At 50.1% G+C, this 230,686-nt stretch carries 211 protein-coding genes, 1 pseudogene and 2 riboswitches (2 of these 214 running past the window's edge); of the genes and pseudogenes, 89 read left to right on the top strand and 123 right to left on the bottom strand.

The window, feature by feature from the left end:
- From fliF to PP769_RS12250, 8 genes are all read right to left on the bottom strand, one after another.
- Positions 1-1,434: the 5' portion of a flagellar basal-body MS-ring/collar protein FliF gene (gene fliF, locus PP769_RS12285; RefSeq protein ID WP_312640496.1), read on the bottom strand. Its footprint begins 159 nt before the window's first position; 1,434 of the gene's 1,593 nt are visible here — the first part of the coding sequence; the start codon lies at positions 1,432-1,434; its stop codon lies beyond the left edge, outside the window.
- A 147-nt stretch (positions 1,435-1,581) separates the two neighbouring features.
- Complete coding sequence (gene fliE, locus PP769_RS12280; protein ID WP_312640494.1) at positions 1,582-1,884, bottom strand: flagellar hook-basal body complex protein FliE; 303 nt, start codon at positions 1,882-1,884, stop codon at positions 1,582-1,584.
- 34 nt (positions 1,885-1,918) lie between these two features.
- A complete protein-coding gene (gene flgC, locus PP769_RS12275; protein ID WP_312640492.1) occupies positions 1,919-2,362 on the bottom strand; it encodes a flagellar basal body rod protein FlgC in 444 nt (147 codons plus the stop codon).
- A 128-nt stretch (positions 2,363-2,490) separates the two neighbouring features.
- On the bottom strand, positions 2,491-2,907 hold the full coding sequence (gene flgB, locus PP769_RS12270; RefSeq protein ID WP_312640490.1) for a flagellar basal body rod protein FlgB: 417 nt from the start codon (positions 2,905-2,907) through the stop codon (positions 2,491-2,493).
- Between the two features lie 309 nt (positions 2,908-3,216).
- The gene (locus tag PP769_RS12265; protein WP_312640488.1) at positions 3,217-4,605 is read right to left on the bottom strand and encodes a sigma-54-dependent transcriptional regulator; all 1,389 of its coding nucleotides are present in this window, start codon (positions 4,603-4,605) and stop codon (positions 3,217-3,219) included.
- A gap of 11 nt (positions 4,606-4,616) precedes the next feature.
- On the bottom strand, positions 4,617-5,723 hold the full coding sequence (locus tag PP769_RS12260) for an ATP-binding protein (protein ID WP_312640486.1): 1,107 nt from the start codon (positions 5,721-5,723) through the stop codon (positions 4,617-4,619).
- A 37-nt stretch (positions 5,724-5,760) separates the two neighbouring features.
- Positions 5,761-7,839 carry a tetratricopeptide repeat protein gene (locus PP769_RS12255; protein WP_312640484.1) on the bottom strand — a complete coding sequence of 693 codons (2,079 nt, stop codon included), beginning with the start codon at positions 7,837-7,839 and terminating at the stop codon, positions 5,761-5,763.
- A gap of 229 nt (positions 7,840-8,068) precedes the next feature.
- Complete coding sequence (locus PP769_RS12250) at positions 8,069-9,529, bottom strand: sigma-54-dependent transcriptional regulator (RefSeq protein WP_312640482.1); 1,461 nt, start codon at positions 9,527-9,529, stop codon at positions 8,069-8,071.
- 289 nt (positions 9,530-9,818) lie between these two features.
- On the opposite strand from PP769_RS12250, the gene PP769_RS12245 reads away from it, so the two are divergent.
- Positions 9,819-10,046 carry a hypothetical protein gene (locus PP769_RS12245; RefSeq protein ID WP_312640480.1) on the top strand — a complete coding sequence of 76 codons (228 nt, stop codon included), beginning with the start codon at positions 9,819-9,821 and terminating at the stop codon, positions 10,044-10,046.
- Here PP769_RS12245 and PP769_RS12240 read toward each other — a convergent pair whose 3' ends face one another.
- The 8 genes from PP769_RS12240 to moaC all read right to left on the bottom strand — a co-directional run bounded on the left by PP769_RS12240 (position 10,047) and on the right by moaC (position 17,903).
- Complete coding sequence (locus PP769_RS12240) at positions 10,047-10,712, bottom strand: hypothetical protein (protein WP_312640478.1); 666 nt, start codon at positions 10,710-10,712, stop codon at positions 10,047-10,049. It lies immediately after the preceding gene.
- Positions 10,697-12,994, bottom strand: coding sequence for an LPS-assembly protein LptD (locus PP769_RS12235; RefSeq protein ID WP_312640474.1), 2,298 nt, complete (start codon positions 12,992-12,994; stop codon positions 10,697-10,699). Before PP769_RS12235 ends, PP769_RS12240 begins: the two co-directional genes overlap by 16 nt.
- On the bottom strand, positions 12,991-14,280 hold the full coding sequence (locus PP769_RS12230; protein ID WP_312640472.1) for a bifunctional folylpolyglutamate synthase/dihydrofolate synthase: 1,290 nt from the start codon (positions 14,278-14,280) through the stop codon (positions 12,991-12,993). The genes PP769_RS12235 and PP769_RS12230 overlap by 4 nt, the downstream gene beginning before the upstream one ends.
- A gap of 150 nt (positions 14,281-14,430) precedes the next feature.
- Entirely contained in the window at positions 14,431-15,291 is an 861-nt protein-coding gene (gene accD / locus PP769_RS12225) for an acetyl-CoA carboxylase, carboxyltransferase subunit beta (protein ID WP_312640469.1), read from the bottom strand.
- Between the two features lie 273 nt (positions 15,292-15,564).
- Entirely contained in the window at positions 15,565-16,626 is a 1,062-nt protein-coding gene (gene moaA / locus PP769_RS12220; protein ID WP_312640467.1) for a GTP 3',8-cyclase MoaA, read from the bottom strand.
- Positions 16,626-17,069, bottom strand: a complete 444-nt coding sequence (locus tag PP769_RS12215; protein WP_312640465.1) for a molybdenum cofactor biosynthesis protein MoaE — start codon at positions 17,067-17,069, stop codon at positions 16,626-16,628. The genes moaA and PP769_RS12215 overlap by 1 nt, the downstream gene beginning before the upstream one ends.
- 25 nt (positions 17,070-17,094) lie before the next feature.
- Complete coding sequence (locus tag PP769_RS12210; protein ID WP_312640463.1) at positions 17,095-17,352, bottom strand: MoaD/ThiS family protein; 258 nt, start codon at positions 17,350-17,352, stop codon at positions 17,095-17,097.
- Positions 17,353-17,399: 47 nt separating this feature from the next.
- Positions 17,400-17,903, bottom strand: coding sequence for a cyclic pyranopterin monophosphate synthase MoaC (gene moaC / locus PP769_RS12205; RefSeq protein WP_312647052.1), 504 nt, complete (start codon positions 17,901-17,903; stop codon positions 17,400-17,402).
- Between the two features lie 165 nt (positions 17,904-18,068).
- Here moaC and PP769_RS12200 point away from each other — a divergent pair, with 165 nt between their 5' ends.
- Complete coding sequence (locus tag PP769_RS12200) at positions 18,069-18,422, top strand: DsrE family protein (protein ID WP_312640461.1); 354 nt, start codon at positions 18,069-18,071, stop codon at positions 18,420-18,422.
- A 260-nt stretch (positions 18,423-18,682) separates the two neighbouring features.
- Positions 18,683-21,208, top strand: a complete 2,526-nt coding sequence (gene shc / locus PP769_RS12195) for a squalene--hopene cyclase (RefSeq protein WP_312640459.1) — start codon at positions 18,683-18,685, stop codon at positions 21,206-21,208.
- 199 nt (positions 21,209-21,407) lie between these two features.
- Here shc and PP769_RS12190 read toward each other — a convergent pair whose 3' ends face one another.
- Complete coding sequence (locus tag PP769_RS12190; RefSeq protein WP_312640457.1) at positions 21,408-22,430, bottom strand: D-alanine--D-alanine ligase family protein; 1,023 nt, start codon at positions 22,428-22,430, stop codon at positions 21,408-21,410.
- Positions 22,427-23,482, bottom strand: a complete 1,056-nt coding sequence (locus tag PP769_RS12185) for a hypothetical protein (protein ID WP_312640455.1) — start codon at positions 23,480-23,482, stop codon at positions 22,427-22,429. The genes PP769_RS12190 and PP769_RS12185 overlap by 4 nt, the downstream gene beginning before the upstream one ends.
- A gap of 423 nt (positions 23,483-23,905) precedes the next feature.
- Between PP769_RS12185 and PP769_RS12180 the strand changes: the two genes are divergently transcribed.
- A complete protein-coding gene (locus PP769_RS12180) occupies positions 23,906-24,058 on the top strand; it encodes a hypothetical protein (RefSeq protein WP_312640453.1) in 153 nt (50 codons plus the stop codon).
- Positions 24,059-24,337: 279 nt separating this feature from the next.
- Here the strand turns inward: PP769_RS12180 and PP769_RS12175 are convergent, their stop codons facing one another.
- The gene (locus PP769_RS12175; RefSeq protein ID WP_312640449.1) at positions 24,338-24,874 is read right to left on the bottom strand and encodes an HNH endonuclease; all 537 of its coding nucleotides are present in this window, start codon (positions 24,872-24,874) and stop codon (positions 24,338-24,340) included.
- Positions 24,875-25,014: 140 nt separating this feature from the next.
- Between PP769_RS12175 and PP769_RS12170 the strand changes: the two genes are divergently transcribed.
- Positions 25,015-25,359: a Rieske (2Fe-2S) protein gene (locus tag PP769_RS12170; RefSeq protein ID WP_312640447.1), complete on the top strand. Its 345-nt coding sequence runs from the start codon at positions 25,015-25,017 to the stop codon at positions 25,357-25,359.
- A 115-nt stretch (positions 25,360-25,474) separates the two neighbouring features.
- On the opposite strand, the gene PP769_RS12165 is transcribed toward PP769_RS12170, so the two are convergent.
- The 19 genes from PP769_RS12165 to PP769_RS12075 form a co-directional block, all read right to left on the bottom strand.
- Positions 25,475-25,999, bottom strand: a complete 525-nt coding sequence (locus tag PP769_RS12165; RefSeq protein WP_312640445.1) for a hypothetical protein — start codon at positions 25,997-25,999, stop codon at positions 25,475-25,477.
- Between the two features lie 212 nt (positions 26,000-26,211).
- On the bottom strand, positions 26,212-27,327 hold the full coding sequence (gene cobD / locus PP769_RS12160; RefSeq protein WP_312647051.1) for a threonine-phosphate decarboxylase CobD: 1,116 nt from the start codon (positions 27,325-27,327) through the stop codon (positions 26,212-26,214).
- Positions 27,321-28,277: an adenosylcobinamide-phosphate synthase CbiB gene (gene cbiB / locus PP769_RS12155; RefSeq protein WP_312640443.1), complete on the bottom strand. Its 957-nt coding sequence runs from the start codon at positions 28,275-28,277 to the stop codon at positions 27,321-27,323. Before cbiB ends, cobD begins: the two co-directional genes overlap by 7 nt.
- A gap of 2 nt (positions 28,278-28,279) precedes the next feature.
- On the bottom strand, positions 28,280-28,486 hold the full coding sequence (locus PP769_RS12150; protein WP_312640439.1) for a cysteine-rich CWC family protein: 207 nt from the start codon (positions 28,484-28,486) through the stop codon (positions 28,280-28,282).
- Positions 28,487-28,523: 37 nt separating this feature from the next.
- Positions 28,524-29,300: an adenosylcobinamide-GDP ribazoletransferase gene (gene cobS, locus PP769_RS12145; RefSeq protein ID WP_312640437.1), complete on the bottom strand. Its 777-nt coding sequence runs from the start codon at positions 29,298-29,300 to the stop codon at positions 28,524-28,526.
- Positions 29,297-30,385: a nicotinate-nucleotide--dimethylbenzimidazole phosphoribosyltransferase gene (cobT, locus tag PP769_RS12140; protein ID WP_312640435.1), complete on the bottom strand. Its 1,089-nt coding sequence runs from the start codon at positions 30,383-30,385 to the stop codon at positions 29,297-29,299. The genes cobS and cobT overlap by 4 nt, the downstream gene beginning before the upstream one ends.
- Positions 30,386-30,388: 3 nt before the next feature.
- Positions 30,389-31,006: a bifunctional adenosylcobinamide kinase/adenosylcobinamide-phosphate guanylyltransferase gene (cobU, locus tag PP769_RS12135; RefSeq protein ID WP_312640433.1), complete on the bottom strand. Its 618-nt coding sequence runs from the start codon at positions 31,004-31,006 to the stop codon at positions 30,389-30,391.
- Positions 31,007-31,085: 79 nt separating this feature from the next.
- Positions 31,086-31,685 (bottom strand): cob(I)yrinic acid a,c-diamide adenosyltransferase, encoded by a 600-nt coding sequence (locus PP769_RS12130; protein ID WP_312640431.1) that lies wholly within the window; start codon positions 31,683-31,685, stop codon positions 31,086-31,088.
- A gap of 86 nt (positions 31,686-31,771) precedes the next feature.
- A complete protein-coding gene (locus PP769_RS12125; protein WP_312640429.1) occupies positions 31,772-32,467 on the bottom strand; it encodes an adenosylcobinamide amidohydrolase in 696 nt (231 codons plus the stop codon).
- 49 nt (positions 32,468-32,516) lie between these two features.
- Positions 32,517-33,236, bottom strand: coding sequence for a 5,6-dimethylbenzimidazole synthase (gene bluB, locus PP769_RS12120; protein WP_312640427.1), 720 nt, complete (start codon positions 33,234-33,236; stop codon positions 32,517-32,519).
- Positions 33,233-33,829: a cob(I)yrinic acid a,c-diamide adenosyltransferase gene (cobO, locus tag PP769_RS12115; protein WP_312640425.1), complete on the bottom strand. Its 597-nt coding sequence runs from the start codon at positions 33,827-33,829 to the stop codon at positions 33,233-33,235. The genes bluB and cobO overlap by 4 nt, the downstream gene beginning before the upstream one ends.
- Positions 33,826-35,223, bottom strand: coding sequence for a cobyrinic acid a,c-diamide synthase CobB (locus tag PP769_RS12110; protein ID WP_312640423.1), 1,398 nt, complete (start codon positions 35,221-35,223; stop codon positions 33,826-33,828). Before PP769_RS12110 ends, cobO begins: the two co-directional genes overlap by 4 nt.
- On the bottom strand, positions 35,220-37,247 hold the full coding sequence (locus PP769_RS12105) for a TonB-dependent receptor plug domain-containing protein (protein ID WP_312640421.1): 2,028 nt from the start codon (positions 37,245-37,247) through the stop codon (positions 35,220-35,222). Before PP769_RS12105 ends, PP769_RS12110 begins: the two co-directional genes overlap by 4 nt.
- A 30-nt stretch (positions 37,248-37,277) precedes the next feature.
- Positions 37,278-37,469, bottom strand: a riboswitch (cobalamin riboswitch).
- Between the two features lie 50 nt (positions 37,470-37,519).
- Positions 37,520-38,350, bottom strand: a complete 831-nt coding sequence (locus PP769_RS12100) for an ABC transporter ATP-binding protein (RefSeq protein ID WP_312640417.1) — start codon at positions 38,348-38,350, stop codon at positions 37,520-37,522.
- Entirely contained in the window at positions 38,350-39,492 is a 1,143-nt protein-coding gene (locus PP769_RS12095; protein WP_312640414.1) for a FecCD family ABC transporter permease, read from the bottom strand. The genes PP769_RS12100 and PP769_RS12095 overlap by 1 nt, the downstream gene beginning before the upstream one ends.
- A gap of 119 nt (positions 39,493-39,611) precedes the next feature.
- Entirely contained in the window at positions 39,612-40,661 is a 1,050-nt protein-coding gene (locus PP769_RS12090) for an ABC transporter substrate-binding protein (RefSeq protein ID WP_312640412.1), read from the bottom strand.
- 50 nt (positions 40,662-40,711) lie between these two features.
- Positions 40,712-40,849, bottom strand: a riboswitch (cobalamin riboswitch).
- 274 nt (positions 40,850-41,123) lie between these two features.
- A complete protein-coding gene (locus PP769_RS12085) occupies positions 41,124-42,044 on the bottom strand; it encodes a YihY/virulence factor BrkB family protein (protein ID WP_312640410.1) in 921 nt (306 codons plus the stop codon).
- A gap of 74 nt (positions 42,045-42,118) precedes the next feature.
- Positions 42,119-43,681, bottom strand: a complete 1,563-nt coding sequence (locus PP769_RS12080; protein WP_312640408.1) for a cobyric acid synthase — start codon at positions 43,679-43,681, stop codon at positions 42,119-42,121.
- Positions 43,682-43,784: 103 nt separating this feature from the next.
- Entirely contained in the window at positions 43,785-45,194 is a 1,410-nt protein-coding gene (locus PP769_RS12075; protein ID WP_312640406.1) for a hypothetical protein, read from the bottom strand.
- Positions 45,195-45,334: 140 nt separating this feature from the next.
- Here PP769_RS12075 and PP769_RS12070 point away from each other — a divergent pair, with 140 nt between their 5' ends.
- From PP769_RS12070 to PP769_RS12055, 4 genes are all read left to right on the top strand, one after another.
- Positions 45,335-46,210: a transporter substrate-binding domain-containing protein gene (locus tag PP769_RS12070; protein WP_312640404.1), complete on the top strand. Its 876-nt coding sequence runs from the start codon at positions 45,335-45,337 to the stop codon at positions 46,208-46,210.
- Positions 46,207-46,614: a hypothetical protein gene (locus PP769_RS12065; protein ID WP_312640402.1), complete on the top strand. Its 408-nt coding sequence runs from the start codon at positions 46,207-46,209 to the stop codon at positions 46,612-46,614. Before PP769_RS12070 ends, PP769_RS12065 begins: the two co-directional genes overlap by 4 nt.
- A 73-nt stretch (positions 46,615-46,687) precedes the next feature.
- Positions 46,688-48,130: an amidohydrolase family protein gene (locus tag PP769_RS12060; protein ID WP_312640400.1), complete on the top strand. Its 1,443-nt coding sequence runs from the start codon at positions 46,688-46,690 to the stop codon at positions 48,128-48,130.
- A 476-nt stretch (positions 48,131-48,606) separates the two neighbouring features.
- Positions 48,607-49,053: a hypothetical protein gene (locus PP769_RS12055; RefSeq protein WP_312640399.1), complete on the top strand. Its 447-nt coding sequence runs from the start codon at positions 48,607-48,609 to the stop codon at positions 49,051-49,053.
- A gap of 65 nt (positions 49,054-49,118) precedes the next feature.
- Here the strand turns inward: PP769_RS12055 and PP769_RS12050 are convergent, their stop codons facing one another.
- The 4 genes from PP769_RS12050 to PP769_RS12035 all read right to left on the bottom strand — a co-directional run bounded on the left by PP769_RS12050 (position 49,119) and on the right by PP769_RS12035 (position 54,616).
- Positions 49,119-49,556 carry a DUF5069 domain-containing protein gene (locus PP769_RS12050; protein ID WP_312640397.1) on the bottom strand — a complete coding sequence of 146 codons (438 nt, stop codon included), beginning with the start codon at positions 49,554-49,556 and terminating at the stop codon, positions 49,119-49,121.
- Positions 49,557-49,792: 236 nt separating this feature from the next.
- Positions 49,793-51,997, bottom strand: a complete 2,205-nt coding sequence (locus tag PP769_RS12045; protein WP_312640393.1) for a B12-binding domain-containing radical SAM protein — start codon at positions 51,995-51,997, stop codon at positions 49,793-49,795.
- Positions 51,998-52,189: 192 nt separating this feature from the next.
- Positions 52,190-53,179: an alpha-E domain-containing protein gene (locus PP769_RS12040; protein WP_312640391.1), complete on the bottom strand. Its 990-nt coding sequence runs from the start codon at positions 53,177-53,179 to the stop codon at positions 52,190-52,192.
- Positions 53,180-53,182: 3 nt separating this feature from the next.
- A complete protein-coding gene (locus tag PP769_RS12035; RefSeq protein ID WP_441303062.1) occupies positions 53,183-54,616 on the bottom strand; it encodes a circularly permuted type 2 ATP-grasp protein in 1,434 nt (477 codons plus the stop codon).
- Positions 54,617-54,939: 323 nt separating this feature from the next.
- Here PP769_RS12035 and PP769_RS12030 point away from each other — a divergent pair, with 323 nt between their 5' ends.
- The 3 genes from PP769_RS12030 to PP769_RS12020 all read left to right on the top strand — a co-directional run bounded on the left by PP769_RS12030 (position 54,940) and on the right by PP769_RS12020 (position 61,826).
- Positions 54,940-58,272, top strand: coding sequence for a transglutaminase family protein (locus tag PP769_RS12030; RefSeq protein ID WP_312640387.1), 3,333 nt, complete (start codon positions 54,940-54,942; stop codon positions 58,270-58,272).
- Positions 58,273-58,353: 81 nt separating this feature from the next.
- Positions 58,354-60,939: a circularly permuted type 2 ATP-grasp protein gene (locus tag PP769_RS12025; protein ID WP_312640385.1), complete on the top strand. Its 2,586-nt coding sequence runs from the start codon at positions 58,354-58,356 to the stop codon at positions 60,937-60,939.
- On the top strand, positions 60,936-61,826 hold the full coding sequence (locus PP769_RS12020) for a transglutaminase family protein (RefSeq protein WP_312640383.1): 891 nt from the start codon (positions 60,936-60,938) through the stop codon (positions 61,824-61,826). Before PP769_RS12025 ends, PP769_RS12020 begins: the two co-directional genes overlap by 4 nt.
- A gap of 286 nt (positions 61,827-62,112) precedes the next feature.
- On the opposite strand, the gene PP769_RS12015 is transcribed toward PP769_RS12020, so the two are convergent.
- Positions 62,113-63,159 carry a PstS family phosphate ABC transporter substrate-binding protein gene (locus PP769_RS12015; protein ID WP_312640375.1) on the bottom strand — a complete coding sequence of 349 codons (1,047 nt, stop codon included), beginning with the start codon at positions 63,157-63,159 and terminating at the stop codon, positions 62,113-62,115.
- A gap of 379 nt (positions 63,160-63,538) precedes the next feature.
- Between PP769_RS12015 and PP769_RS12010 the strand changes: the two genes are divergently transcribed.
- The 8 genes from PP769_RS12010 to PP769_RS11975 all read left to right on the top strand — a co-directional run bounded on the left by PP769_RS12010 (position 63,539) and on the right by PP769_RS11975 (position 70,643).
- Positions 63,539-63,838 (top strand): ArsR/SmtB family transcription factor, encoded by a 300-nt coding sequence (locus PP769_RS12010; protein ID WP_312640373.1) that lies wholly within the window; start codon positions 63,539-63,541, stop codon positions 63,836-63,838.
- Positions 63,839-63,867: 29 nt separating this feature from the next.
- On the top strand, positions 63,868-64,713 hold the full coding sequence (locus tag PP769_RS12005) for a phosphate ABC transporter substrate-binding protein (RefSeq protein WP_312640371.1): 846 nt from the start codon (positions 63,868-63,870) through the stop codon (positions 64,711-64,713).
- 19 nt (positions 64,714-64,732) lie between these two features.
- Positions 64,733-65,557, top strand: coding sequence for a phosphate ABC transporter permease subunit PstC (pstC, locus tag PP769_RS12000; RefSeq protein WP_312640369.1), 825 nt, complete (start codon positions 64,733-64,735; stop codon positions 65,555-65,557).
- Positions 65,541-66,395 (top strand): phosphate ABC transporter permease PstA, encoded by an 855-nt coding sequence (gene pstA, locus PP769_RS11995; RefSeq protein WP_312640367.1) that lies wholly within the window; start codon positions 65,541-65,543, stop codon positions 66,393-66,395. Before pstC ends, pstA begins: the two co-directional genes overlap by 17 nt.
- Positions 66,365-67,234, top strand: coding sequence for a phosphate ABC transporter ATP-binding protein (locus PP769_RS11990; RefSeq protein WP_312640364.1), 870 nt, complete (start codon positions 66,365-66,367; stop codon positions 67,232-67,234). Before pstA ends, PP769_RS11990 begins: the two co-directional genes overlap by 31 nt.
- A gap of 85 nt (positions 67,235-67,319) precedes the next feature.
- Entirely contained in the window at positions 67,320-68,702 is a 1,383-nt protein-coding gene (locus tag PP769_RS11985; protein WP_312640362.1) for a porin, read from the top strand.
- Positions 68,703-68,975: 273 nt separating this feature from the next.
- Positions 68,976-70,349: a porin gene (locus PP769_RS11980; protein ID WP_312640360.1), complete on the top strand. Its 1,374-nt coding sequence runs from the start codon at positions 68,976-68,978 to the stop codon at positions 70,347-70,349.
- Positions 70,350-70,511: 162 nt separating this feature from the next.
- Positions 70,512-70,643, top strand: coding sequence for a PhoU domain-containing protein (locus tag PP769_RS11975; RefSeq protein ID WP_312640359.1), 132 nt, complete (start codon positions 70,512-70,514; stop codon positions 70,641-70,643).
- Between the two features lie 170 nt (positions 70,644-70,813).
- On the opposite strand, the gene PP769_RS11970 is transcribed toward PP769_RS11975, so the two are convergent.
- On the bottom strand, positions 70,814-71,530 hold the full coding sequence (locus PP769_RS11970) for a hypothetical protein (protein WP_312640357.1): 717 nt from the start codon (positions 71,528-71,530) through the stop codon (positions 70,814-70,816).
- A 186-nt stretch (positions 71,531-71,716) separates the two neighbouring features.
- Here PP769_RS11970 and PP769_RS11965 point away from each other — a divergent pair, with 186 nt between their 5' ends.
- The gene (locus tag PP769_RS11965) at positions 71,717-72,100 is read left to right on the top strand and encodes a CBS domain-containing protein (protein WP_312640355.1); all 384 of its coding nucleotides are present in this window, start codon (positions 71,717-71,719) and stop codon (positions 72,098-72,100) included.
- Between the two features lie 4 nt (positions 72,101-72,104).
- The gene (locus tag PP769_RS11960; RefSeq protein ID WP_312640353.1) at positions 72,105-72,632 is read left to right on the top strand and encodes a phosphate-starvation-inducible PsiE family protein; all 528 of its coding nucleotides are present in this window, start codon (positions 72,105-72,107) and stop codon (positions 72,630-72,632) included.
- Between the two features lie 681 nt (positions 72,633-73,313).
- Here the strand turns inward: PP769_RS11960 and PP769_RS11955 are convergent.
- On the bottom strand, positions 73,314-73,631 hold the full coding sequence (locus PP769_RS11955) for a YtxH domain-containing protein (RefSeq protein WP_312640351.1): 318 nt from the start codon (positions 73,629-73,631) through the stop codon (positions 73,314-73,316).
- Positions 73,632-74,169: 538 nt separating this feature from the next.
- On the opposite strand from PP769_RS11955, the gene PP769_RS11950 reads away from it, so the two are divergent.
- Positions 74,170-74,475: a hypothetical protein gene (locus PP769_RS11950; RefSeq protein WP_312640349.1), complete on the top strand. Its 306-nt coding sequence runs from the start codon at positions 74,170-74,172 to the stop codon at positions 74,473-74,475.
- A gap of 89 nt (positions 74,476-74,564) precedes the next feature.
- On the opposite strand, the gene PP769_RS11945 is transcribed toward PP769_RS11950, so the two are convergent.
- Positions 74,565-74,966 (bottom strand): TraR/DksA family transcriptional regulator, encoded by a 402-nt coding sequence (locus PP769_RS11945; protein ID WP_312640347.1) that lies wholly within the window; start codon positions 74,964-74,966, stop codon positions 74,565-74,567.
- Positions 74,967-75,694: 728 nt separating this feature from the next.
- Between PP769_RS11945 and PP769_RS11940 the strand changes: the two genes are divergently transcribed.
- Complete coding sequence (locus PP769_RS11940; RefSeq protein ID WP_312640345.1) at positions 75,695-76,243, top strand: hypothetical protein; 549 nt, start codon at positions 75,695-75,697, stop codon at positions 76,241-76,243.
- A gap of 713 nt (positions 76,244-76,956) precedes the next feature.
- On the opposite strand, the gene PP769_RS11935 is transcribed toward PP769_RS11940, so the two are convergent.
- Complete coding sequence (locus PP769_RS11935) at positions 76,957-77,292, bottom strand: hypothetical protein (protein WP_312640342.1); 336 nt, start codon at positions 77,290-77,292, stop codon at positions 76,957-76,959.
- 750 nt (positions 77,293-78,042) lie between these two features.
- Here PP769_RS11935 and PP769_RS11930 point away from each other — a divergent pair.
- From PP769_RS11930 to PP769_RS11915, 4 genes are all read left to right on the top strand, one after another.
- Positions 78,043-79,095: a cobalamin B12-binding domain-containing protein gene (locus PP769_RS11930; protein WP_312640340.1), complete on the top strand. Its 1,053-nt coding sequence runs from the start codon at positions 78,043-78,045 to the stop codon at positions 79,093-79,095.
- A gap of 13 nt (positions 79,096-79,108) precedes the next feature.
- A complete protein-coding gene (locus PP769_RS11925; protein WP_312640338.1) occupies positions 79,109-80,587 on the top strand; it encodes an antibiotic biosynthesis monooxygenase in 1,479 nt (492 codons plus the stop codon).
- Positions 80,588-81,051: 464 nt separating this feature from the next.
- Positions 81,052-81,348, top strand: a complete 297-nt coding sequence (locus tag PP769_RS11920) for a PepSY domain-containing protein (RefSeq protein WP_312640336.1) — start codon at positions 81,052-81,054, stop codon at positions 81,346-81,348.
- A 418-nt stretch (positions 81,349-81,766) separates the two neighbouring features.
- A complete protein-coding gene (locus tag PP769_RS11915; protein WP_312640334.1) occupies positions 81,767-82,426 on the top strand; it encodes a response regulator in 660 nt (219 codons plus the stop codon).
- A gap of 108 nt (positions 82,427-82,534) precedes the next feature.
- Here the strand turns inward: PP769_RS11915 and PP769_RS11910 are convergent, their stop codons facing one another.
- Complete coding sequence (locus PP769_RS11910; RefSeq protein WP_312640332.1) at positions 82,535-83,188, bottom strand: response regulator; 654 nt, start codon at positions 83,186-83,188, stop codon at positions 82,535-82,537.
- Positions 83,189-83,607: 419 nt separating this feature from the next.
- On the bottom strand, positions 83,608-84,219 hold the full coding sequence (locus tag PP769_RS11905) for a superoxide dismutase (protein WP_312640330.1): 612 nt from the start codon (positions 84,217-84,219) through the stop codon (positions 83,608-83,610).
- A 227-nt stretch (positions 84,220-84,446) separates the two neighbouring features.
- Between PP769_RS11905 and PP769_RS11900 the strand changes: the two genes are divergently transcribed.
- Positions 84,447-84,941 carry a hypothetical protein gene (locus tag PP769_RS11900; RefSeq protein WP_312640328.1) on the top strand — a complete coding sequence of 165 codons (495 nt, stop codon included), beginning with the start codon at positions 84,447-84,449 and terminating at the stop codon, positions 84,939-84,941.
- A gap of 374 nt (positions 84,942-85,315) precedes the next feature.
- On the top strand, positions 85,316-85,927 hold the full coding sequence (locus tag PP769_RS11895; RefSeq protein ID WP_312640326.1) for a BON domain-containing protein: 612 nt from the start codon (positions 85,316-85,318) through the stop codon (positions 85,925-85,927).
- A 151-nt stretch (positions 85,928-86,078) separates the two neighbouring features.
- On the opposite strand, the gene PP769_RS11890 is transcribed toward PP769_RS11895, so the two are convergent.
- From PP769_RS11890 to PP769_RS11870, 5 genes are all read right to left on the bottom strand, one after another.
- Positions 86,079-86,489 carry a hypothetical protein gene (locus tag PP769_RS11890; protein WP_312640324.1) on the bottom strand — a complete coding sequence of 137 codons (411 nt, stop codon included), beginning with the start codon at positions 86,487-86,489 and terminating at the stop codon, positions 86,079-86,081.
- Positions 86,490-86,554: 65 nt separating this feature from the next.
- Complete coding sequence (locus PP769_RS11885) at positions 86,555-88,129, bottom strand: hypothetical protein (protein ID WP_312640322.1); 1,575 nt, start codon at positions 88,127-88,129, stop codon at positions 86,555-86,557.
- An 84-nt stretch (positions 88,130-88,213) separates the two neighbouring features.
- Positions 88,214-88,684, bottom strand: coding sequence for a hypothetical protein (locus tag PP769_RS11880; protein ID WP_312640320.1), 471 nt, complete (start codon positions 88,682-88,684; stop codon positions 88,214-88,216).
- A gap of 49 nt (positions 88,685-88,733) precedes the next feature.
- Entirely contained in the window at positions 88,734-88,886 is a 153-nt protein-coding gene (locus PP769_RS11875; RefSeq protein WP_312640318.1) for a DUF3309 domain-containing protein, read from the bottom strand.
- Between the two features lie 23 nt (positions 88,887-88,909).
- Positions 88,910-89,095 carry a hypothetical protein gene (locus PP769_RS11870; protein ID WP_312640316.1) on the bottom strand — a complete coding sequence of 62 codons (186 nt, stop codon included), beginning with the start codon at positions 89,093-89,095 and terminating at the stop codon, positions 88,910-88,912.
- A 404-nt stretch (positions 89,096-89,499) separates the two neighbouring features.
- Here PP769_RS11870 and PP769_RS11865 point away from each other — a divergent pair, with 404 nt between their 5' ends.
- Genes PP769_RS11865 through PP769_RS11855 form a run of 3 tightly spaced genes read left to right on the top strand, consistent with a single transcriptional unit; the run spans position 89,500 to position 93,400 of the window.
- The gene (locus tag PP769_RS11865; protein ID WP_312640314.1) at positions 89,500-90,963 is read left to right on the top strand and encodes a sensor histidine kinase; all 1,464 of its coding nucleotides are present in this window, start codon (positions 89,500-89,502) and stop codon (positions 90,961-90,963) included.
- 14 nt (positions 90,964-90,977) lie between these two features.
- Positions 90,978-91,421: a response regulator gene (locus PP769_RS11860; RefSeq protein WP_312640312.1), complete on the top strand. Its 444-nt coding sequence runs from the start codon at positions 90,978-90,980 to the stop codon at positions 91,419-91,421.
- Positions 91,418-93,400: a response regulator gene (locus PP769_RS11855; RefSeq protein WP_312640310.1), complete on the top strand. Its 1,983-nt coding sequence runs from the start codon at positions 91,418-91,420 to the stop codon at positions 93,398-93,400. The genes PP769_RS11860 and PP769_RS11855 overlap by 4 nt, the downstream gene beginning before the upstream one ends.
- Positions 93,401-93,409: 9 nt before the next feature.
- On the opposite strand, the gene PP769_RS11850 is transcribed toward PP769_RS11855, so the two are convergent.
- The 8 genes from PP769_RS11850 to PP769_RS11815 all read right to left on the bottom strand — a co-directional run bounded on the left by PP769_RS11850 (position 93,410) and on the right by PP769_RS11815 (position 107,880).
- A complete protein-coding gene (locus PP769_RS11850; RefSeq protein WP_312640307.1) occupies positions 93,410-94,141 on the bottom strand; it encodes a S16 family serine protease in 732 nt (243 codons plus the stop codon).
- Between the two features lie 3 nt (positions 94,142-94,144).
- A complete protein-coding gene (locus tag PP769_RS11845) occupies positions 94,145-94,525 on the bottom strand; it encodes a hypothetical protein (protein WP_312640305.1) in 381 nt (126 codons plus the stop codon).
- Between the two features lie 63 nt (positions 94,526-94,588).
- On the bottom strand, positions 94,589-94,894 hold the full coding sequence (locus PP769_RS11840; RefSeq protein WP_312640303.1) for a hypothetical protein: 306 nt from the start codon (positions 94,892-94,894) through the stop codon (positions 94,589-94,591).
- A gap of 476 nt (positions 94,895-95,370) precedes the next feature.
- Positions 95,371-96,399, bottom strand: a complete 1,029-nt coding sequence (locus PP769_RS11835; RefSeq protein ID WP_312640301.1) for a chemotaxis protein CheB — start codon at positions 96,397-96,399, stop codon at positions 95,371-95,373.
- A 417-nt stretch (positions 96,400-96,816) separates the two neighbouring features.
- On the bottom strand, positions 96,817-101,025 hold the full coding sequence (locus tag PP769_RS11830; protein ID WP_312640299.1) for a chemotaxis protein CheB: 4,209 nt from the start codon (positions 101,023-101,025) through the stop codon (positions 96,817-96,819).
- A 371-nt stretch (positions 101,026-101,396) separates the two neighbouring features.
- The gene (locus PP769_RS11825; protein ID WP_312640297.1) at positions 101,397-101,834 is read right to left on the bottom strand and encodes an STAS domain-containing protein; all 438 of its coding nucleotides are present in this window, start codon (positions 101,832-101,834) and stop codon (positions 101,397-101,399) included.
- 220 nt (positions 101,835-102,054) lie between these two features.
- Positions 102,055-103,557 (bottom strand): BON domain-containing protein, encoded by a 1,503-nt coding sequence (locus PP769_RS11820; protein ID WP_312640295.1) that lies wholly within the window; start codon positions 103,555-103,557, stop codon positions 102,055-102,057.
- A gap of 132 nt (positions 103,558-103,689) precedes the next feature.
- Complete coding sequence (locus PP769_RS11815) at positions 103,690-107,880, bottom strand: response regulator (RefSeq protein WP_312640293.1); 4,191 nt, start codon at positions 107,878-107,880, stop codon at positions 103,690-103,692.
- Positions 107,881-108,233: 353 nt separating this feature from the next.
- On the opposite strand from PP769_RS11815, the gene PP769_RS11810 reads away from it, so the two are divergent.
- Positions 108,234-109,154: a hypothetical protein gene (locus PP769_RS11810; protein ID WP_312640290.1), complete on the top strand. Its 921-nt coding sequence runs from the start codon at positions 108,234-108,236 to the stop codon at positions 109,152-109,154.
- Between the two features lie 97 nt (positions 109,155-109,251).
- Here PP769_RS11810 and PP769_RS11805 read toward each other — a convergent pair whose 3' ends face one another.
- The 5 genes from PP769_RS11805 to PP769_RS11785 all read right to left on the bottom strand — a co-directional run bounded on the left by PP769_RS11805 (position 109,252) and on the right by PP769_RS11785 (position 112,366).
- Positions 109,252-109,656, bottom strand: coding sequence for a response regulator (locus PP769_RS11805; protein WP_312640288.1), 405 nt, complete (start codon positions 109,654-109,656; stop codon positions 109,252-109,254).
- 123 nt (positions 109,657-109,779) lie between these two features.
- Positions 109,780-110,235: a hypothetical protein gene (locus PP769_RS11800; RefSeq protein WP_312640286.1), complete on the bottom strand. Its 456-nt coding sequence runs from the start codon at positions 110,233-110,235 to the stop codon at positions 109,780-109,782.
- Positions 110,236-110,815: 580 nt separating this feature from the next.
- A complete protein-coding gene (locus PP769_RS11795) occupies positions 110,816-111,583 on the bottom strand; it encodes a BON domain-containing protein (protein ID WP_312640284.1) in 768 nt (255 codons plus the stop codon).
- A 203-nt stretch (positions 111,584-111,786) separates the two neighbouring features.
- Positions 111,787-112,080 carry a hypothetical protein gene (locus PP769_RS11790; RefSeq protein ID WP_312640282.1) on the bottom strand — a complete coding sequence of 98 codons (294 nt, stop codon included), beginning with the start codon at positions 112,078-112,080 and terminating at the stop codon, positions 111,787-111,789.
- A 106-nt stretch (positions 112,081-112,186) separates the two neighbouring features.
- Positions 112,187-112,366 (bottom strand): DUF1328 domain-containing protein, encoded by a 180-nt coding sequence (locus PP769_RS11785; RefSeq protein WP_312640280.1) that lies wholly within the window; start codon positions 112,364-112,366, stop codon positions 112,187-112,189.
- A 267-nt stretch (positions 112,367-112,633) separates the two neighbouring features.
- Between PP769_RS11785 and PP769_RS11780 the strand changes: the two genes are divergently transcribed.
- The 4 genes from PP769_RS11780 to PP769_RS11765 all read left to right on the top strand — a co-directional run bounded on the left by PP769_RS11780 (position 112,634) and on the right by PP769_RS11765 (position 115,642).
- A complete protein-coding gene (locus PP769_RS11780) occupies positions 112,634-112,897 on the top strand; it encodes a hypothetical protein (RefSeq protein ID WP_312640278.1) in 264 nt (87 codons plus the stop codon).
- Positions 112,898-113,023: 126 nt separating this feature from the next.
- Positions 113,024-114,202 (top strand): AI-2E family transporter, encoded by a 1,179-nt coding sequence (locus tag PP769_RS11775; protein ID WP_312640276.1) that lies wholly within the window; start codon positions 113,024-113,026, stop codon positions 114,200-114,202.
- Positions 114,203-114,220: 18 nt separating this feature from the next.
- Complete coding sequence (locus tag PP769_RS11770; protein WP_312640274.1) at positions 114,221-115,111, top strand: mechanosensitive ion channel family protein; 891 nt, start codon at positions 114,221-114,223, stop codon at positions 115,109-115,111.
- A 63-nt stretch (positions 115,112-115,174) separates the two neighbouring features.
- On the top strand, positions 115,175-115,642 hold the full coding sequence (locus tag PP769_RS11765; protein WP_312640272.1) for an MgtC/SapB family protein: 468 nt from the start codon (positions 115,175-115,177) through the stop codon (positions 115,640-115,642).
- Here PP769_RS11765 and PP769_RS11760 read toward each other — a convergent pair.
- From PP769_RS11760 to PP769_RS11750, 3 genes are all read right to left on the bottom strand, one after another.
- Positions 115,639-117,090 carry a glucose-6-phosphate dehydrogenase gene (locus tag PP769_RS11760; protein ID WP_312640270.1) on the bottom strand — a complete coding sequence of 484 codons (1,452 nt, stop codon included), beginning with the start codon at positions 117,088-117,090 and terminating at the stop codon, positions 115,639-115,641. The genes PP769_RS11765 and PP769_RS11760 overlap by 4 nt on opposite strands.
- Positions 117,091-117,304: 214 nt before the next feature.
- Positions 117,305-117,985, bottom strand: coding sequence for a PRC-barrel domain-containing protein (locus PP769_RS11755; RefSeq protein WP_312640265.1), 681 nt, complete (start codon positions 117,983-117,985; stop codon positions 117,305-117,307).
- 194 nt (positions 117,986-118,179) lie between these two features.
- Positions 118,180-118,512 carry a hypothetical protein gene (locus tag PP769_RS11750; RefSeq protein WP_312640263.1) on the bottom strand — a complete coding sequence of 111 codons (333 nt, stop codon included), beginning with the start codon at positions 118,510-118,512 and terminating at the stop codon, positions 118,180-118,182.
- A gap of 538 nt (positions 118,513-119,050) precedes the next feature.
- Here PP769_RS11750 and PP769_RS11745 point away from each other — a divergent pair.
- The 5 genes from PP769_RS11745 (at position 119,051) to PP769_RS11725 (ending at position 124,131) form a co-directional block, all read left to right on the top strand.
- The gene (locus PP769_RS11745) at positions 119,051-119,410 is read left to right on the top strand and encodes a response regulator (RefSeq protein WP_312640256.1); all 360 of its coding nucleotides are present in this window, start codon (positions 119,051-119,053) and stop codon (positions 119,408-119,410) included.
- 566 nt (positions 119,411-119,976) lie between these two features.
- A complete protein-coding gene (locus PP769_RS11740) occupies positions 119,977-120,510 on the top strand; it encodes an ATP-dependent zinc protease family protein (RefSeq protein ID WP_312640253.1) in 534 nt (177 codons plus the stop codon).
- Positions 120,511-120,584: 74 nt separating this feature from the next.
- A complete protein-coding gene (locus tag PP769_RS11735) occupies positions 120,585-122,045 on the top strand; it encodes a UUP1 family membrane protein (RefSeq protein ID WP_312640251.1) in 1,461 nt (486 codons plus the stop codon).
- Position 122,046: 1 nt separating this feature from the next.
- Entirely contained in the window at positions 122,047-122,988 is a 942-nt protein-coding gene (locus PP769_RS11730; RefSeq protein ID WP_312640249.1) for an alpha-L-glutamate ligase-like protein, read from the top strand.
- 270 nt (positions 122,989-123,258) lie between these two features.
- Complete coding sequence (locus tag PP769_RS11725) at positions 123,259-124,131, top strand: M48 family metallopeptidase (protein WP_312640248.1); 873 nt, start codon at positions 123,259-123,261, stop codon at positions 124,129-124,131.
- Between the two features lie 40 nt (positions 124,132-124,171).
- Here PP769_RS11725 and PP769_RS11720 read toward each other — a convergent pair whose 3' ends face one another.
- Positions 124,172-124,522: a cupin domain-containing protein gene (locus tag PP769_RS11720; protein WP_312640247.1), complete on the bottom strand. Its 351-nt coding sequence runs from the start codon at positions 124,520-124,522 to the stop codon at positions 124,172-124,174.
- Between the two features lie 155 nt (positions 124,523-124,677).
- Between PP769_RS11720 and hpnR the strand changes: the two genes are divergently transcribed.
- Positions 124,678-126,222 (top strand): hopanoid C-3 methylase HpnR, encoded by a 1,545-nt coding sequence (gene hpnR / locus PP769_RS11715; RefSeq protein WP_312640246.1) that lies wholly within the window; start codon positions 124,678-124,680, stop codon positions 126,220-126,222.
- A gap of 118 nt (positions 126,223-126,340) precedes the next feature.
- On the opposite strand, the gene PP769_RS11710 is transcribed toward hpnR, so the two are convergent.
- Positions 126,341-126,700, bottom strand: coding sequence for a PRC-barrel domain-containing protein (locus PP769_RS11710; RefSeq protein ID WP_312640245.1), 360 nt, complete (start codon positions 126,698-126,700; stop codon positions 126,341-126,343).
- Between the two features lie 212 nt (positions 126,701-126,912).
- On the opposite strand from PP769_RS11710, the gene PP769_RS11705 reads away from it, so the two are divergent.
- On the top strand, positions 126,913-128,343 hold the full coding sequence (locus PP769_RS11705) for a hypothetical protein (protein WP_312640244.1): 1,431 nt from the start codon (positions 126,913-126,915) through the stop codon (positions 128,341-128,343).
- Between the two features lie 99 nt (positions 128,344-128,442).
- On the top strand, positions 128,443-128,790 hold the full coding sequence (locus tag PP769_RS11700) for a hypothetical protein (protein ID WP_312640243.1): 348 nt from the start codon (positions 128,443-128,445) through the stop codon (positions 128,788-128,790).
- A gap of 458 nt (positions 128,791-129,248) precedes the next feature.
- Here PP769_RS11700 and PP769_RS11695 read toward each other — a convergent pair whose 3' ends face one another.
- Genes PP769_RS11695 through PP769_RS11680 form a run of 4 tightly spaced genes read right to left on the bottom strand, consistent with a single transcriptional unit; the run spans position 129,249 to position 132,316 of the window.
- Positions 129,249-129,824 carry a YeeE/YedE thiosulfate transporter family protein gene (locus PP769_RS11695; RefSeq protein WP_312640242.1) on the bottom strand — a complete coding sequence of 192 codons (576 nt, stop codon included), beginning with the start codon at positions 129,822-129,824 and terminating at the stop codon, positions 129,249-129,251.
- Positions 129,817-130,353 (bottom strand): YeeE/YedE thiosulfate transporter family protein, encoded by a 537-nt coding sequence (locus tag PP769_RS11690; protein WP_312640241.1) that lies wholly within the window; start codon positions 130,351-130,353, stop codon positions 129,817-129,819. Before PP769_RS11690 ends, PP769_RS11695 begins: the two co-directional genes overlap by 8 nt.
- A gap of 40 nt (positions 130,354-130,393) precedes the next feature.
- Complete coding sequence (locus tag PP769_RS11685) at positions 130,394-131,788, bottom strand: MBL fold metallo-hydrolase (protein WP_312640240.1); 1,395 nt, start codon at positions 131,786-131,788, stop codon at positions 130,394-130,396.
- Positions 131,789-131,830: 42 nt separating this feature from the next.
- Positions 131,831-132,316, bottom strand: coding sequence for a hypothetical protein (locus PP769_RS11680; RefSeq protein WP_376753443.1), 486 nt, complete (start codon positions 132,314-132,316; stop codon positions 131,831-131,833).
- 42 nt (positions 132,317-132,358) lie between these two features.
- Between PP769_RS11680 and PP769_RS19775 the strand changes: the two are divergent.
- From PP769_RS19775 to PP769_RS11660, 5 genes and pseudogenes are all read left to right on the top strand, one after another.
- A pseudogene (locus tag PP769_RS19775) lies at positions 132,359-132,769 on the top strand (halocarboxylic acid dehydrogenase DehI family protein); the annotation flags it as partial.
- Positions 132,770-132,872: 103 nt separating this feature from the next.
- Positions 132,873-133,466 (top strand): hypothetical protein, encoded by a 594-nt coding sequence (locus PP769_RS11675; protein ID WP_312640238.1) that lies wholly within the window; start codon positions 132,873-132,875, stop codon positions 133,464-133,466.
- Positions 133,463-134,317, top strand: a complete 855-nt coding sequence (locus PP769_RS11670; protein WP_312640237.1) for an alpha/beta fold hydrolase — start codon at positions 133,463-133,465, stop codon at positions 134,315-134,317. Before PP769_RS11675 ends, PP769_RS11670 begins: the two co-directional genes overlap by 4 nt.
- Positions 134,318-134,378: 61 nt before the next feature.
- Complete coding sequence (locus tag PP769_RS11665; protein ID WP_312640236.1) at positions 134,379-136,760, top strand: glycoside hydrolase family 65 protein; 2,382 nt, start codon at positions 134,379-134,381, stop codon at positions 136,758-136,760.
- The gene (locus PP769_RS11660; RefSeq protein WP_312640235.1) at positions 136,757-137,701 is read left to right on the top strand and encodes a ribokinase; all 945 of its coding nucleotides are present in this window, start codon (positions 136,757-136,759) and stop codon (positions 137,699-137,701) included. Before PP769_RS11665 ends, PP769_RS11660 begins: the two co-directional genes overlap by 4 nt.
- A 47-nt stretch (positions 137,702-137,748) precedes the next feature.
- On the opposite strand, the gene PP769_RS11655 is transcribed toward PP769_RS11660, so the two are convergent.
- Positions 137,749-138,123 (bottom strand): hypothetical protein, encoded by a 375-nt coding sequence (locus PP769_RS11655; protein ID WP_312640234.1) that lies wholly within the window; start codon positions 138,121-138,123, stop codon positions 137,749-137,751.
- 220 nt (positions 138,124-138,343) lie between these two features.
- On the opposite strand from PP769_RS11655, the gene PP769_RS11650 reads away from it, so the two are divergent.
- The 7 genes from PP769_RS11650 to PP769_RS11620 all read left to right on the top strand — a co-directional run bounded on the left by PP769_RS11650 (position 138,344) and on the right by PP769_RS11620 (position 144,457).
- Positions 138,344-138,628: a hypothetical protein gene (locus tag PP769_RS11650; RefSeq protein WP_312640233.1), complete on the top strand. Its 285-nt coding sequence runs from the start codon at positions 138,344-138,346 to the stop codon at positions 138,626-138,628.
- A gap of 279 nt (positions 138,629-138,907) precedes the next feature.
- Positions 138,908-139,708, top strand: a complete 801-nt coding sequence (locus PP769_RS11645; RefSeq protein WP_312640232.1) for a PRC-barrel domain-containing protein — start codon at positions 138,908-138,910, stop codon at positions 139,706-139,708.
- Between the two features lie 240 nt (positions 139,709-139,948).
- Positions 139,949-141,082, top strand: a complete 1,134-nt coding sequence (locus PP769_RS11640) for a Gfo/Idh/MocA family protein (protein ID WP_312640231.1) — start codon at positions 139,949-139,951, stop codon at positions 141,080-141,082.
- Between the two features lie 224 nt (positions 141,083-141,306).
- Complete coding sequence (locus PP769_RS11635) at positions 141,307-141,687, top strand: sensory rhodopsin transducer (protein ID WP_312640230.1); 381 nt, start codon at positions 141,307-141,309, stop codon at positions 141,685-141,687.
- Positions 141,688-141,740: 53 nt separating this feature from the next.
- Positions 141,741-143,492 (top strand): thiamine pyrophosphate-dependent enzyme, encoded by a 1,752-nt coding sequence (locus PP769_RS11630; protein ID WP_312640229.1) that lies wholly within the window; start codon positions 141,741-141,743, stop codon positions 143,490-143,492.
- 192 nt (positions 143,493-143,684) lie between these two features.
- Complete coding sequence (locus tag PP769_RS11625) at positions 143,685-143,864, top strand: hypothetical protein (protein ID WP_312640228.1); 180 nt, start codon at positions 143,685-143,687, stop codon at positions 143,862-143,864.
- Between the two features lie 389 nt (positions 143,865-144,253).
- Positions 144,254-144,457 (top strand): hypothetical protein, encoded by a 204-nt coding sequence (locus tag PP769_RS11620; protein WP_312640227.1) that lies wholly within the window; start codon positions 144,254-144,256, stop codon positions 144,455-144,457.
- An 85-nt stretch (positions 144,458-144,542) separates the two neighbouring features.
- Here the strand turns inward: PP769_RS11620 and PP769_RS11615 are convergent, their stop codons facing one another.
- The 9 genes from PP769_RS11615 to PP769_RS11575 all read right to left on the bottom strand — a co-directional run bounded on the left by PP769_RS11615 (position 144,543) and on the right by PP769_RS11575 (position 153,264).
- Entirely contained in the window at positions 144,543-145,778 is a 1,236-nt protein-coding gene (locus PP769_RS11615; RefSeq protein WP_312640226.1) for a hypothetical protein, read from the bottom strand.
- A gap of 149 nt (positions 145,779-145,927) precedes the next feature.
- Entirely contained in the window at positions 145,928-146,590 is a 663-nt protein-coding gene (locus PP769_RS11610; RefSeq protein ID WP_312640225.1) for a DUF2238 domain-containing protein, read from the bottom strand.
- The gene (locus PP769_RS11605; protein WP_312640224.1) at positions 146,559-147,224 is read right to left on the bottom strand and encodes a DUF2238 domain-containing protein; all 666 of its coding nucleotides are present in this window, start codon (positions 147,222-147,224) and stop codon (positions 146,559-146,561) included. The genes PP769_RS11610 and PP769_RS11605 overlap by 32 nt, the downstream gene beginning before the upstream one ends.
- Positions 147,225-147,428: 204 nt before the next feature.
- On the bottom strand, positions 147,429-147,650 hold the full coding sequence (locus tag PP769_RS11600; protein ID WP_312640223.1) for a hypothetical protein: 222 nt from the start codon (positions 147,648-147,650) through the stop codon (positions 147,429-147,431).
- Between the two features lie 60 nt (positions 147,651-147,710).
- The gene (locus PP769_RS11595; RefSeq protein WP_312640222.1) at positions 147,711-148,145 is read right to left on the bottom strand and encodes a hemerythrin domain-containing protein; all 435 of its coding nucleotides are present in this window, start codon (positions 148,143-148,145) and stop codon (positions 147,711-147,713) included.
- Between the two features lie 564 nt (positions 148,146-148,709).
- Positions 148,710-149,663, bottom strand: a complete 954-nt coding sequence (locus PP769_RS11590) for a cation efflux transmembrane domain-containing protein (RefSeq protein ID WP_312640221.1) — start codon at positions 149,661-149,663, stop codon at positions 148,710-148,712.
- Entirely contained in the window at positions 149,660-150,157 is a 498-nt protein-coding gene (locus PP769_RS11585) for a substrate-binding periplasmic protein (protein ID WP_312640220.1), read from the bottom strand. Before PP769_RS11585 ends, PP769_RS11590 begins: the two co-directional genes overlap by 4 nt.
- Positions 150,158-150,482: 325 nt before the next feature.
- On the bottom strand, positions 150,483-150,941 hold the full coding sequence (locus tag PP769_RS11580) for a DUF2231 domain-containing protein (RefSeq protein WP_312640219.1): 459 nt from the start codon (positions 150,939-150,941) through the stop codon (positions 150,483-150,485).
- Positions 150,942-151,218: 277 nt separating this feature from the next.
- Complete coding sequence (locus tag PP769_RS11575) at positions 151,219-153,264, bottom strand: amylo-alpha-1,6-glucosidase (protein ID WP_376753442.1); 2,046 nt, start codon at positions 153,262-153,264, stop codon at positions 151,219-151,221.
- Between the two features lie 234 nt (positions 153,265-153,498).
- On the opposite strand from PP769_RS11575, the gene PP769_RS11570 reads away from it, so the two are divergent.
- From PP769_RS11570 to PP769_RS11555, 4 genes are all read left to right on the top strand, one after another.
- Positions 153,499-155,085 (top strand): alpha-amylase family glycosyl hydrolase, encoded by a 1,587-nt coding sequence (locus tag PP769_RS11570; protein ID WP_312640217.1) that lies wholly within the window; start codon positions 153,499-153,501, stop codon positions 155,083-155,085.
- A gap of 160 nt (positions 155,086-155,245) precedes the next feature.
- The gene (locus PP769_RS11565; protein ID WP_312640216.1) at positions 155,246-156,025 is read left to right on the top strand and encodes an SRPBCC family protein; all 780 of its coding nucleotides are present in this window, start codon (positions 155,246-155,248) and stop codon (positions 156,023-156,025) included.
- A 157-nt stretch (positions 156,026-156,182) separates the two neighbouring features.
- The gene (locus tag PP769_RS11560; protein ID WP_312640215.1) at positions 156,183-157,376 is read left to right on the top strand and encodes a zinc-dependent alcohol dehydrogenase; all 1,194 of its coding nucleotides are present in this window, start codon (positions 156,183-156,185) and stop codon (positions 157,374-157,376) included.
- 324 nt (positions 157,377-157,700) lie between these two features.
- The gene (locus tag PP769_RS11555; protein WP_312640214.1) at positions 157,701-159,344 is read left to right on the top strand and encodes an FG-GAP-like repeat-containing protein; all 1,644 of its coding nucleotides are present in this window, start codon (positions 157,701-157,703) and stop codon (positions 159,342-159,344) included.
- Between the two features lie 129 nt (positions 159,345-159,473).
- Here the strand turns inward: PP769_RS11555 and PP769_RS11550 are convergent, their stop codons facing one another.
- Entirely contained in the window at positions 159,474-160,037 is a 564-nt protein-coding gene (locus PP769_RS11550) for a redoxin domain-containing protein (protein ID WP_376753441.1), read from the bottom strand.
- Between the two features lie 296 nt (positions 160,038-160,333).
- Here PP769_RS11550 and katE point away from each other — a divergent pair, with 296 nt between their 5' ends.
- The 3 genes from katE to PP769_RS11535 all read left to right on the top strand — a co-directional run bounded on the left by katE (position 160,334) and on the right by PP769_RS11535 (position 166,108).
- Positions 160,334-162,463: a catalase gene (gene katE, locus PP769_RS11545; RefSeq protein WP_312640212.1), complete on the top strand. Its 2,130-nt coding sequence runs from the start codon at positions 160,334-160,336 to the stop codon at positions 162,461-162,463.
- 370 nt (positions 162,464-162,833) lie between these two features.
- Positions 162,834-164,618 carry an HAD family hydrolase gene (locus PP769_RS11540; RefSeq protein WP_312640211.1) on the top strand — a complete coding sequence of 595 codons (1,785 nt, stop codon included), beginning with the start codon at positions 162,834-162,836 and terminating at the stop codon, positions 164,616-164,618.
- Positions 164,619-165,238: 620 nt separating this feature from the next.
- The gene (locus PP769_RS11535; protein ID WP_312640210.1) at positions 165,239-166,108 is read left to right on the top strand and encodes a hypothetical protein; all 870 of its coding nucleotides are present in this window, start codon (positions 165,239-165,241) and stop codon (positions 166,106-166,108) included.
- Between the two features lie 749 nt (positions 166,109-166,857).
- On the opposite strand, the gene PP769_RS11530 is transcribed toward PP769_RS11535, so the two are convergent.
- A complete protein-coding gene (locus PP769_RS11530) occupies positions 166,858-167,220 on the bottom strand; it encodes a BON domain-containing protein (protein ID WP_312640209.1) in 363 nt (120 codons plus the stop codon).
- Between the two features lie 235 nt (positions 167,221-167,455).
- On the opposite strand from PP769_RS11530, the gene PP769_RS11525 reads away from it, so the two are divergent.
- The 8 genes from PP769_RS11525 (at position 167,456) to PP769_RS11490 (ending at position 177,204) form a co-directional block, all read left to right on the top strand.
- Positions 167,456-171,433: an AsmA family protein gene (locus PP769_RS11525; RefSeq protein ID WP_312640208.1), complete on the top strand. Its 3,978-nt coding sequence runs from the start codon at positions 167,456-167,458 to the stop codon at positions 171,431-171,433.
- Positions 171,434-171,626: 193 nt separating this feature from the next.
- On the top strand, positions 171,627-172,775 hold the full coding sequence (locus PP769_RS11520) for a baeRF7 domain-containing protein (RefSeq protein WP_312640207.1): 1,149 nt from the start codon (positions 171,627-171,629) through the stop codon (positions 172,773-172,775).
- A 328-nt stretch (positions 172,776-173,103) separates the two neighbouring features.
- The gene (locus tag PP769_RS11515; protein ID WP_312640206.1) at positions 173,104-173,607 is read left to right on the top strand and encodes a hypothetical protein; all 504 of its coding nucleotides are present in this window, start codon (positions 173,104-173,106) and stop codon (positions 173,605-173,607) included.
- A 45-nt stretch (positions 173,608-173,652) separates the two neighbouring features.
- Positions 173,653-174,045, top strand: a complete 393-nt coding sequence (locus PP769_RS11510; RefSeq protein ID WP_312640205.1) for a phage holin family protein — start codon at positions 173,653-173,655, stop codon at positions 174,043-174,045.
- Positions 174,021-174,899 carry a DUF3618 domain-containing protein gene (locus tag PP769_RS11505; protein WP_312640204.1) on the top strand — a complete coding sequence of 293 codons (879 nt, stop codon included), beginning with the start codon at positions 174,021-174,023 and terminating at the stop codon, positions 174,897-174,899. Before PP769_RS11510 ends, PP769_RS11505 begins: the two co-directional genes overlap by 25 nt.
- Positions 174,900-175,064: 165 nt before the next feature.
- Positions 175,065-176,066 (top strand): YihY/virulence factor BrkB family protein, encoded by a 1,002-nt coding sequence (locus tag PP769_RS11500; RefSeq protein WP_312640203.1) that lies wholly within the window; start codon positions 175,065-175,067, stop codon positions 176,064-176,066.
- A gap of 107 nt (positions 176,067-176,173) precedes the next feature.
- Positions 176,174-176,782: a hypothetical protein gene (locus PP769_RS11495; protein WP_312640202.1), complete on the top strand. Its 609-nt coding sequence runs from the start codon at positions 176,174-176,176 to the stop codon at positions 176,780-176,782.
- 116 nt (positions 176,783-176,898) lie between these two features.
- Positions 176,899-177,204 carry a hypothetical protein gene (locus tag PP769_RS11490; RefSeq protein ID WP_312640201.1) on the top strand — a complete coding sequence of 102 codons (306 nt, stop codon included), beginning with the start codon at positions 176,899-176,901 and terminating at the stop codon, positions 177,202-177,204.
- A gap of 52 nt (positions 177,205-177,256) precedes the next feature.
- Here PP769_RS11490 and ligD read toward each other — a convergent pair whose 3' ends face one another.
- The 11 genes from ligD to PP769_RS11435 all read right to left on the bottom strand — a co-directional run bounded on the left by ligD (position 177,257) and on the right by PP769_RS11435 (position 188,171).
- On the bottom strand, positions 177,257-179,878 hold the full coding sequence (gene ligD / locus PP769_RS11485) for a DNA ligase D (RefSeq protein WP_312640200.1): 2,622 nt from the start codon (positions 179,876-179,878) through the stop codon (positions 177,257-177,259).
- Between the two features lie 102 nt (positions 179,879-179,980).
- On the bottom strand, positions 179,981-180,841 hold the full coding sequence (gene ku / locus PP769_RS11480) for a non-homologous end joining protein Ku (protein ID WP_312640199.1): 861 nt from the start codon (positions 180,839-180,841) through the stop codon (positions 179,981-179,983).
- A gap of 179 nt (positions 180,842-181,020) precedes the next feature.
- A complete protein-coding gene (locus PP769_RS11475; protein WP_312640198.1) occupies positions 181,021-181,419 on the bottom strand; it encodes a response regulator in 399 nt (132 codons plus the stop codon).
- 153 nt (positions 181,420-181,572) lie between these two features.
- Positions 181,573-181,737 (bottom strand): DUF1328 domain-containing protein, encoded by a 165-nt coding sequence (locus PP769_RS11470; protein ID WP_312640197.1) that lies wholly within the window; start codon positions 181,735-181,737, stop codon positions 181,573-181,575.
- A 123-nt stretch (positions 181,738-181,860) separates the two neighbouring features.
- A complete protein-coding gene (locus PP769_RS11465; protein WP_312640196.1) occupies positions 181,861-182,253 on the bottom strand; it encodes a hypothetical protein in 393 nt (130 codons plus the stop codon).
- 424 nt (positions 182,254-182,677) lie between these two features.
- Complete coding sequence (locus PP769_RS11460; protein WP_312640195.1) at positions 182,678-182,860, bottom strand: hypothetical protein; 183 nt, start codon at positions 182,858-182,860, stop codon at positions 182,678-182,680.
- Between the two features lie 36 nt (positions 182,861-182,896).
- Positions 182,897-183,508, bottom strand: a complete 612-nt coding sequence (locus tag PP769_RS11455; protein ID WP_312640194.1) for a hypothetical protein — start codon at positions 183,506-183,508, stop codon at positions 182,897-182,899.
- A gap of 142 nt (positions 183,509-183,650) precedes the next feature.
- The gene (locus PP769_RS11450) at positions 183,651-184,424 is read right to left on the bottom strand and encodes a PRC-barrel domain-containing protein (protein ID WP_312640193.1); all 774 of its coding nucleotides are present in this window, start codon (positions 184,422-184,424) and stop codon (positions 183,651-183,653) included.
- Positions 184,425-184,769: 345 nt separating this feature from the next.
- Positions 184,770-186,146 carry a DUF2254 domain-containing protein gene (locus PP769_RS11445; RefSeq protein WP_312640192.1) on the bottom strand — a complete coding sequence of 459 codons (1,377 nt, stop codon included), beginning with the start codon at positions 186,144-186,146 and terminating at the stop codon, positions 184,770-184,772.
- 87 nt (positions 186,147-186,233) lie between these two features.
- Positions 186,234-187,382: an AI-2E family transporter gene (locus PP769_RS11440; protein WP_312640191.1), complete on the bottom strand. Its 1,149-nt coding sequence runs from the start codon at positions 187,380-187,382 to the stop codon at positions 186,234-186,236.
- A 150-nt stretch (positions 187,383-187,532) separates the two neighbouring features.
- Complete coding sequence (locus PP769_RS11435; RefSeq protein WP_312640190.1) at positions 187,533-188,171, bottom strand: cyclase family protein; 639 nt, start codon at positions 188,169-188,171, stop codon at positions 187,533-187,535.
- Positions 188,172-188,461: 290 nt separating this feature from the next.
- Between PP769_RS11435 and PP769_RS11430 the strand changes: the two genes are divergently transcribed.
- A complete protein-coding gene (locus PP769_RS11430; protein ID WP_312640189.1) occupies positions 188,462-189,067 on the top strand; it encodes an NADPH-dependent FMN reductase in 606 nt (201 codons plus the stop codon).
- 343 nt (positions 189,068-189,410) lie between these two features.
- Here PP769_RS11430 and PP769_RS11425 read toward each other — a convergent pair whose 3' ends face one another.
- On the bottom strand, positions 189,411-189,800 hold the full coding sequence (locus PP769_RS11425) for a hypothetical protein (RefSeq protein ID WP_312640188.1): 390 nt from the start codon (positions 189,798-189,800) through the stop codon (positions 189,411-189,413).
- 81 nt (positions 189,801-189,881) lie between these two features.
- Positions 189,882-190,289, bottom strand: coding sequence for a response regulator (locus PP769_RS11420; RefSeq protein WP_312640187.1), 408 nt, complete (start codon positions 190,287-190,289; stop codon positions 189,882-189,884).
- A 293-nt stretch (positions 190,290-190,582) separates the two neighbouring features.
- On the opposite strand from PP769_RS11420, the gene PP769_RS11415 reads away from it, so the two are divergent.
- From PP769_RS11415 to PP769_RS11370, 10 genes are all read left to right on the top strand, one after another.
- Positions 190,583-191,026: a PRC-barrel domain-containing protein gene (locus PP769_RS11415; RefSeq protein ID WP_312640186.1), complete on the top strand. Its 444-nt coding sequence runs from the start codon at positions 190,583-190,585 to the stop codon at positions 191,024-191,026.
- Between the two features lie 84 nt (positions 191,027-191,110).
- Positions 191,111-191,629, top strand: coding sequence for a cytochrome c3 family protein (locus tag PP769_RS11410; RefSeq protein ID WP_312640185.1), 519 nt, complete (start codon positions 191,111-191,113; stop codon positions 191,627-191,629).
- 12 nt (positions 191,630-191,641) lie between these two features.
- Positions 191,642-193,837: a molybdopterin-containing oxidoreductase family protein gene (locus PP769_RS11405; RefSeq protein ID WP_312640184.1), complete on the top strand. Its 2,196-nt coding sequence runs from the start codon at positions 191,642-191,644 to the stop codon at positions 193,835-193,837.
- Positions 193,837-194,574 (top strand): 4Fe-4S dicluster domain-containing protein, encoded by a 738-nt coding sequence (locus PP769_RS11400; protein WP_312640183.1) that lies wholly within the window; start codon positions 193,837-193,839, stop codon positions 194,572-194,574. The genes PP769_RS11405 and PP769_RS11400 overlap by 1 nt, the downstream gene beginning before the upstream one ends.
- Positions 194,571-195,899, top strand: coding sequence for an NrfD/PsrC family molybdoenzyme membrane anchor subunit (gene nrfD / locus PP769_RS11395; RefSeq protein ID WP_312640182.1), 1,329 nt, complete (start codon positions 194,571-194,573; stop codon positions 195,897-195,899). The genes PP769_RS11400 and nrfD overlap by 4 nt, the downstream gene beginning before the upstream one ends.
- The gene (locus PP769_RS11390; protein WP_312640181.1) at positions 195,883-196,431 is read left to right on the top strand and encodes a quinol:electron acceptor oxidoreductase subunit ActD; all 549 of its coding nucleotides are present in this window, start codon (positions 195,883-195,885) and stop codon (positions 196,429-196,431) included. Before nrfD ends, PP769_RS11390 begins: the two co-directional genes overlap by 17 nt.
- A 6-nt stretch (positions 196,432-196,437) precedes the next feature.
- A complete protein-coding gene (locus PP769_RS11385) occupies positions 196,438-196,959 on the top strand; it encodes a c-type cytochrome (protein ID WP_312640179.1) in 522 nt (173 codons plus the stop codon).
- A gap of 31 nt (positions 196,960-196,990) precedes the next feature.
- A complete protein-coding gene (locus PP769_RS11380) occupies positions 196,991-198,163 on the top strand; it encodes a cytochrome ubiquinol oxidase subunit I (protein WP_312640178.1) in 1,173 nt (390 codons plus the stop codon).
- Positions 198,160-199,494, top strand: a complete 1,335-nt coding sequence (locus PP769_RS11375; protein WP_312640177.1) for a cytochrome ubiquinol oxidase subunit I — start codon at positions 198,160-198,162, stop codon at positions 199,492-199,494. The genes PP769_RS11380 and PP769_RS11375 overlap by 4 nt, the downstream gene beginning before the upstream one ends.
- Before the next feature lie 136 nt (positions 199,495-199,630).
- A complete protein-coding gene (locus tag PP769_RS11370; protein ID WP_312640176.1) occupies positions 199,631-200,104 on the top strand; it encodes a CreA family protein in 474 nt (157 codons plus the stop codon).
- Positions 200,105-200,256: 152 nt separating this feature from the next.
- On the opposite strand, the gene PP769_RS11365 is transcribed toward PP769_RS11370, so the two are convergent.
- The 3 genes from PP769_RS11365 to PP769_RS11355 form a co-directional block, all read right to left on the bottom strand.
- Positions 200,257-201,252 carry a sodium:calcium antiporter gene (locus PP769_RS11365; RefSeq protein ID WP_312647050.1) on the bottom strand — a complete coding sequence of 332 codons (996 nt, stop codon included), beginning with the start codon at positions 201,250-201,252 and terminating at the stop codon, positions 200,257-200,259.
- A 228-nt stretch (positions 201,253-201,480) separates the two neighbouring features.
- Positions 201,481-202,443, bottom strand: coding sequence for a D-Ala-D-Ala carboxypeptidase family metallohydrolase (locus PP769_RS11360; RefSeq protein ID WP_312640175.1), 963 nt, complete (start codon positions 202,441-202,443; stop codon positions 201,481-201,483).
- A gap of 50 nt (positions 202,444-202,493) precedes the next feature.
- The gene (locus tag PP769_RS11355; RefSeq protein ID WP_312640174.1) at positions 202,494-204,071 is read right to left on the bottom strand and encodes a L,D-transpeptidase family protein; all 1,578 of its coding nucleotides are present in this window, start codon (positions 204,069-204,071) and stop codon (positions 202,494-202,496) included.
- A gap of 553 nt (positions 204,072-204,624) precedes the next feature.
- On the opposite strand from PP769_RS11355, the gene PP769_RS11350 reads away from it, so the two are divergent.
- Positions 204,625-205,185, top strand: coding sequence for a DUF1269 domain-containing protein (locus tag PP769_RS11350; RefSeq protein ID WP_312640173.1), 561 nt, complete (start codon positions 204,625-204,627; stop codon positions 205,183-205,185).
- 297 nt (positions 205,186-205,482) lie between these two features.
- The gene (locus PP769_RS11345) at positions 205,483-205,887 is read left to right on the top strand and encodes a hypothetical protein (protein ID WP_312640172.1); all 405 of its coding nucleotides are present in this window, start codon (positions 205,483-205,485) and stop codon (positions 205,885-205,887) included.
- A 180-nt stretch (positions 205,888-206,067) separates the two neighbouring features.
- Here the strand turns inward: PP769_RS11345 and PP769_RS11340 are convergent, their stop codons facing one another.
- The 5 genes from PP769_RS11340 to PP769_RS11320 all read right to left on the bottom strand — a co-directional run bounded on the left by PP769_RS11340 (position 206,068) and on the right by PP769_RS11320 (position 209,614).
- Positions 206,068-206,319, bottom strand: coding sequence for a CsbD family protein (locus PP769_RS11340; protein WP_312647049.1), 252 nt, complete (start codon positions 206,317-206,319; stop codon positions 206,068-206,070).
- 299 nt (positions 206,320-206,618) lie between these two features.
- Entirely contained in the window at positions 206,619-206,828 is a 210-nt protein-coding gene (locus PP769_RS11335) for a CsbD family protein (protein WP_312640171.1), read from the bottom strand.
- A gap of 428 nt (positions 206,829-207,256) precedes the next feature.
- Positions 207,257-207,388, bottom strand: a complete 132-nt coding sequence (locus PP769_RS11330) for an entericidin A/B family lipoprotein (protein WP_312640170.1) — start codon at positions 207,386-207,388, stop codon at positions 207,257-207,259.
- A gap of 124 nt (positions 207,389-207,512) precedes the next feature.
- Entirely contained in the window at positions 207,513-209,114 is a 1,602-nt protein-coding gene (locus PP769_RS11325) for a DUF748 domain-containing protein (RefSeq protein ID WP_312640169.1), read from the bottom strand.
- A gap of 188 nt (positions 209,115-209,302) precedes the next feature.
- The gene (locus PP769_RS11320; RefSeq protein WP_312640168.1) at positions 209,303-209,614 is read right to left on the bottom strand and encodes a BON domain-containing protein; all 312 of its coding nucleotides are present in this window, start codon (positions 209,612-209,614) and stop codon (positions 209,303-209,305) included.
- A 407-nt stretch (positions 209,615-210,021) separates the two neighbouring features.
- Between PP769_RS11320 and nhaA the strand changes: the two genes are divergently transcribed.
- Positions 210,022-211,386, top strand: coding sequence for a Na+/H+ antiporter NhaA (gene nhaA / locus PP769_RS11315; protein ID WP_312640167.1), 1,365 nt, complete (start codon positions 210,022-210,024; stop codon positions 211,384-211,386).
- Between the two features lie 255 nt (positions 211,387-211,641).
- On the top strand, positions 211,642-212,391 hold the full coding sequence (locus tag PP769_RS11310; protein ID WP_312640166.1) for a hypothetical protein: 750 nt from the start codon (positions 211,642-211,644) through the stop codon (positions 212,389-212,391).
- Positions 212,392-212,783: 392 nt separating this feature from the next.
- Here PP769_RS11310 and PP769_RS11305 read toward each other — a convergent pair whose 3' ends face one another.
- From PP769_RS11305 to PP769_RS11260, 10 genes are all read right to left on the bottom strand, one after another.
- Positions 212,784-213,995 carry a glycosyltransferase gene (locus tag PP769_RS11305; protein WP_312640165.1) on the bottom strand — a complete coding sequence of 404 codons (1,212 nt, stop codon included), beginning with the start codon at positions 213,993-213,995 and terminating at the stop codon, positions 212,784-212,786.
- 426 nt (positions 213,996-214,421) lie between these two features.
- Complete coding sequence (gene modC / locus PP769_RS11300) at positions 214,422-215,519, bottom strand: molybdenum ABC transporter ATP-binding protein (RefSeq protein ID WP_312640164.1); 1,098 nt, start codon at positions 215,517-215,519, stop codon at positions 214,422-214,424.
- Complete coding sequence (gene modB / locus PP769_RS11295) at positions 215,516-216,199, bottom strand: molybdate ABC transporter permease subunit (RefSeq protein ID WP_312640163.1); 684 nt, start codon at positions 216,197-216,199, stop codon at positions 215,516-215,518. Before modB ends, modC begins: the two co-directional genes overlap by 4 nt.
- 67 nt (positions 216,200-216,266) lie before the next feature.
- Positions 216,267-217,031 (bottom strand): molybdate ABC transporter substrate-binding protein, encoded by a 765-nt coding sequence (modA, locus tag PP769_RS11290; protein WP_312640162.1) that lies wholly within the window; start codon positions 217,029-217,031, stop codon positions 216,267-216,269.
- A gap of 82 nt (positions 217,032-217,113) precedes the next feature.
- Positions 217,114-218,619, bottom strand: coding sequence for an alginate export family protein (locus PP769_RS11285; protein ID WP_312640161.1), 1,506 nt, complete (start codon positions 218,617-218,619; stop codon positions 217,114-217,116).
- 356 nt (positions 218,620-218,975) lie between these two features.
- Complete coding sequence (locus PP769_RS11280; protein ID WP_312640160.1) at positions 218,976-219,194, bottom strand: hypothetical protein; 219 nt, start codon at positions 219,192-219,194, stop codon at positions 218,976-218,978.
- 132 nt (positions 219,195-219,326) lie between these two features.
- Positions 219,327-220,451, bottom strand: coding sequence for an efflux RND transporter periplasmic adaptor subunit (locus PP769_RS11275; RefSeq protein WP_312640159.1), 1,125 nt, complete (start codon positions 220,449-220,451; stop codon positions 219,327-219,329).
- Between the two features lie 12 nt (positions 220,452-220,463).
- Positions 220,464-223,622, bottom strand: a complete 3,159-nt coding sequence (locus PP769_RS11270) for an efflux RND transporter permease subunit (RefSeq protein ID WP_312640158.1) — start codon at positions 223,620-223,622, stop codon at positions 220,464-220,466.
- Entirely contained in the window at positions 223,623-225,041 is a 1,419-nt protein-coding gene (locus tag PP769_RS11265; protein WP_312640157.1) for a TolC family protein, read from the bottom strand.
- Between the two features lie 178 nt (positions 225,042-225,219).
- A complete protein-coding gene (locus PP769_RS11260; protein ID WP_312640156.1) occupies positions 225,220-225,561 on the bottom strand; it encodes a PadR family transcriptional regulator in 342 nt (113 codons plus the stop codon).
- Between the two features lie 921 nt (positions 225,562-226,482).
- Here PP769_RS11260 and sixA point away from each other — a divergent pair.
- Positions 226,483-226,980, top strand: a complete 498-nt coding sequence (gene sixA / locus PP769_RS11255) for a phosphohistidine phosphatase SixA (protein WP_312640155.1) — start codon at positions 226,483-226,485, stop codon at positions 226,978-226,980.
- Between the two features lie 103 nt (positions 226,981-227,083).
- Here sixA and PP769_RS11250 read toward each other — a convergent pair whose 3' ends face one another.
- The 4 genes from PP769_RS11250 to PP769_RS11235 form a co-directional block, all read right to left on the bottom strand.
- Positions 227,084-227,476 carry a bactofilin family protein gene (locus PP769_RS11250; RefSeq protein WP_312640154.1) on the bottom strand — a complete coding sequence of 131 codons (393 nt, stop codon included), beginning with the start codon at positions 227,474-227,476 and terminating at the stop codon, positions 227,084-227,086.
- Between the two features lie 263 nt (positions 227,477-227,739).
- A complete protein-coding gene (locus PP769_RS19845; RefSeq protein WP_312640153.1) occupies positions 227,740-228,837 on the bottom strand; it encodes an inorganic phosphate transporter in 1,098 nt (365 codons plus the stop codon).
- A 56-nt stretch (positions 228,838-228,893) separates the two neighbouring features.
- Positions 228,894-229,511, bottom strand: a complete 618-nt coding sequence (locus tag PP769_RS11240; RefSeq protein ID WP_312640152.1) for a DUF47 domain-containing protein — start codon at positions 229,509-229,511, stop codon at positions 228,894-228,896.
- A gap of 283 nt (positions 229,512-229,794) precedes the next feature.
- A protein-coding gene (locus tag PP769_RS11235; protein WP_312640151.1) for a Ppx/GppA phosphatase family protein crosses the window boundary here: on the bottom strand, positions 229,795-230,686 show its 3' portion. 668 nt of this gene lie beyond the right edge of the window; only the last 892 of its 1,560 coding nucleotides appear in the window; its start codon lies beyond the right edge, outside the window — the gene reads right to left on this strand; the stop codon is at positions 229,795-229,797.

Below are 230,686 nucleotides of genomic sequence, written 5' to 3'. Positions count from 1 at the left end.
GACCACCGCTGCCGCGGTGGGCTTCGTGAGATTCAGCGCCATCGGTCGAACGACAAACCACAACACCATCACTCCCAGGAAGAAAAAGAGGACAGGCTTCAAAAATCCACCCCAGGAGGCCAGAAACGATTGCACACCTGCCGTCAGACTCTCCTCACCTTCAAGGATGGTGGGAGATTCAAATGGCACGTTGATGACTTCGATTTGATCCCCGCGTTCTTCCGAGAATCCGACCGCTTTTTTCACAATTTGCACCAGATTCTGGATTTCCTGTTCAGGCCGTGGCACATATTTCTTTTCGGAGGTATTCCCAGTCCCCTGTCCCTCAGCGCCCTGAGCCGCTTCATAGGTCCCATCCACTAAGACCGCCACGCTTAACCGCTTAATGGCGCCGGTCGGTTCAATGATTTTGCTCACTTTACGATTGACTTCATAATTCAATGTTTCATTTTTACGTTTGGCTTCCTTTTGCTCTGTTCCGTTTCCTGCCTTGAGCTCGCTGGGCACATTGCTCCTGACACCCGGAACACCCGGTCCCCCGTGGGTCGAACCGGATTCCAGCACCTTCTCCTGACTCCGGTTTTCGCTTCGTACCACCTGGCTATTGGGATCAAAGCTTTCTTCGGTGATTTCCACTTGGCGAAACTCCAACGGCGCGGTGACCCGAATCACAGACTTGTCCCGGCCCAAGACCTGGTCCAACATCGTCTGCACCCGTTGCTCCAGATCCCGTTCTACCCGTCGTTGAGTTTCAATTTGAGAAGCCGTCAGTTGAGCGTCACTATCCGCAGAGTTTTGACTGAGCACCTGACCGTGATTGTCCACGACCGTCACCTGGCCGGGCTCTAATCCTTCGACGCTACTGGCCACTAAATGCACGATCCCCTGAACCTGCGTGCCACCAAGAGGAGCCCCACGCTTGAGCGTCAAAACGACGGCAGCCTGGGCTGGCTTTTGTTCCGTCGCGAACAGACGCTTCTCAGGCATCACCAGATGCACGCGGACCCGCTCAACCTGGGATAATTGCCCGATCGTTCGAGCCAGTTCTCCTTGAAGCGCACGCCGATAATTCATTTGTTGCGTAAAAGGCGTCACGCCCAACCCGGTTCGATCGAATATTTCAAATCCCACTCCAGCCGATTCCGGAAGTCCTAACGAGGCCAGCTGGAGTCGCAATTCATGCACTCGTTCCGCGGGAACTTTAATCGTATTCCCGCCTTCACCCACCTCATAGACGGCGCCTTGCTTGCCAAGTTCCTGGATAATCGCACGCGTATCGTCGGGATTGAGCTGAGAAAACAAAACCACCAATTCAGGGGCCCTTCCGACCATCATCAACATCGGAATGGTCGCCAGGGCTAAGGCCAGGACGACGACCACGCCGATCCGCTGCGTTAAACTTAAGGCTTGAAAATTACTAAGGAGACTATCCATAAGGCTAAGGGGTTTTGCTCAACGCTCTTGATTGAAAAAATGTTGGCCCCAGTCTTACACCCATGAGTCGTGCTCGATATGACCGATGCCGGCTCTCTTTCATTGGGGTCTCCGCCATGATCGCAGCAGCGTCAGCTCAACCATTTCTTACACTTGCATCCGCATAATTTCCTGGTACGCATCAATCACTTTATTTCTGACCTGCATTAACAGCTTAAATGACAAACCGGCCTTTTCCCCGGCAATGACCGCTTGATGTATGTTGACGTTCTCTCCACGGGCGACGGCCTCTTCTAAACGTCCGGCCTCATGCTGCATGGTATTGACGGACTCCACCGCTTTTTTCAAGAGATCGCCGAATCCCTGGTCCTGACTGGCTGGGCCTTTGAGCGGAGTGACCCCAAACGGTTCCGAAACACTCTCAATGCTTTTTATCGGAAGATAGTCCATTTCGCCGTTCTCCCTCCTTCAGTATTGAAGAGCCTTAACGACTCATTTCTAATGCACGAAGCGTCATCGTCTTGCCGGTTTCCATCACGGCTAAATTGGCCTCGTAGGCGCGGGTCGCCGACATGAGATTGACCATTTCCTCGATCGGATTTACATTGGGAAGGTGTACATACCCCTGTTCATCCGCATCGGGATGACTGGGATCGTACAGGGTCCTTAGCGGTCGCTCGTCTTGGATCACATCCGTCACCCGAACCCCGGATGGTTCGGACTGGTCGCCGAAGGCATTGGCAAATACATTGGAAAACCGCTGCCCTGCCGGTGAGGCTTGAAACACGACATCACGTCTGATGTATGGTCCCCCTTCCGGCGTCCGGGTGGATTCCGCATTGGCCAAATTGCTGGCAATGATATTTAACCGCTGCCGCTGTGCATCCAAGGCAGACCCCACGACCGAAAACACTCGATCAATATTCATCGTAACCTCCTTTTTCCAACACCCATATCAGATCTTCACACCCTTCTCATCTTCAGCAACTTCCCGTTTCACTTGTTCTCCCGGCTTTCCTGGAATCAGCGTAATGGGAACCATGAGCTCAATGGAGTTCATCTACCGCCACTACCTCCATCAATGGCCGTATTCCAGCCATCGAAGCGCCCTTTTAAGAATTGACTGACCGCCATATACATCAAGGTATTTTCCGCCATCAGAGTCATTTCTTTTTCCAGATTCACGGTATTCTCGTCTAACCCGGCTCCGGCATCCTGTTTGATGGTGTGCTGAAAGATCCGGGAATCCTCTGAGACAGTGCGCACATGTTTTGGATTGGTGACAACTGACTCCAATGGACCATCCCCTCGAAGAACCGCATTGAAGGTTTCTTGGAAAGGCAGGACCCTGGCCTTGTAGCCCGGCGTTTCTTCGTTGGCCATGTTGGAGGCGATCGTTTCCTGAATGCCGCTCCGGACATCCAGTGACCGCTCAAAGAGTCGCGTGCCTTCATCCCACGGGGAAATCATCATGGTTTCTCTCCTTCCCGACTTTCATGTTCTCCTGTGCCTTCACCTGGATTACCCTGCTGCCGATCCGCGAAAACCTTGACGTTCCGACTCAAGGCAGCAACACCAATGCCAGAGATTATTAGTAAGAAGTGAACAGGACGGGAAGAAATGAGATCCTCCCGCATTCCTCTTGCTCCTCAACTCTCACACCGTACGTTAATGGCTTCAAGGTAACTTTTGCCCGCACCGGCATTTTTTTCCTCTTTACTCCTGCCATTTCTCACAACCCGGAGAAGGGAGGCATTCAAATGTTCTTCCGCTTGCCTTTTCTTAAATACCCAGGGAAAGTCCCCCGTTTAACTGTCGATATTCCCGTAATTTATTCCGTAAGGTACGAATACTGATACCCAATGTCCTGGCCGCATGAGTCCGATTTCCATCATGGCGCTCCAGAGTTCTCAAAATAAGTTCCCGTTCCATTTCCCAGATAGTCCCACTTGGCGCACTGGCATGATTGGCCGCCAACATGGGTTCTTCAAACTGAAAATGCTCAATCAGTAATGGCCCATTGCCCGCTAATAACACACCCCGCTCAATCACATTTTCCAATTCGCGTACATTTCCTCGCCACGGCCGCCGTTTCAAATAAGCCATCGCCTCTTCTGAGATCTCGCACGGCGTGCGCCGGTTTCGCCGCAATGACCGGTTGGCAAAATATTCCGCCAATAATTGAACGTCCTCCGGGCGATCACGCAACGGGGGAATGGTAAACGGCATGACACTCAGCCGGTAATACACATCCTCACGAAACCGGCCGGCCTGAACTTCCTGCGCCAGATTCCGATTAGTCGTGGCAATGACCCGCACATCCACCTGCACCGGCTGCCTGGAGCCAAGGCGATCCACTTCACGTTCTTGAAGGACCCTGAGTAATTTGGCTTGTAACCCCAAACTCATTTCTCCGATTTCATCCAACAACAACGTTCCCTGGTGGGCCAATTCAAACTTGCCGCATCGTCTCGCCAGCGCGCCGGTAAAAGCCCCCTTTTCATAGCCAAACAATTCACTTTCCAAGAGTCCTTCCGGCAGGGCGGCACAATTGATCGCCACAAATGGTTGAGAAGCCCTGGGACTATGACGATGGACATGCCGGGCCAGGACTTCCTTACCCGTGCCGCTTTCGCCTTGAATCAAAATGGTTGCCGGGCTGGCCGCCACCATCTCCAACATGGTGATAGTGTGCAACACTTTCGGATCCCTGGTCAGAAATCCTTCACGCGGCTCTTCACGGCGACATCGTTCCTGTTCTCTCAGAACCTCCAGCCCCGAAACAGGCTGCGCATCTTTCAACTGGTCAACTAATTTTTCAAGACGATCAAGGGGAAAGGGTTTTTGAAGAAAATCGGTTGCTCCATATTTGAGGGCCTCGACGGCTGCATCCACTCCACCATAAGCAGTCATAACCACCACCGGCATATGGTAACCCTGGCTTCGGACTTCTCGTAAAAAATCCATCCCTCCTTTGCCGGGCAAATTCAGATCAGTCAGCACCAGCCATGGGGCCTCACGTTCCATCCGCTCCAATCCTTCATAGCCATCTCTGGCGACCGTGACGGCATACCCATGCTGACTCAACGCGTGAGTCAGGGCCGATTGCAACTGTTCATCATCTTCAACGACCAGAATACCCCGGCCCACTCCACCCTCGGTATCGATCATGCCAATCTCCTTTATTGAGGAAAAAATAGTTTGACGGTCGTTCCTTTGCCGGTCAGGCTCTCCATCTCAATCATGCCTTGATGCACCTGCATAATGTCTTTCACGATCGGGAGTCCCAGGCCGGTCCCTCCCTGACGTTTCGAATAAAATGGCTGAAAAACCCGGGTGAGTTCTTCTTCCGACATGCCACATCCTTCATCGCGAATACTCAATGCCACGCCATTGACTCCGGTGGAGGCGTCCCTTCCCGGAACCGGCCGAGAAGTCCGCCGGCACTGAATCTCAATATGACCCTCAGGCGGAGAGGCCTGAATGGCATTCAGGAGCAGATTCAAGAGAGCCTGTTTTAATAACTGCTCATGTCCCAAGATCTCGAGGAGCGAGGCTTCTCGCTGCCGGTGAATGGTCAGCCGTTTGGTTCTGAGGGGAAATGTGGCCAAAAGCTCCACATCATCCAACAGTTCCAAGAGGTTCACGCACTGCCGATCACCCTTCAATGGCGTGGTGGATGTTAAGAGATTCGAGACCAGTCCATCTAATGAACGAATGGCGTGAAGTAATTGATCCGCCAGCTCTTGACGTCCCTTCCCGGATGGACTCTCGCGCCCCAAAAGTGTGGCAAACCATTCAATACTCGCCAGGGGGTTTCGAATATCATGCGCCAGCCGCCCAACCTGTTCTCCTATGGTCGCCAAACGTTGAATCTGTTCCGTCCATCCACTGTGCGCATCCCCTTCGTATTTGAAATACCGAACCGTCAGACTGGACGGTTGATCCATCCCTCCTAATGGACAATCCCAACAGGACATCCGGCCAGACTTCCACTTCCAGTCGGAAAATGGAACCGGTGGCCATCCCAGGTTTGCCCAGAGATCCTGAACCTGCCAGTTCATCTTCTTCCAATCGATTCCTCCCATCAGCACATGGGCCTCGTGATTGGCCGTCACCACCCGCCCTTTGCGGTTATAGAGCAAAGCCGGCAACGGAAGACTTTTCACCAAACGATGCAGGTGATGATGCAATCGTTGCGTTTCCGCATATTTGGCCTCGAGCGCCAGACTGAGGGTTTCACTGGAGATCGTCGGTTCCGCGGTAGAGTCAAGTGTCGGCCAGCTCAATTCCTCATTCCTCTTGCTACTCAAAGCGATCATTGTTTTAGGATTGAATTGGGGCATCGGGTATCCTGGTTGGTGGAATTTCTTTTGAGGACATTTCATCCAACACCGCCGTGGCAGCTGAACGAATCGTATGTTCCAATTCTGGAGAACGGGTTTGTAATTGACGGATTTCAGCGAGCAGCGCGGCCGCTTCATCCGGCTTTCCCATGTATTCAAGCGAGGCCGCTAACCGATATTTGGCCCAGGTGTGCAAGGCCGGCGGCGCCTCATAGGCCAGGACTTGATCGTACTGATGCTGGGCTTCGACATAATCCCCATGATCAAACATGGCATCCCCCAAACGGAGGACATCGGAAACCTGCGTGGGTTGAATAGACACCACCCGTCGGAGGTCTTGCACCATGGACTCCATCCGCCCGAGCGCTCGATAGGCGCCTGCCCGATTCCGGAGCACATATCGTTGCTCCATTTCACCGTCCACATGCTGGAGAGCCGCCGAGAAAGCTTGTATGGCTTCTTCATAACGTTTGTCCGTGAGAGCTTCCAAGGCAAGAATGGTCTCCACCCGCCCACGCCCCTGGCCGTTGGGAAACTCCCGGAGATAGGACGCCCCCGCCTCTCGCACCCAAGATGTGTTTCCCTGTTCCTGAGCAACCACCACCTGCTGAAGACGAATGTCTTCCCGAAGGGGACTGTCAGGGTACTCCTTTAAGAGTTGGTCATACCAATGCCAGGCTTCTGCCGGAAGGTTCACCTGCTGATAGGCTTGCGCCACTATGAAGAGACGCTCCCGTTCCAAGGGCACCAGCTGAAAGGCGTCTTGATAGTCGGTGTGAAACTTGAGTAACGGCACCCAGGCTTTCGAATCATAGAAGGAACGAATCTGATGCTGTAACAAGCGGGCGAGTCGACCCTGTCCTGCCTGACGCCTCTCATCGGACGAGGTTACGAGAATGAGGCGGGTATAGGTTTGAACCGCATCGGCGTATTCCCCTAGCGCCTGATAGGCTTGCCCCATCCACAGCAGGCCCTCATCAGCCACATCCCTTTCTAGAGCATGACTAAGCTTTCCGGCCGTTTCTAAAACATAATCCCATGAGAGCGAGAGATAGATTTCCAAATCATCAAACCGATGATATACCTTGACCCAGTCCTCCTTGGCGTGCTCCTGCGTGACAAACGCCACGACCCATCTGGTCAGCGCGGCCTGGCCACGTCGACCGGGTTCCTGGTCGGGAAAACGTTGTCGGGCTTGATCGGCAAAATACAAGGCCAGATATTCATGCCCGTCTTTCCGTAATTTTTCTGATATTTGGTTCAAGGCCATCCCGGATGGTTCCTCGTGGGGATGAAGATTCACCGCCAACAAAAATCTGGATATCGCCAGGGCGGGATTTCCAACTGCAAGTTCCGTTAATCCATACTGATACGATGAATTCCCAGACCGGCGAATGAGTTCAGGCTTTTCGGCTTCAACTACCCGGTACCAGTAGTAGGCTTGCTTCCACGCCTTCGCCATGGCCGTGGCATCCGCCAACCCTAATGCAGCCTTCAGGCGATGGCCACTCCACTTGGGTTCTTCTACCACTCGTCTGAGAATCAGTGCTGCTTCCAAATATTGCTTATTGCCCAGATACCCTAGCCCGGCCTCAACCATGACTCCTCCCGCTAACGGATGATCGGGATAGGACCGGAGAAAATCTTCGAATATTCCGCTGGCTTCTGAAAACCATCCAGCCTCCCAATACACATTACCCATGGCACACACGGCCCATGGGACATACACACTCTCCGGATCACTCATTTTCATCGCTTGCAGACGCTCGATGCGTTGAAATTTTTCTCTACCCGGTTCATCCAACGGATCAGGAAGAGAGGCCAGGACCCAACGGGTCCCTTCTGCAAACTGCCCATGCTCCTGCTCTTTTAGATAGGTGGCAAACATCTCTCTGGCTTCCAGGAGTTGTCCGGCGCGTAATGCATCCCGTCCCTGTCGAATAATTTCCGGCATAACCATGTCGCGGGAAACGTACCAGGAAAAATCAGAACACGGGCCTCCCAAAACTGCGCTGGGCCAGAAAACACACAACAGGGCAATCCAAGTACATTTCCTCACTTTTGGTTTCTGCTCCAACCTGATAGACCTCTTCAGCAAAAATTAGACCGGAGTCATTCTTGCCGATGGCAAAAAATCGACGACAGGGTTTTCGTTGAAAAACCAGGAAGTTTTGCAAGGACGACGACGAACGGACAATATTGCCGACGTCAAGGAGTTGACGGAATGGTCAGAACCTCAGGCTTGTTCGGAATGGGAGGACGGCAGGAAGGCCGGGCGTGCTCGATTGTTACACGTCGGCCAGATCTTCCGATGGGGTCGCGCGTTGTGCAACCACTTCGGCCAGTGATTTCTTTTTTAGCTTTTCAATGAGGGTGGTGCGATTGATTTGCAGAAGACGAGCCGCTTTACTTTTGACCCAATTCGTTCGCTCGAGCGCTTCAAGAATCAACCGGTTTTCAAACTCCTCAACCGTTCTGGAGAGGTCCATCCCGGCCACGGGAATTGCCGCCGGCATGGTGGGGAGATGAGAGGAGGGTAATCGCCGGATTTTTTCCGGCAAATCTTCGGGGACGATCATCCCCCGCCGTTTCAAAATGGCAATCCGCTCGACGATGTTTCCGAGTTCACGAACATTTCCCGGCCAGGGATATTCACATAAAAGACTCATCGCCTCATCGGCCACTCCGGTAAGTTCCGCTTTCCGGCGATCATTGAACATCGTGATGAAATGCTGGAGCAAGAGCGGGATATCTTCGACCCGATGCCGGAGAGGAGGAACCAGAACCGGCACCACGTTTAACCGGTAAAACAAATCCTCGCGAAATTGTTTCGCAGCCACCAGCGTTTCAAGGTCTTGGTTCGTGGCGGCAATAACCCGAGCATCCGATTTATATGTTCGAGTACCCCCTACTCGTTCAAACGTTCGCTCTTGTAGGACCCGAAGGAGTTTGACTTGGAGCGGGGGACTCAGATCTCCGATTTCATCAAGGAAAATTGTGCCTCCCGTCGCCAACTCAAATCGTCCGACTCGAGATGCGACCGCTCCGGTAAACGCCCCTTTCTCATGACCGAACAATTCACTTTCTAATAATGCCTCGGGAATCGCTCCGCAATTAACAGGAATCAGGCTTCCCTGGCGCCGCATACTATGACAATGAATGGTCTGAGCAATTAATTCTTTGCCGGTGCCACTTTCTCCTAAAATCAGCACGGTGCTATCGGTATCCGCCACGCAGTCGATCAGCTGAAACACTTCTTGCATCACCTGACTGGAGCTAATGAGTTTTCCTAAACTAAATTGGCCTTTGACGGTTTTTTTCAATTCGACATTCTCGTCCTGAAGACACTTGACGCGTAAGGCACTGGCAAGCGTGGCACTCAGCACATCCATGGAAAAGGGTTTTGAGAGAAAATCAAAGGCCCCGGCTTTAATTGCTTTTACCGCCATCTCTACCGACCCATATCCCGTCATGACGATCATGACCGGATGATTTGGAAGTTGCGTAATGCGCTGGACCAACTCAATTCCGTTGATGTCAGGAATCATCACGTCGGTCAAGACAATATCGAACTGGGAAGACTCGGCCAGAACCAAGGCGTCGGCGCCGGATTCCGTGTCCACAACCTGATGTCCCTCATCCTCAAGCTGCAACCTGATAGACTCCCGCACATCGATTTCATCTTCAACCAGCAGGATCCTGGCAACCTGCTTCGCGATAGCTGATCCAGCAGAATCGAACGCATCCATGAATAGCCTCCCTCTCAGCCCAGGTAAACGCACATACCGTTGACTCGGTTGTACAGTAAAGGAACATAGCTACCCCATTTGACGGGGAAGGTCAAGCGTCGTTTTTAATTTTGCCCCAATCCTTACAGGGTCTTTGCCCCTCGCCTTATAGTCCTCGAAGAGACCCACATTCTCCATGAGCGATTAAAACCCCTGATCCATAGGTATATTTAAGAAATACCCAACACGTTCCGACAAGAATACCTAGAGAAAAACGGAATGAACCTCTGACGCACGATCCCGACGACCCATGGACACGCCACAACTTCCACAACCCGCTCCCATGCCGATATTCATCCTCTTTGATACCCAAACCGGCTATCTCTACGGTCATCTTTTTGCCACAGGGCCGGAAGATCCTTTTCTTCAGGAAGTCATTGACTGGTGGAGCCGTTATTGCTCAAACAGCCCTATTGGGGTGGATTACCCGGGCGTGACCAAACACACGGAATTGGCCAGTAGCCCTGCCTCCAATTAATCAGGGCAATACCGTCCAAACCGCTAAGCCGGATCGAAACACCAACATCAGGCCTGACAGGTGGATGATCACAATATTCGCATTGGCTTCCGTCTGGTCAATCGTATTGCCGGATGGAAGATCTTGTGAAAAAAACCCTCCGGTCAACGCCGAAAATCCCAAAGCCCGTCGATTGGTAATGTGCACGGCCACATAGTCATTCACGATACTCTTCACCAACACCTCTCCGGCCCCCCAAGGTTCTCGTTTCCAACGACCAAGATCACTTTGAAAACCGTAGGCCGCCTGTTGACCTTGCACAATAATCATTTTGGGAGTGACTGTGGCAGCGATCACTTCCTCCGCCGAGGAAAGATTCATGTCCGCCCACCGTTGTAACCGACCTGAAAATCCGAGCAACCGTGTGGTTGTCTGAACATATCCCGTCACACCTTTGCTTTCAACCACCAGCACGTCTTCCCCCGACGCTAACACCTTCCTGGCAATTCCCTCGCCGGACGTGATGCCAAACAGCTGTCCTCTTGCCGACGTGATGGTGACCTGATCAGTCACGACTTCTTGCGACCAGGCATGAAGTGGCCAGACGGCTAAACTCCATAGAATCACCACCGGGACCGTGCACATTCGCATAGGTAAAATCCGCATGACGGTTAGCGATAGTCCCAAGGAATTCCACGCTCTCCTGCCATGATGGGGCCCAAGATCAGTTTCATTAATTGCGTCCCATGCCCTTGGGTCCCCCACAACCCGGTCAAGCTGATGAGAAATTCAAATTGTGAGCGGTCAGGAAGTCGGGTATACGTGAGCCCGAGGGAAAAACAGCGACAGGGATTCTGGTAGAGTCCGACCACATCCCATTCCGCCGTCTGTCCCGTTCGTAAGTCGTGATACCACTTGGTGCCTACGGTCACACCATAGGGCAAACGCACTCCACCTCCAGTCGTGAGATAGAGGATTTCCTCATCCGGAGCCAACACTTCATTAAACGACACGGGATTCCAAATATCTCCCCGGCGGACTCTCGTTCCTTCTTTGGTGTACCGCTGACCAACGGTCATATACCATGTCTGCCGGCTTTGGATGAGCACATCGGTGTTCATCTGAGAAAAATATTTCCTATTCGGATCGTAAAAGGCATCGACCCTCAGATTAAAGGCCGAGATGAAGGCTGAGGAATCGACCGGTGAATGAAAATGCCCCCGTGTCCAGATATCCGAAAACCGGGAGGCGAGGGGTGGGGGATTGGCCACATGATAACTTTGGGCAAAGAACAGATCCAACCAGGCATTGGATTTTCCGCCACCAATTTGGCTTAGACGATTTTTCAAGGAATAGGTCACCAAACTCTTTTGGATTAAATCATCCACGGCATCGATTTGAACTAATTCCGATTGTTTCGTCTGCGGCACATACTCATAAATCACATTCGGTTGTAGAGAATGACGGATCCAATTCCCATCGCCGAAGGAAAACCGTTTCGAGACATTCGAGAACAATTCAGCCCCAACCCAAAAGGTTTCACGATGTTGGGCTGATTTCTCCGTGAGCCCCCGCGTATAGCCTACTTCACGAAACTTCACCTGGGGACGGAATCCCAATGCATGCCCCAGATGGAGCCCTTCCATTGACAGTCCCGGCATCACATCGATCCGACCGACATCGAATCCTGTCTGCCTGTGAAATTGCACCGCAGTCGTTTCCGCAGTCAGCGATATGGGACTGCCCAGGACACTGGGATTCATGAAGCGATGTCCGATTTCGGGTAACCGCTGAAAGGTCGAATTCCCGCCGGTGGCTAACGGCTGAATATATTGGCCGGTAAGATAGAACGCTCCATGATCAAGCCGTTGCAAAATAGTGAGATGGGACTCTTGGCTGGGTAAAGCCCGTTGAGTCCCGGAGCTGCTAAAATTTTGCAAGACCGTTCGATCACTTGAAAAATTGGCGCGCATTCGTAACGACAAATCAGGGTTGAATTGCTGAGCATGAGCTCCTCGAACTTCGGCTCGCCCACGATGTTGCTGGGTATCATAGAGCGAGCGTATCAACCATTCTCCCTTTGTGAGCCGATTCCACATATAGCGATATTCCAGATCCGCACCTCCTCCACGCTCCGTTAAGATTTGGGGGGAAATGGTTAAATCATTGCTGGGATTGATGGCCCAAAAATACCCCTGCCGATACTGGTAACCGAATTGCGTATTATACCCGGTCGTAGGAAATAAGAATCCGCTTTTTCGAGAAGCGCCCAGCGGATATCGGAAGGTGGGAAGGGGGATGACCGGCACATCGTTCACATTGAACCATACGCCCTTCCCAAACAAACTGTCCTCATATTCCACATCCATATCATGAAAGTTAAATCGCCAGGCTGGAATCTCGCCATTCTTCGCATCACAATTGGTAAAGGAACCCTCCTTGATCCGATAATGGGTCTCAGAAAAACGCTGAAGCCGTCGCCCCGTCACAAAGGAATTCTGCTCCTTGAGAAAAATATTGCCATTCGTGATCACTCCCGCTTCGGTATTGAGATTGAGCTCAAGCTCTTCCGACCAGATATCGGCCTTCACATCTCGTAAATGCACATGACCACGCGCTGTGAGACGCCCCGTGAGCTTTTGGAGGGTGGCTTCATCCGCATTGAGATGAATGGGTCCACGTGTGATATCCACAGCCCCGGTAGCATGATACTCTTCCCGATCATTATCATATTCAATTCGGTCGGCATTTATCGTGACGGGAACTCCCTGTGAGGTTGATTCAGCAGAGTCCTTCTCAGCTGAGGATGCTGCAGGGACTTCCTCGGATTCAACAACGGAGGCGTCCGATTGCCCGAACACGGTTTCTCCCGCGGTCAGTATCGTGATGAAGATCAATATACCAAGTATCAATCCATGAGACCGGCGCGAGAGAACACACCGGTCATCTCCCAGGTTCGCATACGTCACGTTGGAAAACCAGGCTGAGTGAGCCGATTGAGTACCTCCCCAACCAGAAATAACGACCCGGTCACACAGATCACGTCTGTGGGATTCGAGATGTCTTTGGCCCTGCAAACAGCCTCCCATGAATCTGCAAGTAAACACGGCACAAGATTTTTATGATCGACGGCCTGATTGAGCTCATCTACCGACGCCGCCCTTTCTATCCGTGGCTGGGTGAGAATTAGGTGGTCTACAATTGGAATGAACACACGCAGAAATTCCTGAAGATTCTTGTCGCGCATCATCCCAACCACCAAAATGAGTTTTCGTCCCGCGCCATCATGAATTTGTGAGTGGAGAAAGTCAAATAACACGTGAGCAGCCGCAAGATTGTGCGCGCCATCCAGAAGCAGAAGTGGATTTTGTTGCACAATTTCTAATCGACCTCTCCATCTCACGTCTTGCAAACCGGTCCGGATGGCCGACGGTGAAATAGGGAATGTGCCATCGACGGCCGTCTCCAATAACGCAAGAGCATTGGTCGCATTCACCAACTGATGCCGGCCGGGCAAATTCGTCTGCAGGCCTGGAAGAGTCCATCCCGGCCCTTGATAGGTAAAAGTCGTTGCGCTGGTTTCCAGAAGGGAAAACTCCTGCCCCATCCGAAAGCAGGGTGCCTGCCACTTCCTGGCCTGGGTCTCAAAAATATGAAGAATATCTTTCGGCATGGGTCCCAATACCACCGGAGATTTTTGTGTAATGATGCCGGCTTTCTCCCTCGCAATCTTCTGAAGAGAGTCTCCCAAATAGGCCTCATGATCAAAACTAATCCCCGTTATCAAAGCACCCATGGGGCTCAACACATTGGTCGCATCAAACTGTCCGCCCATCCCGACTTCTACCACCGCAATGTCCACTTGTTGGTGTTGAAAATGTAGAAAAGCCAGCGCGGTCGTAAATTCAAAAAATGTGAGGGTTGTGAGGGGATTGGCGATTCGCCGCATCTGGTCAGTCAGGGCACAAACTGATTCTTCCGAAATGTCTGTTCCCTGAACACGTATGCGCTCTCGAAAATCAATCAAATGCGGGGAAGTATACAGACCAACCCGGTACCCGCTCGCTTCAAGGATCCTGGCCAGCATGGCTGAGGAAGAACCCTTCCCGTTCGTACCGGCAACATGCAGGGTGGGATATCGGTGCTGAGGATTCCCCAGCCTGCCAAGAATATCGGTAATGGCTTCCAGGCCGAGCTTGATACCAAACCGGTGCAAGGAGAAAAGATAGTTAAGCGTTTCTGGATAGCTAGCCACAGGAATCGAAACTGGGCGGGAGACAATAAAGGGAAGGAGATTTCGTATCAATAATAACTACAACGTATGGCTCTCACCATGAACGGGATAGCCCATCGTCATGGCTGTTGAGATCCACAGGAGCACAAGGAGAGCCTGACCTTTCGGCCATTACCCCGAAGAGGAAGAGACTTCTGTGACGCAATGCGAAAGCAACGTTTCCAGGGTTGGCTTGAGAGTTTTTCGTTCCACGATATGATCAACCATGCCATGTTCCAACAAAAACTCAGCACGCTGAAAGCCTTCAGGCAAATGTTCTTTGATCGTTTGTTCTATGACCCGTGGGCCGGCAAACCCAATCAGCGCCTTCGGTTCCGCTAGAATGATATCCCCTAACATTGCGACACTGGCAGTGACCCCCCCAAAGGTCGGATCCGTTAACAGGACAACAAAGGGCATTCGAGCCTCTTGTAATTTGGCCAAAGTTGACGCGGTTTTGGCCATTTGCATGAGTGACAAAGTCCCCTCTTGCATTCGTGCGCCACCGGAAGTCGTGACCAACAAAAATGGCATATGCTCCGTCAGCGCGTGGTCGATTGCCCGACAAATTTTCTCGCCGACCACCGATCCCATGCTCCCACCCATAAATGAAAAGTCAAAAATTCCAAGCGCCACGGGTTTCCTGCCAATTTGGCATCGCCCGGTCAAAATTGCTTCTTTTTTTCCCGTTTTTTCTTGGGCCTTGTGAATGCGCTTGCGGTACGGCAATGTGTCCACAAATTGTAGGGGATCTCCTGGAACTAAATCTTCATCCCATTCCTCGAATGAACCAGGATCGACGATCAATTCCAATCGCTCACCAACCGATAGCGGGAAATGGTATTGGCATTTCGGGCAGACTTTTAAGTTTCGCTCAATCTCGCGTTTAAAAATTATGGCGCGACACACTGCGCATTTAACCCACATCCCTTCCACGATTTTAATGGACGTACCTTCGGGATCCGTGTTTTTATTCCGTTTAAACCATCCCATAAATCAGTCTATCCTTAAGCTTCTTTCATGAACGCAACGCACGCGAACCTAAATACAGATCTGGCTGAGATAAAGAAAATGCGAAAAAGGCAGGGAAAGAACACAACAAGGAATCATGGACTCCGACACAGTCTTCGGTCACGACACAGGACATTACCATAGGGAGGTTGAACCGGCAAGAATCAGTCGAAGAAGGCACCTCTAACTCCCAGGCTGTTGGGGGATACTGGCAGGAGGAGGACGCGACACGGAATATGGAGGAAACGCGGGGGATCAGCCTCCCCTTGCATGCATTTCCAAATGCGGATCTTGGCGCAATCGCTCAATGTCAATGTACCGGCCACGGCCACTGACCTGTTCAAGCTCTTTGCGTTCTTCCGCCCCCCGATCTTGTCGGGATTCCCAGACAGACTGGATGATGGAGAGAATATCTGTTTGTGATCGTTCCATTCGAATGAGCTTGCGAAGGTCAATGCCGGTTTTGGCATACAAACACAAATACCACATCCCGTCAGCCGTCAACCGACTCCGGTCACATGTCGAACAAAAAGGGACAGTAGTGGAAGAAATAATACCAAATATTGTTCCATCTGATAACCGGAATCGCTGTGCAGGAGCCGAACTGACCTCCTCCACGGGCTCGACGGAACCATAATACTCCCCGACCATCTTCAAGATCTCTTTCCGGGAAAGAACCTTTTCCGCGGACCAGTCATTGGCTCCGCCTACATCCATATATTCGATAAAACGCACTTCTCCGTTGACCCGCTTGCCGTATTCAAGCAAGGGAATGACTTCATCTTCGTTGTATCCCTTCATGGCGACCGTGTCCAGCTTCAACCCTGTGAACCCGACCCGTCCCACTGAAGCAATGCCTTCCAACACTCTGTCCAATGTATCGCGTCGAGTCAGCGCTTTAAACCGCTCGGGCTTCAACGTATCCAGACTCACCGTGACCCGATGGAGCCCGGCGTCAAAAAGGGCCTGCGCCTGTTCACTCAACAACACCCCATTGGTGGTCATCGCAATATCATGAATGCGAGAGTTTTGACGAAGCATTTTGATGAGTTCCGCCACGTTATTGCGTAATAGAGGCTCGCCCCCGGTAATACGCACGCGATCAATTCCCCGATCGGAAAACACATTCGTCAGGAAAGCGATTTCTTCAAACGTCAACAGATTTTCCCGAGGAAGCCACACATAATTTTCCTCAGGCATACAGTACTGACACCGTAAATTGCATCGATCGGTCACGGACACCCGCAAGGATCGTAAAGGACGTCCCCAGACATCTTTGACCGCATCCGGCAGAGTCACGGCTCCCCCCCCATCCATTATGGGTGTTCCTCCACCCACACTTCGCCTTCCGGCGTCGTTTCCATTTTCCAGATTGGAGTTATTTTTTTGAGTTCATCAATACACCATTGGCAAGCCTTAAACGCATCGGCACGATGCTCAGCGCCAACAATGATCAGCACAATATTTTCACCAATTTCAATGGGACCATAGCGATGGAGGACCAATGCCTCAATGATGGCAAAATCACGAAGTGCCTGTTCTCGGATTTCTTTGAGTTTTTTCTGGGCCATCCCTTCGTAATGATCAAAACTCATGGAACTTACGTCTCGACCCTTGGAACGATCACGAGCCGTACCCAAAAACATAGCAATACCCCCGATTCGACGGGACCGGGACCTCACTCGATTCAATTCTTCATCAATTGAGAAATTTTCCAGTTGCACCCGAACCAGCATACTTTCTTCTAATTCAACAGCCATCGGATTGCCCTTTCTCCTGAGCTCATTATTCGCCTGATCCTCCCGCGAAAGGAGGCAATAATGCGACCTCATCAGCCGTATCCAGCACCGTGTCCCAATGAGCAATTTCCTGGTTCACCGACACCAGCACTTTTTTCTTTTCGAGCAATTCACCAACCTGAGGATACTCCCTCTGTATGGTATAAACCAGATCCTTGACCTGGTCACCTTCAGAAAAGGCCACGTCTAAATCCTTACTTCCAGGAATCATGGTCTTTAACATCCCGAATAATTTAATCTTCACAATTTACAATTCCCACGATCAAGCTGGAAGAATGAACATCATCTTTCCTATCTGTCTTTTTGCACACGGATATATGTTCCTGACTTTCCTCCGGATTTTGAAACCAGGGCTACCTCTCCAAACTCCATGCCTTTATCTACCGCCTTACACATATCGTAAATCGTCAGAGCTGCCACGGAAACAGCGGTCATGGCTTCCATTTCCACTCCGGTATTTCCGGTGGTTTTCACCGTTGCTACAATCGTAATGACACACCGTCCATCCGAATTAGGCAGAGAGTCTTCTTTGAAGTCAACATCCACTCCTGTGAGAAGTAAAGGATGGCACATCGGGATCAAATCCGGAGTCCGTTTGGCCCCCATCACGCCGGCCACTTGAGCCACGGCCAGCACATCACCCTTCGCAATCCGACCTGCATGAATTTTTTCAAGGGTTTCCGGCAGGACAAACACTTTTCCCTCTGCCACCGCTACACGCTCGGTCGGAGGCTTGTCCGTCACATCAACCATTCGAGCCCGTCCGGACTCATTAAAATGCGTAAGATTTTCCATCATCAAAAATAATCAGACATGAAAATTTCTCTTGAAAATCAGTAAATTATAAAGACAGAGGAAAAACGACGTCAAGCAAAACATCTCTCCTGAATATTCTCTTGACAGTCAAGCTCATTCCACCTATAAACAGTCGTAAAACCTTATTATTCGAGGGTTTCTCCCATGGACTCCACTACAATCATAGCCAATTCTACTCTCGCCAATAAAAAATTAGGCCTCCTGCTCTCTACCTCACCCGAACATCCCAATGCAGAGACAGTCTACCAACTCTCCAAAACCGCGTTAGCTAATAAAGTAGATACCTATTTGTATTTCATTGATGAGGGAGTCAGAAACCTAGAGGACCCGAGATTTCCGGAGTTGGCGAAGAACGGCCTAAAACTATTTGTGTGTGCCTATGGATGCCAACAACATCACATCTCCACCGACGGATATGGTAAGGAAGTGACCTTTTGCGGCTTGGTTATTCTCTCAAACATCATCGACGGTTGCGACCGTTTTCTGGCGTTTAATTAACTTCCTACCCCACTTTCTTCTCTGAGCTTCTGCCAATGATACAAAGTCCCCGAAATTCGAGGCAGTTATTTTGTGGACCAAAAGGATGCCAAGCTTCCTATTCCCATTGGCATGGTGAATGCCATTTTCATCAATTATTTGCGGCCCGACTTTAAACCAGCCCGGATCGTCCTCTCTTCATACCTAGTGTTTACAAACAAAAATTTTCGATTGAAACTAAACCAGCCAGACGGTACAGTAATAATCCACAGTAATAATCCATGCTAACTTCAACACGCTATTTGATCCTTGAGACCGCCATAGACCTGTTGGGACGAAACGGGGTCAGTGGTTTGACACTCGAGCATGTCGCTAGAGAAGCCGGTATCAGCAAAGGCGGCTTACTCTATCATTTTGAGGGTAAGGAACAGTTACTCGCGGGGCTCATAGAGTTACTCATACAGGATTTGGAACGCAAACAGGTTGGAGAATTTCTCACTAGCTCCATTCATGAGGAGCATCCCGGCATGGCTCTTGGCCATGAGATTGTCGACAATCCCGTCCATAATCGGTCCCTTCGAGGAGAAGAAATTGCCTCCATTCTCATGGCAGCTTTTTCCATCAACCCCCATCTACTCGAGCCCATTCGAGAGCGGTATCAAAATTGGCAGAGCATTTTTCTGGCCAATACCGTTGATCCGACTCGTTCCCTTCTAGGGCGGCTGGCTGTCGAAGGGCTCTGGTTCAGCGAGGCATTAGGATTAGCGCCTCCCACGCGCGAGCAACGAGCCACATTTGTTTTGGAGATCCAATCTCACACACAATCAGGAGAACCCATGAGAGACACGTCCGCAACCACCATACCCACACCGCCTAATGACGCCTTCGCGGAATTGGCTTCCTTTAAGTCACATGTGGAGGAACTCGAACGCCAAGCCTACCAACCCACCCAAACTTCTGCGCGTGCACTACTGGCGAAACAAAATCCGCGAGGGTTTTGGCAGGGCGATTTAACCGCCGACACCACATTGGAATCCGACTACGTATTACTTTTACTCTGGCTCTATCCACCAGAGAACGGTGTGTGGGAGCCAAGAATTCAGACCAAAGTCAAGGAAGCCATCCGCACCATCCTTGACCGGCAACTTTCAGATGGTGGATGGAACATTTATACGGAAGGACCGGCCGAAGTAAACGCCACGACCCGTGCATATGTGGCGCTTCGAGTTGGGGGCTATGATCCCGACCAACCGCTTATGCAACGTGCGCGTGAACGCATTCTTGCCCTTGGAGGTCTTCAAGCCACCAATAGCTACACGAAGAATAACCTGAGCATGTTTGGTCTCTTCCCAAGAAAGTACACACCGAGTGTTCCACCTGAACTCGTCCTTATCCCTGGAAATGTCTTGTATGAAATTTCATCGTGGAGTCGGGCCATCGTCGTCCCCCTCTCCATTCTTCAAGCGTCCGGAGTACAACACACAGTGCCAGGAAATTGGACCGTTGACGAACTCATGGTGCCCAATCGAAAACTGAGACTCCCCAAAAAAGATCCCTTTTCTCTCCTGTTTCATCAGGTAGACAAGATCTTGAAACTCTGGGAAAAGCGGGGCTTTAAGGATGTTCGGGCCAAAGCGATACGCGAAGCGGAGAAGTGGATGTTAGATCACATGCGGTTCACGGATGGATTGGGAGCGATTTTTCCAGGAATGATGTATGCCCTCATGGCGATGGATGCTCTGGGTTATGAGCGGGACCACCCGGACTTCATTGACACACTTGGCCAGCTTGAAGGGCTCATTCTTGAGAAGGAAGATGCTCTGCAGTTTCAGCCCAGCTTGTCCCCGGTATGGGATACCGCTATTTCAATGTTTGCATTAGGAGAACTCGGTGTCGGTGAACCGCAAGCCATGCAGCGGGCAGCCGATTGGTTATTGAGCAAAGAGATTCGCCGCAAAGGAGACTGGTCGGTCAAGCGACCGGATTTGCAGCCTGGAGGATGGCCTTTCCAATTTGCGAATGAACTCTACCCGGACATCGACGATACCGCCATGGTCTTGTTGGCCCTACAGCATGCCAAGGCCTCTGATCCCGACCGGCAGACCCGCGCCGAAGGTCGTGCCATCAACTGGTTATTAGGGATGCAATCCTCAGACGGGGGTTGGGCTGCCTTTGATGTGGATAATAATTGGGCCTTACTGAATAAGGTCCCATTCGCAGACCACAATGCCATGCTTGATCCCAGCTGCCCTGATATAACGGGGCGGGTGTTAGAGGCACTCTGTCGGCGTGATTACACATACCAACACCCGGCAATCGCGCGTGCCGTCCAATTTCTTTTGGGCCATCAACAACCCAACGGGAGTTGGGATGGACGCTGGGGCGTAAATTATACCTATGGGACATTCCTCGCCGTGCGTGGCCTTCGCGCAAGTGGCTCCCCGACTGCAAACGCCGCAATCCAGCGTGCTGCCACCTGGGTGCGCTCAATCCAAAATCAGGATGGCGGTTGGGGGGAAAGCTGTGCCAGCTATGAAAAGCAGGAATTCGTTCCAGCCTCAAGCACACCTTCACAAACAGCCTGGGCCTTACTTGCACTTGAAGCGGCTGGCGATCGAACCTCAAAACCCGTTCATCGTGGAATCGACTGGCTGCTCACCAATCAGAATCAGCAAGGAGAGTGGGACGAGGAACTCATGACAGGAACCGGATTCCCTAACGTTTTCTATTTGAAATACCATTTGTACTCCCACTACTTCCCATTATTGGCCCTTGCCACTTGGCAGGCAGGATTAAAGAACTCTTGACCATGCTCTGCGCTCAAATAAACGAATCCACCTTTGAAATTTTACAATAATCTTAGAAAATTCTGCTTCTCTAAGAAATAAAACAGGGAATCAAGGAAATTTTCCTGCGGTTATTTCTAAAAACAAAAGACAATGGGCAAGATAGTCCTGCCCGACTAACCTTTCGACTTTGCTCGAGGCAGGTTTTTCAAAATCCCCGCTACCGCTGGCTTTCAGGCTTCCAGCTCAGACCGATATTCAGGATTCGTTGAATTAGGGCTTCATAGGAAATACCGGCTCGTTCAGCCGACTCGGCGAGATCTTCGCCATAGGCCAGTTGGGCATTGGGATTGGCTTCCAATATATACAGCTGCTCTTGGGGATCCAACCGAAAATCCATTCGGGCATAGCCGTTTAATCCCAAAATATGAAAAACCCGTTTGGCCGTTTGTTGAATATGCCGCACCAGCTTGGGATGTAACCCCTCAACCTCACCCGATTGAATTCCATATTTTTTTTGATATTTCGTGCTCCATTTCACCCGGGCCGTGGCAATCGGCAAAGCATCAGGAGGAAGATTTTTCAAGTGCAGCTCCCAAACCGGCAGGGCTTGCAATCGTCGATTACCTAACACGCCCACATAGAGTTCCCGTCCTTCAATGTACCGCTCGACAATGACGCTCGTGCCCACACTCTGATGCACAAACTCAACACGTTCTTTGAGTTTGTCTTCGTCATGGACGATAGAGGCTTGAGAAATGCCGAGAGACGCTTCTTCACTAATGGATTTGACAATGACCGGAAAGGGAAACTCTTCTGCCCACTTGATCACTCGCCCCAGTGGATAGACCACAAACTCCGGGCATCGGATGCCATGGTAGGCCATGATTTTTTTTGACCAGCCTTTATCCCGAGTGAGCACGAGCCCCTTGGGATTACACCCGGTATAGGGAACTCCCAGGAGCTCCAAATAGGACACGACATTTTGATCGAACTCCGGATTGCCATTGAATTCTTCCAGCAAATTGAAAGCAATGTGGGGTTTCCAATCCGTTACCAGTTTGTCAATCACGCTTAAATCATCCCTGACACCGACAGCCATAACCTCATGGCCAAGATCCCGCAGCGTGGAGACCACATCAAATTCGGTTTTCCATTCAACCTCAGCCAAATCGGCATGCTCCACATCATCGGGGGGCACGAGATCCTGATGCATAAGGGCCATGACGCGAAGCTTCCTCATAACACCACCCGATGGCGTCCACCGTGCAAATAGTTCATCGTTTGCACCGTCAATAAAATCGTAAAATCCACTTTTGCCTGCTCTTCAGGAACAGCTAACCGCAAATTCCGTTCACGGCAATGTGCCATCATATCTTGTAAAACTTGATCAATGGTATATTGATACTCTCCCGTCCATGCCGCGACTTTCCGGCGAACTTCTTTTCTGAATTTCCTGATAAAATTCTCCGCGGACGGATTTGCCGATTGATCCGGATCTCCCGAAAAGAGACGCCGCAGGTCCCGGTCATAAAAGTTTGGGTAGTCCAGTCCATACCGTTCCCTCTTGTCCTGATAATGTTCCCGGAGCGTTTTGTGCAGGCGCTGTATAGGGTCCACCTGCTCCCTGGTTGTCACAATTGGCGCAACCCCCGCCAACTCCTTCATCAGGCCGTCCATATATTCCAATTTTTTAAGTGCCGGCCACCCGGCATAACGCTCACGCCAATGGGAGTGCGGGGTGAGCCAGACGGCAAAGGTTTCGGCAAAATCCTCGTCTGGATGACTCTGGGCATACCACATATCAAGATGCAACACAAAACTTTTACTATAGGGCTTTGGCAAATAACAATCGGGATACGGAACCGAAGTATGCCCGAACATTTGTTGCCGGCTACGCCGCCGCCGTAAGCGGTAGGCATTCTCAATCGCATGGCCCGTTTCGTGTCGAAGAATCCGCATACACCATTCGGGGGTCCCGCCCTCCACTTCCAACATTTGATTAAGTTCCAGCTTTGCTAACCGCGGATGCCCCATATAGAACGGCACGGCAAGACCCGGCGTGCCATCAGGCGAATACCAATCGTCGGACAACCAGACATGGGGGCGAAACACTAACCCGTGATCTTTCAATTCCCGGTATAACTGACGGATGCATTGACCCAATTCAGTTCCGGAAATGCGGATCTTCAAATCGGACAACCGGAGATTCAACAACTGTTCATCAGTCCAGGAAACCCATTCAGGCTCTGCGGGGACAGGGGGCTGAAAATCCGGCAAAAGATCCAAACTCACAACCTCCCATGCCAGCGTCGGTGTTGAATCATCATCAAAAATACTTTCGTGAGAATCAGACTATGCTCCCTTGACAGACTCTTCCGCATCAACCGCCAGATGATGCTCAAATCTTCACTCCATTTCCTCTCTAAGTCAAAACCTCGACCATGCCTCCCCTATTCTCATTTTCCACTTGAATTCCATAGCTTTTACCTTTTTGCCTATGGTAGATTGCCCCTCTTTTTTGGGATTCCTTCATTCAGGACCATGCAATTTTTTATTCACATTCCGAGTCAGCGCGTCTGAAGAATCAGTGCTCAAGGCTTTATTCATTTTTTGGTCCTCATTCATTTTCTCGGCCAAACGCCTGTACGCTCTTTTTCCCTGTTGATTCTGAAGACTCCTTAAAGCCTGACCGGTAGAACCACAGGAGATTCATCTATGTATCGCTGTGAAAAATGCCAAGGAACGATGTTGCTCGATCGGGAAGTCGACATGGAATCAGGAATGTCTCTTCTGGTGTTCTGGTGTATTAATTGTGGCCTACGGAAACAAGCCGAGCGGGCACCGATTCCTCTCATCGAAGTCTCGTAGCGCAAGCGTTTGATTCCTCAATCGTTCGACCCGAATTGGCAGATAACTCCTGAGCGTCCTACCTATTCGGGTCATTGATGAACATTTTCAGGGAATCGGGGAAAAAGAGACAGAGTAGGGATGCCTCAACTCATCGCGCACCATTCCTGCTCGGGTCCGGCAAGGCGTCGGATTCGCTTTATGTGAGAGCATGAAGTTCCGCTTTAGGCAGTCCGTCACCGGGGACCAAAGAACGATGGCCCCGGTGACAACCATCAGGAACCAGGAGAGCAAGAGAATCTAGGAATCCGCATCCAATTCCACATTCCAGTATAAATAATCCCGCCAACTTTCCGGAGCGTGGCGGATACCGATCATCAGTGTCAGCCGGGGGGTCCATTTAGGCTTGACGGGCTCCTTGAGTAATTTCATCCCTGCCTCATGGGGAACACGCCCGCTTTTCCGGTTATTACAACGCCAACATGCCGTCACAATGTTTTCCCAGGTTTTCTTCCCACCTTTGGCAATAGGCACCACATGATCAAATGTCAATTCTTCAGTGCGAAACCGTGCGTAGCAATATTGGCAGGTATACCGGTCACGGGTAAAAATATTGATACGAGAAAATTTTACCGCATGATGATTCGAACGAAGCTTGACCATGTTGAGAAGACGCATCACGGAAGGCAATTTAAAGGAAATGGACACCCCTCGAATATCCCGATCATAAAATTCAAGGACTTCGACTTTTCCTTGCCATAACAAATTGATGGCTTTTTGCCAATGCACAACTCGCAATGGCTCATAGGTAGCATTGAGTAGGAGGGTCATTTCCATACAAACGTACTCTAAAAACCTCGCCGGATTGGGAAACCCTGTTCCTATATCACCGACGAATCAAGAGAATCAAGAGAGACCATAGGGGTCTTGTTGCGCCAGGAAGAAGTTGATATATTAGGGGTTTTGGCCGCTTATAGATGACCATGCCCTTGAACTTCCATCCAGTCGCCAAGATTCAAGATCTCCCTCCAGGCACCTGCCAAAGTATTGAGCTCCAGGATCACGGTATTGCCTTATGTAATGTCGAAGGTGTGATCTATGCCCTTGATAATACCTGTCCCCATGCCGGAGGGCCACTGGGAGAGGGATTCGTAGAGGGAAACTTCGTCGAATGCCCCTGGCACGGATGGAAGTTTGATATTAAAACCGGGGTTTGCCAAAAAAACCCGAGCCCGAGCTGGAACGTGCCGTGTTATGAAGTACAGGTGGTTGATGGCATCATCCACGTCGCCACACCAACAGGTGAGAATAGGCAATTATAGAATACTAAAAACTCTGGAATGTGGAAAAGCCCATTCTACCAACACTTTCACTGCCCATTCACCACAACGCAGATCGCGGTAACTCCAAGACACCCAGGTAGATCCAGTAAGGTGTTTAAATGGTAAGAACGCCCCTAGCAGACTCTTCTTCGAACTGGCTCATAACAGGTAATTGCAGCCTCATGCCCGAAAGGGATGAAATTTGATCGCCATGGGGAAGGGGCGGCAAATTCTCAAACGGCATCAATTGTTGGGCGGCTAACGAGATCACTCGAATCGACTTTTCTTTGCTATCCACTCTCCAAGCATATTCCCGCTCGATCCATTCCACGGAACCCTTTTCCCGCACAATTTTACGTACCATATATTTATCCTCGCCCTGTGCGGCTACCTGCCAATCTCCTTCATGAAACGGAATACCTTTAGTTTTTAAATCATCCACCATTAATTGAACCGCTTCGTCCAGCGTATAGCCTTGCCGGGATCGGTGCTTTTTGACCAACTCTAACGCTTCCAACGCAAGCGGGTCATCTGGAAGGTGATACCCCGCCGGCTGAACATAGCGATACAGCAGAAAAAATCCTACGACCAGCAGAACAACGAGAAGATACCCGATGACCTTTTTAAATTGAGTCGACATGCCTGTTATCCATTGTGGTCTTTAAAAATTTCTTTTTTAACGAGAATGCATCATTCCGGATCCAGAAACATCCGATCATGTGACGACCGCCGTCCTCTTAGTGTTATAGCACACATGATTCCTATGTGCCTCCTGCGCTTGACTTTTCCCTGAAACATCCACCTGTTTGAACAATCCCATACAGCCAATCTTCCGTCTGCTGGTTCTTAATTTCAGCTGTCCCGTAATGTCTCTTTTAAGGCATGTATCACCCTATTATTATCACGTGGGTAGCGAATGGCAAGGCGAAGTGCCGGCTGAGTCATTCCGGAAAATGTTTGGCAATCCCGAACGAGGATTCCCTGTCGTGTCAGTCCTGAAACAAGATCGGCTGTCACACATTTCGAAGGTAATTCCACCATCACAAAATTCGCGGATGCCGGAATGATCCGCAGTCCAGGGACACCACGTAATCGCGTCATAAATCGTTGTCGTTCCTGTTGCATAAACTTCACACTTCGCAGCCGGTACTTGACGTCATCCAATGCCGCGACACCGGCCTCTTGGGCAAAATGGCTGACCGACCACGGAGGGAGGAGCCGACGGATAATGGTAACCGTCTCCGGCGCTCCTACCAAGTATCCGAGACGAATTCCTGGCATACCATAAAATTTCGTAAAACTTCTGAGAATAAGCAATCGTCGGGCGTTCGAAATTTCTTTAATGAGGGAATGGGAGGGGCAAAAATCAATAAAGGCTTCGTCAACCACCATCCAAAGCCCGGCTTGTTCAATTTGCCGATAAAGGGTTCGAAGAGATCGGGCCGAAACCACTCTTCCTGTTGGACTGTTCGGATTACAAATAAACACAGCCGTAAATGATTCCTCGTTCCTGAACGTGTGCTTTTGGATACCGTCCACCAGAAGCGAAAGCTGTCCCAGGGGAGGAGCATACTTTTCCCCCGACGTGGCCAGGACATACGTACAGCGCGCACCTGCGATATGAAGAGACGCCTCATACTCCATGAACGTCGGACCTGCCACATATCCCTGGCAAAGGGACAGAGCCCGGGGTAAGATCCGAATCAATTCAGACGACCCGTTACCCAACACAATGGAGTCCGATGAGACCCCATGCTCTTTGGCCAGGCGCGTGCGCAAATCTTCGGCAGTTGGATCGGGATAATGTCCGCAAGCAGGTAAAGCTTGCTGCATCGCATTCAACACTGAGGAGGGTGGACCAAACGGATTAATACTGGCACTGAAATCAATGAAGGAGTCCACCGGCCGGCCGAGCGCCTTTGCGATTTGATGAACCTGCCCCCCATGCACAACCGGCTGAGTCACCACATCACCCAAGCCATGATCCCCATAACCAGTATCCCATAGGCCATTCCCATGACTTGTAACGCCACAGGAATGAGCGCTATGGAACATGGTGCAATGGGATCACCTAACCTGGCGCGTGCTTCTAGCACCCCTCCATACATATTACTTCCACCGAGTTGAACACCAAGGGCACCAGCCATGGCCGCTTCGGGCCATCCACTATTCGGGCTGGGGTGACGCCGCGCATCCCGTCGACAGATTTGCCAGGCTGAGAGGCCGGAGCCCAATCGAATCGCCGCCGCGACACTCATAGCCACCGCTGTAAGCCGAGCAGGGACCCAATTGACGAGATCATCGGCTCGTGCGGATGCCCATCCAAAGTCACGATAACGATCGGTACGATAACCAACCATCGAGTCCAACGTACTGATTGCTTTATAGGCCATGGCACAGGCAGGTCCTCCAAACGCGAGATAGATCAGCGGCGCCACGATGCCATCGGAGGTATTCTCAGATACGGATTCCACTGTCGCCCGAACAATCCCTTCTTCTGAAAGGTCGGCGGTGTCCCGACCTACTAGCCGGCCGACCTCAACCCGAGCCGATACGAGTGACCCCATTCTCAATGCCCGATGGACCCGCATGGCGTGAACCCATAAATCCCGACCGGCAAGAGTGGTAGAGCCCAACACCACCCATATCACGATGCCGAATTGTTCATGGACCAGTTCAGCCCATTCCAAGATGCTCTGGGTCACAAAAAAGCATCCAAGGGGAAGCCCCACGGCCAATCCAAAACCGGCCGTTCTTTTTATCCATGGGCTTGAGATTCGCTCTAACGTCAGGCCTTCATATACTTGAATGATGAACCCCATCAGGCGAACGGGATGAGGCAACCAGCGAGGATCGCCTACCATCAGATCAAGGGCGCACACCGCCAGGAATTTGAACCCCGTCAGGTCATCCGCCACCGTTAACCCGGGAATTTTGAACCGGAAGGGGCAGAGATGTTTTCAGTCAATTCTGCAAGACAGGTCGGACACACGCAGTCATCATAACGTTTCGCGATGCTGTCATATTGGGCATCGCTCACGGGGACATCTTTACACCAACATCGGGAGAGTCCGCACTCAAAAGCTCGACCGCAACGTTCGCACTGTTTAGGATAGGTTCGTGTCATGATAAATCGGCCTCCCGTCCATGAATGGCCCTGTTAATTATTCCCCAAACTCTGAATACACGAGGAGGACCGGACCCAAGATCAGAAAGAGCACTTCGATCCCCTCATTCATCGCTCCCAGCACATCTCCCGTGATACCGCCAAACTTTTTGGAGATCCACCAGACTACAGATCGAATCACAAGGCACACGACTATCATCAGCATAGCCGCTGTGACCGCATCGAACATTCCCCACAACCCCAATCCCACAACCGTTGTAGCCGCCAGAACATCGCGCCACGTCACCGTCCGAATAAACTGCGCAGCCAACCCTTCCGATCGTGGATAGACAACACCCCAGCAACCGATCACCATCGCCCATCGCCCGATAGCCGGCATACAGAACAACATGCCCTCTCGAAAACCTACAGGCAGGGCCAGAAGTCCGGCATAGCGAAGCCCAAGAATCACCAGCAACCCTGTGGCCCCAAGGGCGCCGATTCGGGAATCCCGGAGAATCATCAACCGATGATCAGGATCCCTTCCCCCTGAAAGAGCATCAACCGTATCGGCCCACCCATCGAGATGGAGACCTCCCGTGACCAGCACGTAGAGAGTCAGCATCACCATATTCAAAAGTACGGGAGGAAAGACGCTCTCCAATAATCGATCGATCATGACAAGGCTCGCGCCAAGCAAAAATCCAATAAACGGAAACCAGCGAAGGGAAGCTCCAAACGTCTCTAATGGAATATTCGTACCCGAACCTCCTGGAAGAGGAATGGTTGTCAGAAGGTGCCACGCCAAAGAAAACGAAGCCCATAAACTCCTCATGCCATTTCCGGAAAGGGTCGTACGGCCTCATCCACGCCCGCACTTTCAAATGTAGCCATTTGCGTTAAACAGGCCAAACTCGATTGAAGCAATCCGATAGCCAAACAGGCTCCTGTGCCCTCCCCAAGCCGAAGATCCAAATCCAACAGCGGGCGAAACCCTAACGAGTCCATGGCCAAACGATGTCCGGGTTCCGCCGAGACATGGGAAGGGATCATGTAGGCATGGCAACGGGGTTCCAGGGCGACGGCCAGCAAGGCAGCAGCTCCGGTAATGAATCCATCCAGGACCACAGGCACGCGACATGCCGCCCCGCCCAAAAGAATTCCTACCAATCCGCCGATTTCAAATCCTCCCACCTTCGCCAGCACATCCAAAGGATCCTGACCGTCCGGTGCATTGTGTTGAATGCTCCGCTCAATCACCTGAATCTTTTTCGCCAATTGCAACGCATCAACTCCTGTGCCTTTCCCGGTCACGTCGGCCACAGGATGACGCGTCATGACTGCTGTAATGGCACTGCTGATGGTGGTATTCCCAATGCCCATTTCTCCGATTCCGATTAACCGGATCCCGTCAGCATAGGCTTCCTGGACAAGACGGATACCTTCTTCCACACTTTGGATGGCTTGTTCACGACTCATGGCAGGGCCTTCACACATATTGCGGGTTCCCAACCCGACCTTTCTCACCCACAAACCGGGTGGTGCACCCATGTCCTCTTGAACGCCCATATCCACCACGCGAACCTGGGTTCCAATCTGACGAGCTAGAACATTAATCGCGGCCCCGCCTTGCAAAAAATTCTTGACCATTTGTACCGTGACGGATGAGGGATACGCGCTCACCCCTTCTCCTGTCACACCATGATCGGCAGCCAGAACAAACATCATCGCATCCGGTTTGTTTACGGGAAGCGACAGGGTTATCGCCACGTATTGAGCCCCTAAGGACTCAAGCCGGCCAAGGCTGCCCTGAGGTTTCGTCAGTCGGTCCCATAACGCTTGGGCGCGACACAGACCTGCCTGTGAGACCGGTTGAATCGCCGAGAGAGTTTCCTGAATGAACGGAGAAGAATAGCTCATCGGTTACTTCAGTCTGAGGGGCAGCCCACTCACCAGAAAATAGACTTCATCAGCTTCAGCCGCAACCAGTTGATTCGTCCGGCCTGCCACATCTCGAAATGATCGGCTGATCGCATCCCCGGGCACCAACCCGAGACCCAACTCATTACTGACTACGACAATCTGACCGGGACAGGCGCGAGCCGCCCGAAGGAAGGCCCTGACATGCGTTGGGATTTGCGAAGGTCGCACCTTATCTCGCAAGAGATTATTCAGCCACAGTGTTAAACAATCCACAACTATACTGGGATAGCCTGATCCCTGCTCGGCCAACCATTCGGAAATCCTGGTAGGAATTTCAATGGTCACCCAACCACGGCCCCGCGACCGCTGATGTTTCTGAATTCGACCGGCCATTTCCAGGTCGAACGGCTCTCCCGTTGCAACGAATGCCCGAGGGGCTTTGACCTTTCCCTGTTGTAAGGCAAAAGAACTTTTCCCCGACCGCGCCCCTCCAAGGACAAAAATCAGCTTTGACGGCACATGAGTTTTTTTCTGGGCCAGGCGAGGACCGGAAACAGCTACCGGCGAAAAGAACGAATCTCTCGCCGAACGCTGATGTGGTTGACGGACGGAACGCATGAAATTTTTCCTCCTCGCATCAAACTATGCCATCATCCCGGCATATGCTCTATACACCGATACCCGAAAGGGGCCAACGTTACGTCTTTTGAGAGGTTGCCGGTTCCCGTTCCCACAGAAATTCAGCTTCTCCCTGCTTTTTCGAGACCCAACGCGCAAACACAAACAACGCGTCACTCAGCCGATTGAGAAAAATGACCAATTCCTTGTCAATTGATTCTTCCTTCGACAGGGTGACGCAAAGCCGTTCAGCACGACGACCGATTGTACGGGCCACATGCAGTAATGCGGCGAGTTGCCCTCCGCCAGGCAAAATAAATTCCTTCAATGGCGTCAGATCTTTTTGGCACTCATCGATAAGATGTTCCAAGTGGGCGACATCTTCCGATGTCACAGTCGGCATATTCGGAAACGATTCCCCCTGGGCTGTGGCGAGGATCCCACCCAAATCAAACAATTTATTTTGCACCCACTTTAAGATGGTGCCCATACGCTCAGACACCTCAACATTGGTTCCGGCTTGTCCATTCGCCACACGAGCCAAGCCAAGCATTGAATTCAATTCATCCACCGTGCCGTAGGCTTCCACCCGAACGGAATCTTTCCAGACCTCCTGCCCGCCGGCCAATCGAGTTTTCCCCGCATCACCTGTACGGGTATACACTTTAGATATCCTCATTGTAGAATTCTCCAGGAAAAAGTTGAATAATTCGCCTGGTCCCTAGTCCTGTAGGGGGAAAGAACAATGTTATCACCATCGGATGGTTAATAATTATACGACCTCAAGACCTCAGCCTTCCTGCTTTTCGCGATCCCTTCTGACACCGACGTATATACGGCACGAGCAATCATTTCCCCGAGAACCGTGTGAAGGCCACAATGATCTTCTTCAATTTCACCGCTGGCCCCTACCACGAGACAATCGGTACCTGTGAGGTCCGCAGGAAGATTGGACTTGCGACTGGTGACACCGCGATCTCGAAACGCTGCGGTTTTTGCTGAGGAGGCAATATGTATCGCCTCGATACGTCCGGCAATTGTGGGAAGGGCATTGGTCGCCACCACCACATTGACCGTCCCGGAAGAACGGGTTTGATGTCCCAGCTCAACATCGGCCTCGTCAAGGATGGAGCGGGCATTCGATAATCCGACAGTCACAAGGACATGCACCCAGGCCCCCGATGAATAGAGAAAACGGTTGGCAAATGCACCCACAGTCGCAGCAGTCATTAATCCGATGGTCTCTTCGGGAATAAGAGAGTGGGCTTTCAATAAAATCCCCAAATCTTCCGCCGGCGTGGCCGCCGGGGAAGATCCGTTACGGCCTACTTGAAAATTGGCGACCCCGGAAGCGGAAGCTTCCCCACCATTCCAGGGCGCCCAACTCAAACACGTGAACATCCCTGGAAACCGGGCAATCAGACAATTGGGTCGCAGATCGATCTGAAGTGGAGAGATCATCTCTTCACCGACTTATTTCCTCCCCGATTCCACGCATACGACAACCGTCTTATTCGGACTTGAGGTCGGGACCAGAAATGGCGGATTCATCACCACCCCGCTTTCCCCACCTTTCATAATGCACGAGTTCCTCAAGTGACATTCGTTTCCGCCATCCTGCTTTTTCAAGATCCGGTTGATGAGCAAAGCCCTTCACATATCCAACACACAAGTAGGCAACCACCCAAACAGCTGGAGGAATGCCTAAGACTTTCTTTAAAAGATCATAATCCAGAATGGACACCCAACCGACCCCAATACCTTCGGCTCGTGCCGCAAGCCAGAGGTTTTGAATGGCACAGCATGTACTATACAAATCGGTTTCGGGAGCCGTGGCACGACCTAACACGGATGGGCCACCCCGGTCCCGGGAACAGGTCACACAGATATTCACGGGAGCTTCCTGAATGCCCTCCAGCTTAAGTCCACGGTACAGATCGGCTTCCGGTCCTTCATATCGAAGAGCCGCCTCTTTATTCGCCTGAAGGAATAGATCTTTAACGGCTTGTTTGGTCTCGGGGCGACGAATGACCAGAAAATCCCATGGCTGCATAAATCCCACAGAACCCGCATGATGAGAGGCCAATAACAGCCGTTGAAGAATATGATCGGGAATCGAATCAGAAAGAAAATCCCGGCGAACATCCCGTCGTTCAAATATTGCACGATAGACGGCTTCTCGCTCTTCAGCGGAAAAGCCCCCCCCGTTTTGAGAGATACTCTGTTTCAAAATTCGACTCCTTTTTGAGCCTTGATGCCATTGCGAAAGGGATGCTTAATCATCTTCATTTCCGAAACCAGGTCGGCGGCTTCGATAAGCTCCGGTTTCGCACCCCGTCCGGTAATGACCACATGAAGTGTGGGAGGACGCTGAGTCACGGCCTTCAGCACTTGTTCAAGCGAAACATATTCATGATGGATGGCGATATTCAGTTCATCCAGAATGACCATGCCAAAGAATGGATCTTGAAGAATCGTTTCGACTTCTGCCCATGCCTTTTGAGCCACCTGTGCATCCCGTTCCCGATCCTGGGTTTCCCAGGTATACCCTTCACCCATTCGAAGAAATACCACCTGCTGGCCGAAGCTCTTCAGTATTCGTTCTTCCGCAGTATCTATGGCCCCTTTGATAAATTGCACGACCGCCACGTTCATGCCATGTCCGAGGCATCGGATGGCCATACCCAAAGCCGCGGTGGTTTTTCCTTTGCCTGCACCCGTGTGAACCATTAAGAGACCCTTTTCTTCCTGTGCCGCAGCAATTCGTCGATCCACAGAGGACTTCAACCGTTCCATGCGGGCCTGATGCACTTGATCGCTCATAGTTTACTCCCTCTCATCGCAGTTTCACCGCTTGCCGCTTCGATCAAAGCCGAAGGAACATGGGGGTGACTGGAAAAATGCAAATGGGTATACAGGGCGATGACATTCCCTACCGCAATACCATCTCCTCCCCGGTCCCGTCCCTGCGCGTCAGTAAGATGACCGAGAAATTTCAGATCTCCCTTGGGGTGAAGGGTCGAATAGTGAAACTCATGCCCACGAATCCGTACTCCTTGTTCTCCAAGAGGTCCTCCGCAAGCCACGGTCAACTCACGATACCCCAAAGTCATCTGGGTCCGGCTCATGGCCGTTTCAGCCGGGATCACTCCGACCATGTCGTACACCGTTCCATCAAAATCACTGAGGGTTTTTGCCAAATACATCAAACCGCCACATTCTGCATAGACCACTCCGCCCCTTGCCGCAAATGCCTGAATAGACTGACGCATGGCCATGTTCCGTTGTAACACGTCCGCGTAAATCTCCGGATAGCCTCCTCCCAGATACACCAGATCCACATCGGGAAGTGCCGCATCATGCATGGGAGAAAACCGGACCAACTCCCCACCTGCCGCTTGAAGGAGTTGAAGGTTCTCCGGATAGTAAAAGCAAAAAGCCGGATCAAAAGCCACTCCGACTCTTACAGATCGATTCACCGGCCTGGAGTTTTTAGCCGGCCTACCGGAATTTGTGACGGGCATGTCCGGACTGGCCTGAGCTAACCGTTCAACGCGAACCAGATCGATTGTTGCGGAAGCCAATTCACCGAGTTTGGAATACCATTCATTCCTGGAATTTTCCAATGCCGTCCGTAATCCCAAATGCCGATCACCTATAGTCACATCCGAATCAGTGCGAAGATACCCCACAACCGGAATACGGGTTTCTTGTTCTACGGCCTCTTTTAATAACAGGAAATGGCCTTCACTGTTAAGGCGGTTAAATATCACACCGGCCACCTGCAAGGAAGAATCGAACTTTGCATAGCCATAGACCATTGCGGCTGCCGAGCGGGCCATGGCACTCCCATCCACGACCAGGAGAATCGGCGCATTCAGTTGGTGAGCCAATTCAGCCGTGCTCCCCGTTTCCTTGACCGGAGAACTTCCATCAAAGAGACCCATCATGCCTTCAATGATCGAGAGGTCGGCTCCATGAGCCGCTTCTTGAAAAATCGTTCGGTTCAATACTGCCCCGAGCATCCACCCGTCCAGGTTCCGGGATTCCCGGCCACTGGCCAACTGATGATGCCCTGGATCCAGAAAATCCGGCCCGACTTTAAACGGTTGAACCGTGCGACCCAGAGCCCGAAAGGCAGCCAACAAGGCTAACGTCACCGTCGTTTTGCCGACGCCACTATGGGTGCCCGCAATGACGAGCCTCGGAAAGCTCATGAGTTTCCGCTCGCACTGGAAGGCTTTGAAACCGGTAGATCAAACGTCACTCGAACACCTCCGAACACCGACCGCACCGGAGTGCCGAAGTACAGCACTTCTTCATAATGCCGGTTCAGAATATTGTCTACACGGACATACCCTTGCAGGGAAGGCGTAATGTCATACGACACGGAGAAGTTGATGACATAAAAATCCGGGAGTGGCTGTTGATCGCCAGTTGTATTAAATCGAGAACCCACATAGCGGAAGGTTGTGGTCATCCTCAAGGGATTGATGGGTTGATAGGTCACCACAACGCTCCCTTGGTGAACCGGCCAACGAGGCAGCCGGGCTCCCGTCTCCAGGTCTCTCGTGATCGTATAGGTGTATTGTCCCTGAAGATCCAGCAACTTCATATAGGGAAGCCCTTCAGCCAGGACAAGTTTCGCGCTCCCCTCCCACCCCTGACTTTTCGCGGACCCGATGTTCTGTGCGCAAAACCCAAAAGGGCTGAGTGATGCACAGCCTGCAGGGTCAAACGCCGTAACAATAAGTTGCCGATAGCGGTTCCAGAAATATCCACCACTTATCGTAACTCGCTTGTCCCAAAATTGTTGATCGATTCCGATATCGAAGCTTTGACTTTTTTCCGGCTTGAGATTCGGGTTCCCGAAATTCGGGAAAAATAATTCATTTATCGATGGAGCTCGAAATCCGGTGGCATAACTGGTCCGAAGTTTCGTGCCGGTTTCTTTGAGAAGATACGCCCCTGTCACACGATAGGTCGTCGCATCGCCAAAGCTATTATAGGAATCCTGTCGGAATCCCCCGGTGGCAAAAAACCGGTCAAACAAATTCAATTGGAGCTGTGCAAATCCGGCATTACTTGAAAGCGTTTTTTCAGAAAACGTGCCTTTATTTTCTCCAATTTGTTCTCGGTATTGATAACCAACGGTCAAAAGGAGAGGCTTCCCGATTTTGAAATTACTCTGCCATTCAATCCGATTGCTTTTGGTTCGAATATCTGAATTATTAAACGCTCCAGGCGTACTCTCCAACCCGGTGGTAATGCTACGTTGGTTATCCCCGGCCTGAGTGATTAACCTTTCCTGGGCATGCGCGAAGGTAATCTTCTGGTCCCACCAGTCAGTGATCGGTTGATGATAACTCCCGCTATAAATAAATTGTTCATTCGCGGATTTCGCTTTGAATACATCGAAAGGACCGCCGAATGTACTGGGACTATCGAGATCGATGTCGTTGTTGATCCAGCGGAACGCCAATTCCAACCGCCCGTCCCACGGCCCCTTCACCCCTAACAACGAAGACGCCTGCCAATTACGAAACGCATCCCGTTCAGTTGCCCCACGCCGGTAATTCACCGAAGAAAATTTGGTCATATCCCACCGCGTCAACGTGGCAGAAAAGTCTACCAGTCCCATTTGTCCGGCAAAACTTCCTCCTTCTCGAATCGAATTATAGGACCCATACTCTGAAAAGATTCTGGCAACCGGCTCACCCGTACCTCGCTTGGTTCGAATGTCGACCACCCCACCGGCAGCATCAGAACCCCACAGCATGCTCTGCGCCCCGCGCAAGACGGTCACGGATTCGATGTTGTCCGTGGTCACGGTACCAAAATTAAACTCCCCGAGTGTCGCACTGTTCACAATGGCCCCATCAATCAGCACCAACGTTTGAGCGGAACTCCCTCCGCGAATCCTCACCGTATTGTTCGTGCCTGGTCCACCGGAGGAAAACGTCGACACACCCTGGCTCAAACTGATGGCATCCACAAGCGTTCGACTGTGTCGGCGTTGCATGCTCTCTTCTGTGATGACCTCAACTGCACTCGTGACCTGGCTAAGAGGAACTGGCGTCTTCGTAGCCGTCACCACCATGGGGTCTAATTCCGTGACAGGCTCAGAATGGTGAGAATCCGCTGCCGATACCATGATTGGAAAGAATAGATTTATGACGAACAATCCCAAACTTCGACAACAAACGACGAGAAAATATGAACGCGGAAACCCTGAAAACATGATCCACCTCCCTTTCGCACGAAGGGGTCTTATGGAAGTGACTGATTGTCGGGTATCCTGACTTGCGGATCATCGCGTTTCTGCGCCTTCTCATGGACACCATCTCCACAATGGACTCTTGCAGAATTACTCCCCGCTTACAGTGGCGGCACCGTGCTGGACTTACACCAGCTTCCCCGTCACAACCGTCGTTTTTCCTCTAAATACCCTACTCCTTTATTAAATGGTTAATACCGATACCCACACACAACACACGATAATGGTCCACTCGCTTACACCGGCAACGACACGCGGGGTAAACCTGATTGAGGATGACCATCGATAAGAACCGGGCACCCGTACACCGATTCCAACAGGTCAGGACGCAGGACTTCTAAAGGAGATCCAACCTTCACAATCTGTCCATGGTGTAACAACATCAGTCGATCACAGTATTGACTCGCCAGATTCAAATCATGAGACACCAGAATCACCGTGAGGGCACGCTCCCTATTGAGCCGCCGAAGAATTCGCGCAATATCCAACTGATGGTGCAAATCCAAAAAAGCGGTCGGCTCGTCCAAAAGCAAGATCTGAGGCTCCTGAGTAAGGGCACGGGCAATCACTGCCCGCTGACGTTCACCTCCCGACACATCCGTGACCAGCCTGGACCCCAGGTGCGTAACATCCAGGTCTTCCATAGCCTGATGCGCGATTTGCCAGTCATCCGAATCCTCCCAATGCCAGCCACCCCACCCCCGATGGTGAGGAAATCGTCCCATCAGCACCATTTCTGCGATGGTAAAGGGAAAAATCTGCATGGTCTCCTGCGGAACCAGGGCCACTTGCCTGGCTACCTCAGCCTGGGACAGAACTGAAATGGGATTCCCGAACAACTCAATCGTACCGGACCGGGGATGGAAAACTTTCGCGAGGAGCTTCAGTAACGTACTTTTTCCGGAACCATTGGGGCCAAGAATTCCAAGGATTTTTCCGGAATCGATCGAGCATGTGACGGCCTTCAATACCGGCTCCGAGTGATCGCGGAAACGGGTGCCATAGCCAAAGGTCACGTCTCGAAGAGCGTACGCCGGCCCAGGGAGTACATTTCCGGAGTCCATCATCACCTCCCCACCCGCAGGTTACGAGTGGTGAGTAGGTATAAAAACACCGGTCCCCCCACCAGTGCCGTCACCACACCGACAGGAAATTCACTTGGACTCAGGGCCGTCCGCGCCACAGTATCAGCCAACATCAGAAACATGCCTCCCACAAATCCCGCAGCCGGGAGTAAAAGACGATGATCGGCACTCAAAACCAGGCGGACGGCATGCGGCACGATCAGCCCCACAAACCCGATGATCCCGCTAAAACTCACCACCGCCCCGGTCAGAAGCGCCGCGGCAACAAACACCAGTTTTTTGACTCGCTCAACTTCCACCCCTAAGGATCGGGCCGTTTCCTCGCCAAGGGTCAGAAGATTCAACGATTGCGCTTGCGTCGCCAAAATCATCAAACCCATTCCAAGATATAACGCCAGGACACCAAGTGTGGGATAATCAGGACCGGTTAACGATCCCATCAACCAGGCATACATCCCGAACGCCCGATTGGGATCAGCCACACTGGTCAGAAACATGATGAACGCGGAAAAAATCGCATTCAGCACAACCCCGGCCAACAATAACGTATAAATCGAAAAGCCAAACCCCACGGATGAAATCCGATACATGATCACCAAAGACAGTAACGCCCCGGCAAAGGCACATACCGGCAAAGCCGACACACTCAAGACAGAAATTCCCACGCCAAACAACAGCGCAATCGCCGCCCCTAACGCCGCTCCGCTGGAGATCCCGATGATAAACGGATCGGCCAGGGGATTTCGCAACAAGGCCTGTAGTGCGACGCCGACCATCGCCAGACTACCCCCAACGAAAAAGGCCAATAGCAGCCGTGGCAAACGAACCTGAAGCAGAATGACCGTTGTCGGATCTGTCCCGGCACGACTGGACTCGGCCCCCGGCAGTGTCCCAACCAGAATGGACCAGATCCGTGAGAAGGGAATCGGCTCGGTCCCAAAACCCAGACAGAGGAGAAGTGCCAAGACAGCCAATACCAACGAGATACCCACAGACACGAGCCAGCCCCGGATCGTCAGGGTGGGCAATGATGATATCGCGAATGGCAAGGGCGGAGATTCCTGACCCCACTTACTCGACACCTTTGAAGATGGGGAAATGGTGAATGGCGGAACTTTTGCCATGGGTTTCACCACCAGGGTTTTCTTCCTTGAATCGCTAAACACGACTGCGTAATCGATTCAGAAGCGGAAATAGGATGACGTACTCCATTGCCGAATCATGATGATCCAGACGGGAGGTTTCAATTCGACATTTCATCCTGATAGACCTCCGGATGCAGGATCTTCACTAATTCCTTCAGCCCTTCAATAATTCGTGGGCCAGGACGATTCAGGAGGTCGCTGTCCACTTCAAACAACTTGCCGTGTTGGACTGCGGAAAGCGTTGTCCACCGTCGCCAGGCATCCTGCTCAGACTGAGGAATCCCTTCCTGCCGACCGGACGGAAAGAGGAGGATATCCGGATTTTGTCGCAAGACTTCTTCCATTGTCAGACGCGGATACGGTGCGCTCGCCTGATCCGCCGCATTTCTGCCACCCGCCAGTTCAATGAGGCGGTGAATAAAACTACCGGGGCCCACGGTGATCAAAGGTTCGGAATTCAAGACATACAACAATGAGGGGCGAGGCAGATCCGCCAATCGATTTGATAGGTTGCTTAATTGTTTCCGCATGAGGGCAGCCTGGGCATTGGCTTCTTCAGAATGACCGACCATGCGTCCTAACAACTGAATGTGGGCAAAAATGTCTTCAACCGTATGCGGGTCAAAAATAAAGGTGGGAATCTTCAATTGTTCCAATTTATTGAGAAGGTCCACACGCAGGAACGATCGAGGCGCCAAGACCAGTTGGGGTTGCAGACTCACAATACTCTCAAGATTGGGAGTGGCATAACCCACCTTCGGCTTGGTCAAGGCCTCGGGAGGGAAATCGCAGAATTCGGTCACCCCCACGACTTCCTCATTCAACCCGATGGCAAAAAGAATTTCCGTCACACTTGGGGCAAGGGAGACAATACGCTGAGGGATTTTGGCCAGATAGAGCTTTCGGCCAAGATCATCGACAAACGTGCGTGGAGCCACATTGGCCATGAAGGGCATACCCGTTAAAATACCCTGTTGGCGCCGTTTCATCGTCTCTCCCTCAAAGGCCAACACCACATCACTCGAAAACGCGCAGTGAAAAATCGCCCACCAGGCCACGAATCCCAAGACCATATGGCGAACACAGAGGCTCAAAATAAAAAATCCCCAAGGCTTACACAACCTTGAGGATTGCACCCGATTCTTCATCCTCACCACTTCCCCAGCCCACGAGGGAACATTGGTCTTGGAACGAATGAGGTATTCTGGCTCCTGAGTGAGTAACCTACTATCCGCGCCTTCCCATCCGAATATCACGACCAGATCCGGACAGTGGCTTTCGCGGGTTCGTCCTCAGTTACAGCGGCGGGACCGCGCGGGAATTGCACCTGCTTCCCATCATTCATTCCGCATATGTTTTGGGAGAATGTAGGAGGGACGGAGCCGCTTTGTCAAGAAATCGCATTTCAGGGATTGTCGGCCGGCGCGAGGTTGTCTGTTTTAACGATCCCCCCAAACCGGCCTTTGCAATCCCCCCCCACCTTAAACGAAGCTCCTGGACTTAACCGGCTCACGATTAGGGGATTCCATTCCAGCTCGGCAATAACGACGCCCCGCCCTGCGCATCATGATGCAAGCGGTGGTGGATGCAAAGATGCATAGACTTCCGGGTCAGTTTTCTGACGAAACAGATCCATCCATGGTGTCAGGACGTTTGAGGATGAAGTTAAGCTCTCCACCGATCAAAAGAGTCAGCCCACCGACATACAGCCACATCATCAGGATAATCACTCCCGTAATGGGTCCATAGACCGCGTTGTAATTAATAAAATTCTCCACATAAAATTTTAGCCCCAGGGATAGGATAATCCAGAGAAAAACCGCAAGCATGGAGCCCGGTTTCATCCACTGCCATTCCTGATCGCTGTTCGGCGCCCAATAATAGACCAGGTTAATAGCCATCAGCATAAGAAACACAATGATCGGCCACTGCAACAGGGGCCAACCTAGCGTTGACCACCACTCAAACCCCGTCACTGCTGTTACCCATTGACTTACTTCTTCACCGGCCAGAATCAGGATTAACGAGGTGATAAAAAACACCGCAGCCCCTAGCGTCAGCAAGACGGCAGTGATCCCGGCTTTCCAAATCGGTCGGGTTTCTTTTACCCCATAGACAGCATTTAAGGTATTGATAATCGCCATCATTCCCCAGGAAGCCGCCCACAGTGAACCGAGAAGACTCAGGGAAAACAGTCCTCCCCCACTGCCCTGAATCATCTGTTCGACATAGCGTTCAACAAGGACCAAGGATTCTGCGGGAAGTACTTCCCGGGCGTATGGCATGACATTGGGGACGACCACCTGTCTGGGTAACATGCCAATGAGCGACGTCACTCCCAACATGGCGGGAAATGCCGCTAACAAAAAATAAAATCCCAGTTGTGCCGCCCGTCCAAACACATCGTCTTCGCATGAGGCGGCCCACACCTCTTTCGCCAATGCCCACCAGCTCCCAGGCCTTCTGGGCCAAGCCGATTTATGATGCCCCGGCTCATCAAGTTTCCATAAAAATTTTTGATCGTACCTCATCGGTCTGTATTATACCCTCTACCCCGATAGGATCTGAGTAGGACAGGCTTCCCAAAAAATATATCCACACCTCTTCATTTCGATGTATGGGGCCGGTCTGGAGAAGAACCCTCTAACCCCAATGCTGAAAAAATGAGTTTCACATCAAGATGGGCCTCTAGATGGTCAGCCCAACGATTCAATGCCTGTGACATTCGCTGTGAAACCTCCTCTGAAATTTCCAAGCCAAGGGGCGCGAGACCCTTGCGAACCCGGACCCGATTCAACCATTGACGACGAAATTCCGGTTGGTCAAAGACCCCATGAATGTAGGTCCCCCAGACGCGCCCGTCCAGACTCATCGCTCCATCGACTCTTGATTCTGGCTCATCAACAGAACGTGGCACCTGACCCGTAAGAATCCGAAAGCAGGACGGAATGCGATGCACAGTCCTCGTGTTCCCCATATGAATTTCATACCCCTCAACCAGATATTCATGCCCCCAGGACTCCGGTACGGAGCGGGCACGGACTTGCACGGTTTTTTTGTGAGCAAGCAATTCAGTCTCGACTTCCAGCAACCCCAATCCTTTCGTCGAACCGCCGGTTTCCACATGCTGTGGATCCGTGATCTCTTTGCCTAGCATCTGAAATCCCCCACAGACACCCATCATCTCGTTTCCACGTTGAACATGCGCCATAAGCGCCTCTTCGAATCCACCCTTCCGCAGATATTCCAAATCGGCAATCGTCGTTTTGCTTCCCGGCAGAATAACGGCATCCGCCCCAAAAAGCTCCTGGGGTGACGCCACAAAGCGAAGCGCCACATCCGGTTCCGCAGCCACCTGATTAAAATCCGTAAAGTTGCTCATATGAGGCAGCAACACCACTGCGATATTGACGGTATCTGCCTCAAAAGACGTCTTTCGCAATCGATCAATATCTACGCTGTCCTCTTGATCCAATTCCAGATCTCGTAGATACGGCAATACGCCTAACACCGGGACGCCCGTGCGTTCTTCTATAATGGTGACACCATCTTTAAACAACGTCAGATCCCCCCGAAATTTATTAATGACAACCCCGATCACCCGCTGCCGTTCTTCCGACGCTAATAAATCCATCGTGCCGATGACCTGCGCAAACACGCCCCCCCGATCGATATCCGCCACTAACACCACTGCCGCATCGGCCATCTCGACTATCGGCCAGTTCACAATATCGCGATCCCGCAGATTCATTTCTGCGGCACTCCCCGCCCCTTCAATCACCATCACGTCATACTGCTTGGACAGCCGGTCATAACTCCCTTTCACAAATTCAACCAACTGGGATTTCCGCTCGAAATAATCCCGGGCATTCTGACTTCGCCACACTTGTCCTTGAACAATCACTTGAGATTTGGCGTCGGCCTCCGGCTTCAACAAAATCGGATTCATGTCCACATGCGGAGCCAACCCACAGGCCTGAGCCTGAAGCACTTGAGCCCTTCCCATCTCTCCTCCATCCGTCGTGACAAAGGAATTCAGCGACATATTTTGTGCTTTAAACGGGGCCACTCTGACTCCAGCCCGATGCAATAATCGACACAAGCCCGCCGTGACCAGACTTTTTCCCACATCGGAGCCCGTTCCCAATATAGCTAATGCCCGCTTCATCTATGCCCGCTTCCTCAAAACAGGTGCAATCACGTCCTTCAAGTGTGCCGCATTGTATAGAACAACGACCTCCGCTCGGGACACCGTTATCCAATCATCTTACTCAGTCAGTTTTTCCAGGACGTTCCGGGGTAAACGCCGCCGCCCAATTGTCCAAGCCAGGAGACGTCAGATAAGTCTTACCGCCGCCTTGGATATGTTGTTCGGGCCCCCATTCACCTGTGGCAATTTCGATCCAACGGACCACCAGCGGCTCTGTTGTGTTGGACAAATCGATGCCAACTCTACCGCCAACGGGCAGGTAGAGGGCGAAGGCATGGCTCCGGTCGGCAGCCAAATACGCGTGATTCGGCTTGGTGTTTATGAGCAGATCGTTGGCGGGTTCCAGGGTCCACAATGGTATTTGCGACTCCAGCTTTCTCGCCCCACGAATACTGGCCACGGCCTTGTCATTGAGTCCCAGTCCTGCCGTGGGACGATGGAAACGGATGGATGCGGCACCGGCCAACAGATTCCGCCAGAAGCGTTCGATCCCGTCCTGGTCGTTGCCGAATCGGTTACCGGTGGCACCATAGGTCTTGGTCGTATTAATGGGTCTCGGATGTTCGGCCAGGTAACGCCGCGTACGGAGAAATTGGTCCCAATGGTTTTGTCCGCTCTGGTGATTGTTCTGCGACACGTCGACGAAATCGTAAACCTCCGGATGATCGAACGTTCGCCGGTGGATTTCGGCGGTCACATCCTTATTCCCCCACATCTCGGTGACAAAAATCCTTTTGTCTTCCCTGTCCGCGCGTTGTTTAAGGTATGTCGCCCAGTAACGGCTCCATTCTTCCTCACCATTTGTTTCGTTGTCCATGCAATAGAGCACATGACCATATCGCAGGGTATAATCCAACATCTTATCGACAAATCGTTGCTGGTACCGCAAAACCATGCGGTTGTTTTGCTGCCTTGGCGTCGTAAAGAAAAACGGTTGTTTGTTAAGATAGGGGGGTTCGGGGTATCGTTCTGCCAATTCCGAATTTTCCATCGTGTAAGCGATATTATTACGTGGGTTATACGGCTGAATATGCCAGGTGTCGCCCATGTAGTCCCAAGGGTCCCAAACCTCGATCTGCACAACGATACCGCGCTTAGCCGTTTCCCGCAGCATCCGGTCGAAACGCGCCCAGTACTCGTCATTCCACTGCTCTAAATCATACTTTCCATCATTCAGCTGTTTAAACGGGAAGACTTCAAAACCCCGATCCTGTCGGCTGCTCATCGTGTTCCGGATGACATTGCCGCCAGCGGCCACCAACCGATCAAGCTGCACAAGAAGATCTTTCTCCGGCCATTGAAACAGACTGTCGTCATCACTCCCCCCCAACAGTAACACCGGTTCTCCGTGATCACTCCAATACCAGGGATTTTTGTTCCACGGTTGCAACACAGGCTCGGCTGATACGACATTGACCAAACAAAGTATTACCAACAAAAAAATCCAGCTCGTAAAGCCTTTAAATTTCATATGTCCCTCCCGCCATCATGACCCCTTCTGCTTTTGGTTACCATTCAACTGCAAACTGCTATCCACCTACTTTCAGGGATAGAAGCCCTATGGTACAGTGCCTTCTTTCACAAACGCGAACCACAACCATGGCGGTCATAATGCACACACACCAACGGTCTTGTCGCACTCTACTGAATTGTTTCGCAGCCGTCCTCTGCTGGTCCCTCATCATTCTGCCAACAGCCCGGGCGGAGTCCCCCCCCAAATCCTCATCAAGCCCATCTCCTGACAGCCAACCCGGCACCCTCCAACATGTGATTGAGAACAAGAAATTACGAGTGGGTGTCTCGTTGTTCCCCCCCTGGACCCTCAAAGACAGCAATGACCAATTAACGGGCTTTGAAATCGATATCGCCCGTCAATTAGCCAAAGACCTCGGAGTCCAAGCAGAGTTTCATGTCTTTGAATGGCAGAATATTGTGCCGGCTCTCCTGGATCGGAAAATCGATATTATTACGGCCGGCATGGTCATTACCCCGCAACGTGCACTAAAAGTCAACTTCAGCGACCCCTATGATTCTGCCGGGATCGGACTGGTCACCAATATTCCGTTAACGAAAACTTTTCGTGGTCCCCAGGACCTGAATCAACCGGAGGTTATCATCACCGCCGTGACCGGAACCGTGGCGGAAGATCTTGCCCGTCGCGTATTTCCCAAAGCCACAATTAAAACCTTTGCCTCCAGTCAGGATGCCATACAGGCCCTCACAAGCGGAAAGGTCCATGGCTACGTCGAACACGAGCCCATTACGACCTTTGTGGCGCTGGAACATCCCAAAACCGTGGATGAACCATTATCGAAACCGTTGCTCGAGACCAAGATGGGGTTTGCGGTCAACAAAGGAGACCCCGACTTCACTCACTTTCTCAACGCGTGGATTATCAGCCATAACGCCGATACCTGGTTGGACTCCGCTCACAAATACTGGTTCGAGGGAGTCGAGTGGAGAAAGGATGTGGGCACGAACCCATGACGAGCGCAGAACGGCTTTTTATTGAGGGACAACCCTCTTTCTCATTAGGGTTGATGGGCATGCTTCTCCTCCTTCCGGCACTGCTCGCAGCGGCTGCCCTTGAACAATCCGGCACCCAGCTGTCGCTCCCGGATGAAGACTCGTATCGATCTCCTCTCTCGGAAAACCTCCTCGAATCCAACCGATGGAGGATTCCACAAGAAGAGAAACGGGACTGGCGATTACCCCCTCCCCCTCCTCCCGTTGGCTGGCGAACGCCACAATCCGCGGAATCGAAAACATCCCCCTCCCGACGAACCATTGAGCTGTTCCCTCGATACCAGCCGGGGAAATCATCCGACTATGATATGATCGAACGAGAAGAAAAGCCGTTGATTAAGATGTTTGAATTCGGGTCAAAATAAGTTCTGCACCGCTGCCACCATTCACCTGTACAGTGTTTGCCTTCGGCGCCATGGAACAGGCAGAATGGATCCTATGAGGCATCGAAAACCCCTCAACATTCAACAAGGATACACCTCGGCCTCACCCCTTCCCACGCAGGTCGTCTCCAGCGAAGAATTTCTTCCGCCCCCACAGTCCATCAAACAAAGCCAGGTCGAGTGGCTGATCCACCAAAGCAGCAAACGGCTGAGCAGCCGCCTCGGCATGAACCGTCGGGATTTCCTGAAAACCACCGGGGGAATGGCACTGGCTTTTTTGGCCATGAATCAGGTGTTTGGAAAATTTTTCGATGTGCTTGACGTTGAAGCGGCGGAACCCCAAGCGGTTCAGGCACGCAAAGGGACCATCCCGTTCATCTTCGATGTGCAAACGCATTACGTCAGTTCCTCCTTCAATCAGCCGGGCTGGAAAGAGGGACTCCTGGGCCTGCGACGGCGGGCAAAAGAGATGGGCTTGAATCCCAAGCTCTCCGGCGATCGTGGAACGATGGAAGACCTGAGCCTGGAAAACTACATCAAAGAAGTCTTTCTGGACAGCGACACTTCTATCGGACTCATCAGCACCCCGCCTGGACCCTATCCATGGGAAGCCGTTGTCCCGCCCAAAGAAATGACCCATATCCGTGATGAAATTAATCGTCTCACCGCTTCCCAACGCATGCTCGCCCATGGGCTGGTCATGCCCCAGTTAGGCAAGGTCGACCTTGATTATATGGACCAGCAAGCGGAGACGTTCAAGGTCGATGCCTGGAAGTGTTATACCGGCTCGCCGCCGAAAGGCTTCGAGCATGGCTGGTGGCTGAGCGATGAAAAGATCGCCTACCCCATGCTGGAAAAAGCGCAGGCCCTCAACATCAGCAACATTTGCGCGCACAAAGGTCTGCCGCTCGGCCCGGTGCCCGATTACAACCATCCACGCGACATCCTGCAGGCCGCGAAAGATTTTCCCAAACTGAATTTCCTGATCTACCATTCCGGATTTCTAGGCACATCTCGTATCAATCTTGACGTAGCCAAAAAAGGTGAGGTTCCCTGGACCAGCGAATTTTGTCGTTTAAAACAGAAGCAACCGAAGCTCAATAATGTGTATATGGAACTGGGCTCCACCTTCGGGCAACTCGTTATCACCGAACCCATCGTCTGCGCCCACCTGCTCGGACAGATTCTTATGGCGTTCGGAGAAGATCATCTTCTCTGGGGAACGGATTCAATTTGGTATGGCACGCCCCAATGGCAGATCGAAGCCTTCCGGCGGTTTCAAATTCCAGAAGAACTCCAGGAAAAGTTCCACTACCCGGCCCTGACCAAGGATCTCAAAGCCAAAGTCTTTGGTCTGAATGCCGCCAAACTATTTAACATAAATGTCGAAGCCACACGGAAGGAAGTACCGAAGGATTATCTCAGCCACATCAAAATGGCCTATCTGGATGAAGGCCCCTTCCCCAGCCACCACGCCTACGGATGGGTGGCTACCTAATTCATATTCTTTAGTGTACTAATTCCTAATATCCAGCAACACAAATTAACTTTTAGTTATAAACTCTCCCCTTCTTGAATTAAAAACAAATTTTCAAATCTCCGCTGCTCATCGCCGGCAATATGTTGATTCCACAAAAATCCAGGAATCTCAATTTCAAATTTGGCCTTTAAATCAGTGAGAATTACCCTGCCTAACTGGTAACAAAACTCATGAAGGCCAGCTCAATTTACTGAGTCCCAAGCTATTTTTACCCTTTCTCCACCTCTTCATCCTTCAGACCGATGGTGACCACCACTTCATTCTATCCCCCCAGCAATCATGAGTGCTAGATTTAGGATGCCCTGGTTCTTGCGACCATCTCACATGGCAACTAAAAGCCAACGATAAAATTCCGGTATTTGTGAATCGTCTCTGCTTATGATTAAATTAAATAGTCGGAGATGTCATTCTTCCTCTCACCAGTGAGGTTACCCATGACGACACGACGCTTCTCACCATTTGCTGGTCTTCTTCCCTTGAGCTTTGCCGCATGCCTGGGATTGGGATTGACGGCTGTCACCGCTCAGGCACAGCTCGAAACTGAACCTCACCCCCTGGACACCTTTATAAAAGGGATCACCAATTTTTCTCAGCCCACGGGTATCCGGGGCACCGTCCGATATATCGAACAGGACCGGCAGACACTCTGGTTAAATTGGGAACAACGATCAGATGAAAGACCGTTGTTTGAATCAGGATGGAAGCTCGTCCCCGGGGATGCTACCTTGGCGGTCCAACCCCGGGATTCCGAGCAATGGGAAAAACTGTCAAATCTTTCGAAAGGGCTGCCTCTGGAACTGATCGTTCAGGACGACGGAAAAGGTCACCGCCATATTCTCTCCTTCGAAGATATTTCCGGTCCGCCAAAAATCCCGCTATAGATCTTTTGAGTTCCACACCTATCAGGCCCCTAATGCCCGCATAAAAATCTGTAGGGGTTGTTCGGCTACATCCGGCCTTCGTCGTGTTCGATGAGACTGAACCACGTGGTGATATGGGAAAGGGACTCTACCGGCACATCACGTTTTTTCGCCAGCCCGGCTTTATACTCGTCGAAGGCTTTCTGCGCCATTGGAGCTTTCGGGCCGAATGTCATCACCATGTCATTCCATTCCGCTTTTTCCGCATCGCTCAGGCTTTTCCCGTTAGATTTCACCCAGTCGGCAATCTCTGCGTCCGTCCCGCCTTGCAGCACGCGCTTTTCAAAATCCTCTCCTTTGATTTCCAATTTATCTAACAAATATTTATCGAAGCCAACGGTGAGATAATTGTAATCTTGAATCTGCCCGGCATTCCGCATCCGGACTTTGTCAATAAACCGTCCGAGATGGCAAAGCCCGCCGACTTGTTCTTTTGGACTGCGTGGATACTGTGCTGTGGTCATCGCTCCTACTCCTTTTGGTAAATGAATCTATAAAGACTTTATAGCTTAGATCATAATTTATAACCCGCGGGAGGCCTGAAAGAAAATGCCTGCCCAGGATGAACCCCGGTCCTACTCTTCTGGACATGAAAGCCATCTTGAGATGAATCCCGTCTAACAAGAGCTGGCAAACGCTAACATACACGCTGAATTCCCGATGAAAAGATATGGGAATGACCAAAGAGACTTCTTCCAGCTTATACCAATAGGAGGCCGACGGTTCTGGCTTTGTGGGCAGAAGCGGACTGCCACCACTTATCAAACCCCTTTGGTCCGCCAAACGGAAAGCCCGCCCGAACTTCTTTATAAATAGGATACCGATGTCCCCCGGCTTGGTGCACGGGCACGGCACGCTCGATCAGATTCAGAAACCATTCCCCTTGGCCTCGCTTCAGCCTCACTTCTTCATCTGTTGTTCGATTCGGCAAAATAATTTTGTATTGTTCGCCATTTCCTCGATCAACATCCGGCTGCCCGCCGATCCAGACGAATTTCCGCTCTAACCTGGAATGATCCTCCCGCTCTTCGCTCTCCAGGACCTGCTTGACCCAGGTGCGTTTAACCTTTGGTTTCGGGACCCGCTCCGGAAACCATTCACGGACATCCCGGGTCAATTCCAACCCTTCCTTGTAATGCCAAAGCGCCGCTCTCAGACCCTCCCCGATCCATTCCGGTATTGATGCCAGGTCATCCCCATGAACCAGATCATTTTCCGCGAACCCTCCGAATGCCGGTCCGATGAGGTGAATGCCATAGGCTTGAGGATGTAAGCCGATCGGACTATGGGCGGTGGTGGTAAACCGATGCCAGAAGGCTGATTGAATGAGGTCATGCGCAAATAATTGGCGAACCCGTTCGAGGCTTTCAATAGTTTCCCCTATCGTCTCACTGGGAATTCCATACATGAGATAGGCATGCACCAGAATCTCCGCGTCCCGGCAGGCCTGAACCACCCGAACCGTCTGATCAACGGTGATACCTTTTTTAACCAAGGCCAGCAGACGATCACACGCCGCTTCCAAACCGGCGCTCAAGGCAATGCAGCCGGAGGCGGCGAGCAGACGGCAGAGGTCCGGGGTAAACGCCGGTTCAAACCGGACGTTTCCCCACCAGGAAATGGTGACCTCCCGTTCGAGCAGAGATAGCGCCAGATTCTTTAATCCCGCCGGCGGAGCGGCCTCATCCACAAAGTGAAACCCGCATCGTCCCGTTTCGGCGATCAGGGCTTCGATCCGATCCACCAACATTTCGCCCGGTGAAACTTCATACCGGCCGATGTAATCCAGCCCCACATCGCAGAACGTACATTGCTTCCAGTAACACCCATGCGCCACCGTTAATTTATTCCAATGTCCATCAGACCAGAGCCGATGCATGGGATTCAGCGTATCCAACACGGAAATATACTGATTGAGAGGCAATCCATCGTACGTCGGGGTTCCCACTTCGACCTGTGAAACGTCCGGCTCATCGGCTCCGTTCTGCCAGACCACATTCTGACCTGAACGAAGAAAGGTCCGGCACAGATCGGGCTCTCTCCGTTTTCCTTCCAGGTATTCCAACAGACAGAGAAAGGGCCGCTCCCCATCATCAAGGGTCACGAAATCAACGACTTCAAATAATCGAGGGTCCCGCATCCGTCGCAACTCCGTATTGGGATATCCTCCCCCAAGCACGACTTTGATTTCCGGCCTTTTAACCCGCAATTGTTGACCCATACGAAGGGCGCCATACAGATTGCCTGGAAACGGCACCGAAAACCCGACGACACCGGGCTGATGCCGGTCCACATGCCGCCAGAGCGCGTCCACCATCCACTCGTCAGTGAGACTTAGGGGTTGGGCCAAGGCTTCCTCTAGACGGTCATAGGAATTCGCCTGCATGGCAATGGATTCGGCATAGCGGCTCAACGCAAAGTGGGGGGTAATGGTGGCCTGAACCAGGTCGGCAAGATCTTCAAGATACAAGGTTGCCAGATGCTTGGCCTGGTCGGCTTGATGGTATGCACGATGTTTCCCATCTTGATTTTCTGAACTTCCTAAGGAAAAGCGTGGACCTTGGGGAAGGAAGGTGCCCTGACAAATGCGCGAAGCCAAGGTGGGATTTCGACCCTGCAAAAAGCTAATCACCGGATTAATCGTCTCGACATACGCCCGCTCCAGACTCAGCATTTGCCGCGCCTCACCAGGCAGTTCGTCAATGGAAGCCTTCCGGAGTTCGGCAAAAACCCGGCTCAGGCCACCACGCGAGAAGAGGGCCAACACCATTTCAATGCCCACATCAGCCTGATGCGTGCGATACCCTTGTGACCGCAAAAACCCCGTCAAATAGGCCGTGGACGGATATGGCGTATTGAGTTGAGTCAGAGGAGGAATCACCAACAGGACAGATAAATCAGACATGGTATGGTGAGATTCTGGGGGAACAACACGAATACCAATGATTCGCTATTCACCTATGTATGAGAGTGGCAAGGCTTTGTAAAGGAAACGGAGAAAGCTTACCCCAGTTCGACCTGGACTACAACAGAGAACAGAAGAGGCTATCGGGAACTCAAGGGAGATTCGAGGTCCCCTCCCCAAGGGAAACCGCTTTTACACGGTTTGAGATTGAGTTTGGGATTGAGAAGCGGTGGAATAGCCACTCGTGCGGAAAAATGCCAGGGCGATCAGGTTCGAAAGCTGGTCAAAATGCTCAAGCACCTGGGTTAGAAAATGCGATAAGCCTGTGGAATAGACCTCTTGCAGACTGCCGAATTCCAGATCCGCCGCCAAGGCCCCACTTAATCTGATCGCCTGACGAGTTTCAGCCCTTCGACTGCTTCCCGCCAGCCGTTCCACGACTTTACTGATTTGCGCCGTCGTATACCGGACCGATCGAGGGAATTTACCATGAAAAAGGAGAAATTCAACGATTCGTTTCGGCACCAATTGTGTGGAATAAAATTTCCGATAGGCCTCGAAGGCACTGGCCGATTTCAACGCGGCTAAACACTGATGATATTCGGAAATTCTCCTGGGTTCCGTCGTGGGATCACTGAGGACAGGAATATCAATGAGTCGAGCGGTCCGTCCACCCCGTTCGATATTCAGTCCCAACCGGTAAAAGTTCCATCCTTCATCGTGGACCATCGTGCTCCCGACAACCCCGTCCAACGTGTAGCAGGTATTCCGCACATACCTGAGCAAATCGTGGGTATCCGACCATAGATCAAGTTCGGTCTTTCCCTTGAGGCTGAGATAAAAATCATTCATAAAATGCCAGACTTCGCTGGACAACTGATCCTGAATCCCGCGGGCGCTGTTTCTGGCGGCCGCAATAAGATTTGTCAGCGAATTCGGATTGTCCCGGCAAAGCGTGACAAATTCCATAACCGGCCTGGTCTGAACTTCCCCAAAAATTTTGGTATAGGCTTCCAGTTCACCGGTGTCTTCCAAATATCGAGTCCAAATATTGGCCTGGTCTTCCTGGGTCGCAATCTCCGTCAGCAAATGAAAATGCACATCCACGAACCTGGCCGTGTATTCGGCCCGCTCCACCGAGCGCCCGATCCAGAAAAACGATTCTGCCGTCCGGCTTAACATGGCTCATTCATCTCCATAGAGCACCCAGGTATCCTTGCTTCCCCCGCCCTGCGAAGAATTCACGACCAGGGAGCCTTCCTTTAAAGCGACACGGGTCAGGCCTCCCAACGACAAGGAAATCTCTTCCCCCCAGAGCACGAAGGGCCGAAGATCGACATGCCTCCCGACCAATCGCATATTCTCTTCTCCATCCACGACACACGGATGATGCGAGAGTGTCACCACCGGCTGGGCAATGTAGCTTCGCGGATCCGTTTCTATTTTCTTCCGAAATTCCTCCTGTTCGGCCTTGGTCGAGCTGGGTCCCATCAACATTCCATATCCGCCGGATTCCGCCACGGCTTTCACAACCAATGATTCCAGGTGTTCCAATACATACTTCCGATCTTCCGGGTTTCCGCACAAATACGTGGGGACATTTTGCAGAATGGGTTTCTCGCTTAAATAGTAGTCGATCATTTTCGGCACAAAGGTATAGACCGCTTTATCATCGGCGATCCCGTTCCCGATGCCATTGGCCAGGCCCACATTCCCTGCTCGATAGGCCCGGACCAGACCGGGAACGCCTAACACGGAATCCTTGCGAAACACTTCAGGATCGAGGAAGGTATCATCCACCCGGCGATAAATCACATCCACCTGTTGGAGACCTTGGGTCGTCTTCATATAGACCTTATCATCCGATTCCACCACCAGATCGCGGCCTTCCACCATTTGAATCCCCATTTGTAAGGATAAAAAGCAATGTTCAAAGTAGGCGGAGTTAAACACACCCGGAGTCAGGAGGACGACGGTCGGATTTTCTTTACTGAGGGGAGCCAGCCACTTGAGATTCTCCAGGAGTTGCGTCGGATATTGATCGACAGGCCGGACTTGCATGTCGGCAAACAGGTTGGGAAACAGTTGCTTCATGACCAGTCGGTTTTCCAGAACGTACGACACGCCTGATGGTGTCCGGAGATTATCCTCCAGGACATAGTATTGGCCTTCATGGTTCCGGACCAAATCAACTCCCGAGACATGGATGAAGACCTCTTTGGGAGGACAAAAGCCCACTAAATCTTTCTGGAAATGCTCGGAACTTTCTATGAGCTCACGAGGCACCACGTGATCGTTAAGGATCCGTTGCTCGCCATACAAGTCCACTAAAAACATATTCAGGGCCATGACGCGCTGGCGGATCCCCTCTTCAAGAACCCGCCATTCGAGATCCGGGATGATTCGTGGCATCAAATCAAATGGAAAAATCTTCTCCGTTTGCTGAAGATCGCCATAGACGGTAAAGGTAATCCCCTGCCGCAAAAACGCCTGATCGGCCTGACGCCGCTTCAATTCCAGATCCTTCGAAGAGAAATTCCGTAGTCGTTCGACGAGACGCCGGTAATGACGGCGTGGAACGCCGGTCGACTCGAACATTTCATCGAATCCCGGCTTCATTTGATAGCGGTCAAATAACGATTTCACAACCCTATCCTTTAATCAGTGGCCTCTGGGCCATAAGACGATCTCACCGAAAATGACGGTGTAGAGTGTAGCATAGGCGACCGACACAATAGCAATTTCAACAAGAGAACACGGACCATACAAAGCTTGTCCTGACGCGATGATTGGATCTTTTTGGAAATGGTTCAGGTGAAAGAGAATGGTGCAAAGAATACAGGAGAGTGCTAAGATCCGTTGATCCGTCATGTGAAGATGGTCATTTCATTTTTCCGCTTTTCTTTCACCAAGACAGGCATTTCATGGGCTATTGATTGTTCATGGCACTTCACGTCGCACTCAATCACCAAACGCATTATCACTACGATCGCCGGGTTCAGATGGGGCCTCACGTCATCCGGTTGCGGCCCGCTCCCCATAGCCGGACGCCCATTCTGAGTTACGCACTTAAGATTGAGCCCAACGGTTATTTCCTGAACTGGCAACAGGATCCCCACGGCAACTATCTGGCACGAATTATTTATCCTGAAAAGGTTCAGGAATTTCATGTGGAAGTCGACCTTGTAGCCGACATGATCGTCTATAACCCCTTTGATTTTTTTCTGGAGCCGGACGCCGAGACACTTCCCTTCAACTATGATCCCCTGGTCAAAGAGGACCTGCTGCCGTATTTGGCCATGGAATCACCAGGCCCGCGACTGCAAGAATGGCTGCGACAGTTCACCGCGCCACACGATGATCCTACCGTTCCCTTTTTAATGGGTCTCAATCAGCAACTGAAGTCTCAAATCGACTATGTCGTCCGCATGGAACCCGGCGTGCAAACCCCTGATGAAACACTGGAACTGGGACGTGGATCGTGCCGGGACACCGGTTGGCTCCTCGTGCAGATCCTTCGCCACCTGGGTATTGCCAGTCGATTCGTCTCCGGCTATTTGATTCAACTTGTCGCCGACGTGAAATCGTTGGATGGTCCGTCTGGTACCGATCGGGACTTTACAGACCTTCACGCCTGGGTGGAGGCCTATCTGCCGGGGGCCGGGTGGGTGGGATTGGACGCCACGTCCGGCCTGCTGGCTGGAGAGGGGCATATCCCCCTGGCCTGCACACCTCATCCTCTGACCGCTGCGCCGATTAGTGGAGCGATGGAGATTTGTGAGACGACATTCTCTCATGAAATGTCGGTCACCCGTATTGTTGAAACGCCACGGGTTACCAAGCCATACACAGAGGAACAATGGCAGGCGATTGATCAATTTGGACAACGACTGGATCAGGAATTGGCAGCCAACGATGTCCGGCTCACAATCGGAGGAGAACCCACCTTTATCTCCATCGATCATCCCGATGCTCCTGAATGGAATACCGAAGCTGTCGGTGATACGAAGCGACCATTGGCGGCGAATCTCATCAAACGCTTACGGGAGCGTTTCGCCCCGGGAGGTCTTCTGCACTTTGGCCAAGGAAAATGGTATCCCGGCGAACCGTTGCCACGGTGGGCCTTTAGCCTCTATTGGCGGCAGGATGGAAAACCGATCTGGCAGGAGGACCAGTTCTTTGCCGAGGAAAATCACGTCTCAAACATTTCCGCTGATGATGCCAACCACTTTATTCAGGGAATCGCCAAACGGGTAGAAGTAGGCACCAAAACCATTCAACCCGTCTATGAAGATCCCTGGCATTTCATCGGTCAGGAACGAAAGCTGCCGGAAAATCTCGAACCGGCCACCAATAATCTCGACGACCCCATGGCTCGTGCCCGGCTCGCGAAAGTGTATGAACGCGGTCTAGGCAAACCGGCAGGGTATGTCCTGCCATTGCAACGGTGGAATGCCAAGGACGGACCTCGTCGCTGGGTCACCGCCGCATGGACCACACGCAGTCAGCACTTGTTTTTGGTCCCCGGTGACTCGCCAATCGGCTTTCGATTGCCCCTCCCGTCATTACCGGTTATTGATCCCAAAGACTACCCCTATATCATCCCGACTGACCCATTTGACATCCGTGGACCCTTGCCGGATCCGATCCGGGAATCCTCCCTTCAGGAACGCCGGCTTCAAAAGCTACGGGGAGAAGGGGAGCACCATGATCCGGCTCAAATGATCATGGGACAGCAGAGCGGGATCGGCGCAGGAGGTGTGGTTCGCGCATCTCTCACGGTGGAACCTCGTAATGGGCAACTCTGCGTGTTCATGCCGCCTCTGGAATCGGCTGAAGATTATCTTGATCTGGTTGCCGTCATTAAAGACACCGCTGCGGAATTAAACCAGCCAATTCACTTGGAAGGCTACACGCCCCCCTATGACCCCCGCATCAACGTTTTGAAAATTACTCCTGATCCTGGAGTGCTCGAGGTGAATATCCACCCCGCGAAAAATTGGGCGGACATGGTCGCGATTACCACGGCCATCTATGAAGAAGCGAGGCTCTGCCGATTAGGCACGGAAAAGTTCATGTTGGATGGACGACACACGGGAACCGGGGGAGGCAATCATGTGGTCATGGGAGGCAACACTCCTGCTGACAGTCCTTTTCTGCGTCGGCCCGATCTCCTGCGCAGCATGATCGCTTACTGGCAACGGCATCCTTCCCTCTCCTATGTCTTTTCCGGTCTCTTCATCGGCCCGACCAGTCAGGCTCCCCGCATTGATGAAGCCCGTCATGATTCCTTGTACGAACTGGAACTGGGATTTGCCCAAGTCCCCGCTCCCGACGTCGGGGCGCCACCACCGCCATGGTTGGTCGATCGGATCTTTCGAAATTTGCTCATTGATGTCACGGGGAATACGCATCGCACGGAGATTTGTATCGACAAACTCTATTCCCCGGATGGCCCGACCGGTCGACTTGGACTGGTGGAATTCCGTGCCTTCGAAATGCCGCCCCACGAACGCATGAGCCTGGCTCAACAGGTTCTGCTCCTGGCCCTCGTTGCGCGTTTCTGGAAAACTCCGGACCAGGGCAACCTCGTACGATGGGGAACCCAACTTCATGATCGTTTTATGCTGCCTCACTTTCTCGCTCAGGATCTCCATGAAGTTATCCAGGAAATGAATCGCGCCGGGTACGAACTGCAAGACGACTGGTTCGCACCTCACCTGGAGTTCCGTTTTCCTCACTTCGGTTCCATCAACTATGGCAGTCTGGTGATGGAAGTTCGACAGGCTCTGGAACCCTGGCATGTCATGGGAGAGCAAGGGGCACCTGGCGGCACCGTACGGTATGTGGATTCCTCGGTCGAACGCCTACAGATCAAGCTGTCCGGCTTAACTGAAAACCGGTATATTATTGCCTGCAATGGCAAACGGGTGCCCATGATACCAACGGGACGACAAGGAGAGGCGGTCGGCGGCGTGCGATATCGAGCCTGGCAGCCTCCCAACTGTTTACATCCGAAGATCGGAATTGACGCCCCGCTGACTTTTGACATTTATGATCAATGGGCCGGGCGGGCGGTTGCCGGATGTACCTACCATGTGGCCCACCCGGGCGGACGTAATTTTGAACATTTCCCGGTCAACGCCTATGAAGCCGAAAGCCGCCGGTTGGCCAGGTTTCATTCCTTTGGTCATACTGCGGGACCCTATACCGAACCACGAGATACCTCCCGCCCGGAATTTCCTTGCACGCTGGACCTCCGATGGCCTGGATAATCACCTGCAGTGGACAGGGTATCCAGGAAACGGTAAGGTAAATTTGACCATCCCTCAACGAGAAATATCCTGATACACTCCATGGCGTCCTTTCATTCTTCCGAACCTGCGGACTCCCATTTCCAACCCACCACGATGTACCCGCCTCAACAGGATACCTTTGATGAACTCGTGGCTTCTGACGGTTCTGTTCGTCCGCATTGGCAAAATCTGTTGAAACAATTCGAGAGCCTGGATGCTACCCAACGCCGCCTGGCTCACGAAACCGCCGCACGAATGTTGAAAGATGACGGCATGACCTATCTTGCCAGTCAAAGTGAACGACAACGGGACAGACCCTGGCAGCTTGACTTATTCCCACTGTTAATCAGCCAGGAGGAGTGGCAACATCTTGAAGCAGGCTTGATTCAACGGGCCCGTCTCCTCAACCATATTTTGAGTGATTTGTATGGCCCGCAACAATTGCTGAAAAACGGAACTTTACCCCCTGCTGTGGTGTTCGGGAATCCCCAGTTTTTGCAGCCCTGCCATGGCGTCCCGGTGGCAGGAGGGACCTATTTACATTTTCTGGCATTCGATGTGGCGAGAGCGCCAGATGGGAAATGGTGGGTCTTGCGTGATCGCACCGAAGCACCAACCGGTGCCGGATTCGCTCTCGAAAATCGCATTATTGTCTCACGGTCTTTACCCAACCTGTTTGCCCGAACTCAGGTCCAACGACTCTCTTCTTTTTTCCAGACCTTCAGCGAGAGTTTTCTCCAGTTTTCCCAACGTGAAGATCCCCTGGCGGTCGTGCTCTCGCCGGGCCCGGAAAATATGGCCTATTTTGAGCATGCCTATCTGGCTCGGTATCTGGGCTATCCGATCGTGGAAGGGTCGGACATGACCGTACGCGATGAACGGTTGTTCCTGAAAACGGTCGATGGTCTTAAGCCCGTTGACCTGGTCTTACGCCGGATTTATTCGGACCTCTGCGACCCTCTCGAATTGATGACCGAATCCACAACGGGAATCCCAGGGTTACTCCAAGCCATTCGAGCCGGACACGTCACTTTAGCCAATGCGCTCGGAAGCGGATTGATCGAAAGCGAAGTCCTCTTAAGCTTTCTTCCGACATTATCCAAATTCTTTTTTGGTGAAGGACTGAAAATTCCCAGTGTCGCCACCTGGTGGTGTGGACAGTCTAACGAGCGCGCCTACGTCCTCGACAATATGAGCCGATTATTAATTCGTCGTGTCTTGACACCCAAGCGGGGTCTCACGCACGACCGTCTCTCCTCCTTCGGGCCTGACTTGACGGAGGAAGACCGTGGAGCCCTGGCTCAAGCCATTGCGCGACGTGGGCATGAATACGTGGGACGGGAAATCGTTTCGCCCTCCACGACTCCCTTTTGGACATCTCAGGATGAGCTCAAACCGGTCCCAATGACTCTCCGCATCTATCTGACAGCCACGAAGGACGGCTATACCGTCATGCCGGGTGGACTCGCTCGCGTGTCGGTTCGATCGGATCCTCGTGGGCACTGGCATGAACCCGGTGATTTCAGTAAAGACACCTGGGTGAAGTCGAGCGGTCCTCTTGATGTTCCGGCAGCCGTCACGCTGCCCCATCATACGCTTCAGCTTCGGCGGGGAGGAAGGGATCTACCCAGCCGAACCGCTGATAATCTCTTCTGGCTGGGGCGTTACACCGAACGCGCTGAAGGCGCGATCCGTCTATTACGAAGCCTGGTGTCACGCATGAGCGGAGAGGCGGGAATCGGTGATGATCCTGAGACCCTGCATCGCCTGGTGTCACTCCTCGTGATGCAAAAGCATTTATCGCCCCGACGCGCTAAACGGGCCGTGGAAGGCGGAGCCAGCGCGGTGGAGGCGGAACTTCGAACGATTTTATTTGACCCGGATACGCCGGACGGCTTGGCAACCATTCTCCAGAATGTGCGACGTACCGCAGAACTGGTTCGTCACCGGTTGTCCCTCGACACCTGGAATATTCTCATGGAACTCACCAGCGTGCCAAAGGAATGGGCCCAGACAAAAGGGCAAAGCATCGACGATGCGATTCGACTGTTGAGCCGGATGATTCAACATCTGGCAGCACTCAACGGCATGGTCATGGAAAATATGACCCGCAGCTATGCCTGGCGTTTTCTGGAAATGGGACGACGCCTGGAACGCGTGAGACACTTATCCAAACTCATGCATCATTTGGCATCACGGGGAACACCGGAGACGACCGGCGCCCTCAATCTGCTTCTGGAATTGGCCGACGCCTCCATTACCTACCGAACCCGATACAAGGCTGAAGCCAAACTTGCTGCAGTCTTGGATTTGCTTTTGGCCGACGATACCAATCCCCGCTCAATTATTTTTCAGTTATTGACGATTGAGGCACACATCAACGCGTTGCCCCGGGAGGAAGCCTCTGCTTCCCTTAACCCGGCACAGCGGATTACCACACGCGGGTGCACGGATATTCGATTGGCGGACATGATGGAACTTGCTCAATGCACGACGAAAACCGGCGTGCGAATCAACCTTGAACGACTACTTAAACAACTGGACCAACATGTGCATCAACTCTCCGATGTGGTGGCTCATACCTTTTTCAGTCATTCGTTGGCCCAACGGATTTCAGGGCCTCAATGGCTTGAGGGCATCCCATGATCTATCAGGTTACACACCGGACCGCCTTCGCCTACACCCAGCCGGTTGCCATTTCTCATCATGTTTTACGTCTTACTCCCAGATCCCATCCCCGACAACATTGCCTCCGATCGACCGTGACCTTGGAACCCACGCCAACGGTCCGTTCGGAAGGCGAAGATTATTTTGGCAATCCCATTACTCACCTGACCATTCAAACCCCCCATCCTCAATTGATCGTCGAAGCCAAAACCGTCGTGGAGGTCCTCAAACCGGAGCCGATTCCGCTGGATCAAAGTCCGCCGTGGGAACAGGTCATCCAACAACTCCAAAATCCGGTGGATTCACCGAATCTGGAAGCCCAACAATTTATGTATGATTCCCCATACATCACCATTGACGATGCCACGTATGATTTTGTTCGTGAATGTTTTCCGTCCGGGCGTCCGCTTCTGGCCGGTGTGATGGAATTAACCAGTCGAATTTTTGAGGAATTCACGTACGAAGGAGGTGTGACCGATGTGTCCACCCCGGTTCATGATGTCCTCACCTCACGAAAGGGCGTTTGCCAGGACTTTGCTCATTTGGAAATTGCCGCACTCCGCAGCCTGGGTTTGCCCGCACGCTATATTAGTGGATACCTTCTGACGCATCCACCTGAAGGTCAGGAAAAACTGGTGGGCGCCGATGCCTCACATGCGTGGGTAGCTGCATGGAGTCCCGGTCTTGGCTGGGTCGACTTTGATCCCACCAACAATATCATTCCCGGCGATGAACACATCACCTTGGCCTGGGGAAGAGACTATGGGGATGTCAGTCCGATCAATGGCTTCATGGTTGGGGGCGGACAACATACGCTCGCCGTATCCGTGGACGTCAGCCCCACTCCACATCCTTCACTGGTGTAATCCCGATTCTGCACCAATTAGAATTTTTTATTTGTGAATCCCTGCCTCATTTGCTGTCAGGGTTCGCTCTCCCATTTCCTGTCGACAAAAAAGGATGTCACCGGCACGTACCCGTATTGAGGAAAGACCTTCTCATTCTATTCAACGAGATCGTCATGAATGGTATACGGCCTGCCTCCCGGCTCCTTGTCAGGAATTGACTCCCGGCTTCCAGGTGTGAGGCCGCAAGAGTCTGAGAGGAAATCCAGCATTCTTGCTGCCGGCAACTTCCCCGAATACGGTCGGACTATTTAAGATTCTTCGGTCCCTTCGTATTAGCGACCGAAGCCATCGGTCTGGACCAGGCAGCGGACAACGCTACGAGGTCTTTAGTAGGAAGCGGAAAAAATCCCGATTTAGCAACCACCTGTTGGCCTTCCAGGCTCAACGCGAATTGAATGATTTCGGAGAGGAAAGGAGCATGTTCCATATTTGGAGGCTCATTTACATAGAGGTATAACCGTCGATGAAGCGGATAGGATCCATCCGTTGCGGATTGGAATGTCGGTTCGACGAATGAATCGCCTTCACCGGCAGCCACATGTAAAGGTTTAACGGAATTGGTGCGATAGCCGATTCCACTATAGCCGACGGCATAAGGATCATTCGTGACGGCATGAACAACCGAGGCGGCACCAGGTTGAACAAGACTCATCTCTTTGTCTTTTCCATTCAACATGACGAATTCCCTGAAAAACTGTCCGGTCCCTGATTTCGTATCCCGAATGTGAGAAACAATGGAAGATGTTTCCCATACCCCGGAAAGGCCCAACTGTCCCCACGTGTCGATGGACTCCGGAGCCCCACGGCGCCTGTCCGAGGAGAACAACGCATCCAATTGTTGTAATGTAATGTGATCAAGCGGGTTATCCTTATGAACAAAGATAGCAAACGCATCGACCGCAACCGGAATCGCCGTGGGTGCGTACCCGAGTTGTTTGGTGAATTTCTCGATTTCTTGATTCGTCATCGGACGCGACATGGCCGCGATCTTCGTCTTCCCGCTCATTAACGATTCAACCCCCGCGTTGGATCCGTCCGTCTTCAGAATGATTTCCAAATCGGGATGAATTTTCTCCAGCTTATCTTTCCATGTTTCCAAAATTGTTTTCATGGTATTGGACCCGTCGATTTCGACCTTTCCCGACACACGGCTTTGTGGAGAATATCGGGGAACCTGTTCGTCCACTTTGGGAAACAAGTCGTCTGCTCCCATGGCAGGAGGACTCAGCACTATAAACATCAACCCAAACAACATCACACCCTTAAGGAATTGACTTTCATTCAACTTCATATTCGCTCCTTGTTGTATAATTGACCGGTCCAATGGCCATGGGGCCACCCAAATTTCATTACCATCAGGAAGAGCGCCATCCGTCTCGTCCTTCCCATATCATCCCTTTAGGTCAAAATTTACCGCTCGCGTATGTCAGCCAAATGTCACGCATGTTACAAATAAGTTAAATTTTTTCTAGAACCCATAGGGTTCACCTCGAGAGAAGTTTACGACCCGGTCCCCTCAGATTCTTCAGAATACATTCGGGCGGGAAACAAGACTTGCCAGACCTACCTGGCCGGTTGACCTTGACTCATAACGACCGTTCTTATTAAATTCTGTTCATATGAATATACATTCATTTATCTAGACTTCCCATTCATTATTTTCCCGTGAAATGAAAATCAAAAACACTTCTCCTTCCTGTGCAAGCAAATTAAAGGTGGTGTCAGATCCAACACGATTGGCGGTCCTTGAAGCTCTTATGTCCGGACAAAAAAATGTCGGGGAATTAATGGAACAATTGGACGTGGAACAAAGTTTATTATCCCATCATTTAAGCGTGTTGCGGGATAACGGCCTGGTGGAAGCCACACGGGAGGGAAAAACCATGATCTACACACTCCCGGACAATGTCGCCGATTCAACGAGTGGAAAAGCCATCAACCTTGGATGCTGTAAAATCTCTTTTGATTAAGATCGCTCCTGGATTGTTTGAAAAGACCTATGGTGAAAAATATTTCTCTTGCCGCCCTCCTTTTTGCAACCATAGGAGTCATCGCCCTCTGCACGATAGATTTGTCAGGTGAATCGCTTGCCCAGGCTGAAGGACACAAGCTTGTCATCACCGGATCCAGTACCATGGCTCCCCTGATCGCGGAAATCGGAAAACAATTTGAGACACGTCATCCGGATATCAGGGTCGATATCCAAACGGGAGGTTCTTCTCGCGGCATTACTGACGTCATGAATGGAGTCGCGGACATTGGGATGGCATCTCGTGCGCTTAAATCTCAAGAACACCAGCTGCATGGATCCGTCATTGCCCATGATGGCATCACCATCATCCTGCATCGATCAAATCCTGTTCAGGAATTAACCGATGACCAAATCAAGGCTATTTACACCGGGGGAATCACCCATTGGAACCAGGTTGGCGGGCCTGATGCACCCATTACCGTCGTGAACAAAGCAGAAGGGCGTTCCACCTTGGAATTATTTCTGGACTATTTCCAAATCTCCAATCGCGACATTCACGCTCATGTGGTCATCGGAGACAATGAACAAGGCATAAAGACCGTGGCCGGCAACCCTCATGCGATTGGATATGTCTCCATTGGAACAGCACAGTATGATGCTACCCACGGCATACCGATCCGATTATTACCCCTGCACCACATTCCGGCCACGATTGAAACGGTCCGGGAAGGCACGTTTCCCCTCTCGCGTCCCCTGACGCTTGTAACAAAGTCTCTTCCGACAGGACTCATTAAAACCTTTATTGATTTCGCGCGGTCCTCTCAGGCCAATGATCTCATTCTCAAACAATATTTCGTCCCGCTCCAAAGGTGAATTCCTGCTCTCGTGGAGTGTGCGCCTTCTCGCGTTGATGGCTGGTGGACTCTTGCTCCTGGTCGTAGCATTTCTCCTTTATGAATCCTGGCCGGCCTTGCAGGACATTGGTTTTGCGCGTTTTTTCCACGACCCCGATTGGTCCCCGAATGATGAATCGTATCGGCTGACGGCTATGATTTGGGGTACCCTTTTGACGACCGCCGGATCGGTTCTCCTCGCAGCGCCTCTCGGCATTCTGTCAGCCATCTTTTGTCACTTTTATGCCCCCCCTCTACTAAGCCGATGGTACCGACGCATGGTCGAACTCCTGGCAGGAATTCCTTCAGTCGTGTTCGGCTTCTGGGGTCTCATGGTTCTGGTCCCGATCATCGGCCGCTGGCACCCTCCAGGAACGAGTCTGCTGGCCGGCATCCTCATCCTGACGCTCATGATCATACCCACCATCATGTTAGTGGCCCTCGCGAGCATTGCCCACGTTCCCATCGCCTATATTCAGAGTGCCTCAGCCTTGGGACTCAGCCGAGGGTCATTAATTTGGCATGTAATTATTCCCACCACAAAAGTTGGACTCTTCACCGGTATCCTGTTGGGATTGGCGCGGGCGCTAGGAGAAACCATGGCCGTTCTGATGGTCTGTGGAAACGTCGTTCGCGCCCCGTCCCATCTGTTTGATCCGATCAGAACCCTGACAGCAAACATTGCCCTGGAAATGTCCTATGCGTTGGCCGATCACCGGGCCGCATTGTTTGTCAGTGGTCTTTTCCTTATGGGACTCGTCGTCCTGGTGGTCAGCGTGGCAGAGGGCTTGCGACATCGGAATTTTTATGTTCCGGCGAAGTAGATACCTACAAGAATATGGCACGACCGCGATTATCTGGATGGCGGCCACCCTGGTCGCCGTACCATTTTTCTGCTTACTAGGTGATTTACTCTGGAACGGGTTGAACCATCTGTCCTTCAGCTTCGTGTTCTCTGCTCCACAGAATGCGGGGCGGGAAGGCGGAATCGGCCCCATCCTCGTATCCACATTGTTGATTCTCGGAGTATGTATGGGAGTGGCCTTACCTCTGGGATTGGGGACCGCACTGTTTCTTGCCGAATACACCCGTCATGATCATGTCCTGGGCCGACTGATCCGAGGCTCACTGGATGTGCTGGCAGGCGTACCGTCAATTGTCTTCGGACTGTTTGGCAACGCCCTGTTCTGCCAAATCCTCGGATTGGGATTTTCCATTCTTTCCGGAGGGCTGACATTGGCCTGCATGGTATTACCTATTTTAATTCGCACAGTGGAAGAAAGTTTTCGCGCCATTTCCGATGAGCAACGATTATCCGCAGCAGCCCTTGGCCTTTCCAAGCCGACCACCATTCGAACCATTCTCCTCCCTGCGGCCATGCCAGGCCTTCTCGTGGGAGTCATTCTCGGACTCGGCCGAGCTATTGCAGAAACCGCAGCCTTGATTTTTACCAGTGGATACGTGGACCGGATGCCGGAATCGTTGATGGACTCAGGACGATCTCTTGCTGTGCACATCTACGACCTGGCCATGAATGTGGCCGGGGGCAATCCCCATGCCTATGCCGCCGCTCTCATTTTAGTGGGCCTTTTGTTCATCATTAATTATTTTTCTTCCCGGATGGCCACACGATGGATGTCATTCAATCAACTTCCCGCATAATCCCTGATCCCGACGAACGGTCCGGATTGAGAGCGTGGCTTCCCTACCCATCCACGAAACCCTGTTGTGACCCTATCCCCCATATTCGTGCGAAAAATCTTTCTATCGCCTATCAGGGTCGTCAGGTCCTTCAGAATGTCACTTTTGACATTCACCGGGGATGCATTACGGCATTAGTGGGGCCTTCAGGTTGCGGGAAAACCAGTTTTCTCACGAGCCTCAATCGCTTGACGGATTTGATACCAGGATGCCTGGTTTCGGGGAACCTGCACATGCAAAAACTGGATGTTTTCGCCCCGACGACCGATGTCCTTCAATTGCGTCGTACCGTGGGAATGATTTTTCAAAAACCCACCGTCTTCCCTTTTTCGATTCGCAAAAATCTGGAACTTCCCCTCCGTGAACACGGAACGTATGACCGCACGCTCCTGGCCTCCGCCATGGAAAATGTCCTCCAGCAAGTTGGTCTCTGGGAGGAAGTCAAAGACCGGCTCGACCATCCCGCTCAAGCCTTATCAGGCGGACAACAACAGAGACTCTGCCTGGCAAGAGCACTTGTGTTGGCGCCGGATATCCTTCTGCTTGATGAGCCCTGCAGTGCACTGGATCCCTTGTCCAGCGGAATCGTTGAAGATCTGATCGTCGCCTTGCGGGGTCATGTTACCGTCATTATTGTCACTCACAACTTGGCCCAGGCTCGACGCATTGCCGACCACATCGCGTTTTTCTGGTCATGTGACGGGATTGGTACACTCATCGAATATGACACCGCCCAAGCCATATTTGAGACTCCTGCACATGAACTCACCGCAGCCTATATTTCCGGTGCAAGAGGATAAATCTCTTGTGCCACACCTGTTAATATTGTAATTTCTCACTTCAACTTCGGTCTCCTTCCGTCACATTTCATTGGAGAACATAGGAATGAAACACCTGTTTTTGGCATTGCTATGTTACGGGCTGTTAGCCCATACCCAGGCCTGGGCCGTGGACCCTCTCTATGAAGACAGTCTGGAGAATGTGTTACTGGAAAAAGGCATCATTACCAAAGAAGATTGGGTCCGTATTCAGGCCGAGCAGGAAAAAAGAGAGCAAGAACTCAATACCCGTATGGACCAAGAATTTCCCGTTTCCGTGGAGTGGGGAAGAAGAGGATTTGAATTTGCAACCAAGGATGGCAAATTTGCCACCCAAATTCAATGGCGGTTCCAAGGACGTTGGTCCTATCCCACGGATTCAGATCCTATCTCTGCTGCAGACTTTAATGAAGATCCACAGAGTACCTTTGAACTTCGCCGGGTTCGCATGAAAATCGGCGGGCATGGCTTTCAACCCTGGATTAGATATTATTTCGAAATGAATTGGCAGTCCACTTCGGAATCCGGCAATTCCGGGGTCAGTCCTCAATTGCTCGATTGGCGGATCTCGCTCGAAAAATTTTCGTTCCTTTCCCTGCAAGTGGGGCAATGGAAAGTCGACTATAACCGGGAACGAAGAGACTCGTCCGGCAACCAGCAGTTCGTGGAACGATCAATCGTCAATGAGATCTTTACCATCGACCGACAGGTCGGAGCCATGCTCTATGGCCATTTGGCACCCGGTACGGTCTTTGACTCCCGGTATTATGCCGGCGTCTTTACCGGATCCGGCCGGGGAGAAGCCAACGACGACGCCAACATGATGTATTTCGGACGGTACCAATGGAACTTTTTAGGCCGGGATCTGAAATGGTCACAAAGTGACGTGGAATTTCATGAGCTCCCCACAGGAAGCCTCGCCTTTGGGGCCTACACCACCATCGGCAAATGTACGCGATGGTCCTCGAGCGGATGCGGCACGTTGCCCGAAGACAATTCCGCCGGTGTGCCCTATACGTCCGATTCGGCTGCGACAGCCGGGCAATACCGTGTGCAAGGCATGGTAGAGGAATTTGCCTTCAAATGGCGGGGGCTTTCCATTCAACATGAATACCATTGGAAAGAGGTCAAGGACGACAGTTATCCGGAAGGTGCGCCGGGCTATAAGACCAACATGATGGGGAGTTATTCGCAGGTCGGGTATTTCCCCCACTACCTCATTCCGGCGGTGCCCAAACCGTTGGAAGTGGCCTTCCGCTATGCATTTGTCGACCCCAACATCTCCGCTCCCGATGACCGGCGGCAGGAATACACGACCGCCATCAATTGGTTTTTTGCCGGGCATCGAAACAAGATCACCCTCGATGGCTCCTGGCTTACGCTGGCCCAGCCGGCAGGTCAGAACCAACATGAGCAACGGGTCCGCCTGCAATGGGACGTCTCGTTTTAAATATTTCGTCCATCGCTCTTCCTTCCACTTTCCTGCTTTCACACTTTCTCTGTCCTCTTACCGTCTTTGCTACTCCCACTCCTTCTTTAACGGACTCATCAAAATTCAACTCCCTCAGTAGACCGGCACACTGACACCCTCCTTTTTACCTCTCCTTGACCTCAACTTAACGCTTTCGTAACAAGCTCGGGGTAGTCTCCCTTCCATGATGCATGAAGTTTCCCACTCAATTTCGAACCATAGGAGCTTACTTTTTAAGGGGAGGTCGGTTGCATGAAAGTTTTCTGGTTGTTCACGACAATGGCGTGCCTTAGCTTGTTTTTTCAGCTGAATGTCCAGGCAAGTGACGCCCTGATTGATGTGTTGCGTGAAAAAGAGGTGATTACGAAAGAAGATTGGATCAAGATTGAGGCTGCAGAAGAGAAAAAAGCTGTGGAGCAACAAAAAGCATTTGACGATCAATTTCCCGTTGAGGTCGGTTGGGGAAATAAGGGGTTTGAATTTAAAACAAAGGATGGCAAATTTGCCACTCAAATTCAATGGCGGTTTCAGGGTCGCTTTACGTATCCCACTAACGGAGATCCGATAACTGCCGCAGATTTTAATGCGGGTCCTCAAAGTACTCTGGAACTTCGCCGGGTTCGCATGAAAATCGGCGGGCATGGGTATCAACCCTGGATCAAGTACTATTTCGAGTTGGACTTGCAATCCACTTCCAATGCCGGCGGGTCACCTGGATCGACCAGATTAATCGACTGGCGGATTAGCTTAGAAAAGTTCAAATTCCTCTCACTCCAACTCGGCCAATGGAAAGTCGACTATAACCGGGAACGAAGAGACTCGTCCGGCACTCAGCAGTTCGTGGAACGATCAATCGTCAATGAGATCTTTACCATCGACCGACAGGTCGGAGCCATGCTCTATGGCCATTTGGCACCCGGTACGGCCTTTGACTCCCGGTATTATGCCGGCGTCTTTACCGGATCCGGCCGGGGAGAAGCCAACGACGACGCCAACATGATGTATTTCGGACGGTACCAATGGAACTTTTTAGGCCGGGATCTGAAATGGTCACAAAGTGACGTGGAATTTCATGAGCAACCGACGGGAAGCCTGGCCTTCGGGGCCTACACCACTATCGGCAAATGTACGCGATGGTCCTCGAGCGGATGCGGCACGTTGCCCGAAGACAATTCCGCCGGTGTGCCCTATACGTCCGATTCGGCTGCGACAGCCGGGCAATACCGTGTGCAGGGCATGGTGGAGGAATTTGCCTTCAAATGGCGGGGGCTTTCCATTCAACATGAATACCATTGGAAAGAGGTCAAGGACGACAGTTATCCGGAAGGTGCGCCGGGCTATAAGACCAACATGATGGGGAGTTATTCGCAGGTCGGGTATTTCCCCCACTATCTCATTCCGGCGGTGCCCAAACCGTTGGAAGTGGCCTTCCGCTATGCATTTGTCGACCCCAACATCTCCGCTCCCGATGACCGGCGGCAGGAATACACGACCGCCATCAATTGGTTTTTTGCCGGGCATCGAAACAAGATCACCCTCGATGGCTCCTGGCTTACGCTGGCCCAGCCGGCAGGTCAGAACCAACATGAGCAGCGGGTCCGCCTGCAATGGGACGTCTCGTTTTAAATTTACCGGGACGCAAAGGCACTCCTCCTCTCGTCCCACAAAACAGGCCTCTCTCGGTTTTTAATATCCGGAAGAGGCCTGTTCTTCCATTGTCTCTATCGATGAAATGGAAACGCGCGCGATCTCCTACGACCAGACTGCGAATATCCCGGATACGACAATTTGTTTCAGCAACTGCTCCGCATCATGAGCAAGAAAACCAGGAACCTTCCAGACAGAACACAACGATTATTTATCGCTAAGGGGTTGGAACGTGCCGGCGATCATATGACGGATATTGCGGAGGAACTCTAATTGATGGTCACCGGATTTTCCTTGCAAGCCTCTCGTCCACAAATTAGACAACAGGCTTCATGAAGGGGGCGGGCAGCTTACCCAAGCACTCTCTACGCCTCAGAATCAGACCAAAGCCCCTCTCACCTATACCACCGTCACATGAGAGGAAAAACCTTATCGCATTTCCCTTAATTCTTCTGTGACGGGGAAGCGAGGGAATGCTTTAAAAAATCCCGATACCGAATGGCGGCTTGCCAGGGCTTGCCTTTTAAAAAGCTCCCGATTTCTCCATCGGCGGACTCCACCAAAAACTCCCGCGGCTCAAAAACCAGCAGACCCGGCTGAGGTTTTAATTGCTCAAGAGAATTGGTGCGAACCGCGTCTACGTCATAACTCGATCTCTGCGTATCCTGCCAGAGTGGAGTTTTAACGGAAAGATTGCTCACCACAACGTGGAAATTCCCCCCGGCTACATAGAATCCGCCCGAGGTGGTGATGGCAAAATTCTTTTCAAGATCATCCGTTTCAATTTCAGCAGTTTCGAAGAAGGTGACCATTTCTTCCGGAGTGGCTTGACTCAACCCTTTCACAATCAAGGGAGCAAAAAATTGAATTTCTGATGGGCTGAATACGGGATGCGTCGAGGAACTCCCGGAGGACGAACCACGGTATAGACCTGCTTTTTCCGCCCGGATGCCCTGCAAAATTTGAATCATTTCCTCGTTTGTGAAAGACACGGGATGATCATAGCCTTTTCCACCATAGGCATCCCGCATAGCCTGTAGCGCCACCACACGATTGGGAGTATCTAAAATTTTCAACGTTTGAAACTGGGGCGTCTGACACCCTCCCAAAAAGATCCCCCCCACCACCACCAGTCCCATCAACCTTGCCGATCGTTTCATACCGATATGCCTCCAATCAAACATATTCATCCGCCCTCCCTTTCCGAGGCATTCTACCCTAGACTTTCACCGCAAAAGGAGGGGGCCAGATGAAATGTTACACATGCGTCACATACTTGCGACACAGATTTAATACCAAAGCGGTACATTCCATCATGAACCTTCATATGAACAAAGGAGAAAACCATGGTACGAGTTGAACAGTTAATGACGAGAGAACTGGCTTGCGTGGAGTTCACCCAGGCGGTTTCCGTGGCCGCCAACCTGATGCGAATCCGCAAAATTGGAAGCCTGTTGGTGAAACGCGGGGAAGAGCTCGTGGGCATTGTGACTGAAAGCGATATCGTAAGAAAGGTCGTGGCCTTTCACTTCCCTGCAGAATATATCCAGGTCGGAGATATCATGAGCAGCCCCCTTGTTTCCATTAATGAATCGGAGTCGATCTTTGAGGCTGCCGGGATCATGCAGGCGGCTCACACGAGACATTTAGTGGTAGGCAATAAGGCCCAGGTGTTCGGGATGCTTTCGGTTCGCGATTTATTAGTTCCTGTTGCAAAGGATGAATTATAAAGACATGAAAGCTACGATTCCCTCTACCGATCCATCCTTGTTCAATAGCTCCTTTCAACAGTCATCCGCGTGGCTGGCCAAGGCGTTGGAGGCCGACCTGAATCATTTCTGGATGAAAGGCATCAAAGCCGTCCTGAGTTTATTAATTGTCACCATCCTCGTAGGGCTTGCTGGAGGTGTCCTGAGAATTTTTCTGAATTTGGAAGCCCTTTTCACGGAACCCCTTGAACAGGTCTTTCGTCAACTCATCGTGGACACATTGATTATTCTCGCGATTGTTGAGGTGTTTAAAACCACCGTCACTTATTTTTCCGAGGGACGGGTCAAAGTCACGTTCATTGTCGATACGATTCTCGTGGTCATGCTGACCGAAATTATCTCGAAATGGTTTTCGGAAGCCCATCTGGAGCAATGGATGATCCTGGGTGGAATATTAGTGGTATTGGCCATAATAAGAGTGGTCGCCGTTCAATGGTCCCCGACGCGAGCCGAAAATCCTCCGGAATATACGCCTATCCAACCATCTCACTAATTTTCGGGCAAAGCATGACGATAGTTCCCACCCCCTTCCCGGCCGAATGAGGGTCTGGCTGGCATCGCTATCCAGTCCTGTCGCAACCTTGTAATCAGGCATTTGGTCAAGTGATGCCACATCGATTCGCGACCTCCTGCAATATTCCCTATCGACGCTTACTCCACACCCCAGAAATCACACACTAAAAACCCAGCCAACAGGCATGCGCAAGACTTTCAATCAGCCCCACCGGACACATTCTCCGGTTGCAGGGAAAGGACGACACGACCATGCCGAATATGTGGCGAACTTCCGTGGAGGCCTGGTGATACTTAAGATGGATCAGGATCGACCGCGCTCAAATTGTTAGATCGACAAATGCGCGTATGAACACAAAACCAACCTTGGCACTTCCTGTTTTGTGCCTGGGTGATTTAATGAAATCAGGGGGTGCACCGCATGCAATTTTTGGGCACAAGGGCACAAGGAAGGACAGCGGGACTTCTATAAAATGTGCCATTACGTTTCACCCTGGGCAGAGCTCACTTGCCACACAAGACACAGATTTTGCTTTCCTAACACTAAGCAACAATGCATATCCCCGTGGCAAGACCACGGGGAAAAACAAATTTAATATCCACTATCAAAACAGGATCATTCTCCGACGTTTTTGAAGCACGCGACACTCTTGCCAATCCACTATACTTTGCTTTTTATGTCGTTCAACTCCTTACGAAATTCATCCATTCCCGCATGTACTGCATCTTGAATCGTCTCCTGAATATCTTCCCATCCCTTCCGAGTCCCGGACACGATGTCTTGGTACGTCTCAACGGTTCTTTCCTGCAGATCGTTCAAATCTTCTCCTTTTCGACGGACATAATCACGAATTTGACCACGTGATTCCCGCCCGGATTGCGGACATAACAAAAACGTCGTCACGGTTCCAATGATTATCCCCGTGATGAACACACTGACCATTTTTCCTGGTGTAGCATCTCTGTCGTATTGTTTCATGGAGTTTCCTCGGTAAATGTGGATAAATTTTGTCTGTAAAATTGGGGTACTCAAACCTGCCCCGCTTGAACCAAACAGATTGTACCGGAATCGCATAATCTGCCTAATAAATATCATGAAGTAACTTTTCTGTGAACGGACAAATCCAGTCCGACCTTGAGCAAGAAGTCCAGAAAAGCCCTTACGAAATTGTTAATCATTCAATCGTGAAGACATGCCTATGGGGCCAAAATCTCTCCGGGTGATACAGTAGAAAAGTGAGGGGGAATAATCGTTCGACCTCAAACATAAAGTTTCAAATGAGATTTCCCAATCCGGGAAGGCACGCTCAAAGGTCCCTCCTTACAAGCTGGTGTTTATTTGCTCAGGAAATCCGGAGTTCCCCTTTATTCTGGCGGAATCCCAGGGTCTTCGTCATTATCCAAAAGCCAGGGATCTATGCAGTTGTCATGAGGGAAATTCCACTCTAGGGTGACATTTAACATTAATGTTGGATGATCAACTTCACTTATGTACTTAACGAGTAAAGAGGTATGCCATGCCACCGACAACAAAAAAACCCTCTACCGCAGCCCATAAGGTCGAAAATGAAATTGCCCACATGATGAATCAATCGTCTTGTGATCGATGTGGAGGCCTCCTCATTAAGGGATACTGTTTGGATGTAGCCAACCCCGAAGGAGAATTGTGGATCACCACCAAACACTGTATACAGTGCGGCAATGTGATTGATCCGGTGATCCTAAAAAACCAAAAGGAACTGTTGCCCACCTCTCATCAAGCGGAGCGGGTGCCTCGTCCCCGGCCCTCGTATGGGGTGGCCATGCAGAGACGGAAACGCTAAATAAACAAACTTCTTGGATGCGCCTGAACACTGCTGCCGTTTCCTTAAGCTACCGCTCATCTCCACTATTCCTGTTGAGGTCCGGTGACCTAACCTCGCGCGACTTTTTCAAGTCCCTCGATCACATTCTGACAGTCAAAACAGGTTTTCGCAAAAGGTAAAGCCTTAAGCCGCGCATTACTGACCGGCTCTCCACATTCATTGCAAAACCCATAGGTCCCTTCCCGGAGGCGGGTCAATGCTTCATCAAGGTTCACCCTCATCCGGTGTCGAATTTCCAGCAATGAAAGGAGTTGATCAGCTGAACTATCACGGTAAGCCCTATCCTGATCATCCATACCCGGTTCCCCTCGCCACCGTTCCTGTTCATCACGACGCTGGAGAATCAGATCATCGATTTGTTTTTGAACTTCATTTTTCTTCTCTAACAACATCTGCCGTAGTCCTTCGTCTCGCCCTTCAGAAATAACCTCGTGAGCCATCTCCCTCATAACAGTAACTCCTTGTTTGCATGAGCCTTGTGTTATTGAAATGATACCGGCGATCCATCAGGACCTTCTTTCCGATTCATCCCATTGACCATTAAAACCCTAGATATATCTCCAGGATCAAAAAACTTCATCGGAATGTAATAGTTTTTTGCTCACCCGAACACTGCAAGGAACCCTGGAATAAACGTGAAAATACACTTGAGTCTTCCTTTAACTAAATGCATCCGTGTCCGCGAATCATACAGACATTTCACTGTAAAGTCGGACCGTCAGTCGGACCGTCAATGGTCTCCTGCCTGCCTAGATCTTTCGTCGGATAAAAGTTGAGAGCCGGGCTATTTTACCGGCAACCCTCAAGCCGGCCTGACATGATTTTGAAACAGGCTATGACATACGCCGGTTCAGTAAACCTTACTACCCTCAATCCGATACATGACCTGATGAGGATGGGATCGGCGCATGAAGCTTCCCTCCCAGGGTATTTGCCAGGTGCAGATGTATCACCATTTTGATGTAATTGGTCTGGAGTGGCCCCAAAAGACGTGCCGTCATTCCCCTTCCACAGGAACCCGGTCTGGCGCCTGACCGCTGCTCCATTGTCCTCTCATCGGACCGGACAATCCGGAGTGACCTGTGTATAAGGCCGGAAACTCCCGGCTGTCCGGCAGAGATGTTTTAAGTAACGGTAGTATCTTCCAACTTTAGAGCAGCACGTAGAAGGTCGGATCATGATTAAAAAACTACAAACGGTCCATTTACGCAAATGGAAAATGGTAGGAGTCTTTCTCGTAATTCAATTTGTGTTCTTTGGCTGTCGCACCAACCCTCCCGAGCCTCAGGTGCATGCACCGGGTCAAGATGTGCAACCGTCTTCAATCAAGAAATCGGATCTTGCGGGGACATGGGAATACCGTGATGAAAACGGTGCGTATTGCTTAACCCTCAATCGGGAAGGCCACGGCGGGTATGAATGGCAAGGGGGACGTTTGTTGACGACGAAACTCGATAACGGCCGGTGGCAAGGCAAATGGTACCAAACCCAAAACGATCGCGAAGGGGAGTTTGATCTTCGCCTGTCATCCTCCGGCAAACTGGCAGAAGGCCGGTGGTGGTATACCCGAATAGAAGACAACCATTCTCCAACTCAATCGGGGGGCCGCTTTTCATTGGTCCAAATGCCCTGTTCGCCTCAGGTCGAACGCAGTCTCCCATCAAATCCTCTGGCCGAGAATTCAAGGCATTCGCAGTCCTCCGCCACCTTCGCTGCTCCCGAATAACCTGGTGAATTTTTAACAGGTGGCCATTGAAGGTTTTGCTTTCTCACGGTTATGAGCAAAAAAGCCCTAATACTGGTCCATAAACTTGTTACGGGCTAATCCCTGATCCGAATTTTTTAAAAATTATTGGGATGATTGGTCTTTGGCTAGAGGATTCCAGGCAAACAATATTGAAGGAGGAAAAGAGGCTGGGGTATTTATGGGATGCTACAGAATACCATGGTCTGGAAATGATGTATTGGTGATTTTCTATTTTATTTTAACCGTCTATTAGGATCGCCGTTGGCTCATATGAAGGATGAGGAATCCTTTCCTATTGATGGAAGCATTACCCCGGCGATCACGTCTCGCCATTGAAATACCCACCGAACTTGCGAATCTCTTGCGTCAACAAAATGAAATTCTCGACTACCAACTCCTACATACCCTTAGCACACCTAATTGATGTTTACGACGAGGCATCTCGATATTTTAAATAACCCTCACAACTATCATGACCACACCGGCATTTTCCTACCGGAGCAGTAATCACATTTGCGCATTCTTCCGAACAGTACTCCTCACCCTCAGAATTCTGGCAGGAACAAGCGGGATGAGCGCAGACGGGACTTATCAAGAAAACCTCACTTTCTTCCAAACAACGGAGCCTAGGTTAATTTCAGGGGTGGGTTCTCCAAGGTTCCCTAATCCCGAAATTTTTCTTATTATGTCTGTCAGTTTTCCGTTTTTGCAACCTTTCTGACAGAGGTAGTTATTCCCTCCGGAGATATGGCGACCTCGATGTAATCTCCTTTTTCAAAGTCGGCAGAAGATTCCCCGCTTTTTCCCGGCATGGGAACGCGAACGACTTCTCCGTCTGATTTTTCCATCACGAGAGTCAACCGTTCTACTTCAATGACCCGGCCTTCCACTACTCCCGACGCAACAGGAGCCACTTCCTTTTGGTCAGGTGCAGAGGCATGACTATGATAAGGAATCACGCCCGGTGCCACCACGAACAGGATCATCGCAACACCCACAAATGAACCGTTCCATTTCTGTCTTCGCATGAGCTCCTCCTTTCAATTTTGATCAACTGAATATATAGCCCAACCATTGCCGATGAAAATCTGGTCAATTATGAATGAAGATCCGGTCTTCCTCACTAGATAAACTTTCCATTTACAACGGGCATATATCCATGCAATGAAAGAGTCTGAACAGTGAATCGTTACCGGCATCGGAATGTATAAAGCGAAGACTGTTTTCCAAATATTCTTCATGCAAATCCGTCTATATTCCGCAGTCTCAACACGTTCGGATGGTTGACCTAATGATTGCCATCACCCTGGTTAAGTGTGGGGCGGAACCGCCAACAGGGGCCTGCGAGCCCTGAACCTGTTCCGCATCGGTGGGCACTTGAACCTCCATGCATATGGCCTCAACCATTGGCTGATACATTTACCCACGTCATCCTCTGAAGAACTAGGTTTTTAAGTGAGATGAAATCCGGGAGCGTCCAGAGCAATGGGGGCCCGACCTTCAGGCTGTCCGTGTAAGGCTTTCCTTGGGTGTTCCATGAGTTTTACCATTTCAGCCCTATACAACCTTTTCATTTCAAAGGAATTACTAGTTTTTGATGATCACCCCACCCCAGGTTGAACATGCTGTCTGGCAGAGCTAAACTGGCAAAGTTGCATCATTTTTTCTGGCATGATTCGTACACCTACACCACTCACTCTGTAAATCTTTCTCGTATGCTCATTATTTTCCTAAAGTAATGAGTCATTTATGCTTTCCATGATCTTTTCCCCATTTTTATGAAAGATGTCAACAATAACGACCGACACCGGCTGGCAGAAAAATTGAAGTTCCTTGAAGGGGATGTGATTGAAGTTATTACGACACAGTTCTTTCAACATCATCCCGAGACAGGTGGGTATGGAGAATCAGGGAAGGCACACTGTGCCACCGACGCCCATTACCACTTGACTTTTCTCAGAACGGCCATTGAATTTGGAACGGAGGAAACTTTCAGACAATATGTACGTTGGACAACCAATGTGCTCCAGGCAAGAAATATTTCCCAGAGTTTACTCCAGAAGTTTTTGCATCAAATCTCTCATGCATTGGAGCCCCATCTTACCGATTCCGAAAAAAAGGTCGTGCGGGCCCATTTAATAGAGAGCCCTCATGAGTCTCTACGACCGGAAGCTCCCCCGGCCCCGCACCCACGCTCTCCGTTAGCATTGCATCAGGAGGTCTTTCTTCAAGCTTTATTGGCCGGAAATCGCCATGCTGCCGGAACGATTGCGTTCGAGGCGTTTTCAATGACCGATTCTCTCTCCGATGTCTACGTAGAACTCTTTCAAGAATCGTTATATGAAATCGGCAGACTCTGGGAATCCAACCGTATCTCGGTCGCCCAAGAACACGTGGCTACGGCCATCACCCAATATGTAATGGCCAACGTCTATCCCCGCGTCAAACCTGCACAACCTTTTCAAGGGAAAGGGATCATCACCGGTGTGGAAGGTGAACTCCATCAAGTCGGATCCCACATGGTGGCGGACCTGCTCGAATCGCAGGGCTGGGATATCCGGTTTTTAGGTGTCAATATCCCCCACCAGGCAATCCTTCAAATGATCAAGGAATTCCGGCCCACACTTGTGGGTATTTCCGCGACGATGGTTCTCAAGGTCCCCATTGTGAGAGATTTGATCAACGATATCAGAACCCATTTTCCCCCGGAGTATACCCCTCGCATTCTTGTTGGCGGATCCGCATTTCGATCACTGCCCGATGTCTTTCGAGAAATCGGGGCGGATGGGTTTGCGTACGATTTACGCTCTTTAACGTCCCTTTTGGCATGATGGGAACACAATAATGGTGCTTGTTATTTCACGATTTAAGGTCGCAAACGGGTTGGAACGGGACGTGGCCAAAGCCTTTCAAGAACGTCCCAGGTTGGTAGAGGCCGTTCCGGGATTTTTAGGAATAGAAGTGTATAACCCTCCCACCGATCCAAGTATTTTTCACCTGGTGACGCGTTGGACCGATCGTGAAACCTTTCACGCCTGGCACAAAAGTCCCGAACATCGCCTTTCCCACGAGATGCTTCCCAAGGGCCTCAAGTTGGATCCTACCATCACTCAAATTCTTGAACTGGAACGTCTTCCTCCCCGTGAAGAACAAGGTGAGCTTCAAGATTTTCTAGGTGATTCCATCTTGCTCCTTGAAGCGTTTCTCAATCAAACAGATACTATCGTGTATTGTGTGATCAGTCCCGATGGACGAATTCTGGTCTATAACGACGTCCTGTTACATAAACTCAATATATCCAAAACAGAATTTGATACCAAAACCATCTGGGATTTTCTCACCACAACGGACCAACATCGCCTTCAGGATGTTCTTGAAATTGGGATTTCCAACTCCCACGAGCGGGTCCAGCTCAATTTTATCGATTCGTCTCACAATCCCCACACATTCGACTGCTTAGTCCAGAAAACCTCTTCTCGGGCGATCATTTTAATCGGGGAAGAACCGGAAAAGTTCAACCAGCGGGCGTTCGTGGAACTTATGCAGATTCAAAATGAAATGACGGTCAAGATGCGAGAGGAGGTCAAAAGCGGGAACCGGCTGTCTGAAAATAATTCATATTTAAATCAGCTGGTCACCGAACGGACAAAAGATCTGGTGTTCCATCAGGAACAATTGCGGGCCATGTTGGTGGAATTGGCTCTTGTCGAACAACGTGAACGCCAACATTTGGCAAATGAATTACATGATTATCTTGCCCAGATGCTCATTGCCTGTAGGCTCAAGCTCGTCCAAATTGACCCAAACACCATCACTCCGGCCCATTCAAGGCTCATTCAGGAGGTTGACGGTATAATCGATCAATCATTGTCTTTTACCCGAACGCTGATCTCGGATTTACACCCCGCCATATTGCACCAGCAGGGATTAATGGCCGCACTCCAATACCTCATTGCGGATATGCAACGCTTTGGTTTAACCGTGTCGGGTCCTGAGGTCGTCCCCTCGGTGCAGGTTGCAGAAAATATTAGCATCGTGGTTTACAAAACCGTTCGGGAGTTACTGTTTAATGTCCTGAAACATGCAGGAGTCGCAAACGCATCGATTTCTTGGGAATGTCCTTCGGAACGAGAGCTACTCATAAGGGTGTCGGACCCCGGAGTCGGGTTTAATCCCGAAGTCAAGCAACTCGAACAGGAACAAGGGCATCTGGGCCTCTTCTTTTATCGCGAACGCATCAAGGCCGTAAAAGGACACTTAGATATCATTTCCTCTCCTCAGAAGGGCACAACCATCACCATCTCGATACCATTGTCTACCTAGCTATTCTTCATCTGCCTTTAAATCATTCAGGGCGCGTTGAACAGTAAGCCTGAGGGTCCTGGCCGGCATGGTCGTGATCACCCTCCTCCTTCGTACGCTCCCATTCGTCCATGCAGATGCAGCCGTGTTAAACGAACCTTTTTGAGCACTCCATAAATTCTTCCCGACTGGTCTGACACCCATTTCCCACAAATGACGATGGAAAGGCCAAATATTCGACCTACTCCACCCCCTCATCCACGTGTGCTCCAGCACCGAAGCCATTTATAACTCCTTGGGAAATTCTGGATGTTTTCTCCAACAGAATGGCTAAAAGTTCTATTAAAAAAGCCACCTGACTGGGAAGACAACATCAGGTGGGATGCCGCTCTTTTGTCTAATGCGACAAACATTCGGGAAGGGCATACTCGAGCGTAAGTTCTGCGCTAGGTCTGATCATCATATTCACAACAAAGGAGTCCGTTATGAAGAATCGTTTAATTCTCAGTCTCACGTTCGCCACGTGTCTTCTGCCCGTCAGCTCGGCTTTTGCCTTGTTTGGTGATGACAAAGCCGAATTATTGAAGGGCACTCAAATCACACTTGTCGAGGCTGTGGAAAAAGCCATGACCACGGTGAAGGGTAAGGCTGTGGATGCCGAATTGGAAAAAGAGCACGGCAAGACTGTTTTCGAAGTGAAAATCGTTGACGAAAATGAAAAGACCAGAGAAGTCTATGTGGATGCTCATTCAGGAGAAGTCGTGAAGATTGAAAAGGAGTAATCCTGTTCCGTTTGAGACTGCAAGCCTCACGATGCTTTCATCATCATGAAGCGAATCATGGAGGGGATTCCCCTCCATGATTGTTTCATTCCCCCGGTTTAAGATGGCCATCCCTGACTCTCTCTCTCTCTCTCCCTCAATGCGCGAATGAAATGAATAGAGGTCTCCCGCATCGGACACGAACCTGGAGCAGTTCTTAAGGAGGTAAGGAATGGAGATTCCGCCACTCTTCATAGTCCGCATAAACCAGGTCAATACAAGGGTTTTGTCTAGTTGGCGACTGAGCCACCGCTGGCTACAGTAAGGTACTTCGCGTAACGGAAAGAAGAGTATGGAGAAGAGACTAAGGGGGACATGTTAAAGTAGGATGTTCCTTTGACACAGGGAAGACTTGTAACTTACTGGACTTGTTTACCGCATGAATACAACCAAGCGAGCACGATTATTCCTTGTTGACGACCATATTCTTGTTTTAGAGAGCTGCAAAAAACTGCTTGAACCCCATCATGACATCGTGGGGGAGGCCAATAGTGCAAGCGATTTGGTCAGCCAAATCCGGCAAACCAAGCCCGACATCCTCCTCATGGACATCTCAATGCCTGACCAAAACGGGTACGAAGCTGCTCGGATGTTAAAAACGATATGTCCATCCATTAAAATAATTTTTGTGTCCATGCATTTAGAACCTACTTTTATCATGGAGGCGTTTCGTAGCGGCGGAGAAGGGTATGTCCCGAAGCAAACGGCAGGGAACGAGTTATTATCAGCGATTAACCAGGTTCAGGAAAAACAGAAATACCTCTCTCCCTTAATTCCTGAGGAGGTACAGAATGCGGTTTTTGCCCAAATGGATGGTATGCCGGGCACCGAACTTTCCGGAAAATTGACTCCCAGGCAGCAGGAGGTATTAAGGCTCGTGGCTCAAGGCTTCTCGGCGAAAGACATAGCCAACTTGTTGAACATTTCTCAAAGCACGGTCGCGTTCCATAAGATGCAAATTGTGCAGGCCCTTGGCCTTCATTCCAAGGCAGATCTTACGAAATACGCGGTTAAATTAGGGATATCTCCCCTTGACTAGGATGAGGAGCGCCCACTAAAGCTAAATGGCATTGACGAGCGCGGTGATTTTTTTAATAGAGGTGAAAACGGTTCAGAAGGAGAAATGAGTCTCAAGAACTTCCGGCTATCAAACAGAAATTATTCCATTGGAAATAGCATATTTCGTGAGTTCGGAGGCCGTTTTGAGTCCCAACACTTGCATAACCCGCGTCTTGTGAAATTCCACGGTTTTGACGGCCAGATTTAATATGACCGCAATGTCTTTATTGGATTTTCCTTCAGCAACCAATTGAAGGATTTCTATTTGTCGCTGAGTCAATGCGGGACCCTCTTCCTGAGGGGGTTTTTTTGAATTGGAAGAGGGATTCAGTGCTTGACTGACAAGACCCTGGGCAATTGAGGGAGAAACGTAGGTGCGTCCCTGGTACACTTCCTTAATGGCAAATACTAATTCTGCCGTCGCAGATTGTTTTAAAATGTACCCCACCCCACCGGCCTTGAAGGCCTCATGGACAAAATGTTCCTCGGAATGCATGGTGAGAAAAATTAATTTTGTTTGGGGTTCACATTTTTTTATTTGTCGGGCGGCCTCCAAGCCATTCAACAGTGGCAATGAAATATCAATGATCGCAATGTCCGGTGTATGTTTCTTGACGGCTTTCACTAATGCATGACCGTCTACAACCGTCCCCACCAGCGTGAAATCAGTTTCCAGCAGTTTGGTCAGTCCCTCACTAACCAGGACGTGATCTTCAGCTAAAAGTACCCGCGCTTTACTCATGTCAAAAAAAAGAATGAAAGTGACATTATTAAAATGGAAACCCCAGGAAGGACATTATGAAAGAATCAGGTAAATAAGTCTACAACAAACAATTCGATGGGTTCCAATTCGGCAAACCCCTGTGATCCACCGAGGGGATTAGCTCCTTAAGGGTTGCTCACCTGTGCTGTGGATCAGCAAATCCACGCTTCCTTGACACTACGCATGATAACGAAGAAGGGGAAAGGACTGAATTTTTGGTATAGGCGGCCGTGTTGGGAGAGGAGTGGGTGGTCCCGGTGGGTCAGGAATAGGGTTTGGAAGAGGTCCAGGATTAGGAAAAGGGTCAGGATTAGGATTAGGATCGGGTTGCGGTATAGGAGAATGCCATCGAACATCAAAACTTGGCAGACAGAGTCCATTGTCTATGGGATTCTTCATCATCGACCCTCTAAGCGTTTGGCAACCACATCCCAATGAACTTGGGAGAGAAAACGTTCAATATATTCGCCTCGTTCCGAAGGTTGAAAATCCAACAAATACGCATGTTCCCACACGTCCATCACTAAAATAGGACGAAAACCTGCAATATTGCCAAATTCATGAAGGCTGATCCAATGGTTGGAGAGCCTGCCATTTTCCGGATTGAGATTGCATACAGCCCAGCCGACTCCCCGCATCTTCCCTACGCTTGAAAAATCGGTTTTCCAGTTTTCAAAACTCCCAAAACTGCCTTCAAGCCCTTTCAGCAGGGAATCCTGTCCTTGGGGAGCTTTGGAAGCTTGGGAGGTCATATTCTCAAAATACAATTCATGGAGAACCATCCCATTATATTCAAATCCCAGCCGCCGGGTGAGTTCAGAATACGCCGGCATTTCCTCCTGATCCACTTGTCCGTCAATTAAAAACTCCCCGATTTGCTTGGTCAGAGAGTTGGTAGCTTTCACATACCCTTCATAAAGCTTAAAATGCATCTCTAACGTCTTATCTGAAATACCGTCCAATCCTTTGAGCTTGAAATCTTTGACCGGATAATCTTTACTGGGTTTCATACGCATAAATTCCCTCAAACCATATCCAACAATCGGCTCCAATCTTTTCTAGAAACAGATTAGGGAAATATAAGAACCAGCGTAACTGGAAAAAACCCTTGAACCTCCCATCGGAAGGATGAATCAAAAAAAATGGCTACGGCCAGGGTTTTGCCCAGTCGCCTTATTTCTTTATCCTGCTATATCTTGAAGGTGATTTTATGAGAAGTAAAAAAGGTATGTGAAACATGAAAATCCAATTCACCATATCCGATGAAATGAGCCAAGAAGTATTGGCTCTTCAATCCACACTCGGGATGAAAAAAGTTGAAGATCTCACCATTCATGCGTGGAAGGTATTGCGGTTTCTTACTGAAACCATAGGCCATGATTGTTTCACACTCTCTCCTGAGGCGATTCACTGGATTACACAATCGCCAAAGGCCTCGCCGGTTGCTGAACCGGAGAAGGACCTCCCCTTTACGGAAATTGACACACAAATTCTTCAAGAAATCCATCGACTGCTTGACGATAATCAGCTAGATCAGGCATTAAAAGCCACCCATATCCTCAAACTCCTCAAGTCCCACACTGATCGGGGTTCAAACAGTCAATCGGTACAATCCGAGATGCTCCTTACCGCCGCGGAAACATTTGCAGCGGAAAATGATCCCGAAAAAGCGGTTCAGCTTATTCATGCCACCCACGAAACCACCAACAAACCCGCAAAGGGAGTTGATTGAAGACATAACTGGCATTCTTGAAGCCTGGACTGAACACTCTGACAGCGGAAACAACTTTTCTGACCGCTCGACCGTAAGTAATGGAAGATTCGGCATTTACGAACGATTGGGCTTCAGGGAACCTTTTCGTTGATGTCTTTTTCCGCCAGAGGGACCCGGCTCTTCCTCACTATCCCTCGGTTCCACCCTCTCCCTAATCCTTGCTCGAACATCCAGGGTTTAACCCAGGTTTCGTTTTACTTCATTTTGATATGTTTTGAAAAATAATGGCCTGTTCTCTCCCATCGCTCCGGCTATGGCCCGCTGCCAGAATAAATTGGAGAGAGAGCGTTCCTGGCCAAACTGAGAATGGCCAAAAAGTTTTGGAGGTGCCTATGAATTTCCCATACAAACGTTTTTTCGTAGGTATGATATGTTCGTTTTTCATCACAGCCATGGTGGAACATACGCATGGCCAGATCCTGTCTGTCCCTGCCGCAGGATTTGACGAAGCCCTTACTCCCGGAGCAAAAGATCCGTTATCCGCCGACCATACCTCCGAGCTTTCAGACGAAGAGATACAATATCGCATTCAACGGCGTTTGAAAGTTAGTCCATATGAGAATGGTGAGATCACGGTTCGCGTGGGACAGGGCGAAACGATACTCTCAGGATTTGTCGAAAATCAGGATGCCTTGGTGGATGTGGTAGAGATCGCCTTCGATGCCGGAGCCACGAATGTCAACAATCAACTCCGCATCAAAAACCAGGACCTTCCATGGAAAAAGATGACCGATCAGGAATTGAAAGAAGCCGTTGAAGAGGAGCTTTATTGGAGCCCATTTGTGAATTCGGTTCCCATTCGTGTTGAAGCTCGCAACGGGATTGTCACCCTCTCTGGAAGAGTCGAAAACCGAGGAGAAATTGTGGATGCGGTAGCAAACGCCTACGAAGCCGGAGCGAAAAATGTCCGCATTCATTTATGGATCGATCCCACATTAGATTAGATTGAGAGTCCCAATAGCTTCCACTCCCTAGACGAGGGCCTCAATCGGAGCCGATTGCATCTCATTGGTTTGCTATGGGAATTCAGGGAGGGCGCCCGGCTTCATAATTTCCAACAACGAATCGGCTGTTTCTCCGGCGCATAGACAACGCTCAAAAGCGTTGCATGTTTTCGGGCGTCTTTTGTAGCTGGTTGGGTTGTCCTAACGGCTCACTCTCTTTGACCGGAGCCTTTTCCGGAGTCGAGGGATCGGTGGGAAGAGGTGAGACATCCGGAAGAATTTTGGGTTCATCTGTCGGTGATTCGGTTCGAACCGGAGGAGTGGAAGATGAGGTACCTGAAGCTCCGATGTCGGGGGGCGTCCGGACCCCTCCCCCTATGAGGGGGGAATCTTCACCGGACGGATTAGTTGAATGGCCGTTGGATTGAATTCCACCGGAGGATGTTTCCTGTAAACTATCCCCTAAGGCCGCTTCCGTTAGGGAAAAAACCACAGCAAATATCAATCCCAGGCAACGCAAAGATACGATACAGACCTTATCGGCATGGGCCGGGTTTTTCATGGGCATTCTCCTTTCCTAGGACCCCAACACCGAGCTCGTCAACGCTTCACTTACAAAGCTTAGCTTTACAAGGCTCGGAGATAAGCGGAAAGATCCGCTTTTTCCTCTTTTGACAACTGGACTCCAGTGACTAAGGCAAAAAATTCAACCGTGTCCTCGAGAGTCAAAAGGCGACCGTCGTGCAGATAGGGTGGGGAATCTTTTATTCCCCTGAGAGGAAACGTTTTGATAGACCCCTCTGCCCGGCCATGATAAAACTGTTCCACCCGCAAGTCATGCATCAGGTTATCAGTAAAATACGGAGCCGTGTGGCAGGCCACACATTTGCCTTTACCCAAAAAGAGCGCTTCACCTCGCAATTCTTCTTCGCTGGCTTTTTGAGAATTCAATCGGCCAAAGAGGTCTAACTTCGGCGCAGGGGGAAAATCGACAAGCTTCTGAAACTGAGCCATTTTCATGACTTCGGTTCGGGTCATATCGCGACGACCTTTTTTTTCGGCAGTCGCCAGATCATGATCGAAATAGGCCGACCGGTTTTCGAATTCGGAAAAGTCCTCAACGGACGACAGAGCTCGCTTGGACCCAAAGACATTCTGGATATTGACGCCGCGTAAGGACGGTGTTTCAATGCGAAACCGGGAGAATTGAGGCCGGTTATCAGGATTCAAATGAATGGCGCCATTGGTATGCCCGTTCACATGGCAATCGAAACAGGCAACCCCCCGGCTAGGCGAAATTGTTTTCCGGTCGTCCGTCGCATTAAATTGCTGTTGGGGGATTTTTTCGACCAGTAATCGAACGCCATCAAATTGCACCGGTGAGAGAATGCCATCGAACAACGCGTAAAAATTTTCGTTGGTGATCTCCTGACCTTGTGAGACATCTCCTAAATCCGGACGGCTTGTTAAAAACACAGGAGGTGGAAATTCCGGCAAAAAATGATCCGGCATATCATGAAGGACGTCAAACCGTTCGCGCTCAGGATGAATATCTGTCATCATCGATGGAAACACCATGCCGCCTGTTGAATGAAGCGGATGCGGCAACGGCAGGTAGGGGAAGAGATCTTTGTCCTTAATCTCATCCGGAGGCATTTTGGCGAGCTGTTCAAATGTGAGGCCCTTCGGTAGTCGGGCGGTGGGCCCTTTGGGAATGGGCTTCCCCCGAGTCATCGTGACCCCTTCCACAAATTGAGGGGACAGATCATATCGCTCATCGAGTAATTGTTGCTGTTGTGCTTTGATCTTTGATCGTTGCTGGCCTTCCCGCTCAATCACCTTCTCAAGTGGATCCTTGGGACTCAGATCAAAAACAAATGAACTCGGAGTCCGCCCGCCCAATGTGTGAATACCCTCAGGATTGGGTGTCCCCGGCTTAGCGTCCGGAGCCTCTTCCGTGTCACCTTTTCCAACAGGTTGATACTGTGGATATGCCCGTTGCCAATCCTTAACCATGGCCGGGGGACCAATGTCCGGAACTAACTCCTTTTTGCCCGGCACGGCCTTCCAGCTTTGGGTCTTGTCATGATCCGCAGCAAATACCAGCCCAAATAGACCACTGGCGGTCAATAATAGGATTCCGGTGATGAACATTCGCTTCATCCGCCGGGTCGTGTTCATCATTGGTGGATCGGTAAACATTGATCTCCTTCTTTTATGCCATCTGTCGTTCATTGATGGTCCTCAATTCAGGGAAACAGGTGTATGAAAACATTTCTGAATAGGCTATGGCTTTTCCCACAGAGATTTTCCATTCGCATCAAACAACCGGACGAGGGGACTCCCGTCCTTATTTAACACGACTTGAACCCGGGGATTATCCAAATGGTCCCGCAAGACGAACATCGGGAGGTCATCGCTCTGAACTTCCAATGCCGCCCGCCGCTTGCAGTCCTCTCCATAAAGAGTTAATCCGGTTCGCTCCTTCCCATACACGGCGAGGGAAGCTCGACGGCCACAGGCGTCATCTCCCATGATGAGTGCCGGATGGTCACCGTCCCACAGACCCAGCGTGGCACGGACCTTACCCTCCTCATTCACAATTTGAAGGGCGGAAGTAGAAATAGGCTCACTGACATTTGGCGCTGACCCCTTTGAGTCAGCGGGGTTTGTAGAAGCCAACAGCATTCCCCCCATCGAACCCAAGAACAATGAAGCGAGTACGATGGCCGACCAGGTGCGTTTATTAAAGGGCATAACAAGCTTCTCCCTCTTTCTCATGATGAACAAAAGGGCGGAGCGCGGCTTACAATCTTCCTGTCAAAGCCAGAATCAGCACAATCACCAGCACCAATCCGAGCCCGCCACTGGGATATGGGCCCCAGGACGAACTGTACGGCCAGACCGGCAGGGCCCCGACCAGCAGAAGAATGAGTATGACTAAAACGATCGTAGACATAAATTTAGTTCCTCCTCCTGTATTTAACAGGCTTTTATATCAGTGCTCATGCGTTCCTTGCAGGACGGCAAGGAAAGCGGTAGGTCTGTAACGGGCAGAGTCAACTTGAGCACCATTCGCCGCGGCCAATCTCCAAACAAACAACGGGACATTCTTGTCTGCCCCAATCCCTTTGGATGAACCGTTTCGTGTTCAAGACTTGTGTTCATGGGTTTGTTCTCCTTATGTTGAATCCAGGTGGCGATCGGTTCAAAACCATGATGCCGAAGCAAGGATGTCAATTGCCTCTTGATCCTTGATTTTTTATTTATACAGAATCGTCTGGGCGGCAAGACCTGAGAAAAACCCTGGGTTGATTGAACAACAACCCTGGTGCCCCGGTGGGTACTTCATGGGGGTTTCACTCTTAGACAAGACTTATTCATTGCCGCTATACTTTTCCGAATTTCGTTTTTTCACGACAGGGCCCCAACGTCGTTTTGCGTAACCGCAGCCGAGGGAGAGCAGCCTCCCTCTGATCACTCGAGGTAATGTCGTGTGTCCACGTTCTCATTTACATAGATCCGGGAATGTCTATGCTGTTCTTCAGTATTAGAAGGAAACGTGTGTCCGTATGATGACGGTTCAAGATCGGGTCAAATCCGGTTCTCACGCAAAAAAATTGGATATCATCCTGCTGGTAGCCATCAGCGTTCTCATTGGCGGAATATTTGTGGTGGACCTATACACCAAAACAGGAGTCGCGGTTGGCATGTTATATGTGAGTGCCATTCTGCTGACTTCCTATTTACCCCATGCAAAATCCCCATTCATCGTCGCGGGAGTCTGCACGGTCCTTGCCATTATTGGAGTGATCTATTCACCCGGGGTCAACGTGGTGTATTCGGGAAGCACCATTGCCGGCAATGCCGTGACCAACCGTCTTTTATCGCTTTTTATGATTTGGGCAACAGCCCTCCTCACCTATCAATATCGTCAGGGGATGGAGGTCCGGCTTCGGTTAGCCTCCATCGTGGAATCCACTCCCGACGCCATTATCGGACAAACACTCAGAGGACAAGTCACCAGTTGGAACAACGGAGCCGAACAGATGTTCGGATATTCGTCACAGGAGAGCATCGGGCAATATATGCCATTTCTATTTCCACCTGACCGGATTGCCGAAGAAAAGGAGATCCTGGAACAACTCCAGCGTGGGAAACCGATTCAAAATTTTGAAACGATTCGACGGAGGAAAGACGGCCTGGACATACCGGTGTCGCTGACCATTTCTCCCATTATCGACCGATGGGGGAACGCTATAGGCGCGTCAAAAATTGCACGGGATATTTCCCAGCAAAAGAGGTTGGAAAATCTCCTGGCTATCCAGAACCTCACATTGGCCAATCACGCAGCTTCCCTTAAACAATCAAACGAGGATCTCGAACAATTTGCCTATATAGCCTCTCATGATCTCCAGGAACCCCTCCGGACGATTCATGGCTTTACGCAGTTGCTGGCGGAGCGCTATAAAGGGCAATTGGACAAGCAGGGTCAGGAATTTATTGGATTCGTCACCGATGGAGCGAATCGCATGCAAACCCTTATACAAGACCTCCTGAAATATTCGAGAATTCAGGCCCAGGAACTGAAATCTGAGCCGGTCCACGCCGAGGGGGTACTCAATGAAATCCTCGAATATCTCCGCATGGCCATTGAGGACAAACAGGCTTCGATCACACATGACCCTCTGCCGACCATTCAGACCGATCGGTCACATTTCCACCATCTTCTCCAAAATCTGATTACCAATGCCATTAAATTTCATGGCCCGACACCGCCACACATTCATGTATCTGCCCAGGAGAGATCCGACGGGTGGGTCTTTTCGGTACAGGATAACGGGATCGGCGTCGGATCGGAATATTTCGAGCGGATCTTTCTTCCATTCAAAAGACTGCACACACGGGAAGAGTACCAGGGCACCGGAATCGGCCTGGCCATCTGTAAGAAAATCGTGGAACGCCGTGGAGGCCGCATCTGGGTTGACTCCGAAGTTGGAAAAGGATCCAAGTTTTCGTTTACCTTACCTAAATAAACCGGAGACTGTTCATGCCAAATCCTATTGAAATTTTACTCATAGAGGACAATCCCGCTGATATCCGGCTTACCCAGGAGGCTTTTCAGCAAGCTCGCCTCCAGAATACGATTCATGTGGTACAAGACGGGGTCAACGCCATGGCGTTTATTCGGCAGACAGCACCTTTTCAACAGGCTCCCCGACCGGACCTTATCCTGTTAGATTTAAATCTTCCGAAAAAGGACGGGAGAGAGGTTCTGAAGGAAATCAAATCCGATACGCACACTCGCACCATTCCCGTGGTGGTGCTGACCACCTCTGATGACGAAGCGGACGTCTTGCGGAGTTACGATCTTCATGCCAATGCGTATTTGGTCAAACCCATTGATATTTTGCAATTTATCAAAATGATTCAATCACTCGAAGATTTCTGGCTGTCTGTGGTAAAACTTCCTCCAAAAGTGTCAGAGTCATGAGCGAGCTCCCATCCCCGACGTATTCCATCCTGCTCGTGGAGGACAATCCTGCCGACGCAGAATTAGTGCGCGAGCGGCTGAAGGATGCCTCCGGTATGTCCCCCTTTCATATCACCCGCGCATCGACTCTGAAAGAGGCGCTGACCATCCTTCACAGCACGCCGTTTGACGTCATCCTTCTTGATTTAAATCTGCCGGAAACCAATGGCCTTGAAACGTTGAAACGAATCCGGTCGGCCAATTCGGCCATTCCCCTTGTTGTGTTAACCGTGCATGAGGATGAACCGCTTGCCCTGGAAGCCATCAAATTAGGGGCTCAGGATTATCTCCCCAAATCTTCGATGAATGCCGTGTTGCTTTCCCGAATCTTGCACTATGCTATGGAGCGGGAAAGGAATGAGCGGATTCGCCGGGAGAGCGAAAGAAAATACCGTTTGTTTGTTGATGGCGCCACCGGCCTGGCTTTTATCATGCTTGATTTGCTTGGAAACATTACGCATTGGAATTCCGGAGCCGAACGGCTTTTTGGCTACCCGGAAGACGCAGCATTGCATAAACATTTTTCTATGCTCTTCACCGCTGAAGACCAACGCAATGGTCGTCCGGCAACAGAATTGCGGAGGGCGGAAACCTTAGAAAAAGGAGACGACGACAATTGGCTGGTACGGGCCGATGGGTCCCGGTTTTGGGCCAGCGGCGCGGTGACGGCCATACGCGATCCCGACGACAACCTGATCGGATTTGCCAAGGTGGTCCGAGACAAAAGCGATCAAAAAGATACCAGTGACAAATTAGCCGAATTGAATCGCACCTTGGAGGAGCGCGTCATCCAACGCACTCAGGAACTCACTCGCAACCAGGAACGGCTACGCGCCATGGCTTCCGATCTCACGGTCACCGAACAACGCGAACGCCGCCGGTTGGCGACGGACCTTCATGATTATCTGGCACAGCTCCTTGTCGTCTGTCGACTCAAATTAAGTCAAGGTCAATCGATGTCCGATAAAGAAACCCTCCTCAAGGTGATTCAGGAGGCGGATACGCTCCTGGACCAATCCTTGACCTATACACGGACACTGGTCAGCCAACTCAGTCCGACCTGTCTCTATGAATTCGGACTCCATGCCGCTCTCGTCTGGTTAGGTACGGAAATGGGAAAACAGGGATTAACGGTCAAACTGAAATGTGCAGATGAGACGCCACCCCTGCCGGAGGATCAGGCCGTTCTCGTGTTCCAATCCGTTCGGGAACTATTATATAACGTCCTCAAACATTCCGGCGTCAAAGAGGTGATAGTGAATCTGTCTCTGCAACAGGACAACCATCTGCTGATCGAGGTTAAGGATTCTGGCTGCGGGTTTAGTGAAAATCCTGAAGAGAGAAATGAACAATCCCCAACTAATTTTGGACTCTTTAGTATTCGGGAACGATTGGAAGCCCTCGGCGGAGAAATGGTTCTCAATTCAGCCCAGAAGATGGGAACCCAAGTCCTCCTGCGTATTCCAATAGACCACAGCAGTAAGGATGTCCAATTACGTGCTGCCAAACCGACTCCCATGAATGCCGTCAAGCATGCGTCTGTTTCCCGCCCTCCCTCGGAAAAAATTCGCATTCTTCTCGCGGATGATCATAAGATGGTCCGCGAGGGGTTTTGCCATATTTTGAACGCTCAAGTGGATTTTGAAGTCGTGGGAGAGGCAGAAGACGGGAACCATGCCCTTGCCCTCTGTGAGTCACTCCGTCCCGACGTCGTGGTGATGGATCTTCATATGCCCAAGATGGACGGTCTGGAAGCCATCAAAAGAATCAAAGAATTCCTTCCCGACACGGTCATGATCGGATTATCCGTCTACGACACGCCGGACGTGGCCCGATGGTTCCGGGAGGCAGGAGCGGCGGCATTCGTCACCAAGGGAGGTCCGGCTGAAAGCCTCGTCACTATCGTCAGGCAATATTGTCAACAAAAAAATCCCGCCTAGCCTTTCTGCTTATTTCTCTTTGGTATTGTGCACCACCATCAATCCCGAGGCCTTCTCCTTCCCGGCCCTCGGAAGGGTCGTTCCCGTCAACATCTGATAGGCCTGCAACACCGTATTCACGGGAGAAATCTGCATCAGAAAAGGCGTCTCCCAATCATTGTCTTCGGGAAACCGATCGTCAGGAATAATGACTCTTGGGATGTGTTCCGCAAAGGCGGCCTGGATTTTCAATGGGATTCCTCCCACCGCCCCGATATGACCGTCACGGGTTACTTTACCGGTCATCACCCGGTTCAGGAGAATTGAGTTATCGTTAGCCATCGCCAGAGCCACGACACTGACCATCGCGGTCAAACTATCTCCATAAATCGTGACACCGGGTTTCGGAAATTTGAGGAATATATTCCAGCTCTTTGGATCGAGACCGGCCATACGAGCCGCGGAGACGATTCCGGATTGAATAGCCACTTGAGTAAATGGGGAAAATTTTCCCGGTCCGCTCGCAAATGTGACATTCAAGGCTTCCTGGCCTTCCTGTTTCCTAAACGAGATGTCAAGTTCAGCCACAATTCCTATGGGTTCACCATTCACGTCGAGAGTGGTTCCCAGAAAGGTCACGGATTGCTTCTGCCAATACATTTGTTCGGCCACTGCGGGCTGTGCGAAGGGGAAGGCCCATCCCCCAGGGATTGCCCAGGCCAGAACGGTAAATATGAAAGCCGTTCTTCTTAAATGGTGCATGGCCTATTTCTCCGAAACCGGCAAATACGGGATAATATAGGCACTCTTGCCTTCCACCCGCTGATCGACAAATTGATCGAAGACGCCATCGCGATTGTCATCCAGCCAATAGAACAAGGGCCATTCAACGGTTTCAACGACCGTATTCCAAAACTTGTTATTTTCATAAAAAATAATTTGTCGGGCCGTTTTGTAATCGACGACTCCATCTCCCTTCAAGGAGTATTCCCGGGTGTACAGGCCCGTAATGATATTCACATCTTCATTGATGAGATGGGTCTCACCGGGTTCCTTCGGCATATCTGCAGCGATGCCCTGTCCCATCATGACGAGACTCAGTAGAATGCTACATATCCAGTAAAAACTGCCTGTTTTGCGATTCATGATATTTGCCCTTTTATGTGACCATTTCGTGGTCGAATCCACCAAGAATGAATGACCAGGTTTTTACCCGGTCATGACCAATCCATTTTCACGATGACGCGGCTGTGACAAGGAGTTCACATCCGGAGTCTCACCTGAATGTGTTCGCAACCGGTTCAGCAAAATAAACGGGTCAATGACGTCACCACATTGAATACAGTGCTTGGCCTGAAACTGAAAATCCTCATAGTCGGAGAAAATATCCATATACGTCTCCTCGACCATCGTTCCTCCGCACCGTGAACAATGTGGTTGTTGCATTTGCTGAACCAATTGAGGGAACACATCGGGGTGCTCGTTTCTCATCGCTGCCAGGGTAAACGTTTGCATAAGGCCTCCTTCGTTCTTGGGGTTAGAAATCATGTTCATGGTCTGACTGTAGTTTCCTACTCGAAAAGCGCCTACTACCCAAAACCCTGGGTCTAGACGTGAAGATCCCTTGAAAAATGTCGAATGAAATATGGGAGTTTTAAATGAGGGAAAGAGGGATTCAAGCTATGTAGGATGACATCATGCCCATGAAGAAAGAGATAGGACCAGTGTGCGCATCAACGTGAAGGGAATTCACAATAACGAAATTCCCCCGACTCGCCATGAAACCAATCCATAGTAAGTTTCTGGAAAGTTACGCACTTGAGCTGAAAAAAATCATAGGACGGGACAGGCCTTTTGAACATCCTGCTTCGGTCATGGAAGATAGTCCAATTTTGAATTCCGACAGCTCTCAAAAGCATTTGATTCGTTCAACAGCCGGTTTGGGACATCCCCCTCAACAATCAGGAAAAACCGTCAGGTTGTTGCATCACTCATTCAGACGTATTGGCTGGCGAGGACGGCTCAAACGGAAATGAAGATTTTTGGCTTAACAATTCTCGAAATTGTTGCAATTGAGGCAGAAGAGGTTCCAGCTCTTTTTGATATAAACTCAGGGTGTGTCGAAGACCAGTGTGTTGGGCTCTGGCAATACATTTCCGCAGGAGAGCCACACGCTCCTCCATGAGCCGAAAGGCCGTCCACAGGGCCTGGTCAAGGGTGTGCGATTTTCCCGCCAACAAGGACTGCTCGCTGAAACCATGTCCGACGTGACATTGATACCGGGTTAAGGAGCCTTGGGTCTGTTCCCAAAGGGTCCCTCCGCATTCGGGGCAACTGAGTCCGGCAACCTCCCCCTTGACTTGCCGAGGAGGAAGATGACTTTTATAGTCATCGACCGATACGTTTTCCTCAAGCAGATCTTCAGGAGGAGGAAATTCCCGGCCTAGCCGGGTCTTGACCTGTTGAATCAGTTGGCGGGCCAGATCCTCCACCGGCAAACAAAAATCGACGTGCATATGAGCCAACACATTATTCGGCAGATCCGGGAACATGGCCTCTGCGGGATCCTGAACCATAATCATCCCCCCGCACCGCTGGATAGCCAGAAGGCCTGCGACGCCATCATCCAGATATCCTGTTAAAATAACCCCCACGACCCGCACGCCATAGGACACCGCCGCCGAACGGAATAACGTGTCAATAGAAGGCCGCCAAAGATTTTCACGTGGACCTTTGGAAAGGACCAGCACATCCTTATCAATCAGCAGATGAAAATCCGGAGGAGCAATATACATTCTCCCGTAGGAAATGAACTCTCCATGTTTGGCAAGTGTGGCCGGCACAGACCCGGCATCCGATAGAATGGAAGCAAGCGTGGAAGGCGAATACGAACCGAGATGGAGAACGACAAAAATCGAAGCTTGCAAATCCTGGGGAAGATAGGACACCAGCTTTTTGAGCGTGGTAACACCTCCTGCCGACGCTCCTACGACAATAATATCGGGATGTGATGTTTGCATAGGAATAATGGGGATACATTGCCAATTGTGGGAGCCTACATCTCTGTAGAGACTCACCGGCTCGCCGACTCACCATCCATCCTAGTGCCTCACAGTGAAACAGAACGCACATTCACCCGACATGGACAAAATTCGTGAGGACTCAAGTCAAAAATCTAATTGATCTTCGCTGGTTCAAGTTAAGAGATCCCTTTAGCCTATCAGAAAGAAGGTCACCCTAGAAGAGAAGGATCTGTGCCCGGCCCGACCGGTTCACGGCTGAGCTGAATGCTTGCCTTCAGGTCAGCATGACAATGGTGGCTGGGAATCGCCAAAGGGAATCGTGAAGAGTCATACGGAGGGGGGCGGAGGTTTTCTTCCTATTCCTACCGGTTCACTCCGTGCGCTGTATGACTTATCTGACGGGTTCAGGAGACATCATCGATTTTTTTGACTGGATCGAATGACCTCGGCGAAGGAACCGAACGAATCCCCTTTGGACACATATTCGTCCCCTCCAGCCTCAGCAAAATTATTTGACACGATTTGATCCCCATGCATGGACAAGCCGATGATATAGACTGCCGGGTGGCTGGCTTTAATGAGACGCGTGGCTTCTATTCCGTTCATCACCGGCATATTGATATCCATCACCACCACATCAGGGTGAAGAGTCTGAACAAGCTCGACAGCCTGTTCGCCGTTTTCGGCCTCTCCGACCACCTGAATATCGGGGCAGGCATTTAACATGGTGCCCAATCCTTCACGAAATATGGGGTGGTCATCCGCAAGGACAACCCGGATACCCTCCTCCGTTTTTCGGGAATTCGAAACCCGGACCGCTTTGGGAGAAGAGGAGGACTGAAGGGATTCTTCATCAGCGCCTTGCACGGAAATAGGCACTTTAATCAGCACTCGAGTGCCCTCCCCGATCCTGGAAAGGACCTCACATTCGCCTCCAAGACTTTCTATGCGTTCTTGCACGTTCAACAGGCCGAATTTGTCAAAGGGGGAATGGGTTTCACGTGTTGAGGACAGATCAAAACCACATCCGCGATCCGCGACTTCTACTCCAAACACCTCTGACGAGACTTGATTGATCAGAATGGAAGCTTCCTGAGTCTGGGCATGTTTCATCACATTCAGCAATAATTCCCTGATGGCCTGATACAGGATAATTGAGACGGATTCGGAAAGATTCAATTGATCTTCATCAACATGGGATGCCACCGTGACGTGCAAATCATACCGTTTCATTTTTTCGGACAACCATCGGACGGCCGCCAAAAACCCGAATTCATACAAAATGGGCGGACTGATTTGAGGAATGAGATCCCGAGTGTATTGCAACGCCTCATCCAGAGACTCTTCCATTTCCCGCACAAGAGGCGCCTGCTGATTCGAAAGATCGGTTTGCAGCAATTGACTGATTTTTATCTTTCCGACAACCAGCAACTGCCCTAAATAATCATGCAATTCGGTGGCAATGCGCCGCCGTTCCCGTTGCTCGGTAAGAATAAGGTCTAGCGACATTTGACGCAGTCGGTGTTGGTGCTGAACGAGATCCTGTGTCCGCTCATCCACGCGGCGTTCCAAGGATTCGGTCACGAACTGCAGTTGAGTTTCGATATTTTTCCGGTGTATGGCCGAGGCAAGAATATTGGCCATGGCTTGGAGGAACTCCACCTCCTTCTCCCGGAACTCCCTATGTGATGTTGTATGCACACCGAGGACTCCATGCGGATTGCCTGCCTGATCCCGGATAATGCAACTCATGCCACTGACCACCTGATGATCAATCAATAGGGAAGGACCGGAAAACCGGCTTTCCGCCGATAGATCCTTGACGATAACCGGCTTTTGGCTTATCAGCGTATACCCTGCCTGGGAGTTTTGATCGGCACTCACCACGGCCTGGCCGACCAATCCCTCTTTCCATCCTACCCCGGCGCGAAGAAGGAGGGACCGTTCTCCCGGCAATATTTCCAGCACTTTAGCCATTTCAATCGGTAAGGTCTGACTCAGAAGTCTGACACATTCGTCCATGACCTTCTGCACATCTCTTTCCTGGAGCGCCAACTGTGCGAACTCCGCCATCACTTTCTGTTGTTGAGAGAAACGGAGCACTTGATCTTCCGCCTGGCGAAGCTTCGAAATATCCACAAAAGTCAGCACAACTCCCTGGGTCTGACCGTCACTGGATTGGTAGGGAGTCATTCGTGTGAAGAATGTCCGAGGGTCTTGAAAAATTCGGTGAGTCTGTTCGTTGGGCCGTGAGGTGCGCAGCACGTCCCGAATACCTGCCAATAACGTTTCGTCTCTGGAAAATGAGGACAATTGTGTAATGGGTCGGCCAATATCGGTATCTAAAAACTGGAACATTTTTTGGGCCGCCGGAGTGTATTTCTGAATACATAAGTCGGCATTGAGAAATAATGTGGCGATATTCGTCGTCCGGAAAAGATTTTCCATATCGCTATTGGCGTGATCCAATTCCTCCAATTTTCCGGACAGTTGAGCATTGACCGTTTCTAATTCTTCGTTAATCGATTGCAATTCCTCGGTAGACGTTTGCAATTCTTCATTCGCGGATTGCAGTTCTTCATTGACCGACATCAATTCCTGATTGGAAGATTTCAATTCCTGGTTGGAGGTCTCCAGTTCTTCCAGCGCCGTTTGCAAATGCTCCCTGGTGGAGTCAATTTCCTGCTCCAATTCCTTTATCGTCCGGTGCTCGCCTTTCGAGTATTTCTTCGAGTCTTTGGAAGGTTTCCGGATCAGCCCTTTCTCACGGAAGACCACCATCAGCAGATCGGACGATTGCTTGGCATGAAAAAGCGGACGGACAATGATATCCACAGATTGCATATCATCATTCACGGTCAATTGAATATTGGGGAGGACCACCTCCTTGCCGGTTTTCACGGCCTTCAAAATGCCGGATCGCAACGGCATACGCAAATCCGGCATGACCATATTGATCAAATTCACGTTGACCGAACCGGAGGGAAGCTGCAGATAGGTCCCGGTCCGGCCGGAGACGTATTGCACCTGGCACTCTTTATCGATCAACACCCCGGGAGGGCCGTACTCCTCTCTGACCAGTTGATCGAAGGTGTGAATGAAGGGATCCTGAATCTGGGGGAAAAAAGCCGGTTTCGGAGTGGGCATGGTGCCACGCGGTCCCTGTATCGGGAACTTGGGAAACGTGCGGCGCATGATCTCTTTTGGTTGAAATACCCGAAAGCGTTTATTCACGGGGCGAAAGAATCGGGTTTGGTCTTCCGCCTGTTCCGACGCGCCGAGAAACAGGTAGCCCTCCGGGTTGAGGGAATAATGAAACACGGCAAACATCTGATTCTGAAGAGTGGGTTCCATGTAGATCAACAGGTTCCGGCATGATATGACATCCATGCGAGAAAACGGGGGATTACCGACGAGATTATGAAAGGAAAAAATGCATACCTCACGGATCACCTTGGCAACCCGATAACAGGACCCGTCCTGTTCAAAGAACAAGGACAGTCGATCGGGCAGCACATCTTCCTGAATGCTTTCCGGATATTGCCCACGGCGGGCAATATCCAATGCCCGCTCATCGATATCCGTCCCGAAGATTTGAAGAGGAATGTTAAGATGTTCCCGATGGAGGTATTCATAAAAAAGGATAGCGAGCGAATAGACTTCTTCTCCCGTCGAACAACCCGGTATCCAGATCCGGATGGTTTCATTGTTGTGTTTGGATTTCACGATCTTAGGGATGATCGTGTCGGAGAAAAACGCAAAGGCTTCCGGATCTCTAAAAAATTGGGTCACACCGATTAACAGCTCCTTAAAGAGCGCATCGACTTCTTCCGGGTCCTCCCGCAATCGTCTGACATATTGCGCGGGAGAGGTAATGTGCAGAATCTGCATGCGCCGCTGAACCCGCCGACCCATCGTATTCCGTTTGTAACCATGGAAATCGTGTCCGGTCCGACGGTACAGATGCGAGCAAATCACCTCTAAGTGAGTCAGCGCTTCGGCACGAAGGGTTTCCAGGCCCTTTCCGTCCCGGAGATCGTATAAATATTTCGCATAGAGAATCAGCGCCTCCGCGATGGCTTCGACCGGGAGGATATAATCGATTAATCCGGTCAGAATGGCACTCGTCGGCATTCCGGAAAATTGGGCCGTTTCCGTTGATTGGGCAATCGTTAACCCGCCATGTTCCTTCACGAATCGAAGCCCGACTGCTCCGTCGGACCCCGCGCCGGACAGAATCACCCCGATGGCAAATGGACCTTGATCTTCGGCCAGGGATTTGAAAAACTTATCAACGGGCGTTCGAAAGCCATGAATTTGTGAAGGCCGGTCCACTCGCAGAAACCCACCATCGATGCTCAATTGCGTATTGGGCGGAATGATATAAATATGATTGGGTTCGACTAGCGTTTCATCTGCCGCGACATGAATCGGCAGCGAGGTTTTCCGCGCCAGCAATTCCGGCATAAGGCTTTCGCGATCGGGAGCCAGGTGCTGGATCACCACAAACCCCATTCCGCTATTGTCTGGAAGTGTTGAAAAGAACCGGCACAATGCCTCGAGTCCTCCGGCCGAAGCGCCGATCCCGACGATGGGAAAAGCGTTGGACGGTGCATCAGTCATTCCCCCCTGGGGAGGTGGTGAAGGGGTTGGTGCAGAAGAAGGAGACTTTGAGGGGCGTAGGGACTTCCGTGGTTTTTGCACAGTTGAAGATGGTTTCGGTGGGAGGGAAGGCGAAGGGCCTAATCGATCCTTGGACGGGGTTTTTTTTCTAGTCACTGGAAGCTTCGGCTTTCTGGAAAGTGCGTGTGAACTTTACCCTACCTCACAGTTTCAACGAAAGCGCATGCGCCGAAGATCATCCGATTTTATTCTCCCTTGGTATCCCTGCCCAGTCGTTTACACGGGATCAACATATTCTGTTCGTCGGTCTTCCTTCTGGGTCCCTACGCCTCGCAACAAGACAAATACCTTTCTGAAGCCTGGCGCTTTTTCTACAACGATGCTATTCCGGCAGATGGTACTTGGCTTTCCTGAAATGAGGTCTTCACGTTTCCCCCATTTGCACATGACCTCGGAAGCCGGTAATTCCCTTCCAACACATTTCCAAGCTCCTCCTGGGTATCAATGGTGGTGGACAGTTCAAGTATTCCCGCTTCTTTCAAATAGGGTTGTATAGAAGGTTGTACGTTGTAAAGGAACACACCTTTCCCCTGCTCCCTGGCTTTAAATACAATCTGGAGGATGGTCCAGGTCCCAAAGGAATTCACACATGACAAGGACCGTAAATCTAAAATGAGGATGGAAATCGGTGACGAGACCACACGATCCAATATTAAATCGGTTCGACTCAAATTAGGGGTATTAATACTGAGATCCACGGTGAGTGTCAGAACCACATGTTGGCCAGGGGTGCTAATGGTGCATTTCATAACAATCGACCTCCCTATAGGTGATGAGAATAACAACGGTATAAAAAATTCTTTCAATTTTACGCATCCCGGTTTTTTGCGCCACTCTCCTTAACCCTTGAGGTTAATTACGTAATCCAACCATGGAGCGGATCTCATCCCTTCCTTTGGGGCATCCAACACTTGAAACGATGTGGGTCAGCGTGAATTGGATTTGTCCTGAACTTGCCCGACCGGAATTTCAACGTCGGGCATAAAGTTCTTGGCCTGACAACTTAGAAGCAGGGAGAGATTTTCCGACTCGCAACCGGTTGATGACTATCGAGGCTCCCGCCTCAAACGCCTGCTGTTCCGCCATCAGCCGTTGGTGCATATGTTGAACTGATCCGGACAAGGTGGCCTTCCCATCTTCCACCGTCGCCACAATATCCTGGCTCGATAAGAATGGGCTCCACCACACCTGGTTTTCGAAATCCAGTTGAATTTCCCAATCCGTTTTTTCGATTTCGGGATTTGAAAAGCTGATGTGATTGGTCAGGCTTGTCACGCCTCGGATCCGGGAAGCCACGTTTTCGGCATGATTTCGTTCATAAATTGAATCGACGGTCCCCGTCAGCAGGACGGCTCCCTTTTTGACCGCCCCCCCAAGAGTGAAGGGCTCCAAGACAGGATCTTGTGAAAACGCGGCCAATAACCGGGCATGAATATCGGCATCTTTTGGAGTCGCTTTGGACTGGACTGTTATGAGATTGTTCACGGATTGCACCCCGACAGTATTATTGGCGTTTTGCTCAGCCTCACGTCTAATGGAGAGAAAGGGGACATTTCCTTTCAGGGTCACCGTCCCGTTTTTTACGGTCACACTGATCCCGAATGGAGCGACGCGACGATCATACGCCAGCACTTTTTGAATGGCATTGGAAATTTCCCTGTCCGTAAACACGGGACGCTGAGTCCGCATCATCGGATCCTGCGACCCCCAATTAATGACGATACCGCTCACATCCACGGACCGGACACCCTCGACCCATGCCAGTTCGGCAATCCGACTTTTTTCATACACGCTTCCCACCTGTCCTGTCAGAATCGCACGACCTTGTTCTATCCGGACGTGCAAGAGAGATGGGTTGACCACCCAGACATCAAATGCCAGGCGATGGGTGATTTCCTCCTTCAGGATTGAGTCGGGCCTATCTCGAACGTTCTCCACCGTCAGAAAGTCCCGAACCTCTCGAATGCCTTTGATCATTTTTCCTAAACTGAGCGCCGTGTGTTTTTCTTGCCGGGAGTGCACCCGCCCCTTCAGGGTGAGGACCCCCTTGACCACATCCACATGAATGTCGTCGCGTTCCACCACAGGATCCTCTCGTAAAAGGTATTCAAGATATTTTTTCAGGGCAGCATCGTTGGTTGTACCGACCGGACCCACTGTAATGCGATCGATGACCCCTCGAACGCCTCGGATAGCCTGGGAAATTTCCGTAGCACGCTGCTGAATCCAAAGACTGTCGGCTGTCCCGGTCAGCGTGGCTATGCCCTCCTTCACCGACACTTCAATTGTGGAAAAAGATTTGCGATCGACCCGGGACAACCGGTTTTTAATGGCCACGGCTATACCGATATCCTGAACCTTCTCAACCTCTTCTCCGGTCACCTCGGCGGTATTTTCCACATCCTCAGCGGCCAGTCCAGGACCGGCCAATAGGCCGAAAACCAAAACAAGTATGGCAGTGTAAACCGGCAAATGCGTTCCCTCATTAACTGAAACATGAGCAGAAGTGGTCTTGGTTACAATGAGGAAAAACACCGGGAATGTCAGTTGACAAATGTGGCGGGCATGAACAGAAAATATCCGGGATTCAGAAACTGCGTTGGCTTATGTGAAGTGTTGATGCAATCTGACGACATTGGCCATCATGCGATACAGATCCTGTCCGGCAGTTTCCTTGGACAAGTATCCGGCCGCACCGGCTTCACACATAGCTTGTTCCGTTTCCTTATCCTGACGAACCGATAATCCGATCACATGAATATTTGGGTGGTTCTGTCGAATGTGCCTGGTGGCCTCAATACCATTCATGTTTGGCATGTTAATATCCATGACCACCACATCCGGTTGCAGAGATTCTGTCAGACGGATGGCTTCAATCCCATCCCCGGCTTCTCCGACGACCTCGACATCGGACCAGGCATCCAGCAGACTTCGTAATCCCTGTCGAACCACCGCATGATCATCGACTAAAAGGACTCGATAGCCCGAGGACATTTGCGGACTCGAACCCTGCTTGGTTTTCTGGGGTATTAAAGGTGCACCATCTGCAACTGGTAGGATCACATGTAATGGGTCCTGTTCGGATAAGGCTACATACAAGCGGATGCGTGTCCCGGACCCGGCACTCGAGTCTATAACCATCCGGCCGCCTAATAAAGACATGCGCTCTCGAATACTGAACAGTCCGAATTGATTGGATGTATGACTGTGTTGTTCGATGAGGTCGGGATCGAAGCCAACGCCCCGATCCGAAATTTCAATACAAATCTCATTCGATGAGGAAAGGCTGACGGCCAGAGAAACGGTGTCCACGCCGGCATGTTTCACCACATTCATCATCAGTTCACGAATGGATTGAAACAGAAGCACCGCCTCATTCTCAGTGAGCGTCAGATGGTCGCGCTCCATCCTGACTTCCACCGCGAGTCCATATTGTTTCATATCCTCGGCCAACCATTGCAATGCCTTTATTAACCCGAATTGATACAACACCGATGGGACCAGCTGGGCCACCAGCGAGCGCGTATATCCCAACGATTGGTCGAGAATGCGATCAATTTCGTGAAGAACCGGAAGCACCTGTCCTTCGGCACTTACCGCCTGCTCCAGTCTGTTGACTCGCAAACGGCAGGCCACAAGGAGTTGGGCCAGAAAATCATGAAGTTCCTCGGCAATTCTGCGTCGTTCCCGCTGTTCCGTCAGAATCAATTCGCCGACGAGTGCCTGCAGGCGCGATTGATTTTGTCGGAGTTCTTCTGTGCGTTTGGCAATTTGGCTTTCTAATTGGCTGGTCAGATTTTGTAGTTGCTCCTGTGTGGTTTTTAATTCGGTAATATCCGTATTGGTGCCGATCCATCGCACCACCTCACCATCCTGATTTAGAATAGGCACGGCCCTTGAGAGAAACCACCGGTATTCGCCGTCCTTGCCTCTGAGAGGGAAGGTGTCTTCCCATATGTGCCCGGTTTGAAAACAGCGGCGCATTTTTTCAACAACCCGGTCGACATGATCGGGGTGATGGACTTTCTTCCAGCCCCACCCTTCCATGTCCTTCAGCGTGGTCCCGGTATACTCGTACCAGCGTGCGTTGTACCAAAAAATCCATCCCGTGGAGTCTCCCATCCAGGCAAATTGGGAAATTGTATTGGCAAGAGTACGAAATCGTTCTTCACTTTCCCGTTGTTGTTCTTCGATATCTTTCTGATAGGAAAGGTCCAGCACCAAACCGACGTACCCCAGATACCTGCCATCCGATTCAAAGCGGGGAGAGGCGGAATCCAGAACATAGTGATACTCACCCTTTGCACTCCGAAGGCGGTATTCCAGTCGAACGGATTGCCTTTTTCTATTCCCTTCGTAAAACGCCTGCTGAATGGAAGGGCGATCGTGCGGGTGAACGGCAGACATCCATCCATCCCCGAGGCCGGTTGCCTCTGTCTGACCGGTAAAGTCATACCAGGTTTGACTGAGAAAGACACAGTTCCCGTCTGCGTCCGTAATCCAGGTCATGATCTCGGGGTGGTGGGCCAGATGCTGGAAGCGTGATTCATATTCGATCGCGGCACGACGCATGGTGACCAATCCTAGAGTTTTTTTCACTCTGGCCAGAAGTTCACCCGCGGAAAACGGCTTGACGAGATAGTCATCCGCACCGGTCAGAAGCCCATCTACTTCGGCCTCCTGCCCGGCCCTGGCCGATAGAAAGATAAACGGCGTCGATTGTAATTCCTGATTGGACCGAAGACGTGTCAGCAATTCATTTCCATCCATCCGGGGCATCATGATATCACTCAGAATAAGGTGTGGACGGACTGTGTGAATCTGCTCCAAGGCTTCCTGCCCGTCACAGACAGAAATCACCTCATAGTCGGCAGACAGTAATCGCGTCACATAATTTCGCATATCCCGATTGTCTTCCACCAATAAAATGGTGGGACGGGAGTGATCCGTCTTCTGAAGGGGAACTGCTTCATCCTGAAAATTTTTTTGACCGCCCGGTTCATGATCCGTGGCTCCGGCCCACTGCTCGGACTCCAAAATGAACGACTTCGCCAAACGTCCGTCCTTGGGGGGGGTCGATGTGTGGCATACCTGCTCCGGCGGAAGGTGATGAAACCCGTACGACAACGTCACGGTAAACACACTTCCCCTTCCGGGTTCACTCTCCACATGAATCTTCCCGCCATGCATTTCTACCAGTTCTTTCACTAAGGACAGGCCGATTCCGGTTCCTTCAAATGTTCGTCCCAGGGCTTCCTTGGCCCTAAAGAATCGCTCAAACACATGAGAAAGCGTCTCCCGGCTCATACCGACTCCCGAATCCTCAATCCGGACCTCCACCCTCTCCGCATGAGGACAGACTTTCACGGACACCCGTCCTTGCAACGTAAATTTCAAGGCATTTGAAAGCAGATTGAGTATAATCTTTTCCCAGGAGGGCCGATCCACATAGACCGGTTGAGACAGCGTGGAACAGGACACGAAAAATTCCAGACCGGCATGTTTCATGGCGGATTCAAACGATGATGCCAGGTCAATGGTCAAATCACAGAGATCCACAGGTTCAAACACGGCCTGCATGCGGCCTGCCTCCAGACTGGAGAAGTCCAATAGCGTGTTGACCAGCCTCAGCATCCGCACGGCATTTCGGTGGGCCACCTCCACACCTGGAGCCGTGGTGAAAGTGGTGTTCTGCATCGCTTCTTCCAGAGAACCCAGAATAAGTGTGAGAGGTGTTCGGAACTCATGGCTCACATTACTGAAAAATTCCGTTTTGGCACGATTCAGGTCCGCCAGCATTTGATTCCGTTTTCGCTCTTCGGTCAGCGCCTGCGCCCGGTTGATAGACCCGGAAATCCCATTGGCGAGCAAATTCAGAAATTCACGATATCTTTCATTCACCGGTAATCTCGGGCTGGTCCCCACAATCAGATATCCGGCTTTTTTCTCTCGCTCCCACGACCGCAAGGGTAAGACCATGCCATGGCGACACGGCTCCGGCCAGGCTTCTGCGGAAGGATCCAAATCAACAGTAATGGGAATGGAAAACTCGGCCTCCGACCATCCTGGTGAAAATGACACCGGCCACCACGGCAATGGATTGAGATGATCTCCATCCACAGCCAGGCGGTTCTGAGCGAAGGGGGACTCAGACGCCAAACCGGATTGGGCCATTAAATGTACATAACGCTCTTCAGGATCCCACAGATATATTAAGCTGAAAGGGATATCCAGCCGATTCCCGGCGAGGACATCTGTCGCCAACCGGCAGACTTCTTCAACCGACTCTGACCGCTCCGTGACCTTGGAAATTTGCCGGAGGGTATCGAGTCTTCGCCCTTTTAAGACCCGGTTTGTTTCTTCCGTCACAGCACAGAAGAGTCCCCCCACCATTCCTTGCTCGTTTTTGATCGGACTGTATGAAAAAGAAAAAAAAGTTTCTTCCAAAAATCCGTATCTGCTCATAAAAAGCGGCAGCTCCTCATTCCACGTGGCTCGCCCTTCTTGAAACACCATTTGCACTTGCGGATCGATGACCGCCCAAATATCGGCCCAAACTTTCGAGGCACATTCTCCCAAGGCATGGGGATGTCGGTTTCCCAACATCGGGATATAGGCATCGTTATAAATATTAATCAGATGGTTCCCCCACCAAACAAACATGGGATATCTCGAATCCAGGATAATTTGGACGGAGGTTTTGAGCTGAACGGGCCATTCGGCCATGTCCCCGAGTGGGGTTTCCAGCCAATTTTTATTTCGAATGATTTCTGCCATCCGGCCTGACGATGTCATGGACACAGTCCTTTCACCTGATTGAGCCTGGGAGGCTGGCAATGAAGTAATGTGAAACCCAATTTAATCAGTCTGGTTTGGCCGGCTCAACCTTATCACACCTACCCCGTCTTTTCAGTTGACAAATCAGGGTTTTTCATCCTCTTCGGGGAGACTGTCCTCCGGTTCCTCCCGTGGAACGTCCGCGGTCCGGTCATGGCAACCCTAGGGTCGGTATCTTGAGAATCAAGGGATTTTAACAGTACAGAAGGGGGGGCCATCTCGATAAATTTGTACAACAAGACAGCTGATGGCTATATGAAGATTTTTCATTTTTTCATTCATTTTCATTCCCCCAAGCAAGGAGGACGACCTTGAAGACATTATCCCCATCAACCAACGGTGTGATTAATACCCCTGAAGAATTCAAACAGTTCATTCCAGGGAACTTTTCTCATTTCCTGGAACGTTCTTCTGGCCTGATTCGGCGTATTTTACAAGATATGGGGCAATGGGCAGACAATTCGGCACATGAAAAGTTATTGTTGCGTCTTTCGTTTGATCTGGTGGAACGGTTTATCGAATATTGTCCCTCCCAACTTCCCTGCCGGCCTTCCCTGTTGTTGGATGGATTCATCTCAGATTATTTTGGAAGACCCCAGGAACCTAAAGCATCATCAACCTCTAATCCTGTGTTGTACCGGTTTCTGGATGGCCTGCTTAACCGAGCCGTCTTAAGCCGGGATGCCTTAATCTGCCTGTTTTACCACTTTTACGGCATGAAGCCGGTCGAGGTCGGATTCCTTCTTGGTTTGGAAGAAGGGCAAACCCAGCGCATCTATAAAAATTTTGCACGATGGCGGCAAAAGGGATGGTTCCAAGCGGCAGAGGAGGTTGGATTAACCACCCAAGAGGTCCAATCGTTGATTGAAAAGCAAGCTTCTAATCCCGATTTATTTCATCTTCAGGTGAGGGAGAACCTCGAAACCTTATTGCCCTTTTATCGAAAAAGCGATCCCCCCTACTACCCATGCCTGGAGGGTTCGAAATGGCAGGAGATGTTTAGAGAAGGCTATGGATTTGATTATCGGATGTGGCATTTACCTCTTTGTCTGTCCTGCATGAAGGTCATTACGGAAGTTGGCGACTCATTCCTTCTCAACCCCGACGTGACGTTAAATTTTCATGTCTCTCCTCATTCGTTGAGAGAGGAAGAGGAGTTTTGGCCGGCCCTAAAAAATTTCTCTACCGATAAAAAACGTCATAATTTCAATCGGAGCCTTCAGATGGCCTAACCAGCCCTCTCAAGGTACGGAAGGAATTTGGCGCAAAAACGCAGTATCGTAGAAGAGATCCGTGCTATGCAAAATGATGTGGAGGGCAATATGCCCTCTACCCGGGTTTAGATGGGAAATGCGTCACCAACTCCCTGCAGGCTTGAAGAAATAACCTGGGGTTAAGAGGTTTTTCAAAGGTATAGGACGCTCCCAGCAAATGCGCAAACCGTTTAATATTAAACTTTGGCGCCTGATGTGCTGAAAAGGTTGCAATGATGGGAGGATGGTGTTCCTTCGACGTGATTTCTGAAATGAACGAAAACCCGCTTTTTTGAGGCAGAAACAAGTCTACGACAATGAGGTCGATGGATTGTTGTGTGGAGAGACGAATTCCATCAGAAATATTTCCTGCAACCCTTATCTCGACCCCGCACGAATCACCGAGACGCGTCCAGGACTCTTGGGATTCAGGATCAGAGTCAATAACAAGAAGAATACCCATCAGAACCAATTGAGCCAAACACCCTTGACCTTCGAATTATCCGAAGAAGAAATCCACATCCCTAGAACCCAATCCCGCCTTCTGTCTTTCTTTCGGTTAGCCTCATAATATCTATGCTAAAAACGAAAGTTAGGCCATTCATCATGATGTCGTAATCCAATTCAAATTTCGAACTCGGATATATTGAACGGACGGACGAATGTCTCGTCGCCGAATGCCCGTTTCAAATTCTGCGACCATGCTCATGTGTGCGGTTGTTAACAGGAGATTGTCACCCGACCTCCAAGGCAGAATAGAGACATCCCGCATTGCGAAGCGAGATTTTCCAGCAGCGTCAATCTGAATCCCGCCCCAGGGTTCCAAAGAATAGATTAAGGTCCTCCCTGGTGGGGTCCCCATAGAAATGGTGTTCTCCTGACGGATTTCCGGATGCAAATTGCCTTGAATGGAATTTGTCGACAAGCCTGCCGCAAAAGGCGTTATTTGAAATGCCCAGAGGAGAGCTGTGGCAAATACCCCCACGACCACATTAAAAAGAACCAGGACGCTACGCCCTTCTCCATATTCAGCCTGTTGTATTTTCTCTGATATTGGCATCGGCCTATTCTTTCTCCGTAATTTCATAGGAATCCGTACGCTTCATTTTCAGATTCAGCTTTACCATATAACGCCACATGAACAAATGGACATTTGCTTCGGTTTTTCGTAAAGCCTGTCGCGACAAAGTCTGCCGGATACCCGGGGTACTCCGCGAATTCGTGTGCGAAAGACAAAAGACGGATGCACCATTATAGTAACGGGCCCGGACATTCCTTAAACTGAAATACCCGGGCCCGTCATATCCTACAAACAATATATTAAATGGTACTCAAGTCACTTGGTTGTTCACTTTCATTATCCCAATTGAATCCGGGAAATGGCTTCTCAAAAAGCGATGACTCCGAACAACCATAATATCAGCACGAGACTGAAAGGAACCCCTAAAATCCACAATAAAATTGGCATAATTCTCCCCTTTCTGTTGGACTATTGCGTAATGAATGTGTATCTATTCTCAATGATTTGCTCCGTCGTTTGCGTCACTATTGTTCTACATCCATTCAGCATTTGGATGCCTGGGAAAGAGCATGGAAATTTGCCCATCCCCAACCCATTGATAGGCATCCGGATTACTGAGTTAGTTGGCAATCCTGAGTTGATTATTGACACGTCGGGCTCCGGCTTCATAGGCATTTTCGACTGCAGCCGCCATTTGCGATCGGTCCTTAACAGTTCCTTGCAGCGTCACCACTCCTCGCCGGGCATTCACCCGAATCGGATCCTCATCCACATAGGGACTCCACGCCAATTCTTCCCTCACAGCCTTGGCCAAACTCCTATCACTCATCTCTCCCCACGGTCGCTCATCATATCGAAATACCTGCAATTCGTTTCGCACTTTTCGCGCGCCGCCATCATAAGCAGCCTCCTCCGCTTCCATCATGGCTTCACGATTTAAGACCATGCCGGATAGCGTCGCGACGCCATTTTCTACACTAACGTGAACTCTATCGGTGCCCTCGCCCAGCTCGGCAAGGATATCTCGCCGAATGGTTTGGTCGGCACGCCGAAGATCATTCGGGTTCCGTGGATGGGAAGCGGTGGACCGGTATCCGTCCTGAGTCACATATCCCTCTCCCCGATACCTGTGGTTATTGTCCTGATCCTCCATGGTATCCAGATCACCATATTGGTCTGTGTAATACCCCCGGTTATCATTATTTCGATCGCGATTCCGGTCATGATCGGCATCATAATAACGGGAATCCGACCACCCGCGTGTGTCGACATGCGATCGATCCCTGTAATCATAGGATGAGTCCGCCTGCGCCAGGACAGGTATGCCCAAGCACAAGGCCATCACGGCAGTTCCTACTTTCATGCGTTCCTTTGCTATTAATTTCATCGTTTTCTCCTTTCGTTAAAATAGAATTATTGGGAGGATCTTACTTTCACGATAGCCCGAAACCCAACAAATTGTGAATGGACAAGTTGTGGGGGTCATGTCCGCCCATCGTCTAATTCTTCCTCCCGAATTCTTTCCTCCTAATCGACATATCCAATGGATCAAGTAGAGTTGGACCTACTCCGCGTGCGGTGTGAGCGATGTCATATTCCTTCCGGACGGTTTTGATTCACCCGGAGTCGCAATCGCCATTGAAGAGGGGCATCGGGATCCCGGGTATAATGTCCATCATCCTCTTCCACCTGGACCGCTTTCAACGGAATGGTGACTTGTTCTTTCATATGCGGGAACGCTTCTTGAAATAACAAATAAACCACGCTTTCGGTGCATCCGAACACTTCAGCATTCAATCCTGTCACATCGTTAAAATCCACCGTGACCCGTTCTGCAGGATTGATCCAGGGCGCAATCAATTTGGCTTTTTCTTGATTCGTCATAACATCCTCTTTATCAGGAAAGATAATTTCTCATGTTCGCGCCTCCCGCCAGCTTGTGAGATAGAGCTGTTGGCCGGTCATGCTAATCATTGTCCCCAGGAGGACATTATGTAATTTTTTTGGCCACAAACACACCGATGAGGACCATCACCACGCACAGTACGAGAAAAATATAAAATAATACTTGGGCAATATCGGCCGCTCCCTCCGCAATTCCTGAGAAACCAAACCCGCCCGCGATGAGCGCAATGACAAAGAAAATGGCGGCCCATTTTAATATCGTCATAGAAACCTCCTTTCACGAGGTTGAAGAGGATCACAGATTATGGGATCACGTGTGTGCATGCCAGTGAACCCCTCCCTGTTTAGGGAATAACTCAACGGCCGTCCAGCAAGGAAGCCGCCTGCCGTGAGTTTCATACGAATAGGCTGATCCGACGTATCAGGCGGGTCACCAATTGGGAGAGGTTCATCGTCAGGATCGGATCCCGGCGATGGCGGCATGGGTGGATCGTGAATCGGCTCCGGCTTCGGATCCCGCTTAGGAGGACCGATGGGCGGAGATTTTTTTTCAGGTTCAGGCGGAGGTGTCACAGGTGAACGTTTTTTGGTTCCCTGTAAAGAATGGCTACCTGCTTTAGTGAGACTGACCGCCCATGTCCCGACCATTCTGTCCTCCATCCGGCACGTTAAAAAATCCAATGCCATCTCCGGCCACTTACTCCTTCCTTCAAAGGAGCATGCACTCAATGGAAAATCTTTTAATGAAAAATTTTTGTCGACTCATCTCTTCCTGATTCCCCATGATGTCTCCTGACGTTGTTCATTCAAATAGACAAGTTACGAAGGGTCCGCGAGGTTTTATCCATGTAGGAGCATCCTGAACTTTGGTAGAGATGAGAATGGTAAATAATTGCCAGGACATTCGTATTGGACATCATGTATGCCATTGCCGGCTCCCTCCACAACCAGAAGAAAACTTTCCAGGAACCTCCATCTCTGGGAAGTCGTGGCCGTTCGTGAATTGTGTATACTCGGGGTGGTTGTGTGGTTCCTCTGGTTATGTTTGCAATTACAGGCCATTCTTGTACCGGTTTTAATTGGTCTGGGTTTGGCCTACCTGGCTGACCCAACTCTGGATTACGTGGAACAGGCCTGGAGGTTGCCGCGATGGGTCGCCGTGGCCTTCATGGCCATGATCATGTGCGTGCTGTTCAGTGGCCTCGTCCTGTGGATAGGACCACTTCTTGTCGATCAACTGCGAAATTTCTTTGAAAAAGTCCCGACATATCTTTCCATTTTGGCTCACCGGTATGAGGTGGACCTCGAAGACATTTCCCGCAGGCTTTACGAAGTTTCCACCAATATTAAGAGTAATCCCTTCGCCACGCTGAAAACTTTTTTCTCGGGAACCGGGCAGGTATTTTATTTTACGAATATCATTATCGGGACACTGGGTTCTTTTCTTTTTTCCCTTTCATTAATCGTCATTTACTTTTTCTTTTTTGCCTGGAGTTTTCCCTCCATTCAGCAAACTTTTTGGAGTTTGGTCGAATCTCAAGGCGATGCCCGCTGGGAAAAACTGCTGACAGAAATGGACGCGGCTATTGGAGAATTTTTCAGAGGACGATTGCTCATTGCTTTGATAATGAGCGTGATGTTTGGAGGAGGCTGGTTCCTAGTAGAAATGCCCTATTGGGTTCTTTTGGGATTTTGCGCAGGCGTTCTGAGCCTGATTCCCTATGCCGCCACCTTGATGTGGCCTATTGCTCTACTGTTGAAATATTTGGATATGTCCATGGGGCCTTCCTCTATCGACGATTATTGGATGCAAGTCCTCGTCTGGCCCAGCGCAGTCTATCTGGGTGTTCAATTCATTGAGGGTTGGGTGCTCACGCCCTGGATTCAAAGTCAGTCCACCGACCTCAGTGCCGCAACGATTCTGCTCGTCGTCTTAATCGGCGGAGCGCTAGGGGGAGTGTTAGGCCTCATTCTGGCCATCCCCCTTGCGGCCTGTTTGAAGATCCTGGCGAAGGAGTTAGTTATTCCCCGCCTGAAGTCGGGAGATATTACGGAAGTGCATGGGAAGATTATTAACCCTCACTCGTCAGGTCTGACCTGATTGTTGCCGGATAAACGCATGGAACCCCTCAACATTATACTGAACAGTCTTCGGGAAATGGGAAGCCAGGCATTGGCTCACCTTCCGAATGTGATTTCAGCCATCGTGATCCTTGGGTTGACCTGGTTGAGCACCAAGGCTCTGGAGACCCTATTGAGGCGGATTTTTTCTCGTTTTGGTATACGGGAATCTCTATCAGAATTATTACGCAAACTTGTGTTCATCGGCATTTGGATAGTCGGAATATTGATTGCGGCCATCATTATCTTTCCCAGCTTAACACCGGGAAAAATTCTCACCGGATTGGGACTGGGCTCCATTGCCATTGGATTTGCCTTCAAGGATATTTTTGAAAATTTTCTGGCCGGTATTTTGATCCTGCTTCGCGAGCCGTTTCAATTAGGGGATGTCATTGAATGCGAAGGATTGGAGGGGTTTGTGGAAGAAATCACCATTCGAGATACCCATATCCGTCAAACGGACGGCCAACGAGTGGTTATTCCCAACAGCGTGCTGTTTAAAAATCCTGTCACGGTGCGGACCGACCGGGACCTGCGCCGGGTCACCATTATGTGTGGCATCGCCTATGGAGAGGATGTCAATGCCGGACGTGATGTGATCCGGCAGGCGTTGGAAGGATTAGACACGGTCAATCAAGAGAAAGACATACAAATCTTTGCCCAGGGATTTGGGGCAAGTAGCATTGACTTTGAGGTGACCTGGTGGACGGGATCCCGCCCAGTGGACATCAGAAAATCAAAGGACAAGGTTGTGGCTGCCGTGAAGCAGGCATTAGATTCCGCCGGAATTGAAATCCCGTTCCCCTATCGCACGTTAACATTTAAAGAACCCTTGGAAACGTTGATCACCCGCCACCGGAAAGACCAGGATGTGCCGCATGATACCTGACGCTTTTTTCCGGACGGTTATCACCACTCCAACGTCCCCCGCCTTATCAAGGAAAGACTCATAATGGATGTATTAATCGCCCTGAACTGGCATCAGGTTTGGTCACATTTTTACCATCTTATTATCGCGTTTCTTTTGGCTGTCCCATTAGGATGGGATCGCGAACAGGAGTCGCACGGGGCCGGGCTCCGCACGTTTCCGCTGGTGGCCCTCGGGTCATGCGCCTACATGTTGACGGGTATCCATGTTCTGAGTTCTACCGATGCCGAAGCTCGTGTGATTTACGGCATCCTAACCGGAATCGGATTTATTGGCGGTGGGGCTATTCTCAAAGACAGAGGGAATGTCGCCGGAACCGCAACCGCGGCAAGCATTTGGAACACCGGAGCCATCGGAATGGCCGTGGCATGGGATCGTTACGAAATTGCCATTGTGTTAAGCGTTTTGAACTTTTTAACGTTTCGGTTCATGCCGTTAGTTAAAAAACGTGTCACGCCCACACCATCAAAACCCGATCACATGGGATCCTAATGATAGGATGGGAATGGCTCGCTCCCAGGAGTCTCCGCTGTCGTACGTGTTTGGCGGGACTCTGTCACCCCTCCGGTTTCCTCCAAAGGTGGACCGTTGGACCCTGCCGGGTACTCCTGTAAGGGAACCACGTTTTCTGCCCAGGCATCGGCAATGGGTTGAATAATTTCCCACATCTCTTCGACCTCATCATCCCGCACAAAAAGTCGTGTTTGGCCGGTCATGGCTTCGAGGAACAACCGTTCATAGGGGGAAAGATGTTCAGGAGAAATGGGATCGTCCACCCTCATTGGTGCCGGTCTGACCCCACCGGCTTCCTGGATAGTAAATATCCCAAGATGGACTTCTTCACTCGCGAGATTCAATCGTAAAATGTTCCCGCCCTCCTCTGAAAGGGGGAATTCCGTCTTGTTCTGCCCAGGTGTAAGATGCACTCGAATTTCTTTTCGATCTCGACTTAACGCTTTTCCGGACCGTAACACAAAAGGCACGCCTTGCCAGCGTTCATTGTCGACCCATAGGATCACCTGAGCAAACGTTTCAGTGTTTCGTTCGGGATCCACACCTTCGCTTTTTTCATAACCGGGAACCCGCACACCACCTATCTCCCCTGACCGGTAACGAGCTCGTACGGTCTGTGCTCGAACCTCAGCCCTTGACAGTTTTCTCACGGACTTGAACAATTCCAGTCTCTTGTCCCGAAAATCAGGAGACCACATGGTTTCCAATGGCTCATGAGCCAGAACGGCCAACAACTGGAGGAGGTGATTTTGAATCATATCCTTCAAGGCTCCGGCGCGATCGTAGAAGTCCGCACGCCCTTCCACCGTCAAGGTCTCATCCCAGATCACCTCGATTTTTTTGATGGAATGCCGGTTCCAAATGGGCATAAAGACGGGATTGGCAAATCGAAGTCCCAAAATGGTGTGCACAATCGGCATACCTAAAAAGTGGTCCATGCGATAGATGCACTCTTCAGGAAATGTTTGATGCACAAGCCGGTTTAATTCTTTTGATTGGGAATAGCTTAACCCGAACGGTTTTTCAATAATGATTCGGGATTCCGGTGGTAAATTCACCCGTCCGAGGGACTCCAAAACGGGAGGAAACATCTGGGGAGGTAACCCCAAATATAGAAGTGTCGATCCTGCCTGTTTACGAAAGATCGACTGAATCTGTCGAGTCTCACCAAGATCTTCTACACGGACATACTCCAAAGATTCCAAAAATCCTTCCCGGGATCTCAGAGGGGGTGGAGTATGATGGTTGGCAAGTAAACCGGACACATATTCTTGGAACTGAGGCGTATTCCAATTCCGCCGACCAACGCCCGTGATTCCATATTCTGTGGGAAGACCCCGGTTGGCGAACACCTGAGCTAAGGCAGGAAAAACAAAGCGCTTCGAGACGTCCCCTGTCGCTCCAAAAATGACCAAATGCTCAAACATACGGCCTTTATGAACCTCTTTTCAAGACAACCATCGGAGCGACAAAACCCTGTTCCCGGATCCCACGTAAAGGTACTCAAGAATACGTCTGGAGAAAATTCCTTTGTTTTGATGACGGTCCATTATCACCGCATGGGAAAACAAGATTAGGCGTCTCTAGCAGAATGTTCCTCCATTCCCTCCATCATCCTGGCATGCGTTTCACTTGAAATCTCTACCAGTAATGTGGTTTACCGTAATGCTTATATAGGTTTATTTCATACACTCGTTCAATGGGTGCCGTGGGATCATACTCAGGAGATTTTTCAATCTGATCCTGATTGAGATCCACAACCATTGTTCTCTCTGCCCAGTTTATGGATTTATTCCACATTGGACTGATTAACACCTTTCGGCCGGCCAACCATTTGGAGGTATCCACAACCATATAGCGGACGGTCCAGTTGGCATCATCAATGAGAAAATTGATAATCTTTCCGATTTCCCCATCCGTCGCCTGAAGGGAAAAATCCTTAAGCCCGTTCGCGCTGGTCAGGATGCCGGGAAACACCGATAATTCCCTCTCATCAATTGGAAAATACGTGCTCCATCGATAATAGTTGCAAATTTCCCGTTCCTTCTCCCACGAAAATGGTTTTTCTATTTCAAACGGGGGCGCGCCCTCAACTTGAGCTTTACTGACTAAAGCCCGGAACGACCCAATGTCTTCATGGGGATGCACGAAACTCTGGGTAGAAATCAACACATGTCGGCCTTGCAACCAATTCCCGGTGTCAGCAGCGAGATAATGTATTTTCCATGTCTGATCATTGGCATAGACGTCTGCTACAGTACCGATAATTCCATCTGTACCCTGGAGCACGCAGTTCTTCATTTTATTGAGATCTCTTAACATGTCATGTCCTCTTCTTAATTAAGTCAGTATTCTTTTTATCCTGTCCAGACGACCATTGACACCAGCTTTCCGCACATCGCACCTACATTCACGAATTGAGTTAGGTTGTGATACCGAGGAATTGGCCGTCAATCCGGTTACCCACATTGACGGCCAACTCATCACGGCGACACGCTGCAATTCACCTCAGTGCATCAGTGACTTTTCTGGGATGAACTCTGACTGGAAATTGGAGCGTGAGGACCCTTGTCCTGCAGTTCCTTAGCGGCCTGTGCGGCCTTCCCTTCCTTCTTGGACAGATTAGGATTCTTAGCATCCACATCTTCCATTTCGGTCAATTGATCCGACCGGCTTCCAGGCCCACTGCCCTCGCCAAGTGAGGGCTCAGCGGATGGCGTGCTTCGTTGAATGTTTTCAGGGACATTTTCCTCAGCGGAAACGTCCTTCATTCCCTGTCCGGCCATTCCCAGGGTTGTCGTACCCAAAATGAACGCGGTTGCCATACACACAGTTAAAAATCTTTTCATCGCACACCTCCTCGCGAAGTGAATGTAATTTTCAATTGAAAAACTGTTGAGTGTCCAACATCAAACGTTGAATCCTTCATACCAGATTCTCAATTGCCGTCTTGTTCCCTATGAGTAGCATGATCGTCGTAAACCGACCAATGGACAAATCGGGAATCAGAAAAAATCAAATGTATAAGGTTTGCTCCATTCGACTCAGGCTGTCACACCGGAATCTCCTTGTCCGGGTTCTTCCCTGTTGAGGGACGGACGACTGCAACACCCCCACGAGTGCCAATGCCATAGGTCAGAATGGCTCATGAGAAGACCATGTCGCGTACAGCCGTCAACCACTTAAGGACGAAAATCAAAATTCCTTCCGTTGTGTTGTTCATGGCAATTCACATGAAAATAGTGATAATGAAGAAAGAGACCATACACTTCTATCATGAGCAGTCGAGGCCGAAGAAGAAAGGTGCTGTCAGAATTGACACTCCCCTCGACTGACGGAGAGGGGTAATGAATCGACAAGCCCCACATAACTCAAAGGCTACTTAAAATGAGAATTTTAATCGTGGAGGGCAATCCGGATCATCGTGAAATTTTAACAACCAGACTATCCTCCTTAGGATGTGTGTGTCATGAGGTGGCTGGTGGTCACGAAGGTCTTTGCATATTGCGCTCCTCAGGATTTGATCTTGTGATTTGTGATTATCGGATGCCGGAAATGAATGGCTTTCAATTCATCCACACCTTAAGAACGACATATGATCTCGCAACTATTCCCATTATTTTCACGACGACGCATTCTGATCGGAATGTGATTGACCATGCGTACTCCCTCGGAGCGACCACCACTCTGGTAAAGCCCTATTCCCTGGAAAATCTGCAAACAGCCCTTGATCTAATCGGGCGGTGAAGCGGTACTCATCGTGCAGCCTGAAACAGTGATAAGGGATGACAATCGAGGCCGCATCCATATTCTATAAGCGCATGGAACTACTCATCTGCCTCAACCAGTTATTCATATCGGTTCTTCGGGATTTTTCATGGGCACTTCCACTCGTAGTCTTTTTTGAATGGGCATAGGCTTGGAATTCCTCTCCTTTGGAAGTAGAGTGTCGGTGGGCAAGTTCTGTGGGTTATCAGGCAAACACCACCGGATCAAGTATTCAAAACAGCGCAGAAACAACCTTCCCTTTGCCTTTATCAAAGAGGGGACTCGGAAGGATTTATGTCGGAAAACCCTTCATTTCTTTGCCTTCACTCCATGGCCTTTTCCTAGATCAAACTATATTTCCATATGACATTGTGATATCTTATGCGGAAATTCAGCCCCAAATGCATTTCAAACACCCTGGTGTTTACCAAGGAAATTTCGTTTCTAGAACATTCCCGGTATCTGCAACCAAATTTCAGGAGAATAAGGATAAAGGTTTGGATTTCTCCAAATCTTCCATGCTATTGAGCCGCAGGTTTCTGCTCATGACGGTTTTTCTGTTGAAGGCACCACTCCCCGTGGCATTCATATTGACCTTCTGGGCAGCCCTTTTCCAACCTGCCACACCCCTTATGGCGAAGGACTCTCCGATACGCGCTGGCTGGGTGGAGGAAGCCATACTCTTACCGGATGCAATTCGTCTTGAGGCCAAACTGGACACCGGAGCGATGAGTGCCTCTTTGCACGCCGAAAATTTATCCACTTTTTCCCGAAATGATGAACGTTGGGTCAAATTTGACCTCACAAGCCAGGACGGAACACAGGTCACTCTCGAACGCAAGGTTCACCGGACTGTCAAAATCAAACGACACAAGCAGGAATCCTCTGAGCGCCCGGTTGTGCTATTGAATCTCTGTCTGGGAGGACATGTTGAAACCACGGAAGTGAATCTAGCCGATCGCAGTAATTACAAATATCCATTATTGATTGGGCGAATGTTTTTGGCACACCATTTTATCGTCGATTCTTCCACCACCCATCTTTTAAAATCCGACTGCTCCTCTCAAACGACAAAGTGAACCGACTTCATTTCATATCCCTGATCTTCCTACTTTCTCTTTTGGGCCTTTCCGTTTTTCTGTACAAAGTCCTCGTGCTGGGGTTCCCGCTCAATCCCGACAGTACATCTGAAGTGTGGAACGTGGAGAGCCGAATCAGCTTTCAAGCTATAGGTGGGCCTGTGCAGGTGTCCATGTTTACCCCGCAATCCATTCTGCCGTATATCATCACCACAGAATCTTTCATTGGGCAGGAATATGGCGTCACGGAAAAATCAGAAGGACCGAACCGGGTGGTCACCTGGTCGAAACGTCATGCAGAAGGGGTCCAGATTCTTTATTATCGCGGCATCATTCGCCAAATGAAGAATTGGGAAACGGAATTTCAACAGTTTACGGATGCTCTTCAGCAGCCCAAAGATTTACAGGGAAACCTCCCCGATCTTGAAGGTGCCTTTCTTCAAGCTGCCATGGCTCTTCTCTCGGAAGTCAAGAAACAGTCTGCGGAGACCAACTCGTTAACATTAAGTCTGATTCGACGATTTACCAAAAACAATCCGGATTCCTATGAAGCCCTTCTCCTCTCCCAACAACCTCCGGAACAAGCCATCGCTCAAATTATCACCTTAGACGGCACACCTGCCCGTGTAGTTCATGGAATCGAACTAAGCAGGGAAGCTCGAACCGTTAACCTGAAGGCATGGATTGAAGTTTTTGACAAGGATACGTGGGTCCCCTTCGATCTTGAGGAGATCACAACCGGTATTCCGGACAACTATCTTGCCTGGTGGCGTGGCGATTCCCCCTTGTTCCATATTGATGGAGGGAAGGAACTTGAATTTCGTCTTTCTGCCAGCCCTAACCAGGAAAAAGCCATACAAGCTGCGGTTGCCCGTGGCAAGGTCATGAATCCGGGCTGGTTGAAATTTTCCCTTTTCAGCCTACCCGTGGAGAAACAGATCGTTTATCACATCCTTATTCTCATTCCCGTTGGCGCGTTTCTTCTGGTCCTCCTGAGAAATGTTGTCGGATTAAAAACCTTTGGGACGTTTATGCCAATTCTCATCGCGTTGGCATTTCGAGAAACTCAATTGCTATGGGGGATCACTCTTTTTTCACTGCTCATCGCGTTAGGATTAGCGGTTCGGTTTTATTTGGAACATTTAAAACTGCTCTTGGTTCCCCGCCTCGCTGCCGTCCTCATTGTCGTGGTGTTAATGATGGGCATGTTAAGTATCCTCTCTCATCACCTGGGAATCGTCAGAGGGCTCTCCGTAGCCTTATTCCCTATGGTCATTGTCACCATGACAATCGAACGCATGTCGATTGTGTGGGATGAACGAGGTCCGGGTGAAGCTCTTCAGCAGGCAACAGGAAGCCTGGCGGTAGCCTCACTCACCTATTTGCTCATGAGTCTTGAAACAATGGATTATATGTTTTTTACCTTTCCTGAATTACTCCTCGTCCTTTTAGCCTGTACCATTGCTTTGGGACGGTACACGGGTTACCGCCTACTTGAGGTCCGGCGGTTCCAAGGACTGTTGAAATCCTCATAACATGTTCAAGGGATTCCGCAACTTATCCAAACAGGGCATTCTGGGTCTGAACAAACGGAATGCCGTTTATACCCTGGGTTTCAATCAACGCCGGTTTTATCCCTTAGTCGACGATAAAGCCCAAACTAAAACACTCTGCTCCCAAGCAGGCATGGCTGTTCCAGAACTTTACGGAAAAATCGAAATTGAAAGACAAATCCGCGATCTTCCCAAATTATTACGTACACATACCGAATTTGTGATTAAGCCCGCTCATGGAAGCGGAGGCGATGGGATCGTGGTCATCAAGGGCCTGGTTAAGGATAAATATCGAAAAGCCAATGGGGTGATCCTCTCCTTGGATACACTGCAGCATCATATTTCCAACGTGTTAAGTGGAATGTATAGCCTAGGTGGAGCGACCGATACTGCCCTCATAGAATATTGCGTAAATTTTGACCCTATATTCGAATCTATTAGTTATCAGGGGGTTCCGGACATCCGGATCATTGTCCTTCTCGGGGTGCCTGTCATGGCCATGGTTCGCCTGCCCACCCGGATGTCAGATGGAAAAGCCAACTTGCATCAGGGTGCCTTAGGAGTTGGTGTGAATATGGCAACCGGCACAACTTCAACCGCGGTGTTTTTGAATGATATCGTCGGCGAACATCCTGATACGAATAATTCCGTCACGGGTCTTGTCATTCCCAATTGGAGGAATCTTCTGGCATTGGCGTCCCAATGTTACGATATTTTTAAATTGGGATATCTGGGAGTTGATATTGTCCTGGATAGAGATCAGGGCCCTTTACTGTTGGAGGTGAACGCCCGCCCAGGGTTGAATATTCAAATTGCGAATCGCTCCGGACTTCTTCCCCGCTTGCACCTGGTAGAACAATCTGCACAAGGTCTCACCTCGGTCCAGGATCGTATTGAGTTTGCCATTCGTCATTTTCCAGCCTAAGCCCCATTCCAACAGATCACACATCCTGACCTGAATACGCCACCATCCCTGCCGTCCGGAATTCTGAAATCATAGTAGTTGCCCAACTGCCTTCACATCACACGCTTCGGGAAAGGAGACTGATTGTCGACAATCTGGACATTTCCTCCACCAGTCACAAGTCACTTGTCTTTTGCATTTTCCTGTCCTGTACCGTCATCATCTTATTACATTTTCAAACAAAACCGAGGGAACGAACGAAAAATTTTTCCGAAAAAAGTGAGAACATCCATGCATAACCAAGTTAGGAATACTCGTCTTCAGCAGGTTAAACATTTCTGTATTGTGTGTATTTTGATAGGCATGGCGGTAGGGTGCGAAACCGTTCCGTATACCGATCGCTCCCAACTTGTCGTGGTTCCGCAATCCCAGGCCACAGAGATGGGAGAACAGGCCTTTCAACAAATTCTATCCGATCCGAAGGTTCAGCTCTCTCAATCTCCTGAGGAACAAGAAGCGGTTCAACGTGTGGCGGAAAGGATCATCCAAGCGGCAAAAGAATCCAAATTTGCGGAAGACGCCAAGGCCTTTAAATGGGAGGTCACCGTGATCAAAGATGACCAGACCAAGAATGCTTTTGCCCTCCCGGGCGGGAAGATTGCCGTCTATACGGGAATCTTCCCCGTAGCGAAAACCGATGCCGGACTGGCGGCCATTCTTGGACACGAGGTCGTCCATGCCCTCGCGCGGCATGGTTCGGAGCGTATGAGTCAGGAGGTGCTTGCTCAAGCCGGGCTCTCTGCTGCTGCGGTGGGTCTGGGCGCAAGTGGTGCGGGCCCTCTTGTGGGGCAGGCCACGATGGCCGCCTTAGGTTTGGGAACAAAAGTCGGCATCCTCCTCCCCTACAGTCGAACGCACGAATCCGAAGCCGACTCTATTGGGCTGATTCTGGCCGCCCGAGCTGGATATGATCCTCAAGAAGCGGTTCGGGTGTGGCAACGAATGCAACAAGGAAGTGAGGGAGCCCCCTCTGAATTTCTTTCCACCCATCCAAGCCATGAGACGCGAATTACACGTCTTCAGGAACAAATGCCTGAGGCCTTAAAAATTTTCCAGAAGGTGGAACATGCTCCCGAACACCAGCTTCCCGGTGTCAATCAGTAATAGCTCACGCTCGTTTCCTGGCGCAGGGACAGCCGACCCATCAAGAGGGGGGGATTTCATCGCGACCATGCACATGGGCTGGAGGGTGGGTCGCTTCAACGGCGGTAAATGTTTCAAGAATGGTATAGCTGTGACTCGCGCCTTTGGGGACCACCCAACAATCTCCCGCATTCAGCAAAATTGTTTGACCTTCCAGCTGCAGCTCAGCACGACCGTGGATCACATATCCGATAGTCTCGTAATCCCTGGATGAAGATTCCTGTGTTTGCCCAACAGGCAATTGTTCCCATAGTCGCATGGCTAATCCAACGCCGGTGGCTAAATATTTCTGCCCCATTGAACCCTTGGGAGAATGATCTGATTGGACTTTTTTAATACTCGTATCGACCATAGGTTCCCACGCCTCCTGTGTGTAGATGGTTGTCTGGAGAGACCATAACTGATTGCACCAATGGCAGACACTCACCAAAACCCTGGCTGAAATCAGCAACCCATGCAAAAAGAATCGAAATCGTGGTCACAGAGTAAATGTGAAGGAGGGTTATCTTGAAAATTCTCGCCGTTCATCCCGGTCCGTTGATGTATACCAAAATTTTTCTGCGTTTGGAGCCCTTGGGATTGGAACTGGTCGCGGGAGCAGCCAGACAGGCCGGTCATGACGTGCGGCTCATCGATTTGCAGGTGGAAACACACCGGGATTTTTTCAGAATATTGAAAGAATGGTGCCCCGATGTCGTGGCGCTCTCTTGTAATTATTTGCCGAATGTTCCCGAGATCATCGATCTCGCCAAAATGACCAAGGCCTCGTTTGCCAATATTGTTATCGTGGCCGGGGGACACAGCCTGTCCTTTGTCGCCAGAGAGGTTCTGGAGCATGCAGACGGAGCTATCGATGCCATTGTCAAAGGGGAAGGCGAACCGGTAATCGGGCCACTGCTTAATGCAATTCAACATGACCGCTCCAATGTTCACCGGCTTCCCGGTGTGGTCACACGAGAAGCCGAGGGACCCCCTCCTGAATTCGTCAAGTCTCTGGATGAGGTGAGGCCGGCCAGGCATTTACTTCGTCACCGGAGCCAATATTTTCTTGGTGTATTGGACCCATGCGCATCCATTGAATTAACTCGCGGATGCCCCTGGGATTGTTCATTTTGTAGTGCCTGGACATTTTATGGCCGAAGTTATCGTCCAATTAGTCCTGAGGTGGTCGTGGAAGATCTGGCGGGCATTCGTGAACCTGGAGTGTTTTTGGTGGATGATGTGGCCTTCATTCAGGCAGAGCATGGCATGGCCATTGGTGAAGCAATAGCCCGCCGGGGTATTAAAAAGTCCTATTATCTGGAAACCCGTGGGGATGTCCTGTTGAGAAATAAAGAAGTCTTCCGCCTGTGGAAAGAACTGGGAATGAAATATATGTTTATAGGGCTGGAGGCCATAGATCAGGATGGATTGATCCAACATCGAAAACGCATCTCACTTGGCAAAAATTTTGAAGCCCTGGAATTTGCCCGCTCTCTGGGTATCACCGTGGCCATTAACATCATTGCCGATCCCACCTGGGATAAGGATCGATTTAAAACCGTACGTCAATGGTGTTTGGAGGTCCCGGAGGTTGTCAATATAAGTGTCAACACACCCTATCCCGGGACGGAGACGTGGCACCAGGAATCTCGAAGAGTTCAGACGCGGGATTACCGGCTTTACGACATCCAACATGCGGTGCTCCCTACCCGCTTGCCATTGCCGGAATTTTATGAAGAGCTGGTTAAAACCCAACGAATTCTCAACCACAAACATCTCGGCTGGAGTGCCCTAAAAGGCACCATGCGGATTGCAGCCGGCCACCTCCTTCGCGGGCAGACCAATTTTGTGAAAATGTTGTGGAAATTTAACAGTGTCTACAATCCCCAATTGCAAATCTCGGATCATCAACGGCCTGTTGCCTATGAGTTGTCTATTCCTTCTTCCAGCCAACCGTCTCAGGGCCACCCCCTGATATTTATCCATAAAGGAAAAGGCCGCGCAGGACGGGCTCTAGATCACACAACGGAAGAATTTGTCAATTCCACCCGGAATGGGGTCAGTCAATAGGTTTTCAAACGGGGAAGAGTCGCGTTGTGAAGAGGAGTGGAGTACCGCAGCAAGAACCCGCCGGGATGGCGGGTTCTTGCAGGACAGCCTTCCATCACTTCCAGATTGTGTTCAGGGATTAATCCCAATAAGGGTCATAACCATAATAGGCATGGATACTTTTTCCCCAGGTGACATCCGCCATATCAGGCCAGTTATCTTTGTCAAAACCGGGAGCCTGTTCCAACTTTTCCTTTGCCACATTTAATAACAACACTTCCTCCTCTTGTACGACCTGAAATGCCTCCCAGGGAATCGCAAAAAGTTTATCTCCCATTCCTAAAAATCCGCCGAACGATAACACCGCATAGGCAATGCGTCCGCCTGAGAGGTCGATCATAAGATCTTTAATCTCTCCCAGGTCTTCTCTTCCCATATTCTGGACCGTGGTACCGACAATAGAACTTGATGAAAGAACCTGACGAATTTTAGTGGTCATAACACCCTCCTTGTGGACCGGCATGGATAATAAAAGAAACAATCTGACGGGATATTACATGTTCTTTCTACATGACCAAACTGGGACAAACCCTTGTAAAAGAGGATTCCCAAACCAGGGTTTTCTCCAGTTGTACGGGTGCATAAATCAATTATCCTGAGGAAAGTAATCACTGTACAAATTTTTAACTTTGTAAAAGGAGGTGCCACATTATGTTCACGCGGAACAACATGGCCAGATCAGTCATTCTTGCCGGCATTCCATTGCTGACATTACCGTTATTGGCCGAAGCCGGCATGTCACGCGATCGATCGGATCGGTCGGAATCGGGCCGGACAAATGCCATGGAACAAATCATCCAGGGAGAAATTTCAAAGAAGAACGGCGACCAAATCACCCTTCGCGCCAGTAATGGAGAACGCATTACATTTCGCATTACTGGCGAAACCAACCGATTGTGTCCACAAGGGAAGACATCCAAGATGAGTCAAGAATCCTCAAGTCAGGATTCATCAAGCACGGAACAAACTTCAAGTAGCAGTCTGTTCGGAAGTGCAAGCGGGCAGGGCTCAAGTCAGACTTCATCGGGGTCGCAGGAAAGTTCTTCCAAGGCCGGATTTACATTTGGCGAGTGTAATTTTGAAAAGGGAGAATTGGTCAAGGCGAAAATCGATGAAGATGGGAAGGCCACCTTTGTCCGATCGATGGGCCAAAACGACGAAAATTATTTTAATGCCGGAAGAATGGGAGATGACTATTTTGTCCTCCCGGCCGGTCAATTAGGCGGCCTGGATATTTCCGACAAGGATGCCAATTATTCGGTTAAATCCTCTGATGGCCAGGAAATCGGAAGTGTGTATCGAGTGATGACGAACAATAATGGAGATCTGACCTATGCCATCGTGAGAAAAGCAGATGGACAATTAATTTCGGTTCCATGGCAGGCCCTGGAAGGATCCGGCAATAAGTCCTTTAAGCTGAAAGTGACTCAGAATCAAATCGGCAATCTTCCTATTCTGGAAGAGGGGGAAAATGCCGGGGCACACGTCCAAAAACATTGGGATTTAACCGAAGAGCAACGAAAGAATTTAGCAAAATGGAATGAAAATCTTGATCAATTCTATTCCGATCGCGATCGGTATTATGAGGATACGCCCACATTTGAAGGGAATCGGAAAGGCTATGACCGATACGATTCCGATCGGTCGCGGATGAGCCGCTCCGGAGATGACCGACAACGGCAGTACCAGGATCAAAATGCGGAGGATTTTCGAACAAGAAGAGACAGTTTCAGCCCGACCGAGTTCCCTCCTCATGATCGTGCCTTTCAGTATGAAGGGGCTGATCAGCAAAATTCCTATAACCGAAGCAACCGGGATCGTGGGAACTATCGGAACCAGTCCCGGTCAAACACACGGGACTACGATGAGGGGGAAGACCGGAATCGCGGAAATCAGCGGTCCATGTATTCTCAAAGTCGTGAACGGAATTACCAGGATTCCAAAGATCGGTCGGCTGACCGGTACAATACCACCACCTCAAGAAGGCAGTATGATCCTCAGAGGCAGGGGGCCGATCAGTATCAATCCCGGCGTTCCAGCGGGAAGGATTATGATTATCGACCTGATGGATATCGACCATAAGGAACGCGTCAACCCCTGGGTCTTTGGGGCCCAGGGGTAAATTTCACACCCTTAACTTAGATGTACAAAAATCACAATTAATAAAAATGGAGAATTAAAATGAAAAAACTAATGAAAATGGTTGGACTCTCAGCTTTTCTTGTTCTTACGAGTGTCTCTGTGTATGCAGAACAATCGGAGATGAACCGACAGGGTGACCAATCTAATGATCCGGCTATGCAGGATAATCAAAACATGGGATCTTCAATAGAGTCCAAAAGTCCCTCTAGCCAAAATACCGAACCTTTTGAATCGGAGGAACAAAAGGCTGCACGCCCCGGCGGAGTCGGCGAAGAAGGATCCAGCTTTGGTAGTCCAAGCAGCTTACCACCAGGCGAAACTTCGCCCGGATATACGGGTGAGGATAAAAAGGCAGAAGAAAGGGAAAAACGTCAACAAGGTATGTGATGAGATTAAAATAAGGACAGCTCCATGACAGACAAGAATCACTAGGGGACAGGGAATGCCATCTAGTGAGGGGTAGGGGCCGATCGGACGAAGGGGAGATCGGACGATCGGCCAACACCCATTATTGAAGGGGTCCTTTGTTCCTATCAAGTCTCAATTCCTATATATTTTCTTGTTCACGACTGTCCATCCCGTTCCCGAGACATCCAACTCTCTATGGCCTGCGCCTCCCGGATGTACGATATCCACTTTTTCTTTTACAAGATATCAGCCGGCATCCTTCCCGAGCGTGCAGTAAGACAGATCTCCAAATAAATGTGGCTTACAAACGCTTTTCAATTTTCATCTGCCTCCTAAACTAGCCCACAGGTATACCGCTTCTGCCTCGCCCGACTCCTAGGCCGATGGCAGCCGGCTTCGACTGTCATAGACGTATCTCCTGGAATTCCCGCTTTCGATTAGTGCAACGCGGTCTTTGCAGATTTTTCTTGTATAGTGGGACGAGAATGCGGCAAAGCGACATTGACCCAAACGGTAACCAGCCAAATCAACAAAATCCACCCCCATGCGGGGATACCTGTTGCATCAGGAAGGGTGATGTTTCCCCAATTTCCGTAATCGCGAATAAGAGGTACCAAGAGCGGATACATCCCCACAAAAACCCAGGCGCCCGCCAACATTCCAACCACCCCGACTACCGCGTCTTTTCTCCCCTCTCCACACGCTGCTACACCGGTGCCGGGGCAATACCCGAATATGGCGATACCCACACCGAAAAAAATACCACCCACAATTACTCCTCCCCCCAACAGCGGTTTAATGTGCAGCCCCGTCAGCTCTAAACCCACCAGGCCATAGACGCCGATAGCCCCAACGGCAATAGCGGTCAACATAATTTTCAAGACAGTCCAGTCTTTCAAAAGCAATTGTCCGAGAATGACCTGATATTTGGCCGCTCGACCCTTCTGAAGCAGGAAGCCGAATATCATGCCCGTGATCAGCCCCAGGAGCAACCGACCAGGAGATTCAAACATGATCCCGACCTCTTTTCCCAAAGATCAATAATGCCGTGAGGATGGACACAATGAAGATCACGATCACAAAGAACCAGCTGGAAACAGCTAACTGCAGGGTGCCGCTGATACCATGGCCACTCGTACAGCCTTTGGCCAGACGTGCGCCAAACATCATGCATGCTCCGCCCACAAACGCGCCGATTGCCCGAGTAAGAATGCTTGGACCGAATCGCCACTTCCAAAGATGTGGAACGACCTCGCGTGCACGATCACCTGAAAGATAGGCGCTCAGGCCGGACCCCACGAATACCCCGATCACCAACATCCATTCCCAACCAATGATTGGAGAATGTTCCGGATTCAGAAAATACGCATGATGGGTTGTGATGGTCGGATCAACGGCTTCCATGACAAGAGCCGCCGAATGCTCAAACGGTGTGGTGATCCCAAGAGGATGATCGGCAGTGGCGAAGGCAAACCAACTTAACACCCCAATACCACCACCAACCACATAGGGCGACCAGGCTTTTTGAAAGAGAACATTCATGGGGAATTCTGTGGCGCCTTCTACCGGCCGGAATGGCGGATCAATCCTTGACAATCGGAAGGTTAGCCTCTTTCCAGGCGCTCATTCCTCCCAACACATTCACGATGTTCCGATACCCATGATGTTGAAGGAAGCTTGCCGCAACCGACGAGCGGTATCCGCTTCCACAGATGACCGCGACCTGGAGATTTGTTCCGATTTCCTGAACACGTTGCGGAAGTTCGCTGCCCGTCACAAATCGCGCGTTTTTGATGTGCCCGGCAGCCCACTCCCCCGGCTGGCGAACGTCCAATACCTCCAGGTCCGAATCTGTCTCGAGTTGCGCCTCAAGATCCCACACGGACCACTGCGTTAACTGATGAAGGGGTTTGGCTGCCGTGCGCCATGCGAACATCCCCCCTGACAGCCAACCTGCCGGTGTAGGATATCCGATTCGGAGAAGCTGCCAGCACACTTCCCACAGGTCTGCCGGATGATCTAAAACAAGTAAGACACGGGAATTCTCCGGGATGACCGTACCCGCCCATGTCGCAAACGACGATCCCAGGCCAACGTTCAGCGCACCGGGAATGTGAGTCGTAAACCCTTCCGCTTGGCGGCAATCAATGACAAGGCATCCTTCTTCCTGTTGTCGGGCAAACTGATCCGGGGTGAGTGCAGGCGGTTCGCGCAAGGTTCCAAGAAGTGGGGGGCCTTCAGTATTCATTTTCCGCATCCTGGGCCAATAGGGCGGCACACCGGGAAGATGCTTTAAATCCAGGCAGTGTTTGACGAAATGGTCTTTGTTGTCCAGGTCGGCTAAAAGAGGATTCATCCGGCGTTCGTACCCGATCGTCGTGGACAACCTGCTCCCGATATTCCCCCCACACAGGGAACCACTCACATGCGTGGGATAGACCTCCACAAAGTCCGGAAGCGGAAGAATTTTTTCCTGGAGCATTTTGCACATGACCTCTGCGTGATGAGCCGCTTCTTCCGTTCCACCCAAAAGATCGGGTCTGGCCACATCCCCAACCAACAAGGCTCCCCCGGAAAGGAGCAGAACGGGTTCCTTACCCCGCGAGCGGTCTGTCACCAGAACGCTGATGTGTTCGGGGGTATGTCCCGGGGTATGCAGAATTTGAAAATCTATTTCTCCCATTGTTAACCGCTCTCCATCCGCCATGGGGCGCGCGTCATATCCGAGCTTGGCATGTCGACCCGCTAAGCATTGGAGAGGAATCCGTTCGGCTAATTCACGAATTCCCGTCACATAGTCGTTGTGCTGATGGGTCTCCAGGGCATAGGCAATCGACATCCCCTGTGTGCGGGATTCTTTAAGATAGGGTTCCACGTCCCGCTGGATATCCACCACGAAAGCTTCTCCGGTTTCTTCCGAACCGAGAAGATAGGAGGCGTGCCCCAGACTTTCCACATGAAATTGTTTAATGATCATGAGTTGTGCCTGATGAATGTTCCGAAAATGCTCCTAACGTCTTCAGGAGGAGGAGTTATTTCCGGCCGCCTCAAATGCTCGAGTCACCTGCAGAGCGTCCGCCCCATTGACTTCGGCCTTGAATTCGGCCACATCCCGATAATCTCCCCGCAATGCCTTTAACGCATGACGCTCCTGTTGAATCTCATGTGCGGTCCGTATTCCCATTCGCCGGAACAGGGGAACCGGCGGGCACCAACCCTGTATAGCATGTTGCAGGAGAAAACCGGCTACGGCGGCGGGAAATATGAACCACCGTCGATCAATAAACGCGCCCAGTGTCAGACCCATGAGGGAAAACGAGGCAGCATTGGCTTCCAAAACTCTTTCGATATCCCATTCCATCTCTAGCTCCCTTAACCGTCGATCAATGGCCGAAGGTCCGGCCGAGGCATACAACAGGACGTTATTTTTTGTGCGGTTATAAATTTCCTCATTGATGTCAGCGTCGGTATGTTCCTCAACTCGTGTGGTCGTTGCTGAAGTAATCATATATGGCCTCCATTTTGTTCTGTGGAACGACGCACTCCCATGCCGTGGGCGATCGCTCTGTGTCTTTCCGAAGATACGGAAAGACAAAAGAGTCAACAACTAACAAAAACCCTGGCATCCCTTGAAACTTCAGGGTTTCTGCTAGTAGTCAATTCAGGCCGCGTGGGACACACTTGGGTTATTTGGGGCAGAGAAGATGACCCGCGAACGGAATCAGCCACACACTCCAGATTCTCATTTTCGTGTGTTATGAAAAACCATCCCATACCGGAAGAAGAGGCTGAGAAAGACCTGGACAACATTTTTCATGAGATTAAACAGGTCTTTCGTGTGTCTGGAGTTAATCTCAATTTTCGCACATGGGCCACCTACCCGACCTTTTTCCCTGTCTTATGGGAGTCAATTCGACCGGTCGCTGAAACCCGTCTATTTGAGGAATCATCCGATCAACTCCGGTCGTTAGCTGCTCGCCTTGCTGAGAAACTTCCCCGGTTAGATGCGGCCACGTCCGTCGGGTTGGGGGATAGTCAGATTTTTCAGATACAAGCGGCGCTTGACCTCTATCATTTATATCAATCCCAAGCTCCTGGTCAGCACGGCCATGGTGGAGGACGCCTGCCAACACCCGACCATATCCGCCTTCCAGTCCCAACGACAGGATCACGAGCTTATTCCGCGAGGCATTCCCCTTCACATGTATCCCATGGAAATGATCGACGAAACCCCCGACGATGTCACTCTCCGGAGAACCTTTCGGGATATCCAACGCACATTGGGTTTACCCGGAATAAACAGCGATTATCGAACGCTGGCATTGTGGCCGGAATATTTATATTCCGTATGGAATCGGTTAAAGCCTGTGATCAACCACCCCCTTTACCTGGAAGCCGCGCTGGCTTTACGGGAAGCGGCTCAACAGATGGCGAGCCAGGTACTTCCTCGACTGACGCTGTCTGAGGATCAGTTGAGGATTCTCGGAAGGAAACGAACACAGTTCATTGAAACGACCGCTCACTTTACCCAACTTTTACCTCCCCTGATTGTCAATATCGTGTTGATATCCATGGACTGGCGATCTCGTCAGGATTTGGAAAGATCCCCCTTTCCCATTGAATTCTCCTCACCGGTCCTGGAGCCATCAACATGACCTGGCGCGAATTTCAACGGCTACAAATGGTCAGCCGGGTCAATAACCGTTTTGTCAGTTATGTGGAGGCGGGAGATGGTCCCCCTGCCATTCTCATTCATGGGATTCCGGTCTGGGGTTATCTGTGGCACGGTATCTATTCTGAGTTGGCCCGAACCCGTCGCGTCCTGATTCCCGATTTACTCGGATTTGGTTTTAGTGATAAGGCCGATTGTTTTGACCGTTCCATTGCCTCCCAGGCACACATGATCACCGCCTGGATGACACAATTAGGAATTCGCCGGGCCACGATCATCGGACATGATATCGGAGGCGGAGTGGCTTTGAGGATGGCAACCCTGTTCCCCTCCCGGGTGGAAGCGCTGATCCTCATGAATACTGTCTGTTATGACTCCTGGCCAATTGAATTGATGCTCCAGTTTGGACACCCTGAAGCTCACCGGAAATTATCGGCCTCACTTGCGGTGGGTTTGCTTCGGCAAGCGTTAAAACGCGGATTTGCGTCATCCCTTAACCGGAGAATACTGGAGGGGATGTTGGCCCCCTACACCACCGAGACGGGGAAACTATCCCTCATACGAAATGCTGCTGCGCTGAATACCAATCTCACGACGGAGATTACTCATCTTCTGTCGGGTATCAGAGTTCCCACACTTGTCCTATGGGGGGTGGAAGATCGATTTCAGCCGATCCATTACGGGGAAAGGCTGGCCACCGATATCCACAATTCGAGACTGATTCGCGTGAAAGATGCGAGACACTTCCTCATGTGGGATCAACCGGAAATCGTGACAACGCATCTGCTGGATTTCTTCGACCGTACCGTGCCATCCCGGCACCTCATGGTCTAGACCGGGGCATAGTGAAATCTGAAATTAAGACCACATCGACTCCTCATCCTGCAGGCCGTGTATGAATGAGTGGAAACTGATATTTGACAATTGGGATATCAAAAACCAACAAGCCCGTGAAGCAATCTGCACACTGGGTAACGGGTATTGGGCCACACGAGGAGCGTGTGAAGAAGCCACACAAGACCACGGCCATTATCCCGGAACCTATATAGCCGGCGTCTATGATCGATGCGAAAGAATCATCGCGGGAGAAACGGTCTCTCATGAAACGATCGTAAACTGGCCCAATTGGCTGTACCTGACATATGCCATGGATAATGGCCAATGGTTTTCGATGGACCAGGTTCAGGTACATATCTATCGCCAGGAATTGGACCTGCAACGGGGGGTGCTCAGCCGGTACATACAATTTACGGAACCTAAAGGACGAGAAACCATCCTCCAATCCATCAGGATGGTGCATATGGAGCATCCCCATATTGCAGCCCTACAATGGACCATTATTCCCCTGAACTGGGCTGGTCGATTGCATGTGAGATCGGCCTTGGATTCCATGATCAGCAATGGGAATGTTGAACGGTATCGGGAGATGAACGCCAAACATTTTCGATTGCTCGACTCGGGATTCCATCAGCAGGGATGGCTCTATGCCGTCACGGAAACCCTCCAATCTCACATTCGGCTGGCCCAAGGACTTCGAACGCAAGTCTCAGGCGGCAACCTCCTCCTTCAACGGAATCTTCAAGAAATGGATATGACCATCGAAGAATTTGTTCTTGATATTCAAGAGCAAACTCCCCTACAGGTTGACAAAACCGTCGCACTGTACCATTCACGCGACCGTGGCATTTCCGAGCCGCTTGAGGCCGTGCATCACAGCCTGGCTTCAGCCGGATCGTTCGAACAGTTGCTTCGCTCCCATCAAAAAGCATGGGAGCGGATCTGGGATATGACCGACATCCGGATTCAAAACCGTCCGGAGGATCAATTGATGCTCCGTCTCCACCTCTTTCATCTCCTGCAAACGGCTTCTCCCCATCTGACAGACCTCGATGCGAGCCTTCCGGCAAGAGGGTTAACCGGCGAAATGTATCAAGGCCACATATTCTGGGATGATGTATTTGCCTTACCGTTTCTGATTATGCGAGTGCCCCGGGTTGCCCGCGCCATGCTCCTGTATCGGTCACGACGTCAACAGCAAGCCGGAGCTCAGGCACAGCAGCATGGGCTTCAGGGCATCCGGTTTCCCTGGAGAAGTGGCAGTGACGGCTCCGAGCAAACTCCCCGATTTCAATGGAACCCCTATTCCCACCATTGGATTGAGGACCATACCCATCTGCAATGCCATCAGAATGCCGCCATTGTCTATCAAATATGGAAATACTATCAGGCAACAGCTGACCTGGAATTTCTTCAGTCCCACGGCGGACTGCTCACACTTCAAATCGCCCGATTCTGGTCCAGTCTGGCAACACTCGATGCCATGAGCGGGCAATATCATATTCGCGGGGTCATGGGACCCGATGAATTTCATACCGGATATCCGGATAGCCCCACGCCCGGACTTCAAGACAATGCGTATACCAATGTCATGGCTGTTTGGACCCTGCAATGCGCCCGACAGGTTCTTCAGATTCTCCCCGACTATTCGCGCCAACAACTGATGGAAATTCTTTCAATTGATCACACGGACCTGGAACATTGGGAGAACATCACCCGCCAGATGTTCGTCCCTTATCATGAGGACGATCTCATCAGCCAATTCGCGGGTTATGAAAAACTTCACGAATTGGATGTGAACGCGTATCAAGCCCGGTACAAAGATATCCGGCGAATCGATCAAATTCTCGAAGCCGAAGGAGATGCGGTTAATCGGTACAAGATTTCCAAACAGCCTGATGTCCTCATGTTGTGCTATCTCCTGACCGTGACCGAACTCGAATCAATCTTTTCGAATTTGGGATATCCGTTTTCTCTCAAACTGCTGCAAAAGAATATCGCTTATTATCAACAACGCACCACGCATGGTTCGACGCTCAGTCGCGTCGTGTTTGGCTGGATTCACGCGCGTTCCGACAGAAGCGGCTCATGGAATTGTCTGGCTGAGGCCTTGGGACAGGATGTTCATGACATCCAGGGAGGATCGACGGGCGAAGGCATCCATTTAGGAGCCATGGCAGGAACCATTGATCTCATGCAACGTTGCTATGGTGGAATTGATTGTGAAAATAATGTGTTAACGGTGAACCCTCGTCTTCCGGAAACCCTTGAGGGGTTAGCGATGAAGGTTCAGTTTCGACAACATCACATCAAGGTGCAAATTTCCCCAAAAAGCCTGCGTCTTGACGTATCTGCAGGACCGAGCTTTCCTCTCGTCATCAACGTTCGTGGAACACGCCATGTTTTTGGAACACCGACACAACAGGATTTTCCTTTATGAGCGCTCGAATCATATCCCTGGGAAGCGTGAATGTAGATATCCAACTTCGTGCGGATCGCTGGCCGGAAGCGGGGGAAACACTATTGGGTCAGGATTTTCTTATGGCTGGTGGAGGAAAGGCCGCCAATGTGGCCTGGCTAGCCCGCAATCTGGGCATCGAGGCTCAATTGATTGCTCGTATTGGATCTGATTCCCTTCAGGAAATCGCCCTTCACCCCTTACGGACACTTGGGGTCGATTTATCCACTATCCGAAGTATTAAAAATGAATCCACAGGAGTGTCAGTCATCATGGTTCAACCAAACGGCCGAAAAGGGATAATCATGGCACCGAATGCCAATGCCGTCTGGTCCGAAGAGGATGAAGAGTTTGTCAAAAACGCCATACACACGGCTCCAACCGGATCCGTATTGTCTGTGGATTTGGAAGTCCCCCTGCCCATTGTCAAGCAGGCAGTTCGACAAGCTGAGGAATGTGGAATGGTCATTGTCCTGGATCCTTCACCGTCTGAGAGATTGGATGAGGAATTATTGAAATCCGGCTGCTATTTGACTCCCAACCAATCAGAGGCTCAGCGATTGACAAAAATCCCAATTGAAAATCATGACCACGCGTTGGAAGCGGCTTCGAGAATTAGACAACACGGAAATAAAGGAGTTTGTGTCAAATTGGGAACAGGGGGATGCGCAATTGCCACGGCGGATGACCAGTTTGTCATATCCGCTCCGGAGGTCCACGCGGTGGACACCACCGGAGCGGGTGATGCGTTTGCGGGAGCTTTCAGTGTGGCGATGTTGGAACATCAACCACCAGAGCAAGCCGCCGTATATGCGGTTGCCGCCTCAACCCACGCTGTCACCGGTTATGGCTCCCAATCTTCCTATCCCACCCGACGCCAAATTGAATCTTTATTGCAGAGGGTGGTCCTGAAAAAAATATAAAACAGACCCAATGGAGAATTCTTCCTCTGCTAATGAGGAATCTGCCGTTATTTCTCCTCGGGAGCGTTTTTCTCCAATGCCTCCGGGGTCAGCCGTTCCAATTTTTCTTCGGACATGGGCTCTCCGGTGGTCGGATCCACCACCATCTCCGAATCCAACACAGGTGGAGTCACCACCGCATCAGGATTTGGTGGAATTGCCGGCTTCACAACCATCTCCGAATCATTCGGTGGAATGATCGGCTGTGTGTCCTGAGGTCCATTATTCAATCCCGGTGAATTTTGCTCAACTGTTTTAACTGAAAGTGACGGCATTGGAACACCTGACCCTGACATCCCCTGGGGAAGATGAGAGGCACTCATCAGAAGAATCACAATAATTCCCAAAACCACCGGCCACATATCCATTTTTGGTTGGTTCATGGTTTTCACCTCTTTTCTTAATTTGATTCCATACTCCCTCCAGACATTATCGTCCGAAAAAAAAACAAAAGCATCTAACAAGAACCCTGGGAAAAAGGATTTATTTACAGTCCGGTCGAATTTTTAAGGGAAGATAGCATCCGATGCAAGGGTTTTGTTCAGTCCCATTTCTTTTTCGATCCTCTACAATCTGAATAGAAGAAAATGGGAGGGGGGCCTTATGAACATTCAGAATCTCACTTTTAGGAAAACATTTATGAACTCACTCAAGACCACCAAAGAATTAGTCGGACTGGCGTTAACCCTTAGCCTGGCAGGAGGCACAATAGTGATGCTTCTTTCTATTTTTGGCACGACTGGTCCAGTGGAAACGGTAACGGTTCATGATTTGTTGAGGGATCAGAACCCCGGACAAATTTCCTATATATCATTTCCCATTACTGAACACTTTCAAAACCAAATAGATTCACGTGGAAAATCTATACCTTTTTCAAGAGAAAGATAAGCTAAGAATCGCTGCGGGAAGGCTTGAACAGGTAAACCCTCGTGAGTCGCGTGCGTAAGTCTATTAGGAAGCTGAGGCTGAAGACGGGGCGGGAGGAGAGAATAATAATCATCTGAAAACGCAGTGGATGAACTTAATCCAAACGTAAGAATTATTTCTCATAACCAAAGGGAGAAAACTATGCACGTTTCTTCGGCTCGTGACCACATAATCTCATGAATCAAAAAAACCAAATTTAATCACCATCGTTTACCAAACTCTTACAAAAGGAAAATTATCATGATGAATACCAGACGCAAAAATAGTGGCACTCTCGGGATGGCATTAGCCTTTGCTCTTATAGGAGGAGGTATGTCCTTAGCCTTGAGCGAGTCAGGCCAACCATCCAGGGAACTTCTTCTCAATGCCAACACCCTTATCGGGAATACGGTTATTGACAAGGCGGGCAAAGAACTCGGGACAGTCAAAGATTTACTGATCGATCAAACCACAGGCCAAATATCGTACATTGTACTCTCATATGGAGGGACATTTGGCGGGACTCTCGGGATCGGGGCGGAAAATTATTCGATTCCCTGGGCGGAGGTGAAGCTGACCAAACAGGATGATAAAATGTTGGTTCAGGTAGCCGAGGCCCCTATTGGCGAAAAACGAACAACAAAAGACCACGCAGCTATGCGCCGTGAGCAAGCTTCTACCGTCCAGAGTAAGGATTTCAATCCTGCAACAGTCGAAACGGTAGAAGGGACTGTGGAAAATGTGGATCACGACATGTTTGAGCCCGGAGTGACCACTACCGATAGTTTAATAGTGGTGGATGTCAAAACCCCATCGGGAAAAGAACGGGTGCGCATCGCCCCTGATAACTATCTTAAGGAGCAGGGAATCGAAATTAAGGAAGGCGATAAAGTGGAGGTGACCGGATCACGAATCATGCGGGATGGGGAAAGTCTGGTTATCGCCTCCAAAGTTACCCTGAAAGAAAATGGAAAAGTTTTGGCGGTCCGGAAGGATGACGGCACTCCCAAATGGAACAAAGAGGGTGGAATCCATAGTAAGACCTCTTCCGGAAATAAATAAAATTACCTCATCCTCCGTCAACGGGAAAAAGCCATCTGGGCTTTTTCCCGTTTGACTTTGTTCCCCCCTTCGCAACCCTTCCTCTCTCTTTGGACTCTCTTCCAGGCCTGTATTGTCAATCTCGGCTGATATTTCTTGGAACCAGGGTTCTTTCCAGTTCATTTTCGATAAAAACGCTGATACAAGCTTTAGGTAATTGGTCGGTCTTACTCTTTTGACACGATTTCAAGGAGCTCCCAGATGGCACGATCGCTCAAAAGGACATTTCCCACCAGGAAAATTCGTTACGCGGTGGTGGGATTGGGTTATATCGCTCAAGTCGCCGTACTTCCGGCATTTGGACATGCAAAGAAAAACTCGGCATTGGCAGCTTTAATCTCCGATGATCCCAAAAAATTGAAGGAATTGGGAAAAAAATACGGCATCAACGGTCTCTATTCCTATGAACAATATGAAGAATGCCTGGAAAAGGAAGAAATTGATGCGGTGTATATTGCGCTTCCCAATCATTTGCACTGCGAATATACCATCAGAGCTGCCAAAGCGGGCGTCCATGTATTGTGCGAAAAACCCATGGCCTTATCAGTCAAGGAATGTGAAACCATGATTCGCACAGCGGACCATCATGATGTCAAATTAATGGTCGCCTATCGGCTTCATTTTGAAGAGGCCAACCTTCGGGCCATACAAATGGTTCAATCAGGGAAAATCGGCACACCCCGGTACTTTCAATCTGCATTTAGCCTTCCGGTCAAAGATAAAAATAATATCCGGTTACGGGAAGAGACCGGTGGAGGAACGCTGTGGGATATCGGCATTTATTGTGTGAATGCCGCCCGGAATCTATTTCAGGCGGAACCTATTCAGGTATTTGCCCACACCGCCGGACAGGGTACCGGCAGATTCGACGAAGTGGAAGAAATGAGCGCGGTGACGCTTCAATTTCCCGATGATCGGTTGGCCACCTTCATCTGTAGTTTTGGAGCCGCTGACGTTTCCGAGTTTCGGATTGTGGGGACCAAGGGGCAACTGCGGGTGACATCGGCCTACGAATATGTCGACCCCATTACTCATTACCTTACGGTGAACGGGAAAGAGAACAAGCACACCTTTTCCAAACGTGATCAATTTGCTCCACAACTTTTGAAATTTTCGGATTGCATTGTAAATGATACGGTTCCTGAACCGGCAGGTGATGAGGGTCTCCATGATGTCCGCATTATCGAAGCTCTGTATCGTTCAGCCCACAAAGGCCAACCGGTCCCGCTCAAAGGCGTGGAGCGAAAACGGCGTCCAACGCTTCGGCAAAGCCTTCGCCGTCCGCCGGTTAAAAAGCCCCGACTCATCCATGCTCAGAGTCCCTCAGGATCGTGATGAACCATTTTCATTCATCCTATAAATAAAAGGAAAGGAATTTATTCAATGAATGAACAGTCGAACACCATTGGTTCTCAAGGGTCACATTCCTCGGAAAATATCGATCCGTCTTTACCTTCCTATCTTGTTGAGGCGGCATTAGATAGGGAATGGGAACGTCGCCATCGGCAAGGACATGTTGGAAAAGCTCAAGGAACTTCCGCAGAAGAAGACATAATGTCATGAGTCAATCCATGGGGGCTAAACGATGGGCTATTCCTGAAGGATATATCCCTGCGGAAAGCCATGGACCGGAGCCGCAGATGACGAGTCATGAAACCGCATGCCTCTTGAATGTTTCCGACGATCCGGCGCATGTGCTTGTCACAATTTTTTATACAGACCGGGACCCGGTGGGGCCCTATCATATCACCGTCCCCCCTCGTCGAACGAGTCATATCCGTTTTAATGATTTGGAAGACCCTGAACCCATACCCAGGGATACAGATTTCGCAAGCATGTTCGAGTCCGATGTGCCAATTGTATTGCAACACACCAGGCTGGATTCCCGACAGGCCGAGAATGCTCTCCTGTCTACCATGGCATATACCGACCATTCGTAAAGACGTCAATCCCGTTGTTTCAACGCTGAGTAAACCAGAGAGGAACTCAGAGCATGACAAAAACCGCCGCGGACGTGTTGATAGAGAAGCTTCAAAATTGGGGGGTAGAGGTCATATTCGGTCTTCCCGGAGACGGCATTAATGGAATTATGGAAGCTCTGCGGCAACGCAAAGAAGTGATGAGGTTCATACAGGTGCGCCACGAAGAATCAGCGGCCTGGATGGCATGCGGGTATGCTAAATACACGGGAAAGCTTGGCGTGTGCCTGGCCACATCAGGGCCTGGAGGGCTTCATCTGCTGAATGGTTTGTATGATGCCAAAATGGAGAAACAACCGGTACTGGCTATTACCGGTCATCATTTTCACGATTTGATTGATACCCATGCCCAACAGGATGTCGATCTCACCAGAGTCTTTGAAGATGTCTCGGTCTATAACACCCGCGTGATGAGCGCGACACATCTTGAAAATGTGGTGGATCTCGCATGTCGGACCGCCCTGGGATATCGTGGGGTGGCTCATATTAATTTCCCGGTGGATCTTCAGGAAACAAAAGCCGACAAAGGCTACTCCCAACGAAACATTCCGCACCATTCGATGGAGGTTTTTTCCCGTAGCGCCCGCCTGCCCAATGAGTCGGACCTGTATGAAGCCGCAGAAGTGCTGAATGTCGGAAAACGGATTGCCATTATGGCCGGAGCCGGGGCACTTGAGGCCACAGATGAATTGGAACAATTAGCAGAGACTCTTGGAGCCCCGATTATTAAACCGTTGTTAGGCAAAGCCTCGGTGCCTGATGACAGTCCCTATACAACGGGGGGCATCGGATTGCTGGGAACCGCACCCTCTCAGGAGGCCCTGGAGGATTGCGATACCCTGCTTCTGATCGGAACGTCCTTTCCCTATATGGAATTTTATCCCAAGCCCGGACAGGCCCGGGCCGTCCAGATCGATCTTGATCCGGCGCGAATCGGGCTGCGGTACCCGGTGGAAGTCGGCTTGGTTGGCGGCTGCCGAAAAACCCTCCAGGAGCTCTTGCCGATGTTGCAACGGAATAAACACCGGAAATTTTTGGAACGGGCACAAACGGCAATGGCCAAATGGCGGACATTGATGGAAGAACGCGGAACTCGAAAAGACAAACCCATGAAACCCCAGGTGGTGGCCTGGGAACTCGGTAAACGTCTTTCTGACCACGCCATCGTTTCCTGTGATTCGGGAACAATCACGACCTGGTGGGCCAGGCAAATCCCGGCCAAACGAGGGCAGAAGCACACGGTATCCGGCACCCTGGCCTCCATGGCCTGTGGCTTACCCTATGCAATTGCCGCACAAATCGCCTATCCGGATCGTCAATGTATCGCCTTTGTGGGAGATGGGGGTTTTTCGATGCTCATGGCTGAGTTCGCCACCTGTGTCAAATATCAATTGCCCGTGAAAGTGTTCGTCATCAAAAACAATACGCTTGGCCAGATTAAGTGGGAACAGATGGTGTTTCTAGGAAATCCCGAATATGGGTGCGAACTGCATCCCATCGACTTTGCCCTCGTCGCTCAGGCATGCGGAGGAACCGGACTAACCGTTGACGATCCTGCGGATTGTGGTTCCATCATCGACCAGGCCTTCCAAACACCGGGGCCGGTATTGGTACAAGCCATCGTCGATCCTTTTGAACCTCCGATGCCTGCCAACATTACGATGAGCCAAGCCGCCAAATTTGCGGAATCGTTGGTAAGAGGCGAACCGAACCGGGTGAAAATTGCTATGACGGCCTTGTCAGATCGGGTACGGGAACTTGTGTAACAGATAAGGTGGAGAAATTCGTAGCCTTGAGAAGAGGACGCTGGCGAGGCTTCAGAAATCAGGAGCTCGAAAATTTTGTTCCCTTCTCCTTTCTTCTCTGGGCCACTCTTTTCTTCGTCACGGGTTCTGTCCAGTTGCACGATTATTGAAAAAATCAGTGTTTTTATGAGGATTGGGTGAGGGATTCAAATTGTGGTGATCAATGAAAACATCGAAGACACCAACCCCATTCTCCCTAAGCGTGCGATGGGGGCGGCCATTTACCTTGCGTACGAATACCTTGAAAGTAAAAAACAAGACCGGGGGTTTTGTGGAAACGATGAGGCCGGTGAAAAGAAGCGTGTAATTGGTAACGGGGTCGATAAATGGTAGCTCTGCCGCAGGCTGACACCAGGATCGATCCCTGTGAGGTTTTGGCCTAGAATTTTTCCGCTGCCATGTCAAAATCGGATGGGACGTAAACCTGGAATTCTACAACGCTGGGCGTGGTGCGGATAGGAACAATATCTGATGAACGAAATTTTCTTCCGAAGATTCGGGAGTCATCGGCAAAACATGAATGAGTCGTTGTCGATGGATTCAGTGGTCGCGAACAAATCGTGCAAACCACCGGACGGAACGCTCTCCATACGGCTGAAGTCGTTCAAAGAGCCATAAAAATGCTGAATAAGTATTTAGCTCTTCCGAAAGGCCGTGAAGGGGAAACCCCTGGCCGAAAACTTTTTCAAATCGGTTACTTGCCTGCGAAAAAGGAGGTACCCATGCTCACCATCGGTTTCATATTACTCATCATTGCAGGACTTTTTGCCGTAATTGGATTCGGAGTCGTTTCGACCCCTATTTTAGGACCGGCGCGTGTGGCCTTTTATTTTTTGTTGATTCTGTCCCTGGCGACGATCTTTTATGGGGTGGTTCAAACAGAAGTGCATGTCGATCCACAGGTCCCGACTCAAGAACGGAACTGACCGTATCGAAAGAAAAAAGAAAAGGCAAGGATTCTCATCCTGATCCTCATGAAAACATTCGGATGCGGGAAGGTCTCGCGTCGTGTTAAAGAAGCTTTGACCAAAACACCACGACACTATTTCCTCCCAGCTTCGGCCCATGGCGATCACGGTATATGCCAAAGTTATAACTATAATTGATCTCTATTTGTGAACCCCATGGAGCCCCACTGACGATTCCGCCTCCCACCGCCGGCAGCATATCGACCTGATTACGAATAGAACCATCTCCGGTGAAACGGGCTCGTTCAATCGCGGACCAGGTTCCTCGAATATACGGATACAAAAAAAACAACGCCTCATACCGGTAGGTGAAATTTGCAATCGCGTATTTCCGAGGAAACAATTCATTAAAGGCTACTCCCGGAATGAGAGGACGGGAGAGCGCTTCCCATTCATACCCCGTGGGACGCCCAGGCAACCGGAAAGTGGAAAACCGGTCAAGGTTCTTCCCGATTCCACCATACATCGTGACAATCAATCTGTGCCGCTCTGTCGGTACCCAGGGTACCTTCCCTGCGAGGGCGGCATAGAAGCTGGCCATCATAAATGTGCGGTCATCATGGTTATCCGGGGTCTCGAATGCCGGATCTCCCCACTGACGCCAATGAGCCCGATGTCCGTAGAGGGCATCGCCTCCGAAAGCGAATCCGTGATGAAGCAACTCCATAAGATTTCGTTCGAATTTATCTATCCGAAGCCGGGCATGGACTCGGCCTTCATACGTGTTCTGGGGCACAATGAAATTATTGGAGGTTTTTGAACTGCGATCGAACCAACGGTAACCGGGTTCATACGTTAAAGAAAATTCAGCGGCATTATCCTGCCCCCCCGGGGATAACGGCGTGCGATACCCGATACCAATCCCCCCAAAGAAATAATTCCATTCCAATTCCACGTCCTTGATAGCCTGTCCTTCTACATATTCATATCGGCCGAATGGAATGATCACATTTTCAAATGTCATGGCGGCAAACCATGGGCTGGTTGATGACAGACCCCGCTGATACTGGATGTCATTGAATACCCCTGAGAATGTCCCCCGAAACCGCTGGTTTTCGTCCTCCCAATTGCGCCAGACAAACAACGCACCGAAAGGGAGAAGCTCTAACCGCTTGGGTCCGTCCGGAATCCAATTCATCCCGATATTGATCGCCGTCACATGTCGGCGATCCCGTGGAGGGACATAAATTTCCTGTCCAAAGATTTCCGTATGATGGGGTTCTCCGGCAAGCGGCGTGTCGGTTCCTTCTCCCGATGCGAACCGAGGGGAAATCATCACCAGACATATGCACAAGGCCAACATGCCTAGATGGTTGAGAGTTTGGCGAAAAGACTCCTGCCGGATTGGTCCCCTGAAAACATATCTTTGAGCATGGATCGGGATAAAATGCGCAGTGGAGAGTCGAAGCATTGGAAATTGACAAAATGCTAGGAAGAAGTCGGTGGAGATTTTTGTGACGCTAACTTGGAAAGAACATAGGTCAGCATGATTGTGAAAAAAGCCCCGATGACCGCCACCGTCATATCTTTTTGTGCATCCCATTCGTCCCCCTGAGTGCCCAGATAGGCCTCCCCCAATTCCGGACTAACGAGAAGAGCCACCCACGATTCGATAATTTCGAAGAATCCACTGAGGGCCAATATTCCGCTAATGGGGAGATAATAAGCCCAGAACCCACGCACATTGACCCGGCGAAGGAATAACTCCCTTAAAGGATAAGCCAGGAGCAGCCCGAATGAAAAATGCGCGATACGGTCAAAATGATTGCGCTCAAATCCCCACCAATCCTGCATCCAGAATCCCAGCGGGACGTTTGAATAGGTATAATGGGCTCCGATCGCATGGAGGGTCATAAACACCGTGAGGAAAATATAGGAAACGTCCGATAAGGGAAACCATCGATACGTCGCGACAAGGACAATGACCAGTCCTATCGCTAAAATATTTTCGAGAAACCAATCATGCCGGTCGAGCGGTTCTATGGCGAGCAATATCCAAAACACCGCATACCAGGCTATTAACCCGTGAAGGAGAGTCCGGTCCTTAAACGACTTCTGATTATTGACGCTTATCGCAGTGGTCAATTGCATGCGGAAGTTCCACCGGCCTTTCCCGGGTCATCGCGAAACGGGTCCCCGTGATTTTCCGTGCTCCTACCAGGATCACCAGAGAAGCTAATGCTCCATATAATGTCGCGGCCATATCCTTCTGTGGATCCCAGATATCTCCCTGGGCACCCAGATAGGCTAGACCTAATTCGGGATGGGCAATTCTGGTAACCCAGGATTCGAGAATTTCCCACACCCCCCCCAGCCCCACCAGAGTGATCAGGACCATGCCGGAGCGGAGCCATGCAGCCATTCCGGAAATCCGGGAGAAGAGTTCATGCAATGGCAGGGCGAAGAGCAACCCGAAACAAAAATGCACAATCCGATCGAAATGGTTCCGGGGCAATTCAAAGAACTCTTCCAGCCAGAGGCCGAACGGCACTTGTGCGTAAGTATAGTGAGAACCTATCGTATGTAACGTCAGAAACACGGTGAGGAGAATATAGGAAGCCATTGAAAACGGCCACCGCCGATGAGTCATGGTTAACCCACCGACGAAGAGAAGCGGGAGGATATTTGCAAAGGCCCAACTTTGGGGGTCATTGGGAGCCAATCCCATAAACACGAAAAACCCCAAATACCAGACCAATAATCCGTACTCCACTTGAAGCTTCAAATCAACTCTCCCTCAGAGCGTTCGGAACGATCCATTCCTCCCGCCAATATTATGAGTTGAATTCTTCGTTGAACCCATGGATGACTACCGGGCGTAACAAACTCTGTTCGCCATTCCTTCCTTTGATGGATCCCTCCGACGTGTTCGAATGAGAGACAGCCTTCACATTCCCCCATTTCACCAGCAGGCCATAATCCCGTTCCCTTATCGGGTGGGCTCGGCAGTCGGAGGCCGCGAAGAGGACCCTTTCGCTTGTGCCGGATTACCTTTCATGAATCGATTGCATCCACTATTGCCGGAGACCAACAATCGATACGGTTGAAGGTTTTCATCGATACACAGTCCCATTGTAGCATCTTCAATATTTGCTGATGGTTCGATTTGCCACCATTGGCACCTTTTACACAATCCCCATTTATCCGCCATTATTTTCCTCCATCCCGGTCATAGATGTCCGTCTTCGAGGCAGGTCCAAGTCCTCTTTCCCTAGACCTTCTGTTCCTTGACCTGCTTGAATTCTTCACCCATATGGTCGGCCTGTTGCTGTGAAAGAATACCCTGAGCGTTCTTAAAAATTTCGCCTTCTTCTTCCTGGATATGATGTTGAACATCTTCTTTCAGTTTGGTGACCTTCTTCAACCAACTCTCATCATTGTGATCCATTGCCTCGATTTCATTCAACAACGTGGTGACTTTTTCGTGCTCTTTGTTGGCATGCTCGATTTTTTGTTTTGTCTCCTTCTTTTTTTGAAGGGGAGCATAGAAGACCTGCTCTTCCGCTTCGCTATGCGCTTCCAAGGCATCCTTAAGTTTGAGAAACAGTTTTTCCCGGGAATCACTGTTCTTCCCCGCGGCTTCGATTTGGCTGAATAGTTGTTTAGCTTCTTGATGATCTTCTCTGAGCGCCTGATAAATATCCATTGAACCCTCCCCTTATGAATGAAAAGTTTTTCTCCTGACCATAAATATGATGTTCCGTAGTACACCACGGGGCGGATTATGTGAGGTATGGACGAATTGCTGAAGGGGCTTGCAAAAATGTCCACCTACATCCGTCTGACACGGTGTGATCATCGTCACCTCACCGCTGCATGAATGAAGCTTTCGAGAGGGGAATGCTTATCAGGACAAACTCACATTCAATCGGAGCCATTGTCACGATGTAGGATTATTGATTCAGGTTCCCGGCGCCAGGGAATTTCTTAGCGTCGCAATCGTCTTGGGATCCAACGAATGGTCAATGCCGCCTGGATTCTTATTGACAGGTGTACTTGGAATAGGAAGTGGGCAATTCCTCCTCCGGAACTGCCAGCCCGGTGGTCCCACCGCGCCTTCCCCACTAACCTTTTCACATGATTTCATTTGATAATGATAAGCTCGATGAACTCGTGTCCGGTTTTCACCCAGCAATGCAACATACGTTTATATGTGGCCAAATTTGTAATTTCGGCTTCCCTCACAATAATCCGACCCGGTAAGAACCAACTATTGTTGTTCCTTCTCCTCAGGCAATACGGTCAAGGTAAAGTTTTGCAGCCGCCAATCAAGATCTTGTATCTTTTGAATGGCATCCTGTATCTGATCAGGAGAGATAGGTTCATGTTCCTTCAAGGAAACAAACCCTTCTCCAAAAATGAGATGACCATGTTCATATAACCGGTTTTGCGCGCGGCCAACCCAGGGGAACTCGAGAAGTGCATCATTCACCTTGTCGGGGAGGTTCAGGTATTCATTCTCGAGGGAAGTAGGGGCGCGATTGACCAATCCCGTCACAGCGTCCTTTGTCTGGCTCCAGCCATCCTTTATGATGCCGAATGCAATAAACCCGGCGGCCACAGGATCCGCCCACCACCATCCCATTCCGGCTCCTAACACGCCGGCAATAGCCGCGACGCCGGTCTCCCAATCGGCCTTATTCATTTTTCCGTCAGTCAAGAGAATTTTATCGTTCAACGTCCAGGCATATTTCAGCTTGGCGCGTCCAAGGAAAAGAGGAGGAAAGGTGCCCCAGGACAGAACAAGAATCATCCACCATCCCAGCCATACATCGACGCCAAACAATTCCATCATCCCGATTGTCGGATAGTCTTGCGTGACCAGTTTCATCGACGCATCGATGATCAGAAATGTTCCCATGCCCAACAGGGCGAGGGCCGCGCAGAGAAATAAGATGGAAATCACACGGTGGTACCCATAAGGAAAGTGCTTATTAGGTTTTTTCCAGCAAATATGCGTGCCAATCAGAAAACACAGCGGAGGAATCAGACTCAAACAATCTTCCACCCAGGCTGTTTTCATGGCCTGAGATGAACCTAAAACCACATACATGATAGGAATGAGACTTCCCAAATATGCCAATGTGGTATACTCCAACCGCCGGGACCGGCGAACCGCTTCATGCTGCTTTTCAGTAAATTCATATTGCGGTGCGGGCTTCATGCACGGCTCTCCGCTTCCCACAATTGTTGGATGCGATCTTGCTGCTGCTTCAAAAACGTTTCCAGTCTCACCAGAAATCCATTTTCTCCCTTCGGAACAGCCAGAACATGCTCATACGTTTGTTCATCCCCTGTTTGAAAATAATTTCTCGTCAAACCCAATTCATCTTTGCGTGGACTGGCATTTGTCAGTCCCCCTACCATCAAATCAATCTGATGCTGCCGGAGGTATTCAGTCGCATCGGCTTCGGAGAGAAACTCAACTTGAGGTTCCGCGCCAAGCGAACGGGCGAAGGCCACGGCCAGCTTGATTTCGATGCCCTTCGCCACCCCCTCCTCGCGATAGGCCCACGGGGCCTGGTCAATGGCGCCTATCCGTAACACCCCCCGGGACTGAATATGCTGAAGTGTGTGGTGGGTATCCTTGGGGAACTCGTCACACCCGATAAGAGTGCATGAGAGACAGACGAACACGACATACAAATGGTTCATCATGCCCTCTTCATATCAGAGAAACATGCAACGTTTTCCGTCTGCAGGAAGGGTGGAACAGTAACCGTTTTCGGAGGAGAAAATAGGACGAGTCACACAACAAACACGCCATGAGAAAGGGCATCCGAATGATACGCACACATAAGAGGAAAGATCATCCTGTCCATGGAACTCTCCAAGGCACGAGAACCACAGTTTCTGCTCTATGGTGGTCATTGAAGTATAGATTGAAATATGAAAAGTATCTTTGAGCTACATCCAAAACCGGGCCGACACCCGGAATTGTCACCGTCCAAGGCTTTGTTTGTTGGCTCCGGTTATTCCGGTGTTATCGTTCTTCCGTGGTGCGCAAAACATGCCCCGTATCAACGCCCACGCCGTGCTTATACACCAGTTCTCCGCCTAACCATCCGGATATTGCCAGAAGGAGGACTCCCAACGTCGAAAGAATAAATCCTGCTTCCCATGTTGGATCCACTGCACGAATCCAGGCATTCACCCCAAATAATGCCACGATGATCAAATTAAGGGTCATATGCCGGATGCCAATTTTTTTTGAATGAGGATTGATGAGCGACCTAAAATCAAGATATCCCGGAATGGCAGCCAGTAAGGCACCTACCACACCTCCACTGAGAGTATAGAAGCCCACGATGCGCCATTCTTCTCCTCCCCACCCGCTGATATAGATCAGATCGGCCACCCATGAAAAAATCCATAAACCGAGAGGCAAGGGAATCAACATGACGTGCAATGGATGCCCTTTAATACTGGCGGGAGTTATCATAGAACTTTCCCTTTCTCGTTGGTTTCTTCTCTAAAAAATAAAAGACCATGCGGTAAACCCCAAATTCTGTATCCGGAAACATGTGCTTATGAGAAGATGATTTTTGAAATCGAGCGGAAACGCAACTATACATAACCCTTGCAAGTTGACGTGGCAGCAGGATATTCCAGCTCGCCTCCGTCTGGGGGTTTGCCGTGAAACATGAGAAGATTCAGGAGAGAAACAGGATGCAGGAAAGTGGGAGGCATTCTAACTTCCCCTCCGCAGGACTTACGTCCTATGCCTTATGAACGTCGGGAGTTGTTTTGACCCAACAGCGCAAAACTTCCGCTACGCTCCAGGCTTGCGCAATACAGCCGCGTGGGGTAAAGGGCGCTTCAGCATCGAAAATTTCGCTGATGCTGCCGATGCATCCTTCGTTCAGATGGTCTTTCAATCCTGAGAGGAATTGACGCGCCCCTGCGACATCCTCTGGATGCACTTTGAGCCACGCGTCGATAAAGGGACCGATCAGCCATGCCCATACGGTTCCTTGATGATAAGCCGCGTCGCGCGCGAGCAAATTGCCATCATATTTTGCGTTGTAGCTGGGATGATCGGCCGATAAGGATCGTAATCCGAATGGCGTCAGTAGGCGATCCTGAACGATATTCAGGACCGCGTCCCAATATCGGCGATCGAGAACAGGATGCGTCAAGGAAATGGCCAGCAATTGATTGGGCCGACAGGCCGCATCGTCCCCTTGCTCACCGTCCACCACATCGAATAAGTGACCGCCCGGTTCGTACCAAAAACGCCGGTTAAAAGACACCCGTGTGCGCTCAGCGTGGGCCTCCCATTGCCCGGCCTCAGTGTTTCCTCTAACCCGGCGGACCCATTGGCCAAGGAGGCAGAGAGCGTTATACCATAGGGCATTGATCTCGACGGCTTTGCCGCGTCGCGGGGTGACGACCCACCCGTCGACTTTGGCATCCATCCATGTTAATTGATAGCCCTCTTCCCCCTGCCGTAACAAGCCGTCTTCCGGATCAACCCGAATCCCGAACCGTGTACCGTCCAGGTGATGTTCGGCGATTGCCTGGAGGTGAGGCAGTAACACATTCAATGTCTCCATGTCGCCCGTGGTTTCCAGATACCGGCCTATGGCTTGAAAGAACCACAAGGTGGCATCGGCGGTATGATAGAGGCCTTGTTGATCGCCTTCCGGAAACAGGTTCGGCAGCAGCCCATCGCGGAGGTAATGGGCAAACAGCCGTAAGGTATACCCTGCTTCGGCCTGGCGTCCTGTCATCAATGCCAGACCTTCCAAACTGATCATGGTGTCCCGACCCCAATCGGTAAACCAATGATACCCGGCGATAATTGTACGAATTTCGTCTCCCTCGGCACTGGCTCGCGCGGAATCCGCGATACGACCGACGGGCTTGATAATAAATTGGTCTGCGGCCAGCACCAGTTCCGGACCTATCCCGCTGCGGGCCCCTTCGGGTGCCGCAGCAAGGATGCGTCTCCGTCGCTCATGTTCCAACCGCCAAACCTCATCAACCGGCAAGGCCGTCACAACTTCCCAGGACTCGGTCGACGCGGTGAGGCACACAGGATGGTCCTGTGAAAGATCGGCTCTAAAGTAACCGGGAGACCAGAGTGTTCCACTCTCTGCATACCCGCGACTCTCTTCTACCGGGTACATCCTTTCGGCCAGGGTCTGGCGATTCACGGTAAATGCCTGTCGAGCTCCATGTAGGTGCATTCGGAGCGTCGGAAGATCCGGCAACACGCTCAGTTCATATTTTGACTCAACTTCTGTCAAGCGAAAGACTCCCGGCAAAGGTGTGTTCACTGGTGCGTCATGCGAACGGTTGTGCACCGATGGCATCAATTTCAACCGGACGGAATCCCCATGAAGCAGTCGATAGATAATATGCACGGTATTTTGTTGATGAGGCATAAGAATGTGCTTTTCGATCGTCGCGCCGGCTAATTCATAACGCCAGACGGGAAGCCCCATTTCAAGCCGAAATTCCGTCAGGCAATCGATTCCGTGTGGAGAGGAATCTGGGAGGTCATGTGCCTCCCCGCTCAGTTTGATTAGGGTGCCATCTGCCAGGCGGACACGTTCCGATAGATGTGCCAAGGTCATCTGCCTCCCAAGGGGAGCGGGCAGTGCGGCAATAAATAATCCGTGGTAGCGGCGGGTGGCGATTCCAGCCAAGGTGCCCGAGGCGTACCCGCCTAAGCCATTGGTCACAAGCCATTCCCGGGCGATCAGAAAGTTTCGCCAATCGTCGCCGGTTGTGTGTCGCATCAGGCGCCGCGTAATCATATTGTTGTCGGGAGTTCCGGTCATATTTTGGTCGTCGGCTCTTTAAAACCACAATTTTGCACTCGCCATCAACGGATATTTTCACCCGAATCTTTTCCAAATTAGCCAAACTGCGGATGGCCGCTCTCTTGGTATTGTAGGAGACCGGGTCTACACAACGTCTTACAGAGTCCCTCTCTCATGAGACAGAGCCGGAATGCTGATAAGACTTGTTATGCGAAAGGAGGAACGGACGTGTCAGACTCCCTGCACTGGTGGCAGGACGGTGCCATTTATCAGCTGTTAGTCCCTTCCTTCCTTGATACCAACGGAGATGGATACGGGGATCTGCAGGGAATTACCCGGCGCCTGGAATACCTCGAGTGGCTGGGAGTCCGGGCCATTTGGTTGTCACCGATTTATCCCTCCCCCCTGGCCGACCTTGGGTACGATATCACCGACTATCAAAACGTCGAGCCGAAATTTGGATCGCTGCACGATTTTGACGAAATGGTGGCCGAAGCCCATCGCCGGAATCTCAAAATTATCCTGGATTGGGTGCCCAATCATACGTCAGACGAGCATCCCTGGTTTCTCGATTCACGGTCGAATCGAGAAAGTGCCAAGCGCCACTGGTATCTGTGGCGAGACGGAAAACCGGATGGATCCCCTCCGAATAATTGGATCAGTGTCTTTGGGGGCAGCGTCTGGCAATGGGACGCGACCACGGCACAGTTCTACCTCCATACGTTCCTCGACAAACAACCGGACCTGAACTGGCGGAATCCGGATGTCCGGGCGGCCCTATTCGACACGATGCGGTTCTGGCTGGAAAGAGGAGTAGATGGATTTCGCATTGACGCTCTCGATTTGCTGCTTAAGGATGATCAGTTTCGCGATAACCCGCCAAATCCGGAGTACGAGGACGGACAGGGACCGGATAGCCGATTGCTTCCGCATCACACACGGGATCAGGACGGGATCCATGAAATTGTTGCCACCATGCGCAGGGTCGCGGAAGAGTTCGGTGACGACAAGATGTTGGCTGGTGAACTGTATTTGCCCGTGCCTCAAGTGACAGCCTACTACGGAAACGAGACACGGGAGTTGCATTTACCATTGACCATGAAACTGGCGTGGACGCCGTGGACGGTTGAGGATTTGGCTCGCTCGGTACAATCCTATATTCAGGATGTGCCGCCTCACGGATGGCCCTCGTGGATTTTCAGCACGCACGATTGTCTGCGGTTGGCCATGCGCCTCCAAGGAGAATTGACGCGCGTGGCAGCCATGTTGCTCCTCACGCTGCCCGGCACCCCGGTGCTGTACTATGGAGAAGAGATCGGCATGCGTGGAGTCCCGATTCCTGCCGAACAGGCCATCGATCCTCAGGGCCGGAGGACCGGGCGAAACCGCGATCCGGAACGCACACCGATGCAATGGAACCCGGATCTCCACGCCGGATTCTCTTCACGGGAACCCTGGCTCCCGATCGCAGAGGATTTTCAGACGGCAAACGTGTCCTCCCAAAGCGGGAATCCACGCTCACTCCTCACTCTGTATCGCCGGCTGTTCGCGATCCGTCACGACAAATCTTTCTTTTTGCACGAGCGACCGGAATTTCTCAATGTTCACAACTCGCTTATGGCCTACCTGCGAAAGAGTCACGACGGTGATCATCTGGTGGTACTCAACTTTAGTGGTGAACCGCAAATACTTGATCGGGACACTTCGTTTCAAGCCCGGGTCTGTCTTTCGACGTTTCTGGACAAGGAAGGCGATAAAATCCATGGCCGTCTTGATCTGCGCGGGCATGAAGGGCTGATTCTCTCATGCGATTGAAGAAATATCTTCATTGTTCTGTTTCTGGATTATATCCAGGGATATTACCAGTAACCGAGGTGGATGGGAGGGTGTATGGTGTCCCGTATTGTGATCAGGATGGCATGACTGCCAATTGCCCGATTATATGGGCCGGAATTATTGGTATTGGAGATGTCATATGAAAAGGACAAATATCGGGGCTCTGGAGCAGATCCTTTGCTTAGGAATCGGCAGTGGTTTAATTGTTCATGGCCTAGGGCAACAACATAGGCGCGGTATTCTACCCCTGTTATTCGGGAGCGGATTAGTCATCCATGGTCTTACAAGCCATAGCCGCCTGTATGAGGCTATTGGAATTGACGAATTGCATGGATCTCATATACGGCATCCCCTGAATAGAACTGTGCATTTCCGAGAGTCCATTACAATCAATCGATCACAGGAGGACCTCTATTCGTTTTGGCGGGATTTTAAAAATTTACCACGGTTCATGCAAAATATCGTCGCGGTCCAGGAACTCGACGAGAGACATTCCCGTTGGCAGGCACGTGGCCCCTTCAATAAAATTTTTCATTGGGAAGCTGAGATTCTTGAAGAACGTCAAAACGAACTGATCAAATGGCGGACGATTGAACTACATTCCAATCTTGAACACGAGGGAGTCTTGTCCCTTCGACGCGCGGCCGGAAATCGCGGAACGATTCTCTCCCTGGATTGTCGATGGACTCCGCCGGGAGGAGTATTTGGCGCAGCAATGGCGAAGCTGCTTCCCGATGACCCTGCACGTCAGGTAAGCGAGGACCTTCGACGCTTTCGCCAATTAATGGAGACCGGAGAAATTTCGCGAAACCAGCAGTCTTCGGCCGATTCCGACCATTCCGGGCTCGTGCAGAAGGTACGGGAAGTGGGCGACGAACTTGGGATTACCGACCCCGTGGCTACGGAGCAACGGCCCTAGGTGGCGATACAGAGACCCTGGGGACGTAAGACCTTAATTTGTCGACTTTACTCTTGAACGAAACGGCAATTCCAGATCGGGGAAAAGTCGATAGCTATGCCGTGTCTCTTTCTGAACAATACGTCAATGCCTGTTGTAGGCTGGAAGGAATCTTCTCATGCGAGCAGTCTGTTGGAACGGAACACATGACGTCCGGATGGAGAACGTTCCGGACCCGGAAATTCTCAATCCCCGTGATGCTATCGTTCGCGTCACCCTTACGGCTATCTGCGGCTCAGACCTCCACCTGTATGACGGGTATATTCCGACCATGAAGGCCGGCGACATCCTCGGTCATGAGTTTATGGGAGAAATTGTCGAAGTCGGAGCCGGCGTACACAACCTCCGAAAAGGCGATCGGGTCGTCGTCCCATTTAACATCGCGTGTGGAAGGTGTTATTTTTGTACCGGCAAGATGTGGTCGTGTTGCGACAATTCCAACCCCAACGCATGGATGGCAGAGGCGGCCTATGGACATTCCCCTGCCGGACTGTTCGGATATTCCCATATGCTCGGCGGGTATGCAGGAGGACAAGCCGAATATGTCCGGGTGCCCTTTGCGGATACGGGACCGCTCAAAATTCACAATGGTATGAAGGATGAGGAAGTGTTGTTCCTCTCCGATATCTTTCCGACTGGATATCAGGCAGCGGAAAACTGCGGGATTCAGCAAGGCGATACCATTGCTGTCTGGGGTTGTGGACCCGTGGGGCAATTTGCCATACGAAGCGCCCTGATGCTAGGAGCGGAAAGGGTATTTGCCATTGATCATTTTCCACAACGTCTGGCCCTGGCGCGCCAGGCCCACCCCGGACAATTTCATGAGGATGATCGAATAGAAACTATCAATTTTGATGAGGATGACGTCTATGACTACCTCATGAATGCGACCGGTGGCCGGGGCCCTGATGCCTGCATTGACGCCGTGGGACTCGAGTCTCACGGCACAACCGTAGACGCTCTCTTCGACCGGGTTAAGGTGGCAAGTCTTCTCGCGACCGATCGCATTCATGTCCTTCGCCAAGCGACACGAGCCGTTCGCAAAAACGGCACGATCTCCATACCCGGCGTATATGGGGGTGTTGCCGATAAATTTCCGATTGGCGCCATCTTTGGTAAAGGCATTACCATACGCTGCGGTCAGACTCATGTGCATAATTATATGCAACCATTGTTTGAACGCATCCAAAAGGAAGAGATTTATCCGTCTTTCATCATCTCACACCGCTATACCCTTGATGAAGCTCCTGACGCCTATAAAAATTTTCGGTTTCACCAAAATGAGTTTAGAAAAGTTGTGCTTTTCCCTTGAAACTTGGCGGAATATAATCGGAAGACTAAACGAAGGTTCGGTCATTACAACTTTGAATATCTCCTTACTAAAACAGATGAGGAAGATTAAAAAGGACAGAGAAAATTTTACACCAGCCTATTTCTTCTTTCTCCTGGAAGACCGCCGGCCTCTCGCGCAAGCGGCGCATCCACGTGAGCTCAAGAGAGGGTGCGTCCTGCCTCTTTGCCAATTCCCCCTCAACAATAGTCCCCGTAGACTTTTAAAGGAGTATCGTGAAATGAACAGCGCTCATCTCAAAAATGGTTTCACTCAAATCGGAAAAAGAAAGGGGAATTTATGAAAATGAATGCGTCTCGGACTGGCGGGTGGATAGTGGGCCTCGCGGCGGTGGTCTTGACCATGGGGACGGCCTCAATGGCTCAGGCAGCTGGTTTTACCGCCTATAATGATCTGGCTTGGGGAACTGGTCAACTGGAAACCAATATCACGAAGTTCACTTCCCCGAATGGGGGCTCTGGCCTTCCCGCCACCGGCCTACTGAAAGATTTTGCTACCGGCCTTGATACGAGCGTGACCATGACCGTGGCCGGCGGCCTATTTGTTGCAGGGGTCAATGATTTGCAAGGGACAGACCCGACTACCGGTGATGCCTTTGCGATCTTTGATGGGAAGGTTAACGGGAAGGGCGTGCTTACCTATATCGATGATGTGAATAATTCCCTGGTGTTGACATTTAGCGGGCTAAACCCTGGCAAAACATATAATCTGACCTTCTATGCTCATCGAAACAATAACGGGTGGGATCGAGCTTCCCTGGTGACCCTTTCCGGGCAGGACGCCTTTACGAATACAAGTTCCGTTGCGACTGATAATCCTAATACGGGAACGTATCCTGGGGGTGTGCTGTTTACGGGACCGACAAGTGCTTCTACAAGATTGCCAGCGGACAATGATAATGGCTATGTAGCCCAGTTTAGTGGCATTGATCCCGGTAGCGATGGGACGGTGGTGCTAACTATCAGTTTTGATGGAAGCGTGAGTGAGCAATATAAGGGAAAGTATGGCAGCGCGGTTCGGCTGATTGAATCATCAGGTTCAGGTGGACAGGATTTGAATGGAGATGGCAAAGCTGACCTTGTCTTTAGGAATACGAATGGTAATGCTGCAGTGTGGCTGTTGAATGGGGCAGCAGCTCCCTTGTCCACGGTCTCTCTCGGCGGAGTGGGTTCCGACTGGGAGGTAGCGGGAGTAGGCGATACCGATGCCGATGGCAACGCAGACATCATCTGGCGCAATACCACGACGGGCGCGGTAGCGGTGTGGTTGATGAACGGAGGAACCCGGATTTCGGCTGGCCTTCCCGGCACGGCGTCGACCGCATGGACGATTCAGGGAGTTGGGGATCTGAACGGGGACGACAAGGCCGACCTGGTCTTTAGACACACGAATGGCAGCGCGGCGGTCTGGTTGCTGAATGGGACTGCGCCGCCCTCCTCAACCGGTTCCTTAGGTGTGGTGAGCTCCGACTATCAGATTTCAGGGGTGGGTGACACCGATGCCGACGGCAATGCGGATATCATTTGGCGCAACACCACGAACGGCGCGGTGGCGGTGTGGTTGATGAATGGGTTGACCCGGACCTCTGTGGGCTTTCCCGGCACGGCGTCGACCGCGTGGACCATCCAGGGAGTCGGGGATCTAAACGGGGATGGTAAGGCCGACCTGGTCTTTAGACACACAAATGGCAGCGCGGCGGTCTGGTTGCTGAATGGGACCGCAACGCCCTCCTCTACCGCCTCCTTAGGTGTGGTGGGCTCGGTCTGGCGGTTGAGGCAAGTAGGCGACACCGATGCCGATGGCAACGCGGATATTATCTGGCGCAATACCTCGAGCGGTGCGGTGGCGGTGTGGTTGATGAACGGGGTGACCAGGACTTCCGTGGGCTTCCCCGGCACGGCGTCGACGGCCTGGGAAATTCAACCTTAGCTTGAGAGACCGGTCGAATAAGAGGCCTGCTGTAGGTGACTCTCGCTTGTGAAAGAAGCGAGAGTCACCTGGCTGGATGACGCCGATCCCTACTCCAGATGAAATGGTTGATGGACCATGGCCTTTGGATTAAATTTTTCCGACCAGATCCAAGCCTGGCTTCAAGGTCTTATCGCCGGGGGACCAGCTGGCGGGACATACCTCGCCTTTTCCTTCTCTAACATGGACAGCAGCCTGAAGCTTTCGTAAGAGCTCTCGACCATTTCGTCCAATGCTATTATCGTGTATTTCTCCAACTTTTAGCACACCATCCGGATCGATAAGAAAGCTCCCGCGTAACGATACCCCTTCATCCTCCAAATAGGTTCCAAACTCCCGGCTTAGCCGGCCCGTCGTATCAGCTACCATGGGGAATTGAATATTTTTTATAGCAGGCGAGGTATCGTGCCAGGCCTTATGCACAAAGACCGAATCGGTGCTGACGCTAAGAACCTCAGCCCCGAGTTTTTGAAATTCCGTATACAATTCTCCCAGTTCTTGCAATTCGGTTGGATAAATAAACGTGAAATCTCCCGGATAAAACACCAGCACCAACCACTTTCCCCGACATTCCGACAAGGTCAGTGAACGGATTTGTTCTTTGTGGAAAGCCTGGTAGGTGCCATCCGTGATCGTTTGTCCAATTTGCATCATCATGCTTTTCGACCTCCTTTAATGTTTAGCACAAGTGTTTCAGAGCAGATATTTTGGCGTGTGTCTCTGAACTCCAACTTTCAAGTTACTTAAACAAATCTTATCCCGGAATGCAAAAGGTTGTGACTGCCGTAACCCTTGCGTGAACTCCTGTAACCCCATACCAGTTTCTGAATTTTTTTACCAGGGTTTCTGACAGTATGGCCTCTTCAATTGGTCCTATAAGATAGATAGTTTAGCGTCATATGTTACTCACCTATTCATCACGAAATCATTAATAAAAAGGAGCGATTCGCATGGCCAAAAAGCAACCCGTTAAATCTTCTCCTCCTTCCACACGTAAAACCGCGAAATATGCAGACCAAACTGTCGAGATCGGCACAGGAGGGGAAGTCCACCAGACAAGCGGAAAAACCAATCCGGTATTGACGACTCAGCAGGGTATTCCTGTCGCGGATGACCAAAACTCGCTGAAAATCGGAGAGCGGGGTCCAAGCGCATTGGAAGACTTTCACTTTCGGGAGAAGATGTTTCACTTTGACCATGAACGGATTCCAGAAAGGGTTGTGCATGCCCGCGGGTTCGGGGCTCATGGATATTTTGAAAACTACGAATCTCTGGCAGATGTTACCAAAGCCGACCTCTTTCAACGACCACGTGATAAAACTCCGGCGTTCGTCCGCTTTTCTACGGTAGCCGGTAATAAGGGCTCCTTCGATTTGGCAAGAGACGTCAGGGGATTTGCCGTAAAGCTGTATACCAAAGAGGGGAATTGGGATCTTGTGGGCAATAATATGCCCGTGTTTTTTATTCAGGACGCCATGAAATTTCCAGACCTCGTTCACGCAGCCAAAGCGGAACCGGATCGTGGCTTTCCCCAGGCGCAAACCGCGCATGATAACTTTTGGGACTTTATCTCCCTGACCCCTGAAAGTATGCATATGATCATGTGGATCATGTCCGACAGGGCTATTCCCCGATCGTTTCGTTTCATGGAAGGGTTTGGCGTTCACACATTCCGGCTTATCAATGGTCAGGGAAAATCGACGTTCGTGAAATTTCACTGGAAACCCAAACTGGGGATGCAATCCGTGGTATGGAACGAAGCCGTAAAAATTAATGGAGCCGACCCGGATTTCCATCGCCGGGATTTATGGAGTGCCATTCAGCAGGGTGATTATCCGGAATGGGAACTGGGCCTTCAGCTTTTTGATGATGATTTTGCTCAACAATTCAATTTTGATGTGCTTGATGCGACCAAACTGATTCCAGAAGAAATTCTACCAGTTCGACGTGTCGGCCGGCTCGTTCTGGATCGCTGTGTGGACAATTTCTTTGCTGAGACCGAACAGGTTGCCTTTTGTACGCAAAATATTGTGCCGGGCATCGATTTTTCAAATGACCCATTACTACAAGGGCGGAACTTTTCCTACCTCGACACTCAGCTCAAACGGCTTGGCAGTCCGAATTTTACTCACATCCCCATCAACGCGCCCAAGTGTCCGTTCAGCCATTTTCAACAGGACGGCCATATGGCCATGCAGAATCCGAAAGGCCGAGCCAACTATGAACCAAATTCTTGGCCCGGCGAAGCGGGAGGTCCCCGAGAATCCCCGGAGAAGGGATTTACCTCATACCCTGCCGATGAGGAAGGGCCAAAAGTACGGGTCCGGTCCGAAACTTTTGCCGATCATTACAGCCAGGCCCGACAATTTTATATCAGCCAGACCGAAGTCGAACAAACCCACATTGCAAATGCCTTAGTCTTTGAATTAAGCAAAGTGGAACATCCTGAAATCCGGACTCGTATGGTTTCTCATCTGCTAAATATTCACCAGGATTTGGCTAAACAAGTGGCCAAGGGTCTGCGCCTGAAGGACATGCCTAAGCCTGCGGATGCGGCAAAACCCACACGAGAGGACCTTGAGCAATCACCCGCGCTCAGCATTCTTCTCAATAGTCCCAAAACCTTCAAAGGGCGAAAGCTTGGAGTGCTCATCACCGACGGAGTCGATATAAAATTATTTAAATCACTCAAATCCGCCGTCAAGTCGGAAGGGGCAATCATGGAGATTGTGGCCCCCGGTGTGGGCGGAGTGGAAGCCAGCGACGGGACGTGGATTGAAGCGGACCAAAAAATTGATGGTGGGCCATCGGTGCTGTACGACGCAGTGGCACTTTTACCTTCCGAGGAAGGAGTGCTGGCCCTGGCCAAGGTTCCTGCCGCCAGAGATTTTGTGGCTGATGCCTTTGCTCACATGAAGTTTATTGGATACGTCGAAGCCGTCACTCCCCTGTTCCAGAAGGCCGGAGTGCAGGAGAGTCGAGACGCTGGCTTCATTGCCCTTGATAAGGGGAAGGGATCAACTCAATTTCTTGAGGCGTGCCGAAAGCTTCGTTTCTGGGATCGCGCCGCTGCTTCATAAGATGTCAGAGCCCCGATCTGTGAAATCAAAGCAGAGTTTATGGGGGAAGGCGTTCTTCGGCCCTTCCCCCACAATAAAGATCCACGATGGTTGAAGGAAAAGGGACGGTACAGGGACGGTACAGATGAGAGGTAATTCTAACTCCGGGTTTTTTACAAGAGAATGGAATATGACCTCACAACAAGAGCCATCGGAAATAATCGTGCGGAGATGCTGAGGAGAATCTTTTAAGCACACCCCTTTGGCTATAGAAAATTGAGACACAATGCCGAACACGTGTCGTTCAGGTTCGTGGAAGAATTAATAGGCCTAATCAATTGCACCGCATAGTTTACCAAAAAGTCATTTCATTTTTACCAGAGACAATTACATGAGATATTTAGCGCTGGCTACCGATTATGACGGCACTCTTGCCCTTCATGGGCGCGTTCACGAATCGACCGTTCGAAGTCTGGAAAAAGTCTTAACCACTAATCGCAAGCTTCTTCTGGTCACAGGCCGGGAACTGGATGATCTACTGAATGTATTTCCTCACCCTCATTTATTTGATTGGATAGTCGCGGAAAATGGGCTTGTGTTGTACAAACCTTCTTCCAAAGAAACGATCACACTGGCGGATATGCCGTCTGAAGATTTCATCATGGGGCTTCGTTCCCGGGGCATTCCAATTTCAGTCGGACGAAATATCGTCTCCACCGTCCGCCCGCATGAAACTGTCGTATTGGAAGTGGTCCGTGATCTCGGATTGGATATCCAACTGATCTTCAACAAAGAAGCCGTCATGATGCTTCCCGCCGGCTTCAGTAAAGCGACCGGCCTGGAGAAAGCGCTACGCAAGATGGGCCTATCACCACACAATGTCGCCGGAATTGGCGATGCCGAGAATGATCTCTCCTTTCTGGGAATGGTGGAATGTTCCGCGGCAGTGGGCAATGCCATCCCGGCCATCAAGGAACGGGCCGATATCGTGACGGAAGGAGAGCAAGGAGACGGAGTAGTGGAATTTATCCGGCATCTTCTGGCTGACGACTTACAATCAATTGACCCGTCCCTTCACCGGCATTATGTGGTGCTGGGATCCACAGAGACGGAGCAGGAAGTCCGGATCAGTCCGTATGGCCCGAACCTCCTTCTGGCCGGCTCATCGGGAAGCGGGAAATCCACGCTCTCAACCGGCATCATTGAGCGTCTCACGGATAAACATTATCAATGCTGTATTATCGATCCCGAAGGCGATTATGAATCGTTGGAACAGGCTGTGGTCCTGGGTGACATGAATCACACCCCCAACACAAAGGAAGTCATCGACATTCTGGAAAATCCGGATACGAACCTGGTCATCAATCTGGTGGGACTGGCGATACAGGAACGTCCTTCTTTTTTTAAAAACATCTTTAAGGATCTTCAGGACTTCAGAGACCGAACGGGACGCCCCCATTGGATTGTACTGGATGAGACTCATCATCTGATGCCGGCAGAATGGGATACCCCTTCCTCCTTGTTCACCCCGACACCACATTCCCTGCTGATGATCACCGTGCATCCCGATCAAATGGCTGCCGATGCCCTTACCGCAATTGATTGTGTCGTAGTAATTGGAAAATCTCCAGGCCAGCGATTGAAGGCTTTCACCAATTTGGTGGGGGAATCTCTGCCTTCCTTCGAGGACCATCCCGTCCAACCGGGGGAGGCGATGTTCTGGAAACGGTCCGGAGGAGCTCTTCCGGTTCGATTCCGGATTCACCCCAATAGGAGCGAGCGGAGGCGTCATCGTCGGAAGTATGCGGAAGGAGAATTGGGCCCTGATCGCAGTTTTTACTTTCAAGGTCCGGAAGGAAAGCTGAACCTTCGAGCCCAAAATCTTATGCTCTTTCTTCAACTGGCAGAAGGGCTGGATTCTGAAACGTGGATGTATCATTTGAAGCGGCATGATTATTCTTCATGGGCTCGAGACTGCATTAAAGACAAAACGCTGTCCGCCGAGATTTGGAAAATAGAATCCATTGAATCGGTAGAACATCGGCAAAGTCTCGCTCACATCAAAGCCGCCATTGAATCCCGTTATGTCCTCTCTCCACACCATCCCTCCCCTTCCTCTCATCCGCCCCCTTCCTCTCATCCGCCCCCTTTATCTCCTTTCCCTTTATCGACTTAACATTCAATTTCCGAATGTGAATTGTGCCACGGTTGGATTTCATTCAGCATACAAAAAATCATCATTACTCAGGGACCCTCATTAGAATTGACAAACCATCACACCAGCCTGTGATTCTAAATTTTTGGAGCGGTACAGGAAGGAATTCGTCAACATGACTCAATAGAAGTTCAACGTTAGGGGTAAATAATGAAGATTCACGGGTTTTTACCAGTTAGTGGTTAACTGAATCCCCTTCATAATTTGCCTGAGTATGAAGGAGGTTATTTTACAATTTATTTTTTGGAACAATCGCCTTCCAAAAATAAGGAGGACAAATCATGAAGTTATTACACACGGTGTTTGGAGTTTTAATGGTTATTGTGCAATTGATCGATTTTTTTGTCTTCGTTCGCCCATTCGTCTTGGCAATCTAATGTTATGCCTTCGCTCATAAGCCGAAAAAGGGTTCCAAGGAAGAGACGAGGCTGAGTACCCACGGCTTCGTCTCTTTTTTCTACAGGACCTTCAGACCTTTAAAGCTATTTACTCATTGCTTGTAGTCGGACTTCCGTTCAATCTTCATGCAGGAAGCCCGGATACCGGAACACAATCACTGCTCTCACTTGAAAGGAGAAACCATGTCACTTTCCATAAAAGTTCCCTCACACTGGAAAACCACTGTGCTTCTCGGGTCATGTGTATACCTTTTGGCGGGGATGACGGTTGCGTCAGGAGGGGAAAAGGACTCTACAGAAACCTCTCAACACCAGTCCACCATGGAACAAGTGGAACAGGACGGCGAGCAACACCACCAGTTTACTCTACTTCCCGGGCATCGGGTCATCACCGGCGTTGTGGAAGGAGTGGCAGCGGATCAAGCTAAAGTTAATTCCGGGGATTCCGGAGAAATTAGTCCGAGATATCTCTCCATTGAACGTGCGAAAGAAAAAGGATTCACGTTGAAAGAGGGCGATAAGGTCACCATTGTGGTAAACGCTAAGAATCACGTTGTCGATTATCACCTCTCGAAAGAGAAAGGCCAGAGTCACCACAACGTCATCAAGGGCAGACTTGCGCAACCGCTGAAGGTCGGACAGGACCATGCCGTGATTAAAACCAAAGAGGGCAAAGAACAATCGTTTCCGGTACGCCCGCTGGCCAGAAGTGAGGTTGCGGCTATTCCATTCGATACGGATGGACTATTTCTCATCGATGAGACAAATAAAATTGCGAGTGCGACGTTGACCAATGACGTGATTGCCGAAGACGATTGGGCGCGTTCCACCGCCTATAATGTGTACCGCCATATTCAAGGAGTGGTACAGGACGAGCCAAAAAAACAATCATTGACTATTCAAACAAAGGACAAGGAATCTCTCACGTTACCTGTCTGGGACTATTTACAAGGGGAAATGACAGACCTTTCCAAAGGCACCCCGGTAACAGTATTGGTAGATAGCGATGATAAAATCGTCGATATTGCCCATGTCCCTCAAAACGGGAAATAAGGTCTCGCAGTTGCTTAGAACGTGGAAGCCGAATCTCCGTTCTTTCCACAATAGCTCCATAAGGCGATTGGAGAGGTAAAGGGCGGAGTATTCTTGAGTGAAGATTGTCAAATTCGGCACGTAAGAGCTCTAAGCCTCCAACTTATATTTGAATTTCAACGGATGTGGTGTGGGCCTCAAACCAATTTAAATTAATCTCGAAACGCACCCCACCCCAGGGCATTTCGCACTGTGGGATCGGTTGATGGATTGACAATGTATTGCAAGTCAGGCTGACTGATGAGGTACTGGCCGAACATTAATGGGGGAGGACAATAATATAGGCGACTTCTGCATCTTCGACTGACAATACCCCATCTTTTCTAAGATTTTTTATTAGGGAGTGCCAGCCTTTCCACCCGTTTTATATTTCTTACATCAGTTACAACAGGTGAAAGATCATTGAACTCCAGGACTGGACGATCGAAAAGGAAATTCAGAAAATCGATGGGAATGTGTCTACCAACCAAGACGGACATGGGTGGCAAGTGCGTGTGCACATGGAGGAGAGCGCACTTCAAGGAAAATCTTTCAGGGAGGGAGATATGGTCAAAGCCAATATTAAGAAAGGGAACGAAATCTATACTGTCCTGTCTACCGAAAAGGCAGACCAATCATCCATGCCCTCTCAATCACAGGAGTTTATTCATAGAAGTGAGGAGACATAGGTGAGTGCTATAAAGAAAGCCAGAAATTCTCCAAAATCGATGTCATTTAAGTTGAAGATGATTAATGACCGATTGGACCCCTCTCACACGGCCGGCGGCTCTCTCTGCCGCCTGCCGGTGGGACTCTTTTTCAACGAATCCCCCCAGGGTCACTACGCCATTTTGGACTTTGACATCAATAGGAGCAGCGTTCAAACCGGCTTCTTGAACCAGCGCCGCTTTAACCTCAGCGGCCATCTGCTCATTCCGGTCGGAAACCTCTGCGTCTGCACCGAGATGAGTGCCGCATCCGGCCGCATTAACCGTGAGAAACAGCACACACACAAATGCGATAGGACGCCATAGACCTTGGCAGGCAGGACGTAACTGGTTCATAAGCGGACATAGGGACGAGACGTTAATCATATTAAACCTTTTATACAGCTATAAGGTTATTCGGGACTTCCGGCCATCCACGACCATGCATGTTCAGACCATGGGATGAGATCACGCGAAGTTTCGGGTATTGATCAACGGTAATACACGGGATTTCCATCATGGCTTTTGCTGCCCTGAGCTCTCTTAGAATCTTACTTTACTTCACAACCTATTCCGAAAGGAATACCGGTGACATTCTGTGAAGTGAGCGGAAAAACAGCCTATGTGGATTCGTAGAATTCTTCTGTCGATTGTTGTCCTGGTTTTCATCCTTGTCATCCTGGTGGCGGTGGGTATTGCCGCGCTGAACTCCCAATGGTTTCTTCATTTCGCTGAATCCAAGGCGACGGAATTAGCTGGTCGACAGGTCACGATCGGCGCATTTGACCTGGACTTCGGCCGAATCTCCCGATTACGAGTCAAGAATCTATCAATTGCGAACCCAGCTTGGGCATCAGATCCCTCCCTCGCATCCGTTGATCGGTTAGAGGTGGGGATCGACCTTCTCCCGCTCTTGAAGGGTGACCTGGTCATTCCTGACCTGCAGGCGACGGCACCAGTGGTTCATCTGGAACGATCTGATCGTGGGGCAACCAGTTGGACAATAGCAGATAAGGGAAATTCCTCCCACAGTGACCAACCCACTGAAAAGTCGGGCGAAGGGGATCCGGCTCTCAATCTGCCTCGTATTGAATCAGTGACTGTCAATGGCGGGCGCCTCACCTATCTGGATCCGCAACAGGATATTTTTGTTTCCCTTTCGATCCTTGCCACGAGGGAGGAATCACATACGGACCAAGAGCGTCTTGTTGCTAAAGGCGGCGGACATGTCGCTGGAGAGCCAGTGACGATCGGATTGTCCGCAGGAACGGATTCCTCAAAGCCACACTCACCGGAAAACCCCATCCAGGTAGGATTAAAGGTGAACACCGTCGAAACTAGTCTGGCCATTAATGGGACTGTTGATGCATTGCTCTCACCCGAGAAGGCAAATCTGCATTTTCAATTGGAAGGACGCAACCTTTCACGATGGAATGAGGTGCTTGCCATTGAACTCCCTGCCCTCCCCGAGTATCACCTGACCGGGACGCTTGCCCTGGCGGATGACATCTGGTCAATTGATCCCATGAAAGCGATTGTCGCAAACAGCGATCTTGCGGGGACGATTCGAGTGATATCCGATGTCGATCCTATGCGCATAGAAGGAGAGCTCTATTCAACACGACTGGATGTGGCCCAGCTGCAGGGATTTATGCCTCAACAACAAGATACCGATCCCTTAGCGGTCAAGACAGGGAATCTTCTGGATGTGATCGCCCATTCCGGTTTGCAAGCCGGCCTCACCTACCGTGCAGATGTGATTGCCACCGGTGAAATGCCCGTTCACCATGTCAACCTCGCCATGCGCCTGCAAGATGACATGCTCACAATCGAGTCATTATCCGGAGATGTGGCCGGGACCCATCTCACGATCGGGACACAGGTTTCCGTGAAAGGAAAGGCGGCGGAAAGTCGCCTGTCCCTGCAAGCTGAAAACCTGAAAGCGACTGATAAGGCACCGAACGAAGTGATCTCCGAATCGGGGACGAATGCCACAGAAGGATTTCCTGGAACACTCGGAATGGATCTGGCCATGAATATTCACACGATTCGTGAATCGGAGGAGAAGACCAATTCACGGGAATCCTCCGGCCCGCAAGATTCTATTCATTCCGTTGAATGGAGCACGCTCGAAATCGAGACTTTTGATATCCGGTATGATGATCCCGCCATGAATACGCGCTTCAAGGCGCAGATCGAGGAAAATAGTCCGGAGCGGTTGATCGTCAAAGCCAAAGGTCTGTATCGAAACGAACCCATTGACATGACCGTAACGGCTCCTGCAATGAATACGTTTGTCGATCTCCCTCCTGACGGTCAATCCCGGAAACATCTGTCTGCCGAATTTAAACTGGCGGACACATCGGCCTCGCTTTCTGCCCTGGTCGAACCTGGCTGGCCGCTAATGTGGCTTGACCTTGAATTCTCAATGAGCAGTGAGTCTCCGGATACCCTGGCCGCCATATTCGATGGTGAACTTCCTGCTTTGGACACCTTGGCCATCAACGGATCACTCTCCAAACGGACCCACCTCTGGAGTCTCCAAAAATTTGCCGCCATCATCGGTGAAAGCGACATTTCCGGACAAGCCACCATCGATACGGCTGACGAGCTGCGCTTTAAGGGAAACCTGCTGTCGAAAAACCTGAAAATTGCATCGCTGATGCCTGCGAACGGAAAGGACACCACAACAGCACAAGCCGTGGCATCAATTCCTGAAACCTCGGAGCAGGATACCGCCCAACGCCATTCGCCGGAGAGACTTCTCCCAACCTGGCTAAACAATCTCCAGGGCGTGCTCGGCCTACAGGTTGAACAACTGGTGTTGCCCGGCGCGACACTCAAGGATGTGACGGTTCGAACGACTTTCGACAATGGGCTCCTTCGCCTCTCGCCCCTGAACATTGACCTGGGCGGTGGCACCATCAAAACCTCCGCACAACTGGACCTCCGCAAACCGTCATTGTCAGGTCATCTTCAGACCGACATCCGGGAAGTTAATCTCACTGAGGCCATGCAGACCCTAGGCCGCGAGGCCGGAGCATTGGGTCAGGTCAATGGCCGTCTCGCTCTGAGTCTTCCCGCAGCCCATCAGACCGCGAAACATCCTCTCAATACCGACGCCATACTCGATCGATTGCGCATCGATGACGTGCGTCTGCGTTATGACGATCCAGCGTTACAGGCAAAGACGGATTTGCGCCTCATGGCAGATAGTGTCGCATCCGGAATTCAGGTCACAGGCACGGTTGAATATCGGGAAAACCCTGTAGAGGTGTCCATTACTACGGGCTCCATACGCCAGGCCTTACAAGACTATGGTGCAATGCCGGTGGAAGCGACTTTTACCACACAAGAAACGACTCTGACGCTTGAAGGTAATGTGGGTGAGTTGTTCCCGGTAGCGAAATTTAAGGGGACAGTCGGGATGAAAGGCCCTAATCCCGCTCGTCTGGGCGAAGCTATCGGCATTCCTCTCCCGCACCTTCCCCCGTACCGATTAATCGCACAAGTTCATCGCGAGCAAGAGGCTGAGAGCCAACAGAGTTTTCACTTGAGCGACCTAGACGGCACAATCGGCGACAGTGACGTTGCAGGCAAATTACGTGTGACGATCGGCGGCGAGCGTCCGATGATATTTGCCCGATTGAAGTCACGTACACTCGATCTTGATGACCTGGCCGGCCTCCTCGGCGCACCACCGGATCCGGACGAGGCAGCTTCGCCAAAACAGGAAGCCCAAGCCGAGGCGGCCAAAAAGCGGAAGACCCTCCTTCCGAACAAACCTCTCGACTTCACACAACTTCGTAAATTGGACGCTGATGTCGAATACCGCGCCAAGGGAGTGAAGGCCCCCGATCTCCCCCTGAATGATTTTGTGCTGAATGTGGTTCTTCAGGACGGACACATGCAGATGGATCACCTGGATTTTGGCGTAGCCACGGGGACAACGGCCATGCAACTTGAAGTCAATGCCCATGAATCACCAGCACAAGCCAAGCTTCACGCTCATTTCAATCACATCAATGTAAGTCAATTGCTTGCCCGCTTCGAGGTGGCGGATGACTCTTTTGGCGATATTGGAGGACGTGCCACACTTTGGATGCAAGGAGAATCCTTGGCGGATTGGTTCGCCTCGGCCGACGGGGGTCTGTACTTAACCATGACCGGAGGAAAAATCGATGCCTTGTTGGTGGAATTGGCCGGATTAGATTTCACCGAATCCGCAGCAGTATTTTTAAGCACAGACACAGGAGTCGCCATTGAATGCGCCTATACCGACTTGCAGGCTCGCAGTGGCATCGTGACCATCCACCCCTTCTTACTGGATACCCAAGACACCAAATTTAAAGGTCACGGATCGATCGACCTTCGTCAAGAAAAGATGAACCTCACCATAGAGCCCTATCCTCAGGATTTTACCATCTTGAGTTCCCGCGGCCCCTTGCACGTCACCGGCACATTTTCAAATCCTGAATTTTCAGTCGAACCTTCTTTTCCCTCTCCTGAGTTTGGAATGGCTGACGATAGCGCCCGCTGTACGGGCATGGTGGACGCGCTTCGGACCGCCAGAAAGGAACAACTGGCAGACAACAACTGATGTTTCCGTGGCAGTCACCACTTGCAACACCTGCAGGTAAAGTGTGAAATTCCACCATGCCCCATACACCTAAACGTCAGGTGATGAAGAGAAAAGACTTCAGGGAAATTAACAGGTTTCTGCTCAAATATTACGTGTTACGTTGAAACGTAAATAGATGCAACTGCACCTCTGAGCCATCGAAAGGGTGACCATGTCAATCACAATACAGGATCTACAGGATCTCCTTGAACAGAGGGAAAGTCCATGCGTGTCCTTATTCATGCCGACCCATCCCGCAGGACCGGAAACACGACAGGACCCGATACGCTTGAACAACCTGCTCAAAGAGACTGAACAGCAATTGACGGAACAGGGCATCAGGAGCGCAGACGCTCGAACCTGGCTGGACCCTCTCTCGGAACTCCTGGAGGATGAGCAATTCTGGCAGCATCAGGATCAGGGGCTGGCCATGTACGTGGCGAAGGATTGGCATCGGATCTTTCGTCTGCCTCTCATTCTTTCCGAACTCACGATGGTGGAATCCCGGTTTTATCTGAAGCCCATCCTGCCCGTGTTCATGTATGGAGGAACGTTTTATCTTCTCGCGCTCAGTCAGAACCATATCCGGTTTTTTCAGGGTTCACAGGATGGTCTGCAGGAATTGCACATACCGGACATTCCCCGCAGTATGAAGGAAGCCAATCTAGCGGGAACGGGCGAGCAATCGTTGCAATGGCATACCAAAGCTCCCAATGCAGGCGGCCAGCGGGCCGCCATGTTTCATGGACAGGGCGGTGGGGATGACGAAGCAAAATCCCGCATTTCCCAATTTTTCCAACAGGTGGCAAAAGGTCTACACCAGTTCCTGCACGATGTGCAGGCCCCGTTATATCTGACGGGGGTAGAATATTTGATTCCGATTTACAAAGACGTCAATACCTACCCTCATACGAAAGAAGAAGGGGTCACGGGCAATGCTGATGAAAAAAGCCTTCATGAATTGCACCGCCAGGTCTGGCCGGTCGTGAAAGCGGATGCCGATCACGGCATAGAAGAGGCCAAGATCAGGTGTGAAGAGTTTTTGGGTACGTCCAAGGCTTCCCACGATCTGGAAACCGTGGTTTTTGCAGCCCATGAGGGAAAAATCGATACACTATTCGTCGCCCGGAACATTCAACAATGGGGGCGTATCGACGTCATGCAAAACCGGGTGGAAACGGAACCGACAAAGTCCGCCGAATCCCTGGAGATTTTAGATGTTGCGGTGGTGCAGACGTTACTTAAAAAAGGCACGGTTTATGCCCTCCCCCAGGAAAAGATGCCAGGCCGTACGTCCTTGGCAGCCATGTTTCGTTATTAATTCCGCCGTTTTCCTTCCTTCAATTTTTCTCTCTGAAACACAACAAAAACAGAAGAGTAAGCGGTAACCTCCGCCCTGAGACTGTATTCTCGCTGATTCGGCCCAAGTCTTCACAATTTTCCTCCGAGAGTCCTGAGGGCCGCACGCGTGACTTAGTCGGATACCCTGGCATGGGAGCCCTCGATATTTCGCGGAAATTAAGGGTTGTTGACAGTTCACGACTTCCTCCCTTTTGTTTATAAGTAGTTAGCACTTTTGTAGATGCCAGCTGGAATTATTCATTCGAGAGATTTTTCTTTAAGGGAAGGAGAACGAAATGGGCAATGACATGAGCGAAAAAGCAAAAGAAATCGGAAAACAAGTTAAAGAGAAGGCGGGTGAGGTGGGAGAGCAGGTTCGTGCACAGGGCTCTGAATTGGCGAACCAAGCACAAGGGAAAGTTAAGAGCACCCTAGAAACCCAGAAACAAAAGGGAGTTGGAGAACTCAGCGGGCTGGCCGAAGCCGTGCGTCAAACGAGTCAAAATCTGCGGGAGCAGCATAAAGAAAGCGTCGCCCACTATGCCGAACGGGCGGCTGAACAAATGGATCGCATGGTGCAGTATTTCGATTCCCGTGATGTCGGGGAATTGCTGAACGAGACTGAAATGTTTGCCCGCCGCCATCCGGAAGCGTTTTTAGGGGGGGCCTTTATGCTGGGGCTTGTGGCGGGAAGATTTTTAAAGAGTTCCAGAGATCGAAGGATAGATGAATCATCATCCTATGGACGGCAGGAATCGTACCGGAGGGAAGAACCTACGGCGACAAGGACGCCAGCCGCGCCAACCATGTAACGGGAATCCTTTTTCATATTAATGTGAACCTAGAAGGAGGGTGTTATGAGTGTATATCAGGAAGAACGACCACTAAGTGATCTCTTCCGTGACCTGATGAACGAAGCAAAAATCCTCATTCAGCAGGAAATGCAGCTTTTAAAGCTTGAAATGTCCCAAAAGGCTAAACAGGCCGGCAAAGATGTGGGATTTATTGCGGTAGGAGGAGCGCTGGCCTATGCAGGATTGCTGGGTTTGTTATATGCGGCCATTCTCGCCCTGGCATTAATCATCCCCGCCTGGGCTTCTGCGCTGATTGTCGGATTGGCCGTTGTGGGGATCGGCTACGCATTGATTCAAAAAGGTATCAGCGATTTGAAAACCATGGACCCCGCCCCGCAAAAAACTATTGACAGTTTAAAGGAGACCAAACAGTGGACGACCAACGTACTCAATTAAATGCGCAAGAATCGAAAAATATTGAAGATCCTGCCCGGCTTCGCGAACAAATTCGAGTAACCAGAGCGGAACTGGACGGAACGGTTCAGACACTTCAACAACGTCTGTCTCCGGATACCATCAAGGAACAGGTCAAAACCGCAGCTATGGATAAAGTCGAAACGGCCAAAGAACATGCCCGAGTGAAAGTGAACCAATGGCAATCCATCCTGGTGGAACGGGTCCTGAACAATCCCCTACCTGCCGCCCTTATTGGCGTGGGTCTCCTATGGTTGATGAAGGAGGCCGGCAATTCCTCATCAGCACGAGGCAGATTTGGAAGGGACCGATATGGCCATGACTATTCCCTTGATCCCCATGAAGAGTGGCCGGATTATGCTCCCGGAATTGAAGCCGGGCGGATTCCCCGTCAACGATCCCGTCGGGGAGGATCCCTGGACGCCATAAAGACAAGAGCACAGGCCTCGGGGCAACAGGTACGAGAACAGATTTCGGAATGGACAGACCAGGCACAAGAATCATTGGAAGATTGGAAAGAAGAGGCGTCGCACCGGTCAGATGAAATCCGAGAGCGCACACGCGAGGGTGGCGAACGCATGAAGAATGAATTGTTCCGGTATATGCAGGAGAGCCCGCTGACCATCGGGGCCATAACGTTAGCCATTGGGACGGCTATCGGCCTTTCCCTGCCTCGGTCTGAAAAGGAAGATCAATGGATGGGTGAAACACGTGACCGGTTGCTGGAGGAGGCGAAAGCAACCGCTAAGGAGATCATGCCGAAGGCCAAAGAAGCCGCTGCTGAGGCTCAGCGGGTGGCGGCGGAGACCATTAGGGAACAGGCCGGCATGAATTGAAGAAGGGGAAAAACGCCATAACGGTGGCATGAGCAGGGGCTCCAGTTAGACAGTTTTGATGATTAGTGTGGATAAGTGATGACTGGCTAAGATATTCGGCTCCGGTTCTTATCATTAAGGAAGTTTTTCCTGTCGGACAAAAGTTTTACACCTAGAGGTTATATTATGCCCCGACACAACTCAGCTGAAAAGAAGTCCGGCACAAGAGGCCGGAATGCGACTCAGCCCAGTCAAATCCCCCATGCAGGGTGGTGGGATATCCTCCTGCGCGTGAAGGATCAAATTTCACAGGATAACGTTTCGATTGTCGCCGCAGGAGTGGCATTTTATGCCGTCCTCGCGCTGTTTCCGGCGCTGGCCGCCATTGTCTCGCTGTATGGACTGTTTACCGAAGCCTCTGATATCCAGCAACAGATTACTTCGCTCAGTTCCTTTCTTCCGCTAGACACCCAAACCTTAATCCAGGAGCAGCTGACAACTATTTCAACCAGCGGGCAATCGGCTTTAAGTTTTGGAGCGATCGGGGGATTGCTTTTCGCGATCTGGAGCGCCTCCAAAGGTATGTCTGCAATGATCACATCCTTGAACATTGCCTACAATGAAGAAGAGGAACGGAGTTTCATCAAAGTTACCGCGCTGGCCTTAGGATTAACGGTTGGAGGTCTTATTTTTGTCATCCTGACTCTCTTTCTCATTACCCTGCTGCCGGCGGTATTGGAAGCACTGGGATTCGGCCAGAAAATGCAAACGATTCTCTCTCTCAGTCGTTGGCCGCTTTTGGCCATGATTGTCATGGGGGGATTGGCCATTCTGTACCGGTATGCACCCTGCCGGAATTACCCGAGATGGCAATGGGTATCATGGGGTGCCGGAATCGCCACACTGATGTGGATAGTGGGATCGTCGGCGTTTGCTATCTATGCGAATGATTACAGTAGTTACAACCAGACGTACGGGTCACTCGGCGCGGCAGTCATTTTGCTGATGTGGTTCTGGTTGACCGCATTCATCGTCATGGTCGGAGCCGAAATAAATTCGGAAATGGAACGACAGACGCGGGTAGACACGACGGAGGGTGTACCCGAACCCATGGGCCAACGCGAAGCCTATTCGGCCGATACACTGGGTCGGACAGCTGAAACCCACCCTCATTCGATAAAAACCTAAGCACGTTTTGGTCAATGAGGGTTTGTGCCAGTTGTGCGTATTCGCGGTTCATTCTATCTTGATAGCTCACTTCGGTTCATTTTTCTCACACACAAGGAGGTTGTGTTATGAAATCTGTATGGAAATTTGCCGCACCGACGTTTGTCCTTACCTTGGGTTTCGCCGCCACTCTTCACGCTGCCAGCGATCAGATGCAACAAACATCGGACCGAACCGGTCAACAACAGAATCAGATGGCGACGGTGAAAGGCACGGTTGAAAAAGTCGAAGGCGACGTGTTTACCATCAAAAATGATAAAGGCGAGACAATCCGGCTTCACCTGGATGAGAAGGCATTTCAAGGGAAACAACCCAAGGAAGGTGACAAAATACAAGCCAGGATCCCAAACGGGGAAGAGACGTATGATGTGGTTTCCGTCAAAAAGGATGGAGATTCCTCTGCAGATTCCTCACTTAGAGGCGGAGAATCCATGCAAGCGCAATCTTCTTCGCAATCATCATCCTCACAGGAAAAATTCACAAGAACCATTCAAGGAGAAATTTCCAAAGTCGATGGAAATGTGTTCTACGTTCAGGATACTTCCGGAAAAGAAATCCGTCTCCGGCTGGACCAATCCGCCGAACATTCAGGCGAATTGAAGGAGGGCGACAAAATCGAAGCGTTGGTGACGCAGAAGAAAGAATTTCACGTCATCTCGGCTGAACCCATACAATAATCTGGCCGGCGCGCTTTCCGGATGGGGATTTCCTGAAGGAAATCCCCGTCCGGATATTCGGTTTCTGTGGCACCATTGACGAAATCCCTGGCTCTGCCAAAAACAAGGAGGGTCTCATGCCACGAGGAGACAAATCCAAATACACCGGAAAGCAAAAACGTCAGGCAGAAAAAATTGAAGAAGGATATGAAAAGCGAGGCGTATCGGAGGACGAAGCGGAACGCCGTGCATGGGCTACCGTGAACAAAATGACCGGTGGAGGAAAGAAACCAGGCGGATCCGGTCGAGGAAAAGTGATGAATACCGCTCCGGCTAAAAAAGGCGGGGAAAAAGGCGGAAAAGCCTCGGCCTCACGATCGGCATCCGCCAAATCGGCCTCTGCCAGGAAAGCCGCCGAGACCCGTGCTCGAAAGAAAAAATGAACGGCACCGGAGAGGACGTCTTCCCCCACGCGCATAAACCCGTTTTTGAGAATCAGACTAGCGATCGGGATAGTGTCTGCCGAAGATCAAAAAATCCCTTCCAGGGATCTGTCCTAAGATTCTGAAGACGTTGAGGGAGAGTGGTGAGAGTAAAGACCTGGGAACCGGAGATAGAATAGAGTTCATCCCAACTCACAGGGGTTGACACAGGCGCTCCGGGAAGAGCTCGAGTGCCATAGGTGGCAATAGATGTGGCCCCGAAAGTGTTACGAAGGTAATCAATAAAAATTTTTCCCTTTCGTTTGGCTTTGCTCATAGTGGCCACAAATCCCGAGGGATGCGCTTGGGCGGTTTCCATCGCCAGTCTCCGGGTATACTGCTTTAACTGGTCCCATGTGGCGCGACGTGTCAGGGGGGCCACGACATGTAATCCCTTTCCTCCTGAGGTTTTCACAAAACTTTCTATGCCATCTTCGGAAAGCCGATTTTTTAACATATGGGCCCCTTCAACCAGCTGTTCCCATTTCACTCCGGGACCGGGGTCCAGGTCGAGGACCAGGCGATCGGGTCGATCCGTCCGATCCTTCCGGCATCCCCACGGATGAATTTCCAATACGCCCATTTGCACCAATGCGATCAGCCCTTTCACGTCGTCAATCACCAGATAAGTGTTCTTGGCTTTCGTTTCTTTTTCGCGGATCAGAATGCGGTGCACGGAATCCGGAAGAGATCCCGAAGCATGTTTTTGGTAGAAACATTTTTGTTGAGATCCCTGAGGACACCGCACCAGCGTCAGCGGCCGGCCGGCCACATGAGGCAACACCCATTTGGCCACCTGTAGATAAAATTCCGCCAGATTCCGTTTCGTGAAACCCTGCCGAGGATACAGGATCTTTTCGGGATGCGTAAGCGCAAGTTCCGGCTTTTCCGTAGAGATTGCCGGCGAGGCATTGGATCCCCGGATGGAAGAATTAATCGTGTCGGAAAATTTATTGTTCATAGAGTGTGGAGTTTCTTTGATGATTTCTTTTGCCGGTTTATCCTCACGGAGACCGACAAACGAAGGATGGCGCAGCATCCCGTCACGTGTCCATTCATAAAATTCTACCTCGGCGACAAGTTCGGGATGGACCCAATGCACGTCCAGAATGTTCCTGTCCGAAGGCAGCCGGGCAAAGGGAGGATGGGACTGAGCTCGCTTGTCCAGAAGCCCATAAATTCGTGAAAGGCGTTGGTGGGTAAAACCGGTGCCAACCCGGCCCGCATATTGTAAGTGTCCCTCCTTATCATAATAGCCCAATAGCAGTGCTCCGAAAAATTTTCTGGATCCCGAAGGGTTGGTATACCCGCCGATGACAAATTCCTGCCGGTGATAACACTTGACTTTAACCCAATGCCTTGAACGGGCTTGCCGATAGGGACTCATGGCATTTTTGCTGATGATCCCTTCCAAGGCCCGTCGACAGGCCTGTTCGAATGTTCGTTCTCCCTGACCCTGAATATGATCGCTGTAACGGACGTGAGCGGCCGCTTTCTCCGGCAAGGCTTTGATGAATTCCCATAACAGTTCTTTGCGCTTGAGGAGCGGGGTCCGACACAGATTATACCCTTCGCAGTAGGGCAGATCGAAGACAAAGTAGACCAGAGGGTCGGAGGCTTCACCCTTCAACACATTTTGCAAGGCCTGAAAATCAGAGGTGCCGTTCGATCGAAGCACGACGACCTCCCCGTCAAGGATGCCTTGTTGAACCGGCAATGTCTTCAGCGCTCCGCCGATGTCGGGAAATTTTTTGGTCCAATCCTTTCCGTTTCTGGTCAACAGGCGAATTCTTCCGTTTTTAACAATGCTGACAATACGATACCCATCGAACTTGATCTCATGCAGCCAATCCTCCCCTTCCGGAGAAGTTTTGACCAAGGTCGCCAACTGGGGATGAAAGGTGGCTGGTTGGGAAGAGGACACAGCGGAAGGAAGGTCTGACGGATCAGGGACGCGGGAAGTTCCGGAATTCCTATTCTTCCGTGAAGGAGAACGGGAGGAACGGCTTTTTGTGGAATTGTTTTTCGACTTCCGTTGGGAAGCCGGTTTCTGCCCGGTTTTTTTCTGCTTCACCCCGGCAATCTCATCCAATGATCGTCCGGTGGCGACACTTTTGGGGGCCATATCAATAATATCGGAATGTTTCCCTCGAAGGGCTTCCGAATCCTTTTCTTTAATCAGTAACCAGTTTTTTTCCTCTTTGGCTTTTGCCCCTCCCATTCGAACCAGGCTCCATCCCCCTTTCAGCTTTTGGCCTTTTAGAAGAAATTTCAATCGTCCCCGGTCGTAGGAATGATGGGGATTTCCTTGAGGGACCCATTGGCCCCGATCCCATACCATGACCGTCCCACCGCCATATTCTTCTTTGGGGATGGTTCCTTCGAAGGATCCATATTCGACGGGGTGATCCTCAACCTGAACGGCCAGACGCTTGAGGGAAGGATATAAACTGGGGCCTTTCGGAACCGCCCAGCTTTTAAACACACCGTCCAGCTCAAGTCTGAAATCGTAATGTAACCGGCTTGCCGCATGCTTATGGACAACAAAAGAAGACCGGTTTGTCCGGAAAGTCGTCCCACGAGGTTCCGGGGTTTTACCAAATTGACGTTTACCCTGATACTCTTTTAAGCCCATGTGTATGACTCCCTCCGAGCAGCCTTGAATGTCTGAGTCCTGAAAAAACTAAAACAAAGACCCTTCTACTCAATCAGGCGGACAATACACGGTGAAGGGTATTTAACTGGCCTTACGGGATTTTCTAGGGGAGGCGGATTTACGTTTTTTGCCTCGGCCGGAGGGTTGGGCCTTTTGAACGCTTTTCTTTAACAAGGACATGATATCAACGACTTTTCCTGAACCGATTTTCTCTTCTTTCGCGGCAGGGGGGACGGATGTTCGTGATCGGGCACTTTTCGATTTCTTTTCAATCCATTTCAACAAAGCATCGCGGTAATCATCATGGTAACGCTGGGGTTCCCACTTGGTGCTCATGGATTCCACTAACTGTTGGGCCAAAGTCAATTCCTTTTCCGAAATTTTGTAAGATTTCACACTTGCTTCAGGCACATCCAATTCTTTCATATTGCGGATTTCTTGATGAAATCGCAGAAGCTCCAGCATCAGAACATGTCCTTGAGGAATCAGAGCGGCTAAATACTGGCGTGTGCGGATAACGACTTTGGCAATCCCGACTTTGCCACTCCGACGAAGCACTTCCCGTAACAGTACGTATACTTTATCACCCTTTTTATCGGGAACAAGATAATAGGGCTTTTCAAAATACTCGTAGCCGATATCCTTTCCGTTGACAAAAGCTTCGATTTCAACTGATTTATTCACTTCAATGGCAACTTTTTCAAAATCGGCATCATTTAACAGAACATACCGACCCTCTTCATATTCAAACCCTTTTACAATGTCCTGCCATGGGACCTCTTCACCCGTCTCCTCGTTCACACGTTCATACCGGACTCTGGCCTGATTCCGGCTATCCAACAACCGGAAATGCAAGTCAAATTGTTTTTCCGCTGAATGAACGACAACAGGAATTGTGACAAGACCAAAGGTGATGTGCCCTTTCCAAATTGGCCTGGTCATAACACTGAATCCTTTTCTCGTCCGTCATCAATTGTGAAAAGATACGAGGTGCCTATCCACCTGATTCCATTGCCTTATTATTCCGGACCATTTATGGACGAACTGCCCGTGGGGTCTTCTGCTATTTCCTTTTTCGTTTTAAACCGGTCCTCCCAATTTATCCCACGTTGACAAACCGTTCACTCTAGTGAGGGCTTTTTGGATATTTCCTCACGGAACATCACTCGGATTATGCTTTCCAGTTGATCGATAAAAGGGCCGATAGGATCAGTTGGAGTTCTCCTCATGACTTGATCGACCTTCTGATGATGCATGTTGACCATTAATGGACGATTGGAGGGTCCACTAATAACGACAATTTTTCCGCCATACCCTATGGCACGCAGATCTTTCAGGAGGGTCTGCCCATTGGGATCGGCAATGGACAGATCCAGAACTATGACTTCAGGAGCCTGTTTCTCCACGAGTGAAGTCACATCATGCCTATTCTCCGGTATAGAAAGAGGAAAGTCCTTTTCCTGAAAGTGGAGGACCATTGCGGTTCGAAAGACCTCGTCAGGGGTAATGACCATGATCATGTTAAAACCCACAATTCCCTGGCTTGGGGCTCAATGTTACTTTAGGTGTATAAGTCTCCAGCCAAATGCAATCGTGCCGCCACAGCCCACACTCAATTTACCTTATGAGCCGTTTCCCCATTTATGACGGGTGTGACCTTTTCAATCCTCCGGCTAGGCCGGAGGTCTTTTCCCCGTAATAAAGCTCAAGGCAAAAATTATCAGAAATACGACAAATAACACCCAGGCAATATTGGTCGCTGTACCGGCTACCCCAGTTAAGCCGACCACTCCTGCAATGAGAGCAATGACTAAAAATGTAATGGCCCAACTTAACATACGTAATTCTCCTTTGTTCCCTTCCGAAAAGGGCGGAATGGGTTGTTTATCGGGAACGACTCATCTGCCATCTGTTGATGGCTGAACATTCCCCGTTTCGAGCTGCAGATCCTTAATGGCAAGTTACTCCTTCGCTCCATCTTTGGAAAGCTGTTGATAATTTACCACCTTATTTTGGGCGTTAATTTCTATCAGAACCGTATCACCTATTTTGAAATCATCTTTCTTCTCGGAATTAGCCAAATTCAGGTATCGCGGGGCTAACTCTCCAGCCTCACCCGCATCCACCCGTAACGTATTTTCGTTCACTTCTTCTACCACCCCTTGAATAATGCGATGACCTTCATCTAATTGACCATCTTTCTGTATTTGAGTTGTCGCCGAACGGTCACTTTCGGGAACATGGCCAGTGAGATCGCTACCAAAAGCGAATCCTGTAATCCCCAGTAGAACAACCAATGGCATGATAATTTTTACATTCGGAAACCACTGCAAATGAAACTTGGGAGCATTCATGTTCGCCTCCTTCATGTGGAATTTCCGCTGTACCCCAAAGAACAACGACCAACGTCCGTCCTTTGAGCATTTATGCCGTTACCCTCCGTGCCCACATCCGGAATGTCCGCACTGACATTTTCCGCCCTTCGACGGTTGGGATGATGAGCATTTTTCGGAACAAAATTCCTTCCCCGGAGGGGCTTCGCATGAACAGCCAGGGTGAGCACATTTTTTAGCATTGGCGGTGGTCATCATTTCTCCTTTCCGTCAGGGTCATAGGAATTAACTCCAGAATTCCGATTACAAAATCCCTTTTTCCAAACGCAATAACCAATTCATCATTCAGTGTTGCCCTTTTAAGCCGCTTCATACAATGGACAAAACTACTTTCACATGAGGAAAAATGGAGACAATAATTTCCTCATCTGTTGATGTGGGATTTTTAATTGGCCGAATCCTGTATATTTTCTCCGGCCTGTTCCATCTTTTCTCCCGCTTGCTCCATGGATTCATCGACGCTTTCGCCTGCTCGTTCCGCAGGACCTTCTTGTTCACATCCCAGGGCACCGAAGAGTGATCCTGAAAAGCACGCGACCAATAAAATTCTTTTGACATAAGAAGTCATAGTTTTCCTTTCCTCCGATTGCATAGCATTTTTCGGTTAAAGAAGATTTCGTGTCCCTTCCGGCAATACCTTTTCCGCAACTTGGCCTGCTTTGTGTTTCACATCATCCACGGTCGATACCACGCTGGATTTCACCGCTTTCATCACCCTGTCCCGCGAATCTCCCATCAATTGGTCTTCTTTCCGACTTGCCGGTATGGCGGCTGCCACGACCGTGCCTAGCGCCACCATCACGGCTCCCACCGCCAGCGGATTATTGTCCAAAAGGTGATTGAATTCTCCTCGCACAACTGCCCCTTGCTCTTGAAGATATCCCTTGACCTCTTCCATTTTCTGCCCTGCACCCTCTTTCCATTCCTTAGCCCGTCGACTGGCTTCTTCTTTCAATTCATGAGCCTGGTGACTCGCCTCATCCTGCCACTCCGACACTTGGCCTTGAACGGTATCCTTCGCTGTTCGGATCTTTTCTGTCACCTGTTCCCCCACTGAAGGTTGAAATTCTATCTCACTGTTGCCCCAAGAGTTATGGTCACTTCGATGGCGTCTTGTGGTCTCGTGAGAGGGTTCAGCCCCATCCTTAAACAACCAGTACAATCCCAAGCCGATAAGTACGGTGGGAACAGGATTTTGTGTAAGCGTATTCAACATGGACTCCCTCCTTTTGTAAGTGCTCAAGGGCCGATTTTTCCAATGCATTTCCCGGTCTGGTAATGTTAGGAAAGGTTTCCCTTCCAATAGAACTTCGGTCGCTCCTCAATTGCCTCTTGGAAACCACATTTTTAAACGTCGACTATTTTTCAACCCAATCGTGGGGTTTACCATAAAAGTCATACATACGAACTTCGTATTCTCTATTTATAGGTGTGTTCGGATCATACTCCGGACTTCCCTCGATCGTTTCTCGAGTCATAGCAACCTCAACAGTTTGTTGATTCCAATCAACAGTATTGACCCACTTGTGAGAAATGAGAACCTTTTTCCCTGGCAACCAGTTTTGAGTATCCACAACCAAATATCGAATGGCCCATGTGGTATCCTCAACGATGAAGTCATCCACATGGCCGATCTCTCCATCCCGGGCCCTGATGTAATATCCTTGGATTTCATTGGCGGACCGCAAATGTGGATTCCCATTTAATCTGGCAGACGATTTCATTCCGTCCTTGAGGGAAAGTTCAATGGCTTCCCCTCCAGGGACACTCATCGGTGTGAACCCGGCAGGCTGGATGAAACCATCCTCGTCCCAATATTCTCTCCATTTAAAAAACAGGCGGAGTTCTTTTTCCTTTTGGAGGGAAAATGGCAAGTCGGATTCAATGCCCGGGCTATTTTCGATTTCTGCGGAGGTCAGCTTCACCGGAAAGACTTTATTTTCCCCATCAGGGCGGTCCAAAGCTTCTTGTCCAATCAGCACACTTCTTCCCGGGAGCCAATTTCCGGTATCCGCCACCAGATAACGGATTCTCCACAACCGGTCGTCAAAATAAAAATCATCCACGCTCCCGAGATCTTTATCAATGGCTCGTAACCCATACCCTCGCATTTCCAATAAAGTTTTCAACATAACCTTCCTTTTCAATTAATGTTTAATAGGAATGGATCAGTCACCTATTTCAAATACGCATAAGTCAAATGGCTTCTCTGAATTCATTAACCACTTTCTATGGTTTCTAATACAATGTACAAAATTTTTATCAGCATCCTTGAAAAGTCAAACACCCGCCTCAAAACAAGCGTTCCAGTGACAGAATGGACTTGGTGACAGGGAGAGAAGTATCCGGCAACTTTCCAAACTTTACAGCAACACCATGCAGGAAAATCCGAAAGTCTGAATCGACCCATTATTAACCGGAGGGCTAACTACAATGGACCAATTCAATGGTCCCAAAAGCAGAAGTGAAAGACACGGTTAGGGAAGGATATGCAACATTTTGTCCATCAAAAGAGTACTCCGCCTTTCTCCCATACTCAACGAAGCCATGACCTGACGGCACCGATCCTCCACGGCCTCTAAATCATTTTTTTCCTGAATGGATTCCCGGCTCCCTCTTTGGACCATTTCGACATGACGAAGGATTGCCCCACGATCCTCATTTCGTTCTACGGTTTCACCTATTCGCCCCAAACCTTCCAACAGACAGATGATCACCGCCACATTGCCGTTTCCGTGTTGTCGAATTTGATTAAAAGCCGCATTCATGACGCCTTCAAAGGTGACAGACGGAGCAATCACACGAAGAACTCCCTCAGGATCGTACCGGAAAGGAGAGGGAAACTCTCTTCGCGCAAGCTGGCATAAAATTGCACTGAGGTGATCAATACACTGAATGCATGTGAACGGATCATTAATTCCAGGGGAAAGTGCCCTCACCGCCACTTCCACAAGTTGAAGCACGGAAAATTCAATATCTTGTTCCTGGGTCCGGTTGGTTCCACAGATCATTTGCTTGTTAATATGTTGGGTTACGACATCCGCCATCGGCCCAAGGGCCAGAACTTTGGCCAATGATGCTCCCTTGGTGATAAAATGGCCTGGCCGGTAATGAAGAAATATCACTAAATTCTGTTCACGCGCGATTTCCAACAGTGCATCATTTTCAATTGCCTGAAGGTAACCCCCAATTTCGGCCTTAATTTCCATTCCCTCTTTTTCTATCCGGGACATGATAGAGGGAATGTGGGTTTTGTTCGCCTCATTACCATCGGCCAGTCCCAAACGCTCTGGAAAAAGTCTGGCCAGGTCTTCTTCCAATTCCCCATATACCGCAGCGATCAAATTGGGGGCTTGAATGGAAACAGCAATATGATGCATGAAATAAATCAATACCCCTAGGCTGCACACGGCCAAAATCAGGCCCGCCAACGTTCCCCAGTATGGCGTAGAGCCATTGGGATCAACATGGATGGTTCGCAAGACGAGCAGACAATAAAGGAATGTCGCCACGAACGTTCCCAGGACTACTTGATTCCCTCGATCCCGCAAAAAATTTCCTAAGAGACGTGGGCCGAATTGTCCCGAAGCCAGGGTCAAGGCCACAATTGTGATGGAAAACACGACACCGGCAATGGTAATCATGGAACCGGCAATGGTCGAAAGGAGAGTCATCGCTCCTTCAGGACCCATATTGCTTAGCCATTGAAGAAAATCTATATTCCCGGGCGTAAAAAAATTGTCGAGATAGGGTACGACCAACGAGAGGAGAATGGCGGCAATGGTCATGCAAGTGGGTATAAGCCAGAGACTCGCACGGAGTTTATTCAACCAATTTAATACCCAAGCCGGCATGTGCCACCTATCTTGTAGCGAGATAATTTAGATTCATCATCCCGCATTAATTCGAAAGGCAAAAAGTTTGCCCTAACTATTGTAAACTTAACGACTTAAAAATTCTCCAATGGAATTGAGTGGCTCAATTTGATCACAAATTATTTTAAGAGACGCGACAAAAGGTACAGCGAGCAACGCCCCAACGGCACCCCATAACCAGCCCCAGAATAACACACTCACTAATATGATGACGGGATTCAATGTCAGTTTTCGTCCCAATAAATGGGGTGTAATAAAATTTCCTTCCATAGCGGTCAAAAACAAATACGTCCCGAACACCAAGCCCACCATGTTCATGTGTTCAAATGTGATAGCCGCAGCTAACGTCACCGCTCCTAAACCAATAATGCTTCCTACATAAGGAATAAAATTCAGAATGCCTGCCATGGCTCCCCATAAAAACGGGTTCGGCATGCCAAGCAGGTACATGGCTAGACTGGTTGCCAACGCAAGGCCGACATTCACACTGGTCACCGTAACAAGGTAACTGGAGATGTTATTTTCTATTCCACGGACAATTTCCACTGCCCGTCGCTTATCCGAAAATCGTGGTAGGACTTTCACGAGTTTTTCCAAAAACAAATCCCCTGAGGCAAGGAAAAAATAGAGTAAAATCATCGTCGAAACCAACCCCAGAATGAATTCCGTAGTCCAACCGATCAACAGGCCTCCTAAACTATCGGTTTTCACTTCGATCCTTTGCGCTTTACGAGATTCCGAAAGACTCGCCACATGCTCTAAAGCCTGGGTCGCCTTCCCCATTTCCAGGACCGAACTTTTGATGGTCCGGATTTTACGTTCCACCTGTTGTAAAGCTTCCGGGGCCCGGTCCAGCCAGAGAGAAGCGGGAGTAGACAGCTGAACAATTCCGAAAGTAAAGACACTAATAAACACGAGAAGAATCCCCCCGGCCGCAAGCGGCGCGGGAATATGAATTTTTTCAACTCCCCGCACAAGAGGAGCAAACAAAAGATTCAGGAATAAGGCCACAAACACAGGAAGCATGATGGCTTTGGCCAGATACATCACCATGAGCGAGGCATAAAGAAACAATCCCGTGAGGGCAATGGACCGGATATTGATCGGCCCCTGGAATAATTGAGATAGATAACCAGCTTCGAGTTCTGATGAAGGAGATGGAGCGGAAGCCTCACGTTCGAGTTCTGAGGTTTCTTCCTTGTGGATTTCAGGCATCGGAGGGAGCCATGTTCGGCAAATGAGGTAGGGTCACCGAAATAATGTATGTGTCACAGGAACCATACACAAACCTCCTGATTCTTTTGTTCTGTAGGATTGGACAACTGGTCACCGGCAGAAGCCCCCTAATAAAATTTTCCCTCATCATCAGCGGACCGGTTGGAGAATGGCCCTGGCTGGAGCACCATCTCCGTCTGGAATTTTTAAGGGTAAACAGATGAGCATATACTCACCCGGTTTCACTCGAGAAAATTCGAGTCCCTCAATAATGACAATCCCGGCTTGAATAAGCATGCGGGCAATCTCTTTTCCATTTTCGTGTTTCCCTCCGATAAACAGCGCATCAATTCCGACGGTGCTCACCCGCCGTTCGGCAAGCCATGCCGCGGCGGTTCGGTCGAGAAAGATAGTATCTTCAGGGGAGTGTTCAGAGTACCAGTCAGAGGCAGAATTGCGTGTCTTCAAAAGAATCCGATCATGCGAATAAATCCGGTGTTTCTTGAGTTCTTCCGCTTTAACAGATTTCCTATCTTGGATTTCAATCACTTTGGCCAGACCTATTGTCGCTGAAAATTCTGTTTGTTCATGATCTTGATAAGGACTTCCATATTTCACCGGAGCGCCAATGTGCGTTCCAGCATGAGAACTCATGGATATTTTCGAGACATGAACCTTATCCACATTTTTTCTGTCCGTCACCGGTTCCATCTGAAATGGTGGGTCTTCAGATCTTTGAAGCATTCCAGGATACAGAGGCATGGAAATGTCAATCCAATTAGATATCATGACCTACTCCACATTTCGACTCCCATTCGCTTCTCATTAAAAACCGGGAGGTAGCCGAAGCCTGCTCTTATCATCCCTCTTTTTCCGAAATCCGGCATTGGATGGTACAGTTGATAGACTAGGGTCACTTCCGACCTTCACTCAATAGACCTTTTTTAAAGGCCCACTTGAGAATTGTCTACACCCTGTTGCCGAACCCAGGGTTTAAACTGCCAACAATGAACGTCCTACTTTGGGAATGCACATTCGGGAATCATTCAACGTACTTGTTTGACGAGAAGTAAATTCCTATGCCACTGAATTTGGCTATATTTTATGGATCGGTGAGAACCGACCGGCAGGGTATCAAGGCCGCTCGTTTTATGCTGAACACCTGTCAATCCCGCGGCCATGCCGCAACTCTTATTGATCCTCTTCTTTACCCTCTCCCGCTGTTGGATAAAATGTATAAGGAATTCAAGCCTGGGCAGGCGCCTCAACCTCTCCAACAAGTGGCTGATCTGATTATTCCGGCTGACGGCTACATTATTGTGTCGGGCGAGTATAATCACACCATTCCTCCTGCCCTTTCGAACGTATTAGACCATTTCCTTGAGGAATACTTTCGAAAACCTTCCGCAATCGTATGTTATTCGGCAGGTGGGTTTGGCGGAGTTCGTGCGGCAATGACCCTCAGGGCCATGTTAGCTGAACTGGGAATGTCCAGTATTCCATCTCTGTTCCCCATCTCTCATGTACAGGACGCCTTCCAGGAAGATGGCACACCTACTGATCAAAATTTCCATCAAAAGGCCCGAGAGTTTTTTGAAGAACTGGAATGGTATGCGTATGCCCTGAAACAGGCCAGGACCCATCCTTGTCCTCGAAGTGAGAGTTCAACACGATCGCATACCTGAGTGTGCCAGGCTTGATCGAACATGGCATTTCATGAACTGCTTGAGAAAAGAGACTGAGGGACCACTCAGCACAAGACTGACGTGCAAACATCTCTGATGCTTGAAAGCCTTCTGTCCTGCGCGGTCTAATAGCGACTTGATTGAGCTGTATTATTGTTTGGCCCAGACGGATATAACTGACTCAGCCGCTCATGATGACAGGGCAGAGTTGGGTTTTATTGGCACCGGAAATGAGGTTCTTTGAAGCTGGCCAAATAATTGAAGAATCAACCCTCCGAAAAGACGGGCAAAGATGACTTAAAATAGCTTTCCTAAAATGAGCTTTTTAACATGAAGATCGGGTTTAACCCATTAGCGGAGGATCTTCCTTATCTTCTCCGGTCAAAACTTCGGCCTCTGTTTCTTCCAGGCTTTCCATTTCACTGACCAATCCCAATAACACCTGTCGTCTTTGCTGCAAGGACTTTTGTAAAAGGTCACGGGAGGTTGGTTCTTGAGCAGACTCAGGAAGATTGACCAAGGCTTCGGCTTCTGCCATGGTGGCAAAATTATAGGCAGCCATTTTGCCTTCTCTGCCGTCTACCCGTTTTAATATCTCCTCGGTCTCACGATCAAACTGGTCCAGCACTTCGGTATTAACCTGGGAGTTACTCAGGTTCTCCAACTTTTTCAATTGCTGTTTCAATTGATCTACCCGGGAAAAGGCAGAAAATGATGCATTGGTGTTTGGCATAAGAACCCCCCTTCGGTTAGGTCTGATTCTCTACAATGAATAATTTTTCGTCCTCAAGTCCTCGGTGTAGAAATTTCGGCCTCATGCCCAGGACGCTTCCTGCCTGTTTGCCGAGGAATAACACACATCCAGATTCAAATGCTCTTGGGCAATTCGGATAGCGCCCACGACCCGATTCACGGCCAGAGGACGACCGGCGGTTTGAATAGCACCAAATCGAGAGACCTCAGGGACAAAAGGGGTAGAAGATTCATCTCCTAGCACAATGGTTTGGCCTTTATACCCGGTGGCCTTAAGATTCTTGAGAATTTCTATCGCATCAATATGAGGGCAATTACCGTCCAGGATGATGATATCAGGGGAGGTTTGCCGGAGGCGCACCCACAAATCCTTACTATGTGAAAATCCCACCGCACTTTTTCCCATCTTTCGCAATCGGCCTGTCATCAATTCTAAAAATTTTTGATTCTCTGTCACAAGGAAAATCATCTGCGCCTCCTTCATGCATTCATGTTGACAGAAACAGCCTGGCGCTTTTTAGCGAACTTCGACAGTTTCCGCCACTATCAAAAACCCTTGAAGGTGCAAATTTGATGATTCCTTCATATTTCATCTGCCTGGGTAAGGGGTCTGTAGAAGACGCTAGACAAAGTGCTGATGGACGATCTTATTTTGTCTCTTTTAGAAAGGGATATAGAGAACTACATTGAATAAATCAGCTCTTTCCGTAAGTGAATTTAAGTAGAAGGGCCATACGAATCAACGGCAATATGGGGATCTAAATGCCACCACTCTTTCTCATGATGTTTTTCGGCTCCATCCTATTCCTGGCGCCCTTTTCTCAATCCGTAGCCATTACTCCTAACCAGGGCTCCTACAAAGCCAGTGAGCTGGTTGGAAAATCCGTCAAGAATTTGCAAGGCGAAGATATTGGGCAGATTGAGGAATTGGTTATTGGAAGCAATGGAGAAGTCGGATATGCCGTTCTATCCTTCGGAGGATTTTTGGGTGTTGGTGATAAGCTCTTTGCTGTGCCCTGGACCTCGCTGGCTCACCAACCGGATCGCGAGTATTTGACTCTGGATATTCAGCCGGAAAAATTGGAAAAGGCACCAGGCTTTAATAAAAACGATTGGCCGGACATGAAGGATGAAAAGTGGAAATTCCTCATACGGGAATTCTACTCAACGCCGGATCAAATTCCTCAGAATCTTAAAGCCCGGTAAGCCTGGGTGGGCCATGGGACCAGGAGGAAAAGAATGGAGGGGCATCAGCAATAAGTCACTCAACGTACTCACGCTTGGATAAGAATGAAGTCAGGAAGAATTAAGGGAGTCATCTTGGCGTTGTTAGCCGGAAGTGTGGCCACGGGGATCGGCGCACTGTATTCCATCGGAAGTGCCGACCTGCCCGTTCAAGATCAGCAACCTGTACGGTTTAGCCATCGACAACATGCGGGAACATTGAACATCCATTGTCAATTTTGTCATCGGTATGCCACGCAATCTCCAGTGGCCGGGGTGCCGTCCATGGCCTTGTGCCAGACGTGTCATGAGTCCCTTTCTGAAAAGACACCGGGTATGAAAATGCTGCAGATCTATTGGAAAGAACAACGGCCGATTCCATGGGTCCGACTGCAGCGTCTTCCGGATCATGTCTACTTCACGCATGAAATGCATCTGTTCGCGGGCCTGTCCTGCACCTCATGCCATGGAAATGTTGCCCGCATGTCGAGCACCCCGAGAGCACCTACCTATGAAATGGGCTGGTGTTTGACCTGCCATGAACAACGGGGGGCCTCTCACGATTGTTGGATCTGTCACAAGTAAAAGAAAACAACCATGGACCTAAATCGCCGGACTCTATTGAAGATTCTTGGACTGACAGCAGCCGGGTCATCCCTGCCAGGATGTGAGCGAGAGGTGCATAACCTCGTGCCCTATCTGTTGCCGGACGACCATATTGTTCCCGGAGTAGCAAATTGGTATGCCTCCACATGTCAGGAATGCGAAGCCGGTTGCGGGACCATAGTTCGTGTGATGGAAGGGCGCGCAAAAAAAATTGAAGGCAATCCCAAACATCCGGTCAATGAGGGGAAACTCTGTGCCCGGGGACAAGCCGCCCTTCAGGGTCTGTACAATCCCGACCGCCTTCAAGGTCCTCTAAGACGTGAAGGCAAAAGAGGTCAAGGCCAATTCCAGCCGATTACCTGGGAAGAAGGCCTAACAGAATGGGTGGAGCAGTTACGAACGCATGCCGGAAAGTCCGCGATGATTACCCGTCCGGTGTCAGGCACATTAGCCAGCCTGTTGACAACATTGTTGGATTCCCTATCCGGTCGTCTTGTGATGTATGAATCCACGGGGGAACAGACTCTCAGAACAGCCAACCATCTCAGCTTTGGAACCCATGACCTTCCTTATTATGACCTGGCCAATGCGGATTACCTCTTGTCATTCGGTGCACCATTCCTTGAACACTGGCTCTCACCAGTGTCTTTTGGTGTGGCCTATGGAAAATTCCGTCAGGGCCGCCCGTTGGTTCGAGGTCGTTTTATTCAGGTGGAACCGCGCCTGTCCCTCACCGCGTCGAATGCGGATCAATGGATTCCTCTTAGGCCGGGAACCGAAGGGTTACTGGCGATGGGCATTGGACAGGTCTTATTACGGGATGGCCTGACAAGACTTTCTTCCTTTCACCGGACATCTTTTCACCAAACCTTTACTGCTTTCTCATTAGAAGATATTTCGGCCAATACCGAAGTCTCGAAAGAGGTGATCACCCAACTGGCGCATGAACTGACATCAGCGAACGCTCCGCTAATTCTGGGTGGGGGTCCGGCTGCGGCCCAGACCAACGGCACAACAACTCTTATCCTCATTAACGCACTCAACGTGATGATCGGCGCTATCGGACGGCGCGGCGGACTCCAGTGGATGGAACCTCAAATCTCGCCGGTGGATCTTGCCCGACCCGGATTGGCCAGTGAGCGGACGCTCATGGATTTGGCCCGGGAGTTTGAACAAGGATCCCGCACCCTGCTTCATCTATATCGCGCCGATCCTCTGTTCACCCTTCCACCGTCACTGGAATTTGAGCGGGTGTTTGACCATGCGCAATTCATCGTAAGTTTTAGTTCCTTCCTTGATGACTCGACTATGATGGCTGATCTGATTCTGCCGGATCATGACCCGCTGGAATCCTGGGGGGAGGTTGTTCAACAGGATACGAACCCCGTGCCGGTCTGGAGTGTATCGCAACCTGTGGTGGGTGTGCTCTATGACACAAGGCCCATCGGTGATGTGTGGTTGGACGCCGCTCATCGATTGGGGGGACCTCTCCGTGAACGGGTTCCATGGAATACCCTTCACGAAATGCTGAAGAGCCGATGGCAGACTGTCTTAACGAAGTATGACTCGGCACAGCCATTTGATACCGGCTGGAGAGAGACTCTGCAGGAGGGCGGGTTGTGGCCTTCCCACATCCCCATGCGCCAGATGAACCCGGTCATACCCTCCGTCACCTATGAACCGCCGCAATTCCTGGGGGATTCCGCCGACTACCCTCTATATTGTTATCCCTATCCGTCCCTGGGGTTGCATGATGGGCGTGGGGCCAATCGTCCCTGGCTTCAAGAATTGCCGGATCCTCTCACCACCGGCATGTGGGGAAGTTGGATTGAACTCAATCCAACCACGGCGCAGGCGTTAGGAATACATCCCGGCGACCGGGTTCGAGTCACGTCGGATTATGGGTCGATCGAAGCCTCAGCCATGATGTTTCCAGGCTTGCATCCTGACATGATTGCCGTTCCCATAGGCCAGGGTCACCGTGCGTACGGACGATATGCCAAGGGGCGCGGAGTTAATCCCATGGCCTTGCTTGGTCCTAGTTTTGATAGTCAATCGGGTTCTCTGGCCACAGGAGGGACGCGGGTTCGTGTTGAGCGCCTCAAAGGCGGATCGCGGTTGCCGATGTTGGAGGAATTCGGGAAAAACCCTGTCATCGGGCGTATACAGGAAACGGGAGGTTTGTAATGAGTCAAGATCCTCAAGCAACGGAAGAATATTCAAACACGGCGGCATCGTCCTATAAGTGGGAAATGGTCGTCGATCTGGATCGGTGCTCCGGATGTGAAGCCTGTGTAGTGGCGTGTCATGCCGAAAACAATATTCGCATTTCCGGGGAGGAGGAAGCCGCAGAGGGGCGAGCGATTAATTGGATTCGCATTGAGCGATATTGGGAAGGAGACTATCCCAACGTCAAAGCCAAATTCCTTCCGGTCATGTGCCAGCATTGTGACGATGCTCCCTGTGAACCCGTCTGCCCCGTCTATGCTTCGTATCACACCCCGGAGGGGTTGAATGCCCAGGTCTATAATCGGTGTATCGGTGTTCGATACTGCGGGAATAACTGTCCCTATGTCGCCCGTCAATTTAATTGGTTCGATCCCCATTGGGACGAGCCGTTGGCGGAGCAGTTGAATCCGGATGTGTCCGTCCGATCCGGCGGTGTGATGGAAAAATGCACATTTTGCGTGCAACGAATTCGAAGTGGAAAAGAAGCAGCTCACAAAGAAGGCCGGCGGGTCAGAGATGGAGAAATCACACCCGCCTGTGTGCAATCCTGTCCCACATCCGCACTGATTTTTGGTGATCGGAACGATCCCGAAAGCCGGGTGTCTCACTTGAAGAAGAGCCGGAGAGGATTTCATTTGATGGAATCTCTGGGCACGCATCCGGCCGTGACCTATTTGCGGAGGCTGTCGGAATGACCGACCGGCCAACGGTTTGGGAGGAAATGCCCAAGATCAATCGGGACCTTCTCTTGCCGCTCCAGACAACCACCTGGACGTATTATCTCTGGGTAGGCGTGTTGTCCTGCTTTGTCGCAGCGGGGGCGGGAGCGTGGACGTACCAAATTCAAACGGGTATCGGACAAACCAATTTGCATCATCCCATTTTCTGGGGATCCTATATTGCCTCGTTCGTCTTCTGGATCGGCGTCAGCCATTCCGGAACGTTTATTTCCGGTGTCTTGCGGTTAACGAATGCCGAATGGCGTCGACCTGTCACGCGTATGGCTGAGCTCATGACCGTTGTGGCCCTTTTCGTCACCGCGTTATTCGTCTTTTATCACCTGGGTCGGGTCTGGCGGTTTTATTATCTGATTCCATACCCCAATCAACGGGAACTCTGGCCGAACTTTCGATCTCCGCTGATGTGGGATGCTACAGCCATTTTTACGTATGCGACCGCAAGCACCATCTATATTTATCTGCCCTTAATTCCCGATTTTGCGCTGGCACGGGATCGAATTCAAGGATGGAGAAAAACCGTGTATCGCTGGCTGGCGATAGGATGGCATGGATCTCAAGCGCAGTGGCGCACATTGGAAATGGCCATACGCATTATTACCCCCCTGATCGTGATGGTCATGATCTCGGTGCATTCCATTGTCGGATTTGATTTCAGCATGGCTCTTGTGCCGGCATGGCATTCGACTATTTTTGCTCCTTATTTTGTGGTCGGCGCGGTGCACTCAGGCTTGGGGATGGTGGTGATTGGGCTGTATACCCTGCGCAGGGTGTATCGTCTGCATGATTATGTTCGAACCGAACATTTTGAAAAACTCGGGAAATTGATGCTGGTCACGACCCTGCTCCTGGCCTATCTGTATTTTGCTGAGCAATTAACTGTCTGGTATGGCAATATGCCCGATCATATTGCCGTGCAGAATTCTCTTCTCTACGGAGCGTATGCCGTGCCCTTCTGGTTCATGGTGAGTTGTATTTATGTCATTCCCCTGATGACGCTGATATGGCCTCGTTTTCGACAATGGCCCGTAGGACTCCTGATGGTTGGGCTGATCATCAATATCGGCATGTATATCGAGCGCATGCTGATCATTGTCCCTCCCCTTGCCCATCCGAGGCTCTCATTTCAGTGGGATGAGTATTTCCCTTCGCTGATAGAGTTCGCCATTCTGGTAGGCACGTTGGCCTTGGCTCTCCTGCTGTATTCGCTTGCGGTGAAATTCGTACCGGTGATTTCGATCTGGGAAGAAAAACTGGGGAAAAAACATGCCCAAGAACACTGAGACGACGGACAGGCACGTGGTGCTGGGATTATTCAATCCGGCGACTTCTCTCCCTCCTGTGCTTGATCACATACGAAGCCAGGGCATTCCCGATCTCCTTATGGAAATTCTCTCTCCTCTTCCGCTGGAAACCTCTTTGCTCAATAAGCCGGTTCGCGTCCCGCTCCATCGCCTGACCATTATCGGAGGGATCGTGGGAATTGGAATCGGGATATTTTTCGCCGCAGGAACCGCACTCCTGTTTCCCTTAGTGACGGGAGGGAAACCCATTGTGAGTATTCCGGTGGTGGGAATTATCTCCTATGAAACCATGATGCTGATGGCGATTGTCGTGACCTTTTTAGCGACAGCGATCAAAATTGCCTTCGTGCAACAGTCGGGTCTTCGCAATGACCCGCGCATTGATGAGGGATCGGTAGGTTTATCGATTCAGGTTGGGAATGACACTGCCAAGGCCCACTCTATATCCCGCCTGCTTCAAAAAGCCGGAGCTTCTGAAGTGGAAATTCGGACCATTTCCAGTGACTCATGAGGGCCGATGATGATGCTGAATAATTTTGGTTTGAACCGCTCGTTCCGTATCCTGGGTTGGATCACGTTGGCTGGGCTGTTTCTGTGGGGATGCTCGGAAGATATGGAAGAACAACCTTCATTTTCGTATCAAGAAGCTCCCCGGGTGCATTCACCGCCGGAAAGCTCTCCGAATATGACGCCATTTTCCCTTACTACATCTCCGCGGGAACAGACCAAAGAATCGACCGATGGCGCACGTCTCTTTGCAATTAATTGCGCCCATTGTCATGGAGAACAGGGAATGGGTGACGGACCGGTGGCCGGGTATCTGCCCGACCTGCCCCCCAATCTTCACGCTTCGGCGGTGCAACAGAAACCGGATGAGATGCTGTATACCATTGTCACTCATGGAGAAAATGTGATGCCCGCGTTTGAACCATTTCTTTCTCAGGAAGAAAGATGGGCCTTGGTGGCATTCCTTCGGACTTTTTCGGATCATGCGCCATCCGCCAGTCTTTTGATCCAAAACCCGAATTCGCCGGGTTAATTAACGCGTCTGTGGAAATGTGGTAAACGAGATGACGAGTTCAAGTTTTTGGATCGGCTTTTTTAGTTTGGCCCATATTACCTTGGCGAGTCTTGGTGTGGGATTCATGGTTCTGGCGCCTATCGCGGAAGGATTGGGACGCAGTCGTCCCTATTTTACGGATTTTGCCTATCTGGCCACACGATTTACGCTGGTGACGTATACCACCAGCATCGTGTTGGCTGTCTTTATGTTGGAATTATTCATCGGACTTTTCCCTCTCACGAATACCTACCTGTTTAACCACTTCCGCTATCCTTTGCATCTGGCTTTGATCGTGTTTTTCATTCAAGTGTTGTGCCTGTATCCCTATTATCACTTTTGGGATCGGCTTCGTTCGAAAAGTATCACCTGGCATATCACGTTGGGTACGGTAGCCGCCGTATTCATTCTGATATGGGGAGGAATTCTTGACGGGATCGGTTCGTATATGATGACTCCTGTTCAAGGCGATAGCGGATGGGCAAGGCTCTGGAACCCGACATGGGTGCCCTTGATGGTCCATCGATTCTTTGGAAATCTGGTCATCGCCGGATATGTCATGGCGGCGTATGCCGGATGGCGCCTATGGAAACAATCGGGTCAAATGAAGGATGAGGCCTATTACCTCACGCTCATAAAAACAGGTATGGCCGTCGGCATTGTGAGCCTCATGATTCAGCCGGTCTCCGGTTTCGTATTCGCGCAACACATACACCATGCACAGCCGGATATTCTGCAGGGTCTCTATAAAGGCCAAACAGTCCTGTTGGTGATATGGCAATTTACCCTCCTGGCTCTACTCCTGTTAGGCAGTCATCTCATTTTTCGCTCGGTGCATCTGGAACGGGGACATTCCTACCGGGCAGAGATATTTTATGTGCTGACGATCGTGTTGATGGTCATTTTGGCGCCCTATCCATTGTATCGGCGTATCGTGAATTTTATCGTGCTTCTTCAAACGGGGTGGTACCTTTTGTATGTGTTTCCCGTTTGGATGCGTGGCTCAACGCCCTCACTCAACAAACCGTTCATTCACTTCATCGCCATGGCCCTTGGTCTGGCCGCGCTGGTCCTCTATTTGACAATGGGAACCATCCGGGAAGTGGCGAGAGGGCCGGATACCATTCGTGGAATGATCAACAGTCAGACGGAATCGACATTGAGGGGAGAGACATTCCCATGACCCTTGATCCACTTGAAACTTCTATGACCATCGGGCGTGTGGCGATTGCCGCTTCTGCACTGACGCATAGCTTATTTGCCACGTTCATTGTGGGATCATCCTTAATCGGCGCGGTGACTGCAACATTTAGCTTTGTCACGGAAAAAGAATGGTTCCAACGGTTGGCCAAGCTGATTGCCTTCGCATTGGTGCTTTCCACTGCAACCATTTCATTTTTTGGCGTCGTGCTGGTGTTTGCGCTGAACATCTATTGGCCTCAATTCTGGCACCGTCTGTTTCAGGTAATGTTTTGGCCGTTTTTGGGAGAGGCGGCATTGTTTTTGGGAGAAGCGATTTTTGCCTATGCCTGGTATTACCTCTGGGAATGGGGACGGCATGGGTGGAGGCAAAAGGTGCACTTGGCCTTTATCTGGCTTGCCGCAGGCTGTGCCCTAAGTGCCATGTTTATGATCGATATCACCGCTTCCTACATGCTGACCCCGGATCCCATTCATTCGGCATGGGAGAATGTGTTTAATCCCACGATGATTCATTTGGATCTTCACCGGTGGTTCGGCAATCTGACTTGGGCGGGTTTTGCCCTCGGTGGGATCTGTGGCGTCCGATATCTGAAATCTACCATTGATATAGATCGAAACTTTTTCCATAAAGGGGGAAGTTACTGTTTTGTAATCGGCTATGGAGCTCTGCTGGTCATGCCGGTCGTGGGATATCAGTATTTGCTTCATTTGCGATATGGACAACCCCAGGCCTTTTATACCGTGATGCTAGGAGAACGCTCGTGGCTTTTTGATGTCGCGGCGTTGTTGTATGGATTATTGATACTGGTCGGTTCTCTGTATGTTAACCAGATGGTTCGGTCTCAATCACAACCACCTCCATCTTTCATGGGATTCATCCCCTTGTCACTCATTGTCATCGTGATCGCTACCGTGACGTTGGCGATGCCCTATCAATTGCAGCATATCCCTCTTCTCAATCGGTTGACCGAACAGGAAATTAACTCCATTGGGAAGATGCAACCGTATAAATATTTTGCGCTTTCAAGTCTTGTGACCTTTGGATTTGCACATTGGCTGTACTCCTTGCGGGTGTTTGGGCGAATGCCACAAGCCACCGTTTCAAGAGCCGTGTCCGCAGCTCCGCGAAGGATGGCGGGTATGTTGATGACGTTGGCAGTATTGACGGTGATCATTCTTTTAGCCATGGGATGGGTTCGCGAATCCGCTCGAGCAGTCAACGGATACCTCATTTATGATGAGATGCGGTTGGAGGACGAACAATCCACGTATCAAGCCACTCCTTCGGAAAAGGGCATTTTGTCCCAATAGGTCCGGCCTGGACGTTCTTGATGAAGGGGTATCGAATTTGTCCAGTTTTGAGTCATAGGGACCATAGAGTAAAGTAAAGTCCATCAAATTATTCATATTGGACATGGTAAAAAATCGGGTAAGGGAGAATGCCTACATGCTGAAAATTTTCTTAAACATTCTATTCTTTTCGGTTCTGATCGTCTCTTCGAGTTATGCGGAGGAAATCGGAAGTGTGGATACAAAATTCAATTTTTTGGGTCCTGATCACAAAATTGTGATTGAAGCGTTTGATGATCCCAAGATTGAAGGAGTCACCTGTCATCTGAGTAGAGCGAAGACAGGGGGCTTAAAAGGCATGGTTGGTGTCGCTGAGGACACTTCAGATGCCTCAATTGCCTGCCGCCAGGTCGGTCCCATTCGCATCATTGATGAGCTTGAAGAAGGAGAGAAAGTGTTTCACGAGAGTCGATCACTGATATTTAAAAAACTGCAGGTGGTCCGATTCTTTGACAAGAAGCGTCAGACATTCATATATCTCGTCTACAGCGATAAAGTGATCGAAGGCTCACCCAAAAATTCAATCTCGACGGTGCCGATCAGATCGTGGTCAAATTCACAACAACGTTGAAAGAACACAGGCCAAATATCTTACATTTCATTGTTACGTCGTTTTGTCAACGCTCTCTCGAACGATCACTCCATCTCGGTTCATGTTGAAGATGGGGTCGGAACCCCGGGTTTTGTGCAGAACAAACAAATCTAAAGCGAATTTTAAAATTTTCAGGGAAGGAAAAGAATGGTGATTCCTCCCAAATACACAAGTAAAATCAAAAAACTTTCGAATCCGATATTGGCGATGCCATGTTCCTCACGACGCAGCAATCCAAGCAGTAAAATACCGTTCATGAGCATAGTTAAGGCGATCAGATAGACTTGCTGATTCGTCGTAGCATGATAAATCGAACCTTCCTGATACGCGAAATCGGAAAACGCGACCAGAAGCGTGTCAAAGGTATTGCCTCCTATTATGCCTCCTACGGCAAGCGTCAGCGCTCCCCTACGCACCGCGGCAAGTGAGGTGATCAATTCAGGCATAGAAGTACTCATGGTCGTAAAGACTCCCCCTACAAGTGTTTCAGAAAGTCCGGTATGAGTCACAAGAGAGACGGCTGAACCGGCAAGAATCCACCCGCCCGTTCCAATGAGCACGGCAGAGGCAGTGAACGCCATCATTAATTTCTGAAGATTTTCATGACAGTTGCCCGCCTCCGGTTCATCAGGTTTCGTGTGAGAGGTTAACTTAGGACTCCAGAGTGGCTCAACATGGCAATGATGCACCAGCCGAAGCCCAAAAATGTATATGGCGACGACACATGGGGTGACCGGATGCACATTCCACAGGCTGAATTCAGGACCGACGATGGCGAGTAAAATGAGCGAGAGCATGCTCATGAGCAGCACCCCGTTCATGAGATTGGCGGGTGAGGCTGCAGCATGCTCCAGATTGGCATGGCGATAGGTCATATCGGCAATGGCAAGAAATGCCGTTTGTATGGCAATGCCTCCTAGGGCATGACTCACCGCAAATTCGGCATGACCGCCCCATGCGGTTGTCACGGAAGTGACTATGCCCGGCAGGGATGTACTGGCCCCCAGGAAAACGGCGCCCGCAAGCGCCTCGCCAATCCCGGTTCGATCAGCCAGCCGGTCTACCAATTGAGTAAGTTTCCAGCCGACCAGTCCGATGACCGCCGTGGACATGAAAAATAGAGTCAGACTAAGAGTGAAGGACCAACCTTCATGTTCCAGGATAAAAGATCCTATTCGCTTCTATGCTTGGAATTGACCCGTTTATCGTTTACAGGGCAGAAGCTTATGTTTCTTAAATGTTTAACATTTGAAACCTGAGAAAGGGACCGGATTAGATCTCCTCATTGTCACTCGACATGATGCCGGCAGGAACATGCCTTTGGCTTTGTGAGAGCCGAAGGACGCAGTATGATCTTAAGGTTTCGTCCATCGAGCTTTGAATCCCCGAACATCAACATGAACGAAGGGACCTCGATGAGGTTTGGGCCCATAAATGCCTAATCCTCCCAGAAAAGGTTGATACCAGGTTTCACGAGCTTTCTTCTTCACGACATCCGCCAATACAACGGCATCCGCCATGGTGATTTTACCATCTTGATTTATGTCATCCATCTGATCATTTTCATCCACATCCACAAAAATATCGGCTGCACCTCCATACAGGTGTCGGCTGTATTTTGTGCGGTTTCCGATCGAATGATTGTAAAATGGCGTGCGATAGCCGCTCATGATATGTAGAGTGTGAGCTTTAATCCCTTCTTGATTGACCGCTTCCAGAATCATTTCCAATTTGAGTATCAGTCGTTCCCTTAAGACCAGGTACTTGGGATACCCGCTCGGCTGTTTGCCGACAAATTGGCCTAGCGTAAAATGCGGCGAGACAAGCACATTGCGATTATTCTGGGTGACCTCAACAAAGCCCTGGGGTCGATTGTACACAGAATTATTTCTCAAGGGTTTTTCTTGATAGCGACCGATCCGATAGCCGTTTAACTGTTCACTGGTATGAGCAAACGGCACCATGACAAACACATTAAGCATCATGGTGGAATTGGTTGTCGTGTCCGTAATGGTGATGGGATATAAACCTTTCTGGTTGGGTGCCTTCCATTTCCATCGCTCCTTAGTGTGACGTTCGAGGCTGCCCCCCAGAGCAGAAACGGTGAAAGAGCTGGCAGGATTGGTAAATACGCATTCAAGCTCGATCGTTCGGGAAGGCATGACATAAACGCCTAAGACCCGATACGGATTGACTTCGTCCTTTATTTTGACAGTAAAAGGCATGAGTTCCGGAGCATAGAGTGAACCGGGTGCGGCGACAGCATGGTGAATACCTACCACCATCACAAAAAATCCAATTCCGCACCATGCGACCATGAAGAAACTGTTGAATCGCAAAAACATGAAATGACTCTGTAGGATTCGCTTTAGATAGATTGATTGGAACGACCCCCAGCTGTAGATAGGACCGGCTGCAATGCTGTCCATAATTGCTCGTCATGACCATAAAGATCTTCACGGAATTGCAGGGTCCCGTCCTCAGCCACCCAGGCCGTCAGGTACAAAATATAAACCGGGATCGCTTGTGGAAGTTGAATCGCACGGCGTTCCGAACTTTCAATGGTATGCAGAATTTCCTCCCGGGACCACTTTCCGTTCAAAAGAAAAGCAGCTAAATCCGTCGGCCGTTCAACGCGGATACAGCCATGACTGAAATCGCGTTCGGATGCATCGAACAAATGATCGGCAGGGGTATCGTGAAGATAAATGGCATGATCATTGGGAAACATGAACTTGACCAGACCTAGCGCATTGTTCGGGCCGGGTTTCTGTCGAATACGAATCGTTCCGGCTTCAATGTTTTCTAAGGTAAGTTGAGAGATTTCCATAGGCTGTTCATCCCAGTCCACCAATTCAAAATTGCTTTCCTCGAGATAAGCGGGATCTTCCTGGAATTTGGGGATTATTTCATCTATAACAATGCTTCTTGGCACGTTCCAGTATGGATTAAGTACCAGGTATTCCAGAATGTCACTGAAGATGGGAGTCTGGCTCATCGGCTTGCCCACAATGACAGGCATCCCCATTTGTGGTTTCCCATCTTGATAGGCCGTGAGCTGAAAATCCGGGATGTTCACCAATACATAGTCCGGACCCAATGTCCGCGGCATCCAACGGCGCCGCTCCAAATTCACCAACAACTGTCGAATACGGGAATCCACCGGAGTATTCAAGGTTTCCAAGGTTCTCGGCCCGACTATCCCGTCTACAGATAGTCCATGTCGTGCTTGAAATTTTTCTACCCCCTCCATCACTTTCTGATCAAATACCGAACTTATCGGCCCGTCGTTCATATCTCCCGTCGCCGCTAACCGCTGGCGTAATACTTTCACGCGTGGACTGCTTGTCCCTTTCGTGAGGAGAGGACCGCCTGGTATGATCGGCCACCCTCCATCGGACTTGATCTGAAGATATTGTACTAACGTCTTCAGTAAGGGCCCATACCCTTCATGCCCACCGGCTAATGACTCCAGAGTGACAGCGATTCCGTCGTCAATGACTTGTGTGACTATTTGGGTCAATGGTGGTCTTTCATCTTCCAGATACCACTTACCGTTAACTTGTTCCGGCGATAAGCGTCCCGATGTGACGTGATCCAAAAGCTTTACAAGATTATTCGTCAGAACGACTTCGATTCGGGCGAGGACATTTGTATGGAATAAGGGGCGATCTTCGGAGAATAATTGATCGGTACGTTGTAACCAGTGAAGTTCGGAATACGCATAATCCTTGGAATTTAAACCCAGTCGTTCGGCTTCGCTCAAAATTTTATATAAGGCCTGTCCCTCGGCATTAAGATGATCAGATAGTGAGACCCACAAGGGCTCATACTGCCGATCATCATATATTTCAATTAACTCTTTCCTGTAGGTGACCGGTGAGTCATCAATAAGCTCCTCGAGCACCTGGGGAATGCCTGGTTCCTGACCTTGGGCTCTCCCCACCACTCCAAATCCAAGGAACACATAAGAACATATGCATAAAAAAAGATGAATTTTCCTAATCTTCATATCCCCACTTTAAGGCAATACTCGAACCTCACATACTGGCATTAACCCTGGAAGATATCATCTTGATCCCTACATTATTTTGCTTCCATCCAGGGTTTTGACAGCCAAACTAAACCAGATGCAGGAACCTACTACCCGGCGACCCCCTATAATTTGTCAAACCTACAAACGATCAGCTTCATTTTCATGGCCATTTCCAGGGTTTTTGAGGGTTTTTTATAGGAAATTTGAACGTTATTTTCCAACCATCACACAGAGCGGTGAGAATCCTCATCGCATTCACAATTTACATATCAGATCTCAAGAAAGGAGGGTTTGTGATGAACCGGTCTTATGCACGACCAATTCTAGTTGGAGGGGCACTTTCTTTGTTGGGAATGCCATGGGGAGGCAGCAACCATAAGATATCTACAGTCCATGCAGCCCCCTGAATCGCGCCTGCCCCACAAACAGGAAGTGTCCGCCAATTAGGTTCAGGGTGTCGCCCGTGAGTTCCGGAAACCTAAATTTCGTAACATTTTCATGGGCTTTTGCCGATGAGACAAAAGCGGAAGAAGTACGGAAACTTCTTTTTACCATGCAGAAACAATACCTTCTTGATTTAGAAGATGCAGTCGTTGTCGTAAAAAATCGGGAAGGAAAAGTCACCATTAATCAGACTTACAATTTGGTTGCTTCCGGTACGGTAGGAGGAGTGCTTTATGGAGGTTTATGGGGTCTATTAATTGGCGTGCTGTTTTTTAATCCCATACTCGGGTGGGCCGCAGGAGGACTGGCAGGAGCCACAGCAGGAAGCATTACCGGATGGTTAACGGACATTGGCATTGACGATATTTTCATCAAAGAACTAGGAAACACTATTCAACCAGGACATTCCGCTTTATTCCTTCTCCTCAAAAAAGTGTCCCGGGATAAAGTAATTAACGAATTAAAACGGAAAGGCATGGAAGGCACGATTTTGCAGACGTCATTATCCACCGAAGACGAAGCCAAATTACAAAGCTTCCTTTCGTCAAAAGTTCATCCTGTGGAACATGAGGTGCAATAACACTTGGGTTGTTGCATTTCCACCTCCTGAGCTAAGAAGCCAAACATATCTAGATATAGAGGAGGGTCTTTTATCACTTCTACCCACGCAGGGATGATGTCAAAGCTACCACGCAGTCCCAGCCCTAAAGATTCCCCATTTAACCCCGCAAAGAAAATCACCGTATTTCCAGGGTTTTCAACAGTTTCGCAAGTCCGGACTTCTTAACCATACTATTGCTAATTAAAAGTTTTTCAAGTTTCCAATGCTTCGAACTACATACAAGAAAGAGAGGAACGACCAATGAGACGACCCCACATGAACCCACAACAGTCTGCTATAAATTTCCGGTGGTGTGTGCCGTTACTTTTTTTGGCTATCGTTGGCTGTCAGGATGAAACCGCCCCTGTTAATAATCCACCGGTTGAACCCACGGTTTCCGGCAGCTCGAAGGAAATTCCCTCTCCGCCCGTGAATTCTAATACTCCGAACCCCATCCCCCCCGACCAACCTTCTGATCATGCCAGATTAATTATAGGCGAAGTCATGTCTATTGATGACAAAAGCTATATGATTAAGGACTCCGATAATAAGGAAATCCGTGTAGAGACAAACTCCATGACGTTGGTGGATGAAGGAATTGAAGTCGGCGATACAGCGGAAATCCGTTTTTCGGCTGAGGAAAAACCCACCGCTATTCGAAAGATACGGGGGACCTCATAAATTTATCGAGGTAGAGTTACTTCCTGTGAATACGCTTGGATAGGCGGCATTCTTGGATTGAGGAACAAGCTGCCTAAGATGGATAACAACAGTGGCCTTCCTGATGTGGCATAAAAAAATTCCGGCGCAGGAAAAGTCCCTCTCGCGCCGGAATCAATTTGGTCCTGTGACTTTTTATAATTAATTCTTTTGTTCCCGGGAATCATAAGGATGATTTTCCAACCATTCATCCACCCATGCCCTGACTTCTTCTTTTCGTTCTCCATATCGCTCTTGTAGTTTTCCTTCGAAACGGTCTGTACGCCCTTCAATTGCCAAGAGATCATCATCCGTAAACTCTCCCCAGTTCTCCTTAAGCGCACCTTTGAGCTGTTTCCAATTACCATTGAATTGGTCCTCATTATATACCTTATGGATAAACCCTTTTTGCATTCCCTCATCCGCGGGAACAGAATAATTCATTCCGTTGGCCCCCCAGGCAGGAGCACTCATGAGAAGCACAGCCGCCACGGCTAAGGCATTTTTATTATTTAATACATATTGTGTCAGATTCATAATTTTCCTCCTTCCGTATATCTGGTAAAACTTGGTGGAACAGAACATTCCGAGGATGAATGGACAAGGCACTTTACATCACCGAAGGCCTCGCCCCCTCTTCCCAGGAGCGAGAGAAAAATCCCCCGTCTCCCGGGATGATGGGTATCCTGATGTCACTAGAAGTGAAATGGGAATTATCGGACTGGTTGGTTCTTCGCCTGCCAATCCTCGGTCCATTTATTTACTTCTTCTTTTTGATCTCCATAGAGTTCTTGAGCCCTTCCCTTAAATTTATCGTAATCACCTTCGATTTGGGTTAATTCATCGTCGGTAAACTTACCCCACTTTTTTTTCACTTCGCCCTTAAACTGGTTCCAATTTCCTTTGAATTGTTCCTTGTTCATTTTTTTCTCCTTAAAAAAGTTGTGTAATGTTGAAAAGGTTTTTCGAATCGTTTCTCATACCTTCTTTCGTTTTTCCTCCACCTCCTTTGATGGGGTTACCTAAACGTTATTAAATGACCTATGGGTGGATTACCCACTTCTTGATCCCTTTATGACTACTTAATATCAAGATAAGCCCCACTTCACCAACGTATAAATTGGTTTTCTCCTCGCTCTTTTTTATCCAGATATTTTCACCAAATACTGAGGCGATCCTCATTCGTTTCCATATGGTTAATGCTCGATGCCGAAAGGCATCCAAGGGAAGTGCTAAAGCAGGATTTTCTCAGGGTGGTAGGCTTTGAAGGGGGAAGAAATCTCCGAGAGAAGAAGGCGGAATTTCCCAATATTGAATTAAGAAATCCCGCCTTTCATTTTAGGAACCGATTTTAATCGGCTGCCTTTTCAATTGTTTTACCGGCTTTTTGTACATCCTCGCCGGCACCCTCCATAGTATTACACCCGGTTATCGCCAACAACGCGATCAAAAACACTCCCCACACATAATGATTGATCTTCATTTTCCCCTCCTTGTGTTTAAGAAAATTTGAGGAACCATGCCCACTGAACTGCCCCAATGAGGAATCAGACATCGCCACACTTATACCCCAGGCTGGTTTTCTCTATTTGATTGTTTTTACATTCCTAATTGGTTTTTTCCAGTTTTTTTAAATTTTCGAAGGCAGGTGTCATGGCATCGACAAACGCATTTTTGAAAAGGTTCCAAATCAGTTGCCATGTCCCAATATGAATATTTTCCATATCCCCGGTTATATCGGTTTTCGTCGCCACCTCATCCCTAGGAGTATTTTCCAGAAGGGAAGCGACTCCACCCACAACACTCTCATATAACTGTTGAAAGATATTGTCGGTTTTGTCCTGTGAAAAATCGTAAATTACCGGTTGGTCGAAAAATGGCTTAATGTACCCCTGGACACGGCCATCATCAGTATGCAGTTCGGAAATCATAGAAAATTTTCCGCTTTTTACATCAAGTCCACCGTAGGCTTTAAAGACATCGTTTAAGGTTGTCATTTCTGTTTTTTCAATTTTCATCTTTACATCAAAATCAGGATGTTTTACTTCCGGCCGGAATCCTCCATTAACTGATGTCTTCCCCTTTCCCATAAATTTTCCAGAGAGCTTCAATTCCCCTTTCTGTGTGATCTTTGGGACGCCCACCCCGGTCATCAGGAGATCCACCTGGTTAAAAAATATCCTATACGGGGGATCCGTGGTCTGGTTCTTATATCCAAATTCGCCATTTTTCACCGATGCGGATTCAATCGCCACCTTGAACGGATCTTGGGATTTCTTTGAATCACCCCCGTCTTGTGATTTGGCATCCTGTGAGGCTTTTTGTGCTTTCTTTTGAGAATGTTTCTCCACATAGTTAATATGTGGATTTTCTATTTCCAACATGGCAATTTGAACCATATTTGTCCAAGGGGCATATTCGACATGTCCCCGCCCGTTCAGCGTTCCGGAATGAATTTCCATATTGAGTAGGGAGGATAAAGGGATAAACGGTTTAAGTTGAACATTATTCACATCGAAGTCTACTGATACTCCTGGAAACGGTTGGGCTAAGAAATTCGCTTTCCCCGAGATACTCACAAATCCGGATTGGTGAATTGATCCTTCCACATGAATGCCTGAGGGGTACTCCCCATCCTGGGAGCGGATATTCTGGATATTTTCCACTTTCAATTGAAGATTTGTCAGTTCAAGTGGAGGATCGTCGGCTTTTTCCCTATAGGAAATGGCACTATCTTCGATTCGAAAGGTGTTAATGGTGACAGGGTACAATGCATATAAGGCCTCTTGCCAACCTTTGTCTTCTACGTCTGTTTTGTCCTTTACCTCTTTTTCGGCTTGAGCTAAAAGAAATACGACTTCAGCATTTTTAATAAGGTGATCACTGACAATCTCCATCATGAACAATTGTGTCCACTGAATACTTGCACTCCAGAATGGGATGATGAGGAGAGGAGGCTCAGGATTCGCTTCTTGTCTTAACGTTAAATTTTCAAAGTCAACGGAGAAACCAAGTGGATGAAAATCAACCGTCTCCAATTCAACCCTATAGCCTTTGAGATTTTTATTGAGATTGGTTTCAATGTATGCCCGCAACGGTTCATCAATAAAAAATGACGTGATCCCCAAGAGCAGTAGGAGGAAACCCATAATCCCCAACGTGAGGAAAACGGCACGGATCCACCATGGTCGTTTTTTCTGAGATCCCATTTTCAAATATCGTCCTACTCGTCATTCCCATCGTGGAATATGTAATGTCCGGCAACATCCCTGAATGCGAAATTTCAGTAGCAATTTTGCTTTTATTAGACTGAACATTCCGTTTTAATTTGATAGAATAATAATTTCCACCCCGTCCCTGAGGCGTGGATCTACGGATTTGATTATGACGGGTCAGACTAAGGAGATTGAACCGTCAGATCATTGTCGACTCGCTTGACGCCTTTGACTTGCTTGGTCAGACGGCCCGCTTCCGCTTTGTCCCCTTCAGTTTTCGCTACACCTATAAGATGAACAACGCCCTTTACGGTTTCAACCTCTACTCGAGATAATGATGAGGGTTGTTGATTAGCCAGTTTGGTTTTCACCGCGGCAGTTATACTGGCATCATCAACATAATCCCCAGTGGTCTGTCCGGTCATAGATTGGCACCCCGCCAACAATCCCATTACCACTGCAATACTTAAAAAGATTTGAACGGTCTTCAACATTAGTCGCCTCCTCTCGTAATTGTTGCCATCAAAAGCATTTCAATGTGTTCTCACAGAATTAACCTCACTCATCCTACTAGATGAAAGTAGCTCCGCCTCAAGAGACAAAACAGTCTCCTTACTTAGTATTTTGTCTTAGATTTCCATTTTGCTGCGCAGTAACATAACAATATTGCGAATTGGGACTTGAAAAATTCGGGTGTTTTCACCAGGGTTTGTCATGCATGGACTCACCCGATTCTGGAATGAAGGCAATTCCGCAACACAGACGAATTGGTCTGACCTCAACAAACAAATTATGCCAAGACTTCTCAACGAGTTTAGTGGAATGATGGGTAGCCGAGTGTCAAAGAAATCCGCAGAAGTATCCCAATTTTGAGCAACAACTTTCCAGGACTTTCGATTCCATGGATTTAGTCAAGGAAGCCAAACAATCCGTTAAAAGCCGACCAGTGGAAAAACTCCTTTCGCCCCTGGAGGAATTCACCAAACAGAATGCCTCCGGTGGTATCGTTCTTTTGGTTTGCACCGGAATCGCCCTGGTCTTCGCCAATTCAGCCTATAGCGATCATTTTTCGGCATTTTGGAAGCTGCCTTTTACCATTGGCTTTGGCACCTATGTACTAGAAAAACCACTATTACTGTGGATCAATGACGGATTGATGGCCATTTTCTTTTTCGTCATTGGACTCGAAATTAAACGGGAAATATTGGTCGGAGAATTATCCCAACCCCGTCAAGCCTTTGTTCCCATTGCGGCGGCTTTGGGCGGAATGGTTCTTCCCGCTGCGATGTATCTTCTGCTTAATATTCAGACCCCTTATAGCTCAGGTTGGGGAATTCCCATGGCCACCGATATTGCTTTTGCCATTGGCCTGCTGGGTCTATTGGGCTCAAAGATTCCCTTTTCGGCTAAAATTTTCTTGACGACCTTGGCTATCGTTGACGATCTCGGAGCTGTTCTCGTTATTGCCTTTTTCTATACCTCGGACATTTCATGGATCAGTCTTGGGACCGGCTTGGGATTTTTAGTAATCCTGATAACTGCAAACCGGTTGGAAATCCGTTCTCCATTTATTTATGGCCTATTCGGAATTGGTGGCCTTTGGTTGGCGTTTCTTTTTTCTGGTCTTCATCCCACGATTGCCGGTGTGCTTGCGGCTTTTACGATTCCAGCCACATCTGCCATGACCAAAAAGGAATTTGCCCATAAAAGCGAAAAATTCAGCCAGGAATTTAAAAGGGCTGAAGTTCCGGGGGTTTCAGTATTGGAAAATAAAGACCAGACACAAGCAGTCCATGCACTGGAAACGGCCAACGATTTGATCCAACCTCCCCTTCAAAAACTCGAACATGTTCTCTACCCATGGGTCACATTTGCCATCATGCCTATCTTTGCTCTCGCTAATGCAGGAGTGGTAATTACCACCGACTCTTCTTCACTCATCAGCAATACCCTCTCTTTAGGAATTGGGTTGGGATTATTACTTGGCAAGCCCTTGGGCATTTGCCTTGGAGCCTGGTTGGTGGTCCGGTTTGGCAATTCTGATCTTCCATCCCACCTTCATTGGCCTCAAATCATTGGTTTGGGATTTATGGGGGGTATTGGGTTTACCATGGCCATTTTCATTGCAACGTTGGCCTTTCGCGAACCTTCCGATCTACAAACGGCAAAATTAGCCATTTTAATAGCATCCTGCCTCTCTGCCTGTATCGGCTTACTCCTGTTATCGAAATCAACTAAAACGCCCAACGGGAATCGGACCTCCTAGCGGTAACTCAGAGTTCCCTCCCTCTTTTTATTTCTCCAAGTCCGTTTTCTCTTACTTCCTGAATTTCAAACCCAGGGTTTTCTTCAGGTCTCCCATGAAGAAAAATTGAGTATATTCGAATGTCTGTATTGACCCTTAACTAAAAATTAACAGAAGGAGCGTTTCATGCCTTTCACGACCGAATTTCAAAAAACGTCAATGACGCCATCGACACAAGGTTCCAGGGGATGCTTAGGTCTATTTGGAATGTGCTGTTTGACTGGATGTCTGGTGCTTTCCGGTGTGGTGTTTGCCCATGAAGGAAATACCACGAAAGGCAATGAATCCCTGTCCGGGGAGCGTGTCATAACTGGAACTGTGGAAGAAGTCAGAGGGGAACAGGCCAAGGTAGACACAGGGGAAGGTCAACCTCGTTATCTACCCATGAATCTCCGTGAGGAGAAAGGGCTTCCTGCTTTGAAAAATGGGGATCGGGTTGAAATAACCGTCAACGATCAAAACCTGATTGTAGATGTTCATCTGGCAGGAGAAGAGTCCCATCATCGAAAGGTCCATGGTGTTTTGGCCCAGCCACTGGTAACCGGCCACGAAAAGGCCGTCATTCAGGTGAAGGAGGGTCAGCAGGAATCGCATAAGATCAGTTCAATGGCCAGGAGCAAAGTGGCGTCCATTCCCGTTGGCGCAGATGCCACGTTCCTTATTGATGAAATGGACCAGATCGTTGACGTCACATTTGAGAACCAGGCCACAGTGGACAAAGCCCAACATCTTCAAGAAAAAAAATCTCCCTTAAAAGGGAATTTCAAAAAGGTTTCAGGAGTTCTGAAACAACCCCTGAAAGATAATATGATTGCCGTTCAACCGGATGGAGAAAAAGAACATCAGTATGAAGTGCGTCCCCTGATTCAGGAAAAATTCAAAAAGCTTTCCTCAGGGCAAGAAGTCGTCCTATTTGTCGATGATGAAGATAAGGTCACCGATGTGGCTTTTGTGGAGAAAAATTAAGTTCTCTCCCCTGATTGTATGAAGCCAGTATATTGAGCAAAGCATGATGGTAGATGTGTTCTATTGGAAGGTGAAACCGGCATAAAGAAGAGCGCCAAACCCGAGAGATAGGACAAACACGAATGGATACATCTCAAACCGGTGCTTCCATTTTCATCTCAATCGAAAGGTGTTGGAATTATAGCCAGGAGGGTGTTGAAGACAGCACGCTCCTGGTTTTATAAATTCCGGTTGAACTTATTGCGCGAATGGCCGGAACCGTATGCCTGACCCTTTTCCTGTAGTTCATTTTTCCTTACCCGTCAAATTCTGTTAACTTTACCAGTTAAAAAACGTGGCGGCTGCCATACCGGGTGTCCCCGGCAGCATTTATACTGAACGAAAACCACGCCTCAATTAGTGCAGCCAATGCCGGTCCGTCCTTTCCATTGTCCCCCGATCTTTAACCAATAACGGCAAGCCGAGTCTACAGTCATTCCCAGGTAAAGAAAGGCGGCTATGGGCAACACCACACCATAGGTTGGAGCCAGTGCGTATAACCGCAAAGTGGGTTGAAACGTATACATCATGATAAGCCAAGCGAAGACCGCCGGCACTCCCGCCAAAGCACTTCCGTGAAATGGCCAGGTCAAAGCAACAAGCGGTGGGAGGAGATAGACCACCACCAGACCCATGACAGTACCCACAAGCATCAAAGGAGAATATTTCAGTTGAGTGTAGGCGGTCCGTTTTACCATGGCCCAGATATCATGAAGTCCCAAATAGGGACGAATGCTGTGCTCTGAATCCGTAAGACCCACCCAAATTTTTCCTACCCGCTTAATTGCCGTCCCAAGGGCACAGTCATCAATTACTTCACCCCGAATGGTTGCGATCCCTCCTATTTGAATCAGTGCACGATTCCGCACAAGGATGCAACCTCCAGCTGCGCCTCCGACAGTTGAATTGTGATCGTTAATAAGGGGAAAGGGATAGAGTTTTTGAAAAAAATACACAAATGCAGGAATCAGCAGCTTCTCCCAGGCATGTTGACAATGTAATCGGACCATGAGCGATACCAGATCAAGTTCCTCGAATTCGGCTTTACAAACCATCTCACGCAGATTTCCCCGACTGTGCTCGATGTCCGCATCCGTCAAATATCGATAGGCGGCATCGGGCCAGTGCTTCTCAGCATACTGCAATCCGGTATGTAGAGCCCAAACCTTTCCCAGCCATCCAGAGGGCCGATTCTCGGCGACTTTTACAGTCAGGCGTGCTCCACACGGGTGATCGATAGCAAGCTGACGTGCAATGTCGCCGGTATGATCCTCACTTTGATCATCCACCATCACCACGTGAAATTTCCCTGGGTAGTCCTGCTCTAAAAGAGAGCGCAGCGTCCGTTCGATGACATCGGCCTCATTGCGGGCGGGAACAACAACGACGACGGTAGGCCATTGTGTGGTTTTGAAAGTAATTTGACCATCCCCACCGAGTCGCTGGTCGGCATACCAGAAGCGGCCATGCCCAAACGAAAGGTAGAGCCAGGTTACTAAGGAAAGCGTTGTGGCCAAAAAGAGGTAGTCCTCGAGATAGGAAAAAGGGATAGGCCAAAAACTCATAGAACCTCCAAACAGAAAATTTCATACGATCATCAATCATGTGAGTTCACTCAAGCACCAGTGTTTTTTGCTTCGTTTAAGTCTTGTCTCCGTAAAAAGTGTTACAAAAACAGTGGTGCAGTTCACTCAGCAGCGAGAGACCATTCATTTCCGTGATATTACTATCCCACGACATTCTACATGTGACAACCGGAAGGGCGACAATGGCTTCCATCCCTTTCTTGGCATTCAACGTGCCATACTCCTAGGCCGTCAGGTGATCCTCCAGCTACTTGTAATATCCCTGTGACCATCATCTACCACCATTGTTGAGGGCACTCATCCATCGGAACAGTCTGGATTCCACTTTAGCACTCTGGATTGAAACCAAGGGAAATAAACGTGTTGCCATACGTATCGGAAACGAACTTTGGAAGAATGGCGCATTTAGTCCAGAGAATCGTGGGTAAGGGCCACGGCTTTGATTTGGGCGTGGACTTTTTGACCGGGGTGGAGTCGGAGGGTCGCTAATGATTTTCGGGTGATGGTGGCCAGCAAGGGACAACCAATATCCAATTTGATATCGACAAAGGGTTGTCCGGACTCGATGGGGCCGATTTCCAGGACCGTCGCCTCTAACACATTCAGCACACTGGTTTGGAATGCAGGAGGGCTTGCCACAAGACTGACATCCCGGGCAAGAATTTGCACTCGTAATGATTCTCCTATGGATGAATGTTGATGGGGTACTGACAGTTGACCGCCGGAAAAATTGAGAGTGGTGAGCCCGAATTCCACATCATGCCCCGCCACATGAGTGTCAATGACTGCACCAATGTGGCTGTCCGGGATGACGCGACGACTGCCTACTTGAGAAAACACTTCAGCAAGTGGCCCGATTGCAGCCACGCTCCCCTCCTTCAGCAGGATGAGAGTCCTGGCGAGTTGTACCACTTCATGTAGAGCATGACTCACATAGATAATGGGTATCCTGAATTCCTTATCCAGCCGTTGGATAAATGTCATGATCTCCCGCTTTCGTTGAACATCAAGGGAGCTGAGCGGTTCATCCATGAGGAGCAGGCGCGGGCTGGTTAATAATGCGCGGCCAATGGCCACTCGTTGCTGTTCCCCGCCGGACAGATGGGTTGCCCTGCGTTCCAATAACGAGTCTAAACCCAGAATCGCGACAACCTGATCGAGTGAAATGCGGCGCTCCGATTCCGGTATCCGTTTCCATCCATATAATAAGTTCGATCGGACGCTCAAGTGAGGGAACAACCGAGGCTCTTGAAATACGTAACCAACCGGACGTTCCGAGAGCGGAAGAAAGATGTGTGTGGTTTCATCCTGCCAGACGTCCTCTCCCAGGGCGAGAAAGCCGGTCGGCGATCGTTCCAATCCGGCGAGACAGCGTAAGAAGGTGGTCTTGCCGCATCCCGAAGGACCGAATACGACCGTGATCCCTTCGGCGGGCACACTCGCCTTCACCTGCAATTGAAATGAGGGAAAGACTACCTCGAATCTGGCTGTCAACTCGCTCATGAGACATGGATAGGCAAACGGCGGTTCACCGAATAGACCAGAAGAAGAACCAGAAATGAAAAGACAAGTAATCCTGCCGATAGGACATGAGCCTGGCTATATTCCAAGACTTCCACATGATCGTAAATGGCAATAGAGAGTACCTTCGTTCTTCCTGGAATATTCCCTCCCACCATCAAAACCACACCAAATTCGCCAAGGGTATGAGCGAATCCAAGAACAATCGCCGTGAGATAGCCGCGAGAGGCCATGGGGGAAACTATGGTAAGAAATGTGTCGAGCTTTGAGGCTCTGAGCGACCAGGCCGCCTCTAACGGCTTTCGCCCGATCGCCTCAAAGGCGCTATGCAAGGGTTGAACGACGAAAGGAAGTGAATACAACGCTGATGCTATGACCAATCCGGTGAATGTAAACGAAAGGGCGGATCCGGTTATCGCCTGTGAGGCGCTCCCGATCCATCCATGAGGACCCAATAAGACCAGCAAATAAAATCCGAGCACGGTGGGTGGCAAAACAAGAGGCATCGCGACAATTGCCTCGATCGCCGTCCTGGCGCGGGATCGGGTATGTGCAAGCCACCAGGCAATGGGAGTCCCAATGATCAAAAGTACGATCACCGTCACCCCGGCCAAATGCAAGGTCAGCCAGAGAGGCCCTAAATCCACCTCAGATAATGTCATGGCTCCCTATTTAGCATTATCACCTTTGGAATGAAAGTTCTTTTCTCAATGATCGATGTGAAGGTGATTATGGCAGTCCATAGCCGAATCGTTCAATAATAGCCCGGCCTTTATCTCCTTTGATAAAATCCAAAAATGTTCTGGCACCAGCATGATTCTGTCCAGTCCCTAACAGGACCGCTTCTTGTTCAAGTGATTCGTGAAAGGAAGTTGGCACATCCCACCGGCTGCCGCTCCCGTTGATTTTGGAATCCAATACTTGGGAAAGCGCCACAAATCCAAGCTGTGCGTTCCGGGAAAACACAAATTGAAACGCTTGTCCGATGTTTTCCCCCTGAACGATCCGATCCGTGAGGGATTCCCAAAGACCCATCTTCTTGAGTGTTTGTTGGGCAGCCCTGCCATAGGGCGCGGTTTTTGGATTGGCAATGGCCAGATGATCGAAGTGGCCCTTCGACAGGACGGTTTGTCCATCCCCATGCACCATGTTCGAATCAGGACTCCATAGGGTTAGACGTCCCACGGCATAAACAAAACGGCTACCCTTGACCGCCAGTCCTTCAGCTTCCAACAATTCCGGGCGCTCAGCATCTGCTGAAAGGAAGACATCGAACGGGGCACCGTTTTTGATTTGTGCATACAATTTTCCACTCGACCCGGAACTGACCACAACCGTATGTCCGGTGTCTATCTGAAAATTCGTGACAATGACGTTTAGGGTGGTCAAAAAATTTGCCCCAACGGCCACCCGCACTTCTTCGGCTACCGCTACCGATATGAAACCGGAACAAAAGACCACAAAAGGCAAAACATAGATTTGAAAAAACATCATGCATCTCCTAACATCATAAGTGCCGCCAGATGGTTCCTTTTTCAAAGAGCAGGCTGACTCCGCTTAGGGACTGATAGCCTTTTCACAATCTGATGCGCATGGAAAGATAAAAATAATCCGTATCCTTGTTCCCACCCTGAGGTAGATTCGCCGAATCCGGAAGCCGATCGAAATACGATCCTTTAAACCAATGAACGTATCCGGCATCGAAGTCCAGATTTTGGCTGACAATCCATGACACGCGTAATTCCAAATCCTGTCCTAAATAATTTCCTGCCCCTCCTGTGGGATCTTGTAAAAGAATCCCGCCATTCACGGCGCTGCCTTGGGCTAAGTACCAGAACCGATGCTTGATTTGCATCGTGACGCTGTTGGCAGGCTTTACAACCAGCCTCCAACCGGGAGAACTGACGTTGGATCGGAGAAATGGCCCAAAAATTCCCGTAGGCATGAAATCCCATCGCCGAGCCCCGAACAAAATATCAAAGGTTCCGCTTTGGCTTCCTCCCGGAGTCCTGGTGCCGCTGGAATAGGAATACTGCACCAAAAATTGAGGGGTCCAGGGCACATTAAACGTATAGCCGACTTGGGCATTGGGATTATAGGAAAAATGATCGACCTGACCTAATTGCCCGACTTGAACCGCCCCCTCCAATTCATAATCGAATTCACCAACTGCAGGATTTTTGTAAAGGCGAAATCCGTAGGTACCATACGTACGATGAAAATTTTTATTTTGTTGTCGTTGATCGTTGAGTCCGTAATAAAAGGCATTGATGTTCATCCATGGAATCTGAAGGTTTTCCACATAAGCACCCCAAAACAAAAACTTCTTATTCTGCTCGTCTAGTTGAACCTCGTCCCGAATGACCGGTTCAGTAATAAAAGCACGGAGTCGCCAATTATCTGGTTTCCCAATCTGCCAATGTAAACCGTCAAAGGCATTTGAAGTATTTCGGAAGTTATTGCGAGCGACATACCGACGGCTTCCCAGGTCCAGGGTCATGCGACCGAAATGCAGATCGGTTCGCAACCCGCTTCCTGCAACATTGTCTATGGTCAATGATCCGAATAATTGTAAAATATCCCATTTATCGACTGTTGTCGTATTGACAAACCCTCCAACCTGAGCTCCGTATTCGCGAGAATCCTGTCCTTCAAAAAGAAACCGTAATGGACCGTTACCCAACCCAAAACGCACCCTGGACCGGAGGAGCCACTGAGAATCCGTTCGCCCGCCTCCAATCTTTGCTGTGGATCTCCAGGGATGACTGACGCTTTCAAAACGCGTGCGGTTTTCAATCCCCAGGTCAACGAAATCCGGCAGACCCAACGCCGCTTTCAGATACCGATTCCATTGAGTCTCTTTGTCTCGGATCAGGACGGCATCCGCCGTTTCCTTCCAATTTATTCCATTCTGTGCTTCCGCCCGATCCTTTATCTGGACAAAAAACTCACCAAAAGCCGAACCCTTTTTAATTGCTGAAGAAGAGGGACTTGAAGACGCCGACTCGGCCGCCAAAACCACCGTGCAAGAAATGGCCATAGCCATGGCCATTCCCAATCCAGCCATTAGCCAAATTTTCACATTACTTGCCTTTTCTCATTACGACACATCCTTTCTTTTGTGTCAGAATGATCAAAGAATAAGAGGTCCCTCTTTTTAAAAGATCTCAGGTAATGTAATTTTAAAACTTCTTTATGTCAAGTTTAAATGACATGGATTATTTACCTTTTTCAATCATAAATGACATGGACAATTTTAAATTGCTGGTGAACCTTTTAGTAGGTTCGGAAAATCATGCGGATGAAATGTTTTGGGATAGGGACACCAAAGAGAGTCCCCCGATGATAGAATATTGAAAGAATTCACGCGGTCTGGTTACGCAGAAAATCGAGAGCAAGAAACACGATGAGACAGTCACTTGTGAAGGTGAGGGAAACTTATTTGAATGATTGTCTCCCTTCTTCGATGATATGCCACCCTGTATTTGTCATGATAAATTCGCTGACAGATCCGATGGGGACATCATGAGTGACAAATCGTTTCGGCCTCGGGGTATCCGCCGCATACCCCAGCAACGCAGCACTGCTTCTCACGCCATGCCCTTGAAATCTGGTGCCCATCCAAACTGTTCCCCCACGTAAAGACGCATCAGCCACCCTGTCTATTAGCTTTCCTCCGGAGTCCACGGAACGGGCACCACATATTTTCTTTGATTCGCATGCCGAAATTTCATCGTTAATAATGGAAACCTTTTTAAACAAAGCTGAGTTACGTACTGGTGTTGGCCCCTATTTCCCTGGGACCGGAATAATTTCCGTGCCAGGCCTGATTTCGTCAGTTCCCCTAATTACCACGAGATCACCAGATTGGAGGGTGCCAAACACTTCAACCATTGAACCACTTCTTGATCCCTTTCGGACGGGGATCCATTCCACCAGGTTTTCCTTGACCAACAGGACAAAGACGTTTTCCGTCGTGGTGACAACGGCCGTGGCCGGAACAAACAGGGTCGGACGAGAACGGCGAATCGGCCAGCGGACCTCCGAAAACATTCCGGCAGCCAGCCGCCGAGCCTGGTTATCCACATCCATTTCCACTGGCATGGACCGAGTTTTAGGGTCGACCGATTGAGCAATACGAGACACCACTCCCTGAAAAGTTTCCTCCGGATAGGCCGGCACGGTAAACGATACCGTTGCCCCTTTATCAATTGACCCCGCATAGGCTTCCGGAACTGGAACGATCAATCGTAAGTGAACAATCTGCTCTAACCGTAACAGCGCTGAGGCCTGACCGCTTCCACCATCCGGTCCCACCATCGCTCCCGGATGAATATTCCGTTGTGTGATCACTCCATCGAATGGGGTCACCACCCGCAAGTACTTTTCCATTTCTTGTAAGGATTGGAGACGGGCTGTCAGGGCTTCCTGATGGTGCTGGGCCAATTCCACATCGTTTCCAGCCACGATACCTGGCGTAGAGGCCGCGGCTTGAAGACGGGTATACGTGACGTTTGCCGCACGAAGTTCGGCTTCCGCTTCCCTCCTCTGAGCTTGCAACTCTGGCGCGCGTAATTGGATGAGAATATCCCCTTTCTTTACTTTTGCACCACGATCCACGCTGACGGATTCCACGATTCCCGTGATCTTTGAGGAAAGGTCGACGCTCAAAAAAGGAAGCAGTTCCCCCGGCAGGGGAATCGTCTCTTGCAAATATTGGCTGGAAACGGCCACCACTTCGATCGAAACCGGTTGATTACGGCTCGCGGGGAATTCTGGTATTTCCGATGGGGAGATTGTAGAGGAAGGGACTGATGGGTTCTGAGCCACACGACCGTCGTTGCTCATGACCATGACCCCTCCCGCAATAAGTCCGAATAATACCAGCCCGATTCCGATGATCTTGCGTGACATGGTTACTCCGGGTTAACTGGGAACCGTAACGTGCGAAGGTTCATAGTGGATACTGGTTGGATCATCTGGATCTAATGAAGGAGACTGGATGCCTCCCCGCTTTTCCAAAATCGCATACACGGCTGGCAAGATCAGCAAACTGGAGACGGTGGCGAACAACAACCCACCAATCACTGCCTGTCCGAGAGGGGCCACCTGCTCCCCTCCTTCCATGATGCCCATTGCCATCGGCAACATGCCAACCATCATAGCCAACCCGGTCATGAGGATCGGGCGAGCCCGGCTACATGCTCCTTCCCGAGCAGCTTCGAGCGAGGAGAGTCCTTGTCTCCGATGATGTTCGGCAAACGACACCAAAAGAATCGCATTCGCCACAGCCACCCCCGTGGCCATAATTTCCCCCAAAAACGACTGAATATTCAGTGTGGTCCCGAAAAGTGTCAGGGCAAGCACGACTCCCATCAATACGGCAGGCGTCGTCAGCAAAACTACCAAGGCGCTTCGCCAGGATTGAAAATTTGCGGCTAAGAGCAGGAAAATCGTCAGCAATGCCAGAACTAATCCCAGTTGAAGGTTAACGAACATCTCCCTCATTGGGGCGATTTGCCCTCGAACGTCCACCCGAACCCCTTTCGGAGGTGGGCCGACCCGATTTAACGCGACCTCAATATGGTCCGCTGCCCGTCCTAAATCTTCTCCCGTCACATTAGCCACAATCGTGACCATTCGTTGCATGTTATACCGTGCATACTCTCCAATAGAGGTTCCGGGAACGACCTCCGCCACGTCACGAAGCAAGGGTCCACGCCCCCCTTCCAACTTCACCGGAAGATTGAGCATATCCTGTACGGACTGAAATTCCGATTGGGGAATTTCCACCTGCACCTGATAGGCTCTTCCAGATTGGGGATCACGCCAATACATCGGTTCCACAAAACGAGTTGAGGAAGTCGCCGAGACCACCGCCCTGGCCACCTCACCGGCCGTCACCCCAAGCTGGCCTGCCCGCACCCGATCCACGCGCACGGCCAGGGTGGGATAATCCAGGGGTTGTCCAAAGCGCAGATCACGGATGGCAGAAAGATGCGAAAGTTCCTCTCGCACTCGTTCCGCATACGCCCGGTTAGCCTCCATATTCGGTCCGCTCATCGCGATTTCAATTGGGGTTGGAGATCCCATGTTCATGACCTGCGTGACGATATCGCCGCTCTCAAAGGTATAACGCGTTCCGGGAAAACGCTTGGGTAAAAGTTCCCTCAATCGTTCTTTCACCTGCTCCAGGGAAACATCGGAACCCCGTTTCAGCGCCACCAACAAGACTGCTTCATGAGGTCCGCTGCTCCACATATACAGGGTATTCACCGGATAACTCGATGGATGAACGCCCACAAACCCCAAACTAATATTTATCTGCTCAGGGCCGATTTCCTGTTTAATCGTTTCTAGAATTTCCTTCGTCAACATCTCCGTTCGTTCGACACGCGTTCCATCCGGAGCCAGAATTCGTAATTGAAATTGTCCGGTATCGACCCGCGGAAAGATATCCGATCCCAACTTGGCACCTAAAACTCCCACGGTCGCCATACTGAGCAGCATATAGCCGATGAGGATCAGCCCTTTATGGCTCAATGTCCAGTTCAGTGCATTGATGTACCAGGCCGGCATGGTCGGACATCCTCTTCCCTCGGCCTTGGGATGGCCGCCCAATAGCCATACAGCCAGGACGGGCACTAAAGTCGTGGAAAGAATATAAGAGGCTGCCATGGCAAAGCCCAAGGCCAATGCCAACGGCACAAACAAGGCTTTGGCCACGCCACTCATGAAAAAGGACGGAAGAAACACGGCTAAAATACTCAGCATAGACAGGAGAAGAGGCATCACCACTTCACCACGTGAATCCTTGACGGCCCTCCCCAGACTCTTTCCACGAGACAAATGGGCGTGCACATTTTCAATCGTGACCGTGGATTCATCCACCAAAATACCCACTGCCAGGGCCAAGCCCCCTAACGTCATAATATTGATGGTCTGTCCTGTTGCCCACAAAGCCACCACGGCGGATAAGAGAGCAAATGGAATCGTCATGACGACTATCACCGAACTCCGCCAACTCCGGAGGAAAAGCCACACCACTAATCCCGTTAAAACCGCTCCCAGCACACTTTCTACGACAACAGCCTTGACCGCATTGGTAACATAGGTTGATTGATCGAATTCAAAACTAATCTGAATATCGTCAGGCACGGAGTCCCGAAAGGTCGGGAGCGAGGCTTTAATACGATCCACTACAGCCAAGGTGGAGGCATCGGCCCGTTTGGTGACCGGGATATAGACCGTGCGTCGCCCGTTCACCATGGCATAACTGGTGACAATGTCCTCTCCATCTTCCACGGTTCCCACGTCTTTCAAAAAGACCGTGGGCCCTGACCCCAATCGAATAGGCAGATGTTCCAATTCTGTAATGTTTTCGACAACAGAATTCACAGGGGTCAAATAGGCCAAATCTCCTATGCGAACATTTCCCGCCGGCATGAGCATATTACCGGTTCGTACGGCTTGAACCACTTCCTCCGGAGACATGCCGAATGCACGCAACCGTTCCGGATTCACCTTAATCACAATGGTTCGAGCTGTCCCTCCAAATGGCGGAGGGGCAGACACTCCAGGGACCGCGGAAAACATCGGTCGCACTCTGAACAAGGCGAGATCTTGAATTTCTTTCAGGCTCCGAGACTGACTCGTAAAAACCAAATAGCCCACCGGCACGCTTCCGGCATCAAATCTCGAAATAAAAGGCGGCACGGTGCCGGGAGGCATAAACGCGCGGGATCGATTCACATAGGCGACCGTCTGCGCCAAAGCCTGGTCCATATCCGTATCCGGATGGAAAAACAACTTCATCAATGCGGCACCCTGGATGGACTTGGATTCGACATGCTCAATCCCGGTGATATAAAGGAAATGATATTCATAGAACGAGACCAAATAGGCCTCCATTTGGGCCGGATCCATGCCACCATAGGGTTGGGCGACATAAATGGCAGGAAGTCCCAGATTCGGGAAGATGTCGATGGCCATCCGTTTGACCACCAGATATGAAAATAAGGCCATGGACGCGACCAGCACCATAATGGTCAGAGGTCGCCGAAGGGCAAAGAGAAGCAGCTTCATTTAATGGCCGGGTGAAGAAGGGGAGGGGCGCGCAAGCCGTAAAATTTCTGACAGCTCGCCCTGAACCCCGGATAAGGCCAACAGGGCTTTCCACACGCCAAGGCGCGCGCGCGCATCATCCACGGCGGCCTGAACAACCAGCCGTTGCGCCTCAGAAACCTCCACGACTGTAGCTAGCCCGACTTTAAATTGCGCAGCGGCTTGGGCTTCCGTCAAGCGAGCGGCTTGAAATTGGATGGGTGTGTTTTCGGCAATGAGCTTGGTACTCTCAACAAGCGATCGAGCCTTCACCTGCTGCGCCGTCAGCTCTTGAATCACGCGATCGTAGCGAGCCATTTCCGCCAGATTGCGATAATGCGCCTGTTGCTTTTGCGCCCGGATGTTTGAAAAATCCAACAGGGAAAAGGTCGCCGTCAGACCAACCGCCCAATTCGGCACATCCGGTAATAACCCGTCCCCTCCGCCACCTCGATTCCCTTGATTATCCCATCCGCTCCCACGGCCAAAAAAGCTGCTCTGCACATTGAATTTCGGCACCCATGCCTGCGCCAAGGCTTCTTCCCGTTTTTTGGGAATATCGGCTGCGGCTTTTTGGACTAGTGCCAAGGGATGCTGTGAGGGATCTTTTTTTTCCGAGACAGATCCTTGAGGGAAGGCTTTCAGCACCGGATCGCCGATCGAAATTTGACCACCAGCTATCCCGAGCGCCTGAGCCAAAGTGGCCATTCGTGATCGTTCAACCTGCTCTGCTTCCAATAGGTGAGTGCGTGCAACTGCCGTCTCGGCTTGAGCACGCGATCCATCAACTCCCGCCCGCAATTGATTGCGGACGAGAACCTCGACGGTCTTAGCAAAGACAACCCGACGTTCCAAATTGGCTTGAAGGGCCTGGCGAGCCTCCTGGGCCATGATGACATCGATATAGGCGTCTCCGACAGCCAAAGCCACTTCAAGCTGGGTAAGGGTGATAAAGGCTTTCGAATGACGCTCCATGGTCTGGGCGGTACTCACCTGGGCCGACCGCAAACCAAAGTCAAAGGGTTCCCATGCCAGCAGAATACCGGCGGCACTGCCCCAGCCACTACTATAGGCACTTCGTCCTAAATCAGGACCGGAAATCGGTTGAAAAAAGGAATTCGGGAAAAACATCCCGGAAACATTATTAAAGGTCGATCGAGTCCCTTGAACGCCGATTTCCATCCGTGGGAGATAGTTTGTCTCTGCCAAGTCGATGCCGGATTGAGCTTCCTTTTGCTTAGCTAAGGATTCCCGTACCGCAGGATAATGATTCAAGGCATATTCAATGGCTTGCAGCAGGGTCAGTTGAGTGGACAACTGTTCAGGCTGCTGAGCATGACAAGCCTCTATGGCCACATGAAAACAAAAAATGATTGCCAGGAAGGTTGGCCACAAATTCATTGAGGTGTCCTTTTTTTATAGTTATGGTGACCATTGATCATTTAGGTGGTGAGGAATGCCCCCAAGATGAGCCTAGATGAGTTTGGAACACTTCTTTCTCTTTTCATCCTTCCTGTACACCCTTAATTCATATCACTGGATTGATGGATGAGTAGCCGTTTCCAGCAGTCTCCTTTCGTCAAATCGTTTCTCGATTCATGACCTCTTCTGTTAGTTCTCGTATTTGCTGTCGGGCTTGAGCTAAGGCCTGTCGGCCGGATCTGGTAATGGTATAGGTTCTTCGGCGGCGTCCCGATTGAAGCTCCAGTTGGCATCGGAGATATCCTGCCGCTTCCAGTCCGTGCAATGTTGGATAAAGGGTGCCCGGACTCAGCTGGTAACCGTGGCTAGCCAATTCCTGAGCCAAATCAACCCCACAGACGGGCTCCTCAGCGGCATGATGCAAAATATGGATTTTAACGAAACCCAGGAAAAATTGTCGCACCATGCGCCGGGTAGGCTCGTAACTAGTGGTTGGCATAAAGACTTCAGTTAGGGAAATAAGCTTCTGCTATCATTTATCGATATCGATTTTCGATACTATTAGCTCAAATTCCCTAATTGTCAAGATGGTTATTACACGTCGCATGCGCAAGGAGCAGACGAAACTAGATCATCTCGCCGTTAGAAATTCTTCCCTATAACAACCATCCCCAAAGCATACGGTGCCTGTATCTTTGGGCTATGAGCTTGTTTACTTTCTTTCCCTGATTATGATGCCCTCTGATCATGAAAGGTTTATCTCACATGTCTGTCTCTTTAATACCCAGGCGACCCTTCATCATCTTTGGCAATACGTATGCTGTGTTGACTTATGTCAGGCCATTCGACATGGATTCTTGGTTTGGCCTCACACTGACACATAATTTGATTGATCGGCGTTGAAAAAACGCACGCGGGTTCCCTAATCATATACCTTCACTTTGTCGGGTTCATGAAAGGCTGAAATTGCCTTGAAACCTCAGACAGGAAACTAGCGTTGTCCTGTCTGCGCTAGTTATCACCTACTCGCCCCTGTTTTCTTTTATCTTCTTTGGCGCGCCACATATCGATATCCCACGAGAATCGCGATGTAGATGTATGTAATTGTAGTGTTATCAAAGATTACCGTCCCCGTCGCCGGAGCAGTGGTAAATGGGGCCAAAATCCTGGGCTTGTGGGTTTTCCGCCCAAACTGTTTGGCGGAAAAATGCCATGACGTTGCATTGCCCCTTTCTATTGTTGCCTTCGTTGCGCGATTTCAATTACAAGTGAATACTTTCTGTGTATCCTCATTGGGGTTCCTGGTCCTCAGTTTCACCTTGGCAATTTTTAACTTTTGTAGAGCCTGTAGAGTTGTTATTTTTGAGGTATGATAACCGGCATGGTCGCCTTTAATGGGTCAACACAAGGAGATGTTCATATGAATTGTCTTTTATTGCGCCATGGCATTGCTGTTAATCCAAATGAATGGGACCACTCTGAACGGGAACGCCCTCTGACCAAAGAAGGTATAGCCAAAACTGAACAGGTCGCTGCAGGGCTCAAACGGATTGGAGTGAAGCCCACACACCTCTTGTGCAGTCCATTAATCCGTACGCAACAAACCGCTGAGATTACCAAGGAGGCTCTACAGATCAAGTCAACCATTCAGCTATGCCCTGAGCTGGTCTATGATCAATCCCCTACGCTGGTTTTCGCTATTTTACAAAGATTGCCAGGGGATGCCTTCATCATGTGCGTCGGACATGAACCTCATCTTGGCCAAACAGCCGCATTGATGATTTTTGGAAAGAACAGCCCAGGCCTTTCGGTTAAAAAGGCCGGAGGTTGTCTTATTTCTTTTGATGGAAACGTCGAAGTAGGGCGAGGAAATTTAGAATGGTGGATGGCCCCTGCGCAGCTCAGAGCGCTACGCTAAGGGCCTTGTGGACGACACCATATTCACCACTCGTCAACCTTATGAAGAATAGAACAATAGCCTTTCCATGCCTTGGCTGGCACTCGATGTATTGGCTAATGAATTATGAGACCGCAGGGCGCACCATTCCCATTTTCACCAGTCCATTGACAAAGACGCCTTCTTCTAGCAGAAAAACCGGGGCATCGATTTTCCCTTCCAATGTCGCTGGGGCCAGCAACTGTATCTTCTGCAGAGCGACGAAGTCCCCACGAAGAGGACCCTGTGCGACAATGTCTTTAGCCTTAACTGTGGCTTCAAGCTTTCCATCTTTTCCCACCTGAATCAGATCACTCCCATAAATCTCCCCCTCAACAAATCCATCGATTCGCGCCATCCCCTGGACTTTCAACACACCGCTCAATCGGCACTTTTGGCCTAAATACATTTGATAACCTTCCTCTTCAAGTCCAACCGTTGAAACCTCCAATGAGACTGTCTGATAGGATTCGGCCATAACTCCTCCTTATGGTTACAATGCCGCGAATTGTGTGAAAGGGAACTCGCGACTCATCCGTTTGAACACGTCAGAGTAAAGGGAGCGATGCGAAAGGAACCATTCCCAAATAGAGGGACCGTAGTAGCAACTTCAGACAACCAATTTCTTGAGACGAAATCGATGGGACTGTATCCACAAAACCGGGCAGGTCAAGGATTCTACAAAAGAAGGACAGACAGAGAAAAGAAGAAAAAAGATATGCCCAAACGTCAAGATTTAAGTCACAGGAATTCGTTACCTATCAATTCAGCAACAACAGATTCCTGATGCGACGTGCCAACAGACTCTTGAGATTCACAGAAGATAAAGTAACACCGAACAACTAGAAAAATGCAGACAGCAGGAGGTAAAAAGCCACGGCCAAGAATGCCGAACCGGGAAGCGTAAAGACCCACGCATAGGCAATTCTCCTGGTAACACCCCAACGAACCGCCGACAATCGATTCACCGCCCCCACGCCCATGACTGAAGAAGTAATCGTGTGAGTCGTGCTGACAGGCAATCCAATATGGGCGGTAACCATCAACACGACACCGGCTCCGGTTTCGGCGGCGAACCCATGGACAGGATCCAACTTGGCAATTCGCATCCCCAGAGTTCGAATAATCTTCCATCCTCCTAGGGCCGTTCCCAGGCCCATAGAGAGTGCGCAGGAGATTATAACCCATTTGGGCACTTCCGCAGAAGGAATATGTCCGGCAGAAAGAAAGCAAAGCCAGGGTAATGATTCCCATCGCTTTTTGTGCATCATTGGCTCCATGACTCAAAGCCATAAACCCCGCTGACAACAATTGAAGACGTCGAAACAACCTCATGGCCCTTCCTCGCGACGCCCGAAAAAACGCCCAGCTCAACCCAACCATGAGTACAAAGGCCGCAAGAAACCCCAATAAAGGAGAAGAGACCATCGCTTCCATGACCTTTATCAATCCGGCACCCTGCAACACCTCGACACCACCATGAATAAAACCTGCACCGACCATGGCCCCAATCAAGGCATGGGAGGAACTGGAAGGCAACCCCATATGTAAGGTAATAAAATTCCAAACGATAGCTCCCCCCAATGCGGAAATAATGACCACATCATTGATCGCGGCAGGATCGATAATTCCGTTTCCTACCATCTTGGCTACCGCGGTAGACATAAAGGCCCCGATTACATTCAGGATACCGGCAAAAAGAACAGCCAAGACGGGGCTCAGGACTCGAGTGGACACGACGGTGGCTACGGCATTGGCACTATCATGCCAACCATTTGAAAAATCAAACAGAAGTGCGAGGCCGATAATTAGAATGAGAAGTATGCTGAAATCGGCCACTGAAATGCTTTTGGGAAGGATATCAGAAATATAGAAAGGATTCGGCTAACACGTCACTATCCATGCTTGAGTGCGATCCGCTCCAGGACATTCACCACATCCTCACACGAATCGGTGCCCATCTCAAAATTTTCGTAGATCTCTTTCCACTTCATCACCGTCTTGGGATCCGCTTCCTCTTCAAATAACCGGGAGATCGCTTCTCGGCTCACCCGATCAGCTTCGTTTTCCAGGCTATGGACTCGAATGGCACAGTCCTTCATATCCCAGTTTTGAAGACGAAGAAGATCAATCCCCTTCCCGACTTCTAAAGCAGCATCATGAAGGATTTCGGACAACCTGAGTGCCGTGGGCGTCGGATGGTCAATTTTAAACACCATGAACAATTCCGCCACCGCATCAATTTCGTCCAGAATATCATCGAGCGCGCTGGCCAATGCGTGAATATCTTCCCGATCTAACGGGGTAATAAACGTTTTATTGAGTTTATACACAATGTCACGAGTGAGATCGTCACCCTTGTGCTCCAAATTTTTGATGTGTTGAATTTTTGTATGCGGTTCATCAAAGGACTTCATTAATACTTTCAAGCACTGCCCTGCTTCCACGACGTTTTGAGATGCTTGCTCGAATAAATCAAAAAACCCGCTTTCCCGAGGCATAAAACTAAACATAAGGAGTCTCCTTAAACTGGAAAGCGCAGAATGGTCAAATCTCGCCTTGGACTCTGCAGGCCAGGAATCACAATTTCCAAGCCGAAAACAGGTTAGCCTATCGATTATTCGTTTTTTTGGTGAGCAGATATTATGAAGTGACCCGCCATGATCTACAAGAAGAAGTCGACACCCTCAAACCGCAGCCCGACATTTTAACCTATGCTGGGGACCCCAAAATGCGCAAGTATCCCATAAATGCCCGAACAATTTCCAGAGAAGGGTTCACACATAGGGTGACCCGCTAGGCCACAGTTTTCATGGCAATGGGAGCCGGCTTCAATTCAATCCGACAATGAAAGATTTTCTCAAAAAGTTTCATCCTTCGTTCCGTTGTCCATAATTCCAACTCCGGGTCATAGCGAAAAAATACATGGAGGCGGAGAGGCTTCCCGGGTTCAATGAAAATTTTCCTGACCACGGAAAAATGACTCCGATCCAGACCATCAGCAATTCGTAAAATCGCACTGAGACAGGGCACAACTTTTCGCTGTTCGCGGTTTAAGAGTCGAAATCCTTTATGCCTGATCGTTGGTTGGCCCCGTCGATGATATCGCGCCACGTTGGCCATAATGTCTACCTCTTCAGACGAAAACCCGGGAAGATCGGCATGGGTTATCAAATAGTAGGTGTGCTTATGGTGTTTGTTTTCTCTAATATGGTGCCCAATATCGTGAAGTAAAGCCGCGTATTCCAACCACTCCCGTTCCCTGTCGCCAAGTTGATGTAACGCTTGAGTCTGATCGAACAAGCTTAATGCCAACTTCGCCACATGATGCGCATGGTTTTTTGGATATTGGTATCGTCTGGCCAACAATAAGACCTGACGCCGACGAATATGGGGAATTTCTTGTTCCGCCCGCAACCCTTCCTGATGTTGTTGGATGAAATCATAAATGACCCCTTCCCGAATCGCTTTATCACTAATACGCGCTTGCTTGACCCCGATACGTTCCATAAGTATACGCAACACCAACACACCGGAATACAGCGTATCTACACGCCTAGGGTCCAGGCCGGGTATATTCAATCGTGTCTGTGTATCTTTGGTCCGCAGCAGTCTTTCCACTTCTCGAACTTCATCTAACTCAATCGTGGCCATATCAATTTGAGAGAGCGGCCGTCCGGTCCTAGAC

Origin of the sequence: Candidatus Nitrospira allomarina (assembly GCF_032050975.1) — a bacterium.
GTDB lineage: Bacteria > Nitrospirota > Nitrospiria > Nitrospirales > UBA8639 > Nitrospira_E > Nitrospira_E allomarina.
The sequence above is the reverse complement of the archived record's forward strand: the minus strand, read 5'-3'. Positions and strand labels throughout refer to the sequence as shown.

Excerpts from the sequence above, each read along its gene's own strand:
- fliE (WP_312640494.1), bottom strand. The coding sequence starts at position 1,884 with ATGGACTATCTTCCGATAAAAAGCATTGAGAGTGTTTCGGAACCGTTT.
- flgC (WP_312640492.1), bottom strand. The coding sequence starts at position 2,362 with ATGAATATTGATCGAGTGTTTTCGGTCGTGGGGTCTGCCTTGGATGCA.
- flgB (WP_312640490.1), bottom strand. The coding sequence starts at position 2,907 with ATGATGATTTCCCCGTGGGATGAAGGCACGCGACTCTTTGAGCGGTCA.
- PP769_RS12265 (WP_312640488.1), bottom strand. The coding sequence starts at position 4,605 with ATGATCGATACCGAGGGTGGAGTGGGCCGGGGTATTCTGGTCGTTGAA.
- PP769_RS12250 (WP_312640482.1), bottom strand. The coding sequence starts at position 9,529 with ATGGATGCGTTCGATTCTGCTGGATCAGCTATCGCGAAGCAGGTTGCC.
- PP769_RS12245 (WP_312640480.1), top strand. The coding sequence starts at position 9,819 with ATGGACACGCCACAACTTCCACAACCCGCTCCCATGCCGATATTCATC.
- accD (WP_312640469.1), bottom strand. The coding sequence starts at position 15,291 with ATGGGATGGTTTAAACGGAATAAAAACACGGATCCCGAAGGTACGTCC.
- moaA (WP_312640467.1), bottom strand. The coding sequence starts at position 16,626 with ATGGATGGGGGGGGAGCCGTGACTCTGCCGGATGCGGTCAAAGATGTC.
- PP769_RS12215 (WP_312640465.1), bottom strand. The coding sequence starts at position 17,069 with ATGGCTGTTGAATTAGAAGAAAGTATGCTGGTTCGGGTGCAACTGGAA.
- moaC (WP_312647052.1), bottom strand. The coding sequence starts at position 17,903 with ATGGAAAATCTTACGCATTTTAATGAGTCCGGACGGGCTCGAATGGTT.
- PP769_RS12200 (WP_312640461.1), top strand. The coding sequence starts at position 18,069 with ATGGACTCCACTACAATCATAGCCAATTCTACTCTCGCCAATAAAAAA.
- shc (WP_312640459.1), top strand. The coding sequence starts at position 18,683 with ATGCTAACTTCAACACGCTATTTGATCCTTGAGACCGCCATAGACCTG.
- PP769_RS12190 (WP_312640457.1), bottom strand. The coding sequence starts at position 22,430 with ATGAGGAAGCTTCGCGTCATGGCCCTTATGCATCAGGATCTCGTGCCC.
- PP769_RS12180 (WP_312640453.1), top strand. The coding sequence starts at position 23,906 with ATGTATCGCTGTGAAAAATGCCAAGGAACGATGTTGCTCGATCGGGAA.
- PP769_RS12175 (WP_312640449.1), bottom strand. The coding sequence starts at position 24,874 with ATGGAAATGACCCTCCTACTCAATGCTACCTATGAGCCATTGCGAGTT.
- PP769_RS12170 (WP_312640447.1), top strand. The coding sequence starts at position 25,015 with ATGACCATGCCCTTGAACTTCCATCCAGTCGCCAAGATTCAAGATCTC.
- PP769_RS12165 (WP_312640445.1), bottom strand. The coding sequence starts at position 25,999 with ATGTCGACTCAATTTAAAAAGGTCATCGGGTATCTTCTCGTTGTTCTG.
- PP769_RS12150 (WP_312640439.1), bottom strand. The coding sequence starts at position 28,486 with ATGACACGAACCTATCCTAAACAGTGCGAACGTTGCGGTCGAGCTTTT.
- cobS (WP_312640437.1), bottom strand. The coding sequence starts at position 29,300 with ATGAGGAGTTTATGGGCTTCGTTTTCTTTGGCGTGGCACCTTCTGACA.
- cobT (WP_312640435.1), bottom strand. The coding sequence starts at position 30,385 with ATGAGCTATTCTTCTCCGTTCATTCAGGAAACTCTCTCGGCGATTCAA.
- cobU (WP_312640433.1), bottom strand. The coding sequence starts at position 31,006 with ATGCGTTCCGTCCGTCAACCACATCAGCGTTCGGCGAGAGATTCGTTC.
- PP769_RS12130 (WP_312640431.1), bottom strand. The coding sequence starts at position 31,685 with ATGAGGATATCTAAAGTGTATACCCGTACAGGTGATGCGGGGAAAACT.
- PP769_RS12125 (WP_312640429.1), bottom strand. The coding sequence starts at position 32,467 with ATGATCTCTCCACTTCAGATCGATCTGCGACCCAATTGTCTGATTGCC.
- cobO (WP_312640425.1), bottom strand. The coding sequence starts at position 33,829 with ATGAGCGATCAAGTGCATCAGGCCCGCATGGAACGGTTGAAGTCCTCT.
- PP769_RS12110 (WP_312640423.1), bottom strand. The coding sequence starts at position 35,223 with ATGAGCTTTCCGAGGCTCGTCATTGCGGGCACCCATAGTGGCGTCGGC.
- PP769_RS12105 (WP_312640421.1), bottom strand. The coding sequence starts at position 37,247 with ATGTTTTCAGGGTTTCCGCGTTCATATTTTCTCGTCGTTTGTTGTCGA.
- PP769_RS12100 (WP_312640417.1), bottom strand. The coding sequence starts at position 38,350 with ATGATGGACTCCGGAAATGTACTCCCTGGGCCGGCGTACGCTCTTCGA.
- PP769_RS12095 (WP_312640414.1), bottom strand. The coding sequence starts at position 39,492 with ATGGCAAAAGTTCCGCCATTCACCATTTCCCCATCTTCAAAGGTGTCG.
- PP769_RS12090 (WP_312640412.1), bottom strand. The coding sequence starts at position 40,661 with ATGAAGAATCGGGTGCAATCCTCAAGGTTGTGTAAGCCTTGGGGATTT.
- PP769_RS12085 (WP_312640410.1), bottom strand. The coding sequence starts at position 42,044 with ATGAGGTACGATCAAAAATTTTTATGGAAACTTGATGAGCCGGGGCAT.
- PP769_RS12080 (WP_312640408.1), bottom strand. The coding sequence starts at position 43,681 with ATGAAGCGGGCATTAGCTATATTGGGAACGGGCTCCGATGTGGGAAAA.
- PP769_RS12075 (WP_312640406.1), bottom strand. The coding sequence starts at position 45,194 with ATGAAATTTAAAGGCTTTACGAGCTGGATTTTTTTGTTGGTAATACTT.
- PP769_RS12070 (WP_312640404.1), top strand. The coding sequence starts at position 45,335 with ATGCACACACACCAACGGTCTTGTCGCACTCTACTGAATTGTTTCGCA.
- PP769_RS12065 (WP_312640402.1), top strand. The coding sequence starts at position 46,207 with ATGACGAGCGCAGAACGGCTTTTTATTGAGGGACAACCCTCTTTCTCA.
- PP769_RS12060 (WP_312640400.1), top strand. The coding sequence starts at position 46,688 with ATGAGGCATCGAAAACCCCTCAACATTCAACAAGGATACACCTCGGCC.
- PP769_RS12055 (WP_312640399.1), top strand. The coding sequence starts at position 48,607 with ATGACGACACGACGCTTCTCACCATTTGCTGGTCTTCTTCCCTTGAGC.
- PP769_RS12050 (WP_312640397.1), bottom strand. The coding sequence starts at position 49,556 with ATGACCACAGCACAGTATCCACGCAGTCCAAAAGAACAAGTCGGCGGG.
- PP769_RS12045 (WP_312640393.1), bottom strand. The coding sequence starts at position 51,997 with ATGTCTGATTTATCTGTCCTGTTGGTGATTCCTCCTCTGACTCAACTC.
- PP769_RS12040 (WP_312640391.1), bottom strand. The coding sequence starts at position 53,179 with ATGTTAAGCCGGACGGCAGAATCGTTTTTCTGGATCGGGCGCTCGGTG.
- PP769_RS12035 (WP_441303062.1), bottom strand. The coding sequence starts at position 54,616 with ATGAAGCCGGGATTCGATGAAATGTTCGAGTCGACCGGCGTTCCACGC.
- PP769_RS12030 (WP_312640387.1), top strand. The coding sequence starts at position 54,940 with ATGGCACTTCACGTCGCACTCAATCACCAAACGCATTATCACTACGAT.
- PP769_RS12025 (WP_312640385.1), top strand. The coding sequence starts at position 58,354 with ATGGCGTCCTTTCATTCTTCCGAACCTGCGGACTCCCATTTCCAACCC.
- PP769_RS12020 (WP_312640383.1), top strand. The coding sequence starts at position 60,936 with ATGATCTATCAGGTTACACACCGGACCGCCTTCGCCTACACCCAGCCG.
- PP769_RS12015 (WP_312640375.1), bottom strand. The coding sequence starts at position 63,159 with ATGAAGTTGAATGAAAGTCAATTCCTTAAGGGTGTGATGTTGTTTGGG.
- PP769_RS12010 (WP_312640373.1), top strand. The coding sequence starts at position 63,539 with ATGAAAATCAAAAACACTTCTCCTTCCTGTGCAAGCAAATTAAAGGTG.
- PP769_RS12005 (WP_312640371.1), top strand. The coding sequence starts at position 63,868 with ATGGTGAAAAATATTTCTCTTGCCGCCCTCCTTTTTGCAACCATAGGA.
- pstA (WP_312640367.1), top strand. The coding sequence starts at position 65,541 with ATGTTCCGGCGAAGTAGATACCTACAAGAATATGGCACGACCGCGATT.
- PP769_RS11990 (WP_312640364.1), top strand. The coding sequence starts at position 66,365 with ATGGATGTCATTCAATCAACTTCCCGCATAATCCCTGATCCCGACGAA.
- PP769_RS11985 (WP_312640362.1), top strand. The coding sequence starts at position 67,320 with ATGAAACACCTGTTTTTGGCATTGCTATGTTACGGGCTGTTAGCCCAT.
- PP769_RS11980 (WP_312640360.1), top strand. The coding sequence starts at position 68,976 with ATGAAAGTTTTCTGGTTGTTCACGACAATGGCGTGCCTTAGCTTGTTT.
- PP769_RS11970 (WP_312640357.1), bottom strand. The coding sequence starts at position 71,530 with ATGAAACGATCGGCAAGGTTGATGGGACTGGTGGTGGTGGGGGGGATC.
- PP769_RS11965 (WP_312640355.1), top strand. The coding sequence starts at position 71,717 with ATGGTACGAGTTGAACAGTTAATGACGAGAGAACTGGCTTGCGTGGAG.
- PP769_RS11960 (WP_312640353.1), top strand. The coding sequence starts at position 72,105 with ATGAAAGCTACGATTCCCTCTACCGATCCATCCTTGTTCAATAGCTCC.
- PP769_RS11955 (WP_312640351.1), bottom strand. The coding sequence starts at position 73,631 with ATGAAACAATACGACAGAGATGCTACACCAGGAAAAATGGTCAGTGTG.
- PP769_RS11950 (WP_312640349.1), top strand. The coding sequence starts at position 74,170 with ATGCCACCGACAACAAAAAAACCCTCTACCGCAGCCCATAAGGTCGAA.
- PP769_RS11945 (WP_312640347.1), bottom strand. The coding sequence starts at position 74,966 with ATGAGGGAGATGGCTCACGAGGTTATTTCTGAAGGGCGAGACGAAGGA.
- PP769_RS11940 (WP_312640345.1), top strand. The coding sequence starts at position 75,695 with ATGATTAAAAAACTACAAACGGTCCATTTACGCAAATGGAAAATGGTA.
- PP769_RS11935 (WP_312640342.1), bottom strand. The coding sequence starts at position 77,292 with ATGCGAAGACAGAAATGGAACGGTTCATTTGTGGGTGTTGCGATGATC.
- PP769_RS11930 (WP_312640340.1), top strand. The coding sequence starts at position 78,043 with ATGAAAGATGTCAACAATAACGACCGACACCGGCTGGCAGAAAAATTG.
- PP769_RS11925 (WP_312640338.1), top strand. The coding sequence starts at position 79,109 with ATGGTGCTTGTTATTTCACGATTTAAGGTCGCAAACGGGTTGGAACGG.
- PP769_RS11920 (WP_312640336.1), top strand. The coding sequence starts at position 81,052 with ATGAAGAATCGTTTAATTCTCAGTCTCACGTTCGCCACGTGTCTTCTG.
- PP769_RS11915 (WP_312640334.1), top strand. The coding sequence starts at position 81,767 with ATGAATACAACCAAGCGAGCACGATTATTCCTTGTTGACGACCATATT.
- PP769_RS11910 (WP_312640332.1), bottom strand. The coding sequence starts at position 83,188 with ATGAGTAAAGCGCGGGTACTTTTAGCTGAAGATCACGTCCTGGTTAGT.
- PP769_RS11905 (WP_312640330.1), bottom strand. The coding sequence starts at position 84,219 with ATGAAACCCAGTAAAGATTATCCGGTCAAAGATTTCAAGCTCAAAGGA.
- PP769_RS11900 (WP_312640328.1), top strand. The coding sequence starts at position 84,447 with ATGAAAATCCAATTCACCATATCCGATGAAATGAGCCAAGAAGTATTG.
- PP769_RS11895 (WP_312640326.1), top strand. The coding sequence starts at position 85,316 with ATGAATTTCCCATACAAACGTTTTTTCGTAGGTATGATATGTTCGTTT.
- PP769_RS11890 (WP_312640324.1), bottom strand. The coding sequence starts at position 86,489 with ATGAAAAACCCGGCCCATGCCGATAAGGTCTGTATCGTATCTTTGCGT.
- PP769_RS11885 (WP_312640322.1), bottom strand. The coding sequence starts at position 88,129 with ATGTTTACCGATCCACCAATGATGAACACGACCCGGCGGATGAAGCGA.
- PP769_RS11880 (WP_312640320.1), bottom strand. The coding sequence starts at position 88,684 with ATGCCCTTTAATAAACGCACCTGGTCGGCCATCGTACTCGCTTCATTG.
- PP769_RS11875 (WP_312640318.1), bottom strand. The coding sequence starts at position 88,886 with ATGTCTACGATCGTTTTAGTCATACTCATTCTTCTGCTGGTCGGGGCC.
- PP769_RS11870 (WP_312640316.1), bottom strand. The coding sequence starts at position 89,095 with ATGAACACAAGTCTTGAACACGAAACGGTTCATCCAAAGGGATTGGGG.
- PP769_RS11865 (WP_312640314.1), top strand. The coding sequence starts at position 89,500 with ATGATGACGGTTCAAGATCGGGTCAAATCCGGTTCTCACGCAAAAAAA.
- PP769_RS11860 (WP_312640312.1), top strand. The coding sequence starts at position 90,978 with ATGCCAAATCCTATTGAAATTTTACTCATAGAGGACAATCCCGCTGAT.
- PP769_RS11855 (WP_312640310.1), top strand. The coding sequence starts at position 91,418 with ATGAGCGAGCTCCCATCCCCGACGTATTCCATCCTGCTCGTGGAGGAC.
- PP769_RS11850 (WP_312640307.1), bottom strand. The coding sequence starts at position 94,141 with ATGCACCATTTAAGAAGAACGGCTTTCATATTTACCGTTCTGGCCTGG.
- PP769_RS11845 (WP_312640305.1), bottom strand. The coding sequence starts at position 94,525 with ATGAATCGCAAAACAGGCAGTTTTTACTGGATATGTAGCATTCTACTG.
- PP769_RS11840 (WP_312640303.1), bottom strand. The coding sequence starts at position 94,894 with ATGCAAACGTTTACCCTGGCAGCGATGAGAAACGAGCACCCCGATGTG.
- PP769_RS11835 (WP_312640301.1), bottom strand. The coding sequence starts at position 96,399 with ATGCAAACATCACATCCCGATATTATTGTCGTAGGAGCGTCGGCAGGA.
- PP769_RS11830 (WP_312640299.1), bottom strand. The coding sequence starts at position 101,025 with ATGACTGATGCACCGTCCAACGCTTTTCCCATCGTCGGGATCGGCGCT.
- PP769_RS11825 (WP_312640297.1), bottom strand. The coding sequence starts at position 101,834 with ATGAAATGCACCATTAGCACCCCTGGCCAACATGTGGTTCTGACACTC.
- PP769_RS11815 (WP_312640293.1), bottom strand. The coding sequence starts at position 107,880 with ATGACATCGTCAGGCCGGATGGCAGAAATCATTCGAAATAAAAATTGG.
- PP769_RS11800 (WP_312640286.1), bottom strand. The coding sequence starts at position 110,235 with ATGCCAATATCAGAGAAAATACAACAGGCTGAATATGGAGAAGGGCGT.
- PP769_RS11795 (WP_312640284.1), bottom strand. The coding sequence starts at position 111,583 with ATGAAATTAATAGCAAAGGAACGCATGAAAGTAGGAACTGCCGTGATG.
- PP769_RS11790 (WP_312640282.1), bottom strand. The coding sequence starts at position 112,080 with ATGACGAATCAAGAAAAAGCCAAATTGATTGCGCCCTGGATCAATCCT.
- PP769_RS11785 (WP_312640280.1), bottom strand. The coding sequence starts at position 112,366 with ATGACGATATTAAAATGGGCCGCCATTTTCTTTGTCATTGCGCTCATC.
- PP769_RS11780 (WP_312640278.1), top strand. The coding sequence starts at position 112,634 with ATGGGCGGAGATTTTTTTTCAGGTTCAGGCGGAGGTGTCACAGGTGAA.
- PP769_RS11775 (WP_312640276.1), top strand. The coding sequence starts at position 113,024 with ATGCCATTGCCGGCTCCCTCCACAACCAGAAGAAAACTTTCCAGGAAC.
- PP769_RS11770 (WP_312640274.1), top strand. The coding sequence starts at position 114,221 with ATGGAACCCCTCAACATTATACTGAACAGTCTTCGGGAAATGGGAAGC.
- PP769_RS11765 (WP_312640272.1), top strand. The coding sequence starts at position 115,175 with ATGGATGTATTAATCGCCCTGAACTGGCATCAGGTTTGGTCACATTTT.
- PP769_RS11760 (WP_312640270.1), bottom strand. The coding sequence starts at position 117,090 with ATGTTTGAGCATTTGGTCATTTTTGGAGCGACAGGGGACGTCTCGAAG.
- PP769_RS11755 (WP_312640265.1), bottom strand. The coding sequence starts at position 117,985 with ATGTTAAGAGATCTCAATAAAATGAAGAACTGCGTGCTCCAGGGTACA.
- PP769_RS11750 (WP_312640263.1), bottom strand. The coding sequence starts at position 118,512 with ATGAAAAGATTTTTAACTGTGTGTATGGCAACCGCGTTCATTTTGGGT.
- PP769_RS11745 (WP_312640256.1), top strand. The coding sequence starts at position 119,051 with ATGAGAATTTTAATCGTGGAGGGCAATCCGGATCATCGTGAAATTTTA.
- PP769_RS11740 (WP_312640253.1), top strand. The coding sequence starts at position 119,977 with ATGACGGTTTTTCTGTTGAAGGCACCACTCCCCGTGGCATTCATATTG.
- PP769_RS11730 (WP_312640249.1), top strand. The coding sequence starts at position 122,047 with ATGTTCAAGGGATTCCGCAACTTATCCAAACAGGGCATTCTGGGTCTG.
- PP769_RS11725 (WP_312640248.1), top strand. The coding sequence starts at position 123,259 with ATGCATAACCAAGTTAGGAATACTCGTCTTCAGCAGGTTAAACATTTC.
- PP769_RS11720 (WP_312640247.1), bottom strand. The coding sequence starts at position 124,522 with ATGGTCGATACGAGTATTAAAAAAGTCCAATCAGATCATTCTCCCAAG.
- PP769_RS11710 (WP_312640245.1), bottom strand. The coding sequence starts at position 126,700 with ATGACCACTAAAATTCGTCAGGTTCTTTCATCAAGTTCTATTGTCGGT.
- PP769_RS11705 (WP_312640244.1), top strand. The coding sequence starts at position 126,913 with ATGTTCACGCGGAACAACATGGCCAGATCAGTCATTCTTGCCGGCATT.
- PP769_RS11700 (WP_312640243.1), top strand. The coding sequence starts at position 128,443 with ATGAAAAAACTAATGAAAATGGTTGGACTCTCAGCTTTTCTTGTTCTT.
- PP769_RS11695 (WP_312640242.1), bottom strand. The coding sequence starts at position 129,824 with ATGTTTGAATCTCCTGGTCGGTTGCTCCTGGGGCTGATCACGGGCATG.
- PP769_RS11690 (WP_312640241.1), bottom strand. The coding sequence starts at position 130,353 with ATGAATGTTCTCTTTCAAAAAGCCTGGTCGCCCTATGTGGTTGGTGGT.
- PP769_RS11685 (WP_312640240.1), bottom strand. The coding sequence starts at position 131,788 with ATGATCATTAAACAATTTCATGTGGAAAGTCTGGGGCACGCCTCCTAT.
- PP769_RS11670 (WP_312640237.1), top strand. The coding sequence starts at position 133,463 with ATGACCTGGCGCGAATTTCAACGGCTACAAATGGTCAGCCGGGTCAAT.
- PP769_RS11665 (WP_312640236.1), top strand. The coding sequence starts at position 134,379 with ATGAATGAGTGGAAACTGATATTTGACAATTGGGATATCAAAAACCAA.
- PP769_RS11660 (WP_312640235.1), top strand. The coding sequence starts at position 136,757 with ATGAGCGCTCGAATCATATCCCTGGGAAGCGTGAATGTAGATATCCAA.
- PP769_RS11655 (WP_312640234.1), bottom strand. The coding sequence starts at position 138,123 with ATGAACCAACCAAAAATGGATATGTGGCCGGTGGTTTTGGGAATTATT.
- PP769_RS11650 (WP_312640233.1), top strand. The coding sequence starts at position 138,344 with ATGAACATTCAGAATCTCACTTTTAGGAAAACATTTATGAACTCACTC.
- PP769_RS11645 (WP_312640232.1), top strand. The coding sequence starts at position 138,908 with ATGATGAATACCAGACGCAAAAATAGTGGCACTCTCGGGATGGCATTA.
- PP769_RS11640 (WP_312640231.1), top strand. The coding sequence starts at position 139,949 with ATGGCACGATCGCTCAAAAGGACATTTCCCACCAGGAAAATTCGTTAC.
- PP769_RS11635 (WP_312640230.1), top strand. The coding sequence starts at position 141,307 with ATGAGTCAATCCATGGGGGCTAAACGATGGGCTATTCCTGAAGGATAT.
- PP769_RS11630 (WP_312640229.1), top strand. The coding sequence starts at position 141,741 with ATGACAAAAACCGCCGCGGACGTGTTGATAGAGAAGCTTCAAAATTGG.
- PP769_RS11620 (WP_312640227.1), top strand. The coding sequence starts at position 144,254 with ATGCTCACCATCGGTTTCATATTACTCATCATTGCAGGACTTTTTGCC.
- PP769_RS11610 (WP_312640225.1), bottom strand. The coding sequence starts at position 146,590 with ATGCAATTGACCACTGCGATAAGCGTCAATAATCAGAAGTCGTTTAAG.
- PP769_RS11600 (WP_312640223.1), bottom strand. The coding sequence starts at position 147,650 with ATGGCGGATAAATGGGGATTGTGTAAAAGGTGCCAATGGTGGCAAATC.
- PP769_RS11595 (WP_312640222.1), bottom strand. The coding sequence starts at position 148,145 with ATGGATATTTATCAGGCGCTCAGAGAAGATCATCAAGAAGCTAAACAA.
- PP769_RS11590 (WP_312640221.1), bottom strand. The coding sequence starts at position 149,663 with ATGAAGCCCGCACCGCAATATGAATTTACTGAAAAGCAGCATGAAGCG.
- PP769_RS11585 (WP_312640220.1), bottom strand. The coding sequence starts at position 150,157 with ATGATGAACCATTTGTATGTCGTGTTCGTCTGTCTCTCATGCACTCTT.
- PP769_RS11580 (WP_312640219.1), bottom strand. The coding sequence starts at position 150,941 with ATGATAACTCCCGCCAGTATTAAAGGGCATCCATTGCACGTCATGTTG.
- PP769_RS11575 (WP_376753442.1), bottom strand. The coding sequence starts at position 153,264 with ATGATTACGCGGCGCCTGATGCGACACACAACCGGCGACGATTGGCGA.
- PP769_RS11565 (WP_312640216.1), top strand. The coding sequence starts at position 155,246 with ATGAAAAGGACAAATATCGGGGCTCTGGAGCAGATCCTTTGCTTAGGA.
- PP769_RS11560 (WP_312640215.1), top strand. The coding sequence starts at position 156,183 with ATGCGAGCAGTCTGTTGGAACGGAACACATGACGTCCGGATGGAGAAC.
- PP769_RS11555 (WP_312640214.1), top strand. The coding sequence starts at position 157,701 with ATGAATGCGTCTCGGACTGGCGGGTGGATAGTGGGCCTCGCGGCGGTG.
- PP769_RS11550 (WP_376753441.1), bottom strand. The coding sequence starts at position 160,037 with ATGATGCAAATTGGACAAACGATCACGGATGGCACCTACCAGGCTTTC.
- katE (WP_312640212.1), top strand. The coding sequence starts at position 160,334 with ATGGCCAAAAAGCAACCCGTTAAATCTTCTCCTCCTTCCACACGTAAA.
- PP769_RS11540 (WP_312640211.1), top strand. The coding sequence starts at position 162,834 with ATGAGATATTTAGCGCTGGCTACCGATTATGACGGCACTCTTGCCCTT.
- PP769_RS11535 (WP_312640210.1), top strand. The coding sequence starts at position 165,239 with ATGTCACTTTCCATAAAAGTTCCCTCACACTGGAAAACCACTGTGCTT.
- PP769_RS11530 (WP_312640209.1), bottom strand. The coding sequence starts at position 167,220 with ATGATTAACGTCTCGTCCCTATGTCCGCTTATGAACCAGTTACGTCCT.
- PP769_RS11525 (WP_312640208.1), top strand. The coding sequence starts at position 167,456 with ATGTGGATTCGTAGAATTCTTCTGTCGATTGTTGTCCTGGTTTTCATC.
- PP769_RS11520 (WP_312640207.1), top strand. The coding sequence starts at position 171,627 with ATGTCAATCACAATACAGGATCTACAGGATCTCCTTGAACAGAGGGAA.
- PP769_RS11515 (WP_312640206.1), top strand. The coding sequence starts at position 173,104 with ATGAGCGAAAAAGCAAAAGAAATCGGAAAACAAGTTAAAGAGAAGGCG.
- PP769_RS11510 (WP_312640205.1), top strand. The coding sequence starts at position 173,653 with ATGAGTGTATATCAGGAAGAACGACCACTAAGTGATCTCTTCCGTGAC.
- PP769_RS11500 (WP_312640203.1), top strand. The coding sequence starts at position 175,065 with ATGCCCCGACACAACTCAGCTGAAAAGAAGTCCGGCACAAGAGGCCGG.
- PP769_RS11495 (WP_312640202.1), top strand. The coding sequence starts at position 176,174 with ATGAAATCTGTATGGAAATTTGCCGCACCGACGTTTGTCCTTACCTTG.
- PP769_RS11490 (WP_312640201.1), top strand. The coding sequence starts at position 176,899 with ATGCCACGAGGAGACAAATCCAAATACACCGGAAAGCAAAAACGTCAG.
- ligD (WP_312640200.1), bottom strand. The coding sequence starts at position 179,878 with ATGGGCTTAAAAGAGTATCAGGGTAAACGTCAATTTGGTAAAACCCCG.
- ku (WP_312640199.1), bottom strand. The coding sequence starts at position 180,841 with ATGACCAGGCCAATTTGGAAAGGGCACATCACCTTTGGTCTTGTCACA.
- PP769_RS11475 (WP_312640198.1), bottom strand. The coding sequence starts at position 181,419 with ATGATCATGGTCATTACCCCTGACGAGGTCTTTCGAACCGCAATGGTC.
- PP769_RS11470 (WP_312640197.1), bottom strand. The coding sequence starts at position 181,737 with ATGTTAAGTTGGGCCATTACATTTTTAGTCATTGCTCTCATTGCAGGA.
- PP769_RS11465 (WP_312640196.1), bottom strand. The coding sequence starts at position 182,253 with ATGAATGCTCCCAAGTTTCATTTGCAGTGGTTTCCGAATGTAAAAATT.
- PP769_RS11460 (WP_312640195.1), bottom strand. The coding sequence starts at position 182,860 with ATGACTTCTTATGTCAAAAGAATTTTATTGGTCGCGTGCTTTTCAGGA.
- PP769_RS11455 (WP_312640194.1), bottom strand. The coding sequence starts at position 183,508 with ATGTTGAATACGCTTACACAAAATCCTGTTCCCACCGTACTTATCGGC.
- PP769_RS11450 (WP_312640193.1), bottom strand. The coding sequence starts at position 184,424 with ATGTTGAAAACTTTATTGGAAATGCGAGGGTATGGGTTACGAGCCATT.
- PP769_RS11445 (WP_312640192.1), bottom strand. The coding sequence starts at position 186,146 with ATGCCGGCTTGGGTATTAAATTGGTTGAATAAACTCCGTGCGAGTCTC.
- PP769_RS11440 (WP_312640191.1), bottom strand. The coding sequence starts at position 187,382 with ATGCCTGAAATCCACAAGGAAGAAACCTCAGAACTCGAACGTGAGGCT.
- PP769_RS11435 (WP_312640190.1), bottom strand. The coding sequence starts at position 188,171 with ATGATATCTAATTGGATTGACATTTCCATGCCTCTGTATCCTGGAATG.
- PP769_RS11430 (WP_312640189.1), top strand. The coding sequence starts at position 188,462 with ATGCCACTGAATTTGGCTATATTTTATGGATCGGTGAGAACCGACCGG.
- PP769_RS11425 (WP_312640188.1), bottom strand. The coding sequence starts at position 189,800 with ATGCCAAACACCAATGCATCATTTTCTGCCTTTTCCCGGGTAGATCAA.
- PP769_RS11420 (WP_312640187.1), bottom strand. The coding sequence starts at position 190,289 with ATGATTTTCCTTGTGACAGAGAATCAAAAATTTTTAGAATTGATGACA.
- PP769_RS11415 (WP_312640186.1), top strand. The coding sequence starts at position 190,583 with ATGCCACCACTCTTTCTCATGATGTTTTTCGGCTCCATCCTATTCCTG.
- PP769_RS11410 (WP_312640185.1), top strand. The coding sequence starts at position 191,111 with ATGAAGTCAGGAAGAATTAAGGGAGTCATCTTGGCGTTGTTAGCCGGA.
- PP769_RS11405 (WP_312640184.1), top strand. The coding sequence starts at position 191,642 with ATGGACCTAAATCGCCGGACTCTATTGAAGATTCTTGGACTGACAGCA.
- PP769_RS11400 (WP_312640183.1), top strand. The coding sequence starts at position 193,837 with ATGAGTCAAGATCCTCAAGCAACGGAAGAATATTCAAACACGGCGGCA.
- nrfD (WP_312640182.1), top strand. The coding sequence starts at position 194,571 with ATGACCGACCGGCCAACGGTTTGGGAGGAAATGCCCAAGATCAATCGG.
- PP769_RS11390 (WP_312640181.1), top strand. The coding sequence starts at position 195,883 with ATGCCCAAGAACACTGAGACGACGGACAGGCACGTGGTGCTGGGATTA.
- PP769_RS11385 (WP_312640179.1), top strand. The coding sequence starts at position 196,438 with ATGATGATGCTGAATAATTTTGGTTTGAACCGCTCGTTCCGTATCCTG.
- PP769_RS11380 (WP_312640178.1), top strand. The coding sequence starts at position 196,991 with ATGACGAGTTCAAGTTTTTGGATCGGCTTTTTTAGTTTGGCCCATATT.
- PP769_RS11375 (WP_312640177.1), top strand. The coding sequence starts at position 198,160 with ATGACCCTTGATCCACTTGAAACTTCTATGACCATCGGGCGTGTGGCG.
- PP769_RS11370 (WP_312640176.1), top strand. The coding sequence starts at position 199,631 with ATGCTGAAAATTTTCTTAAACATTCTATTCTTTTCGGTTCTGATCGTC.
- PP769_RS11360 (WP_312640175.1), bottom strand. The coding sequence starts at position 202,443 with ATGGTCGCATGGTGCGGAATTGGATTTTTTGTGATGGTGGTAGGTATT.
- PP769_RS11345 (WP_312640172.1), top strand. The coding sequence starts at position 205,483 with ATGAACCCACAACAGTCTGCTATAAATTTCCGGTGGTGTGTGCCGTTA.
- PP769_RS11340 (WP_312647049.1), bottom strand. The coding sequence starts at position 206,319 with ATGCAAAAAGGGTTTATCCATAAGGTATATAATGAGGACCAATTCAAT.
- PP769_RS11335 (WP_312640171.1), bottom strand. The coding sequence starts at position 206,828 with ATGAACAAGGAACAATTCAAAGGAAATTGGAACCAGTTTAAGGGCGAA.
- PP769_RS11330 (WP_312640170.1), bottom strand. The coding sequence starts at position 207,388 with ATGAAGATCAATCATTATGTGTGGGGAGTGTTTTTGATCGCGTTGTTG.
- PP769_RS11325 (WP_312640169.1), bottom strand. The coding sequence starts at position 209,114 with ATGGGATCTCAGAAAAAACGACCATGGTGGATCCGTGCCGTTTTCCTC.
- PP769_RS11320 (WP_312640168.1), bottom strand. The coding sequence starts at position 209,614 with ATGTTGAAGACCGTTCAAATCTTTTTAAGTATTGCAGTGGTAATGGGA.
- nhaA (WP_312640167.1), top strand. The coding sequence starts at position 210,022 with ATGGATTTAGTCAAGGAAGCCAAACAATCCGTTAAAAGCCGACCAGTG.
- PP769_RS11305 (WP_312640165.1), bottom strand. The coding sequence starts at position 213,995 with ATGAGTTTTTGGCCTATCCCTTTTTCCTATCTCGAGGACTACCTCTTT.
- modC (WP_312640164.1), bottom strand. The coding sequence starts at position 215,519 with ATGAGCGAGTTGACAGCCAGATTCGAGGTAGTCTTTCCCTCATTTCAA.
- modB (WP_312640163.1), bottom strand. The coding sequence starts at position 216,199 with ATGACATTATCTGAGGTGGATTTAGGGCCTCTCTGGCTGACCTTGCAT.
- modA (WP_312640162.1), bottom strand. The coding sequence starts at position 217,031 with ATGATGTTTTTTCAAATCTATGTTTTGCCTTTTGTGGTCTTTTGTTCC.
- PP769_RS11275 (WP_312640159.1), bottom strand. The coding sequence starts at position 220,451 with ATGTCACGCAAGATCATCGGAATCGGGCTGGTATTATTCGGACTTATT.
- PP769_RS11270 (WP_312640158.1), bottom strand. The coding sequence starts at position 223,622 with ATGAAGCTGCTTCTCTTTGCCCTTCGGCGACCTCTGACCATTATGGTG.
- PP769_RS11265 (WP_312640157.1), bottom strand. The coding sequence starts at position 225,041 with ATGAATTTGTGGCCAACCTTCCTGGCAATCATTTTTTGTTTTCATGTG.
- PP769_RS11260 (WP_312640156.1), bottom strand. The coding sequence starts at position 225,561 with ATGCCAACCACTAGTTACGAGCCTACCCGGCGCATGGTGCGACAATTT.
- sixA (WP_312640155.1), top strand. The coding sequence starts at position 226,483 with ATGAATTGTCTTTTATTGCGCCATGGCATTGCTGTTAATCCAAATGAA.
- PP769_RS11250 (WP_312640154.1), bottom strand. The coding sequence starts at position 227,476 with ATGGCCGAATCCTATCAGACAGTCTCATTGGAGGTTTCAACGGTTGGA.
- PP769_RS11240 (WP_312640152.1), bottom strand. The coding sequence starts at position 229,511 with ATGTTTAGTTTTATGCCTCGGGAAAGCGGGTTTTTTGATTTATTCGAG.